This window comes from Indioceanicola profundi (assembly GCF_003568845.1).
Classification (GTDB): Bacteria; Pseudomonadota; Alphaproteobacteria; order Azospirillales; family Azospirillaceae; genus Indioceanicola; species Indioceanicola profundi.
Genome location: NZ_CP030126.1, coordinates 1119243 through 1344042, shown reverse-complemented (window position 1 = coordinate 1344042; position 224800 = coordinate 1119243). Strand labels below are relative to the sequence as shown.

Annotated in this window: 217 protein-coding genes, 4 tRNA genes and 1 pseudogene (2 of these 222 only partly in view); 78 read left to right on the top strand and 144 right to left on the bottom strand. The window is 65.8% G+C overall.

From position 1 onward, the window contains the following. From DOL89_RS06385 to hflX, 4 genes are all read left to right on the top strand, one after another. Window positions 1–623 carry the 3' portion of a D-amino-acid transaminase gene (locus DOL89_RS06385; protein ID WP_119678381.1) on the top strand. 259 nt of this gene lie to the left of the window's left edge, so 623 of the gene's 882 nt are visible here — the last part of the coding sequence; its start codon lies beyond the left edge, outside the window; the stop codon is at window positions 621–623. Then, window positions 620–1324 carry an HAD family hydrolase gene (locus DOL89_RS06380; protein ID WP_119678380.1) on the top strand — a complete coding sequence of 235 codons (705 nt, stop codon included), beginning with the start codon at window positions 620–622 and terminating at the stop codon, window positions 1322–1324. The genes DOL89_RS06385 and DOL89_RS06380 overlap by 4 nt, the downstream gene beginning before the upstream one ends. 82 nt (window positions 1325–1406) lie before the next feature. Beyond that, window positions 1407–1655: an RNA chaperone Hfq gene (gene hfq / locus DOL89_RS06375; protein WP_119678379.1), complete on the top strand. Its 249-nt coding sequence runs from the start codon at window positions 1407–1409 to the stop codon at window positions 1653–1655. Between the two features lie 58 nt (window positions 1656–1713). Then, a complete protein-coding gene (hflX, locus tag DOL89_RS06370; RefSeq protein ID WP_119680290.1) occupies window positions 1714–2994 on the top strand; it encodes a GTPase HflX in 1281 nt (426 codons plus the stop codon). A 32-nt stretch (window positions 2995–3026) separates the two neighbouring features. Here the strand turns inward: hflX and DOL89_RS24765 are convergent, their stop codons facing one another. Next, window positions 3027–3212 carry a hypothetical protein gene (locus DOL89_RS24765; protein ID WP_162937362.1) on the bottom strand — a complete coding sequence of 62 codons (186 nt, stop codon included), beginning with the start codon at window positions 3210–3212 and terminating at the stop codon, window positions 3027–3029. A gap of 182 nt (window positions 3213–3394) precedes the next feature. Here DOL89_RS24765 and DOL89_RS06360 point away from each other — a divergent pair, with 182 nt between their 5' ends. Further along, a complete protein-coding gene (locus tag DOL89_RS06360) occupies window positions 3395–4198 on the top strand; it encodes an inositol monophosphatase family protein (protein ID WP_225889926.1) in 804 nt (267 codons plus the stop codon). Window positions 4199–4216: 18 nt separating this feature from the next. Here the strand turns inward: DOL89_RS06360 and DOL89_RS06355 are convergent, their stop codons facing one another. Together DOL89_RS06355 and mazG are read right to left on the bottom strand one after the other, a co-directional pair. Next, window positions 4217–4861: an SDR family NAD(P)-dependent oxidoreductase gene (locus tag DOL89_RS06355; RefSeq protein WP_404813491.1), complete on the bottom strand. Its 645-nt coding sequence runs from the start codon at window positions 4859–4861 to the stop codon at window positions 4217–4219. A 161-nt stretch (window positions 4862–5022) separates the two neighbouring features. Then, window positions 5023–5805, bottom strand: a complete 783-nt coding sequence (gene mazG / locus DOL89_RS06350; protein ID WP_404813490.1) for a nucleoside triphosphate pyrophosphohydrolase — start codon at window positions 5803–5805, stop codon at window positions 5023–5025. A gap of 509 nt (window positions 5806–6314) precedes the next feature. Here mazG and DOL89_RS06345 point away from each other — a divergent pair. After that, window positions 6315–7727 (top strand): methyl-accepting chemotaxis protein, encoded by a 1413-nt coding sequence (locus DOL89_RS06345; protein WP_225889925.1) that lies wholly within the window; start codon window positions 6315–6317, stop codon window positions 7725–7727. 315 nt (window positions 7728–8042) lie between these two features. Here the strand turns inward: DOL89_RS06345 and DOL89_RS06340 are convergent. The 11 genes and pseudogenes from DOL89_RS06340 to ilvD all read right to left on the bottom strand — a co-directional run bounded on the left by DOL89_RS06340 (window position 8043) and on the right by ilvD (window position 20507). Then, window positions 8043–9417, bottom strand: a pseudogene (locus tag DOL89_RS06340) (ISNCY family transposase). A 192-nt stretch (window positions 9418–9609) separates the two neighbouring features. Further along, window positions 9610–10380 (bottom strand): MBL fold metallo-hydrolase, encoded by a 771-nt coding sequence (locus DOL89_RS06335; RefSeq protein ID WP_119678375.1) that lies wholly within the window; start codon window positions 10378–10380, stop codon window positions 9610–9612. A gap of 29 nt (window positions 10381–10409) precedes the next feature. Then, the gene (locus tag DOL89_RS06330; RefSeq protein ID WP_119678374.1) at window positions 10410–11204 is read right to left on the bottom strand and encodes a TatD family hydrolase; all 795 of its coding nucleotides are present in this window, start codon (window positions 11202–11204) and stop codon (window positions 10410–10412) included. Then, on the bottom strand, window positions 11204–12760 hold the full coding sequence (gene metG, locus DOL89_RS06325) for a methionine--tRNA ligase (RefSeq protein WP_119678373.1): 1557 nt from the start codon (window positions 12758–12760) through the stop codon (window positions 11204–11206). Before metG ends, DOL89_RS06330 begins: the two co-directional genes overlap by 1 nt. A gap of 70 nt (window positions 12761–12830) precedes the next feature. Further along, complete coding sequence (locus tag DOL89_RS06320; RefSeq protein WP_119678372.1) at window positions 12831–13937, bottom strand: DNA polymerase III subunit delta'; 1107 nt, start codon at window positions 13935–13937, stop codon at window positions 12831–12833. Continuing rightward, entirely contained in the window at window positions 13934–14572 is a 639-nt protein-coding gene (tmk, locus tag DOL89_RS06315) for a dTMP kinase (RefSeq protein WP_119678371.1), read from the bottom strand. Before tmk ends, DOL89_RS06320 begins: the two co-directional genes overlap by 4 nt. Then, window positions 14572–15726 (bottom strand): D-alanyl-D-alanine carboxypeptidase family protein, encoded by a 1155-nt coding sequence (locus DOL89_RS06310; RefSeq protein WP_225889924.1) that lies wholly within the window; start codon window positions 15724–15726, stop codon window positions 14572–14574. The genes tmk and DOL89_RS06310 overlap by 1 nt, the downstream gene beginning before the upstream one ends. Before the next feature lie 94 nt (window positions 15727–15820). Further along, the gene (locus tag DOL89_RS06305) at window positions 15821–16798 is read right to left on the bottom strand and encodes a septal ring lytic transglycosylase RlpA family protein (protein WP_119678369.1); all 978 of its coding nucleotides are present in this window, start codon (window positions 16796–16798) and stop codon (window positions 15821–15823) included. Between the two features lie 42 nt (window positions 16799–16840). Continuing rightward, a complete protein-coding gene (locus DOL89_RS06300; protein ID WP_119678368.1) occupies window positions 16841–17818 on the bottom strand; it encodes a lytic murein transglycosylase in 978 nt (325 codons plus the stop codon). A 94-nt stretch (window positions 17819–17912) separates the two neighbouring features. Then, window positions 17913–18737: a YdcF family protein gene (locus tag DOL89_RS06295; protein WP_119678367.1), complete on the bottom strand. Its 825-nt coding sequence runs from the start codon at window positions 18735–18737 to the stop codon at window positions 17913–17915. Between the two features lie 24 nt (window positions 18738–18761). Next, window positions 18762–20507, bottom strand: a complete 1746-nt coding sequence (ilvD, locus tag DOL89_RS06290) for a dihydroxy-acid dehydratase (protein ID WP_119678366.1) — start codon at window positions 20505–20507, stop codon at window positions 18762–18764. Between the two features lie 247 nt (window positions 20508–20754). Here ilvD and DOL89_RS06285 point away from each other — a divergent pair, with 247 nt between their 5' ends. Both DOL89_RS06285 and DOL89_RS06280 read left to right on the top strand, forming a co-directional pair. Next, window positions 20755–22062 (top strand): putative bifunctional diguanylate cyclase/phosphodiesterase, encoded by a 1308-nt coding sequence (locus tag DOL89_RS06285; protein WP_119678365.1) that lies wholly within the window; start codon window positions 20755–20757, stop codon window positions 22060–22062. 18 nt (window positions 22063–22080) lie between these two features. Next, entirely contained in the window at window positions 22081–22695 is a 615-nt protein-coding gene (locus DOL89_RS06280) for a LysE family translocator (protein WP_119678364.1), read from the top strand. Between the two features lie 71 nt (window positions 22696–22766). Here the strand turns inward: DOL89_RS06280 and DOL89_RS06275 are convergent, their stop codons facing one another. From DOL89_RS06275 to DOL89_RS06255, 5 genes are all read right to left on the bottom strand, one after another. Then, window positions 22767–25448, bottom strand: a complete 2682-nt coding sequence (locus DOL89_RS06275; RefSeq protein WP_119678363.1) for a valine--tRNA ligase — start codon at window positions 25446–25448, stop codon at window positions 22767–22769. A gap of 96 nt (window positions 25449–25544) precedes the next feature. Continuing rightward, window positions 25545–25979, bottom strand: coding sequence for a DUF2497 domain-containing protein (locus DOL89_RS06270; protein WP_318658530.1), 435 nt, complete (start codon window positions 25977–25979; stop codon window positions 25545–25547). A gap of 259 nt (window positions 25980–26238) precedes the next feature. After that, the gene (locus tag DOL89_RS06265; RefSeq protein ID WP_119678361.1) at window positions 26239–27615 is read right to left on the bottom strand and encodes a TolC family outer membrane protein; all 1377 of its coding nucleotides are present in this window, start codon (window positions 27613–27615) and stop codon (window positions 26239–26241) included. A 3-nt stretch (window positions 27616–27618) separates the two neighbouring features. Next, window positions 27619–27948: a rhodanese-like domain-containing protein gene (locus tag DOL89_RS06260; protein ID WP_225889923.1), complete on the bottom strand. Its 330-nt coding sequence runs from the start codon at window positions 27946–27948 to the stop codon at window positions 27619–27621. 30 nt (window positions 27949–27978) lie between these two features. Further along, on the bottom strand, window positions 27979–28641 hold the full coding sequence (locus tag DOL89_RS06255; protein ID WP_119678360.1) for a protein-L-isoaspartate O-methyltransferase family protein: 663 nt from the start codon (window positions 28639–28641) through the stop codon (window positions 27979–27981). A gap of 237 nt (window positions 28642–28878) precedes the next feature. On the opposite strand from DOL89_RS06255, the gene DOL89_RS06250 reads away from it, so the two are divergent. From DOL89_RS06250 to DOL89_RS06240, 3 genes are all read left to right on the top strand, one after another. Next, window positions 28879–28952: transfer RNA gene (locus tag DOL89_RS06250), tRNA-Cys, on the top strand. Window positions 28953–29137: 185 nt separating this feature from the next. Next, entirely contained in the window at window positions 29138–29590 is a 453-nt protein-coding gene (locus DOL89_RS06245) for a tellurite resistance TerB family protein (RefSeq protein WP_162937361.1), read from the top strand. A gap of 132 nt (window positions 29591–29722) precedes the next feature. Next, window positions 29723–29798 (top strand) — tRNA-Asn (locus DOL89_RS06240). A gap of 395 nt (window positions 29799–30193) precedes the next feature. On the opposite strand, the gene DOL89_RS24760 is transcribed toward DOL89_RS06240, so the two are convergent. Both DOL89_RS24760 and DOL89_RS06230 read right to left on the bottom strand, forming a co-directional pair. Next, the gene (locus DOL89_RS24760) at window positions 30194–30367 is read right to left on the bottom strand and encodes a hypothetical protein (RefSeq protein WP_162937360.1); all 174 of its coding nucleotides are present in this window, start codon (window positions 30365–30367) and stop codon (window positions 30194–30196) included. A 68-nt stretch (window positions 30368–30435) separates the two neighbouring features. After that, window positions 30436–31659, bottom strand: a complete 1224-nt coding sequence (locus DOL89_RS06230; RefSeq protein ID WP_119678357.1) for a bifunctional alpha/beta hydrolase/OsmC family protein — start codon at window positions 31657–31659, stop codon at window positions 30436–30438. 97 nt (window positions 31660–31756) lie between these two features. Here DOL89_RS06230 and DOL89_RS06225 point away from each other — a divergent pair, with 97 nt between their 5' ends. The 7 genes from DOL89_RS06225 (at window position 31757) to hisI (ending at window position 37327) form a co-directional block, all read left to right on the top strand. Continuing rightward, entirely contained in the window at window positions 31757–32407 is a 651-nt protein-coding gene (locus DOL89_RS06225) for an NUDIX domain-containing protein (RefSeq protein ID WP_119678356.1), read from the top strand. Between the two features lie 89 nt (window positions 32408–32496). After that, window positions 32497–33495, top strand: coding sequence for a cysteine synthase A (locus DOL89_RS06220; RefSeq protein WP_119678355.1), 999 nt, complete (start codon window positions 32497–32499; stop codon window positions 33493–33495). A gap of 22 nt (window positions 33496–33517) precedes the next feature. Next, window positions 33518–34246: an alanyl-tRNA editing protein gene (locus tag DOL89_RS06215; RefSeq protein WP_119678354.1), complete on the top strand. Its 729-nt coding sequence runs from the start codon at window positions 33518–33520 to the stop codon at window positions 34244–34246. Between the two features lie 4 nt (window positions 34247–34250). Continuing rightward, on the top strand, window positions 34251–35135 hold the full coding sequence (gene sseA, locus DOL89_RS06210; protein ID WP_119678353.1) for a 3-mercaptopyruvate sulfurtransferase: 885 nt from the start codon (window positions 34251–34253) through the stop codon (window positions 35133–35135). Further along, window positions 35132–35728 carry a GNAT family N-acetyltransferase gene (locus DOL89_RS06205; RefSeq protein WP_225889922.1) on the top strand — a complete coding sequence of 199 codons (597 nt, stop codon included), beginning with the start codon at window positions 35132–35134 and terminating at the stop codon, window positions 35726–35728. The genes sseA and DOL89_RS06205 overlap by 4 nt, the downstream gene beginning before the upstream one ends. A 4-nt stretch (window positions 35729–35732) precedes the next feature. After that, window positions 35733–36917, top strand: a complete 1185-nt coding sequence (gene metC, locus DOL89_RS06200; protein WP_119678352.1) for a cystathionine beta-lyase — start codon at window positions 35733–35735, stop codon at window positions 36915–36917. Then, a complete protein-coding gene (gene hisI, locus DOL89_RS06195) occupies window positions 36914–37327 on the top strand; it encodes a phosphoribosyl-AMP cyclohydrolase (protein WP_119678351.1) in 414 nt (137 codons plus the stop codon). The genes metC and hisI overlap by 4 nt, the downstream gene beginning before the upstream one ends. Window positions 37328–37460: 133 nt before the next feature. Here the strand turns inward: hisI and DOL89_RS06190 are convergent, their stop codons facing one another. Next, window positions 37461–39350 (bottom strand): ComEC/Rec2 family competence protein, encoded by a 1890-nt coding sequence (locus DOL89_RS06190; protein ID WP_404813482.1) that lies wholly within the window; start codon window positions 39348–39350, stop codon window positions 37461–37463. Window positions 39351–40172: 822 nt separating this feature from the next. Here DOL89_RS06190 and gltA point away from each other — a divergent pair. Beyond that, window positions 40173–41492 (top strand): citrate synthase, encoded by a 1320-nt coding sequence (gltA, locus tag DOL89_RS06185; RefSeq protein WP_119678349.1) that lies wholly within the window; start codon window positions 40173–40175, stop codon window positions 41490–41492. Window positions 41493–41733: 241 nt separating this feature from the next. Here the strand turns inward: gltA and lpxB are convergent, their stop codons facing one another. The 15 genes from lpxB to rpsB form a co-directional block, all read right to left on the bottom strand. Further along, window positions 41734–42909: a lipid-A-disaccharide synthase gene (gene lpxB, locus DOL89_RS06180; RefSeq protein ID WP_119678348.1), complete on the bottom strand. Its 1176-nt coding sequence runs from the start codon at window positions 42907–42909 to the stop codon at window positions 41734–41736. Further along, a complete protein-coding gene (locus DOL89_RS06175; protein WP_119678347.1) occupies window positions 42909–43745 on the bottom strand; it encodes an LpxI family protein in 837 nt (278 codons plus the stop codon). Before DOL89_RS06175 ends, lpxB begins: the two co-directional genes overlap by 1 nt. A gap of 3 nt (window positions 43746–43748) precedes the next feature. Beyond that, window positions 43749–44540 (bottom strand): acyl-ACP--UDP-N-acetylglucosamine O-acyltransferase, encoded by a 792-nt coding sequence (gene lpxA / locus DOL89_RS06170; protein ID WP_119678346.1) that lies wholly within the window; start codon window positions 44538–44540, stop codon window positions 43749–43751. Window positions 44541–44585: 45 nt separating this feature from the next. Beyond that, entirely contained in the window at window positions 44586–45056 is a 471-nt protein-coding gene (gene fabZ / locus DOL89_RS06165) for a 3-hydroxyacyl-ACP dehydratase FabZ (RefSeq protein WP_119678345.1), read from the bottom strand. Further along, window positions 45034–46083 (bottom strand): UDP-3-O-(3-hydroxymyristoyl)glucosamine N-acyltransferase, encoded by a 1050-nt coding sequence (gene lpxD, locus DOL89_RS06160; RefSeq protein ID WP_119678344.1) that lies wholly within the window; start codon window positions 46081–46083, stop codon window positions 45034–45036. Before lpxD ends, fabZ begins: the two co-directional genes overlap by 23 nt. Before the next feature lie 38 nt (window positions 46084–46121). Next, the gene (locus DOL89_RS06155; protein WP_162937359.1) at window positions 46122–46721 is read right to left on the bottom strand and encodes an OmpH family outer membrane protein; all 600 of its coding nucleotides are present in this window, start codon (window positions 46719–46721) and stop codon (window positions 46122–46124) included. A gap of 12 nt (window positions 46722–46733) precedes the next feature. Beyond that, window positions 46734–49073, bottom strand: a complete 2340-nt coding sequence (bamA, locus tag DOL89_RS06150; RefSeq protein WP_225889921.1) for an outer membrane protein assembly factor BamA — start codon at window positions 49071–49073, stop codon at window positions 46734–46736. Window positions 49074–49095: 22 nt separating this feature from the next. Beyond that, window positions 49096–50232 (bottom strand): RIP metalloprotease RseP, encoded by a 1137-nt coding sequence (gene rseP / locus DOL89_RS06145; RefSeq protein ID WP_119678341.1) that lies wholly within the window; start codon window positions 50230–50232, stop codon window positions 49096–49098. Between the two features lie 20 nt (window positions 50233–50252). Then, a complete protein-coding gene (locus DOL89_RS06140; RefSeq protein WP_119678340.1) occupies window positions 50253–51464 on the bottom strand; it encodes a 1-deoxy-D-xylulose-5-phosphate reductoisomerase in 1212 nt (403 codons plus the stop codon). After that, window positions 51455–52204, bottom strand: coding sequence for a phosphatidate cytidylyltransferase (locus DOL89_RS06135; RefSeq protein WP_404813489.1), 750 nt, complete (start codon window positions 52202–52204; stop codon window positions 51455–51457). The genes DOL89_RS06140 and DOL89_RS06135 overlap by 10 nt, the downstream gene beginning before the upstream one ends. Before the next feature lie 76 nt (window positions 52205–52280). Next, entirely contained in the window at window positions 52281–53018 is a 738-nt protein-coding gene (locus DOL89_RS06130; RefSeq protein ID WP_119678338.1) for an isoprenyl transferase, read from the bottom strand. Between the two features lie 36 nt (window positions 53019–53054). Then, entirely contained in the window at window positions 53055–53612 is a 558-nt protein-coding gene (gene frr, locus DOL89_RS06125; protein WP_119678337.1) for a ribosome recycling factor, read from the bottom strand. A gap of 1 nt (window position 53613) precedes the next feature. Next, the gene (gene pyrH, locus DOL89_RS06120) at window positions 53614–54282 is read right to left on the bottom strand and encodes a UMP kinase (RefSeq protein WP_404813488.1); all 669 of its coding nucleotides are present in this window, start codon (window positions 54280–54282) and stop codon (window positions 53614–53616) included. Between the two features lie 130 nt (window positions 54283–54412). Beyond that, window positions 54413–55336: a translation elongation factor Ts gene (gene tsf / locus DOL89_RS06115; protein ID WP_119678335.1), complete on the bottom strand. Its 924-nt coding sequence runs from the start codon at window positions 55334–55336 to the stop codon at window positions 54413–54415. 105 nt (window positions 55337–55441) lie between these two features. Continuing rightward, on the bottom strand, window positions 55442–56233 hold the full coding sequence (gene rpsB / locus DOL89_RS06110) for a 30S ribosomal protein S2 (protein WP_119678334.1): 792 nt from the start codon (window positions 56231–56233) through the stop codon (window positions 55442–55444). 287 nt (window positions 56234–56520) lie between these two features. Between rpsB and DOL89_RS06105 the strand changes: the two genes are divergently transcribed. After that, entirely contained in the window at window positions 56521–57075 is a 555-nt protein-coding gene (locus tag DOL89_RS06105) for a hypothetical protein (RefSeq protein ID WP_119678333.1), read from the top strand. 19 nt (window positions 57076–57094) lie between these two features. Here DOL89_RS06105 and dnaE read toward each other — a convergent pair whose 3' ends face one another. Then, the gene (gene dnaE / locus DOL89_RS06100; RefSeq protein ID WP_119678332.1) at window positions 57095–60607 is read right to left on the bottom strand and encodes a DNA polymerase III subunit alpha; all 3513 of its coding nucleotides are present in this window, start codon (window positions 60605–60607) and stop codon (window positions 57095–57097) included. A 73-nt stretch (window positions 60608–60680) separates the two neighbouring features. Then, window positions 60681–61109, bottom strand: a complete 429-nt coding sequence (locus DOL89_RS06095; RefSeq protein WP_119678331.1) for a hypothetical protein — start codon at window positions 61107–61109, stop codon at window positions 60681–60683. A gap of 109 nt (window positions 61110–61218) precedes the next feature. Here DOL89_RS06095 and DOL89_RS06090 point away from each other — a divergent pair, with 109 nt between their 5' ends. Further along, window positions 61219–62040: a helix-turn-helix domain-containing protein gene (locus tag DOL89_RS06090; protein WP_162937358.1), complete on the top strand. Its 822-nt coding sequence runs from the start codon at window positions 61219–61221 to the stop codon at window positions 62038–62040. Between the two features lie 30 nt (window positions 62041–62070). Here the strand turns inward: DOL89_RS06090 and DOL89_RS24755 are convergent, their stop codons facing one another. Further along, window positions 62071–62745 (bottom strand): hypothetical protein, encoded by a 675-nt coding sequence (locus tag DOL89_RS24755; protein WP_162937357.1) that lies wholly within the window; start codon window positions 62743–62745, stop codon window positions 62071–62073. 156 nt (window positions 62746–62901) lie between these two features. On the opposite strand from DOL89_RS24755, the gene DOL89_RS06080 reads away from it, so the two are divergent. Beyond that, window positions 62902–63327: an OsmC family protein gene (locus tag DOL89_RS06080; RefSeq protein WP_119678328.1), complete on the top strand. Its 426-nt coding sequence runs from the start codon at window positions 62902–62904 to the stop codon at window positions 63325–63327. A gap of 73 nt (window positions 63328–63400) precedes the next feature. Further along, window positions 63401–64285 carry an EamA family transporter gene (locus tag DOL89_RS06075; RefSeq protein WP_119680286.1) on the top strand — a complete coding sequence of 295 codons (885 nt, stop codon included), beginning with the start codon at window positions 63401–63403 and terminating at the stop codon, window positions 64283–64285. Window positions 64286–64292: 7 nt separating this feature from the next. Here the strand turns inward: DOL89_RS06075 and DOL89_RS06070 are convergent, their stop codons facing one another. Further along, a complete protein-coding gene (locus tag DOL89_RS06070; protein ID WP_404813481.1) occupies window positions 64293–65630 on the bottom strand; it encodes an aspartate aminotransferase family protein in 1338 nt (445 codons plus the stop codon). Window positions 65631–65702: 72 nt separating this feature from the next. Then, the gene (locus DOL89_RS06065) at window positions 65703–66716 is read right to left on the bottom strand and encodes an esterase-like activity of phytase family protein (protein WP_119678327.1); all 1014 of its coding nucleotides are present in this window, start codon (window positions 66714–66716) and stop codon (window positions 65703–65705) included. A gap of 131 nt (window positions 66717–66847) precedes the next feature. On the opposite strand from DOL89_RS06065, the gene DOL89_RS06060 reads away from it, so the two are divergent. The 3 genes from DOL89_RS06060 (at window position 66848) to DOL89_RS06050 (ending at window position 68713) form a co-directional block, all read left to right on the top strand. Next, window positions 66848–67165 (top strand): hypothetical protein, encoded by a 318-nt coding sequence (locus DOL89_RS06060; protein ID WP_119678326.1) that lies wholly within the window; start codon window positions 66848–66850, stop codon window positions 67163–67165. A gap of 125 nt (window positions 67166–67290) precedes the next feature. Then, the gene (locus DOL89_RS06055; RefSeq protein ID WP_119678325.1) at window positions 67291–68001 is read left to right on the top strand and encodes a sensor histidine kinase; all 711 of its coding nucleotides are present in this window, start codon (window positions 67291–67293) and stop codon (window positions 67999–68001) included. 79 nt (window positions 68002–68080) lie between these two features. Beyond that, window positions 68081–68713 (top strand): glutathione S-transferase family protein, encoded by a 633-nt coding sequence (locus DOL89_RS06050; RefSeq protein ID WP_225889920.1) that lies wholly within the window; start codon window positions 68081–68083, stop codon window positions 68711–68713. Between the two features lie 3 nt (window positions 68714–68716). Here the strand turns inward: DOL89_RS06050 and DOL89_RS06045 are convergent, their stop codons facing one another. After that, window positions 68717–70390: a thiamine pyrophosphate-binding protein gene (locus DOL89_RS06045; RefSeq protein ID WP_119678324.1), complete on the bottom strand. Its 1674-nt coding sequence runs from the start codon at window positions 70388–70390 to the stop codon at window positions 68717–68719. Window positions 70391–70536: 146 nt separating this feature from the next. Here DOL89_RS06045 and DOL89_RS06040 point away from each other — a divergent pair, with 146 nt between their 5' ends. Next, window positions 70537–70764 (top strand): hypothetical protein, encoded by a 228-nt coding sequence (locus DOL89_RS06040; RefSeq protein ID WP_119678323.1) that lies wholly within the window; start codon window positions 70537–70539, stop codon window positions 70762–70764. Window positions 70765–70786: 22 nt separating this feature from the next. Here the strand turns inward: DOL89_RS06040 and DOL89_RS06035 are convergent, their stop codons facing one another. The 4 genes from DOL89_RS06035 to DOL89_RS06020 all read right to left on the bottom strand — a co-directional run bounded on the left by DOL89_RS06035 (window position 70787) and on the right by DOL89_RS06020 (window position 74623). Continuing rightward, on the bottom strand, window positions 70787–71323 hold the full coding sequence (locus tag DOL89_RS06035; RefSeq protein WP_162937356.1) for a protease complex subunit PrcB family protein: 537 nt from the start codon (window positions 71321–71323) through the stop codon (window positions 70787–70789). Between the two features lies 1 nt (window position 71324). Further along, complete coding sequence (locus tag DOL89_RS06030; RefSeq protein ID WP_119678321.1) at window positions 71325–72503, bottom strand: M20 aminoacylase family protein; 1179 nt, start codon at window positions 72501–72503, stop codon at window positions 71325–71327. Window positions 72504–72599: 96 nt separating this feature from the next. Then, entirely contained in the window at window positions 72600–73901 is a 1302-nt protein-coding gene (locus tag DOL89_RS06025) for an ATP-binding protein (RefSeq protein ID WP_162937355.1), read from the bottom strand. A 5-nt stretch (window positions 73902–73906) separates the two neighbouring features. Beyond that, entirely contained in the window at window positions 73907–74623 is a 717-nt protein-coding gene (locus DOL89_RS06020) for a response regulator (RefSeq protein ID WP_119678319.1), read from the bottom strand. A gap of 302 nt (window positions 74624–74925) precedes the next feature. On the opposite strand from DOL89_RS06020, the gene pdxR reads away from it, so the two are divergent. Next, window positions 74926–76422: a MocR-like pyridoxine biosynthesis transcription factor PdxR gene (pdxR, locus tag DOL89_RS06015; RefSeq protein WP_119678318.1), complete on the top strand. Its 1497-nt coding sequence runs from the start codon at window positions 74926–74928 to the stop codon at window positions 76420–76422. Between the two features lie 15 nt (window positions 76423–76437). On the opposite strand, the gene DOL89_RS06010 is transcribed toward pdxR, so the two are convergent. After that, window positions 76438–76938, bottom strand: coding sequence for a DUF1499 domain-containing protein (locus DOL89_RS06010; protein ID WP_162937354.1), 501 nt, complete (start codon window positions 76936–76938; stop codon window positions 76438–76440). 138 nt (window positions 76939–77076) lie between these two features. Here DOL89_RS06010 and trmFO point away from each other — a divergent pair, with 138 nt between their 5' ends. Continuing rightward, window positions 77077–78465 carry a methylenetetrahydrofolate--tRNA-(uracil(54)-C(5))-methyltransferase (FADH(2)-oxidizing) TrmFO gene (gene trmFO, locus DOL89_RS06005; protein WP_119680283.1) on the top strand — a complete coding sequence of 463 codons (1389 nt, stop codon included), beginning with the start codon at window positions 77077–77079 and terminating at the stop codon, window positions 78463–78465. Window positions 78466–78487: 22 nt separating this feature from the next. Here the strand turns inward: trmFO and parA are convergent, their stop codons facing one another. Further along, on the bottom strand, window positions 78488–79126 hold the full coding sequence (parA, locus tag DOL89_RS06000; protein WP_119678316.1) for a ParA family partition ATPase: 639 nt from the start codon (window positions 79124–79126) through the stop codon (window positions 78488–78490). A 153-nt stretch (window positions 79127–79279) separates the two neighbouring features. Here parA and DOL89_RS05995 point away from each other — a divergent pair, with 153 nt between their 5' ends. The 3 genes from DOL89_RS05995 to DOL89_RS05985 all read left to right on the top strand — a co-directional run bounded on the left by DOL89_RS05995 (window position 79280) and on the right by DOL89_RS05985 (window position 82060). Next, window positions 79280–80266 (top strand): L-threonylcarbamoyladenylate synthase, encoded by a 987-nt coding sequence (locus DOL89_RS05995; protein WP_119678315.1) that lies wholly within the window; start codon window positions 79280–79282, stop codon window positions 80264–80266. Window positions 80267–80276: 10 nt separating this feature from the next. Then, window positions 80277–81698, top strand: coding sequence for an FAD-binding oxidoreductase (locus tag DOL89_RS05990; RefSeq protein WP_119678314.1), 1422 nt, complete (start codon window positions 80277–80279; stop codon window positions 81696–81698). Window positions 81699–81796: 98 nt separating this feature from the next. Beyond that, window positions 81797–82060 (top strand): hypothetical protein, encoded by a 264-nt coding sequence (locus DOL89_RS05985; RefSeq protein ID WP_119678313.1) that lies wholly within the window; start codon window positions 81797–81799, stop codon window positions 82058–82060. Window positions 82061–82063: 3 nt separating this feature from the next. Here the strand turns inward: DOL89_RS05985 and DOL89_RS05980 are convergent, their stop codons facing one another. The 3 genes from DOL89_RS05980 to DOL89_RS05970 form a co-directional block, all read right to left on the bottom strand. After that, a complete protein-coding gene (locus DOL89_RS05980; RefSeq protein WP_119680282.1) occupies window positions 82064–83368 on the bottom strand; it encodes a pentapeptide repeat-containing protein in 1305 nt (434 codons plus the stop codon). A 126-nt stretch (window positions 83369–83494) separates the two neighbouring features. Continuing rightward, window positions 83495–84301 carry an SDR family oxidoreductase gene (locus DOL89_RS05975; protein WP_119678312.1) on the bottom strand — a complete coding sequence of 269 codons (807 nt, stop codon included), beginning with the start codon at window positions 84299–84301 and terminating at the stop codon, window positions 83495–83497. A 67-nt stretch (window positions 84302–84368) separates the two neighbouring features. Continuing rightward, on the bottom strand, window positions 84369–85214 hold the full coding sequence (locus DOL89_RS05970) for a phytoene/squalene synthase family protein (protein WP_119678311.1): 846 nt from the start codon (window positions 85212–85214) through the stop codon (window positions 84369–84371). 245 nt (window positions 85215–85459) lie between these two features. Here DOL89_RS05970 and DOL89_RS05965 point away from each other — a divergent pair, with 245 nt between their 5' ends. The 3 genes from DOL89_RS05965 to hpnE all read left to right on the top strand — a co-directional run bounded on the left by DOL89_RS05965 (window position 85460) and on the right by hpnE (window position 89265). After that, window positions 85460–86086, top strand: a complete 627-nt coding sequence (locus DOL89_RS05965; protein WP_119678310.1) for a superoxide dismutase — start codon at window positions 85460–85462, stop codon at window positions 86084–86086. 161 nt (window positions 86087–86247) lie between these two features. Beyond that, the gene (gene hpnD, locus DOL89_RS05960) at window positions 86248–87984 is read left to right on the top strand and encodes a presqualene diphosphate synthase HpnD (RefSeq protein ID WP_119678309.1); all 1737 of its coding nucleotides are present in this window, start codon (window positions 86248–86250) and stop codon (window positions 87982–87984) included. 9 nt (window positions 87985–87993) lie between these two features. Continuing rightward, window positions 87994–89265, top strand: a complete 1272-nt coding sequence (gene hpnE / locus DOL89_RS05955) for a hydroxysqualene dehydroxylase HpnE (RefSeq protein ID WP_119678308.1) — start codon at window positions 87994–87996, stop codon at window positions 89263–89265. Between the two features lie 8 nt (window positions 89266–89273). Here hpnE and DOL89_RS05950 read toward each other — a convergent pair whose 3' ends face one another. The 4 genes from DOL89_RS05950 to yajC form a co-directional block, all read right to left on the bottom strand. Beyond that, window positions 89274–89531: a hypothetical protein gene (locus DOL89_RS05950; RefSeq protein ID WP_119678307.1), complete on the bottom strand. Its 258-nt coding sequence runs from the start codon at window positions 89529–89531 to the stop codon at window positions 89274–89276. A 16-nt stretch (window positions 89532–89547) separates the two neighbouring features. Beyond that, window positions 89548–89916, bottom strand: a complete 369-nt coding sequence (locus DOL89_RS05945; protein ID WP_318658536.1) for an Mth938-like domain-containing protein — start codon at window positions 89914–89916, stop codon at window positions 89548–89550. Between the two features lie 70 nt (window positions 89917–89986). Further along, the gene (gene secD, locus DOL89_RS05940; RefSeq protein WP_119678305.1) at window positions 89987–91555 is read right to left on the bottom strand and encodes a protein translocase subunit SecD; all 1569 of its coding nucleotides are present in this window, start codon (window positions 91553–91555) and stop codon (window positions 89987–89989) included. 43 nt (window positions 91556–91598) lie between these two features. Next, window positions 91599–91958: a preprotein translocase subunit YajC gene (yajC, locus tag DOL89_RS05935; RefSeq protein WP_119678304.1), complete on the bottom strand. Its 360-nt coding sequence runs from the start codon at window positions 91956–91958 to the stop codon at window positions 91599–91601. Window positions 91959–92110: 152 nt separating this feature from the next. Here yajC and DOL89_RS05930 point away from each other — a divergent pair, with 152 nt between their 5' ends. Together DOL89_RS05930 and DOL89_RS05925 are read left to right on the top strand one after the other, a co-directional pair. Then, on the top strand, window positions 92111–92956 hold the full coding sequence (locus tag DOL89_RS05930; RefSeq protein ID WP_119678303.1) for an ATP-binding protein: 846 nt from the start codon (window positions 92111–92113) through the stop codon (window positions 92954–92956). A 635-nt stretch (window positions 92957–93591) separates the two neighbouring features. Beyond that, window positions 93592–94209: a hypothetical protein gene (locus DOL89_RS05925; RefSeq protein ID WP_119678302.1), complete on the top strand. Its 618-nt coding sequence runs from the start codon at window positions 93592–93594 to the stop codon at window positions 94207–94209. Window positions 94210–94261: 52 nt separating this feature from the next. Here DOL89_RS05925 and DOL89_RS05920 read toward each other — a convergent pair whose 3' ends face one another. From DOL89_RS05920 to dgt, 15 genes are all read right to left on the bottom strand, one after another. Further along, on the bottom strand, window positions 94262–95518 hold the full coding sequence (locus DOL89_RS05920) for a peptidoglycan DD-metalloendopeptidase family protein (RefSeq protein ID WP_119678301.1): 1257 nt from the start codon (window positions 95516–95518) through the stop codon (window positions 94262–94264). A gap of 2 nt (window positions 95519–95520) precedes the next feature. Further along, window positions 95521–96186, bottom strand: a complete 666-nt coding sequence (locus DOL89_RS05915; protein ID WP_119678300.1) for a protein-L-isoaspartate(D-aspartate) O-methyltransferase — start codon at window positions 96184–96186, stop codon at window positions 95521–95523. After that, the gene (surE, locus tag DOL89_RS05910; RefSeq protein ID WP_119678299.1) at window positions 96183–96962 is read right to left on the bottom strand and encodes a 5'/3'-nucleotidase SurE; all 780 of its coding nucleotides are present in this window, start codon (window positions 96960–96962) and stop codon (window positions 96183–96185) included. The genes DOL89_RS05915 and surE (DOL89_RS05910) overlap by 4 nt, the downstream gene beginning before the upstream one ends. Next, entirely contained in the window at window positions 96955–98235 is a 1281-nt protein-coding gene (gene serS, locus DOL89_RS05905; RefSeq protein ID WP_119678298.1) for a serine--tRNA ligase, read from the bottom strand. The genes surE (DOL89_RS05910) and serS overlap by 8 nt, the downstream gene beginning before the upstream one ends. A gap of 86 nt (window positions 98236–98321) precedes the next feature. Then, window positions 98322–99131, bottom strand: coding sequence for a twin-arginine translocase subunit TatC (gene tatC / locus DOL89_RS05900; protein ID WP_119678297.1), 810 nt, complete (start codon window positions 99129–99131; stop codon window positions 98322–98324). 6 nt (window positions 99132–99137) lie between these two features. Beyond that, window positions 99138–99641, bottom strand: a complete 504-nt coding sequence (gene tatB / locus DOL89_RS05895; RefSeq protein WP_119678296.1) for a Sec-independent protein translocase protein TatB — start codon at window positions 99639–99641, stop codon at window positions 99138–99140. Between the two features lie 50 nt (window positions 99642–99691). After that, entirely contained in the window at window positions 99692–99937 is a 246-nt protein-coding gene (tatA, locus tag DOL89_RS05890) for a twin-arginine translocase TatA/TatE family subunit (RefSeq protein WP_119678295.1), read from the bottom strand. A 128-nt stretch (window positions 99938–100065) separates the two neighbouring features. After that, a complete protein-coding gene (locus DOL89_RS05885; protein ID WP_119678294.1) occupies window positions 100066–101268 on the bottom strand; it encodes an ABC transporter ATP-binding protein in 1203 nt (400 codons plus the stop codon). Window positions 101269–101389: 121 nt separating this feature from the next. Further along, window positions 101390–102130: an SMC-Scp complex subunit ScpB gene (scpB, locus tag DOL89_RS05880; protein WP_225889919.1), complete on the bottom strand. Its 741-nt coding sequence runs from the start codon at window positions 102128–102130 to the stop codon at window positions 101390–101392. Window positions 102131–102134: 4 nt separating this feature from the next. Then, entirely contained in the window at window positions 102135–102929 is a 795-nt protein-coding gene (locus tag DOL89_RS05875) for a segregation and condensation protein A (RefSeq protein WP_119678293.1), read from the bottom strand. Window positions 102930–102946: 17 nt separating this feature from the next. Next, window positions 102947–103639, bottom strand: coding sequence for a site-2 protease family protein (locus DOL89_RS05870; RefSeq protein WP_119678292.1), 693 nt, complete (start codon window positions 103637–103639; stop codon window positions 102947–102949). 3 nt (window positions 103640–103642) lie between these two features. Continuing rightward, window positions 103643–104680, bottom strand: coding sequence for a beta-N-acetylhexosaminidase (gene nagZ, locus DOL89_RS05865; protein ID WP_205574650.1), 1038 nt, complete (start codon window positions 104678–104680; stop codon window positions 103643–103645). Then, window positions 104667–105626, bottom strand: a complete 960-nt coding sequence (locus tag DOL89_RS05860; protein ID WP_119678291.1) for an SPOR domain-containing protein — start codon at window positions 105624–105626, stop codon at window positions 104667–104669. The genes nagZ and DOL89_RS05860 overlap by 14 nt, the downstream gene beginning before the upstream one ends. A gap of 14 nt (window positions 105627–105640) precedes the next feature. After that, window positions 105641–107395, bottom strand: a complete 1755-nt coding sequence (gene argS / locus DOL89_RS05855; protein WP_119680279.1) for an arginine--tRNA ligase — start codon at window positions 107393–107395, stop codon at window positions 105641–105643. A 130-nt stretch (window positions 107396–107525) separates the two neighbouring features. After that, window positions 107526–108851, bottom strand: coding sequence for a dGTP triphosphohydrolase (gene dgt, locus DOL89_RS05850; protein WP_119678290.1), 1326 nt, complete (start codon window positions 108849–108851; stop codon window positions 107526–107528). Between the two features lie 103 nt (window positions 108852–108954). On the opposite strand from dgt, the gene erpA reads away from it, so the two are divergent. Both erpA and xth read left to right on the top strand, forming a co-directional pair. After that, window positions 108955–109341, top strand: coding sequence for an iron-sulfur cluster insertion protein ErpA (erpA, locus tag DOL89_RS05845; RefSeq protein ID WP_119678289.1), 387 nt, complete (start codon window positions 108955–108957; stop codon window positions 109339–109341). A gap of 83 nt (window positions 109342–109424) precedes the next feature. After that, window positions 109425–110201 (top strand): exodeoxyribonuclease III, encoded by a 777-nt coding sequence (gene xth, locus DOL89_RS05840; RefSeq protein WP_119678288.1) that lies wholly within the window; start codon window positions 109425–109427, stop codon window positions 110199–110201. Window positions 110202–110216: 15 nt separating this feature from the next. Here the strand turns inward: xth and DOL89_RS05835 are convergent, their stop codons facing one another. Then, window positions 110217–110492, bottom strand: coding sequence for an FAD assembly factor SdhE (locus DOL89_RS05835; RefSeq protein WP_162937353.1), 276 nt, complete (start codon window positions 110490–110492; stop codon window positions 110217–110219). 85 nt (window positions 110493–110577) lie between these two features. On the opposite strand from DOL89_RS05835, the gene recG reads away from it, so the two are divergent. Beyond that, entirely contained in the window at window positions 110578–112662 is a 2085-nt protein-coding gene (gene recG / locus DOL89_RS05830) for an ATP-dependent DNA helicase RecG (protein WP_119678286.1), read from the top strand. On the opposite strand, the gene DOL89_RS05825 is transcribed toward recG, so the two are convergent. Next, window positions 112659–113387, bottom strand: coding sequence for a DUF502 domain-containing protein (locus DOL89_RS05825; RefSeq protein ID WP_119678285.1), 729 nt, complete (start codon window positions 113385–113387; stop codon window positions 112659–112661). The genes recG and DOL89_RS05825 overlap by 4 nt on opposite strands. Window positions 113388–113682: 295 nt before the next feature. Here DOL89_RS05825 and DOL89_RS05820 point away from each other — a divergent pair, with 295 nt between their 5' ends. Then, window positions 113683–114381 carry a Crp/Fnr family transcriptional regulator gene (locus tag DOL89_RS05820; protein ID WP_119678284.1) on the top strand — a complete coding sequence of 233 codons (699 nt, stop codon included), beginning with the start codon at window positions 113683–113685 and terminating at the stop codon, window positions 114379–114381. 179 nt (window positions 114382–114560) lie between these two features. On the opposite strand, the gene fliN is transcribed toward DOL89_RS05820, so the two are convergent. Then, a complete protein-coding gene (gene fliN, locus DOL89_RS05815; protein WP_225889918.1) occupies window positions 114561–114887 on the bottom strand; it encodes a flagellar motor switch protein FliN in 327 nt (108 codons plus the stop codon). Window positions 114888–115070: 183 nt separating this feature from the next. Between fliN and DOL89_RS05810 the strand changes: the two genes are divergently transcribed. Further along, complete coding sequence (locus DOL89_RS05810; RefSeq protein WP_162937351.1) at window positions 115071–115997, top strand: YqaJ viral recombinase family protein; 927 nt, start codon at window positions 115071–115073, stop codon at window positions 115995–115997. Here DOL89_RS05810 and recD2 read toward each other — a convergent pair. The 11 genes from recD2 to ccoG form a co-directional block, all read right to left on the bottom strand. Further along, window positions 115994–118222 (bottom strand): SF1B family DNA helicase RecD2, encoded by a 2229-nt coding sequence (gene recD2 / locus DOL89_RS05805; protein ID WP_119678281.1) that lies wholly within the window; start codon window positions 118220–118222, stop codon window positions 115994–115996. The two genes, DOL89_RS05810 and recD2, sit on opposite strands and share 4 nt — an antisense overlap. A gap of 3 nt (window positions 118223–118225) precedes the next feature. After that, window positions 118226–118720 (bottom strand): hypothetical protein, encoded by a 495-nt coding sequence (locus tag DOL89_RS05800; protein WP_119678280.1) that lies wholly within the window; start codon window positions 118718–118720, stop codon window positions 118226–118228. 89 nt (window positions 118721–118809) lie between these two features. Further along, a complete protein-coding gene (locus tag DOL89_RS05795; RefSeq protein ID WP_119678279.1) occupies window positions 118810–119115 on the bottom strand; it encodes a hypothetical protein in 306 nt (101 codons plus the stop codon). Window positions 119116–119126: 11 nt separating this feature from the next. Beyond that, on the bottom strand, window positions 119127–119465 hold the full coding sequence (locus DOL89_RS05790; RefSeq protein ID WP_119678278.1) for a hypothetical protein: 339 nt from the start codon (window positions 119463–119465) through the stop codon (window positions 119127–119129). After that, a complete protein-coding gene (locus DOL89_RS05785) occupies window positions 119465–120247 on the bottom strand; it encodes a hypothetical protein (protein ID WP_225889917.1) in 783 nt (260 codons plus the stop codon). Before DOL89_RS05785 ends, DOL89_RS05790 begins: the two co-directional genes overlap by 1 nt. Window positions 120248–120358: 111 nt before the next feature. Beyond that, window positions 120359–120925 carry a mismatch-specific DNA-glycosylase gene (locus tag DOL89_RS05780; protein ID WP_225889916.1) on the bottom strand — a complete coding sequence of 189 codons (567 nt, stop codon included), beginning with the start codon at window positions 120923–120925 and terminating at the stop codon, window positions 120359–120361. Window positions 120926–120937: 12 nt separating this feature from the next. After that, on the bottom strand, window positions 120938–121129 hold the full coding sequence (locus tag DOL89_RS05775; protein WP_119678277.1) for a hypothetical protein: 192 nt from the start codon (window positions 121127–121129) through the stop codon (window positions 120938–120940). A gap of 43 nt (window positions 121130–121172) precedes the next feature. Next, window positions 121173–121343: a cbb3-type cytochrome oxidase assembly protein CcoS gene (gene ccoS / locus DOL89_RS05770; protein WP_119678276.1), complete on the bottom strand. Its 171-nt coding sequence runs from the start codon at window positions 121341–121343 to the stop codon at window positions 121173–121175. Window positions 121344–121346: 3 nt separating this feature from the next. Next, window positions 121347–123734, bottom strand: a complete 2388-nt coding sequence (locus DOL89_RS05765) for a heavy metal translocating P-type ATPase (RefSeq protein WP_119678275.1) — start codon at window positions 123732–123734, stop codon at window positions 121347–121349. Continuing rightward, the gene (locus tag DOL89_RS05760) at window positions 123731–124234 is read right to left on the bottom strand and encodes a FixH family protein (protein ID WP_225889915.1); all 504 of its coding nucleotides are present in this window, start codon (window positions 124232–124234) and stop codon (window positions 123731–123733) included. The genes DOL89_RS05765 and DOL89_RS05760 overlap by 4 nt, the downstream gene beginning before the upstream one ends. Before the next feature lie 10 nt (window positions 124235–124244). After that, window positions 124245–125831 (bottom strand): cytochrome c oxidase accessory protein CcoG, encoded by a 1587-nt coding sequence (gene ccoG, locus DOL89_RS05755; RefSeq protein WP_225889914.1) that lies wholly within the window; start codon window positions 125829–125831, stop codon window positions 124245–124247. Window positions 125832–126008: 177 nt separating this feature from the next. On the opposite strand from ccoG, the gene DOL89_RS05750 reads away from it, so the two are divergent. Further along, on the top strand, window positions 126009–126452 hold the full coding sequence (locus DOL89_RS05750; RefSeq protein WP_162937350.1) for an antitoxin Xre/MbcA/ParS toxin-binding domain-containing protein: 444 nt from the start codon (window positions 126009–126011) through the stop codon (window positions 126450–126452). Further along, complete coding sequence (locus DOL89_RS05745) at window positions 126452–126928, top strand: RES family NAD+ phosphorylase (RefSeq protein WP_225889913.1); 477 nt, start codon at window positions 126452–126454, stop codon at window positions 126926–126928. The genes DOL89_RS05750 and DOL89_RS05745 overlap by 1 nt, the downstream gene beginning before the upstream one ends. A 78-nt stretch (window positions 126929–127006) precedes the next feature. Here the strand turns inward: DOL89_RS05745 and ccoP are convergent, their stop codons facing one another. From ccoP to ccoN, 4 genes are read right to left on the bottom strand one after another with little or no spacing between them, the layout of a single operon-like run. Next, a complete protein-coding gene (gene ccoP, locus DOL89_RS05740; protein WP_119678272.1) occupies window positions 127007–127876 on the bottom strand; it encodes a cytochrome-c oxidase, cbb3-type subunit III in 870 nt (289 codons plus the stop codon). A 6-nt stretch (window positions 127877–127882) separates the two neighbouring features. Beyond that, complete coding sequence (locus tag DOL89_RS05735; RefSeq protein ID WP_119678271.1) at window positions 127883–128050, bottom strand: cbb3-type cytochrome oxidase subunit 3; 168 nt, start codon at window positions 128048–128050, stop codon at window positions 127883–127885. Between the two features lie 9 nt (window positions 128051–128059). Continuing rightward, complete coding sequence (gene ccoO, locus DOL89_RS05730) at window positions 128060–128791, bottom strand: cytochrome-c oxidase, cbb3-type subunit II (protein ID WP_119678270.1); 732 nt, start codon at window positions 128789–128791, stop codon at window positions 128060–128062. A 14-nt stretch (window positions 128792–128805) separates the two neighbouring features. Then, entirely contained in the window at window positions 128806–130290 is a 1485-nt protein-coding gene (gene ccoN, locus DOL89_RS05725; protein WP_119678269.1) for a cytochrome-c oxidase, cbb3-type subunit I, read from the bottom strand. Between the two features lie 233 nt (window positions 130291–130523). On the opposite strand from ccoN, the gene DOL89_RS05720 reads away from it, so the two are divergent. Next, on the top strand, window positions 130524–131306 hold the full coding sequence (locus tag DOL89_RS05720; protein ID WP_119678268.1) for a DUF2189 domain-containing protein: 783 nt from the start codon (window positions 130524–130526) through the stop codon (window positions 131304–131306). A gap of 34 nt (window positions 131307–131340) precedes the next feature. Here DOL89_RS05720 and DOL89_RS05715 read toward each other — a convergent pair whose 3' ends face one another. Both DOL89_RS05715 and DOL89_RS05710 read right to left on the bottom strand, forming a co-directional pair. Continuing rightward, window positions 131341–132108, bottom strand: a complete 768-nt coding sequence (locus DOL89_RS05715; RefSeq protein WP_119678267.1) for a sulfite exporter TauE/SafE family protein — start codon at window positions 132106–132108, stop codon at window positions 131341–131343. A gap of 116 nt (window positions 132109–132224) precedes the next feature. Next, window positions 132225–132608 (bottom strand): hypothetical protein, encoded by a 384-nt coding sequence (locus tag DOL89_RS05710; RefSeq protein ID WP_162937349.1) that lies wholly within the window; start codon window positions 132606–132608, stop codon window positions 132225–132227. Window positions 132609–132828: 220 nt separating this feature from the next. On the opposite strand from DOL89_RS05710, the gene DOL89_RS05705 reads away from it, so the two are divergent. Both DOL89_RS05705 and DOL89_RS05700 read left to right on the top strand, forming a co-directional pair. Further along, complete coding sequence (locus tag DOL89_RS05705) at window positions 132829–133068, top strand: hypothetical protein (RefSeq protein ID WP_119678265.1); 240 nt, start codon at window positions 132829–132831, stop codon at window positions 133066–133068. 94 nt (window positions 133069–133162) lie between these two features. Continuing rightward, the gene (locus tag DOL89_RS05700; RefSeq protein ID WP_119678264.1) at window positions 133163–133915 is read left to right on the top strand and encodes an SAM-dependent methyltransferase; all 753 of its coding nucleotides are present in this window, start codon (window positions 133163–133165) and stop codon (window positions 133913–133915) included. Window positions 133916–133983: 68 nt separating this feature from the next. Here DOL89_RS05700 and DOL89_RS05695 read toward each other — a convergent pair. From DOL89_RS05695 to DOL89_RS24750, 7 genes are all read right to left on the bottom strand, one after another. Beyond that, window positions 133984–134059 (bottom strand) — tRNA-Glu (locus DOL89_RS05695). Window positions 134060–134164: 105 nt separating this feature from the next. Continuing rightward, window positions 134165–135673 carry a hypothetical protein gene (locus DOL89_RS05690; RefSeq protein WP_119678263.1) on the bottom strand — a complete coding sequence of 503 codons (1509 nt, stop codon included), beginning with the start codon at window positions 135671–135673 and terminating at the stop codon, window positions 134165–134167. A 185-nt stretch (window positions 135674–135858) separates the two neighbouring features. Further along, window positions 135859–137652: a single-stranded-DNA-specific exonuclease RecJ gene (recJ, locus tag DOL89_RS05685; protein ID WP_119678262.1), complete on the bottom strand. Its 1794-nt coding sequence runs from the start codon at window positions 137650–137652 to the stop codon at window positions 135859–135861. 134 nt (window positions 137653–137786) lie between these two features. Next, complete coding sequence (gene glpX, locus DOL89_RS05680) at window positions 137787–138761, bottom strand: class II fructose-bisphosphatase (protein WP_119680275.1); 975 nt, start codon at window positions 138759–138761, stop codon at window positions 137787–137789. Between the two features lie 179 nt (window positions 138762–138940). After that, a complete protein-coding gene (locus DOL89_RS05675; RefSeq protein ID WP_119678261.1) occupies window positions 138941–140248 on the bottom strand; it encodes a homoserine dehydrogenase in 1308 nt (435 codons plus the stop codon). A 10-nt stretch (window positions 140249–140258) separates the two neighbouring features. Further along, complete coding sequence (locus tag DOL89_RS05670) at window positions 140259–141476, bottom strand: LL-diaminopimelate aminotransferase (RefSeq protein WP_119678260.1); 1218 nt, start codon at window positions 141474–141476, stop codon at window positions 140259–140261. A 106-nt stretch (window positions 141477–141582) separates the two neighbouring features. Continuing rightward, the gene (locus tag DOL89_RS24750) at window positions 141583–141939 is read right to left on the bottom strand and encodes a hypothetical protein (protein WP_162937348.1); all 357 of its coding nucleotides are present in this window, start codon (window positions 141937–141939) and stop codon (window positions 141583–141585) included. 254 nt (window positions 141940–142193) lie between these two features. Here DOL89_RS24750 and DOL89_RS05660 point away from each other — a divergent pair, with 254 nt between their 5' ends. Then, window positions 142194–143999, top strand: a complete 1806-nt coding sequence (locus tag DOL89_RS05660) for a PHA/PHB synthase family protein (protein WP_119678258.1) — start codon at window positions 142194–142196, stop codon at window positions 143997–143999. A gap of 44 nt (window positions 144000–144043) precedes the next feature. Here the strand turns inward: DOL89_RS05660 and DOL89_RS05655 are convergent, their stop codons facing one another. The 9 genes from DOL89_RS05655 to DOL89_RS05615 all read right to left on the bottom strand — a co-directional run bounded on the left by DOL89_RS05655 (window position 144044) and on the right by DOL89_RS05615 (window position 152753). After that, complete coding sequence (locus DOL89_RS05655; RefSeq protein ID WP_119678257.1) at window positions 144044–145036, bottom strand: YihY/virulence factor BrkB family protein; 993 nt, start codon at window positions 145034–145036, stop codon at window positions 144044–144046. Window positions 145037–145051: 15 nt separating this feature from the next. Beyond that, window positions 145052–145831 carry a DUF2383 domain-containing protein gene (locus tag DOL89_RS05650; protein WP_119678256.1) on the bottom strand — a complete coding sequence of 260 codons (780 nt, stop codon included), beginning with the start codon at window positions 145829–145831 and terminating at the stop codon, window positions 145052–145054. 135 nt (window positions 145832–145966) lie between these two features. Further along, window positions 145967–147073, bottom strand: coding sequence for a DUF2336 domain-containing protein (locus DOL89_RS05645; RefSeq protein WP_119678255.1), 1107 nt, complete (start codon window positions 147071–147073; stop codon window positions 145967–145969). Window positions 147074–147208: 135 nt separating this feature from the next. After that, window positions 147209–147967: a DUF6969 family protein gene (locus DOL89_RS05640; RefSeq protein WP_119678254.1), complete on the bottom strand. Its 759-nt coding sequence runs from the start codon at window positions 147965–147967 to the stop codon at window positions 147209–147211. Window positions 147968–148086: 119 nt separating this feature from the next. After that, complete coding sequence (locus DOL89_RS05635; RefSeq protein WP_119678253.1) at window positions 148087–149130, bottom strand: TAXI family TRAP transporter solute-binding subunit; 1044 nt, start codon at window positions 149128–149130, stop codon at window positions 148087–148089. An 18-nt stretch (window positions 149131–149148) separates the two neighbouring features. Continuing rightward, the gene (locus DOL89_RS05630) at window positions 149149–149868 is read right to left on the bottom strand and encodes an ABC-type transport auxiliary lipoprotein family protein (protein ID WP_225889912.1); all 720 of its coding nucleotides are present in this window, start codon (window positions 149866–149868) and stop codon (window positions 149149–149151) included. Continuing rightward, window positions 149865–150827 (bottom strand): MlaD family protein, encoded by a 963-nt coding sequence (locus tag DOL89_RS05625; RefSeq protein WP_119678251.1) that lies wholly within the window; start codon window positions 150825–150827, stop codon window positions 149865–149867. The genes DOL89_RS05630 and DOL89_RS05625 overlap by 4 nt, the downstream gene beginning before the upstream one ends. Before the next feature lie 8 nt (window positions 150828–150835). Beyond that, window positions 150836–151657 carry an ABC transporter ATP-binding protein gene (locus DOL89_RS05620; protein WP_119678250.1) on the bottom strand — a complete coding sequence of 274 codons (822 nt, stop codon included), beginning with the start codon at window positions 151655–151657 and terminating at the stop codon, window positions 150836–150838. Beyond that, window positions 151617–152753 carry an MlaE family lipid ABC transporter permease subunit gene (locus DOL89_RS05615; protein ID WP_119678249.1) on the bottom strand — a complete coding sequence of 379 codons (1137 nt, stop codon included), beginning with the start codon at window positions 152751–152753 and terminating at the stop codon, window positions 151617–151619. The genes DOL89_RS05620 and DOL89_RS05615 overlap by 41 nt, the downstream gene beginning before the upstream one ends. A 147-nt stretch (window positions 152754–152900) precedes the next feature. Here DOL89_RS05615 and DOL89_RS05610 point away from each other — a divergent pair, with 147 nt between their 5' ends. Then, complete coding sequence (locus DOL89_RS05610) at window positions 152901–153416, top strand: adenine phosphoribosyltransferase (protein ID WP_119678248.1); 516 nt, start codon at window positions 152901–152903, stop codon at window positions 153414–153416. A gap of 60 nt (window positions 153417–153476) precedes the next feature. On the opposite strand, the gene DOL89_RS05605 is transcribed toward DOL89_RS05610, so the two are convergent. The 3 genes from DOL89_RS05605 to DOL89_RS05595 are packed head-to-tail and all read right to left on the bottom strand — an operon-like array spanning window position 153477 to window position 156054. After that, a complete protein-coding gene (locus DOL89_RS05605) occupies window positions 153477–154250 on the bottom strand; it encodes an ABC transporter permease (protein ID WP_225889911.1) in 774 nt (257 codons plus the stop codon). Window positions 154251–154261: 11 nt separating this feature from the next. Further along, complete coding sequence (locus tag DOL89_RS05600) at window positions 154262–154999, bottom strand: ABC transporter ATP-binding protein (protein WP_119678246.1); 738 nt, start codon at window positions 154997–154999, stop codon at window positions 154262–154264. Window positions 155000–155013: 14 nt separating this feature from the next. Next, window positions 155014–156054 carry an ABC transporter substrate-binding protein gene (locus tag DOL89_RS05595; RefSeq protein ID WP_225889910.1) on the bottom strand — a complete coding sequence of 347 codons (1041 nt, stop codon included), beginning with the start codon at window positions 156052–156054 and terminating at the stop codon, window positions 155014–155016. An 81-nt stretch (window positions 156055–156135) separates the two neighbouring features. Here DOL89_RS05595 and DOL89_RS05590 point away from each other — a divergent pair, with 81 nt between their 5' ends. From DOL89_RS05590 to DOL89_RS05565, 6 genes are all read left to right on the top strand, one after another. Continuing rightward, window positions 156136–156501, top strand: a complete 366-nt coding sequence (locus tag DOL89_RS05590) for a tunnelling fold family protein (RefSeq protein WP_119678244.1) — start codon at window positions 156136–156138, stop codon at window positions 156499–156501. Continuing rightward, window positions 156498–157277 (top strand): SDR family oxidoreductase, encoded by a 780-nt coding sequence (locus DOL89_RS05585; protein ID WP_205574649.1) that lies wholly within the window; start codon window positions 156498–156500, stop codon window positions 157275–157277. The genes DOL89_RS05590 and DOL89_RS05585 overlap by 4 nt, the downstream gene beginning before the upstream one ends. Window positions 157278–157301: 24 nt before the next feature. Next, window positions 157302–158090, top strand: a complete 789-nt coding sequence (locus DOL89_RS05580; RefSeq protein ID WP_119678243.1) for a phosphodiesterase — start codon at window positions 157302–157304, stop codon at window positions 158088–158090. A gap of 94 nt (window positions 158091–158184) precedes the next feature. Beyond that, window positions 158185–159675 carry an aldehyde dehydrogenase gene (locus tag DOL89_RS05575; RefSeq protein ID WP_119678242.1) on the top strand — a complete coding sequence of 497 codons (1491 nt, stop codon included), beginning with the start codon at window positions 158185–158187 and terminating at the stop codon, window positions 159673–159675. Between the two features lie 235 nt (window positions 159676–159910). Next, a complete protein-coding gene (locus DOL89_RS05570; protein WP_119678241.1) occupies window positions 159911–160552 on the top strand; it encodes an ATP-dependent Clp protease proteolytic subunit in 642 nt (213 codons plus the stop codon). 69 nt (window positions 160553–160621) lie between these two features. Next, window positions 160622–161269, top strand: a complete 648-nt coding sequence (locus tag DOL89_RS05565) for an MOSC domain-containing protein (RefSeq protein WP_119678240.1) — start codon at window positions 160622–160624, stop codon at window positions 161267–161269. Between the two features lie 56 nt (window positions 161270–161325). Here the strand turns inward: DOL89_RS05565 and DOL89_RS05560 are convergent, their stop codons facing one another. From DOL89_RS05560 to DOL89_RS05525, 7 genes are all read right to left on the bottom strand, one after another. Continuing rightward, window positions 161326–162246, bottom strand: coding sequence for a manganese catalase family protein (locus DOL89_RS05560; protein ID WP_119678239.1), 921 nt, complete (start codon window positions 162244–162246; stop codon window positions 161326–161328). Between the two features lie 164 nt (window positions 162247–162410). Further along, the gene (gene aguA, locus DOL89_RS05555) at window positions 162411–163424 is read right to left on the bottom strand and encodes an agmatine deiminase (RefSeq protein ID WP_119678238.1); all 1014 of its coding nucleotides are present in this window, start codon (window positions 163422–163424) and stop codon (window positions 162411–162413) included. Between the two features lie 413 nt (window positions 163425–163837). After that, a complete protein-coding gene (locus DOL89_RS05545; RefSeq protein WP_119678236.1) occupies window positions 163838–164674 on the bottom strand; it encodes an ABC transporter permease subunit in 837 nt (278 codons plus the stop codon). A 3-nt stretch (window positions 164675–164677) separates the two neighbouring features. Next, on the bottom strand, window positions 164678–165658 hold the full coding sequence (locus DOL89_RS05540) for an ABC transporter permease subunit (RefSeq protein ID WP_119678235.1): 981 nt from the start codon (window positions 165656–165658) through the stop codon (window positions 164678–164680). Window positions 165659–165674: 16 nt separating this feature from the next. Continuing rightward, window positions 165675–166838, bottom strand: a complete 1164-nt coding sequence (locus tag DOL89_RS05535; protein ID WP_119678234.1) for an ABC transporter ATP-binding protein — start codon at window positions 166836–166838, stop codon at window positions 165675–165677. A 133-nt stretch (window positions 166839–166971) separates the two neighbouring features. Continuing rightward, window positions 166972–168225 (bottom strand): polyamine ABC transporter substrate-binding protein, encoded by a 1254-nt coding sequence (locus DOL89_RS05530; RefSeq protein WP_205574648.1) that lies wholly within the window; start codon window positions 168223–168225, stop codon window positions 166972–166974. A 160-nt stretch (window positions 168226–168385) separates the two neighbouring features. Further along, the gene (locus DOL89_RS05525; RefSeq protein ID WP_119678233.1) at window positions 168386–169762 is read right to left on the bottom strand and encodes an aspartate aminotransferase family protein; all 1377 of its coding nucleotides are present in this window, start codon (window positions 169760–169762) and stop codon (window positions 168386–168388) included. A gap of 308 nt (window positions 169763–170070) precedes the next feature. Between DOL89_RS05525 and DOL89_RS05520 the strand changes: the two genes are divergently transcribed. After that, window positions 170071–170874, top strand: a complete 804-nt coding sequence (locus DOL89_RS05520) for a crotonase/enoyl-CoA hydratase family protein (protein WP_119678232.1) — start codon at window positions 170071–170073, stop codon at window positions 170872–170874. A gap of 3 nt (window positions 170875–170877) precedes the next feature. Here the strand turns inward: DOL89_RS05520 and DOL89_RS05515 are convergent, their stop codons facing one another. Next, a complete protein-coding gene (locus DOL89_RS05515; protein WP_119678231.1) occupies window positions 170878–172221 on the bottom strand; it encodes a glutamine synthetase family protein in 1344 nt (447 codons plus the stop codon). A gap of 248 nt (window positions 172222–172469) precedes the next feature. Between DOL89_RS05515 and DOL89_RS05510 the strand changes: the two genes are divergently transcribed. The 5 genes from DOL89_RS05510 to DOL89_RS05490 all read left to right on the top strand — a co-directional run bounded on the left by DOL89_RS05510 (window position 172470) and on the right by DOL89_RS05490 (window position 177671). Beyond that, window positions 172470–173840 (top strand): glutamine synthetase family protein, encoded by a 1371-nt coding sequence (locus DOL89_RS05510; protein ID WP_119678230.1) that lies wholly within the window; start codon window positions 172470–172472, stop codon window positions 173838–173840. A 57-nt stretch (window positions 173841–173897) separates the two neighbouring features. After that, window positions 173898–174464: a hypothetical protein gene (locus DOL89_RS05505; RefSeq protein WP_119678229.1), complete on the top strand. Its 567-nt coding sequence runs from the start codon at window positions 173898–173900 to the stop codon at window positions 174462–174464. Window positions 174465–174571: 107 nt separating this feature from the next. Next, window positions 174572–175846, top strand: coding sequence for an NAD(P)/FAD-dependent oxidoreductase (locus DOL89_RS05500; RefSeq protein ID WP_119678228.1), 1275 nt, complete (start codon window positions 174572–174574; stop codon window positions 175844–175846). Between the two features lie 92 nt (window positions 175847–175938). Next, the gene (locus tag DOL89_RS05495; RefSeq protein WP_119678227.1) at window positions 175939–176796 is read left to right on the top strand and encodes an alpha/beta hydrolase family protein; all 858 of its coding nucleotides are present in this window, start codon (window positions 175939–175941) and stop codon (window positions 176794–176796) included. Between the two features lie 68 nt (window positions 176797–176864). Then, window positions 176865–177671 (top strand): DUF2243 domain-containing protein, encoded by an 807-nt coding sequence (locus tag DOL89_RS05490; protein WP_119678226.1) that lies wholly within the window; start codon window positions 176865–176867, stop codon window positions 177669–177671. 6 nt (window positions 177672–177677) lie between these two features. Here the strand turns inward: DOL89_RS05490 and DOL89_RS05485 are convergent, their stop codons facing one another. The 3 genes from DOL89_RS05485 to recA all read right to left on the bottom strand — a co-directional run bounded on the left by DOL89_RS05485 (window position 177678) and on the right by recA (window position 182600). Beyond that, complete coding sequence (locus DOL89_RS05485) at window positions 177678–178526, bottom strand: AAA family ATPase (RefSeq protein WP_119678225.1); 849 nt, start codon at window positions 178524–178526, stop codon at window positions 177678–177680. A 93-nt stretch (window positions 178527–178619) separates the two neighbouring features. Further along, complete coding sequence (alaS, locus tag DOL89_RS05480; protein WP_119678224.1) at window positions 178620–181316, bottom strand: alanine--tRNA ligase; 2697 nt, start codon at window positions 181314–181316, stop codon at window positions 178620–178622. Between the two features lie 207 nt (window positions 181317–181523). Continuing rightward, the gene (gene recA / locus DOL89_RS05475; RefSeq protein ID WP_119678223.1) at window positions 181524–182600 is read right to left on the bottom strand and encodes a recombinase RecA; all 1077 of its coding nucleotides are present in this window, start codon (window positions 182598–182600) and stop codon (window positions 181524–181526) included. A 419-nt stretch (window positions 182601–183019) separates the two neighbouring features. Here recA and DOL89_RS05470 point away from each other — a divergent pair, with 419 nt between their 5' ends. Further along, complete coding sequence (locus tag DOL89_RS05470) at window positions 183020–183481, top strand: hypothetical protein (protein WP_162937347.1); 462 nt, start codon at window positions 183020–183022, stop codon at window positions 183479–183481. 16 nt (window positions 183482–183497) lie between these two features. Here DOL89_RS05470 and DOL89_RS05465 read toward each other — a convergent pair whose 3' ends face one another. Genes DOL89_RS05465 through flgB form a run of 7 tightly spaced genes read right to left on the bottom strand, consistent with a single transcriptional unit; the run spans window position 183498 to window position 189137 of the window. Then, window positions 183498–185726, bottom strand: a complete 2229-nt coding sequence (locus tag DOL89_RS05465) for a hybrid sensor histidine kinase/response regulator (protein WP_225889909.1) — start codon at window positions 185724–185726, stop codon at window positions 183498–183500. Window positions 185727–185785: 59 nt separating this feature from the next. Further along, the gene (flhB, locus tag DOL89_RS05460; RefSeq protein WP_119678221.1) at window positions 185786–186874 is read right to left on the bottom strand and encodes a flagellar biosynthesis protein FlhB; all 1089 of its coding nucleotides are present in this window, start codon (window positions 186872–186874) and stop codon (window positions 185786–185788) included. Between the two features lie 16 nt (window positions 186875–186890). Continuing rightward, entirely contained in the window at window positions 186891–187655 is a 765-nt protein-coding gene (gene fliR, locus DOL89_RS05455; protein WP_119678220.1) for a flagellar biosynthetic protein FliR, read from the bottom strand. Between the two features lies 1 nt (window position 187656). After that, on the bottom strand, window positions 187657–187932 hold the full coding sequence (gene fliQ, locus DOL89_RS05450) for a flagellar biosynthesis protein FliQ (protein WP_119680271.1): 276 nt from the start codon (window positions 187930–187932) through the stop codon (window positions 187657–187659). 17 nt (window positions 187933–187949) lie between these two features. Beyond that, window positions 187950–188258, bottom strand: coding sequence for a flagellar hook-basal body complex protein FliE (locus DOL89_RS05445; protein WP_119678219.1), 309 nt, complete (start codon window positions 188256–188258; stop codon window positions 187950–187952). A 32-nt stretch (window positions 188259–188290) separates the two neighbouring features. Next, a complete protein-coding gene (flgC, locus tag DOL89_RS05440; RefSeq protein WP_119678218.1) occupies window positions 188291–188707 on the bottom strand; it encodes a flagellar basal body rod protein FlgC in 417 nt (138 codons plus the stop codon). Window positions 188708–188729: 22 nt separating this feature from the next. Then, window positions 188730–189137: a flagellar basal body rod protein FlgB gene (gene flgB / locus DOL89_RS05435; RefSeq protein ID WP_119680270.1), complete on the bottom strand. Its 408-nt coding sequence runs from the start codon at window positions 189135–189137 to the stop codon at window positions 188730–188732. Between the two features lie 227 nt (window positions 189138–189364). Between flgB and DOL89_RS05430 the strand changes: the two genes are divergently transcribed. From DOL89_RS05430 to fliP, 4 genes are read left to right on the top strand one after another with little or no spacing between them, the layout of a single operon-like run. After that, a complete protein-coding gene (locus DOL89_RS05430) occupies window positions 189365–189697 on the top strand; it encodes an EscU/YscU/HrcU family type III secretion system export apparatus switch protein (RefSeq protein WP_162937346.1) in 333 nt (110 codons plus the stop codon). Next, on the top strand, window positions 189697–190038 hold the full coding sequence (locus DOL89_RS05425) for a hypothetical protein (protein ID WP_119678217.1): 342 nt from the start codon (window positions 189697–189699) through the stop codon (window positions 190036–190038). The genes DOL89_RS05430 and DOL89_RS05425 overlap by 1 nt, the downstream gene beginning before the upstream one ends. Before the next feature lie 52 nt (window positions 190039–190090). Next, a complete protein-coding gene (locus DOL89_RS05420; protein ID WP_119678216.1) occupies window positions 190091–190465 on the top strand; it encodes a flagellar biosynthetic protein FliO in 375 nt (124 codons plus the stop codon). Further along, window positions 190462–191247: a flagellar type III secretion system pore protein FliP gene (gene fliP / locus DOL89_RS05415; protein ID WP_404813480.1), complete on the top strand. Its 786-nt coding sequence runs from the start codon at window positions 190462–190464 to the stop codon at window positions 191245–191247. Before DOL89_RS05420 ends, fliP begins: the two co-directional genes overlap by 4 nt. Window positions 191248–191256: 9 nt before the next feature. On the opposite strand, the gene DOL89_RS05410 is transcribed toward fliP, so the two are convergent. The 8 genes from DOL89_RS05410 to DOL89_RS05375 all read right to left on the bottom strand — a co-directional run bounded on the left by DOL89_RS05410 (window position 191257) and on the right by DOL89_RS05375 (window position 200192). Beyond that, a complete protein-coding gene (locus DOL89_RS05410; RefSeq protein WP_119678215.1) occupies window positions 191257–192828 on the bottom strand; it encodes a TRAP transporter large permease in 1572 nt (523 codons plus the stop codon). Between the two features lie 15 nt (window positions 192829–192843). Continuing rightward, window positions 192844–193377: a TRAP transporter small permease subunit gene (locus tag DOL89_RS05405; protein ID WP_119678214.1), complete on the bottom strand. Its 534-nt coding sequence runs from the start codon at window positions 193375–193377 to the stop codon at window positions 192844–192846. A gap of 141 nt (window positions 193378–193518) precedes the next feature. Continuing rightward, the gene (locus DOL89_RS05400) at window positions 193519–194094 is read right to left on the bottom strand and encodes a GNAT family N-acetyltransferase (RefSeq protein ID WP_225889908.1); all 576 of its coding nucleotides are present in this window, start codon (window positions 194092–194094) and stop codon (window positions 193519–193521) included. Between the two features lie 99 nt (window positions 194095–194193). Next, the gene (locus DOL89_RS05395; RefSeq protein ID WP_119678213.1) at window positions 194194–195555 is read right to left on the bottom strand and encodes an RsmB/NOP family class I SAM-dependent RNA methyltransferase; all 1362 of its coding nucleotides are present in this window, start codon (window positions 195553–195555) and stop codon (window positions 194194–194196) included. A 91-nt stretch (window positions 195556–195646) separates the two neighbouring features. Continuing rightward, a complete protein-coding gene (locus tag DOL89_RS05390; RefSeq protein WP_119678212.1) occupies window positions 195647–196393 on the bottom strand; it encodes a TrmH family RNA methyltransferase in 747 nt (248 codons plus the stop codon). 237 nt (window positions 196394–196630) lie between these two features. Next, window positions 196631–198109: an IMP dehydrogenase gene (guaB, locus tag DOL89_RS05385; protein ID WP_119678211.1), complete on the bottom strand. Its 1479-nt coding sequence runs from the start codon at window positions 198107–198109 to the stop codon at window positions 196631–196633. A gap of 186 nt (window positions 198110–198295) precedes the next feature. Next, the gene (locus DOL89_RS05380) at window positions 198296–199003 is read right to left on the bottom strand and encodes an RlmE family RNA methyltransferase (RefSeq protein WP_119678210.1); all 708 of its coding nucleotides are present in this window, start codon (window positions 199001–199003) and stop codon (window positions 198296–198298) included. Between the two features lie 124 nt (window positions 199004–199127). Further along, the gene (locus DOL89_RS05375) at window positions 199128–200192 is read right to left on the bottom strand and encodes a Ppx/GppA phosphatase family protein (protein ID WP_225889907.1); all 1065 of its coding nucleotides are present in this window, start codon (window positions 200190–200192) and stop codon (window positions 199128–199130) included. A 294-nt stretch (window positions 200193–200486) separates the two neighbouring features. On the opposite strand from DOL89_RS05375, the gene DOL89_RS05370 reads away from it, so the two are divergent. Next, a tRNA-Gln gene (locus DOL89_RS05370) sits at window positions 200487–200560 on the top strand. A 171-nt stretch (window positions 200561–200731) separates the two neighbouring features. Here the strand turns inward: DOL89_RS05370 and DOL89_RS05365 are convergent. The 3 genes from DOL89_RS05365 to DOL89_RS05355 form a co-directional block, all read right to left on the bottom strand. Beyond that, on the bottom strand, window positions 200732–201022 hold the full coding sequence (locus tag DOL89_RS05365; protein ID WP_162937345.1) for a hypothetical protein: 291 nt from the start codon (window positions 201020–201022) through the stop codon (window positions 200732–200734). Window positions 201023–201300: 278 nt separating this feature from the next. Then, window positions 201301–202326 (bottom strand): Gfo/Idh/MocA family protein, encoded by a 1026-nt coding sequence (locus DOL89_RS05360; RefSeq protein ID WP_225889906.1) that lies wholly within the window; start codon window positions 202324–202326, stop codon window positions 201301–201303. Continuing rightward, window positions 202326–203336, bottom strand: a complete 1011-nt coding sequence (locus tag DOL89_RS05355) for an MDR/zinc-dependent alcohol dehydrogenase-like family protein (protein ID WP_225889905.1) — start codon at window positions 203334–203336, stop codon at window positions 202326–202328. Before DOL89_RS05355 ends, DOL89_RS05360 begins: the two co-directional genes overlap by 1 nt. A gap of 331 nt (window positions 203337–203667) precedes the next feature. Between DOL89_RS05355 and DOL89_RS05350 the strand changes: the two genes are divergently transcribed. Genes DOL89_RS05350 through DOL89_RS05335 form a run of 4 tightly spaced genes read left to right on the top strand, consistent with a single transcriptional unit; the run spans window position 203668 to window position 207989 of the window. After that, on the top strand, window positions 203668–204423 hold the full coding sequence (locus DOL89_RS05350; RefSeq protein ID WP_162937344.1) for an alpha/beta hydrolase family esterase: 756 nt from the start codon (window positions 203668–203670) through the stop codon (window positions 204421–204423). 59 nt (window positions 204424–204482) lie between these two features. Then, window positions 204483–206027 (top strand): NAD(+) synthase, encoded by a 1545-nt coding sequence (gene nadE / locus DOL89_RS05345; protein ID WP_205574647.1) that lies wholly within the window; start codon window positions 204483–204485, stop codon window positions 206025–206027. Window positions 206028–206071: 44 nt separating this feature from the next. Next, window positions 206072–206560 carry a hypothetical protein gene (locus tag DOL89_RS05340; protein WP_119678206.1) on the top strand — a complete coding sequence of 163 codons (489 nt, stop codon included), beginning with the start codon at window positions 206072–206074 and terminating at the stop codon, window positions 206558–206560. A gap of 46 nt (window positions 206561–206606) precedes the next feature. Continuing rightward, window positions 206607–207989 carry a cation:proton antiporter gene (locus DOL89_RS05335; RefSeq protein WP_119678205.1) on the top strand — a complete coding sequence of 461 codons (1383 nt, stop codon included), beginning with the start codon at window positions 206607–206609 and terminating at the stop codon, window positions 207987–207989. On the opposite strand, the gene DOL89_RS05330 is transcribed toward DOL89_RS05335, so the two are convergent. Next, window positions 207905–209737: an SLC13 family permease gene (locus DOL89_RS05330; protein WP_225889904.1), complete on the bottom strand. Its 1833-nt coding sequence runs from the start codon at window positions 209735–209737 to the stop codon at window positions 207905–207907. The two genes, DOL89_RS05335 and DOL89_RS05330, sit on opposite strands and share 85 nt — an antisense overlap. Before the next feature lie 151 nt (window positions 209738–209888). Here DOL89_RS05330 and DOL89_RS05325 point away from each other — a divergent pair, with 151 nt between their 5' ends. The 4 genes from DOL89_RS05325 to DOL89_RS05310 all read left to right on the top strand — a co-directional run bounded on the left by DOL89_RS05325 (window position 209889) and on the right by DOL89_RS05310 (window position 215895). Beyond that, entirely contained in the window at window positions 209889–212090 is a 2202-nt protein-coding gene (locus DOL89_RS05325) for a helicase-related protein (protein ID WP_119678204.1), read from the top strand. Between the two features lie 268 nt (window positions 212091–212358). Beyond that, window positions 212359–213786 carry an alpha,alpha-trehalose-phosphate synthase (UDP-forming) gene (locus DOL89_RS05320; protein WP_119678203.1) on the top strand — a complete coding sequence of 476 codons (1428 nt, stop codon included), beginning with the start codon at window positions 212359–212361 and terminating at the stop codon, window positions 213784–213786. A 283-nt stretch (window positions 213787–214069) separates the two neighbouring features. Further along, entirely contained in the window at window positions 214070–214441 is a 372-nt protein-coding gene (locus DOL89_RS05315) for a hypothetical protein (RefSeq protein ID WP_225889903.1), read from the top strand. Between the two features lie 11 nt (window positions 214442–214452). Continuing rightward, on the top strand, window positions 214453–215895 hold the full coding sequence (locus DOL89_RS05310; protein WP_119678202.1) for a DUF998 domain-containing protein: 1443 nt from the start codon (window positions 214453–214455) through the stop codon (window positions 215893–215895). A 9-nt stretch (window positions 215896–215904) separates the two neighbouring features. Here the strand turns inward: DOL89_RS05310 and surE (DOL89_RS05305) are convergent, their stop codons facing one another. Further along, window positions 215905–216687 carry a 5'/3'-nucleotidase SurE gene (gene surE / locus DOL89_RS05305; protein ID WP_119678201.1) on the bottom strand — a complete coding sequence of 261 codons (783 nt, stop codon included), beginning with the start codon at window positions 216685–216687 and terminating at the stop codon, window positions 215905–215907. A gap of 107 nt (window positions 216688–216794) precedes the next feature. Here surE (DOL89_RS05305) and DOL89_RS05300 point away from each other — a divergent pair, with 107 nt between their 5' ends. Continuing rightward, window positions 216795–217127, top strand: coding sequence for a DUF1491 family protein (locus tag DOL89_RS05300; RefSeq protein WP_119678200.1), 333 nt, complete (start codon window positions 216795–216797; stop codon window positions 217125–217127). 18 nt (window positions 217128–217145) lie between these two features. Here the strand turns inward: DOL89_RS05300 and DOL89_RS05295 are convergent, their stop codons facing one another. After that, window positions 217146–218708 (bottom strand): CYTH and CHAD domain-containing protein, encoded by a 1563-nt coding sequence (locus DOL89_RS05295; protein WP_162937343.1) that lies wholly within the window; start codon window positions 218706–218708, stop codon window positions 217146–217148. A 145-nt stretch (window positions 218709–218853) separates the two neighbouring features. Beyond that, window positions 218854–219381, bottom strand: coding sequence for a SixA phosphatase family protein (locus DOL89_RS05290; protein WP_119678198.1), 528 nt, complete (start codon window positions 219379–219381; stop codon window positions 218854–218856). Between the two features lie 127 nt (window positions 219382–219508). On the opposite strand from DOL89_RS05290, the gene DOL89_RS05285 reads away from it, so the two are divergent. Both DOL89_RS05285 and DOL89_RS05280 read left to right on the top strand, forming a co-directional pair. Continuing rightward, on the top strand, window positions 219509–221686 hold the full coding sequence (locus tag DOL89_RS05285; RefSeq protein ID WP_119678197.1) for an RNA degradosome polyphosphate kinase: 2178 nt from the start codon (window positions 219509–219511) through the stop codon (window positions 221684–221686). Between the two features lie 42 nt (window positions 221687–221728). Beyond that, window positions 221729–223252 (top strand): Ppx/GppA family phosphatase, encoded by a 1524-nt coding sequence (locus DOL89_RS05280; protein ID WP_119678196.1) that lies wholly within the window; start codon window positions 221729–221731, stop codon window positions 223250–223252. A 52-nt stretch (window positions 223253–223304) separates the two neighbouring features. Here the strand turns inward: DOL89_RS05280 and DOL89_RS05275 are convergent, their stop codons facing one another. After that, window positions 223305–224800, bottom strand: the 3' portion of a protein-coding gene (locus tag DOL89_RS05275; protein WP_119678195.1) for a TonB-dependent receptor. The gene runs 643 nt beyond the window's last position; 1496 of the gene's 2139 nt are visible here — the last part of the coding sequence; its start codon lies beyond the right edge, outside the window; the stop codon is at window positions 223305–223307.

Genomic DNA, 224800 nt, shown 5'->3' with positions numbered 1-224800 from the left:
CGCTGCTCTATATCCAGATCACCCGTGGCCGGGCGCCGCGCGATTTCAAGTTCCCGGCCAAGGCGGCCCCGACGCTGGTGCTGACCTGCCGCCGGACCAAATTCCAGAGCCCGCGGCAACTGGCGGACGGCGTTCCGGTCGTCACCATCCCCGACATCCGTTGGCTGCGCCGCGACATCAAGTCGGTCAGCCTGCTGCCGCAGGTTCTGGGCAAGCAGCAGGCAGTGGAGAAGGGAGCTTTCGAAGCGTGGCAGATCGATCCGGACGGCACAGTGACGGAGGGCTGTTCCTCCAATGCCTGGATCGTGACGGAGGCGGGTGCGCTGGTCACCCGCCCGGCCAGTAGTCTGATCCTCAACGGCATCACCCGCCAGAGCCTGATCCGCCTTGCCGCGGGCCTCGGAATCCCGTTCGAGGAGCGCGCCTTTACCCTGGATGAGGCGTACCGGGCGAAAGAAGCCTTCATCTCAAGCGCCAGCACCTTCGTCCTTCCGGTTACCAGCATCGACGGGAAGCCTGTCGGGAACGGAAAGCCGGGACCGCTCGGCCGGCAATTGCGACAGGCCTATATGAACCATGTCGGCACGCCCGATCCAGTGCCGCTGCCGGCGGAGAATGCATGATGACCGCCACCATTCCCGACACGCTGCCCCGGGCCATCCTGTTCGATTGGGACAACACGCTTGTCAGCAACTGGGGATGCGTCGTTGCTTCGATCAACGCTGCCCTGACCGCGTTCGGGATGGAACCCTGGACCATGGAGGAGGGCTATAAGCGCATCCGCCACAGCCTGCGGGACAGCTTCCCGACGATCTTCGGTGACGATTGGCACCGCGCGCGGGACATCTTCTATGCCCACTTCGAGCAGAACCACATCGCCTACCTGGAACCGCTGGCAGGAGCCGAGAGGCTGCTGAAGGAACTGCATGCGAGCGGTATCTATCTGGCGGTGGTTTCCAACAAGAAGGGGCAGTTCCTTCGTGCCGAAGCGACGCATCTGGGTTGGGACGGCTACTTCGGACGGCTGGTCGGCGCTACGGATGCACCGACGGACAAGCCGGCAGTCGCGCCGGTTGAAATGGCCTTGTCACCATCGGGCATTCCGCCTGGGCGGGATGTCTGGTTCGTGGGGGACGCCGATGTCGATATGGAATGCGCACACCGGGCCGGATGTCTTCCTGTTCTGGTCGGCTCGACCCCGACCGATGGGCCGAACCTGGACCGTTTCCCGCCGGCATATCGGTTGGATGGCTGTGCTGCGATTTCCGCCTTGGTGCAGCGGATTGGTGATACCATATCCGTCAAGGCGGCGGCGCGTCCGTGACCGGGGCTTCCGGCAGACTCGCCGCATCCGTCGTCTGGGTTCGTAAGAACCCCAAAAAACTGAGCAAAGCGAGGCTGCTCCAATGTCAGAAAAATCACAGAACGTTCAGGACGTATTTCTGAATCACGTCCGTAAGAACAAGACGCCCGTCACCGTCTTTCTGGTCAACGGCGTGAAGCTACAGGGTATCATCACTTGGTTCGATAATTTTTCCGTGCTTCTGCGCCGCGATGCCCATTCGCAGCTTGTCTATAAGCACGCGATTTCGACTGTGATGCCGGCTCACCCGATTCAGCTTTTTGAGCCGGCCAAGGAGGCCGACCACGACTAATATATCTGTTTCCGACGTGCGCGGGCCTGCAACCCGCGCCGTCGTCATCCACCCGGTCATGCCCGGCGACCGGGACGACAGCCGCGCTCCCGCGGCGCGCCTGGAAGAGGCGGCCGGGCTTGCACTCGCCATTGATCTCGAAGTCGCATTCGCCACCTGCGTGCGTGTCACACGCCCGCGTCCGGCCACCCTTCTGGGCACCGGCGCTGTGGAGGAGATCGGGCGGCGCGCCGAGGAGGCCGAGGCTCAACTGGTCATCGTCGACCATGCCCTTACGCCCATTCAGCAGCGCAATCTGGAACGGGAATGGAAGGTGAAGGTCATCGACCGCACCGGCCTGATCCTGGAAATCTTCGGCGCCCGCGCCCGGACCCGTGAGGGCCAGTTGCAGGTCGAACTGGCGGCGCTGACATATCAGCGTTCCCGTCTCGTCCGGTCCTGGACCCATCTGGAGCGGCAGCGCGGCGGCTTCGGCTTCCTCGGCGGTCCTGGCGAAAGCCAGATCGAGCTGGACCGGCGGCTGATCGGCGACCGCATTGTCAAGCTGAAGAGTGAACTGGATGAGGTGAGGCGCACCCGCGGCCTGCACCGTAAGGCGCGGGAGAAGGTGCCCTATCCGGTGGTGGCGCTGGTCGGCTACACCAATGCCGGGAAGTCGACGCTGTTCAACCGGATGGCCGGGGCGGAGGTGTTCGCCAAGGACCTTCTGTTTGCCACGCTGGACCCGACCATGCGGTCCATCGTGCTTCCGTCGAATCGCAAGATCATCCTGTCGGACACGGTCGGCTTTATCTCCGACCTGCCGCACGGGCTTGTGGAAGCGTTCCGCGCCACGCTTGAGGAAGTTCAGGCCGCTGACATCATCCTGCATGTCCGGGACGTTTCCCACCCGGACACAGAGGCCCAGAAGGCCGATGTGGAGCAGGTTCTGAAAGACCTCGGCATCACGGCGGACACGGACGACCGCTTGGTCGAGGTGCTGAACAAGGTCGATCTGCTGCCGGAGGAGGAACGGGAGTCGTTGCTGCGCCAAGCCCGCCGGGCTGGCGGCACAGTCGCGATTTCCGCCCTGACCGGTGAAGGGATCGACACTCTGTTCGACTTCATCGACCGCCGGATGGTCGCCGGGCGGGATGTTATCGAGCTTGCGGTGGATCTGGCCGATGGCGCTGCGATCGCATGGCTGCACAGCCGAGGCGAAATCCTCGACCGCAGCGATGATGAGACCAACGCCCATCTGCGGGTGGCGCTGGAACCGGCCGACGTGGCGCGCTTCACCGGCCGGTTCGGCTATGAGGTACAGCCCATGCCGCCGGTGCAGGAAGCACGCCGTGCATAATGGGCGGGCCGGTTCGCCGGCCCGCCTTTCTCTCATGTCTGGTTCGGCTTGGGATGATCGACGCCCTGGATCGCAGGCCGGTCCGGCTTCTTCTCTCCAGGCTGGCCAATCCCCGCACCTCCGGGCCGCGTCGTCCCGGCGTCCTCCGGCAGGTCACCCTGCTGCTGACCCAAGGTTTTCTCCGAATCTTTCCCACCTTGTTCGTTCCGGTCCGCCATCTGGCCCTCCTTTGAAGCGATGAGGTCCGGACCAACCATTCCCAGGCTGCCACGTCACGCAGGGACTTGCATGCTACTGGCGGAAAGTCGCCCTTGGGTACGGCGCATTTGAAGCCGCACCCGTTTAGCCCTATGAAGGTCCGTCCGCAGGACGGGCGCACAACTGGATTGAGGGGGCTTGAGTGACGCTTCCGGATATGGATCGGGTAACCTCCATCATCGCCGATGTCGCCGCGTCGGAAATCCTGCCCCGTTTCCGCCGGCTGGAGGAGGCGGATGTCCGGATGAAGGGCCCCGGCGACATCGTCACCATTGCAGACGAAGCCGCGGAACGCGAACTGACCCGCCGCCTGACCGATCTGCTACCCGGCTCCACGGTCCTGGGAGAGGAAGCCTACGCCGCGGATGCCAAGGTGCTGGGAAGGGTCTTCGAGGAGGCTCCGGTCTGGATCGTCGATCCCGTCGACGGAACGCAGAATTTCGCCTCTGGCAAGCCGGTCTTCGCGGTGATGGTCGCGCTGGTGAGTGCGGGCGAAACGCTTGCCGGTTGGATTCACGACCCGATCGGCGGTGAAACGGCGACGGCCGCCAAAGGCGAGGGCGCCTGGATGGGTGGTGGCCGTCTACAGGTAGCCGCTCCGGCTCCCCTGTCTGAGTCGAGCGGAGCGATCAAGAACCGCTTCTTCGACCGCCGCATGCGCGATCAGATGGAGGAGAAGAAAGGCGCTCTGCGCGAGTGCTTCGACCTCTACTGCGCGGGCCACGAATATCTCCGCCTGGCGAGGGGAGAAGCGCATTTCGCCCTGTACCGGCGCATGATGCCCTGGGACCATACCCCAGGCGTTCTGATCCATCGGGAGGCCGGCGGTTATGGCGCCCGGTTGAACGGATTGCCTTATTCCCCGACGGAGATTGAGGGCGGTCTGCTGCTTGCGCCCGACCGCGAAAGCTGGCGGGCGCTGCACGAGCTTCTATTCGGGGTGTGACCGCCCCCTGGAACTCCATCAGCTCTTCGGGGTGCGATATACCCCGAGTGCGCCCGGACCCTGGGTGGTCGGCATTATTTCGACCCGGTTTACGTTGAAATGCGGGGGCAGCGTGGCCGCCCAGGTCACCGCCTCGGCAACATCCTCCGCGGTCAGCGGCACCGTATCGGCGTAGACCTTCCGGGCCTTCTCCTCATCGCCCTTGAAGCGGACCAAGCTGAAGCTGGTTTCCACCATGCCGGGCTCCACGGACGTGACCCGCACCCCGGTGCCGATCAGGTCGGCCCTGAGAGCCAGGCTGAACTGCGTTACGAAGGCCTTTGACGCGCAATAGACATGCCCGCCCGGATAGGGATAGCTGCCGGCGGTGGAGCTGATGTTGATGATGTGCCCCTTGCCGCGCGCCACCATGCCCGGCAGGACCAGGCCCGTGATGACCGCCAGTGCCTTGTCGTTGGTGTCGATCATCACCTCCCAGTCGTCCACGTTGGACTTGAAGGCGGGGTCGGCGCCCAGGGCGAGGCCGGCATTGTTCACCAGCAGGTCGATATCCGCGAATTCAGCGGGCAGGGCGGCCAAGCCTGCCTCGATGGCCTTCCTGTCCCGCACATCCGCCACAATGGGATGAAAGGGGATATCGAGATCGGCAGACAGCTCCTTGATCTTGCTTTCGGTCCGCCCGGTCAGGATCAGTTTCGATCCGAGCGCGGCGAAACGTCAAGCGAAGGCTTTGCCGAAATCACCGGTGGCACCGGTGATCATCACAGTCGACGGGCTGTAGGCAGGCATGCTCATCCGGACATCTCCCTTTTATTATCAGCAGGTTATTCGGCGGCTCTGCGCTCTGATCTCTTGGCGCGCACCCAAAGTTCTTCCATCTCCTCCAGCGTGGCCTGCTCGGGACTGCGTCCCTGTTCGGCAAGCCAACCCTCCACTTGGCGGAAGCGACGGTCGAACTTGGAATTCGTGCCGCGCAGCGCCGTTTCCGGGTCCACTTCAAGCCGGCGGGCCAGATTGACCAGGGCGAAGATCAGGTCGCCCATTTCATCCTGCACCCGCTCCGGTTCACGCTTGGCACGATCGAGCTCCGCGCGAAGTTCGCCAATCTCTTCTTCGATCTTGTCCAGAATGTCTTCCGCGCGGGTCCAGTCGAAGCCGACACGGGCAGCACGCTTCTGGAGCTTCAATGCGCGGGTTAGGGCCGGTAGACCGGCGATAACCCCGTCCAGGGCGGATGGCGGCCGGCCGGAGGCAGCCGCTTTCGCCTCGCGCTCACGGGCCTTCAGCGCCTCCCAATTGACCGTCTGGTCCTGTGCGGTCTCGATCAGCTGGTCGCCGAAGACGTGCGGGTGACGGCGGACCATTTTTTCGGCGATGTGTCCTGCGATCTCGTCGAAATCGAACCCACCCTGTTCGCGGGCCATCTGCGCGTAGAAGACCACCTGGAACAGCAGATCGCCCAGCTCATCCTTCAGCGATGTCATATCGCCATTCTCGATAGCGTCCGCGACCTCGTACGCCTCTTCAATGGTATGTGGCGCGATGGTTCGGAAGGTCTGCTCTACATCCCAGGGACAGCCGCGCTCCGGGTCCCGCAGAGTGGCCATGATGTTGAGCAAGCGCTGGATATTGGCGGACAATGGCAGGACCTTGAACAGCGGGCCGGGATCGCGACCATAGCGGAGGTGCGGGGCGTGGCAAAGCCCTGGTGAAATTTGTCGGCCCTTATTCGGTGCACACAGCGACAGCCAGCTTCCGGCGATCTGTCGATCAAGACTGACCTGTGAGGGCAGGGCCGCCGTGCCCGGCACCTGCGAGCGGGCAATCAGCTGATCGCCAAGCCTCGATTGCATGCATTCGTAACCTCTGGTAAAATGCAGATAATAGACCATGAGAAAACACGGCGCTGAGATAGGGATGATGGTTAAGACTTCGTGAATTACACAAGCACGAATGCTGACCTGTGCCCATGCTTTGCTGCGGATGCTAATGCGAATATCGCAATGCGGTGTCGATAGATTCTTCGTCCGTGGCTTTGGTGTGCTCGCCTCCCTTTCTCCGAACAGTCTTGGCTGCGTTGTTTCCGGCGTGGCGAAATGAAGGGAGGAGGTCCGCGATGTACGATGGCGACATGCCCCGGAGCGAGATGGTCCGGACGGATACCGCAGTAGCGCGCATCGCTGATGAGGCCGGGTCCCTCGGCGTCGCCATCGCCGATGTGGCCGGTCATGTGGATGACGTAACCCTTCGGCTGGCTGAACAGGCGCGGCTCTTTGGAGAGCTGCGGGATCAGGCAAGAGGCATGGCGGCCGGCAACCGCGAAGTCGCGAACGCGGCTGCCACGGCGGTCCAGGTTTCCGATCGGGCCCGCGGAATGATGACGGGGAGCCGCGATCAGGTCGACCGTGCCCTCCGCGAAATCCTGAGCCTTGCCGAGGATGTGCAGAGCATCGGCCAGCGTTTGCGCGGTCTGGAGAGTGCGTTGGACCGGGTCGCAAGGGTAGCGAACGGGATCAACGCGATTGCCAAGCAGACCAATCTTCTTGCGTTGAATGCCACGATCGAAGCCGCGCGGGCAGGGGCCGCGGGCAGGGGTTTTGCTGTCGTTGCCGGCGAGGTAAAGGCGCTTGCGGCGCAGACGGCGCAGGCCACCCAGGAGATCGATGCCACCCTGAAGGAACTGACCAACCAGACGCGGACCCTGGTCGAACAAAGCTCCACGGGCGGCAAGAAAGCCGAAGTGGTGCGCGAGGATACTCGCAAGATTGCCGAAGTCATGACGACCGTCGCCGATGCCATGGCGGAGGTGGAAGCGGAACAGGGGCGGATCAATGCGGCGGCAGCCGCGATCGGCGAACGCATCGGCAAGGTCGAAGGTAGCATCGTCGACATGGCCGCGGGCGTGTCCCAATCAAGTGGAAGCATGTCGCAGGCCAGCCAAAGGCTGAACACTCTGCTTGCCACAGGCGAACGCCTGATCGGCGCCACTGCCGCCATGGGGGTGGAAACGGTGGACACGCCTTTCATCAAGGCAGTGCAATCCACGGCCCAGCGGGTTTCCACCATTCTGGAAGCCGCCATTGCGCAGGGGCGCTTGAGCCTCGACGACCTCATGGACGAGAATTACCGGCCTGTGCCCGGCAGCAATCCCCAACAGGTGGTGACTCGCTTCAGCGACGCTGCAGATACGCTGCTGGTGGAGGTTCTGGACGGCGTGCTGTCCATCAGCGACCGGGTCGTCTTCTGCACGGTGATCGACCGTAACGGCTACTTCCCGACCCATAACACGCGCTACAGCCAGCCCCAGCGGCCGGATGATCCGGTCTGGAATGCGGCCCACAGCCGGAATCGGCGCATGTTCAATGATCGGGTTGGGTTGGCAGCAGGGCGCAGTACGCAGCCATTCTTGCTACAGGCCTACCGGCGCGACATGGGCGGCGGGCGTTTCGAGATGATGAAGGACGTGTCGGCGCCCATCTTGGTCCAAGGACGGCACTGGGGCGGGCTTCGGGTGGCGTACCGGATCTGAACGCGGCTTCGGCCGGTGAATGGCAGTGGGATTGAGGACCTTGGATACTTCGCATCCGTCAGCACTCAATCCCACCCTGGCCAGCTAATTCAGCGTGAGAAGGTTGGACGAGCATAGTGCGAGCCAACGTGACCTTAGTCGCACAAACTACTGACATTACAGGATTGGGGCATCTGGAACCAGCGATCATCGCTTGGATATTCATGTCGGTGCCAAGTAGAGATGTCGCTGTTTGTGCAGGATAGAGATGTCACTGCTGGCCGGTGCGGGCGGGGCGCGCAGCCCCTCCATTGCGCGCAGCGCCCCGCCCGCGGCTCAGCTCGACAGCGACATCAATCCCCTGGACTGGGCCGTGCGCTTGAGGTTGTTGTTGCGCCGACGTGGCCGCTCTGCCTGTGCTTCTGCCGCAAACGCCAGGGCTGCAGATAAGCGCTTGTTGTCCACGATGGCGCCCTGGTCCACCTGCCGCAGCTTGTCGAAGGCGCGATAGGGCAGGTCGACGCCTTTCCAGCGGATCGCCAGCCGGCCATCAGGATAATCATACACGGTCACCCGCTGCCGGGCCGCGGCCCGGGTGATCCGGTTGGGCTCCAGCAGGAACATCACCTTGTTGTAGTGCAGGGTCAGGTTTGCCGTGACGGTACGCTGCTCGCGCCAGGCCAGCGCCTCGTCCAAACTCTCATACGGCGCCAGCGGCCGGTGCACATCCTTGGAATTGCGCGGCGCCTTGCCAAAGCGCTGGTTGTAATCGGCAATGAAGCCCGGCAGGAACCGGTTCGCCGCCTCCACAGTGGAGATCCCTTGCAGCCGCAGCTCCTTGACCAAGCGATCCTGCAAGGTGAGGTGCGCCCGTTCCACCCGGCCCTTGGCCTGACAGCTGTTGGCGCACAGGATGTCGATGTTGAGATCATGCAGCGCCCGACCGAACTGGGTCATGCCGTCGCCACGCAGCTGGGCGCCGGGCCGGTTCACCCGGAAAATACCGTGCTTGTCGCTGTAAAAGGCGATCGGCTTGCCATAGGCGGCAATGTAGTCCCGCGTGGCCTGCAGATAGGCCAAGGCACTCTCCGAGGGCACGAACTTCAGATGCATCAGCCGGCTGGTGGCATCGTCCACAAAGACCAGCAGCGTGCAGTGCGGACCGCGCTGCTCAAACCACCAGTGTTCGCAGCCATCAATCTGCACCAGCTCGCCAGGGCAGTCGCGGCGATAGCGCGGCTGGTGGACGGCCCGGGCCCGCATCCGCCGCTCCAGCCAGAGGCCATCGGCAATCATCCAGCCCCGCAGCGTCTCCCGGCTGAGCTTGATCCCGTGCAACTCGGCCAGCTTTTCGGCCGCCAGCGTCGGGCCGAAATCCGCATAGCGCGCCCGTACCAGCGCCAGCGCCGTGGCCCGGACATCCTCCGGCAGCCGCCAGCGTCGGGCCGAAATCCGCATAGCGCGCCCGTACCAGCGCCAGCGCCGTGGCCCGGACATCCTCCGGCAGACGATGATTGCTCGGCCAGCCGCGATGGCCGGACACCAGCCCAGCCGGACCAGAGTGCCGGTACCGCTTACGCAGCCGCAGCACCTGGCGCCGGCATAAGCCCAAAATCTCCGCCGCCGCACCAACCGTCAGCTTGCCAGCCTCAAGCTGAACGAGAACCTCGACGCGCGACAATTCCAATCGGGTCATGGTCACCACCGTCATCGGATGTCTCCCTGAGCGGCTGTAAAGCGGCCACACAGAGTGACATTTCAATCTGGCCAGGGGGTGACATCTCTATATGGCGCTTACAATCCAGAAACCCGATAAGGCACGTTATGGAAATAACTGCTGCATATTTGGAACCTGCGAGGGACTGTGCATGCTTCTGTCCCGGCCTGCCACCAGTACTGTTTATCAGCCCTCGATCACCATGCCGTCATATCCCGGTTCCACGCCCGGCGGCAGAAGTCGGCGGACCGTTTCATAATCCATCGTGTGGTTCATGTGCGTGAGGATGGCACGCCTTGGCTTCAGCCGTTCGATCCAGGACCTGGTGATCGGCCAGTGGGCATGGACAGGGTGTGACGGCTCCATCCTGACACAATCGACGATCCAGGTCTCCACGCCGTCCAGGATGGAAAATGCTTCCTCGGACAGTCGGACCACGTCGGTCGAATAAGCGATAGTCCCGAAGCGGAAGCCCAGGCTTTCGCTGTATCCATGGTCCTGCACGAACGGAATCACATCGATATTGCCGACGCTGAATGGCCCATCAATCACATGTGGGATCAGCGACGGGCGTGCATTGTAGTGGCCCTCTTTCACCGGTTCCCGGAAGCAATAGGCGAACCGGCTCTGGAGCTGCCCAAGAGTACTGGCGTCGGCATGCACGTGGATGGATCGGCCGCTGATATTGTTCAGTCCCCGCAGATCGTCGATGCCATGGCAGTGATCGGCATGTGCGTGCGTGTAGAGCACTGCATCCAAACGCCGCGTATTGGCGGCCGCGAGTTGCAGCCGCAGTTCCGGCCCGGTGTCAACCAGAAGGATGGTGTCCTCATGCTCCACCAGGATGGATGCCCGGGTCCGTCGATTGCGCGGGTTCTCCGGATCGCAGTCGCCCCAGATGCCACCAATCATAGGCACGCCATAGGACCCGCCCGAGCCGAGGATCGTTACTTTCATGGCTTGGCGTACCCTGTCCGATCCTTGTTTCAGGCGCCGACGGCTGCGGGCGGCACCCGGTTGAACAGGCGAAGGAAATTGGCCGTGGTTGCGCTGGCAATCTCCTCATAGGTAATGCCCTTCGCGTCGGCGATCACGCCTGCGGTGTGGACCGTAAAGGCCGGCTCGTTCCGCTTCCCGCGCATTGGCACCGGAGCCAGGAACGGCGCATCCGTCTCCACCAGTATCCGGTCTATCGGCACCATCCGCGCGATCTCGCGGAGCTCCTCCGATTTCTTGAACGTCACGATTCCGCTGAAGCTAATGAGGAAGCCGATTTCAAGTGCCTGTTCAGCGAGTTGGCGGGAGGAGCTGAAGCAGTGCAGCAGGCCTCGGAGCTTGCCCCCTGCCCCTTCCTCCCGCAGGATACGGATCGTGTCCTCATCCGCGTCGCGGGTGTGGACAATAACAGGCAGGTCCGTCTCGACGCAGGCGCGGAGATGTCGGCGGAAACTCTCTTTCTGCTGCTCCCTCGGGCTGCTGTCATAGAAATAGTCCAGCCCGGTCTCACCAATGCCGATCACCTTTGGCCGCTTGGTCAGCTCGACCAGGCCCTCGGTGCTGGAATGCTCCCATTCCTCCTGAGCCTGATGCGGGTGGATGCCGACGCTGCAGTACACTTCGGGATGGGCCATGGCGATCTCATGCACCTGGTCGAACTTCGACACTCGGGTGCTGATGGTCAGCATCAGCTTCACGCCCGCGTTGTGGGCGCGCTGAATGACCTGGTCCCGTTCTTCGGCGAAGTCCGGGAAGTCCAGATGACAATGGCTGTCGACAAGCATCAGGCGGCTCCCGCCTCCGGTTCCACATAGCGTGGAAATACGCCCTGCGGTGCGGGCAGCGGCGTGCCGCCGGTGAGAACACCGGTTTCCAACGCGTTGAAATCACGTGCATCCATTGGAACCATCAACTGGTCCAGGATGCGATTGGATGCGTCGGGCATGAAGGGCTGCGTCAGGATGGCGACCTGCCGGATCGTCTCCGCCAACGTGTAGAGCACGGTTCCCAGCCGGACCGTATCGGTCTTGCGCAGGCTCCAGGGCGCCATCTCGTCCACGTAGCGGTTGGCCTGCCCGATCACGGACCAGATAGCGTCCAGGGCCTTGTTGAAGGCCTGAACGTCCAGCTCAGCCCGCACGGTGCCGAGCATGGCCCGCGCGGCGTCCAGCATTCGTGTGTCCGGCTCCTGGAAACCGTCCGGCTGGGGCAGCTTGCCGTCGCAGTACTTCTGGATCATGGACAGGACGCGCTGACACAGATTGCCGTAGTCGTTGGCCAGCTCGCCATTGATCCGCTGGATCATGGCCTTCTTGGAGAAGTCGCCGTCATTGCCGAACGGGATTTCCCGCATCAGGAAATAGCGTGTCTGGTCCAGGCCGTATGTGTCCAGCAGATCGCCGGGCTTCACGACATTGCCCACGGATTTGGACATCTTCTCGCCCTCGACCGTCCACCAGCCATGGGCAAAGACGCGCTTCGGAACTGGAAGGCCAGCCGCGATCAGGAAGGCGGGCCAGTAGACAGTGTGGAAACGCAGGATGTCCTTGCCGACCATATGCAGGTCGGCCGGCCAGTATCTGGCGAACTCGCTGCCCGGCGCCGTGTTCGGATATCCAAGCGCGGTGATGTAGTTGGTCAGGGCGTCCAGCCAGACATACATCACATGAGCCTCGTCGCCTGGAACTTTGATTCCCCAGGAAAAAGTCGTTCGGCTGATAGACAGGTCGCGGAGACCGCCCCTCACGAACGCCATCACCTCCGACCGCTTTCCGGCGGGCATGATGAAGTCCGGGCGCTCCTCATAGAGCTTGAGCAGCGGCTCCTGGAAGGCGGAGAGCTTGAAGAAGTAGCTGGGCTCCTCCACCCACTCCACCTCCGCTCCGGTCGGAGCGAACCGCTTGCCGTCACGCTGGGTGAGTTCGTCCTCGCCATAATAGGCTTCGTCACGGACCGAGTACCAGCCGCTGTAGCTGCCGAGATAGACGTTCCCGCTTTCCATCAGTTTGCGCCACAGCGCCTGGACGGCGATACGCTGCCGCTCCTCCGTGGTACGGATGAAGTCATCGTTGGTGATGTTCAGCAACTTTGCGAGGTCGCGGAAGTTCTGCGATACGCGGTCGGTAAAAGCCTGAGGGTCGATGCCGGCCGCCTCCGCCGATTTCTGGACTTTCTGGCCATGCTCATCTGTGCCGGTCAGGAACTTGACGTCGAAACCGTCCAGCCGCTTGAAGCGGGCCATCACGTCGCAGGCGATCGTCGTGTAGGCGTGCCCGACATGCGGGGCATCGTTCACATAATAGATCGGCGTGGTGATGAAATAGGGCGTGCGCCCGGACATATCCGCTCTCCGCTTCGACGGGACCCAACCAACCGTAACGCAGGGAGGACCCCGCCCGCCGCGGAGAAAATCACGCGGCAGCAGCCTCGATCTGGAGCAGTGCCTGGAGAAGCACCTGACGGCGGTCGAGGTTGGCGGAATCCGCCCGTGCGAACAGGCGGTTCGTGTTCTCCCACACCTCCACCCATCGATCAAGACCACCGCCATGCCCGGCCTGTAGCAGCCGGCGCATGACTTCACTCTCTCCGGCCGTCACCTCGGCGGGGAGCACCCCGCGCGCCCCTGCCCTGGCCAAGCGGCCCAGCCACCAGCCGATCAGCTCGGTAACGGACGTCCAGGCTGCCTCGTCGTTGCCGCGCAGCGCCTCGTCGATGAACTTATAGGCTGCCAGGATGTCCAACCGCGGCAGCATCTCCATCAAACCCAGGATCTGGCGGAGCAGCTTGATACCGCCAGCCGCATGCAGCTCCATTGCGCGGCCGATACTGCCCTCCGACAGGCGTGCCAGGGAGAGACGCTCCTCGTGCTCCAGCTCCGGAACATAGCGGGACAGGAGTGCCGCAACCTGCGCCTCCTGCAGCGGCTCCAGCATCAGCTTGCGGGAACGCGACCGGATGGTGGGCAGCAGCCCGCCGACATTGTCCGCCACAAGCAGAATCAATGACTTGGAGGGAGGTTCCTCAAGAATTTTCAGAACGGCGTTCTGGCCGGCGGTGTTCATCTGGTCTGCACCGTCCACGACCACGACGCGCCAGCCGCCCTCGCCCGAGGTCAGGCGCAGGAAGGGCGCGATACGGCGGACCTCGTCCACGGGCAGATCGCGCTTGTAGCGCTTGCGCTTCTCGTCCCAGGTACGCTCGACGGTCAGAAGGTCGGAATGTCCCGCCGCAGCAATCCGCTTGGCAACCGGGCTCTCCGGATCGACCGCAAGGCTGGCGGGCGGCGGAGGGGCGCCGAACAGGCTGTCACCGTCCTCCTCCGCCCCGCGGGACAGGATGAAGCGGGCGATGCGGTAGGCCAGGGTAGCCTTCCCGATTCCCGGCGGCCCGCCGATCAGCCAGGCGTGGTGCATGCGACCGCTGTTCCAAGCGTCCAGCACCAGCTTCTCGGCATCTGCATGACCCAGCAGATGGGAATTTCGGCGGGGGCTATGGGGATCGTCGTCCGGTTGGCTCACGGCACCCCTCCGAGACGCCGGCCGACCTCGGCCAGGATGGCTGCCTGGACCGTCTCCACGGGCTGGGCCGCATCGATGACGGCGCAGCGATCCGGCTCTCCGGCCGCGATATCCAGAAAACCCTGCCGCAGGCGGCGATGGAACTCTGTGCCCATCCGTTCATACCGGTCTTCGCCGCCACGGCGGGATGCAGTCCGGGCGATGCCCGCTTCCGGGTCGATGTCCAGGATCAGGGTCAGGTCTGGCATTGTCTCGGCGACCGCCAGACGATGCAACGCAACGAGCGCGTCCCGGTGCACACCAAGCCCATAGCCCTGATAAGCCAGCGTGCTGTCCGCAAAGCGGTCGCATACGACCCAGGTTCCGGCTGACAGGGACGGGAGTACCGTCCGCGTCAAGTGCTCATGCCGGGCGGCATTGACCAGCATGGCCTCGGTCAGTGGCTGCCAGCGCCCCGGCTCTCCATTGACTAGAAGATCGCGGATCGCCTCCGCACCGGGGGACCCGCCGGGCTCCCGCGTGGTCAGCACTTCAATCCCGCGCTCGCGCAACGCTTCCGCCAGAAGACGGATCTGGGTGGATTTTCCCGCCCCTTCTCCGCCTTCCAACGTGATGAAGCGTCCGCGCACCGGCATCACGGGGCGCCGAAGACAAGATAGTTGGCGGCCGCGTTGATGCGCCCGAACAGGCCCAGCCGCTCCACCGGCTCACCCGCCAGCAAGGGAATTTCAAGGTCCAGCTCCGGCGCGGTCACCTTCAGGGTTGCGACCTGGGAACCCTGGGCGACTGGGGCGGCCAGCGGGGCCTCGCCGACGACGCTGACTTTCAGGCTGCGGCGCTGCTCCTTCGATAAGGTGAGCTTCAGCGGCTTTTCCAGGACCAGCGGGACATCATTCTTGTCACCCAACCACACAGGCAGGCGGTCCACGGTCTCTCCGGCCGTGAAGAGGGAGTAGGCGTCGAACTGGCGGAAACCCCATTCCAGCAGGCGGGCGGATTCGTCTGCACGGGCCTGCATGCTGGGCAGGCCGCTCACGACCAGAACCAACCGGCGGCCGTCCCGCTCACCCGTCGCGATGAGACCGTAGCCAGCTTCCTCCGTGTGACCGGTCTTCAGTCCGTCCACGCCCATGTTCCGGTACAGCAGCGGGTTTCGGTTCATCTGGCGGATGCCGTGATAGGTGAACTCGGTTTCCGAGTAATAGTGGAAATGCTCCGGGAAATCGTCGATCAGCCGGACGGCGAGCGTGGCGAGGTCGCGCGGCGTCGAATAGTGGTCAGGATGAGGCCAGCCGGACGCATTCATCAGGTTGGTGCCGTTCATCCCAAGCTCATGCATCCGCTTGGTCATATTGGCGGCGAAGGCCTCTTCCGTACCAGCCAGCCCTTCCGCGAGCACGACGCAGGCATCGTTGCCGGACTGGATGATGACGCCGCGGATCAGGTCCTCGACCTTGATCTGGTTTCCCAGCTCCACGAACATCTTGGAGCCCTGCATGCGCCAGGCCCGCTCGCTTACCGGCAGGGTATCGTCCAGCGACAGCCGCCCCTGCTCCACCGCGTCGAAAACCATGTACATGGTCGCGACCTTGCTCATGGACGCGGTCGGCATGCGCTGGTCGGCATTCTTCTCGAACAGCACGGTATCCGTGCTCATGTCGATCAGGATCGCTTCACGGGCAACCGTGTCGATGCTGACGGCATGCGCCGGCGTCGTCGCCACCAGCAACAGGGCTGCAGCAGCCAAGCCACGCGCCGCCCGGCTGATCGAGAAAGCCGCAATCTTCATTGTTCTACTCAGTCCCATGGTCTGCATCGTGCGGTCCGCGCCCGCCTTCTAGCGGCGGATCGCGACGGAAATGGGGCGGGTACCGGGCCGGCACTCACTCCACGATGATGCGGGCGCTGTTATTGCCCATGCCAATGACCTGCGCCAACACCGAATCCGCCTGTTCCACCGTGGTCAGCGGGCCGATCCGGACCCGGAAGAACTGGGTGTCGTTCACCATGGCCGTGGACAGCACAGAGGGGCCAAGGCTCGTCAGCCGCGCCCGAAGCCGATTGGCGTTATCATAGATGGTAAAGGCACCTGCCTGAACCCAGATCTGCTGCGGTCCGGCCGGAAGCCGCTCCTGCTGCACCACAGGGGCCGGCAGGAATCGCCCGTCCTCGTCCGTCCGCCCAGCAACGGAGGTCGGCGCTTCGATCGTCCGGGTCGGCGCCGGCGGCGGCAGGGCCTGGCCCTCGACCTGAACGCTGGGGCGCGGCGCCGCAACCGGCGGCGGGCTTCCATCGGCGGCGCCGGCCACCTGGACCGCGCTTCCGCTCGCCTGGGCGGCCGCGGCGATCGCGCGGCTCTCCTCCGCCAACACCTCCACCCGGACCTTGGCCAAGCCCTTCTCCTCGAAACCCAGGAGCTGGGCGCCGCGGCGCGACATGTCGATGATGCGCCCGGTTGCGAATGGGCCGCGATCATTGATGCGAACGACGATGGAGCGGCCATTGTCCAGATTGGTCACACGGACCAGGCTGGGCATGGGCAGCGTCTTGTGCGCCGCCGTCAGCTCATTCTCGTTATAGATTTCGCCGTTTGCGGTGACCTTGGTGTGAAAGCCTGGCCCATACCAGCTGGCGATGCCGGTTTCGTCGTAATCGTAATCGACGCGGGGATAATACCAGACGCCATTGATCTGATATGGATTGCCGACCTTATAGATGCCGGCCTTGGGAAGGCCCGGCGCGCTGTCGGCAACGGGCGTCGGCTTGGGCGGGGCGGTTCCGCAGGCTGCAAGGCCTGCCAGCGCAATGGCCGCAAGAGCCCCGCGGAGCACATTCCGGCCCACAATATCTACCCGGCTCATTACGCTGTCATCCCAATCCTGGCGGCGTGAAGCCTAGCCCAATCAATCCGCCGCGCCAATACGATCCGCGAGAAGGCCAACACTGGTAGCGAAGTAGGTGGACCGGTTCCACCGCATGATGGTGCGGTAATTGTCGTAGACCAGGAACGCACGTCCGTTCGGACCATCGGGCAGGACGAGAGAGGCCTCCATGGCTGCCGCCGGAAGATCGCCGCCGCCGACTTTGCGTATGCCCAGGGCCTGCCACTCGGAAAGATTCTTCCTAGTCTCCAGCCCTGCATGGCCGGCGCCGAAGCCTGAGGGGAGCTTCACCTCGCGGCCCCAGGTCTGATCGGCGTTCCAGCCGACGGTGGACAGGTAATTGGCGGCGGAGGCGAACACGTCCGGAAGAGTCTTCCAGATGTCCTTGTGGCCATCCCCGTCGAAATCCTGCGCGTAGCTCAGGAAGCTCGACGGCATGAACTGGCTCTGCCCCATTGCGCCGGCCCATGATCCCTTCATGTCCGACGGTGCGATATGCCCTTCATTCAGGATACGGAGCGCCTTCAGCAGCTCCTCCCGGAAATAGGCGCTGCGACGTCCGTCATGGGCCAGGGTGGCCAGCGCGTCGACGACCTTGAAGCCGCCCATATTGCGGCCGAAATCCGTTTCGATGCCCCAGAGCGCAACGATGAAGCGGGGCTGTACGCCGTACTTGGCGCCAACCTGATCCAGCACGGCCTTGTGCTCCTGGTACAGGCGGCGGGCGCGGTCGACCCGGCTCTGCGGAATGACGCGTTCCACATACTGGGCGAAGGTGATCGTTCCCTCCGGCTGGCGCCGGTCCAGTTCGATGATGCGGGGAATCGGCTGGATGCCTGTCAGTGCGGCATCCAGGATTTTCGGCGAAATACCCTGGCCTGCGGCCTCCTGGCGGAGCTCCTTTAGCCAGGAGTCGAAATCCTGGGCAGCTTGGGCGGATGTGCCTGCCAGCAGGACGAAAGCCGTTGCTGCAGCTGACTTCAGGAATTTGGACGCCATTTGCCTCGACCGTAAACCGGGGTACCCCACTCGTCGGGTTGTGCCACAGGCAGCCCCGCGGCTTCAACCACACCCGAGCGGTCCCCGCGGGATGTCACGGCCCGGCAGGGAGCAGCTTCTCCTCTGTCCCCGGCGCGGGGAACAGGACGTCCGTCCGGCCCATGGCATAGTAGGAGACGAGACCGATCCACTCCCGCACCGCCAGACTGGAAAGATACAGCCCCATGGTCAGTTCGAAATCCAGGCGCAGATCGTAGGGATAGGCGGTCTTGAAGGCGACGGGATAGGGCACCGGGTCCCATCCGGCCTGACGGAACACGCCCATGGATCTGGGCATGTGGCTGGCGCTCGTGACCAGAAGCCAGACCTCGTCCGGCGCGGGCTTCACAATTTCCCGGGTCAGTAGGGCATTCTCCCAGGTATTGCGAGACTGGTCTTCAAATATGATCCTGTCGGTGTCCAGCCCCATTCGGGACCACAATTCGCGGGCGACGGGAGCCTCCTTCAGCTCCTGCGTCTGCACGCTGCCCGACCCGCCTGTGAAGACGAGCCGGGCTTCCGGGAACCGGCGGGCGAGTTCGACCATGGCCGTCATCCGCTCTGCCGAATCATTCAGCGATGGCTGTCCCCAATCCGCCATCCGCTCCGGCACCACGGCCCCGCCAAGGACGATGATGCCGTCCACATGCGCCGGAAGCTCCGCCTGAGGCGGAAACCGCGCCTCCAGCGGGCGCATCAGCCAGTAACTTACCGGTAGAACGGCGATGGCCAGGAATCCCAGCGTGGCAGCCCCGGTGAACACCATCCCGGCGCGTCGCCTGCCCAGGATCAACAACACGACGCCCAGGGTCAGGACGGCGAGCAGCAGGTTGCCGGGTGCGAGCAGCACCCAGACCGCCTTGGAAAGAAAGAAGCTCATGCCTGCTGCGCCGCCCTGGCTACATCAGATGTCGGCGTAGCAGTGCGTCTCGGCCTTGCCGCCGGGGTGCGTCACTGCACCCTTCTCCGCGGAGCCGACGAGCTGGGCATACTTCCAGAGCGTGCCGGACTGGAAGTCGTGGGTCCGCGGCTTCCAGCCGGTGCGGCGGACGGCGAGTTCCTCATCCGTCAGTTCGACCGACATGGTTCCCTTCTCCGCGTCGAGCGTGATGATGTCCCCGTCCTGGAGCAGGCCGATGGGACCGCCGACAGCAGCTTCCGGGCCGACATGCCCGATGCAGAAGCCGCGGGTCGCTCCGGAGAAGCGTCCATCGGTGATCAAAGCCACCTTGTCCCCCATGCCCTGGCCATAAAGGGCGGCCGTGGTGGACAGCATCTCGCGCATTCCGGGGCCGCCGCGCGGTCCCTCATAGCGGATCACCAGGACATCGCCTTCCTTGTACTCGCGGTTCTCGACCGCGGCGAAGGCGTCCTCTTCGCAGTCGAAGCAGCGGGCCGGGCCGCTGAAGCGAAGGTTCTTCATGCCGGCGACCTTCACCACGGCGCCTTCCGGCGCAAGGTTGCCGCGCAACACAACGACGCCGCCTGTGGGCGACAGCGGGGACGTGGTCGGACGCACCACATCCTGATCCGTCGGGAACACCACGTCCGCCAGGTTCTCGGCCATGGTCTTACCAGTGACGGTGAGGCAGTCGCCATGCAGGTAGCCGCCATCAAGCAGCGCCTTCAGCAGAACCGGCACGCCGCCGATCTCGTGCAGGTCTTTCGCCACGAACCGCCCGCCGGGCTTCAGGTCCGCAATATAGGGAGTCTTCTCGAAGATGCGGCCGACATCGTGGATATCGAAGTCGATCCCGCACTCATGAGCGATGGCCGGCAGGTGCAGCGCCGCGTTCGTGGACCCGCCGCTGGCCGCCACCACGACAGCCGCATTCTCGAGCGCCTTTCGGGTGACGATGTCGCGCGGCCGGATGTTGCGGCGGATCAACTCCACAACCGCCTCGCCCGACCTCACAGCCCAGATGTCGCGGTCCTCATAGGGCGCAGGCGCGCCGGCTGAGCCAGGAAGCGCAAGCCCAATGGCCTCGGAGACGCAGGCCATGGTGTTCGCGGTGAACTGGCCGCCGCAAGCGCCGGCAGAGGGACAGGCCACGCATTCGAGTTCGTGCAACTCGTCCTCGCCCATCTTACCCGCGGCATGGGCGCCCACGGCCTCGAACACGTCCTGGACCGTCACATCGCGGCCCTTGAACCGGCCCGGAAGGATCGATCCCCCATACATGAATACGCTGGGAACGTTCAGGCGGACCATGGCCATCATCATCCCGGGCAGGCTCTTGTCGCAACCGGCGAGGCCGACCAGCGCGTCGTAGCAGTGTCCGCGCATGGTGAGTTCCACGCTGTCCGCGATCACCTCGCGGCTGACCAGCGACGCCTTCATGCCCTGGTGGCCCATGGCGATGCCGTCGGTCACCGTGATGGTGGTGAATTCGCGCGGCGTCGCGCCTCCGGTCTTGACGCCCTTCTTGACCGACTGCGCCTGCCGGTTCAGGGCGATGTTGCAGGGAGCAGCCTCGTTCCAGCAGGTCGCCACGCCGACGAACGGCTGGGCGATCTCCTCCTCCGTCAACCCCATCGCATAATAGTAGGACCGATGCGGAGCGCGCTCTGGGCCAACAGAAACATGACGGCTCGGCAGCCGGCTTTTGTCCCAGGATCCCGTGGCGTTCTTCGGCTCACCGCTCGACATCTGGCAGTTCCTCTTTCTTCGCGAGACGCAACTAAGTTGCGCTACAGCTAGCATTTCCGTAATGCGCTATCCATACCGACCATGCGCATGGCTGGCTAGCGCATCGTGCCCCTCCCGCGCATTTCGCCTCGGTCGAGCAGTATAACAGGCCATAGGCTTTGCGGCTGACTTGCTCCCGGACCCCGGTATCCCCTAAAGTTTGGATTAGAATGAATTTATCTACCTCGATCTGGAAGCCTGCCCGAAAATGGCTCTTCTGCCTGCCAGCGTGATGACCACCCTTCCAGGGGAGCTTCTCGACATGAGAAGCTTCTCCGACCGGGTCACGCGCGCGCTTGAAGATGTGCCGGTGGGAAGATCGGCCGGTCTTCTGCTGGTCGAGGCGAACCGGATGTCCCAGCTGTTCCGCGTACACGGACAGGCGGCGCTGGACCGAGCCATGGCTGAGCTTGGCCAGCGGGTGCTGGCCTGCTGTGGCCGACGGGATCTGGTCTGCCGCGTCGGGCAGACGAAATTCGGTGTTTTCCTGCCCGACCTGGAGCATGCCGGCAAGGCGCTATTCGCCGCCTCGTCCATCGCCGGCAGGATGGCCGATCCAGTTCAGATCGAGGGATTGCGCCTCTTCATCAATCCCAAGATCGGCGTAGCCATCGCGCCGGACGATGCCGACAACGCGCTGGACCTTATCCGGAACGCGGCGGTGGCGCTTGAGAATGTACGTAGGTCCGGCGCGGCCAGATACCTCCACTATACCGGTGCCATGCGGGAATCGCTGAAGGCCCGGCTTTCTCTTGAGGACGAACTCCGGCTCGCCGTCCAGAACGGCGATTTCGAACTGCATTACCAGCCCAAGGTGACCCTCCCCGGCGGGGAGGTGGTAGGTGCGGAGGCGCTGCTTCGTTGGCGTCATCCGGAGCGGGACCTGATCCCTCCCAGCACCTTCATCCAGACCGCGGAAGAGACGGGGCTGATCGTTCCCATTGGTGAATGGGCCCTACGTGAGGCGATTCGGCAGATCCGTGCATGGCTCGATGCCGGCCTTCCACCGCTTCAGATCGCAGTGAACGTATCGGAGCGCCAGTTTCGCTGGGGCCATCTGCCGGCCCTGGTGGATGTGCTGCTTCAGGAAAGCGGGATACCTCCGCATCTTTTGCTGCTTGAGATCACCGAGACGATCCTGCCGGAGGATCTTGAGGGCGCATTGAAGCAGATCCGTTGGATCGCCGACCGCGGCGTGGCTCTGGCGCTGGACGATTTCGGCACCGGCTATTCCTCGCTGTCCTACCTGCGGGAGCTGCCGCTGGACAGCTTGAAAGTGGACCGCAAGTTCGTCACCGACATGGAGACGCATCAGCCGACCCGGCACATTGTCGAGGCCATTGTGGCCATGGCCCGCGCCATGGACCTCAAGGTGGTGGCAGAGGGGGTGGAGACGACCGCCCAGGTCGATCTGCTGTCCCGCCTGGGCGTGGAGGAGGCACAAGGCTTCCTGTTCTCACGCCCGCTGAGCCCAGCCGCGTTCGAAGCATTCATCACGAGGCCCGCCCTGCCCTGACCAGCCTGGAGAAGCGACATGGAGATTGCGACCTTCACCACTTTCACCATCGCCTTCTTCGTGTTCGCCGCCAGCCCCGGTCCCGACAATGTGACGATCGTCGCCAGGACAATCACCCATGGTGCTGCGTCCGGAATCGCCTATGGCGCGGGGACGGTGACGGGCATCCTTATCTTCCTGGTCCTCGCCTCCTTCGGCTTGTCAGTCCTCGCCTCCGAGATGGGGGCTTTGATGACTGTCCTCAGATATGCGGGCGCCGCCTACCTGATCTGGATGGGGATCAGACTCTGGATGGCGGAGCCGGTGGTCTCCACACAGTCGACCGCCATCGACCGGCGGGGACTCGCGGCCGTCTTCGCTACAGGGGTGGCCTTGAATCTCGGCAATCCCAAGATGCCGCTCTTCTATATCGCCCTGCTGCCGAATGTGGTCGGTACGTCGTTCACGGTGGCGGACATCTGCATCCTCGCTGCAGTTATCCTGGCCGTGGAAATACTGGTGATCGGCGGGCATGTGCTCCTGGCCGCACGGGCGCGGCGTCTTCTGCGCAGTCCGATCGCCCTACGCCGGCTGAACCGCGCCGCCGGCGGCGTGATGGTGGGAGCTGGCATGACGGTCGTGGCGGCCCGATAATCCCCCTGCAATGCAGAACAAGAAAGGGCCGCCCAATCGGACGGCCCTTCTGTTCTCTCGATGAGTTGCGGTCAGCCCAGGCGCTGTAGCGCATCCGTCAGCTTGGCACGGGCTGCCTCGAAGCCCTCACGGCGCTCGCGCTGTTCCTCGATGATCTCCTCGGGCGCGTTGGCGACGAACTTGGGATTGCCCAGCTTGGCATCGATCCGGGAAATCTCTCCGTCCAGCTTGCCGATTTCCTTGTTCAGACGGGCCTTCTCCGCCTCGATATCGATGAACTCGGCCAGCGGGAGCACGACAGTCGCGTCCTCCACCACCGCCTGGGCGCTGCCCTTAGGCGGCTCGACCTGCGTCACCTCGATGTCGGACAGGCGGGCCAGGCGGGTGATCAGCTCACGGTGACGTTCCGCCAGCGTCGACGCCGTCTGCCCCGCATCCTTCAGTACCAACGGAATTTGGGCCGAGGGCGGCACATTCATTTCCGACCGCACCGTGCGGATGGTGGAAATGAGGCTGACCACCCACTCCATCTCCGCGCTGGCAGCCGGGTCGATCAGTGAGGAATCGGGCTCCGGCCAGGCATCGGTGATCAGCATCTGCGTCCGGCCACTGAGCTTCTCGTTCAGCTCCTCCGTGATAAAGGGCATCAACGGATGCAGCAGGTGCAGGATGCGGTCCAGCACCCAGGCGGTCGTGGCTCGGGTTTCCGCCTTCGCCGCCTCATCCTCGCCGGTCAGGATCGGTTTGGTGAATTCCAGGTACCAGTCGCAGAAGCTGTTCCAGGCGAACTGATACAGCGCACCGGCCGCCTCATTGAACTTGTAGGCCTCCATGGCCTCGGTCACCTTGGCCGAGGTCTGCTGCAAGGACCCGACGATCCAGCGGTTCACCGTGAGGTTCACCTTGGCCGGATCGAAACCAGCCACCATGGCGACCTGGTTCATCTCCGCGTAGCGGGCCGCGTTCCAGAGCTTGGTTGCGAAGTTCCGGTAACCTTCGACGCGGTTGACCGCCAGCTTGATGTCCCTGCCCTGCGCCGCCATGGCGGACAGGGTGAAGCGCAGGGCGTCGCAGCCATACTGGTCGATGAGGTTCAAGGGGTCGATGACGTTGCCCTTGGACTTGGACATCTTCTGCCCCTTTTCATCCCGCACCAGGGCGTGGATGTAGACGGTGCGGAAGGGCACATCCCCCATGAAATGGATGCCCATCATCATCATCCTGGCAACCCAGAAGAAGATGATGTCGAAGCCGGTCACCAGCACGTCGCCGGGATAGTAGCGGTCGAGCTCCGGCGTCTTCTCGGGCCAGCCGAGCGTGCTGAACGGCCAGAGGGCGGAGCTGAACCAGGTATCCAGCACGTCGGGATCGCGGGTCAGCTCGACCGCCCGCCCGTAGTGGGCGTCCGCCTCCGCCTGTGCTTCCTCCGCCGTCTCGGCCACGAAGAACTTTCCATCCGGCCCGTACCAGGCGGGGATCTGGTGACCCCACCAGAGCTGGCGGCTGATGCACCAGGGCTGGATGTTGCGCATCCATTCGAAATAGGTGTTCTCCCACTGGCGCGGCACGAACACGGTCTTTCCGGTCTCCACCGCCTCGATAGCGGGCTTCGCCAGGGTCACTGCGTCGCAATACCACTGGTCGGTCAGCCAGGGCTCGATCACCACGCCGGAGCGGTCGCCATGCGGGACCGTGTGGGGATGCGGATCGATCTTCTCCAGCAGGCCCGCGGCCTCCATATCCTCGACGATCTGTTTGCGCGCAGCTTCACGGGACAGGCCGCGATAGGCTTCCGGCACCTCGCCGGCATAGGCCGCATCGCCGTTGAAGATTTCGAATGCCTGTAGAATGCGGGCATCGCGGTCCAGCAGGTTGATCAGCGGCAGGTTATGGCGCTTGCCGACCTCGAAGTCGTTGAAGTCATGCGCCGGCGTGATCTTCACGGCGCCCGTGCCGGTCTCAGGATCGGCGTAATCGTCGGCAACCACGGGGATGCGACGCCCCACCAGCGGCAGCACCACATGCCTGCCGATCAGGTCCTTGTAGCGGTCGTCCTCTGGATGCACTGCCACCGCCGTGTCGCCGAGCATGGTTTCCGGACGGGTGGTGGCGACGGTGACGAAGCGGCCCTCTTCCCCTTCCACTGGATAGCGGAAGTGCCAGAGATTTCCCTTCACCTCCTTCTGCTCGACCTCCAGGTCGGAGATGGCGGTGTGCAGCTTGGGGTCCCAATTGACCAGACGCTTGTCGCGGTAGATCAGCCCCTGGCGGAACAGCTCCACGAACACCTTGCGGACGGCCTTGTTCAGGCCCTCATCCATGGTGAAGCGCTCGCGGCTCCAATCCGGGCTGGCGCCGAGACGGCGGAGCTGGCGGGTGATCGTTCCACCGGATTCCGCCTTCCACTCCCAGACCTTCTCCAGGAACTTCTCGCGCCCCAGATCGTGCCGGCTGACGCCTTCCTTCCCCAGATTCCGCTCCACCACCATCTGGGTGGCGATGCCGGCATGATCGGTGCCGGGCTGCCAGAGCGTGTCCTTGCCCCGCATACGGTTGAAGCGGATCAGGGCGTCCTGCAGTGTGAAGGTCAGCGCATGGCCCATGTGAAGGCTGCCCGTCACGTTGGGCGGCGGCATCATGATGGTGTAAGGGGCCTGATTGCTGTCGACATGGGCGGCAAAGGCTTCCGCCTTCTCCCAGCGGTCGTAGTGCTTCGGCTCAACCTCGGCGGGGGAATAGGTCTTGTCCAGCATGACAGGCCTCGGGTTCTGGTCGGACGGTTCTCATAATGGAACGGGGCGGCGCCATCAAGGCGCCGCCCCGTCAATGCAGACAAGAGGGATGGCGCGTCAGTCCCTGCCGCGCCGTACGACCCGCTCGATCTCGCGCTTCACCAGACGTTCCACGAGGTCGGGCAGGTTGTCATCCAGCCACTCGCGGATCATCGGCCGGATCATCTCCCGCACGATCTGCTCCAGCGTCACATCATAGCGGCCGATCGGCCCCTCACCCTCCAGGCTCGGCCCACGCCGGAAGCCATCAAGGCTGGAGAAAGCGCGGCTCGCAGCGGCGGCAGCGGACTCGGAAAGAAGCGCATCCTCATCGATGAACGACCGAGCGGGGCGCGGCGGCGGCGGGGGCGAAGCCGGCGGCTCGAAGTCGAACGGATCGGGCTCGGGTTCAGGCTCCAGTTCCGGCTGGGGTTCCGGCTCCGGCTCCGGCTCGTCCTGAACCATCTGGGTGAGTTCGAGGATATCCTCCTCCGGCTCTGGCTCCGGCTCCATAACGGGCGGCGGTGGCGCAGGCGGCTCGGCTTCCGCGGGCGCATCACTGTCTTCGGAAATGATCCTCCGGATAGAGGCGAGAATCTCCTCCATCGACGGTTCTTGCTGGGACTTGTTATCGGCCATTGTTCAGGCAACCCGACCTGCCACGATTGCAGCGGTCACCCTAGGGCAGAACTATCCAAAACTCCACGGGCTTATATGCAAAAGGGGATGCCGAAGGTGGCATCCCCTTGTACGGAAGGCTCGGGAAACCGGCTCAGCGGTCGATGCTGGTGCCCCAGAGCTGATTGCGGACGTCCTCGTAATGGGCCTCGTAATTGTAGGTCTCCACCGGGAGCGCCAAACGCCCGGCGGTGAGCTGCCCCGTCGCATTCATGACCTGGAAAGCGGCGACCAGCTCGTCACGCTGGGAGCGGACCAGCTCGACCCGCGCGTTCAGCAGCTCCTGCTCGGCGTCCAGCACGTCGAGCACGGTGCGCGAACCCACCGTCGCTTCCTGACGGACACCTTCCAGCGCGATGGTCGCGGCGCGAACCTGCTCCTGACGCGACTGGATCGCGGAGCGGGAAGTCACGAGACCCTCCCACGCGCGGATGGCGCCTTCGCGGACGGCGCGCTGTGCCTCATCCACCTCGCCCCGGCGCTGTGCAGCGGTGTGCTTGGCCTCGCGGACACGCGCATACTCGCTACCGCCCTGATACAAGGGGATGGTCACACGGGCGACAACGCTGGCGTCGTCACGCGTTCCATTCAGGCCGCCCGGATCCCAGCCGCGGCCAACGCTGCCGTTGATGCTGACGGTCGGCAGCAGATCGCCACGGACCTGATCCACCGAGTCGACTGCCGCTTCCTGCGCGAAGCGGGCGGCGATCACCTGGGGATTGTTGTCTTCCGCAAGGGCGATCGTTTCCTGCAGACTGTTCGGGAGGGTCAGAGTCAACTGCGGCTGCGACAGGTCTCCGGGAACGACGCCGATCAACCGTGCGAAGACTGCGCGGCTGCTGTTCAGCGTGCCTTCCGCCAGAATCCGGTCCGAGGAAGCGCGGGCCAGACGCGACTCAGCCTGGCTGACGTCGGTACGGGTGATCTCGCCAACCCGGAACCGGTCCTGTGCTGCTTCGAGCTGGCGGCGGAGCACCTGCTCGTTATTGATGTTCAGCTCAAGCACTGCCTGGTCGCGCACGACGTCCAGGTAGGCGGTAGCCGCGTCCAGAAGCACGGATTGTTCGGTGCTCACCAAGCTTGCCCGCTGTGCCTGCACCAGGTTTTCCGCCCGGCTTACCGCCGCGGTCGTGCGGCCGCCGCTGTAGATCGGCTGGGAAATCGACAGGTCCACCGACTTGGAGGTGAATGAATTGTTCGTCGTGTTTTCCGTCCACGTCCGGCTGACATCGCCGGTGGCGCTGATGACGGGGAAATATCCAGCCCTGGCCTGCGGCACCAGTTCGTCCGTCGCGCGCAACTGGGAGCGCTGGGACTCCAGGGTCGGGTTCTGCGCGTAGGCCTGGGCCAGCGCCTCCTGCAAGGACTGGGCGTTGGCCGGCGTCGTTCCCAGGCCTGCGGCCAAGGCGATGACGGGCAGTCCCGCCCGCAGGTTGCGCCGGAGTCGCTTGGTCAGGCTCTTCACGTCCATTGGTCAGTACACCTTCATGGTAGGGTCCACATGTCGGGCCCAGTAGTCGATGCCGCCGGAAAGATTGCTGGCCCGGTCGAAGCCGTTGCGTCGCAGCCATGCCACGGCATGGGCGCTTCGCATTCCATGGTGGCACAGGACCACCAGGGGTTCTTCGGTCGGCAACTCACCCAAGCGGGCTGGAAGCTGGTCCAGAGGAATGTAGATGCTCCCTTCGATTGAGCAAAGTTCCACTTCCCAGTCCTCGCGCACGTCCAGCAGAGCCGGCGGGTTACCAGCCTGCTGCATCGCCGCCACCGTTTCAGCGTCGATTTCGAAGGGAATATCGGTCACGTGCGTAGAAGTCCTTCAGGACAGCGGTGCCTAGAATTCGAAGACAGGCTTCGGCTCGAAACCGGGAAGCAGGCGGATGGCAGCGTCGAACAGGGAGCGGCCCGACACAACGCCACCGATCTTCTTATAAAGCCGAGCAGTGCCTACCCCGCCTGTGCCGACGATCACACCAACGAGCCGCCCGCCCTCATTCAACTGGTCCAGCAAGGCCTGCGGCACTTCGGCCACAGCGCCCTCCAGCACGATCGCGTCATAAGGCATCTGGGCCGGCCAGCCATCCTGCAGCGGACCCTGCATGACGATGGCGTTGTCGGTGGAGATTTCCTGGAGCGTCCGCGTCGCCTGCGCCGCCAGGGCGGCATCCGCTTCCAGCGCCACAACGGTGGCGGCAACACGGCCGATGATGGCCGCGGAGTAGCCGGTGCCGCAGCCGACATCCAGAACCACGTCCTGCGTGCCGATCCGGGCTTCCTGAAGCAGGCGGGCCTGGACCATCGGTTCCATCAGAAAGCGTCCGGGAGCGACCTGGATATCCTCATCCACATAGGCGACGCCGCGCAGGGCCTTCGGTACGAAGAGTTCGCGGGGGACGTTCATGAAGGCGTCCACGAGACGGAGATCCGTCACCTTGTTCGGGCGAATCTGGCCCTCGACCATGTTGATCCGGGCGGCGGTGAAATCCGTGTTGGCCATCGTGGACGCAATCTGTGGAGGGTGGGAATCGGGAAACCGGCAGGCCGGAAGCCGTTGCGGTTCCGTCCGCTATATATCCGCGTGCGCCTGCGAACACAATCTTTCCGCCCGCCTTACACGTACCGGATGGGAACCGCCGAACGGACATCAAGCATCCGCTTGACCGCGTGCCCCCGCCCGGCCTATATGTCGCCTCCCACGACGGGGCGGCCAGCGGCTGTACCCGGTCAGCGTCCTGGCGCGGTGGCAGAGTGGTGATGCAACGGACTGCAAATCCGTGAACCCGGGTTCGATTCCCGGCCGTGCCTCCAGGACCCCTTCTCCGATACCATTGACTGTATATTGTGAACCGGACTGCCCTGCATCCGGTATGGGCCGGCGTGTCCGCCCCCTCCCTGGACAGCCTCTGCACACGCGGATAGACTTTCCAAAGATAGTAGTATCCGGCCGAAAGAGCGCGCAGGTGCCCGCTCCGGTCCTACCTTTGGAGCAAAGCATGCCTCTGTCCTGGATTCGCGACTCCTTCGACTCGGTCAAGACCGAGATTCTTCGTCAGTTCAAGCGGAACGAAACCGAACAGCTCTTCAAGGCGGTGGTCGCCGGCTGCGCCATGGTCGCCTATGCGGACGGCCGCTTCAGCCCGGCGGAGAAGAAGGAGATGCTGGAGCTGATCGGCCGGACCAAGGAAATCGACGCCTTCAACACCCACGACGCCCTGATCGAGTTCGAGCGCATTTCCGACCTCTACTATTTCGACTATGTGGATGGCGAGGCACATGCCATGCGCCATCTGGTCCGTCTGCGCGGACGTGGAGAGAACGCGACCGTGGTCGCGAAGGCCTGCGCCGTGATCGGGTCGTCCGACGGGAACTTCGACGCGGATGAGAAGGCTGCGCTGCGCCGCATCTGCCGCCTGATGGACATTTCCCCTGAAGAACTGGACGTCTGAGGGGGCGGAGGGGGCGGTCCGAACGGCCCCCTTCATTTTTTTGTGATTCAGGGTTTGCATTCCCGGATCGCTTTGGCTATATCACCGCCCACGCCGCACGGCGGGCCGGAAACGGCGCCGCAGCGGAGCTGATCCCAGGTAGCTCAGCCGGTAGAGCAGGTGGCTGTTAACCACCGGGTCGGGGGTTCGAGTCCCTCCCTGGGAGCCAATACGGAACGGGGCCGGATGTAATGTCCGGCCCCGTTTTCGTTTGCTCGGCCGCGTACATCGCGGCACGACCCGAACTCCCTAGAGCTCGTCGTAGATCGTACCTTCCGTCCCCCGCTGCTGAACGCCCGACACCGTGCCTTGAGCGGATTGCGCGAGGCGCTGCCATTCCCCGCACCAGTCCGTCGAATCAGTCGTGGGAAAGCTGCCCTGCGGCGCACGGTCGGTGACCACAGGCGGAAAACGGCGGCATTGCCCCTTCGGCCCACGCTCCCGAATGCCGCCTCCAAGCCAGAATTGGCAGCTGTAGCAGATTTCTGTACGCCGCACCCAGACCTCCTCCGCACCGCGCTTCATGCCGCAATGCTAGCACAGGCCGCGGGCCGTCATGCGGTTTCAGCGTGGAGGTTTGGCGGCGCGCATGTCCTCCGCGTGCTGGAGGTAGTAAGCTTTGATCTCGGCATCCAGCTCCTGCTTCCGCCGGCCCTGATCCGAATCATCGGGCGCGTCGCGGAGCTGCTGGAATTCCTGCACCGCTCGCTCAAGGTCCTGTTCCGTCTCGATCGGCATGCGAATCTCCTTCCGGTCTGGCAGGGAAACGCTCCGTCCCGACGCCCGTTCCCCGGAACCGGGGAAGTTCAGCCCGCCTCCTTCGTCCCGGTCAGCCGCGTGATGATCTGGGGATCGGAATGCAGACTCTTGTGCACGGGGCATTTGTCCGCGATCTCGAGCAGCCTCGCCCGCTGTTCAGGATCGAGTTGGCCGGTGATCGTGATATCCCGTTCCATCCGGTCGATCCGCGTCGTCGCGATCTGCACCTTTTCGTGCCGCAACGCCACCGAGATGCGCTCCACCGGCCAGCCCTTGGCATCCGCATACATGCGCAAGGTCATCGAGGTACAGGCCCCGAGGGCGGCCAGCAGATACTGGTAAGGACCGGGGCCGGTGTCGTCCCCGCCTACGGCAGCCGGCTCGTCGGCGGGCAGCAGGTGGTGGCCCGCCTGGACCAGATTGGCGAACTTACCCTCCCCCGTTTCAGTCACGACCACCAGCCCCGCTTCCTCCCGCGACGATTCGGTCCGTGTCATCGCTGGCTCAAGCCGTAGCGCGCGGCGTGCCCAGGCGGCGATCAGACCGGCCGCATAGCGGGCGTCGTCAGGTCGCGAGACCAGATGCCCCGCGCCGTCCAGCGCCACGAAGCTTTTCGGGTGGCGCGCCGCCGCCAGAATGCGCTCGGCATTCTCGACGGGCACGGTTGCATCGCTCGGATCGTGCAGCACCAGTAATGGCCGCCCTAGTCCGGCGAGCGCCTCTTCCATGGGATGGCGGCCTATATCTTCAAGAAACCGGCGGGTGATCGGGAAGGTGCGGCCGCCGATGCGGATATGGCCCCGCCCTTCCTGCTCGATCTTGGCTTCCTGGCCTTCGAACAAGCGGCGCAGATGCTCCGGCCCAAAGGGCGCATTGATGGTAGCGACCGCCCCGATGCTCGGGATTTCCGCCGCAGCCCGGATTACCGCCGCCCCGCCGAGACTATGTCCGACTAGCAGATTCGGGGCCTCCACCCGGTCTGCCAGTGCCCTCGCGGCGGCGACCAGGTCAGCCACATTGCTGCTGAAGCTGGTGTTCGCGAAGTCGCCGCCGCTTCCGCCCAGACCGGTGAAGTCGAACCGCAGCACGGCGAAACCACTTTCCGCCAGCGCGCGGCTGATCCTGGTGCTGGCGTGATAGTCCTTGGAACATGTGAAGCAGTGGGCGAACAGTGCCGCTGCCAGCGGCTTTCCTGCCGGCAGTTCCAGTCGACCGGCCAGTCGGCTGCCATCCGCTCCCGTGAAGTCGAAACCTTCCGTCAGCCCAGTCATGGCAGCCGCCCTTTCCGTACATGGTCCGCGCGCGTTAATGCTGGAACGAAGTCCGCCGGGGCGCAACCGCCGCTCCTTGCCACTGTTGCGAGGTCACATGTCCGATCAGGGTCAGCAATCCCGTTTTCCGGCGCCGCCGAGCGGTCCGGACGATGTGGAAATCCTGGAAAGGCGCACGCTCTACCAGGGCTTCTTCCGGATGATAGAAGTCAAACTGCGCCACCGCCTGTATCGGGGCGGCTGGTCCAAGGTCATGAGCCGGGAACTGTTCGACCGCGGCGATGCCGTCGGCATCCTGCTGTACGACCCGGAGCGGGACAGCGTCGTGATGGTGGAGCAGATACGCATGGGCACCATTACCCGCCCCGGGCCGCACTGGATGGTGGAGCTGGTGGCCGGCATCATCGACAAGGATGAATCGGAAGAACAGGTCGCCCGCCGTGAGGCGGTGGAAGAGGCGGATTGCGAGGTACTGGAGATCGAGCGGATCGGCAGCTTCTATCCAAGCCCAGGCGGCAGCACCGAGGTCATCACCCTGTTCTGCGGGCGGGTGGACAGCCGCAATGTCGGCGGCTTCCACGGGCTGGAAGAGGAACATGAGGATATCCGCGTCGTGGTCCTGCCGGCAGAGGAGGCCATTGCGGCGTTGGACAGAGACGAGTACCGCAATGCCATCACCATCGTTGGCCTGGCTTGGCTAGGCCGGCACAGGCAGCGGCTGCGTGCGCAATGGGGCGGGGCTTCTTGAATCCGTCCCGCCCGCCCCTTAGTCTCCCCTGACCCTCCCCTGCCTGTCTCGGGCGGAGGCACTGAGGGATTCGGTCGAGAGGTATCCACATGAACATCCGCCACGGTTTCATCGACAGCATCGGGCGTACGCCTTTGATCCGGCTCCAGGGGCCTTCGGAGGCGACAGGCTGCGAAATCCTCGGTAAGGCGGAGTTCCTGAATCCCGGCGGGTCCGTGAAGGATCGCGCGGCGCTCGCGATCGTGGAGGACGCCATGAAGCGTGGGGTCCTGCGCCCCGGCGGCACGATCGTCGAGGGAACGGCTGGCAACACCGGCATCGGACTGGCCCTGGTCGGGAACGCGCTCGGCTTCAAGACCGTGATCGTGATGCCGGAGACGCAGAGCCAGGAGAAGAAGGATATGCTGCGCCTGTGCGGCGCAGATCTTCGTCTCGTTCCGGCCGTGCCCTACCGCGATCCCGGCAATTACGTCCATGTCTCCCGCCGCATCGCCGAGGAGTTGGCGGAGACGGAGCCAAATGGCGCCATCTGGGCCAACCAGTTCGACAATCTGGCGAACCGGGAAGGCCACCGCGTCACCACCGGCCAGGAGATCTGGGAACAGACCGGCGGCAAGCTGGACGCCTTCACCTGCGCGGTCGGCACTGGCGGCACCCTCGCGGGCGTGGCCCTGGCGCTCAAGGAACACAATCCGAACGTTCGCGTGGTGCTGGCCGACCCGATGGGGTCCGCCCTCTATGCCTGGAAGAAGACCGGCGAACTGAAGGCCGAAGGTTCGTCCATCACCGAGGGGATCGGCCAGGGGCGGGTGACCGCCAATCTGGAAGATGCGCCTATCGACGATGCCGTCCGCATCACGGATGAAACCGCCCTGCCCGTCATCTTCGATCTGCTCAAGAAAGAGGGTCTGGTTCTGGGCGGCAGCAGCGGCATCAACGTCGCCGCCGCCATGGAAGTGGCACGCCAGATGGGCCCCGGCCATACCATCGTCACCGTCCTCTGTGATTTCGGAACCCGGTACCAGTCGAAGCTCTTCAATCCCGGCTTCCTGCGGGAGAAGAACCTGCCGGTTCCGGACTGGCTCTGAGCCCCAGGCGGGAGGCCGCATCATGACCCTGCTCTTCCGCGACGATCCATATCGATGCACGGGCACTGCCAGACTGGTCGAAGCAGGTCTTGAAGGCATCCGCCTGGACCGCACCCTGTTCTACCCCGCCGGCGGCGGTCAGCCGGGCGATACGGGCATGCTGCGCTGGACAGGCGGAGAGGTGCGCATCGTCGACAGCCGCAAGGGAACGCCCCTGGTCGAGCAAGGGCGCGACGTACTGCACATCGTTGCCGATGGAGCGTCTCTGCCGCCGCCTGGGACAGAGGTGGAGATGGAGATCGATTGGGACCGGCGGCATCGACACATGCGGATGCATACGACGCTTCACCTGCTCTGCGCCGTGGTGGACGGCGCCGTCACCGGCGGACAGGTCGGGGCGGACAAATCCCGGCTGGATTTCGACGTGCCGTCCGGCAGCCTGGACAAACAGGCAATTGAGGACGCCCTGAACGGCCTTATCCAGGCGGATCATCCGGTCCGCGAGTTGTCGATCACCGATGCGGAGCTTGACGCCCGTCCGGAGCTGGTCCGAACCATGTCCGTGAAGCCCCCGGTCGGCTCCGGCACCATCCGGCTTTTGAACATCGGCGGCTCCGACGTTCCGGTCGACCTGCAGCCCTGCGGCGGAACCCACGTTTCCCGTACGGGGGAGATCGGCCCGGTGGAAATCGTGAAGATCGAGAACAAGGGCAAACAGAACCGCCGCATCGTCGTCGCGCTGAAAGGATAAGGGCATGGACACCGCCGCCCGCAGGGACCCTGTCGTCAGTACCGAGTGGCTTGAGGCGCATCTGAACGATCCTGCGGTTAGGATCGTGGACGCCTCCTGGCACATGCCGGATGCGAGACGCGACCCGGCGGCAGAGTTCGAGTCTGTGCGTATTCCCGGTGCGGTTTTTTTTGACATCGACAGCATCGCAGACCGGACCAGCGATCTGCCGCACATGCTTCCATCGCCGTCGGAATTCGCCGCCATGGTTGGAGCGCTTGGCATCGGCAGCGCGGATACCGTGGTGGTTTACGATGCGCTCGGACTATTCACGGCCCCGCGTGCGTGGTGGATGTTCCGCGTCTTTGGCCACAAGGACGTGTTCGTCCTGGATGGCGGCCTTCCCCGTTGGCAGGCGGAGGGCAGGCAGACCGAAAGCGGCCCCGCACCGACGCACGAGCCCCGCCCTTTCCGCGCCAGTTTCGACCCGACCCTGGTCCGTAGCCTGACGGATATCCGAGCCAATCTGGAAACAGGTGCGGAGCAGGTGGTGGACGCACGGGCCGCCGGCCGGTTCGACGGCACTGTGCCGGAACCGCGCGCCGGACTACGTAGCGGCCACATCCCCGGTGCGCTGAACCTGCCCTTCACCGATCTGTTGGACCCGAAAACGAAGGGTCTTCGCCCGGCCGAAGAACTGGCAAACCGCTTTGCCGCCGCCGGCGTGGATTTGGACCGACCAATTGTAACCAGTTGCGGCAGCGGCGTGACCGCCTGCGTTCTGGCACTCGCGATGGATCGCATGGGGAAGCCGGGCACAGCCGTTTATGATGGGTCCTGGACGGAGTGGGGCGGGCGTGAGGATGTGCCTGTCGAGACAGGATCGGCCCGATCGGGAGAAAAGGCGTGACCATTAATCGCCCCCTGCCCCCGCGTCATATCCGCACCACTATCACCTTCCTGGAAATGCTGGAGCGTCCGGCCAAAGCCCGCCTGCCAGCTCCAGTGGAGCGGCTCGCGCTGTTGCGGGCGGAGCACTGCACGCTTTCCTTCTACCGTTACCTCTACAACACCGTCGGCGGTCCCTGGCTGTGGGAGATGCGGCGGCGCATGCCGGATGATCAGCTCCGCACCATCATCCAGGACCCGAACGTCGAAATTTTCGTCGCCTATGCGGCCGGCGTGCCTGCCGGGTATGTGGAACTGGACCGGCGGAAGCAGGGTCTCTGCGACATAGCCTATTTCGGCCTGATTCCCGAGTTCATCGGACGGGGAATCGGTCCCTGGCTGCTGGATTGGGCTGTGGAGGCCGGCTGGTCGGTCAGTGGGGTGGAGAAAATGACAGTCAACACCTGCACCCTGGATCATCCCAAGGCACTGCTGATGTACCAGCGCGCAGGTTTCAAGCCGGTTCGCCAGCTTGTGCGCGAGCTGGAGGATCCGCGGCTGACCGGACTGATTCCGCGCGATGCCGCCCCCCATGTGCCTCTCGGCCGGGAGTGAGAATATGAGCAAGGATGAGACCCGCGGCGGCTCCCCCACGACCCGCCTGTCCCATGGCGGGCGGAAGCAGGCATATGCCGGGGCGGTGAATGTCCCGCCCTTCCGCGCGTCCACCATTCTGTTCGATGACGTCGATCATCTGAACCGCGCCGATCCGGACTGGCTGGAGACCCGATACGGGCGCATCGGCAACCCGTCCAGCCGCGCCTTCGAGGAAGCCATGGCGGAGCTGGAGGGCGGCTACCGCGCCGTGTCCTTCGGCAGCGGCCTGCAGGCGATCACCACAGCTCTTCTGGCCTTCTGCAAGGCGGGCGATCATCTCCTGGTCACGGACAGCTGCTATGGGCCGACCCGGGAATTCTGCCGCCAGATGCTGGCGGGCCTGGGCGTGGAGGTTGAATTCTACGATCCGCTGATCGGGGCGGGCATCGAAGCGCTGTTCCGGCCGAACACGCGCGCCCTTTTCCTCGAATCGCCCGGTTCGCTGAGTTTCGAAGTTCAGGACGTGCCGGCCATGACTGCGGCGGCACGGGCGCGAGGGATCGTGACCTTGCTGGACAATACCTGGGCGGCTGGATGGTTCTACAGGCCGCTTAAGCACGGGGTCGATGTGTCGATCCAGGCTGCGACGAAGTTCATCGCAGGCCATGCCGATGCCAATCTGGGCGTGGCCGTCTGTACGGAAGACGCCTTTCGCCCGGTCAAGACAGCGGCGGTCCTGCTGGGCGCCTGTGCCGGGTCGGAAGATCTCTATCTCGGCCTCCGCGGCATACGTACGCTCGGCCTGCGTATGGAACGGCACCAGCGGACAGGTCTCGCCCTGGCGCAATGGCTTGCCAGCCGGCCGGAGGTGGCGCGCATTCTCTACCCTGCCCGACCGGAGGACCCGGGACACAGCCTCTGGAAGCGTGATTTCACCGGTGCAAGCGGCCTCTTCACAGTGGAGCTGAAGCCGGTGCCGCGACGCGCGGTGAGCGCCATGGTGGATGCGCTGACGCTGTTCGGAATCGGCTTCAGCTATGGCGGGTTCGAAAGCCTGGTCCTGCCTACCAATCCGGCGAAGAGCCGTAGCGCCACCGAGTTCAAGGCGGAGGGTCCCCTCGTCCGTATCCATTGCGGGCTGGAGGAACCGGCGGACCTCATCGCCGATCTGGAAAAGGGCTTCGCCATTATGGAGACGGCGCAATGAGCAGCGGCCTTGGGGACTTGCTCTCCGTCATCAAATGGGACTCGGCCGGACTGGTCCCCGCCATCGCCCAGCAGCATGATACGGGGGAAGTGCTGATGATGGCCTGGATGAACCGGGAGAGCATCACGGAAAGCCTGTCCACGGGCCGCGTCTGCTACTGGTCGCGTTCGAGGGGCGGGTTCTGGCGCAAGGGGGAAACGTCGGGCCAGGTCCAGAAACTGGTGGAACTCCGGGTGGATTGCGACGGCGATACCTTGCTGCTGCTGGTCGATCAGCAGGGAGTCGCCTGTCATACCGGACGCCGCTCCTGCTTCTACCGGGCTGTCCGCAACGGGGAACTGGTCACGATTGCGGAGCCGCTGGCGAAGCCTGAGGATCTGTACGGCGGTGGGAAGCAGCCCGGATTCTGATCCTTGATGCAGATCAAGGCGGCGGGCGCGTAAGTCGGTCAGTCTGTACCTGTCTCCAACCTTCCCAATCGACTTGAGCCGGGTCCGTCAGAACCCGGCTTCATTCTTTGTCGGGAAGCGATCCTGAACCGACCTAATTCCACGGCCGCGCCCGCCGGGCAGCCCTCCCGGTCTCCACCCTTATTCCCTCTGGTCCGATGAACAGGGCGTGGCTGCCGTACTGGCGGAGGGTCTCCGGGCCGATCACCAGCGGCGCTGGGCATTGCGCGTCCGGTACACTGGTGATCACGATATCGGCCATGGCGCAATCCTCGGCCAGCGCATCAACCGCATATGCTACGGCGACAATTCTTCCCGCTACCCGGCTGACGCATCCGGACGGGTCGCACCCGGTCCAGCCATCCCTGGTGCCCGATTTGCTCCATGCCGGAGGCGCACCGGTCAGCCCATCCCGCTCGCGCCAGAGTTCCGCTTCGAACCGGGCGGCACGGCCACTGGAAACCCAGAGCTCTCCGTCCGGCGCCCGGACACCGACCAGCTTTCCGGAGTTGGCGACCAGCAGGTCGGGTCGTGCGGTCGTCCAGCAGGTCGCCACTCCTAATAGGATCGCCGCCAACCCGGCAAGCCGCCAGCGCCGAGTCCAGATCACCAGCCAAGCTCCACCTAGACTGACCAGCGCCAAGCCATGGACGGGCATCGCCGGAATCTGGATCGCCGCCCCTGGCAGGTCGGCCACCCAATGGGCGGACCAGAGGATTCCCGATACGCCCAGCCCCATGACGTCCAGCGCCGGACCTTCCAGGCCCAAAGGCATCAACATCAGAGCCAGCACTCCGAATGGCATAACCCAGAAGCTGGTAATCGGTACCGCCAGCAGATTGGCCAGGATTCCGTAATTCGCCATCTGCTGGAAGTGATACAGCGCGAAGGGCGTGGTTGCGGCGCCGGCCACCAGGGAGGTGACAGACAGTCCCGCGACATAGAGCAGCCCCTTCCTGACCGGACCGATATCGCCCCCGCTCGATAGCCGGCCGCGCAGCACCTCGTAGGCTGCAATCAGAGCAATGACCGCCGCAAATGACATCTGAAAGCTGGGTCCGACCAGCGACTCGGGCTGGATCAGCAATATGACAGTAGCGGCTACAGCTACCACCCGCATTGAAAAGGGCGAGCGGTCCACCATGACGGCAAGCAGCATGATTCCTGTCATCAGTACCGACCGCTGCGTCGGTACCGGTGCGCCCACAAGCAGCATGTACCCGCTGGCCGCAAGCAGGGCCGCCACGGCCGCCCATTTTTTGATGGGATACCGCAGGGCTAGAGGAGGACTCAGGGCCAGCAACGCCCGCACGGAAAAGAACACCAGCCCGGCTACCAATCCGATGTGTAGACCTGAGATGGAGAGCAGGTGCTGTAGGCCGGATTTGCGGAGGGCCTCGATGTCCTGCTCGGGGATGGCGGTCGGCTGACCATTGAGCAGTGCCGTGGTCACTGCTCCCTCCGGCCCGTTCAGACGTTCCGCCACCCGCTCGGCAATGCGCTGGCGCAATCGTTCGATACTGATCGTGACACGATTCCAGCCCTGAGGCGGTACGGCAGAGAGCCGCTCCAACCTGGACAGCGCGAATCCGACCGCGCCGATCTGCTGGAAGAACGCATGGCGCCGGAAGTCGAATGCATCGGGAGCGGCTGGTTCCAGTGGCGGGCGCAGAATCGCCAGCATCCGGACGCGGTCGCCCGGTGCTGGCATCCATTCCTCATGGCGATGCAGCCGGACGCGGACTCGGGCGGGCCGATGTTGGGCAGACAGCCGATCCGCAACCACCTCCTCCAGGAGAACGCGCGCCCCCTCCTCCAACCGGTCCACGGTGACGACCCGCCCCTCCACCATCGTTGGACCGGTCTCGAAAGACAGAATGGGTGAGGCAACCATCGCTGTCCGGAACTGGGCCGCGGAAAATCCTGCTGACAGGACGCATAGCCAGATTCCTGCAAAGCGGAGCCATGGGAAGCGTGCCAGCATCAGCAAAACCGATATGCCGATCGCCAGAACACCCGTGAGCGCGGGCGGCTCCTCGCGCAGCTGAAAATATGCCGCGATTCCAAGTGCCAGCCCCACAGGCAGCCAGAGGGGAAGCCGACCAGCCTCTTCCGCCAAGTGTGCAGCAACCCAGAAGGTGAGCCGATCAAGAATGGACGCCGTCGTCTGCAGAGGCGTCTGGTCCTTGCTCCAGCCAGACCCGCCATCCGACGCCGGATAGCTCATAGGAATGCCCCGCCGGACCGCATCCGCATCGCCGTATTTCCAGATTGCTGAAGTAAGAGGATACCACAATCTGCGGTGAGATGCCTGCCTCGCCGCACCACCTTACCCGGAAGCACCTGGCCAGGCGTGATTCAGGTCAATCGATCTACTCCTGTCCGATGCGGCAGCCATGTTGCATTGCGCCAATTCCGGCCTTCATCCCGGGGCAGGCGAATGGGACGGAAGCCACCGAATGGCGCCCCGTTTCGCATGGCAGGTTTTCAGTCTTGATGGAGGCCCGCCAGGTCCGACTCGGATTCTGGTACGTTTGAGCAAATCGAGCGGATTTGCGCGGAAAAGGCCGAGCAGCGGCGGATAACGGAAGCATTCAGCCGTCCCTGGCTTGCTCGCCGTCTGCCGGACGGAGAGATGCGTGCAGTCTGCCAGCGAAACAGACCCGCTGCTCCAGCGGCGTGACGGCTGAGACATGAATCGGATCGGTGCCGCGTTGCCTTCCATGCTGCACAGCACTAAACTCCGCCGCGACCACCAGAAGCTAGGGGGCGAGGCCCCCAGAACAAACACTAAGGATGTGCCCGAATGAGCCAGACGACATCTCCCACGGCCGCCGACACAGTCACACTGACCGACAATCGGACCGGCAAGTCGTTCACGCTGCCCGTGCTTGACGGCACCACCGGCCCGGCCGTCGTGGACATCCGAAAGCTTTATGGCGAAACCGGCTACTTCACCTACGATCCGGGCTTCACCTCCACCGGCTCCTGCGAGTCCAAGATCACCTATATCGACGGTGATGCCGGCGTCCTGCTTCACCGCGGCTATCCCATCGAGGAGCTGGCCGAGAAGAGCGACTTCATGGAAGTCTGCTATCTCCTGCTCCACGGCGAGCTGCCCACGGCTGAGGAGAAGAAGACCTTCGAGTACACCATCACCCGTCACACGATGGTGCATGAACAGCTCTCGAATTTCTTCCGCGGCTTCCGCCGCGATGCGCACCCGATGGCCATCATGTGCGGCGTGGTCGGCGCGCTCTCGGCCTTCTATCATGACAGCACCGACATCAATGACCCGCAGCAGCGGATGATTGCGTCGCATCGCCTGATCGCAAAGATGCCGACGATCGCGGCGATGGCCTACAAGTATTCCGTTGGCCAGCCCTTCATCTACCCGCGCAACGATCTCGGTTATGCCGAAAACTTCCTGCACATGACCTTCGCGGTCCCGTGCGAGCCCTACAAGGTCGATCCGGTCATCGCCAAGGCGATGGACAAGATCTTCATCCTGCACGCCGATCATGAGCAGAACGCGTCCACGTCGACCGTTCGCCTGGCCGGCTCCTCGGGCGCCAATCCCTTCGCCTGCATCGCGGCCGGCATTGCCTCCCTCTGGGGTCCCGCCCATGGCGGTGCGAACGAGGCCGTGCTGAAGATGCTCAACGAAATCGGGACGGTGGACCGTATTCCCGAGTTCGTGAAGCGCGCCAAGGACAAGAACGACCCGTTCCGTCTGATGGGCTTCGGTCACCGGGTCTACAAGAACTACGATCCGCGCGCCAAAGTGATGCAGAAGACCTGCAACGAGGTTCTGGCTACCCTCGGCATCAAGGATGACCCGCTCCTCGACATCGCGGTGGAGCTGGAGCGTATTGCCCTTCAGGACGAGTACTTCGTCGAGAAGAAGCTCTATCCGAACGTGGACTTCTATTCCGGTATCATCCTGAAGGCGATCGGCTTCCCGACCAGCATGTTCACCGTGCTGTTCGCCCTGGCCCGCACCGTCGGCTGGATCAGCCAGTGGAAGGAAATGATCGAAGATCCGGTCCAGAAGATCGGTCGTCCGCGTCAGCTCTACACCGGCGCCACGACCCGCGCCTTCGTGCCCCTGGACCAGCGTGGCTGAGCGGCAGACATCACATACGGGAGCGGGCGGTCCCCCAGGGATGACCGCCCGCCCGCTCGCCTACCGCATGGCCCCGCGTCTGGTGCGCGGGGTCATGCGCGTTCCGGCGAACGACAATCCCATGCCGGCAGGCATTCGGCTGAAGCGGGTTATGCTGCGGGCCGTACTGCTGACGGTCGCTGCTGCTGGGCTATACGGACTGTTCCAAACTTAGGCAGCCGGCATCGCTGCCCGGTGCGGATCATGAACGGCCGCCACGCCGACCCGCCATGACCTTCAACACCGCCTCCGCAGCTCGTCGGCTGGGCGGGACATCTCCCTGGCCAAGCCAGCGCGCGACCTGGGCAACGCCGTCCTTCTGGGCCTGCCGGGCTGCCGGATCGGTGAGCAGCCTATCCACTGCACCAGCCAGCTTTTCCGGCGTGCAGTCCTGCTGCAGCAACTCGGGCACCAGCGCCCGGTCGAGCATGATGTTGACAAGGTTCACATAGGAAACCCGGATCAGCCGCCGATAGAGCCTGTAGGTCAGCGGATGGATGCGGTAGGCGATGATTGCCGGCACTCCGGCCAGGGCAAGTTCCAGTGCAACTGTGCCCGAAGCGGCCAGTGCCGCGGTACTGGCGGCGAACGCGTCATATTTATCCTGATCCCCTTCCACCACCATGGTGGGCAGCGGCCAAGCCTTGGTAGCTGAGCGAACGGCATCCGCCACCTGCGGAACAGTCGGCACTGCTACGATCAGGTGCGGATGGCGCTCCTTCAGACGGGCCAGCGCCGCGCCGAAATCCGGGAGCAGCGCCGCCACCTCGCTACGGCGGCTGCCTGGAAGCACAGTCAGGATCGGCGCGTCCCCTGGCAGCCCATGCGCCGCGCGGAACCGAACGGCATTTCCCTTATCGGCCCCTCCCTCCACGATGGAATGGCCAACGAAGGTGCACCCCAGTCCCTCCGCCTCGAAATAGGGCGGCTCGAACGGAAGCAGGACCAGCAGGTGATCCAGAAAGCCTGCGATTTTCTTCGCCCGCCCGGGCCGCCAGGCCCATACCGTGGGCGCTACATAATGGATCAGGGGGATGTCCGCCCCGCTCTTTCTGATCCTCTTGGCGACACGGAACCCGAAATCCGGCGCGTCGATAGTCACCACCGCGTCCGGTCGAAGCCGAAGAATCTCCTGGACGGTCTGACGCAAGCGGCGAATCAGGTTCGGTAGCTTGGGCAGCAATTCGGCCAACCCGAACAGTGCCAGCTCGTCCAGCGGAAACAGGCTCTCCAGCCCCTCCGCCACCATTCGCTCTCCGCCGATGCCGGCGAAGCGGACCTGACCGCCTGTAGCGTCCTTCAACGCGGCCATCAATCGCGCGCCAAGAACGTCGCCAGAAGGCTCTCCAGCAATCAGGAAGACAAGCGGAGCCGTCATTATTCCGCTTCCGGAATGGGGCAATTCACGCCCGCAACGAACAGGCCGGCCGCATCGGCTGCCGTCAATGCTGACTCCCGACCCAGGAACAGGGTTCCCCCCGCTTCCGCGGCGATTCCCGCGAACCCGGCAGCGGCACAGGCCGTCACCGTATCGGGCCCGATCGCAGGCAGGTCGAAACGGCGGTCCTGCTGCGGCTTGCGCACCTTTACCAAAACCGGTCCGGCACCTGAGCGCTTCAGCCCTGCACACCGGGAGATGAGCGCGTCCGTACCCTCAATGGCCTCGACGCCAAGCACGATGCCCTGCTGCACCACCACAGCCTGCCCGATGTCCAGACGCCCAAGGTCCCGGGCCGCTGCAATCCCGCGGGCGATGTCGGCTTCCGCCTGCTCGTCCGGCAAGGCGCGGGTCAGCACTCCGACCGGTGTCAACAGGTCGCCGGCCAGTTCGTCGGCCCCGACCACGTGGAAGCCTTCCTGCTCCAGCACCTTGCTCACTGCTCCCAGCAGACCGTCATCGCCAAGCGCGCGGGCGCTTGCCCGTGCAAGCACCTGGGCCGCCCGCCAGTCCGGCCGCAGCTCCGCCAGCGATGGGCGACGCACACGTCCGGCCATGACGATGTCGCGGACCCCTTCCGCCTTCAGGCGGTCCAGGATCGCACCCGCAGCTCCCATACGGTACCAAGCAGTCGGCACGCCCTCCGGCAGTTCGCTGGCTACAGCCTGTCCTTCAAGCGCAATGATGAACAGGTCGCGGCCATCCCGGCGGCAGGACTCCGCCACCTGGGCAGGAAGATTTCCGCTGCCCGCCAATATGCCGAGCCGCCCTGCCATTGCTCAGCGCTGCGGAAGCGTGATCGCCCGCGAGGAGCGGTCGGTGAGGAAGCTCAGCATCTGGCGGACCAGCGCGCTGTCGCCAGCCTCGTCCGCAGCGGCGGCGAGGCGCTCCGCCATGGTGCTTTCGCCGTGGAAAATCCGGCGGAAGGCGCTCCGCAGGGCGTTGATCTCATCCTTGGAGAAGCCCCGCCGCTCAAGCCCGATTAGGTTCAGCCCGGCAAGGTGGGCGCGTTCGCCTTTGACCAGGCCGAACGGAATGACATCCGCCTCGACTCCCGACATGCCGCCGATCATGGCGTGGGCGCCGATGCGGACGAACTGGTGGACGGCCGAGAGACCGCCCAACACCGCATGGTCGCCAACTTCGACATGCCCGCCGAGAGTAGCGTTATTGGCCATGATGACGTTGTTGCCGACGATGCAGTCATGGCCGACATGAACGCCGACCATGAACAGACCGCCATCGCCAATGCGGGTGACCATGCCGCCGCCTTCGGTACCCGGATTCATGGTCACCTGTTCCCGGATGCGGTTATTCCGGCCGATGACCAGCTCCGACGACTCGCCCTTGTACTTCAGGTCCTGCGGCGGGTGCCCGATGGAGGCGAAGGGATAGATTACCGTTCCCTCGCCGATGCTCGTCCGGCCATCCACGCAGACATGCGAGACCAGGCGAACCCGGTCGCCGAGCGTAACATGCGGACCGATGACGCAGTACGGTCCGATCACCACGCCCACGCCAAGCGCGGCTGCCGGATCGACAACCGCGGTCGGATGGATATCTACACTCATGGACATTTCCTGGTGCCCTGGTTGGGACAGCCGCCTGCTTCGGCGCTAGCTGTCCAGGACGATCATGGCGGCGTAGCTGGCCTCGGCGCAGAGCTGGCCGTCCACCCAGGCCTCGCCCTTGAACTTCCACACGTTGCGGCGATTCTGAAGCCTAGCGACCTTGATGTGGATCTGGTCGCCGGGGCCGATCGGGCGGCGGAAGCGCGCCTCCTCGATCGACATGAAATAAACCAGCTTGCCTTCGGCCACCTGACCGAGCGTATGCATCACCAGCACGGCGGATGTCTGGGCCATGGCCTCCACGATCATCACGCCGGGCATCACCGGGCGCTGCGGAAAGTGCCCGGTGAAGAAGGGCTCGTTGATGGTGACGTTCTTGATGCCGGTGCAGCTCTCGCCAGGAACAATGTCGATGATCTTGTCGATCAGCAGCATCGGGTAGCGGTGCGGAATCATTTCCATGATCCGCATGATATCGAGCTGTTCCAGCTTATTATTGTCCGCCGTCACGTCCATCGTCCTGATCGCCTCTTCCACGCACCAGCTTGCCCAGCAACGCCACCTGCTTCAGCCATTGGCGCAGCGGCACAGCCGGTGAGCCGCCAACCTGTGCCCCGGGCTCCAGATCGCGCATCACACCGGACTGCGCCGCTATACGAGCGCCGGCGCCGATCTTGAGATGGCCGGTAATGCCCGCTTGGGCCGCAAGTACGACATGATGGTCGAGCTTGGTGCTCCCCGAAATTCCGGCCTGGGCCACAATCACGCAGCCCGGACCAAGGGTCACGTTGTGCCCGATCTGCACCAGATTATCAATCATCGACCCCCGTCCAATGACCGTGTCCGGACCGGCCCCACGGTCGATTGTGGAGTTTGCGCCGATTTCGACGTCGTCTTCCACGATGACCCGACCCAATTGCGGTACCCGGACGTGTCCGGTCGCATCCATCGCAAAGCCGAAACCGTCCTGGCCGATCCGCACGCCAGGATAAATCACCACTCGCGCCCCGATGAGGCAATGGCTGAGCGAGGCGTTGGCACCCACGACCGAGCGATCGCCGATTCTGACAGAACACCCGACCACGGCATTCGGTCCGATACGGCAGTATGCGCCGATTTCCGCCCCCTCCTCTACCACTGCGCCGGGAGCGATCGCTGCTCCTTCTCCGATCACGGCCGTCGGGTGGATGTGAGCTGCCGGGGATAGACCCCCGGATGGGGATGGTGCCGGGTAAAAGGCCTGCGCGCAGAGCGCATAGCCTTTGTAGGGCTTGCGCGTGATCAGAAGCGCCATGCCCGCCGGGGCGCGCCGGGCAAGGTCAGGATGAACCAGACAGGCGCCAGCCCCGCTCCGGGCGAAGACATCCGCATATTTCTTGTTATCCAGGAAGCTAAGATGGTCCGGACCGGCAGCATCCAGCGGCGCGACATCGTTCAATGTCTTTTCCGGGTCCGCAGCGCCGGCAAGTTCGGCCCCGGCGATCGTGGCGAGTTCGGCCAGGGTAAACGGGCCCGCCCGCAGGAAGAAACGGGGATCCGGCATGTTCGCCTCGTATCGATTTGCTCGGCCGCCAGGGCCCGCTAGGGCAGATTGACGGTCACCTGGGGAAGCTTGGCATTCAAGCGCTGAAGGACGATATCCGTGATGTCGGGCGTCGCCTCGCCCTGGTAAAGCACCACATCCCGGCGGACCACCAGCCCGACGCCGCGTTCCTGCGCGACTTCGGCCACCACATCGTTGATGGTGCGCAGCACCTTGTCACGAGCCTCGTTGAACGAGATGTCCAGCCTTCTCGTCCGATCCTGGATGGCGCGCCGGGCCTCCGCGACCTTCTGCTCGAATTCACGGCGTTGCGTCTCGAATGCGTCGGGTTCAAGCGAAAGCCGCTGCCGGGCCAGTTCCTGCTCGGCTTGGCGAAGGCTCTCCTCCTGCGCGCTGAAGCTCTTGGTCAGTTCCGCCCGCTGGGCATCCAATTGCCGTTGGATGCTCTGAACGGCGAGAGACTTCTGGGTAACGAGCTGGGCATCCACGACGGCGACAGCGGGAGCAGTGCGCTCCCCACGCGAAGGCGTCGGTGCTGCGCCTTCCGGCTGAGCCGCAACAGGGGACGTCAGGACGGCCATGGCGATGAACGCCACGGCCGTCCCGCGCAACGACGTCCCCAGGCGGCTCCGTGTCATGCCCGCCATCCTTTAGAACCGCGTACCGAAGCTGAAGCGGAACTGCTCCGTCCGGTCGTAGTCCTCCTTCTTGATCGGTGCGGCCAGATCAATGCGGATAGGGCCGAAGGGCGACTGCCAGGACACGCCGACGCCAGCGCTCCACCGGATTGAGGCGTTATCCCGGAACAGCTCGCCGGCGGCCGCGGTCTGGCCCGAGTCCGTGAGCGTGCCTGCATCGGTGAAGGCATGCGCCGTCACTCCCAGCTCCTCCGGAAGCCCGATCGGCAACGTCAACTCCAGGCTGGCGCGCGAGAAGACCTGTCCGCCGAGGGCTTCACCCTCGATATTCTGGCGGACATTGCCATTCGTATCCAGAAGGAAGGCACGCGGGCCGACACCGCCCGGCTCGAAGCCGCGAAGCGTGTCGCCGCCGAGATAAAAGCGATCGTTGATCCGAACATCCTTGCCGAGACCGTTGATGTAGCCGACCTCCGACGTCAAGGACAGAACCCAGTCGGAATAGACGTTCCAGTAGGTCCCGGCCTGCAGGCGGTTGCGAAGATACCGGACGGTGCCGCCCACGCCCGCAAACTCGTTGGTCAGCAGGAAGAAGTAGCCATTCGTCGGCCGCAGGGTGCTGTTCCGGGCATCATAGAGAAGCTGCTGCTCGACCGAAGACGTCACCGAGCTGCCGACCTGGTCACGGATGAAGCGCGAGGCGTTGAAGAAGACGCGCTCAATCTTGTTCTGGGCAAGAGTATAGCTCAACCGCTGCCGCAGCCGGTCGGAAAGCGGGTAGCTCAGCCGGGTAACGAAACCCGTGCTTTCCAGATTATAGGAGATGGTATCGCGCTCGTCGCGGACGACCCGGAACAGGTCGATACCGGCGGCAAGGTCGCGTTCCAGGAAGTACGGCTCCGTGAAGCTGAGGTCGATCTCAAAGCTGCGGCTGGAAAGCAGCGTGGAAAGCCGGAGATCCTGGCCGCGGCCAAGCAGGTTGCGCTGGCGGATCGAGAAATCCAGAAGCGCACCGTCCGTCGTGGAGTACCCGGCGCCGAGCTGGATCTCGCCCGTCGGCTGCTCCGTTACCTCTACGGTAATGACGGACTGGTCGGCCTGGCTTCCCTCGGAAGTGGTGACCTTCACATCCTGGCCGAAGAAGCCCAGGTCCTTGATGCGCTGTTCGGATCGCCTGACGCGCGAACTGCTGAACGGGTCGCCTTCGGCCAACAGCATCTCGCGGCGGATCACCTTGTCATGGGTGATCACGTTGCCCTGGATGTCGATCCGCTCGACGAAGACGCGCGGGCTCTGGTTCAGCTCGAAGATCAGGTCGATGGTGCGGGTTTCGGCATTGCGCTGCAGAAGCGGATCGATTTCCACGAACGCATACTGCAGGTCGCCCAGCAGATCGGTCAGCAGATTGATGCTGTTCTCGATCAGGTCGCCATTGTACCAGTCGCCCGACTTCGCCAGGACGAAGTTCTTCAGGAACTCGCCGTCCAGGCCCTCGATTTCGCTACGCACCTCGATATTGCCGAAGGTATAGCGCGGCCCCTCGTCCACCGTGGTGGTGACGTAGAACTTCTCACGGTCCGGCGTCAGCTCGGCGAGACCGGAAAGGACGCGGAAATCCGCATAGCCGTTGCGCAGATAGTGCCGGCGGATCTGCTCACGGTCGTAGTTCAGGCGATCCGGATCGTATGTGTCGGCGCTGCTGAGGAACCGCCACCAGCGCGATTCCTTGGTTAACATGATGTCCCGGAGTTCGCTGTCCGAGAAGACGTTGTTGTTGATGAAATTGATCTGCTGAACCGTCGTCAGCGGACCCTCATCGATCTCGAACACGAGGTCGACGCGGTTCTGCTCCAGCTGAATGATCTTCGGCTCGACCCGCGCAGCAAACCTACCGCTCCGCCGGTAGATTTCCAGGATGCGCTGGACGTCGTTCTGCACGCGGGTCCGGGTATAGACCGTGCGTGGACGGAGCTGGACCTCGGGATAGAGATCCTCCGTTTTCGTCCGCCGGTTCCCCTCGAAAGAGATCCGGTTGATGATCGGGTTCTCGACGACGGTCACGACCAGAATGCCGTCGCGGCGCTCCAGCGTGACGTCCGCGAACAACCCTGTCGCCACCAACGACTTCAGAGAAGCGTCGATACGCTCCACGCTGAATTCGTCTCCCGGCTGGACCGTCAGGTAAGAGCGGACCGTCGCCGGCTCGATACGCTGCGTGCCCTCGACGCGGATTTCACGGATGACTCCACCGTCGAACGCCTGCTGGGCCACTGCCCCGGACGAAAGCGCAACGGCAGATGTTGCGGTGGTGCCGCCGACCAGCAGGCACAGCGCCGCGACCCTCGAAACCAAACCCAAGCGTTCCCCCGAAAGGCTAGGATAGTAGGTCCACCACGAAATCGACCACACGCAGTTGGACGATGTCGTTCCAGGTGGCGAAAACCATCAAGGTCAATACCAAAGCGAGCCCGATCCGGAAACCGAATTCCTGGGCGCGCTCTCCGAGCGGACGACCCCGAACGGCCTCGATCCCGTAATACAGAAGGTGGCCGCCGTCCAGCATCGGAATTGGGAAAAGATTTATCAGTCCCAGATTGATGGACAGGATGGCCATGAACCAGACCAATGCCACGAAGCCGGTCTGGGCGATCTCTCCCGACATCTGCGCGATGCGCAACGGCCCGCCCAGCTCCTCGGTGCTCCGTACGCCGACGATCATCTGCCAGACCGCTTCCAGCGTACCTTTGATGAGGTTGAGCGTTTCGCGCGCGGCCTCCCAGAGTGCGGCAAGAGGCTGCAGCCGCACATACTTGTCCGCTCCGCGGATCACGCCGAGGCGTCCGACCGTATGCTCGTTCCCAAAGCGGTCTGTGAGCTGGACGCTCCGCGGAGTGATGGTCATGTCGATCCGCTCGCCATCGCGGTCGACGACCATGTCCATGGTCTGGCCGGGGTTCATGACGATGAGCTGGACGATCTCCTGGAAGCGATCCATTTCCCGACCGTCCAGCATCACGATGCGGTCGCCGGGCAGCATCCCCGCTTCGGCCGCGGCGCCATCCGGTTGCACTTCCTGGACCACGGGCGGCGAATAAGGCTGACCGTACAGCATGAACAGGAAAGCCAGGGCCACGATCGCGAACAGGAAATTCGCAATAGGTCCCGCCGCAACCACCGCGGCACGGTTGCCTAGCGGTTGGTGGTAGAAGGAAACCCGGCGTTCCTCTTCCGTCATGCTCTGGCTGGCGGCCGCATCAGGACGGCTGGCGACATCTGCGTCGCCGAACATCCTCACATAGCCGCCAAGCGGAATAGCGCTGAACTTCCAGCGCGTTCCGGCACGGTCATAGAAGCCGAAGATTTCCGGACCGAAGCCGATGGAGAAGACCTCCACCCGCACGCCGCTCCGCCGGGCCACCCAATAGTGCCCAAGCTCGTGCACGAAGACGAGCACGGTGAGCACGAGCAGGAACATCACCCCGTAATTCCAGACAAATCCCAGGACGTCCATTGCACCTTCTCCCGGTTCCGTCAGGAACCACGCCGAACCGACTTTACAACCTCGCACGCGTAACGCCGCGCTTCCGCATCGGCATTGCGGACATCGTCGAGAGAGGTCAGAGGGGAATAGGTCAACGCCGAAAGAGCCTGCTCCACCACGCGCTCGATGTCCAGGAAGCCGATTCGACCGTCCAGGAAAGACTGGACCGCTATCTCATTCGCCGCACTCAGGATCGTAGGCGCTGCCCCGCCGCTCTGCAATGCTTCCCGGCTGAGCCGGAGCGCTGGAAACCGCTCGGAGTCCGGCGGCTCGAAATCAAGGCGCGCAGCCTTCACGAAGTCGAGCCGCTCCCCCGGCGTGGCGATGCGGTCCGGCCAGCCGAGCGCGACCGCGATTGGGGTGCGCATGTCCGGCGTGCCGAGCTGGGCCAGGACGGAGCCATCCACATACTCTACCATGCTATGGATCACCGACTGCGGGTGGACGAGGATCTCTATCTTCCCGTCCGGCATGGCAAAAAGATGGTGGGCTTCGATCAGCTCCAGCCCTTTGTTCATCATGGTGGCGCTGTCGACGGAAATCTTCGCGCCCATGGACCAGTTAGGGTGGGCACAGGCCTGCTCAGGGGTGACGGCGGCCATCCGCTCGCGGGACCAAGTCCGGAAAGGACCGCCCGAGGCCGTCAGGATCAGCCTCGATACGCTCTCTCGCCGCGCAGCATCGAAGACCTGGAAGATGGCGCTGTGCTCGCTATCCACCGGCAGCAAGGTCGCGCCGTGCCGGCGGACCTCCGCCATCATCAGTTCGCCTGCACAGACCAGCACCTCCTTATTGGCAAAGGCCACTGTTGCGCCCCGCCGTACCGCAGTGAGCGTGGATTCGAGCCCGGCAGCGCCCACGATGCAGGCCATGACCCACTCGGCCGGGCGCGCAGCAGCGCCCTGGACGGCTTCCGTTCCGGCCGCGACCTCAATCCCTGTCCCGGCGAGGGCATTCTTCAGTTCAGCATAGGCGGATGGATCGGCCACAACCGCCATCCTTGGCTGGAGCTGCCGGGCCTGCTGTGCCAACAGCGCAGCATTCCGGTTAGCGACCAGAGCCTCTACCCGGTAACGCTCCGGCTCCGCGGCCACGAGTTCAACCGTATTGGACCCGACAGACCCCGTGGAGCCCATGATGGTAACGCTACGCTGCCGGACATCAGGTGTCGGCGCCAGGGTGCCTGCCGTGCTCACCACCATCCCATCCCGTCCCCGGCCAAGCCGTGAATCAGCGCAAAGACCGGGGCTGCCGCGATAAGACCGTCAATCCGGTCAAGCAGTCCGCCATGGCCAGGAATTAGGGTACCGCTGTCCTTCACTTGGCTCCGCCGTTTCATGTGGGACTCGAATAGATCGCCGATCTGGCCGATGACAGCCAGGATCGAAGCGATAATCGCCGCGATCCAAGGCCGTCCGGCGCCATCCAGGAACGCAACCCCGTAACCGAAGAGGGCCGCCGCAACCATGCCCCCGATCAGCCCGGCCCATGTCTTCTTGGGACTGAATCGTGGCGCAAGTTTGGGGCCGCCAATGCTGCGCCCGGCAGCATATGCGCCGACATCCGTCGCCCAGATGGCAAAAAGCAGGAAGAACAGTAAGCCCCGCCCGTCGTCGCCGGTATCGTTGCGGAGCCAGATCAGCGCAACGCAGGCCAACCCGATATAGGGCACGGTAAGCGCCACCAACCCCGGGTGCTTCATTCCCCGCAGCCGTGCCGCCAGCCAGAGCGCCGGCGTTGCGAGCGCAGCCGCAACCAGCCCGGCTTGCATTCCGGACAGAAGATCGGCCCCGATCACGATCAGCACGGCCGGGATGCTCAGCCCCAGAGTCCAGGATTGCGGCCCGGGCTCGGCAAGCCGGACCCATTCCCGAGCACTGAGAACTGCGGCAGCGACGAGGATCAACTCGAAAAGCCAGCCACCGAACCAAGCGGCGGCCATGATGGGGGGGCCCAGGACCAGGGCTGAAAGAACGCGGGTCTTCAGATCGCCGACGCGCGACGAGCCGGCCGTTGCTTCAACGGGTGCCGACGGATGCCCCGAACCGGCGTTCGCGCCGGCAGAATTCTTGGATGGCATCTTCCAGATCGCGCCTTGTGAAATCCGGCCAGAGAGTATCGACGAATACGAACTCCGCATAGGCGATTTGCCAGAGCAGGAAATTGCTTATGCGCTTCTCACCGCTGGTCCGGATCAGCAGGTCCGGATCGGGTATGTCCGCCGTGAAAAGCGCTCCGGACAGCATGGCTTCGTCGATCTGCGCGGGATCGACAAGGCCTTTGACCGCCGCTTCTGCCAACCGGCGCGCAGCCACGGCGATTTCCTGCCGGGCGCCATAGCTCAGCGCGATAACCAGCGTCAGAACTGTGTTGCCAGACGTCAACGACTCGGCATTCTCGATCAGCGAGATGATATCGGGCGCCAATCGCGAGCGATCGCCGATGACCCGGATACGAACGCCATTCTTGTGAAGGGTGGCGATTTCGCCGCGCAGATAAAAGCGCAGCAACTGCATCAGATCGCCAACCTCATCCGCCGGCCGCTGCCAGTTTTCGGACGAGAAGCTGAACAGTGTCAGATACCGGATGCCGATGTCACCGGCGGCCTTGACGATGTTGCGCACCGCCTCCACGCCCTTCCGGTGACCGGCGGTGCGGGGCAGCCCGCGCGTCTTGGCCCATCGTCCGTTGCCATCCATGATGATGGCAACGTGCTGGGGCATCCTGCCGCCGGAAAGGTCTGGAGAGCCGTGCATGGGCAATTGGGTCCTCAAAGCGGGACGGCAGCAGGATCAGACCTGCATGATTTCCTTTTCCTTTGTCGCCAACGCCTCATCGATCTTCTTGATGTGGGCATCGGTGATGGCCTGGACCCGGTCGGCCCAGACCTTCTGCTCGTCCTCGGACAGGTCGCCGTCCTTCAGCATCTTCTTCAGCGTGTCCATGCCATCGCGGCGCACATTGCGCACTGCGACACGGGCCTGCTCCGCATACTTGGCGGCGACTTTCGCCAGTTCCTGGCGACGCTCCTGGTTCAACTCGGGAATCGGAACGCGGATGGTCTGTCCGTCGGACTGCGGATTCAGCCCGAGACCGGCGTCACGAATGGCCTTTTCCACAGCCTTGACCATGCTGCGGTCCCAGACCGACACGGTGATCAGGCGCGGTTCCGGAACGGAAACGTTGGCGACCTGGTTCAGCGGCATGGCGCTGCCATAGGCCTCGACGGTCACCGGGTCCAGCAGACTGGCGGAAGCGCGGCCGGTCCGAAGACCGCCATATTCCTTGCGCAGCGTTTCGACCGCGCCGTCCATACGGCGCTCGATGTCCTTGATGTCGGGCTCAGCCACCTTAATCCTCTTCGGTTATTATGGTGTATTTGCCCCGACCCGCCATCACCTCGGCAAACGCGCCGTCGGTGAAGATCGAGAAGACGAGGATCGGGATCTTGCTTTCCCGCGCCAAAGAGATGGCGGAAGCATCCATGACCTGCAAGTCCTGCGACAGGACCTGAAGATAACTCAAACGGTCGTATCTGACCGCGTCAGGCACCTTCTTTGGGTCGGCGGTATAGACGCCATCCACCTTCGTCGCCTTCAGCAGGGCGTCGCAGCCCATCTCTGAGGCGCGCAGCGCGGCGGCGGTGTCGGTGGTGAAGAACGGATTGCCCGTTCCGGCCGCGAAAATCACCACCCGCCCCTTTTCCATGTGGCGGACGGCGCGACGGCGGATATAGGGCTCGCAGACGCTGGCCATCGGGATGGCGGACTGAACCCGCGTCTGCACGCCCTGCTTCTCCAGGGCATTCTGCATGGCCAGCGCGTTCATCACCGTCGCCAGCATGCCCATATAGTCGGCGGTCGCCCGTTCCATGCCGGTGGCGGCGCCGGACACACCCCTGAAGATGTTTCCGCCGCCGATCACCAGACAGACCTCGACGCCCATCTTGACCACGGAGCGGACCTCGCCCGCTACCCGGTCGACGATTACGGGATCAAGCCCGTAATCCCGATCCCCCATCAGCGCTTCGCCCGAAATCTTGAGCAGGACGCGTTTGTACTGGGCGGTCACGGGGCTTGATCCTTTCGTCTGGGGACAATCCAGGACTGGACAGGGCCGCCGGAACCGGCGGCCCTGGAAGACAATGGCCTCAGCGGGCCATCGAGGCCACTTCGGCCGCGAAGTCGGAAGCTTCCTTCTCGATGCCCTCGCCCAGGGCATAGCGGACGAAGCCCGTCAGCTTGACCGGAGCGCCGACATCCTTGGCGGCGTTCTCGACGACCTTCCGGATCTTGGTCTCGCCATCGATGACGAAGACCTGCTCCAGCAGGACGACTTCCTCATAATACTTCCGGATGCGCCCTTCGACCATCTTCGCGATGATCTCTTCCGGCTTGCCGCTGGCGCGGGCCTGCTCGGAGAGGACGTTGCGCTCCCGGTCCAGGGATTCGGTGGACACGTCGGCGGTGTCCAGCGCCTCCGGACGGGCGGCGGCGATGTGCATGGCGATCTGCTTGCCGAGCGCCTCGAGCTTCGCCGTATCGCCGGCGGACTCGAGAGCCACGAGCACGCCGATCTTGCCGAGGCCGGCAGACAGGGCGCTGTGGACATAGCTGGCGACCACGCCCTGGCTGACGCTCAGCTTGGTCGAGCGACGCAGGTTCATGTTCTCGCCGACGGTGGCGACCATATGGGTCAGCTCTTCGGCAACCGTGCGGCCGGTGCCCGGATAGGCGACGGTCTTCAGCGCCTCGATGTCGCCGTCGGTGCCGAGCGCCAGCTCGGTGACGTTGGAGACATAGCCCTGGAAGGTCTCGTTGCGCGCGACGAAGTCGGTCTCGGCATTCACCTCGACGGCAGCGCCCACGGTGCCGTTGGTGGCGACGCCAACCAGACCTTCGGCGGCGACGCGGCCGGCCTTCTTGGCGGCAGCGGCAAGGCCCTTCTTGCGCAGCCAGTCAACCGCGCCTTCCAGGTCACCGTCGGTCTCGGACAGCGCCTTCTTGCAGTCCATCATGCCGGCGCCGGTCTTCTCGCGCAGCTCCTTCACGAGCGCGGCAGTGATCTCCGCCATATTCGCCTCTCTTGCCTGATTGGTCCCGGATGGAACCTGATTCCAAACAGCATGACGGCCGGCCTGCTCCCGCGGCGGGAACGGGCCGGCCGTGCACACACGAAATTAAGCCTGCGCCTCGGCCGTGGTCGCGGCCTCGTCACCTTCCGGCAGGTCCTCGGCCGGGGCCTCCTCGGAAGCGCCGATATCGATGCCGGCCGCGCTCATCTCGGCCTGCAGGCCGTCCAGGACGGCGCCGGCGATCAGATCGCAGTAGGTGTCGATGGCGCGCAGGGCGTCGTCGTTGCCCGGGATCGGGAAGGTCACGCCGTCCGGGTTGCTGTTGCTGTCAACCACGGCCACGACCGGGATGCCAAGCTTATTGGCTTCCTGAATGGCCAGCGACTCCTTGTTGGTGTCGATGATGAACAGCAGGTCCGGCAGGCCGCCCATGTCACGGATACCGCCCAGGGCCCGCTCCAGCTTATCGCGGTCGCGGGTCATGTTGAGCAGCTCCTTCTTGGTGCGGCCCGACTGCTCGCCGGCGGCCAGCTGCTCGTCCATCTCCTTCAGGCGGCGGATCGACTGGGAGATGGTCTTCCAGTTGGTCAGCATGCCGCCGAGCCAGCGATGGTTCACATAGTACTGGCCGGAGCGCTTGGAGGCCTCGGCCACCTTCTCCTGCGCGGCCCGCTTGGTGCCGACGAACAGAACGCGGCCGCCGCCGGCGGTCACGTCCCGCACCGCCTGCATGGCGCGGTACAGCATCGGAACGGTCTGCTCCAGGTCGATGATGTGCACGCCGTTGCGCACGCCGAAGATGTACGGAGCCATCTTCGGGTTCCAGCGGCGGGTGTGGTGACCGAAGTGCACGCCAGCTTCGAGAAGCTGGCGCATGGTAAAGGTAGGCATAGCCATGGAAAACTGTCCTTTTCCGGTTGATCCTCCGCGGGCGTTGTTCCTTGGGCTTTCCCTTGCGGGAGGTTCCTCGGAACACCGGATGGGGGCGCTGCAAAAATGCGACAGCGCACCGCAAGCCCGCGTGTGGGATTGACGACGGCGGTTACATACTCCGGCCATTTCACCATTGCAAGCCCGGCACCTGCATGGCTGCGGCGTCCCGCGTCCCGTTGGCGATCGGCCGCACTTGGCAGGGGCAACCGCCGCCATTATGGTCCGGCCCGCCGCTGCCCCTTGCCGGTCCGATGCAGACAGACACAGCCCCCTTCAGTTCCACCGGTCTTCTGACCGCCTTCCGCGTCCTGGCCGGACTCCCGCCCCTGGAGATGGGAACGGTCGCGCTGGCGGAGGTGCCGGACGGCCTGCGCGGCGTGTTGGGCCAGGACGGCGGCATGACCGCGGCGCTGGAGCGGTTCTGGGGAGAGCCGATGGGGCTCGCCGTCCGCCGTACGGACCTGCGTGACGGCCGACTGCGACGGGAAGTGGTCCTGGCCGGCATCCGCCGCGGGCTACCGTCGGAAGCGGGGTTCATCGACATTCGCCTGGACGCCCTGCCCCCATCCGTGGCGGAGCAGGTGATCGCCGGGCGGCAGCCCTTCGGCGCCGTACTGGCGGCTGCCGGCATCCGATTCCGCAGCCGGCCTTTCCGATTTTTCCAGGTGGCCGCCGATCGGGACCTCGCGGAAGCGCTCCAGGTCCCACCCGGCAGCATCCTCTATGGGCGTGAGACCCGCCTGACCGACTCCGGCGGCCGGGTGCTGGCGGAGGCGGTGGAGATCCTGAGCGGTCCAGCCATCTGAGTGCCTCCGCCGCCGCTCCTCAGAGATCGACCACGTCCACCACGCCCGGAATCGCCTTGATGGCGGCGCGACCGGCCGTGGTGATCTGGTACGCTTTGGGCAGAGTGATCTCCACCTCCTGCAAAGGGTCCATCTCCACCGTGATGGTGACCTTGCCGCGCCCGGGAGCCAGCCGGGCCAGGGTGGATTGCAGGTTGCCCACCGGCTCGGGATCGCGCAGCACCACCTTCAGCCCGGCGGCGGTCTTCGCGACTTCCTCCTCCAGCGCCATGATCCCGTTGCCGGTCAGGCGCAACTCCTCCCCGTTCTGCTGGATGTCCACATAGAGGACCACGGCCCTGCCGGGCTCCAGCAGCTCGCGGGCGGGCGCCAACGCCTCCGAGAACAGGGTCACCTCGTACACGCCGGAGCTGTCGGACAGGGAGATGAAGGCGAATCGGTTGCCGCTCTTGGCCGTGCGCTCCTGTTTCGCCACCACGATCCCGGCCATGCGCTGGCGCGTCGGCTTGCCTTCACGCACCAGTTTCGGCAGGTCGGCATAGCGCGCCACCTTCAGCCGGTTCAGGGCGGCGGCGAATCCGTCCAGCGGGTGGGCGGAGAGGTAGAAGCCGATGGCCTCGAACTCGTGGCGCAGCCGCTCCAGGCTGTCCCAGTCGGACAGCTTCGGCAGGTCCGGCGCCTTCAGCCCTTCGCCCGGCGCACCGCCGAACAGGCTGCCCATGCCGCTTTCCTTCTCCGCCGCCACCGACTGCGCATAGCGCATGATGGTCTCCAACCCGGCGAAGAGCTGCTGGCGGTTCCGGTTCATGGAATCGAACGCGCCGGCGCAGACCAGCTTTTCCATCATGCGCTTGTTCAGCGCCTGGGTATCCACCCTGCGGGCCAGATCGAAGATGTCCTTGAACGGTCCGTTCTTCCGCCGCTCCGCCACGACCGACTGCATGGCGGGCAGACCGACGCCCTTCACGGCCGCCAGCGCGTAGCGCACGCAACGCTCCCCATCGGGCAGCGTCTCCACCGTGAAGATCTCGCCCGACTTGTTGATGTCGGGCGGCAAGAGCTTGATCTTCAAACGAACCAGCTCCTGCCTGAACTGGTTCAGCTTGTCCGTGTTGCCGAGGTCGAGCGTCATGATCGCCGCCATGAACTCGACCGGGTAGTTCGCCTTCATATAGGCGGTCTGGTAGGCGACCAGGGCGTAGGCGGCGGCGTGGGACTTGTTGAAGCCGTAACCGGCGAACTTGTTCACCTGGTCGAAGATCAGGCCGGACTGCTCCTCATCGACGCCCATGATCTCCTTGGCGCCCTTGATGAACTTGGCCCGCTCCTTCTCCATCTCCTCCTTGATCTTCTTGCCCATGGCGCGGCGCAGCAGGTCGGCGCCGCCGAGGCTGTAGCCGGCCAGCACCTGGGCGATCTGCATGACCTGCTCCTGGTAGACCATGATCCCGAAGGTCTCCTTCAGGATCGGTTCCAGCGCCGGATGCATGTAATCCGGCTTCTCCTCCCCGAACTTCACCTTGATGTATTTCGGGATGTTGTCCATCGGGCCCGGCCGGTACAGGGAGACCAGTGCGATGATGTCCTCGATCCGGTTGGGCTTCATGCGGCGAAGAACGTCGCGCATGCCGCTGGATTCCAACTGGAACACGCCGGAACTCTCGGCCCGCCCCAGCAGCCCGTAGGACCTCTCATCCTCCATAGGCAGGTTCAGCAGGTCCAGCTTCGGCCCGTGGTCCGCCACCAGCTCGACCGCCTTTTGCAGTACGGTCAGGGTCTTCAGGCCCAGGAAGTCGAACTTCACCAGCCCGGCCAGCTCCACATACTTCATGTTCAACTGGGTGACCGGCATGTCCGAGCGCGGATCGCGGTAGAGGGGCACCAGCTCGTCCAGCGGGCGGTCGCCGATCACGACGCCGGCCGCGTGGGTGGAGGCGTGGCGGTACAGCCCTTCCAGCCGCCGGGCGATGCCCAGCAGACGGCCCACGGTCTCGTCCGACTTCTCCATGTCCTGCAACAGCGGCTCACCCTCGATCGCCTGTTCCAGGGTGACCGGGTTGGCCGGATTGTTCGGGATCATCTTGCAGATCTTATCAACCTGCCCGTAAGGCATCTGGAGCACGCGGCCGACGTCGCGCACCACGGCGCGGGCCTGCAGCTTACCGAAGGTGATGATCTGTGCGACCTTGTCGTAGCCGTACTTGTCCTGGACGTACCTGATAACCTCCTCGCGCCGGTCCTGGCAGAAATCCACGTCGAAGTCCGGCATGGAGACGCGTTCTGGGTTCAGGAAGCGCTCGAACAGCAGACCGTAACGTATTGGATCCAGGTCGGTAATGAACAGCGACCAGGCCACGAGGCTGCCCGCACCCGAACCACGGCCGGGCCCGACGGGGATGTCGTGGTTCTTCGCCCATTTGATGAAGTCCGACACGATCAGGAAGTAGCCGGGGAACTTCATCTTCACGATGACGTCCAGCTCGAACTCCAGCCGCTTCCGGTACTCCGCCTCGGTCGCCGCCTTCTCATCCTCGGCCATGCCGCTGGTGAAGACGTAACGTTCAAGACGTGTCGTAAGTCCTTCATGTGCCTGGGCGCGCAGCTCCTCCTCCTCCGTCCGACCGCCCTCGCAGGGGAACGGCGGAAGGATGGGGTTCACCTTCTTGGGCATGTAGGCGCAGCGGCGGGCGATCACGACGGTGTTGTCCACCGCCTCCGGCAGATCGGCGAACAGCTCGCGCATCTCGGCCGCGGACTTGAACCGGTGATGCGGAGTCACACGCCGCCGGTCCTCCTGCATGACATAGGCGCCCTCCGCGATGCAGAGCAGCGCGTCATGGGCGGGATACATCTCCTCCGTCGAGAAATAGACGTCGTTGGTCGCGACCAGCGGAATGTCATGCGTATAGGCGAGGTCGATCAGGTCGGCCTCGATCCGGTCCTCCGCCTGCCCGATCTGCCCCTCCATATGGCGCATCAGCTCAACATAGAGCCGCCCCGGGAACAGGCCCTTCAGCAGGTCCAGCAGCTCCACCGCATGCGGCTTCTGCCCGTCCAGCAGCAGCCGGCCGATGCCGCCATGGATGCCGCCGGTCAGGCAGATCAGCCCGTCGGTCAGACCCCGCAGGTCGTCCACGGAGATCTGCGGCAGCAGGCCGGGCTCCGTCTCCAGGAACGCCTTGGAGACCAGCTTCATCAGGTTCCGGTAGCCCTGCTCGCTCTGTACGATCAGGACGAGCTGGTCAGCCCCCGGCCCCGCGGCCGCACCGCGCAGCTTCTTCACCGGCCCGAAGGGCGTCACCCACATCTGGCACCCGATGATGGGCTGGATGCCGGCGTCGGAGGCGGCCATGGAGAATTCCAGGCTGCCGAACAGGTTGCCGGTATCGGTCACCGCGACGGCCGGCATGCCGTTCTTCTGGCAGAGCTTGACCAGCTCCTTGACCTTGATCGCCCCCTCGGAGAGCGAGTAGGCGGAATGGACGCGCAGGTGGATGAAGCCGGGATCGGTCACGGGGCAATGGCCTGACATCGGAACGGGATCGGTCTCCACCCTACCCCGGCCTGCCCCGGCCGTTCCACCGTTGCATGGGGTTACCGCACCATCAGCCGGCCAGCGCCCGGCGCATCAGCACCATGAACAGGAAATCGAGGCTGGCGGCCGCCAGTAGAAGCCCGATCCCGAAGCCCGTCAGCACCGACAGCCCGGCCAACGCTCCCATCACGCTGACCGCGCCGGCTGTACCGGCCATGACGGGCGCGAACGCCGCCCATTGCGTGCCGCGGCCCGCCGAGATGATTATCAATCCGCCAAAGGCGACGCACCCAACGCCGAGGGCGCGGGCATAGAGGCCGAAATCCATGGTGGTGGCGAGAACCTGGGAGGAGATCGCCCGATCCGCGATCCAACCGCCAAAGAGGATCAGATCCAGCCCGAGCAACGCCGATATGATGGCGTAGCCATGGAAACTCCAACGGGACCGGAAGGGGGACTCGGAACGAGAGGTTTCGATACGAGCGTTGGTGAGGGTCATTGCATGCTCCATCGGTCGTGGGACGCCACCACCCTCTGCCCACGCCGTTGCGGCCGCAATTACCAGCCAGGTAATGGACGCGCGCTCCGGCTCGCAGCATGCTGCTCCCATGACGACGATGCGATCCGCCAGTCCCGCAATCCGGCCCACCAATGGTTTCGGCACATTGCTGCGGCGCTGGCGGCTGTCCCGCGGAACCAGCCAGCTCGATCTGGCGCTGACCTGCGATACCAGCCAGCGACATATCAGCTTCCTGGAGTCCGGCCGGGCGCGCCCAAGCCGCGGCATGGTTCTGAATCTTGCGGGCGCACTGGCCGTACCGCTCCGTCATCAGGACGCCATGCTGCTGGCCGCCGGCTTCGCTCCCGCCTATGGGACCCGACCGCCGGAAGCGCCGGAGATGAGGCCGATCCAGGCCGTGCTGGACCGGATGCTGGAGCGGCAGGAGCCGTTTCCCGCCGTGGTCGTGGACCGGCACTACAATCTGGTGCAGGCGAATGAGGGAGCCATGCGGCTGCTGGGCTTTCTTCTGGGTCCGGAAGCCGCTTCCGCTCCGCCGATCAACCTGGTCCAGGCACTGTTCTCCCCGCCTGTGGAGGGGCTGGTGGAGAATTTCAGGGAAGTCGCCCTCTGGACGGTTCGCCGGCTGCGGGCGGAAGCGCTGCTGGAAGATCCGCTGGCCGAAGACCCGGAACCTCTGCGGAGCCTCATGACGCATCCAGCGCTCGCCGGCGCGGGGTCCGCAGGCGCAGTGGATGAGGCAGCTATTCCGGCTCTGACCATCCGTTTCGTCCAGGACGGTGTCCGCCTTTCCCTCCTGTCCGTCATCGCGAGCCTGGGCACTCCGCTTGACGCCGGGCTCCAGGATTTGCGGGTGGAGCTTTTCTTTCCAGCCGATGAAGCGACGGAAGGCTGGTTCCTGGCGGGCTGATTCCCCCTGTCGCAGCCCTCCGCCGGTTCGTCACTGATCCACGATCATCCAACTTCCGTCCGGCTGCATGCAGGCAGTGCCATATGCCTCCTCCGCCCGGCCGCCGATAATCACGGTCTGCTGGAACTCCCGGCAGTACATGCCATCGAGCGTGCGGCCTTCCCGTAGGGCGACCACCTGCCCAGTCGCGGCACCATCGGACCAGACCACCGGTTGGCCGATGGGCGCCGTGGTGGCATGAATCTGCGCTGTCTCAAGCGTGCGCTGCTGCGCTTCGTTCAGCTCGTTCAGGATGGTCAGCGTGATCGCCGTCAGCCCAAGCCATGCGAAGGCGCTGCTGTCGTCGTGGTAATGGCCATAGCCGTGATAGCGGTGACCATAGGGCCGCACCACAACGACATTCCTGTAGGTGCGGTGCCAGCCGGGCGGGTTGTAGGAGCGATTGCGCGACCATCGAGGGTCTGAGCGGTCCCGGCGGTCGTCGCGACTCCGCCAATCATCCCGCCCACGGCGGTCGTCGCGCCAGTCCCGGTCATTCCGGCGCTCATCGTCGCGACGCCATTCGGGGCCGCGGTCTCGCTCGTGCCGGCCGCCGCGCCCGTCCCTGTCGTCATTGTCCCGTGCATACGCCTGGACGGGCGGTGAAACCAATGCAAGGACCAGACACGCTCCAATGATCCTGGATGCCAATCTGCCGGCCTTCATGTCGAACTCCTCTGGACGCAAGAACCACGCCCCCCATCCTGGTACGTGGCGGCAGGAATTTTCCTGCACCCGCCCGCACAGAAAAATCAGCCGACCCGCCTCCATCCCGGATTTTCATCTGTTGTCGCCGGCATAACCAGCACCAAGGAGGATGATATGCCGATCCGAAGCGCCGATGCCGAATGGACCGGGGGCGTTCCCGCCGGGAACGGGCGGGTGAAGCTCGAAAGCGGAGCCCTCGATACCCAGTACAATTTCTCCTCCCGCTTCGAATCCGGCACGGGCACGAACCCGGAGGAGCTGATTGCCGGCGCCCATGCGGGCTGCTTCTCAATGGCCTTTTCCCTGATGCTGGGTCAGGAGGGCTTCACGCCGGAGCGGGTACGCACCACCGCCAAGGTTCATATCGACAAGCAGGGCGGCGGCTTCGCCATCACCCGCATCGACCTCGTCACCCGCGCCAGCATCCCCGGCATCGGGGCAGACAAGTTTCAGGAAGTGGCGGAGAAGGCTAAGGCGAACTGCCCCGTCTCCCGCGCCCTGAAGGCTGTGGACATCACACTCGACGCCGCGCTGGAGTAGCAGTGCCGGACACCCAGCCATGCAGGGGCGGATGGTTCCGCCCCTGCACTGTTTCGTGCAGGCTTGCGGGATCATGCGCCCGATCCATATCCCGCTCGCCCTTGCCTGTGCCCTGATCTGCGGCTTTGTCTTCGTGGTCATCAGTTGGGGCCTGCGGGAGCTGCCGCCCCTGCTCTTCACCGGGCTGCGCTTCGCGAGCTGCGCGATCCTGCTGCCTGCGGTCGGGTTCAATCGGCCGGCAGCGTGGCGCTATATCCTGGGTATCGGTCTTTTCCTGGGCACGTTCCAATTCGGGCTGCTGTTCCTGGCCATGTCGGTCGGCATGCCGGCGGGACTGGCGAGTCTGGTCATACAGTCGCAGGCCTTTTTCACGGTGATCCTGGCAGCATTGCTGCTGGGCGACCGGCCGCGTCCGCGGCAGATCGCTGGCATTATCCTGGCCTTCGCCGGCATTGCGGCGATTGCCAGCGAGTTGCCCGGCGGCGGTTCTCGCGTTGGGCTGGCCCTGTGCCTTGCCGCCGGCATGTCATGGGCCGTCGCCAACATGCTGATGAAGGCGGCTAGGGCGACAAACGCCTTCCATCTCATGGTCTGGATGAGCCTGGTACCGCCGATCCCCCTCGCCCTGGCCTCCTGGGTGTTCGAGGGTCCGGCCGGGTTCCAGTCGCTGGCAGGCTTGAGCGCAACCGGGTGGTTCGCCGTTCTCTACAACGGGTGGGTGGCCACGTTGCTGGCCTTTGGAATCTGGAGCTATCTGCTGAAGCTCTACAGCGCCACGGTGGTGGCGCCCTTCTCCCTTCTCGTTCCCGTTTTCGGGATGAGCTTTGCAGCCCTGCTCCTGGGAGAGGCATTGACGCCGATCAAGCTGGCCGCGGGCGTCGTGATCCTGATCGGGCTTGCCATGACCGTGCTGCCCGCACGCAAGGGCGCCCCGGCCGCGATTGCGGCCGGGGATTGAGGACCCGTCAGTCGATCCCTGCGAGTACGTCCGCAATCGTCTCCACGATCTGCGTGATCTGCGCTTCTTCCACGATCAGCGGCGGGCTCAGTGCGATGATGTCGCCGGTGGTACGGGTCAGCACGCCGCGCTCGTAGCAGCGGACGAAGGTATCATAGGCACGAGTGCCCGGAGCGCCGGGACGGGATTCCAGCTCAATGCCGGCCACCAACCCGACGTTCCGTACATCGATGACATGGCGGACGCCCTTCAGACCGTGTACTGCCCGCTCCAGCACCGGCGCCATCTCCGCAGCCCGATGGAACAGCCCTTCAGCCGCATAGAGGTCGAGCGTCGCATTTCCCGCTGCGCAGGCCAGCGGATGACCGGAATAGGTATAGCCATGGAACAGCTCGATGAGGTGTTCGGGGCCGCTCATGAAGGCATCGTGGATATAGTCCCGCACCACCACCGCGCCCATCGGCACGGCCGCGTTGGTCAGCCCCTTCGCCGTCGTCATCATGTCGGGCATGACGCCGAAATAGTCGGCTGCGAACGGCGTTCCTAGACGGCCAAAGCCGGTAATGACCTCATCGAAGATCAGCAGCAGCCCATGCCGGTCGCAGATCGCCCGCAGCCGCTCCAGATATCCCTTGGGCGGAATCAGCACGCCGGTCGAGCCGGCCATCGGCTCTACGATAACGGCGGCGATGGTGTCGGCCCCGTGCAGGGCTACGATCCGCTCCAGCTCATCCGCCAGTTCGGCCCCATGCTCCGGCTGGCCCTTGGAGAAGGCGTTGCGCTTCAGGTCATGGGTGTGCGGCAGATGGTCCACGCCGGGCAGCAGCGGCCCATAGGCCCGCCGGTTGTTGACGATGCCGCCGACGGACATGCCCCCGAAGCCGACACCGTGGTATCCCCGCTCCCGCCCGATCAGCTTGGTCCGGTGTCCCTCGCCCCTGGCGCGGTGGTAGGCCAAGGCGATCTTCAGCGCCGTATCTACGGATTCGGAGCCGGAGTTGGTGAAGAACACATGGTTCAGGTCGCCGGGCGCCAGCGCGGCGACCTTACTGGCCAGGGTAAACGCGCCGGGATGTCCCATCTGGAAACCGGGCGCGAAATCCAGCTCCGCCGCCGAGCGCTGAATCGCCTCGACGATGGGCTTTCGAGCATGGCCCGCGTTCACGCACCAGAGGCCCGCCGTTCCGTCCAGGATCTGCCGCCCGTCGTGGCTGCGATAATACATCCCCTCGGCGGAGACCAGCAGGCGGGGAGCCGCCTTGAACTGCCGATTGGCCGTGAACGGCATCCAATGGGCGGAGAGATCGTTGGGAGCCGGCTGGGCCGGAAGCTGGCCATCCATCATGGGCCTCATCTGGTGTCTTGTCTTCGCTGACGCTAGCACGCTCCCCTACCGGGGCGGCAAGTCTCGCGCTGGCTACTCCGCCAACAGCTCGAACATCAGGATGATCGTGCGCTGGGTGAACATGAAATTGTCGTCCGATACCAGATACACCAGTGTCCGGCCGTCGCTGGAGACCCGGACATCAACACCTTCGTAATTGTCAGCCGTCATAGGCGGATCGATCCGCCCGATTTCCGTTCCTTCCAGGATGCCGCGACCATCTGCGGCCCGCTCCAGATTCGCAGCGGGCACCAGAACGATCCGGTTGCCCCACCCTCCGATCCAACTCGCCCTTCGCTCCAGTACCAGCAGGTCCCCGTTGGGCAGGGTCGCGGCGCTCACCGGGAGAAACGGAGGATGGGCGCGGTAGCCGAGAGTGGTCCATTCGCCCTCCCGGCCGATCCAGGCAAGGTGAACTCCGTTCTCCCCATCCTCCGCGATCAGCAGCAGACGGTCATCGGCCAGCCGGGTCATGGCCTCCAACCCACCATTGGTCGGCAGATCGGCGACTTCCGCAGGCAGGTTCAGACGCCGCAGCCGTCCTTGTCCCAGACCGGATGGATAGTGCAGAACCCTGTGCTCCCGCTCGAAGCTGACCAACCAGCCGCCGTCGGGCAGCCGAACCAATCCTTCAGCATCGCCCTGCTTGCCGGAAAGCGGCGTTCCATCGACGCCGTTCAGGGAAACGACCTCGATATCCTTGGCACCTGTAAGCCGACCCGTCTGGTCGTAGGTCAAGCGCCCCACCAGGGCAGCCGAACTGTCCGATACGGCCGCGAACTGCGTTCCGTCATCACCGATCCTGATATCGGACAGGCCGCCAAGCCTGGGGTCATCGCCACGCAGGACGATACCGCCGCGGAACATCAGACGGCCGACCCGCTCCCTGCCGTCCTCGCTCAATTCCAGGGGTGTGGACACCGCGGCCGCCTGCTCCGGTGCCGCGCTGCATGCGGTGATTCCAAAGAGCGGGGCCGCCAGGGCTGCAAACAGGAACAGGTGGGCAAATCCGGACATCCTGCGGCGTACGGGGCGTTGCCGGTTCATGCGGCTTCCAATCGGGTTCCGGGCACAGGCACGTGCACATAACTTCGGTGTGACGCCATGTCGAGGAGGGTATATCCTTTTTTGCGCGGCTTTGCGGCCGGATGCATCCTCCCACCCGGAAAACCAGGACCATGAGCCAGCTCTACGATTTCGAAACCACGCTGAAGTTGAGGGGCAAGGGGGAGATGGATCGGGCGGAGGATTGGATTCGGGACAACATCAAAGGTCTCTGGGCGCTGGAATTCCTGGGCATGCAGCAGGAACAGGATATGGAAACCGGCGCGCGTCGGCAGGTGTTGCACGTCCGGTTCATGTTCGGACGCAAGGAGGATTTTCTGCGTTTCCGGACCGAATATGTCGAGGGCAAGACGCCCGCCAGACAGCCGGCAGCCCCGGCCCGGAAGCTCCCGCCAAAAAAGAAGGGATTGTTGGCTTGGCTGTTCGAGTGAGCGGCACCCCAACCATCGGGTCCGGTGGATATAGCCCAGGCGGTAGTACAAAGGCCGTAATTTATCCGTCACTGCGGGTGGTTTAGAACACAGGTCCTTAAGCGTAAACGAGAAGCCGGTTCGACATGGCCAAACCTGACCTCGCTACCGGCACGGCGCGAACGCCCCAGCAGGATGACGGCTTGTCCGAGCTGTCGCGTGACGAGTTGGTCGAGCGTTGCCGGAGCCTTTCGAGCCTTTTGTCGGATCGCGAGCGGGTCCTGCGGGAGTTGCAGCACCGCGCTAAGAACAGCCTTCAACTCGTCATCAGCATGCTGCGGCTGCAGCATCACCGTATCGCCGACCCGGTGGCGCGCGCCGCCTATGACCAGACCATGTTCCGGGTCGAGGTATTGGCCATTCTCTACCGCCAGATTCATGAGGCCCGATCGGAAGTCAGCGTGAATCTGGCCCGCTATGCGGAGGAAATCTGTGAGACGGCGCTGGGCAATGTCGGCGACCTGCCGACGCCGGTTCACGTTTCGGTGAATGCGGAGCCGTTGCACACCTCCCTCTACACCGCCATGCCGCTCGGGCTGATCATCAATGAGCTGGTGATGAGCGGCCTGCGCCACGCCTATCCCGCCGAGGGCCGGATGGAGGTCATCCTGGAGGAGGAGAAGGACGGCGTCGCTCGGCTGACGGTCACAGGAAACGGCCGCGCCCTTCCGCCCGGTTTCGATACGGACGCCGACAACTCCGCGATGCTGGTTGAAGCGCTGGCGACACAACTTGGCGCGGATCTGGATATCCGCGGCGGTGCCGGCACCACTTCGACCCTGACGCTCAAACTGTGACGTCCGGGGCTGCCAAGCTGTTCATGCCGTGTCATAGTCTAGGATCGATGCCGGCCGCCGGCCGGTTCCGGACAAGTGCATGGGCGGCAGGATGATAACGCTCCACACCTTCGGCACCCCCCATGGACACCGCGCCTCCATCATGTTGGAGGAGTGTGGCCTTCCATACCGTGTGGAGCAGGTCGGCTTTGAGGCCGGGAGGGTCACCACCCCTGGATTCGAGCATATCAGCCCCCTTTCCAAATTCCCGGCCATCACCGAGGAGGAGGATGGCACCCAGCGTCATATCTTCGGGTCCGGCGCGATCCTCTGGTATCTGGCGGAAAAAGCTGGTCGTTTCCTGCCTACCACAGCGGAAGCGCGGGCCGACTGCCAGTGCTGGCTGATGCTGGTGCTGACCGATTTCACCCCGGTCGTGATCGGGCATTTTCGCTTCAACGTGCTGGCGCCGGAGCGGATCGAGTACGCCATCGATCTCTATTCCGAAGAGATCGCCCGCAGCCTGTCCGCGCTGAGCCGTCGCCTGGAAGAGGCGGAGTATCTGGCCGGGACGGACTACAGCATCGCGGACATCGCGGCATATCCCTTCATTGATGCCATTTTCCAGGGCGACTCCAGCCTGATCGAGCAGCGGCCAGGGCTGTCCCGGTGGCACAAGCTGGTAAGCGGGCGTCCCGCTGTGCCCAAGGGTATGCAGGTGCCCGCCCCCTGATTTTCAGCTTTTCGACGCCTCCGCCTTGGCCCGTAATGCGGACAATGTGGTCCGTGTCGTGATCACCTCCGGGTCCATGCGCAACTCGATCACCGCGGCATGGCCGGCCGCCAATGCTTCTTCAATAGCCGGCGCGAACTCGTCGGTGCGGGACACCGTCAGCCCCAATGCGCCATAGGAGCGAGCAAGGGCTGCGAAATCCGGATTGGTCAGGGTCGTTGCGCTGACGCGCCCCGGGAACCGCATCTCCTGGTGCATGCGGATGGTGCCATACATTCCGTTGTTGAACACCAGGATCACCGGCGCCGCCCCGGCATGCATCGCGGTGGCCAGTTCCTGCCCGGTCATCAGGAAGCCTCCATCCCCCACCATGCAGACGACATCACGCTCCGGGCGGGCAATCTTAGCGGCCACGGCGGCTGGCACGGCATAGCCCATCGCCCCATTTGTCGGCGCAAGCTGTCGGCCGGGCCGGCGGTAACGTAGGAACCTGTGGCCCCAACCGCTGAAATTCCCGGCGTCGTTGGTCACGATGGCATCGGCCGCCAGCCGGTCGCGCAGCCAGGTAAAGCACGCGCCCAGGTCCAGATCGCCCTTCGCACCACCGGGAACCTGCCAGTCCAGATAGTTCTGACGCACCTGCTCCACCCAGCCCCGCCGCTGCTCCGCCCCACCGGGCGTAAGCTCCGACAGTGCCCGCAGCAGGGTGGCCGGACCTGCCTGGATCGCCAGCTGCGGCTGATAGACACGCCCTAGTTCCTCCGCATCCACATGTATATGGATCAGCGGAACGCTAGGGAATGGCGGCTGCACCAAGGCATAGCCCTGGGTCGTGATCTCTCCCAGCCGTGCGCCCAGCACCAGCAGCAGGTCCGCTTCCCGCACACGTTCCAGCAACGCGGGGTTCGGCCCGGTCCCGAGGTCGCCGGCATAACAGGGATGGGTATTGTCCAGGATGTCCTGACGCCGGAAGGAACAGGCAGCAGGCACCTGCCACGCCTCCGTCATCCTCGCCAATGCGGCACAGGCGTCATCGCTCCAGCCGCCGCCGCCCACGATGACCATTGGTCGTTGCGCCTGGGCCAGCGTTCCTGCGAGCCGGCGGACATCCGGTATTGCCGGGTGCGGAACAGGGATGACCGGCGGGCCGGCGGGATCACGGGTGACAGCGCGTTCCCGCAGCATGTCCTCCGGCAGGGCAAGCACCACGGGACCGGGACGTCCAGACAGGGCGGTTCTCCAGGCGCGGACTAGATATTCGGGGATGCGGGCAGCATCGTCGATCTGCGCCGCCCATTTGGCCACCGGGCCGAACATCTGGCGGAAATCGATTTCCTGGAATGCCTCCCTGTCGCGCTGGTCCCGGGCCACCTGGCCAACCAGCAGGATCATGGGCGTGCTGTCCTGGAAGGCGGTATGAACCCCGATGGCGGCGTTGCAGGCGCCGGGACCGCGCGTGACGAGGCAGATGCCGGGCTTGCCGGTCAGCTTGCCATGGGCCTCAGCCATGAAGGCGGCGCCGCCTTCCTGCCGGCAGGGAATCAGGCGCAGTTCCGGCCTGTCCACCGCCGCATCGAGAACCTCCAGGTAGCTTTCTCCGGCGACGCAGAATGCGAGATCGGCGCCAAGAGCGCAGAGCGTATCGACGATGATCTGTCCGCCGGTGCGCGCTTGCATGCTCTTCCCTCCATGACATCTCGATGACGTGAAGGCGGCGCGGGAACAGGCTCCGCGCCCGCTCCGTTGTCCGCTCCAAGGCAGGGAATTGAGCAGGTACGCCATCCCTTGCCAAGGAAATCCGGTACCAGAACGGGAGAGATCACATGCCCTTGACCCGGGATCAGGTCACGGAGATCTGCGGTCGCCTGGACGACCAGCGGACAGCCGACATCATCGCCACCGGCGCCACTCAGGCGGAGCTGACGGAGGCGCGTGTGTGGCTCGCCTCCGACGATTACCTCGGCGGTCACCTGGGACGACAGCCGACGGGGCGCGTCGGCCGTCTAGTCGAGATATTGAGCGCCGACGAGCCGGAATGGGAGGATCGCTGATACGATGACGGCGGTGGCAGACTCAGCCCGGAGTCATGCCCCGCCGCTCCTCCACCCTGGCATAGCGGGCGGTCGCGTCCGTCCGGTCCACCAGTACGATCGTGTAGGGCGATGTCAGGGTCTGCGCCGTGCGCTCATCCCTGTCCGGGTTGCGCTCCCGATACTCGACCAGAAGCCTGTCCCTCTGGCCGGTGCGCCGCTCCATCCGGACATTGGTGATGTGGACCTCGTACCCGCCGGTAGTGCGGGTACCGATGAAGATGGCAAGCGCCATCAGATCATCGGGAAGCTGGCCCGGAACAGGCTGCCCTACGAGGTCCCACAGCGCCTGCCACTCCTCTGGCGTTCGCGCCACGAGAAAGGTGGGGCGGGTCGCGAGGCTGATCTGGCCTGTCCAGGTTCCCCGGCCGACAAGCCCCGGTACGGAACCGGCAGGCCTTGCCCCGGCCGTTTGGGTAGGCTCTCCCGCCAACCAGGCGCCGGCGCCGCCGCAGCCCGCCAGCGGGACAAGCACAAGGCAACCCGAAAGCACCGCTCCGAGCCCTGCGCCCAGCCGCATGTCAGGCAGCCCGCGGCAGCGTGGTTTCCACCAACGCGGCCCAGAAGCTGGCGCCCATCGGCAGTATATCGTCATTGAAGTCGTATCTGGGGTTGTGGAGCATGCAGCCAGCGGCTGCACCACCCTGCCCCAGCCAGACATAGCTGCCCGGCCGCTCATTCAGCATGAAGGAGAAATCCTCGGCTCCCATGCTCGGCCCCATGTCGTTGCGGACGCGTCCAGCACCGACAACCTTCTCCGCCACAGCAGCTGCGATGGCGCTCGGCTCCACATGGTTGACCGTAGGCGGATAGCCCCTTTTGTAACGCAGCTCACCGGTTCCTCCCAACGCCGGCGGCAGGGTCTGCACCAGATGGCGCAGACCCTCCTCCAGAGCGTCGCGGACTTCCGGCGTCAGGGCGCGCACGGTGCCGCGCAAGGTCACTTCCTGCGGAATGACGTTGTAGGCGCTGCCCGCATTCACCTGCGTCACGCTCACGACGCCGCTGTCGATAGGGCTGAGCCGGCGGCTGACCAGGGTCTGGATCGCCAGGATCATCTGGGCCGAGATCACCACCGGGTCGACGCAATGGTGCGGCAGGGCGGCATGACCGCCGCGTCCGCCGATATGTATCTCGAACTGGTCGGCACCGGCCATGACCGGTCCAGGCTTCACCATCATTTCACCCGGCGGCAGGTCCGGCCAGTTGTGCATGCCAAAGACCATGTCGCAGGGGAACTGCCTGAACAGCCCCTCCTCCACCATGCGGCGGCCACCGCCCTTTCCCTCTTCCGCCGGCTGAAAGATGAAATGCACCGTGCCGTCGAAATTGCGGGTCTCCGCCAGATAGCGGGCAGCGCCCAGCAGCATGGTCGTGTGACCGTCATGCCCGCAGGCATGCATCTTGCCCGGCACCTTCGAGGCGTGGGGAAACGAATTCTCCTCCTCCATGGGCAGCGCGTCCATGTCGGCGCGAAGACCTATGCGCTTGCCATTCGGCCCGCCCGCTCCGTGAAGCACGCCGACAACGCCGGTCCCGCCCAGACCGCTATGCACTTCGATTCCCCAATCGGCCAGTTTCGTCGCCACCAGTTCGGATGTCTGGAACTCCTCGAATCCGAGTTCGGGGTGCGCGTGAATCTGGCGCCGCCAATCCGTCATGTCGGTATGGAATTCGGCGATACGGTTGAGGATCGGCATATTCAGACTTTCTCCGCCGCGGCAGTCCTTCGGATTTCCGAACGTTATCAGATCGATCCGTTGTCCCCAACTGCCAAGCGGAGGCGGAATGAAGCTTCAGGGGGTCGAAACCTGGGGGATCAGCACGGTAACCCGCAATCCTCCCTCCGGCCTGTTTTCCAGACGTATTTCGCCGCCATGGGCGCGGACCACGTCGTTCGCCACCGACAGGCCCAGCCCGGTGCCGCCCGTATCCCGGGAGCGGGAACCTTCAACCCTGTAGAAGGGGCGGAATACGTTCTCCATCTCCACATCCGGAATGCCGGGGCCGTGGTCGTCGATGACGACGACCACCGTTTCGTCCCGGCTGCTCAGCGAAAGTTCGGCGCTTCCGCCATACTTCACCGCATTCTCGATCAGATTGCCGAATGCGCGCTTCAGGGCTGTGCGGCGGCCGAAAATCGGAAGCCGCCGCCCGGACGGGACCAGCCCCACCGGCTGGCCGGCCTCCCGGCAATCCTCTGCCAGCTTTGCCAGCAGATCGTTCAGGTCCAGCGGCTGGATCGCCTCCTGATTCGCCTCGTCCCGCGCGAAGGCGAGGGTGGAGCCTATCATCGACTCCATTTCCGCCAGATCATCCAGCATCTTTTCCCGCACAGAATCATCGTCGATGAATTCGGCGCGTAGCCGCATCCGGGTCAGGGGCGTGCGGAGATCGTGGCTGACCGCGGCCAGCATCCGGGTCCGGTCCTCGACAAAAGCCTTGAGCCGCCGCTGCATCTTATTGAAGGCGCTGGCGGCCAGCCGCACTTCCCGCGGTCCGTTCTCCTCCAGGGAGGGGGCGTTCATGTCCACGCCCAGGCGATTGGCGGCGGCGGCGAACCGGCGTAGCGGGCGCGTCGTGAAGCCAAGCACCCAGGCGGACAGCAGAATCGCAACCGCGGCGCTGCCGGCCAGCGAAGCCAGAAAGCCCGGCTCCTTCAGCGCGTCAGTGGCGGTGACCGGCGCATGAAACTTCAACCAGGTGCCGTCCTTCAATTGCCGCGACACCTCGATGGTCTTGGGCTCCGGCGGCGGGGCGGTGGGAAAGCCGAATGGTGGGACGGAGACCGCCGGACTGACCTGTTTCCTGGGTATGTCGCTGCGCTCATACACGTCGAGCGTGACTTCATGCCCAGCCGACGTGCGGACGGCGATTTCCTTCTCCTTCAGGCGGTGCAGGATCGAGCTGCGGATGTCCTGCGGCTGCTCCTCGATAGCCGCGGCGAATCCGTCGAGGCAGTTGGCCAGCTGCCCACCCTCCGCGTCGGCCACGGCCTCGGCCCGGTCGCTCCGGTAGAGGCCGAGCGCAATGGCCTGCGACAGGAGGATGCCGCCCACCAGCACGGCGAAGATGGAGTAGGAAATGCGGTCGGTCACCGCCCTCATAGCGTCTGAACCTCGGGTGAGAAGATGTATCCGCCGGAGCGGACCGTCTTGATGATGGTGGGGTCGGCGGGATCTGGCTCGATTTTGCGGCGTAGCCTGCTGATCTGCACGTCAATGGAGCGGTCAAACGGCCCGGCGGAGCGGCCCCGCGTGATCTCCAGCAGGTCGTCGCGCGACAGAACGCGGCGCGGCCGGCTGGCGAGTGCGACGAGCAGCTCATACTCCCCGGCCGTCAGCACCACCTCCGCCCCCGTGGCATCGCTCAAACGGCGCTGTGCCTGGTCCAGGATGAAGCCGCAGAAACTGATGGAGCCGGAAGGGGCCGCCTGCGCCTGGTTTACAACGTGCGACCGCCTGAGCACCGCCTTGATCCGGGCGACCAGTTCCCGTGGATTGAAAGGCTTCGGCAGGTAATCGTCCGCCCCGATCTCCAGCCCCAGGATGCGGTCGGCATCCTCCCCCATGGCCGAGAGCATGACCACAGGCGGTCCGCCTTCGGCGCGAAGGCTGCGGCAGAGGGAAAGGCCGTCCTCGCCCGGCATCATCAGGTCGAGCACGATCAGGTCGATGTTCCGGTCGGCCAGGTATTTGCGCATCTCCTGCCCGTCCTTGGCCGCGGTCACGCGGTATCCATGCCGGCTGAGATACCGGGTCAGCAGGTCGCGGATCTCGCGGTCGTCATCCACGACCAGGAGGTGGGTCATGTCGCTCATGGCCGGAGTCTAACCTTCCCCAAAAGCGGAGCCGATATGGTTGTTGTTACGCCAATGTAACTCCTGGCCCCAATGGAAACGAAGTGTTTCACACAGGTCCGTGGCCGGACACGCCGCTGTTACAGCGGTCTGCTTTCCTCTTCCCTGTCGCCATCCGCCGGTCAGCCTCCAGCGGCTTGGCGACGCCAGCCGATGGGATCGGTGGAATTGCCCCGTTCCGCCGGTGGGAGGCGGCCTTCCGATCGTCCGGCCGCCTCCTCTCCCCGACTGGCAAATTCCGACGCGGCGGAAGGTGAAAGCGCATGAAGAGTTCGCAAGGTCCTCTGCTCCAGCTCTTCCACAGCGATCAGGCCAGCCCCCTGCAGGAGCAGCTCTTTGAAAGGCTCCGAAGCGCCATTCTTGACGGCGCTTTCCGCGCCGGTGACCGCCTGCCTTCCACCCGCACGCTCTCCCGTGACCTGGGGGTCTCACGGAACACCGTTGTGGCTGCCGTGGACCGGCTGGTCGCCGAAGGCTATCTGGAAACCCGCATCGGCTCCGGCACCTATGTGACATCCAGGCTTCCGGACGAGGCGATGACGCCGGCCCTGCGGGTCGCGGCCTCTTCGGTGCAGCCGGCCCCTGCGGTGGCCGACAGCGCCCCCCGCGGCGCCGTGGCGGGCGACAGTCTGCCATTCCGGGCGGGGCTACCCGCCACCGACCAGTTCGACCTCGAAATCTGGAAGCGCCTCATCATCCGCCGCTGGCGGGATGCCGGCCCCTCCGTTCTGGGCCGCGATGCAGGCGGCGGATGGCTGCCCCTGCGGCGGATGCTGGCAACTCATCTTCAAACCAGCCGCGGCCTCCGGTGCGAGCCCGAGCAGATTCTGATCCTTCCCTCGCGCACGGCTGGATTGGAGTTGGCTGCCAGCCTGCTGATCGCCGCCGGCGACCAGGTCTGGCTGGAAGACCCCGGCTGTCCCGCCCAGCGCGCCGTCCTGCTGGCCCGCGCTGGCCGCCCCGTCTTCGTAGCTGTGGACCAGGACGGGTTCGATCCGGAATTGGCCCAACGCATGGCGCCGGACGCAAGGCTCGCCATTGTGACCCCCGGCTGGCAGTTCCCGGCCGGCGGCGTAATGCCGATGCGGCGGCGGCTGGCACTGTTATCCTGGGCGCGACGCTCAGGCGCCTGGGTTCTGGAGGACGATGCCGACGGCGGTTACCGGTATGAGGGCCGTCCCCTGGCCGCCCTCCAGGGGCTGGACGAAGCGGGGCGGGTCCTGCATCTCGGAAGCTTCGACCGTGTCCTCGTCCCGGCGGTCCGGATGGCTTGGCTGGTTCTGCCGCCGGAACTGGTGGGCGCCGCCCATGACCTGCGGAGCCGCCTCGGACATACGGTACCGCTTCCGGAACAGATGGCGGTTCATGACTTGATCGCCGAGGGGCACCTTGCCTCCCATCTGCGCCGCAGCCGTCGCAGCTATGCGGAGCGGCAGCAGGCTTTGCGGGACGCCGCCTCGCGCCTCTGGTCGGGCGCGCTGGACCTCGAAGACGCGCCGGCCGGGCTTCACCTCACCGCCAGGATCGATCCCGGCCTGCCGCTGTCCGCGGCGGAGCTTGAGACCCTGGCGGCCGCCCGCGGAATCGAACTCCAGGCTCTCTCGAGCTTCCAAGCCGCCCGAACCGATTTTTCCGGTCTGGTGCTCGGCTACGCAGCCTGCACGCCGGAGCGTATCCGCAAAGCAGCGGAACGGCTGGCCCAAATCCTGGATGGCCGACGGGTCCAGACAGCGCCCAGTTTCGGACGGATGCGTCTCTGATAGCCGATTTAGGCGTCAGAGACGTGCGCGGACCCTGGCGATCCAGTCCTCGACGCGCTTCTGATTGACGCCGAAATCCCGAACCCCGAACACCGCGCGGCTGTAGACCAGCAACATGCTGCCGCCGTCCACGGGGCGGATTTCCATGCTGACGAAATCCGGAAAGCGCATTAGGGCCGTCTGCTGCACGGCCGTGAAGGCCATGCTGTCACCGCTCCGGCTCACGATGCGCGTCCGCGGTTCGCCCTCGACGACCGCCAGCAGCGCATCGCGCAGCTTTTCCGGCGCGACCGCGAAGAGGGGAGCCTCCCCATGAGCCGATGCAGCGGTGGCTCCCGCCGGAGCGAGCAGGTGCTGGTTCGGCTTCCAGCTCAGCTGGAAGTTCGAGAAATCCAGCAGGCCGCCATATTCCCGCTCCAGCGCCCCGATCCGGAACGCGATGAATATCTGCCACGCGATGAACAGGGTCAGCAGCGTCACAGCCGTCCCGGCCAGAATCTTGCCTGCAAGTTCCATGGTGCTCCCGCCCATATCTTTCGGGAGCAACTCTAGATCGATATCGGGCGCGCGTCGCGCCTGATCTGAGCCATGCGCGCCGCATGTGGCCGGAAGGCTTGACGCTGGCCTTCGGCATCGCCACTCCTAACCCCCATGATGAAGAACAGCGCCAGCTCCACGTCACCCGTCCATGTCATCGGAGGCGGCCTCGCCGGCAGCGAGGCCGCCTGGCAGCTCGTCCAGGCCGGCATTCCCGTCGTGCTGCACGAAATGCGCCCGGTGCGGAAGACCGATGCTCATTCGACGGATAAGTTTGCGGAGCTGGTCTGCTCCAACTCTTTCCGCTCCGACGATGCCGAGTATAATGCCGTCGGCCTGCTGCATGAGGAAATGCGTCGCTGCGGCTCGCTGATCCTGCGTGCCGGCGATCAGCACAAGGTGCCGGCTGGCGGCGCGTTGGCCGTGGACCGAGACCATTTCGCCGATGCCGTGACCCAGGCGTTGGCAGATCATCCGCTGGTGACCATCGACCGCGGCGAGGTGGCGGGACTGCCGCCGGATGAGTGGGACAGCGTCATCATCGCTACCGGACCGTTGACCTCTCCTGCCCTGGCCGAAGCCGTCCGGTCGATCTCCGGAGAGGACCAGTTGGCCTTTTTCGACGCTATTGCGCCGATCGTTCATTTCGACAGCATCGACCTGTCCAAGGCTTGGTTCCAGTCCCGGTACGACAAGCCCGGCCCCGGAGGTACGGGTAAGGACTACATCAACTGCGCCATGGACAAGGACCAGTACCTGGCCTTCATCGAGGCACTTCGCACCGGTGAGAAGACCGAGTTCAAGGAGTGGGAGAAGAACACGCCCTACTTCGACGGGTGCCTGCCTATCGAGGTGATGGCGGAGCGCGGGGTCGACACTCTGCGCTACGGCCCCATGAAGCCTGTGGGTCTGACCAACCCGCATACAGGCCGCCGGCCCTATGCCGTGGTCCAGCTCCGCCAGGATAATGCCCTGGGCACGCTCTACAACCTCGTCGGCTTCCAGACAAAGCTGAAATACGGGGAACAGTCCCGGGTCTTCCGCATGATCCCGGGGCTTGAGAATGCCGAGTTCGCCCGGCTGGGCGGCCTGCACCGGAACACCTTCATCAACAGTCCACGCCTGCTGGACGGGACGTTGCGCATGAAGAAGCTGCCGCGCCTCCGCTTCGCCGGCCAGATCACCGGCTGCGAAGGCTATGTGGAGAGCGCTGCCGTGGGCCTGATGGCCGGCAGGTTCGCCGCCGCGGAGCGTCTAGGGCGTCCACTGCCCGCTCCGCCGCCGACAACAGCGTTGGGAGCGCTGCTGGGCCATATCACCGGCGGGGCGGAAGCGGAGACGTTCCAGCCCATGAACGTGAATTTCGGTCTCTTCCCGCCCCTGGACGCGCGCCAGCCCAACGGCAAGGAACTGCATGGCAAGGAGCGCAAGCTCGGCTACACCCGGCGTGCGCTGGCCGATCTGGACGGGTGGTTGGATCAGGCGCCAGCGGCCGCGGCGGAGTAACCCGCCGGGCCGGAACCGGCGCTTATCCCGCCCGCTTCCATATCTCCGCCGCCAGTTCCTCGATCTCCTCCACGCCCTTGGCCCGCCGCTCGGTCTCCATGAGGGTCAGCCCTTCCATGATCGCGCCGGCGAAACCGATGCGGTTGCCGATGGTGGCATCCGCGACGGGCACGCCCAGCTCCGCAGCCTTGGAGGAAACGGTATCCACCAGATTGCCGCGGGACGGGACGCGGTTCAGGACCAGCAGGACTTTGCGCTTCTCCGCCTTCGCAAGCTCCAGGGTCGGGCGGGTCGCCCAAAGGTCCATGGGACTGGGCTGCACCGGTACCACGACCAGGGAGGCGCAGCGCACCGCGATCTTCGCCTCCGTCTCCGCATGGGGTGGGCTGTCGATCACGACGACCTCATTCTCCTTGGCTAGCCGCTCCACCTCTTTCTGCACGCGCCAGCCGGAAAGCTGAACATGTTCAGGGCCGGCCTCTCCATTCGTCAGGGAGGCCATGCGGGTCCGGTGCCATTCCGTCATGCTGCCCTGGGGGTCGATATCCACTGTGGCGACCCGCTTCCCGGCCAGGCACCAGGCCATGGCCAGGTGGATGGCCAGCGTGGTCTTGCCCGCGCCACCCTTCTGCTGCGCGATGGTGACGATGCGCGCCGCCATGATGCCCCGCCTTCTGTTCCGATAGCTCAGGCCGGAGTGTGAAGGTCCCGCCGAGCTTTGCCAAGCGTGCAGCGCACAAACGGCCCGAACCCTTGGACAGGAGCCATTGCGCGGCGCTAGAACAAGTCCCGACCGCCAGGAGGAAGCTATTCCATGACCGAGTCCGGCCCACAGCCGCCGCAGGTGATGCAAGTCAGCGCCGACGCGCTGAAACGGGCGGCGTCCGTGCTGGCGGATGGCGGTCTTGTCGCCTTCCCTACCGAAACGGTCTATGGGCTTGGCGCCGACGCCGGCAACGACAAGGCCGTGGCCGCTATTTTCCAGGCCAAGGGCCGCCCCAGCTTCAACCCCTTGATCGTCCATGTGCCGGGCGAGGCGGAGGCCGAGCGGCTGGTCCATGTGGACGATCGTGCGCAGCAGGTGATTGAGCTGTTCTGGCCCGGACCGCTGACCCTGGTGCTGCCCCGCCGGGCGGACGCGCCGTTGAGCCTGCTGGTCAGCGCCGGGCTGGACACGGTGGCCGTGCGGGCGCCCGCCCATCCGGCGGCGCGCGCCCTGTTGGAGGCGGCTGGCCGCCCCATCGCCGCACCGAGCGCCAATGTCTCCGGCCATGTCAGTCCCACGGCCCCGATCCATGTGGCGGAGGAGTTCCCGGACGGCGGCGGCGGCTTGCTGAAGCTGATCCTGGCCGCGGGGCGCTGCCCGGTCGGGGTCGAGTCTACGGTGCTGGACCTGACCGGCGATGTGCCCATGCTGCTGCGCCCCGGCTCCGTCACGCGGGAGGAGCTGGAGCGGGTGCTGGGACCGGTGGAGCTGGCGGGGGCGGAGGCCGGCGTGAAGGCGCCCGGCATGCTGACAAGCCATTACGCCCCGAGCCTGCCGGTCCGCCTGAACGCCGCCGCCCCCAACGACGATGAGGGTTTCCTGGCCTTCGGGCCGGACCAGTTCATCCGGGGCGGGCATGAGCGGCTGAACCTGTCGCCCACCGGCGACCTGCATGAGGCGGCAGCCAACCTGTTCGCCATGCTGCGCGCCCTGGACAAGCCGTGCTGCAAGGGGATCGCCGTGATGCCGATCCCGGAGGTCGGGCTCGGCATCGCCATCAACGACCGTCTCCGCCGCGCCGCAGCCCCCAGGTAGGAGAAACGCCATGACCGCCGCAGACCTGCTTCCCCGCCTGTCCGAGCTTCTCGGCCCCGGCAATGTGCTGACCGGTGCGGAAATGGCGCCCTATGCCTTCGAGTGGCGTGGGATCGAGACCACCCATCCGGCCGCCGTGCTCCGCCCCGGCAGCACGGAGGAGGTGACGGCGGTGGTGCGGCTGTGCGGAGAGGCCGGCGTGCCCCTGATCCCGCAGGGCGGCAATACCGGTCTGGTGGGCGGCACCGTGGCGCGGGAAGGGCTGGGCGCGGTTCTGCTGAATCTCGGCCGGATGAACCGCATCCGCTCCATCGACCCGCTGGACTATGCCGCGACGGTGGAGGCCGGCTGCATCCTGGCGGATGTCCAGGCCGCGGCGGCCGAGGTGGACCGGCTGTTCCCCTTGAGCCTGGGGGCGGAGGGCACCTGCACCATCGGCGGCAACCTGTCCAGCAATGCCGGCGGCATTCTGACCATCCGCTACGGCAATGCCCGCGACCTAGTGCTGGGGCTGGAGGTGGTGCTGGCCGACGGGCGGGTCTGGAACGGGCTGCGCGCCCTGCGGAAGGACAATACCGGCTACGATCTGAAGCAGCTCTTCCTCGGTTCCGAGGGAACGCTGGGCATCATCACCGCGGCCACGCTGAAGCTGTTCCCGCGCCCGCGCCGGACGGAAACCGCCCTGGCCGGCGTAGCCAGCCCGGCGGCGGCGGTGGAGCTGCTGGCCCGCATCCGCACCGCGACCGGCGAGGCGCTGAGCGCCTTCGAGCTGATGCCGCGCTTCGCCATCGACGGTGCCCGCGCCTATCTGGGGGAAAGCCTGGACCCGCTGTCGGAGCCCGCCCCCTGGTATGTGCTGATGGAGCTGACCGGCGGCCTGCCCGGCCCCGCCCTGCGCGACGCGGCGGAAGAGGCCCTGGCCGGGGCCATGGAGGACGGGCTCGTCCCCGACGCCACCTTCGCCGAGACGGAGGACAAGCGCCGGCAGCTCTGGCGCCTGCGCGAAGGGCTGCCGGAGATCGGGCGCAAGGTGGGCGGCGCCGTCCACCACGACATCTCCGTTCCCGTCGCCCGCGTGCCCGACATGATCGCGCGCGCCGGGCGGGAGCTGGAAGCCTTGATGCCCGGCATCCGCCCCTATCCTTTCGGCCATCTCGGCGACGGGAACCTGCACTACAACGTCGCCCGGCCGGAGGATATGGACGGCCCCGACTATCTGGCCCGGTCCAAGGAGATCACCGGCATCGTCCACGCCGCCGTGATCGACCTCGGCGGCTCCATCAGCGCCGAACACGGCATCGGCACCCGCAAGCGGGATGAGATGGTGGTGGTCAAAACCCCGGTGGAGCTGGAGCTGATGCACCGCCTGAAGCAGGCGCTGGACCCGCAGGGGCTGCTGAATCCGGGCAAGGTGCTGCCGGAGAGGAGATAAGTCCGGCACCTGCCGTAACGCCCCCTCGCTGCTGCTGTTTTCTCCGTCATGCGGCTACGTGCAAGCGCGGCCGCCCCGGAATAGGAAGGACAGAAGCCATGGGCAGCGATCAGCGCAATCATCCGCCCGGCCTTGGCGACATGCCGATTGATGATATCGCGGAAAAGCAGTTCCGCGCCCGCATCGCCGGCCAGGACAGCAACCGGAAGCCTCATGAGGTGGCGCCCAATGCCGACGCCGGCCCGGACCATCCGCAGGTGAACCATCCGGAGGAGAAGGACACGGGCAAGCGGACCGATCATGCCTTCCGCGGCGGCGCCGGCCACGCCCAGTCGCCGGTCTGGGAAGACAAGGACAAGTAGGCCCTAGAGAACGCCGCGCGGCAGGCCGCTCGCCCCCTCCAGCAGGGCGGAGGCGAGCTGGTCGCGCTTCACCTTGGCCCCGGCGAGAACCGCACGGGACAGGTCGGCCTGCTTCAGCTCCGCCCCGTTCAGATCGGCAAAGGACAGGTCGGATTCCGCCAGATTGGCGCGGCGCAGCTTGGCCCCCGACAGGTCGGCGTAACGCAGATGCGCGCCGGAGAGATCGCTGCACATCTGGCGGGTATCGCTGATGGGCAGATAGTCCAGGTTCGCCCCGCGAAGGTTGGCGTTGTTGAGCTTCGCCCCCTTCAGGTTGGCGCCGCGGAGATCCGCCCCGGCCAGATTCGCTCCGCGCAGATCGGCATCCTGAAGCTGCCCGACCTGCATCTGGGCTCCAGACAAATCGACGCCGTAGAACACCGCCCCACGGGCGACCAGGCGGGTCAGGCAGGCGTGTGACAAGGCCCCAGCCTCGCGCACATCCATGCCGGACAGATCCAGCGCCGCCCCCTGCTGGCCTGCCGTGCCGACCCAAAGCGCATGCTCCCGCACCATCTCCTCGAACGGGCGCGGCAGGGATGTGAGCGGCTTGCCGGCGGGCTTGTCGGTCAGGGTGCCGGTCATGTCCGCCCCTGCCGTCTCCGTCAGGGTCATGGTGGCCCCGGTCAGCACGGCTCCCTTCAGGGACGCGCCGCGCACATCCGCGCCGGAGAGGTCCGCCCCTTCCAGGATGGCGCCGTTCAGGGTGGCGTTGCGCAGATTGGCACGCACCAGCTTGGTCCCGCGCATCACCGCATCGGTGAAGTCGGTATGCATGGCGACGGCACCGGAGAGCTTGGCCTGAGACAGGTTGGCGTTGGACAGCTTCGCCCCTTCCATGTCGGAGGGGTTGGTTTCCACCGTAAGGACCTTGAGGCTGCCGTCCCGCTCCTTCGCGGCCATGGAGCCGTCGCGCAGATCGGCATTCACCAGATTGGCCCCGGTCAGATCGGCCCCGCGCAGGCATGCCCCGCGCAGGTCGGACTTCACCATGGACGCGCTCTGCAGGTTGGTCTGCCGCAGATCGCAGGCGAAAAGCGTGGCGCAGTCCAGAACCGCTCCGGCCAGATTGACCCCGCGGAGCACGCTGCCGCTGAAATCAGCATGTGCAAGGTCACGGCCCGACAGGTCCAGCCCCGACAGGTCGAAGAAGGACAGCACCGCCCGCGCCCCGCCCATGCGGGCGTTGCGGAACATCTCGTGTCGCTTCACGATCTGGTCCAACTGCTCCTGCGTGATGCGATAGAGCGGCCGGTCTGGAGTGCTCATGTCCGGGAATCCAGGGTCGGGATTGGCCTGCCGTCCAGGATCATGCAGGATCATGAACATTCGGTGCAACCCGAATGGATAGGCCCCGACACATGCCGCACCGTGCTGTCAGGACCTTCCGTCCGCTCATCCATTGCCCCTGAAACCTGGATAGAGCGTCATTCCGCCATCGACGAACAGGGTGGTTCCGTTGACGTAATCCGACAGGTCGGATGCGAGCCAAGCCACAGCCCGTCCCACATCCTCTGGCTCGCCGATGCGGCCTTGCGGGATCAGTTTCAAGAGCCGATCCCGCGCCGCCTCATTCTTCCAGGCCTCGGTATTGATTGCAGTCCGGATCGCGCCAGGAGCGACCGCATTCACCCGCACGCCCTTCTCCGCATATTCCTGAGCGATGGACTGCATCATCAGCTCGATCCCGCCCTTGGACGCGGCATAGTTCACCCGCCCTGCCCAAGGGATCACCTGATGGACCGAGCTCATGCAGATGATCTTCCCCACCGATCGGGAAATCTCCGGCCGGGGGCCGCGGCGCAGGAACTCACGGATGGCGGCGCGCGCGCAGAGGAACTGGCCGGTCAGATTGACCGCAATCACCTTCTCCCACTGGCCGAGCGTCATTTCGGTCAGCGATGCGTCCTGCTGGATGCCTGCATTCGCGACCAGGATGTCCACTGTGCCGTACTGTTCCACCACGTTGGCGAACATGCGCTCGACGTCCGCCTCGACCGAGACATCGCCCTGCACGGCGGTGCCCTCGCCGCCGCAGTCCCGGATCATTTCAAGAGTCTCCCCCGCCTCCTCCGCGGAGTTGCGGTGGTTCACGGCGACCCGCGCCCCGGCCCGCGCCAGTTCCACGGCGCAGGCCTGCCCGATGCCGGAACTGGCGCCGGTCACTATGGCGACCTGACCTGATATGTCGATGCTGTGCATTGGTTCCGCCCCTGCTGGTTCCCGGCTCCAACCGGGATGGAAGCAGAGGATTGCGGAGCTCTGGCCGCTACCAGCGGCCCGTCATCCCCGCCCAGGCCAGCTTCAACTGCCGGAACGGGTGAACCATCTGCACCCGCGGGGCCAGCGGGTCGTGGTCGGACCTGGAAAGCGCACCGAGGTAGAGGTCCGCCAGGGCAGCTGGAAGCAGCGCCGGCGTGGCCTGCTTCGGCACCTCCCGGCGCAACCGCCTCGCCTCTTCCAGCTGCACCCTCGCCCTGTCGGCCACAGCGCGCACCACTTCACGTACGCCCGGCTCCGGCTTCAGGTCATACAGCTTCTGCTGATTGACACCGTGCCGGCGCAGCAAATCCATCGGCAGATGCGTACGATGCGCCTGCGCATGGAACGGCACGGCGCGCAGCAACCCGGTCAGCGCCCAGGCGATGCCCACATGCCGCCCGGCCTGCATCGCAGCCTCGGCCCGCACGTCCAGAATCTGGAGTGCAAGCTGGGTCAGGGGCGCGGCGGTGACTTCGGCATAATTGGCCATGCAGTCCAGCGTCGCCGGCGGCTCATCCTCCAGATCCGCCTCCCGCGCATCGATCAGCCGATCGAACAGGGCCCGATCCAGGCTATGCCGCGCGACGGCACGGGCCAGCGGCTCCGCCACCTCGTGCTTCGGGGGCGTACCGGCAAAGACCTTGTCCATCGTATCCCGCCACCACTGCAGCCGGATCAGCCCGAGCGTCGGTTCGCTGACCACCTCCCGTGTCTTCGCCACTTCCAGGTTCAGGGCATAGAGCGCGAACAGATCCTCGCGCCGGTCCACGGGCGCAAAGAGAGCCGTCAGGAACCGGTCGTTATCGAAGCGCCGGACTTCCCGTGCGCAGTAGGAAAGCTCTGGGTCGCTCATGATGTCCGTTACGCCCGGGTTTACCGGAGACAGGAAGGGCACGCGCCGCGAAACCCGCGGCGGAGGGCTGCTGTTCCCGCTTATATGGCGACCCGCCGCATTCAGGGTAGGCTTTAACGGATTTCCCCCGATATGCCTGCCCTGCCTTGACCCCTGGGGACGCGGGTCGTATCTCTGCCACGTCACAGGCGGGCCCGCTCAGGGCGAGATGCCTGAGGGAAGAGACGAAACCACAGGAGCCAACAATGGCCTTCACCCTGCCCGAACTGCCCTACGACACCAGTGCGCTGGAGCCGCACATCGATGCGCAGACCATGAGCACCCATCATGGCAAGCACCACCAGGCGTACATCAACAACCTGAACAACGCCCTGTCCGAGCACAGCCAGCTCCACGGCCTGTCCATCACCGAGCTGATGCGGAAGCTGGGCGAGTTGCCGGAGAGCATCCGGACGGCTGTGCGGAATAACGGCGGCGGACATGCCAACCATGCCATGTTCTGGACCATCATGGGTCCGAACGGCGGCGGCGCTCCGACCGGCGCGGTGGCCGAGGCGATCACCAGCGCCTTCGGCGACTTCGAGACCTTCAAGACGAAGTTCAACGAGGCCGGTACGAAGCAGTTCGGTTCCGGCTGGGTCTTCGTGACCGCCGACCAGTCCGGCAAGCTGGAGCTTGTGGCGAAGCCGAACCAGGACACCCCGCTGTCCGATGGCAAGGCCGTTCTGATGGGCAATGACGTGTGGGAGCACGCCTATTACCTGAAGTACCAGAACCGCCGCCCGGACTACCTGGCCGCCTGGTGGAACACCGTGAACTGGAATGCCGTGAACGAGCGCCTTCAGGCCATCAAGAACGGTCAGCTCATCTGAGCTAATTCAGACGAGTGCGCAGGCGGGGCCATTCAGCCCCGCCTTTCGCATAGACCACCCCGATATTTCCGGAGAACGGCCCTGGTTGTGGCCGGATCGAGCTTCATAGTCACTGACCGATCTGGCAAAATACCACTCCAAGCCCGTGGCCGAGGGCCCAAATGGCCGATTACCGCACCGCTCCACTGTCTTCCCACCCGTCGGAGCCGAGCGCCCGCAAGACGGCTGGTCAAGAGAATTTCCCCGTCGCTTCGCGTTTGGTGCCGAAGCGGCTGCGCCCCCACATCATGGCGTTCTACGCCTTCGTCCGCTTGGCTGACGACATCGCCGACGATCCGCAGCTGGAGCCGGAGATGAAAGTCGCCCAACTCGATGCGCTCGAACGGGCCCTGGTCAGCGGCATAGGCTCCCAGCCATGGCTCGCTCCCGCCCTCCAGCTGAAGGCCAGCCTGACCGCAACGTCGATCTCTACCCTGCACGCACGGCAGATGCTTCAGGCGTTCCGTCGGGATGCCCAGGGCAGCCGCTGCCGGAGTTGGAGCGACCTGCTGCTCTATTGCCGGTATTCCGCCGACCCGGTTGGCCGCTATCTGCTGGATCTCCATGGGGAGGCCACGGCTGCGGCGCCGGCGGCAGACGCTTTGTGCACCGCCCTACAGGTCCTGAACCACGTCCAGGACTGCCGCTCCGACTGGATCGAGTTGGGGCGCTGCTATCTTCCCACTGCCTGGTTCGGCGATGCCGGCGGCAATCCGGAACAGTTGGTGGAGCCTTTCGCGACACCTCCGGTCCGGGCAGTCATCGACCGCACGCTGGACCATGTGGATGCGCTGCTGGCTAGGGCCGCGACCCTGCCTGGACAGATCCGCGATCCCGGCCTGCGGATGGAGGCAGCGGTGATCCTGCATCTTGCGAAAGCCCTGTCCCGTGAATTGCGGCGGCGCGATCCGCTTCGGGAACGGGTGGAGGTCGGCGGGTTCGGGCGGATATGGTCCGTGCTGAAGGGCGTCGGCCACGGCATGGCGAGCCGGCCGCGGCGAAGCCGTTCCCGTACCAGCGGGACCAGCGGCAGCACGTTCTACTGGCCCCTGCGTCTGCTGCCTCAATCCAAGCGGCGCGCCATGTTCGCGATCTACGGCTTCTGCCGGGCCGTAGACGACATCGCGGATGAGCCTGGGGCGGTGGACATGAAGCGCAGCGCGCTCGATGAGTGGCGCCGCACGCTGGACCGGCTGCATCAGGGCATCCCGCCCCGGGGCGGCGATGATGCACTGATCGGCGAGCTCGCATCGGCCCTGGAGCGGTATGATCTTCCGCGGGCAGAGTTCGAGGCGCTGATCGACGGCATGTCCATGGATGTGGATGGCCCCATCCGGGCGCCGGACTGCGCGACCCTGACTCTCTATTGCCGCCGCGTCGCCGGTGCCGTTGGCATACTGACCGTCCGCGTCCTGGGCCGGACGGATGGACGGGCGGATGCTTTCGCCATAGCCCTCGGCGAGGCGCTGCAACTCACCAATATCCTCCGTGACCTCAAGGAGGATGCGAAGCTCGGACGCCTCTATCTGCCGGAAGAGGCGCTGATTGCCGCGGACATACCGCTGGACGTGGCCCGTAGCGATCCGGAGCAGGTGATCGAACACCCGAATCTGCCCCAGGTCTGTGCCCATGTCGCAGCCCTGGCGGAGCAGCGTTATCAGGCGGCACGGGAAGCACTGCCCGCCTCCGACCACCGCGCCCTGTGGCCCGCCGTGGCGATGATGCTGCTGTATCGGCGTGTTCTGTCGGCGCTGGTTGCGCGCGGATGGGTGGACCTGGACCTGCGGCCCAAGCTGTCCCGCACTGCCAAGGTCGGCGTGGCGCTCCGCTGCGCCCTCGGCTACCCGCCCAAGGGGTGAGGCCGCTCTTTGTCCCAGCCTGCACCGGGCCCGAGGGTCCATGTCGTCGGTGCCGGTCTTGCCGGCCTCGCCTGCGCCACCGCACTCGCTGAAGCGGGCCTGCCGGTTCGCTTGTACGAGTCGGCGGGGCAGGCCGGTGGACGCTGCCGGAGCTATGACGATCCGGTTCTGGGCCGCACCATAGACAATGGCAATCACCTGATGCTCGGCGGCAATCCCGAGCTGTTCCGGTATCTGGACCGGATCGGTGCCCGCGACCGTCTGGTGGGTGGCCCGCAGGCGCGGTTGCCGTTCATCGACCTGACTGATGGAACGCGCTGGTGCGTCTCGCCTGGCCCAGGACGGCTTCCTTTCTGGCTGCTGAACCCGGCACGGCGCGTTCCCGGCGTTCCCTTGACCGCCTATGCCGGTCTCCTGCGGTTGGCAACGGCATCTGCAAATGCGACTGTGGCGGAGCGGCTTGGCAAAGAGAGCCTGCTTTATCGCCGGCTCTGGAGCCCGCTGGCGGTGTCCATCCTCAACACCCCGCCCGAAGAGGCCTCCGCCCGCCTGCTCTGGGAGGTGTTCCGCCGCACCCTGCTGCGTGGAGCGGATGCCTGCCGGCCCTTCGTGGCCCGCGATGGACTCTCCGACGCGCTGGTGGTTCCCGCACTGAACTTCCTGACAGCCCGCAGGGCGGAGGTTGCAACGAGTGTCCGGCTTCTTGGCATCAGTCGGGATGCAGCCGGAAAACCAAACGGCCTCCAGCTGTCCACGGGCATGTTGGATCTGGGGCCAGCGGATCGCGTGGTGTTGGCGATCCCGGCGCAACGGGCCGCCGAGCTGCTTCCGGACCTGCCGGTGCCGCTGCGGCATTGCGGAATTCTCAACGCCCATTTCCGGCTCGGCACCCCAGCGACCCTGCCCGATGGCGCGCCATTGGTCGGGCTGGTCGGCGGCACGGCGGAATGGCTGTTCAGCCGTGGCGATGTCGTCTCGGTCACGGTCAGCGCTGCCGACCGCCTTATGGATCGTCCGGCAGAGGAGCTGGCGGAACTGATCTGGCGCGATGTCGCATCGGCACTCGGCATCGCTGGCCCCTGCCCGCCTCACCGCATAATCAAGGAAAAGCGTGCGACCTTTGCTGCCACGCCAGATCAGGAAAGGCTGCGGCCCGCGGCGAACGCACCAAGGGGCAACCTGCTGCTGGCCGGAGACTGGACGGACACCGGCCTGCCCGCGACGATTGAGGGCGCCATACAGTCCGGGCATCATGCCGCGGCGCTTTGCCTGAGTAGCTGACGTCCCGATTACGTCGGCTTCAAAATGTGGAGCACCGCCACGGCCAGCCCCAGAATGACGACGACCGCGCCCTTCCTGCGTATCCATTTCGGATCGCGGCTGGACCGGTACGCCCGATAGAACCGCTGTTCCTCGAAATAGCGGTCATCGCCCTCCTCCATTCGGCGTTCGCCGGCTTTGGCCTCCCTGTTCGCATACAGGATGGACCAGAGCCCGGCCAGGACGATCAATCCAGGAAGAACCAGTTCAGGACTGAAAATGTCCATGGCCTAGCTCCTTCGCCTAGATCGGGATCAGCACCGCCGCAACCCGCCGTGCCTCGGACAGCAGAACGTTGTAGGTGCGGCAGGCGGCGCGGGTGTCCATCACGTCGGCGACGATCCCGGCCTCCTTCAACTGCCGACGCAGGCTGCTGTGCAGGAGTTGCATCCGCTCGCCGGTGCCGATCAGCAGGATCTCCACCTTTGGCTCGGCTGTCAGAACCGGCTCCAGGCTTTCGACGGTGAACTGCCCAAAGTTCTCGACGGACCAGGACAGGGTGCGATCCGGCATCACGATCACGGAGCCCTCATGGACCACGTTGCTGATCCGGAACCGGCCGGGCGCATAGGTGTCGATGACCTGCCGGTCGGCGGGAATGATAGGGGTCACGTCCAAGGGCTTGCTCCTCGTCCTACGGGGTTCTGCTGGCGGGGCGGATGTCCGGCCCGCCAGCGCCCGCTCAGATCGGAACCACCTTCGGCTTCTTCTGCCGCAACCAGGCGACGACCATCAGGCGGGTCACCATGATGGCGGTGAACATGGAAGCCAGGATGCCGATGGACAGCGTCACGGCAAACCCCTTCACCGGTCCCGATCCGAACATGAACAACAGCAGGGCGGCGATGAGTGTCGTCAGATTGCTGTCGATAATGGTGGTCAGGGCGCGGCTGTAGCCGGCATCGATGGCAGCGATGGGCGTGCGGCCGTTCCGGATCTCCTCCCGGATGCGCTCGAAGATCAGAACGTTCGCGTCCACCGCCATGCCGATGGTCAGCACGATGCCCGCGATGCCGGGCAGAGTCAGCGTCGCCTGGAGGATCGACAATGCGGCGAAGATCAGCGCGATGTTGAAGACCAGGGCCAGATCCGCGAAGAGCCCGAACAGGCCGTAGGTCAGGGCCATGAAGATGATGACCAGCACCAGACCGACGATGGCAGCAGTCTGGCCGGCGGCGATGCTGTCCGCACCCAGGCCCGGTCCCACAGTCCGTTCCTCCAGGACCGTGAGCGGGGCCGGCAGCGCGCCGGCGCGCAGGAGTAGGGCGAGATCGTTGGCGGACTCCACCGTGAAACTGCCGGAGATGATGCCGCTGCCGCCCAGGATCGGCTCATTGATCCGCGGTGCGCTGATCACCTCATTGTCGAGCACGATGGCGAAGCGGCGGCCGGTATTCTGCAGCGTCGCTTCCCCGAAGCGCTTGGCGCCCAGGCTGTCAAAGCGGAAGCTCACCACCGGCTGCCCATCCTGGAAGCTGGGCTGGCTGTCCACCAGCGTGTCGCCGCTGACCATGACCCGCTTGCGCACCACCTCGAACCCGCCGTCCCGCGAGGGCAAAAGTTCGGAGCCCGGGGGAATGCGGCCGGCCTGCGCATCGGTGACGCTGACGCTGTCATCCACCAGACGGAAGGTCATCTTCGCTGTCTGACCCAGCAGGTTCTTCACCCGCTCCGGATCGTCGATGCCGGGAAGCTGGACCAGGATACGGTCATTGCCCTGGCGCTGGATGCTGGGCTCGCGGGTACCGGTCTCATCGATGCGGCGGCGGACGATTTCGATGGACTGCTCCACCGCCGCGCTTTCGCGGGCCTGGATGGCCTGCTCCGTCAATTCGAGGATGACCCTGCTGCCATCGACCTGGACACGGGCATCGTTGGGCTCGAGCCCGGCGGCGATCTCGCGGGCACGGGCCTCATCCTCCGGATTGCGGAGGCTGAAGCTGAGGCGCGGGCCGGAGGCTTCCAGGTCCGTGTAGCCGATCCGTCCCTCGCGAAGCGCATCACGGGCGGAATCCAGCAGCGCGTTCATACGCTCCTGAATGACCACGTCGGTCTGAACCTCCAGAAGCAGGTGCGACCCGCCCTGGAGGTCAAGCCCCAGATTGACCGTCCGCGTCGGGAGCCAGCCCGGCAGTTCTGCGGACCACCGCTCGACATCGGCGCGGTTCAGCAGGTTGGGCGCCGCATAGACCAGACCGAGGATACAGACGGCCAGGACGAGGACGACCTTCCATTTGGAGAAATAGACCATGGTGCGGGGCTGCGCTTCTTATCGGCGGAACGGCTGGGGAGGATTACTTCTTAACCGCGACGTCCGGAGCGTCGCTGGCCTTGGCCGGCTCGGTCTTGGCAAGCACGCCCTGGATGGTGCCGCGGACCACGCGGACGCGCACGCCATCCGCGATCTCGACCTGTACCTCTTCCTCGGGGCCAACCTTGGTCACGGTGCCGACAATTCCGCCGCCGGTCACGACGCGGTCGCCGCGGCGCAGCGCCTCGAGCATCGCCTTGTGCTCCTTCATCTTCTTCTGCTGCGGACGGATCAGCAGGAAGTAGAAGACAACGAAGATCAGGACCAGCGGCAACAGGCTGATCAATCCGCCGGTCGGATCGCCGGCAGCCGCATCCTGGGCATAGGCCGTGGAAATGAACATCAAAGACTCCTGTAAGAGGTCGCGCGCGGACGGCGGGACTATACAAGCCCACACCGCCGTTGCAATGGAAACCGGCCCGCGCCGCCGGATGCCTTGAGTAGGCCTCAGCCTGTGCTAGGGTCGTGAACCGTTCCGCCAGAGCCCTGCACGCAATGACCGACCTGCTTCCAGTCCTGACCCGCATCGCCGCTGCGCTGGACCGTCTCGCTCCTCCCCCCGCGGCCGCACCCGATCTTTCCGCCGCCGATGCGTTCCTTTGGGAGATGCCGGGCCGGCTGCGTGCGGTCCCGGAGGTCAGCCATGTGGCCCTGGACCTCTTGCAGGGCATCGACCGGCAGAAGTCGATCCTGCTCGAGAACACCCGCCGTTTCGCGGACGGGCTGCCGGCCAACAACGCCCTGCTCTGGGGGGCGCGCGGCATGGGGAAGAGTTCGATCGTCAAGGCCGTCCACGCCCATCTCAACGCGGAACGGCCCGGCGCGCTGGCGCTGGTGGAGATCCATCGGGAGGATATCCCGACGCTGCCCACCCTCCTGGCCTTCCTTCGTGATTCCCCACGCCGGTTCATCCTTTTCTGCGACGACCTCTCCTTCAGCACGGACGACAGCCACTACAAGTCCCTCAAGGCCGTGCTCGACGGCGGTATCGAAGGTCGGCCTGCAAATGTGGTGTTCTACGCTACGTCGAACCGGCGGCACCTGATGCCCCGCGACATGATTGAGAATGAGCGGTCCACCGCGATCAACCCCTCCGAAGCGGTGGAGGAAAAGGTCAGCCTGTCAGACCGGTTCGGCATATGGCTGGGTTTCCACGCCTGCGATCAGGACACCTTCTTCGCCATGCTGGAAGGCTATGCCGCCGCGTTCGGGCTGGATATACCGGCAGAGCAGTTGCGTGCGGAAGCAGTGGAGTGGTCGGTGACACGCGGCAACCGGTCCGGCCGCGTGGCGTGGCAGTATGTCCAGGATCTGGCCGGCCGGCTGGGGAAGGCGCTTTAGCATCAGGCAGCACATTCCCAAGCGGACACGCCTTCTATAGGATAAGGGTGTGCGCACTCGTGATCGCCATCGCCCGACCTACGGCCGGTTGGACCGGGAAACACCGCTACTGATGTTTCTAGCGGCGGTTCTGCTATGGATCGGCCTGTCCATGCCGGGCGCGCACGCCCCGGTGCTGTCGGAGCACGGCGGACAGGATGTCCAGCATTCGGTAGGGCCGTTCCAAGCCGGAGCTGACTGCTCCTGGACCGATCCTCTGGTTCTGCCCGACAACAAGGTCGCGGTCGAGCGTGCCGGGCCGACGCGTAAACGCCCTGATCCCATCCAGGTCACGGACACGGCGATAACGACAGCCGATGCGGATCGGCCTTCTCCACACCCCCATTGGTTCCACGCGCCGGTCGGAACGGCCAGACCGGCCGTAAAGGGAAGTGGCGGAATCCGGACAACCGGGCCTCCGGCTGGTCAGTCACGCAGGGCGTGACCATCCCGGCGGGCCGGCACGCTCCAGCCCGCGGGAAATTTCCAACATCACAGACATCGACGCCGGCGCGATCCGCCGGCAGGACGTAGTCCTGCGCGATTGCTGGCCGCTAGAAGCCCTACGCCGGCGTTCCAGATCATGAGACCGCCACATGCTGACCCGTAGCCTTGTACTTGCACTTTTCCTGAGCGCTGCGACCACCCTGCCCGCCGCGGCCGGGATGAACACCGCAGACCGCAATCAGATCGTCCTCGCCGCGCGCGCAGGCGATACCACCCGGACCGGTGAGGCCATTGCCAAGGCCGCTGCCGCCCGTATCGCAGATCAGGCCGATGGTTGGCAGATCGCGCTGGAGTCTGTGGCCGCACAGAAGACGCGCAATCCGAGAGCCGTCGGCCATATGGCCGAAGCCGCCAGCCGTGCCGCCGCGGAAATCGGGCGCAGCGATGCGACTGCGGGCCTGCACCTGATGAAAGCAGCCCTCGCCACGGTTGCCGAGGTTTCGACCCATGCGCAACCGGCGGCCATGCATGTGGCCAAAGCCGCCGCTGGTTTGGCCCGCCGGACCGCGAGCGCCGATGCCAATCGTTCAGTTGAAACCATACTGATGGCCATCAGCGTGGCTGGGCCGCTCCAGGCGGTGGACCGGGCAGCGGCATCGGCAGTGGCGACGGATGCCAAGGCTGTGGCCGACAGCCTGCGGGCACGCAACACAGCGATTGCCGGGCAGATCGTCATGGCGGTCAGCAAGGCGAAGCTGAAGAGCTGACCCGGCGAGGCGTCCGGGGCGGCACTTCCCGCCCCGGACGCCTATGGCTCGATCAGGAGGCCGGCAGCTCCAGATGGTCCTTGGGATCCATCGCTTTCTCGTTACGGCGGATGCCGAAATGGAGCTGCGGGCTGCGCACATTGCCTGTCCGGCCAACGGTGCCGATCCGCTGCCCCCGGCGGATCTCCTGCCCCCGATCCACTTCCATCCTGTCCAGATGCGCATAAGCAGTCAGCCAGCCATCGGCGTGCCGCACCAGGATCAGGTTGCCGTAGCCCTTCAGCTCGTTCCCGGCATAGACCACGACCCCATTCTCCGCTGCCTGGACCGGCGCGCCCTGCTCGGCGCCGATGTTGATCCCATCATTGTACAGGCCGCCCGGCTTCGGTCCGAAGTCCGAGAGTATCGGTCCCTGTACCGGCCAGAGGAAGCGCTTGCCCTGGCGCGGTGCCGGCTTCGGCGGCGTCACCTGTTCCGGTGCCGCGGACCTGACGGGCGGCGGCGCTGGGACGGGAACGACTGCAGCCTGCTGCTCCGCCGGCGCTGGCGGTGGAGTCGGCTCGGGTTCCGGCTTCGGACCCACCGTCCGGGTAGTCGGTGCGGTCGGGACCGGTTGCGAAGGAGTTTGCCGGGGTGCTGTTTGCGGTTCCGGCGTAGGACGGGGTTGCGCCGCGGGTGGAGAGGGTTCGTTGGACCCGGCCATCGGCGGAATCTCTGCCGTTTCCACCCCACGCGATGCCGGACGCGACACGGTGGGCGGCGTTGCGGCCGGCGCGGACTGGACCGGGGCGGTTTGCACTGGCGCGCTTTGAATGGGGGCGCTCTGCACTGGTGCGGACTGGACCACAGCGCGCGGCGCGGCCTGCGGAGCCTCCGCCACCAGGGTACGACTATCGCCGCTGCGACCGCCGGGAAGCCGAAGCACCTGCCCCGTCCGGATCATGTAGGGCGGAGAAATCCCGTTCATCCGGACCAGTTCGTTCATGTCCAGCTCGAACCGCCGGGACAGCCCATAGATGGTATCCCCAGACTGCACCGTGTATTCGAGCGGCACCGGCAGCAGCAGGCGTTGTCCGGGCCGGAGGGTATAGGGCGGCTGCAGCCTGTTCTCTTCGATCAGGTCCCGAAGCGGCACGTTGTAACGCCGCGAGATGTCGTAGGCGGTCTCCCCGCGGGAGACGAAGATGGCGCGCGGCGCGGCGGTGGGATAAGCCCTGGACCCAACCGGCGCCGCGGTGCTGCACGCCGCCAGGAATAGAACCAGTGCGCCGGCCACGGCATGGCGGAAAAGAGAGGCAGGTTTTCTCATCACTACCCCGCCTGCTCGACCGGCGGGACCGGGTCCGACGCCACATCGGGCAGCAGCGGCACGAAACGTACGGGCCAAAGCTCCTCCCGTTCCAATCCATCGTCCGTCCGGCGGAGGCGGACGACCTTCTGCTCCCGCCGGTCGGGACCCAGGGGAATGACCATTATGCCGCCGATGGCAAGCTGCGCCACCAGTTCCGCCGGCGGCTCCAGACCACCGGCGGTCACCAGGATACGCTCGAAGGGAGCGGCCTCCGGCCAGCCCTTCATCCCGTCGCCTAGGCGCGCGGTGATGTTGTGGAGGCGCAGTTCCTTGAACTTCTCCTCCGCTTCCAGGAACAGCGGCCGATGCCTCTCCACGCTGTAGACCCGGCGGACGATCTTCGAAAGTACGGCCGCCTGATAGCCGGACCCGGTTCCCACTTCCAGCACCTTCATCCGATCGCTGAGTTCCAGCGCCTGGGTCATCAGCCCCACTACCAGCGGCTGACTGATCGTCTGTCCGTGTCCGATGGGGAGCGCCGTATCTTCATAAGCCTGATCCCGGAAAGTAGCCGGCACGAATGCCTCCCGCGGGACCAGTTCCATCGCGCGCAGAACCTGCACATCCGTGACGCCGTTCCGGCGCAACAGCATCAGCAGGCGAATCTTGCGCGCGGCCGTGCTCATCGGGCGAAGGCTCCCCGCAGGGACTCCAGCGCGGCATAATGGGTCAGGTCCAGATAGATCGGCGTTACGGAGATGCCGCCATGGGTCACGACATGGATGTCGCTCTCCACCGGAACCTCCTGCTCGCCCCGGACCGGGCCGATCCAGAAATAGGGCTTCCCGCGCGGGTCCAGCCGCTGGATCAACTCATCCCCGACCTTGCGGTTCCCATGCGGAACCACCTGTATTCCGGTGACCTGATCGGGCGGGCAGTCGGGGAAATTCACATTCACCAGGACATGGCGCGGCCAGTCGACGGCGACGGCCTTCCGCACCACCTCCGGCCCGAAATGTTCCGCCGTCTCCCAGTAGACCCGGTTCATCCCGACGATCCGCTGGCTCATGGCAATGGCGCGAATGCCCAGAAGCGTCGCTTCCATCGCGGCGGCGATGGTGCCCGAATAGGTCACGTCCTCGCCAATATTATTGCCGTGGTTCACCCCCGACAGCACGAGGTCCGGCCGACGGTCGCCCATGATGTGGTTGATGGCCAGCAGCACGCAGTCAGTGGGCGTTCCGTCCACGGTGTAGCGCTTGTCGCCCAACTGCTTGATCCGCAGCGGGCGATGGATGGTCAGGCTGTGGCTGGCGGCGGACTGCTCCACCTCCGGCGCCACCACCCAGACATCCTCGGACAGCGTGCGAGCGATCCGCTCCAGCACGCCGATGCCCGTCGCATTGATCCCATCGTCGTTGGAGACGAGGATGCGCGCCTTGCTCAGGTCCAGCTCAGCCATTGGCGGCGATCCGGTCGAGGCCGCCCATGTAGGGCTTCAAGACCTCCGGGACCAGGATCGACCCGTCCGGCTGCTGGTAGTTTTCCATCACGGCGATCAGCGCCCGGCCGATGGCAAGGCCGGAACCGTTCAGCGTGTGCACGAATTGCGTCCCCTTCTCTCCCTTGGCCCGCCACCGTGCTTTCATCCGGCGGGCCTGGAAGTCGCGGGTGTTGGAGCAGCTCGAGATTTCACGGTATGCGCCCTGCCCCGGCAGCCAGACCTCGATGTCGTAGGTCTTGGCAGCGCTGAAGCCCATGTCGCCGGTGCACAGCGCCACAGTGCGGTAGGGCAGTCCCAGCCGCTTCAGCACGGTTTCCGCCGCTTCGGTCATGCGCTGGTGCTCCGCCTCCGACTGCTCGGGCCGGGTGATGCCGACCAGCTCCACCTTCCAGAACTGGTGCTGGCGGATCATACCACGGGTGTCGCGCCCGGCAGAGCCTGCCTCCGACCGGAAGCAGGGCGTGCGCGCGGTCAGCCTCAGGGGCAGCTCCTCCGCGTCCAGAATCTGGTCCATGACCAGATTGGTCAGCGGCACTTCGGAGGTCGGAATCAGGGAATGGCCCGTACCGGTGACGAACAGGTCCTCCCGGAACTTCGGCAACTGTCCGGTCCCGAACAGCGCCTCGTCCCGCACCAGCAGCGGCGGCGATACCTCGGTATAGCCGAACTCCGTCGTGTGCAGGTTCAGCATGAAGTCGCCGAGCGCACGCTCAAGGCGCGCCAATCCGGCCTTCAGGACGGTGAAGCGCGCGCCGGACAACCTGGCCGCCCCTTCGAAATCCATCAGGCCGAGGGCCTCGCCCAGTTCGAAATGCTGTTTAGCGTTCGGCATCTCGGGCGGCACGCCCCAGCGGCGGATCTCGACGTTCTGGCTTTCGTCCTTACCATCCGGCACGTCGTCGGCCGGGATGTTGGGAATGCCGGCCAGGAGACTGTCCAGCTCGGCGGCGAGCGCCTTCTCCTCCTCCTCGACGGCGGGAATGCGCTCCTTAAGGCGCGCAACCTCTTCCATGACGGACTGGGCGCCGGCCTCGTCGCCCTGCTTCTTCAGCGCGCCAATCTGCTTGGCAGCCTCGTTCCGGCGCGACTGCATTTCCTGGAAAGCGGTCTGCGCGGCACGGCGCTTCTGATCGAGATCGAGAACGGTCGCCGACAGCGGCTCCAGCCCGCGTCGGGCCAGGCCCTTGTCGAAGGCCTCTGGGTTCTCACGGATAGCGCGGATGTCGTGCATGGAAACAGGTCTTCAGCGGGTTCACCGGGCCACGAGTTATAGTGGCCCGCCGCTCCCCGGTCCAGTGACCGGTTTCCAGCCCGACCCTACTCAGCATCCTCCGCTTCCGCGTCGGCGCGCTTCCTCTCCATCCGCCGGGCCAGGAACACGGAGATTTCGTAGAGCAGGATCAGCGGCACGCCGAGACCGATCTGGCTGATGACATCTGGTGGGGTCAGAACCGCGGCCACGGCAAAGATCGCCACGATGGCATAGCGACGCTTCGCAGCCAGACTGTCCGCCGTCACCAGCCCGGCACGCGCCAGCAGAGTCAGCAGCACCGGAAGCTGGAAGGCGATGCCGAAGGCGAAGATCAGCGCCATCACCAGCGACAGATATTCCGCCACCCGCGTTTCCGCCTCGACCGCCATGACGCCTTCCGCAGCCGATATTTCGAAGCTGAAGAAGAAGGACAGCGCCAAGGGCATGATGAAGAAGTAGACCAGCGCCCCGCCCATCATGAACAGCACAGGCGTCGCCGCCAGGAACGGCAGGAACGCCTTGCGTTCGTGCTTGTACAGGCCGGGCGCAACGAACTTCCAGACCTGGTTCGCAATCACCGGGAAGGCGATCAGCGCACCGGCCCAGAAGGCCACCTTCATCTGGGTGAAGAAGAATTCCTGCGGTGCCGTGAAGATCATGCGCCGCGCCCCGGCCTTGTCGCCAAGCGCCTGCTCCAGCGGCCGCATCAGGATCTGGTAGATATCCTCGGCGAAGTAGTAGCAGACCAGAAAGGCGATCAGCAGCGCTCCGACGGCATAGATAAGCCGGTCCCGCAGCTCGATCAGATGATCGAGCAGCGGCATTTTGCTGTCTTCGATCTCGTCGTGGTCGTCGGTATGCGGATTGGCAGCCATGGCGCGTCAGCCCCGCTTCTCGGCGGCCGGCGCATCTGCCGGCCCGGTTTCCGGTGCGGACGGCGCCGCAGGATGCGCCTGATCCGGTGCCGCCGCTTTTACCGGAGGCATCTCCACAGCCGGCTTGTGTTCCAGAGCTGTTGGGCTGGACGGAGTGGCGCCTGCCGACTTCGTCTCCGGAGACGGGCGGTCCACTCCGTCATCGCCCTCGTCAATGTCGAGGTCGCCGAACGTCAACGAGTCGCGGAGCTGGCCCTTGGGATCGATGGCCTTCTCGACCTGGTCCCTTACATTCAGGCTGCGGGCCTGCTGCATCTGCTTGCGCAGATCGTCGAGCTCCGCCTCACGGACCATGTCGTCGACGCTGGACTGGAAGTCCCGCGCGAGCGAGCGGGCCTTTCGGACCCACTTGCCGACGGTATGAAGGACACGCGGGAGATCCTTGGGCCCGATGACCACGAGGGCCACGACTGCGATCACGAACAGTTCGGGCCAGCCGATATCAAACATCTATGTAGGTCCGGCGGCACAGGGGCGGACGCAGGTCGCGCCAGGGGCGATCAGCCCTTGGCGGCCTCGTCCTTGTTCACGGTGGCGGTGGTGGTCCCGGTCGGCACCGTCTGTTCCGAACGCAGGGCCCTTTGGTCGGCCGTTTCCTGATCGTCCGTGTCATCCTTCAGTCCGGACTTGAAGTTCCGGATACCCTTGGCGAAGTCGCCCATCACCTTCGGCAGCTTGCCCGCGCCGAACAGGATCAGGATGATCACGAGGACCAGCAGAATCTGCCAAATCCCGATATTGCCCATAAACGTCACTCCGCAATGCCGGGGCGGTGCCCGGCCGAAAGAGCCGCGATAATGGCAGAAAGGATTCCGCCCTGCAATGTCGCCCCCTTATCAGGACGACTTAGCGCGGGACATCTATCCGCCTATTCTCAGGTAGGGTGGCGAGCCGGGAAAACAAAGCTCTGGCGTTCTTCCAACCGGACGGAAACGTAACTTCCCTCTGGCGGAAGGAACTGTCCAGCCATGCGGGCGTGCATGTGAAGGGTCCCGCCCCGGCCGTCATGCACCCGCAGATGCACCAGACTGCTCCGGCCCAGCAGGCGCGACGCTTCGACGCGCGCAAGGTTGCCGACTTCCGGCCCGACCGCATCGTCGGGACCCGTGGTGAGGTGAAGCCCCTCCGGACGGATCAGGACATCCACCTCCTCCCCCTCGGCGAGATGGCCGGTGGCGATCGAGCCCACGGGCGTCTCGACCCTGCCGCCGCGTACGCGGGCGGAAAGTTGGTTCACCTCGCCGAAGAAGCTGGCGGCGAAGATGCAGGCCGGCCGGGTATAGAGTTCGACCGGCGCGCCGACCTGGACCAGTTGCCCATCGCGCATCAGCGCGATCCGGTCCGCCAGGAACATCGCTTCCTCGGGATCGTGGGTGACGATCATGGTCGCCGCCCCGCTCTTCTTCAGCACGTGCAGCGTCTCGTCCCGCACCGTTTCCCGAAGGCGCGTGTCCAGCCCGCTGAAAGGCTCGTCCAGCAACAGTACGGCCGGCTTCGGCGCCATGGCCCGCGCCAGCGCCACCCGCTGCTGCTGTCCGCCGGACAGGGCGTCGGGATAGGACTTGGCATAGTCCTGCATGCCGACCTGGGTCAGCGCCTCCATGGCGCGCAGCTTCTGCTCCGCCGCCGGAAGCCGGTTCAGGCCGAAGCGGACATTGTCCAGAACGGTCAGATGCGGGAAGAGTGCGTAGTCCTGGAACACCAGGCCGATGCCTCGGCGCTCCGGAGCCAGGGCGTGGCCGGGCTCGGCAATCGTCCGGCCATCGATGCCGATGGTCCCCTGCTGCAAGGTTTCCAGCCCCGCCGCAAGGCGCAGCAGCGTCGATTTTCCGCAGCCGGACGGCCCGACCAGGCAGACGATCTCGCCCGCCGCGATCGACAGGCTGACATCGTTCACGGCCAGCTTTGTGCGGTAGCGGTGGCTGACCCGGTCCAGGGACAGGGCCGGACGGGCGGCGGACGCCCAGCCCTGTGCCGGGCCATAGGCGTCCAACGGAACCGTAGCCGTGCTGGTACTGCTGCGCCAACCGGCGTCGGCGGAAGTGTCCGGTGCGTGGGAAACCAAGGGTGAGTCCATGCGATGCGCCCCGGGGCTTACGGGATCATGCTCCCTTATTAGGGCACAACAGGCCGCCAATGCAAATCGCTCGCAGTCGCGAGGGGCGCCAAATCGTTCGGGGACAGCGGAAAACTCTCCCTCAATCTTCTTCCGGCGTCTCGGGCGTCGCGGATGCTCCGCCGGACAGCGGGCCGATGGCGGGGCGGCTGTCCAGCAGCCCCGCAGCGCGGAGATCCTCGACGCCCGGAAGATCGCGCAGCGTTTCGAGGCCGAAATGGTCTAGGAAGTGCGGCGTTGTGATCCATGTAACCGGCCGGCCCGGCGTCTCCCGACGACGGCCGGGGCGAATCCAGCCGGCCTCCATCAATATGTCCAGCGTGCCCTTGCTGGTGGCGACACCGCGGATGCTCTCGATCTCCGCGCGGGTCACCGGCTGGTGATAGGCGATAATGGCCAAGGTCTCGATGGCGGCGCGGGAAAGCTTCTGCTGTACCTCCGTCTCCATGCGGAGATAGTCGCCGAGGTCCGGCGACGTGCGGAATGCCCAACGACCGCCGAACGCCACGAGGTTCACGCCGCGGTGGGCGTAAAGCTCAGCCAACTCGGCCAGCAGCGACGCGATATCAACGCCATCGCCAAAGCGGACCTGGAGATCCTGTTCCGCTACGGGCTCGGCAGAGGCGAACAACAGCGCTTCCAGAAGCCGCAAGCGCTGCACATGGTCGGACGGGATGTGGGCGGCGCCCTTGCGGCTCAGCGGCTGTCGCTGCGCGGGCTCGTCCCGCTCCGCCTCCGCCTGCTCTGCCTCCTCGAGCAGTGGGGACATGGCATCCGGGCTGTCATCCAGCTCGATATAGGTGGGGTCGCTCTCGGTGCTCATCCGGTCAATCCCGTGGCCCGCCCGGCGGGCGGCGCAGATAAATGGGCTGGAATACGCCGTCCTGGCGCAACTCGATCTCGCCGGCCTTGGCGAGTTCGAGAGTGGCGACGAAGGTGCTGGCGATGGCCGACCGCGCCTTGAGCGAACTGCTCCGCCAACCGCCCGGCAGGAAGCTGGACAGGCGCGTCCAGTCCGGCAGCTTGCCGAGCATGCCTGTCAGCCGCTGAATCGCCTCTTCGATGGAGTACAGCTCCGTCGGGCGGATATGCAAGGGCCCCTGCCCGGCCTGTCGGCGCTTGTGCTCGCCATAGGCCTTGAGCAGGTCGTACAGCGTTACGTCAACTACCCGCTTTTCGGCTACCGGCACATCCTCCGGCGCACCACGGCCAAAGATGTCCCGGCCGAGTTGCGGCCGTGAGAACAGCCGGGCCGCGGCATTCTGCATGGCTTCCAGCCGCTGAAGCTGGAAAGCCAGGGCCGCCGCCAACTCCTCGCCGCTCGGCTGCTCCTCCTCCGGTTCGGGCAGCAGCAGACGGGACTTGAGGTAGGCCAGCCACGCCGCCATTACCAGATAGTCCGCCGCAAGTTCCAGGCGCAGCCGCCGCGCTTCCGCAACGAAGGCCAGATACTGCTCGGCCAGCTGAAGGATGGATATCCGGGTCAGGTCGACCTTCTGGTCGCGCGCCAGGGCCAGCAGAAGGTCGATAGGCCCCTCATAACCATCGATGTCCAGGACCAGCAGCGCATCCCCTACTGGACCCGTCGCCCGGACATCCTCCTGAAACCCGTCGCCTTGCACGGGGCTCTCCGGCCGGCTCACCACGGAAGCAGGCCCGTCACTTGGAAGATCAGGGTCTGGATGTACTCCACCGGCGGGCCGAGAAGCCAGGAGATGGGGCTGAAGGGATAGCCGAGCTGCCCCGCCACGAAGGGAAGTAGGAAGATCACCCCAATCAGGATCAGCATGCCATAGCGCTCAAGCTGCGCGAGAGGACGTGCCAGCGGATAGGGCAGGATGCCCACAGCCACTCGTCCGCCATCCAGCGGCGGCAGCGGTATCATATTGAACACCGCCAGAATCACATTGATCAGGACGGAGAACTGCAGATTCGCCACGAACCATTCGGCGAAATAGTCCGGCATAAGGCCGGCCACATGCAGCAGCAGCGCCGATGCCAGCGCAAGCGCGATATTCACGCCCGGCCCGGCCAGCGCCACCCACACCATGTCGCGGCGGGGATTGTTCAGCCGGTTGAAATTCACGGGAACCGGCTTGGCCCAGCCGAAGACGAATCCGGTCGTCAACGCCAGGATCAGCGGCAGCAACACGGTGCCGAACGGGTCCACATGCCGGATCGGGTTGAAGCTGACCCTTCCAAGCCGCAAAGCCGTGTCGTCGCCCAGCTTCAGCGCTGCATAGCCATGCGCAGCCTCATGGAAGGTGATTGCGACGATGGCTGGAATCGCCACGATGGAAAGGATGTAAAGGAATTGGCCGAGATCCGGCATGCGTCATACGTCTCCGGCGGCCAGGAGCTGGTCGAATTCGGCGCGGAGCGCCGCCGTATCCGCCGCCTGCACTGCGGGCATCCAGGCCTTGGCACGCCGCCAACGCAGGACCGCCGCTTCCGTCATATGGGGTGCTGCGGCCGCGATCTCCACCATCTCCGCCAGCTTGCCGTTGCAGTGCAGGGCTATGTCGCAGCCTCCGGCCAGCACGGCCAGGGCCCGCTCGGCCGGCCCGCCGCGCAGCGCCTGCATGGATAGGTCATCGCTGAACAGCAGCCCGTCAAAGCCAATCCAGCCGCGGATCACTTCATTCACCACGGTCGCAGATGTGCTGGATGGCCGGTCGGCATCGATGGAGGTGAAAACAATGTGCGCAGCCATCCCGGTAGGCAGGCCGGACAGTAGCCTGAATGGCAGGAAATCCGTCACTTCCAGCTCTGTCCGGGATGCCTTCACCACAGGCAGTTCCAGATGGCTGTCAGCCAAGGCGCGCCCGTGCCCGGGTATATGTTTCACACAGGGCATGACCCCCGCGGCAGCAAGACCATCCGCCATCGCACGGGCCAGATCGGCCGCCAGATGCGCATCGCCGCAGAATGCACGGTCGCCGATCACGTCATGGCTGCCAGGAACCGGGATGTCCGCTACGGGCGCGCAATCCAGGTCGATGCCGAGATCAGCCAGCATAGCCCCGATAAGCCGACCGTGCAGCCACGCCGCCCGAAGCCCACGCGATCGATCCGCTTCGGCAACGCCGCCGATGGTCCGGGCCGGCGTATGGGCCGGCCAGTGGGGCGGACGCAGCCGTGCGACGCGGCCGCCCTCCTGGTCGATCAGCACCGGCGCATCCCGTCCGACTGCGTCCCGCAGCTCCGACACCAACGCCCGGACCTGGTCCGGCGAAGCCACATTGCGGCCGAACAGGATAAAGCCGAACGGATCGGCATCCCGGAAAAATTGCCGCTCCTCCGCCGTGAGGCGGTGGCCAGCGCATCCGTAGGTGACGGCGCGGGATGCCGCCAGGGAATCAGCGGATGACAATGCAGCCGGCCCCCTTGGCTTTCAGTGCAGCACAGATCTTCTCCGCCTCCGCTTCCGACAGACCGCTGCCCTGAAGCCGGTGGAACACGCCCTTGGCGCCTAGGTCGACCTTCTGAACGGTCAGGCTCAGCCCGCCGAGTTCGGATGGATACAGCTTCTGCAACCGCGCCCATTCCGCCTTCGCCTTGGCCTCCGCGTCCACGGCGCCGACCTGAACCCTTGCCTTGCCGGACGTCGTCGGCTTGGCAGGTTCCGGCTTCGGCGGCTCCGGCTTGACCGGTTCGGGCTTCGCCGCCGTCGGTTCGGCCGGGCGCGGGGCAGGCGGCGCAGCGGCCTGACTTTGGACTGGCGCCGGCTGCGGCTCAGCCGTAAGGGCCGTAGGAGCCTGCGTTGCCACAGGCTGCTCAACCGGCTCCTCGGGCGGCAACTCGTCGGCCATATCCGCCATGGGCTGGTCCGCCCGGAACTGGGACAGGGCCTCCTCTTCCGATGGCAGGCCGCTGGTGATTCCCTCTTCCATCTCCTCGGGCGGCAGCTCCTCTTCCGCCATGGGGCGGGGGCGGTCGACCGGCGCTTCCGGCGGGGGCAGCAGACGCTCCACCCGACCGCCCCCGGTGGCGGTCGCCGGGTTCAGCCGCTCATACACCAGCTTGTCCTGATGCGGCACCTGCAGGCCTCCCGGCTGCTCCGGCCGGACCTTGGTGGGCGAGGTGTCGGCGCGCAGCACCGGCGCCACAGTCTCCGTCCCGGCGCGCATGCCCTGATTGTAGGCGTAGGCGATAATTCCGCCGAAGGCCCCCAGCCCCACCAGCACCACCACGGCGCTGGTCAGCCCACGCCGCCGGGGCGCGGCCTCCTCATGGTCGCGACCGCCGTAATAGCCGGGGTCGTCGCGGTAGCCATTGTCCGCTTCGTCCGGATAGTGGTCGTCGTTACGCATGACCATTCTGGTCCAGCTCCTCAGCGCATCTCTTCGACCGGCTCGACGCCCATGATCTGCAGACCGGACGCCACCACCAGCGACACCGCCTTCACCAGCGCCAGCCGGGCGCGGGTCAGCTCCTCATCACCCTCGATCAGGAAGCGCAGGGTGGCGTCGTCGCGCCCGCGGTTCCAGAGCGCGTGGAAGCTCGAAGCCAGATCGTACAGATAGAAGGCGACGCGGTGAGGTTCATGCGCCTCCGCCGCGGACTCGACCAGACGCGGCCAGGACAGCATCAGCTTTACGATCGCCACTTCCTCCTCCGCGTCCAACCGATCCAGGTCGGCGGTGGCAAGGCCTGGGCCGGACAGGTCCCAGTCCGCATGGGCCTCTTCTGCATGCCGCAGGACGGACCGGCAGCGGGCATGTGCGTACTGCACATAGAAGACCGGGTTGTCCTTCGATTGCTCGGTCACCTTGGCGTAATCGAACTCAAGCGTCTGGTCGTTCCGCCGGGTCAGCATGATGAAGCGGACCACGTCGCGCCCGACGGACTCCATGACATCCCGCAGGGTCACGAAGGTGCCGGCCCGCTTCGACATCTTCACCGGCTGGCCGTTCTCCAGCAGGTGGACGAGCTGGCATATCTTCACGTCCAGCGCGCCCTTCCCAGCAGTGACCGCCTTGACCGCAGCCTCCATCCGCTTGATGTAGCCGCCATGGTCGGCGCCCCAGACGTCGATCATGGTCGGCGTACCGCGGCGGAACTTGTCATAGTGGTAGGCGATGTCGTTCGCGAAGTAGGTCCAGCTTCCGTCCGACTTCTTCAGCGGCCGGTCCACGTCATCGCCGAACTCGCTGGCCTTGAACAGGGTCTGCGGCCGCGGCTCCCAGTCCTCGGGCTTCTTACCCTTCGGCGGCTCCAGCACGCCGACATAGATCAGCTCCTGGTCTTCCAGCGTCTGCAGGGCCGTATCGACTGCCCCGCTCTCCACCAGTTCCCGCTCGGAGGTGAAGACGTCGTGATGAATGTTCATGTCGGCCAGATCCTGCTTGATCCAGCCCATGATCATGTCGATGGCGAAGGCGCGGATGGCCGGAAGCCACTGCTCCTCCGGAGCGTCCAGCCACTTGTTGCCGTTCCGCTCGGCCAGCGCCTGTCCCACATCCTTCAGGTACTCGCCGGGATAGAGGCCGGCCGGAATTTCCGCATCCTGCCCCGTCACCGCCTCGCGGTAGCGCAGATAGGCGGAGCGGGCGAGGACATCCACCTGGGCGCCGGCATCGTTGATGTAGTACTCGCGCGTGACGTCGTATCCTGCCTTTTCCAGCAGGGCCGCCAGGGCATCGCCCACCACGGCCCCACGGGCATGCGCTGCGTGCAGCGGACCCGTCGGATTGGCGGACACGTACTCCACATTGACCTTACGGCCATTGCCGCTGGTGCCGGCGCCATAGGTGGTGCCGGTGATCAGAACATCGCTCAGCCGCTTGCGCCACCAGGCGCTCTCGATACGCAGATTGACGAAGCCAGGGCCGGCGACAGACGCCTCCGTCACTTCCGCCAGGGTCTTCAGACGGGCAACGAGGCTCTCGGCGATGGCACGCGGCGGTTTGCCGGCCGGCTTGGCCAGCACCATGGCGGCATTGGTGGACACGTCCCCATGGCTGGGGTCGCGCGGCGGCTCCACCGTCACGCGGGTCAGGTCCAGCCCCGCCGGTAGCTCGCCAGCTGCGGTCAATTCTTCCAGCGCGGCCTTTATCTTGGCCTCGAAGTCCTTGAAGACGTTCATCGTTCCAGATTTCGTTTTGGGCACCGCAAAGGTGCGGCGCCGGTCGGTCATCGGCCCGCACACTACCGCATCGCGCAGCCTCCGCACAGTGGCCTGTGCGGGACACGGCATCGCAGATTTAATGCAACTGTTACCCGGCGATGAGCTGGGCCTGCCGCAGGGCGAACCGGTCGGTCATGCCGGCGATGTAGTCCATCAGGCACTGAACCCAGCCGACCCGGTCATACGGCATGGTGTGTATGCCCGGAATGGTCTCAAGCAGGCTGGCGTAGCGGCGCGGCAACTGCCCGTCCGGCCCGGCCGCCTCACGCGCCAGCATCGCCTCGCCATACGCGTCCAGCATGGTGGTCAGGGTGCGGGCGGCGATCATGTCCGTCTCGCACCGTTGCTGCCCCCGGTAGATGCGGGTGAAGCTAACATGCCGGATGGCGCTCAGATATTTGTGGCAGCCGGTCATGGCCAGCAGCGGCGGACAGGCCTTGCCCTCCATCAGTTCCGGCAGCCGTTCCAGGAACTTCTCCGACGCATCGTGCACCAGCCGGTCGATGGCACGGGCGCGCAGATAGATCAGCTTCCGGCCCTCATCGTCGATGGCCCTGTATTCGGCGCTGCCGAACTCCTGCACCATGGGGCCCAACAGATCCTCGCCGTCGGTGAAGCTCAGCATCCGCATCTTCACCGCGTCCTCGATGTCGACGACGTGGTAGCAGGCATCGTCCGCCGCCTCCATCAGGTAGGCCAGCGGATGCCGGCACCAGACGTCGGGCCCGCGCGGAACCAGCCCCACCTCCTCCGCCATCTCCGAGAACAGCTCGCGTTCCGAACCCAGGAAGCCGTATTTCCGGTCGTGCGGCCGCTGGGCGTCCGGCCTGTCCGGTGCGCTCCAGGGATATTTGCTGTAGGTGCCCAGGGTGGCGGCCGTGAGTTGCAACCCGCCCTCCCCGCGCCAGCCCTGCAGGCGGGTCAGCACCCGGTATCCCTGGGCGTTGCCCTCGAACGTCCGCAGCTCGTTCCGCTGCTGCAGGGGGAGCTTCGCCAGGATTTCCGCACCGGTGCCGCTGTCCCTGAACCAGTCCGAAATCACATCCTCGCCCGTATGGGCGAAGCAGGGCGTGCCGAGGTCATGGGCCAGCGCCGCCGCGGATACCACATGCCCGATGTCGAAGGGCGTCGCCGGGACCTTGTCCTCGCCATAGATCCGGATGATCTGTGCGCCGGCCCAGGTGCCGAGCGAGCGCCCCACCCGGGCCGCCTCCATGGAATGGGTCAGGCGGGACCGCACATAGTCGGAGCCACCGATGCCATGCACCTGCTGCTTGTCCGACAGGCGCCTGAAGCTGGTCGAGAATGTGATGCGGTCGATATCGATCTCGAACGCGCTGCGATACGGCAGTTCGGGCGCCTGTTCCGCCTTACGCAGGCGCTTGCGGGACAGCAGACGCGACCACTCCATCATGGCTCTCTCCCTCGGGCTTTGACGGACCCGCACTGGCCGCTTACATACACGGGGTGGCTTTGTCCATAGCTGAACGAATTGTGAAGATGCGAGGTTCCTGCCCATGGCGACGACGGCAACCGACCACGGCACCCCCGGCGGCCCCAATGGCGGCCTCGGCGGTCGCGCCGTGACCCTGACCGACAGCGCTGCCCGCCGCATTCAGAAGCTGGCTGAGATGGAGGGAAATCCGGAGCTGATGCTGCGCCTTTCCGTCTCGGGCGGCGGCTGTTCCGGTTTCCAGTACGGCTTCTCCTTCGACGCCACGGCGAACGAGGACGACCATTTGTTCGAGCATGCCGGCTCGAAGGTCGTGGTGGACGACGTGTCCCTCGACCTGCTGTCCGGGGCCGAGGTGGATTTCGTCGAGGATCTGATGGGCGCCTATTTCAAGATCAACAACCCGAACGCCAGCAGCTCCTGCGGCTGCGGCTCATCCTTCGCGGTTTGAGTTAGCCGTCCACAGCCTTCCATGCCGTCGTCCCGCGCGACGGCAGGATTTCCCCGCCTTTCTTCCTCAAGGAAATCGTTTCCGTGCGTATCGCCACCTGGAACGTGAACTCCGTGAAAGCCCGCTTGCCCAACGTGCTGGCATGGCTCGACAAGGCCGGCCCCGATGTCGTCTGCCTTCAGGAGATCAAGTGCGAGACGGGGAATTTCCCGGCCAAGGACTTCGAAGCCATGGGCTACGAGGTCCATGCCGTCGGACAGAAGAGCTATAATGGCGTGGCCCTGCTGTCCAAGCTGCCGGTCACGGACCTGCTGACCCGCCTGCCGGGAGAGCCGGAGGATGAGCAGGCCCGCTATGTGGAAGGCACGGTCGCGGGCGTGCGCATCGCCAGCTTGTACCTGCCCAACGGCAATCCGGTGGGGTCGGAGAAGTATCCCTATAAGCTGCGCTGGATGGACCGGCTGAAGGACCATGCGCAATCCCTGCTGAAGCAGGAAATTCCCTTCGTTCTGGGCGGTGACTACAACGTCATTCCAGAGGGGCGGGACTGTTACGATCCTGCTGCCTGGTCGGAAGATGCGCTGTTCCGGCGGGAGACGCGGGCCAAGTTCAGGGAGATCGTGAATCTCGGCCTGACGGAGGCGTTCAGGGCCCTGCACCCCACCGCCGAACACGCCTACAGCTTCTGGGATTATCAGGCCGGCGCTTGGCCGCGCGATCTGGGCATTCGCATCGACCACTTCCTGCTCTCACCCCAGGCGGCGGATCGTCTCGTCGCCTGCGATATCGACCGGGAGCCGCGCGGACAGGAAAAGGCGTCGGACCACACGCCGGTCGTCGTGGAACTTACCGACGCCTGAGATCTACCCGGCGGTCTAGCCCGCGTAGCGGTGCGCCGCCAGCAGGTCGAAAACGTCGCTGCGCACATCCTCCGGCGCCTGCTCCGCCCCCGTGATCCAGTTGTAGAGGTCGGGGTCTGACAGCTCCAGCAGGGACTCGTACCGGGCCACCTGCTCATCCGTGAAACCGGCCATGTGCCGGTCGGCGAAGCTGCCCATCAGCAGGTCCATCTCCTTCGTACCCCGGTGCCAGCTCCTGAAGATCAGGCGCTTGCGGCGCGGGTCGAGCACGGTCTCGGGATCGGCGGTCATGGGCTTCTTTTCCATGGGTGAAGGAACAGATGTGGTACGATATAGAACCAGTCACGTTCCCTGTCAGCTTGCCTGTGAGCGGCCCTTGCGCCCTGAAATCCTCTTTCCCCTCTTCGCCCCCATCTCCTCCCTGCCCGGCCTCGGCCCCCGGCTCGGCAAACTGGCGGAGCGGCTGGCCGGCCCGCATGTGGTTGACCTGCTCTGGCACAAGCCGAGCGGCCTGATCGACCGCATGGCCGTGGGCAGCATCGCGGAGGCGCCGGACGGCCGCGTGGTCACCCTGACCGTCCGGGTGGACGGGCACGCCCCGCCGGTCCAGGCCAACCGGCCATACCGGATCCGCTGCACCGACCATACCGGCATGATGGATCTGGTCTTCTTCCATGTGAAGGGCGACTGGCTGGGCAAGAAGCTGCCGGTCGGGCAGAAGATCACCGTGTCCGGCAAGGCGGAGCGGTTCAACGGCCAGCTCCAGATCGTGCACCCGGACTATTACGGCCCGGCGGAGGATTCCCCGCCCCTGGCCAAGGTGGAGCCTACCTATCCGCTGACCGGCGGCCTGAACCCGAAGCCCTTGCGCACGGCGATCCAGGCCGCCCTGGCCCGTGCGCCGGACATGCCGGAATGGCAGGATGCGGCATGGCTGAAGCGGCAGGGCTGGCCGGAGTGGAAGTCGGCCCTGACCACCCTGCACTGCCCGGAGACGGAGCGGGACATCGATCCCAACGGCCCCGCCCGCGCCCGGCTGGCCTTCGACGAGCTGCTGGCGAATCAGCTCGCCCTTGCCCTGGTCCGCTGGCATCAGCGGCGTCTGTCGGGCCGGGAGGTCACGGGCGACGGGCGGCTGCGGGCGAAGGTCGCGGCCGCCCTGCCCTATACGCTGACAGGCGCGCAGCAGCGCTCCCTGGCCGACATCTATGCCGACATGGGGCAGCCGGTGCGGATGCTCCGCCTGCTCCAGGGCGATGTCGGCAGCGGCAAGACCGTTGTGGCGCTGATGGCCATGCTGAACGCGGTGGAGACCGGGGCGCAGGCCGCACTGATGGCCCCGACGGAAATCCTGGCGCGGCAGCATGCCGACAGCCTGGCCCCGCTGGCCGATGCCGCCGGCGTGCGCCTCGCCATCCTGACCGGCCGCGACAAGGGCAAGGCGCGGCAGGCGGTGCTGGACCGGCTGCTGAGCGGGGAGATCGATATCCTGGTCGGCACCCATGCCATCTTCCAGGAGGACGTGGCGTTCCGCGATCTGGCCCTGGCCGTGATCGACGAGCAGCACAAGTTCGGCGTCCACCAGCGGCTCCAGCTCGCCGCCAAGGGGCGCGGGGTGGACACGCTGGTGATGACCGCCACGCCGATTCCCCGCACCCTGACGCTGACCGCCTATGGCGACATGGATGTCTCCCGCCTGGATGAGAAGCCGCCGGGGCGCCAGCCGGTGAAGACGCTGGTGATGCCGGCCGCGGAGAAGCTGGACGAGGTGGTGCACAGCCTGCCCCGCGCCATCCGGAACGGCCAGCGCATCTACTGGGTCTGCCCGCTGGTGGAGGAGTCGGAGACGGTGGATCTCGCCGCCGCCACCTTCCGCCATGCCACGCTGCGCGAGTTCCTGGGCGACCGCGTCGGGCTGGTCCACGGAAAGATGAAGGGGGCGGAGAAGGACGCCGTCATGGCAGCCTTCGCGGAGGGCCAACTCGACGTGCTGGTCGCCACCACGGTGATCGAGGTCGGGGTGAACGTTCCCGAGGCCACCATCATGGTGATCGAGCATGCCGAACGCTTCGGCCTCGCCCAGCTCCACCAGCTCCGCGGGCGTGTGGGGCGCGGCACCGGGGCCAGCACCTGTCTGCTGCTCTATGAGCGTCCTCTGGGGGAGACCGCCCGCGCCCGGCTGGAGACCATGCGGGACACGGAGGACGGCTTCATCATCGCGGAAAAGGATTTGGAGCTGCGGGGTGCGGGCGAAGTGCTGGGCACCCGCCAGTCCGGCCTGCCGGAGTTCCGGCTGGCCGATGTCACCGTGCATGGGGAGCTGTTGGCCGCCGCCCGCGACGATGCCCAGCTCATCATCGACCGCGACCCGGAACTGGAGAAGCCGCGCGGTCAGGCGCTGCGCGTGCTGCTGTACCTGTTCGAGCGGGATGCGGCGGTGAAGTATCTGCGGTCGGGCTAATCCCCCGCTTGTTCCCGTTCCCGCACGGGAACGGGATGCTCCACCACAGGTACGCCGCCGGCGGAAGGGTCGATCGGCGGCACGATCTTCTTGCCCCGCACATCCTCCGGCCGCCGGTCGGGCGGCGTGACGATGCCGCCGGAGACCACCATCTTGATCCCGTCCTCCACCGTCATGGTCAGCGGGATCAGTTCGGACCTCGGCAGGATCAGCAGGAAACCCGAGGTGGGGTTGGGCGTGGTCGGCAGGAAGACATTGACCACCTCATCCGCCGTGATGTCCTGCACCTCCCCTTCGGTCGTACCGGTGATGAAGCCGATGGCCCAGATGCCCTTGCGGGGATACTCGACCAGCACCACCTCGCGGAATGCCTGGGACTGGTTGGCCAGCACGGTCTCGAATATCTGCTTCAGGGCGTTGTAGACGCTGCGGATGACCGGCATGCGGTTGACCAGCCCCTCGCCCAGCCGCACCATGAACCGGCCCATGAAGCCGGCCGTGAACATCCCGACCAGGATCAGGAAGATCAGCACCACCAGCAGCCCCACGCCGGGGACGGTGAAGGGCAGGTAGGTTTCCGGATTGTACCTGGCCGGAATGAGGCCGTTCACAAGCCCGTCGATGGCCCCGATGAACAGCCAGGCGAGGTAGAGCGTGATGGAAATCGGCGCCGTCACCAGGATGCCGGCGAACAGGTAGGCTCGCAGCCGGCCGGCCAGGGTCATGCCGTAGCGGCCCTTCTGCGTCTCGGCGCTTTTGTCTGAACCGGGATTGTCTCGGGACGAAGGCTTCAAGGACAGACTCTCCGGATTAACCTGGCAGGCGGTTCGTTTGCATGTAGGGACGCCGCCACATCCCCGCAATCCAGGGTGCGTCAGCAGCGGTGCCGGTGCAAGGGCGCCCCGTGCCGGTGCGCGCGCCTGCCGCATGGCCCAAATCTCGGGTGCGTGCGTCGCAGGCGGTTTCCATCCGGGATCAAGGGATGTATCCTCCGCTCTCCGAACCAGCCGGATTCCGCCCGTGAGCGAACTCCATCCCGCCAGCCTCGACCGCATCGACCTGCTGCAGGCCCTCTCCCCTGCGGAGCGGGCGAATCTCGCGCGGCAATGCAGTTGGCGGCACTTCCACCCGCATGAGCAGATCATCGATCGCTCGTCGGAAAGCCGCGATGTCTGCCTGATCGTGGAAGGACGGGTGCGGGTGGTGAATTACTCGCTCTCGGGCCGGGAGATCACCTTCGACGATATCGACGCCGGCGGCTGGCTGGGCGAGTTGTCGGCCATCGACAACGAGCCGCGCTCGGCCAGCATCGTGGCGCTGACGGAAACCATGGTCGCCTTCATGTCGCCCCGGCTGTTCCAGGAAACGGTGACGAGCCACCCGGACGTGGCCTGGCTGGTGATGCGGCGACTGGCCCGGATCATCCGCCAGTCCACCGGCCGCATCATGGATCTCAGCACGCTGGGTGCGAACAACCGCGTCCATGCGGAAATCCTGCGCCTCGCCAAGGCCGGCAAGCGGATCGGGAACACGGCGGAGATCGTCCCCATTCCCATCCATTCCGACATCGCCAGCCGGGTCAGCACCACCCGCGAAACGGTGGCGCGGGTGTTCAGCGATCTCGCCCGCGACGAGCTGGTGGAACGACGCGGGAACGCGCTCGTGGTGCTGGATTTCGAGCGGCTGGAGGAAATGGTGGAGGATGTGCGCGGCGACTGAATGCAAAAAAGTGTGTGCCGGTGGCAACACTCATTTGACCCTTTTCATCGCCATGGCGAGCGCCTATATATGAGGTGCTTGACCGTGACGTTTTCGCCACGGTTAAGGCTTCAACCTCCTTATGAGGCTCCCTTCATCTTAGCCGGCTGCTTGCAGCCGGCTTTCTTTTTGCCCGCAGCTCAGCCGTTGGTGCGGGAGAATTCGCGGAACGTGACGGCGATCTTGTCCTCGACGATGGTCACCTCGCCCCGTCCCACCATGCGGCCGGAAACGATGATGTCGGAGAGATCGTCGATCTTCCGGTCCAGTTCCACGATGGCGCCGCGGCCCAGTTTCAGCAGGTCGCGCACGCGGATCGTCGAGGTGCCCAGCACTACGCTGACCTCCACATCCGTGTCATAGACCGCGGACAGGTCGGCGATCGCCTTTTCCATGTCGTTGGACGTCTTGGGCGCCCCGCCGCCCATGTCCCCGAACATGGCATCGATATCGTCCTGGTCGGCCATGGGCCCGATCCCCATCCGGATGTGTCGAGGCCGGAATATACCACGTCCGGCGAGGAGTGCGCGGGGCAATTGATGGGGCCAGAGCATCGGTCACAGCCCCGCGCATTGGTGGCAGCCGGCTTCCCCAGCGTGTCGCAATCGCCCAAATCCACAGGGATTTCGGCGATCCAGCGGGACCATGGGATGGCACTCACAGACGCGCAGCGGAGCTTCCGGGCCGGCCGCATCGGCTCCTCCGACGCGACCAGGATCATGGCCGGCGACTGGCAGCGCCTGTGGGCGGAGAAGACCGGCCGGGCAGAGCCGGCGAACCTGGATTTCGTTCCCGCCGTCCAGATCGGCATCGTGACCGAAGCGCTGCATCCCCGCTTCCGGCAGCGGCGCACCGGCATTCCGAGCATCCCGGCCGATTCCCGCACCTATGTGCACCCGGAGCTGCCGTGGCTGGTCTGCCATCCCGACTTCCTGACCTGGTCCGCCCCGCCGCTGGACCCGTTCCTGCCGCCGGATACGATCCTGGAGGCCAAATTCTGCGGCAGCCCGCAATCGGACGAGGACCTGGCGGACCGCTATTACTGGCAGGTTCAGCAGCAGCTCCTGGTGACCGGCTTGAGCCGGGCCATCCTTTCCATCCTGCGCCCCTCCAGCTACAGCTCGGTCGACATTCCGGCCGATGCCGCCCAGCAGGAACGGTTGCTGGAAACGCTGAGGGCGTTCTGGTGGCATGTGGAGAACGATATCGAGCCGGGTGACCCGATGCCGGTGCCCGCGCCGGACGTCGAAGGGCTGCGCGTGCTGGAGATGTCCCGCCACAACGCCTTCGCGGCCTACGCGGCCACCCTGGTCGCCACGCGGGACGACATGATGGCCTACAAGGCGGCGGAACAGGAGTTGAAGTCGCTGATGCCGGACGAGGCGCGCATCGCCTTTGTCGGCGGGATCGGCGGCGGCGACGGGCTGTGCATCACCCGCTCCCGCGACGGGCGCCTCACCCTCCGCTTCGGCGCTCCCGCCCGCCGCCATATGGAGCGGGCCGAGCCCTGGCGGCCGGACGGGGCCGCAGCCGAACCGGCCTTCGCGACGGATGAGGATGAGGACCTTCCCTACTAGGCCGCCCGGCGCCGCTGCTCCAGCTTCTCCATGAGCCGGATACGCAGGGTGGAACGGCGGGGACGGCCGCGCATGTCGGCGACGGCGCGCACTAGCGCATCCCGGTCGCCCACCAGCACCACCAACTGCCGGCCGCGGGTGATGGCCGTATAGAGCAGGTTCCGCTGGAGCATCGGCCCGTGCTGCCGCGACAGCGGGATCACCACGGCCGGATATTCCGAGCCCTGCGCTTTGTGGACGGAGGTGGCATAGGCCAGCACCAGCCGGTCCAGCTCCCCGCCGGCATAGGATACGGCGCGCCCGTCGAACGTGACCTCCAACGTGGAATTTTCCGCGTCCAGCGCGGTCACGATGCCGAGATCGCCGTTGTAGACCTCCCGCTCGTGGTCGTTCTCGACCTGCATGACCTTGTCGCCCAGTGCGAAGCTCCAGGCCCCGCGGGTCAGGCGCGGCGCGTCGGACGGGTTCAGCACCCGCCGCAGCTCCTCATTCAGCGCCACCGCGCCCAGCGCGCCCTTGTTCATGGGGCAGAGCACCTGCACATCGCGCACCGGGTCCAGCCCGAAGCGGGCCGGGATGCGCTCCTGCACGAGCTGGAGCACACGGTTCATGCAGACCTCCGGCGTGCGGGTCTCCACGATGTAGAAATCGGCATCCTCGCCCGGTCGCCCGGTCTCCGGCAGATGGCCGGCATTGACGCGGTGCGCGGCCTGGACGATGCGGCTGCTGGCCGCCTGCCGGAACACCTCCGTCAGCCGCACCACGGGCAGCGCGCCCGATGTCAGGATATCGGCCAGCACACGCCCCGGCCCCACGCTGGGAAGCTGGTCGGCATCGCCCACCAGCAGCAGTGCCGCCCGCGTCGGCAGCGCCGAGAGCAGCGCCCCCATCAGCCGGACATCGACCATCGAGGCCTCGTCCACCACCAGCAGGTCCAGCTCCAGCGGCTGGTCGCGGTTGCGGCGGAAGCCGCCGGCCGGATCGACTTCCAGCAGCCGGTGCAGAGTGCCGGCCTCCCGCCCGGTCGCTTCCGCCAGCCGCTTGGCGGCGCGGCCCGTGGGTGCGGCGAGAGCGACCCGCACGCCTTGCGAGGACAGGGCGGTGACGATGGCGCGGACCAACGTGGTCTTGCCGACGCCGGGCCCGCCGGTCATGACCAGGACCTTGGAGGAAAGTGCGGTGCGCAGGGCCGCCCGCTGGCTGTCCGCCAGATCGACCCCGCCGGTGCCCAACTCCCGCAGAACGGCCGCGACATCCAGCGCCCCCCAGGGCAGTCGGCCGCTGTTCAGCTCCAGCAGCCGGTCGGCGATGGCGGCTTCCGTCCGGTACAGGTCGCCGGCGAAGACGCAATCCTCCCCATCCGCGGTTTCGCGAACCAGGGCGCCGGCCTCCACCTCCTGCGCCAGCACGCGGGCAACCTTGGGCGCCTCCACGGCCAGCAGACGGGCGGCGCGGTCCACCAGATCGATCAGGGGCAGCCCGCAGCTTCCCTCATCCGCGGCATGGCGCAGCGCCTGGACAAGCCCGGCGCGCAGCCGCGCCGGATCGTCCGCCGCCACGCCCAGGGAGCGGGCAAGCTGGTCGGCCCCGCCGAACCCGATGCCGCGGACATCGCGGGCAAGTCGGTAGGGGTCGGCCCGGACAAGGGCCGGGGCGGAGCTTCCATACATCTCATGGATACGGGCGGCCCGTTCGGGGCCGATCCCGTGCTCACCCAGGAACACGACGAGATCGCGCCGGGTCTGGTGACGCTCCAGGGAGGACAGGATCTTCTCCACCTGCCCCTCGCCCAGCCCGAGGAGCTCCTGAAGCCGCCAGGGCTCACGCTGGATGATCTCCAGCGCACGGTCGCCATAGGCCTTCACCAGCCTGGCGGCCCGCACCGGCCCGATGCCCTCGACCAGCCCCGAGGCGAGATAGCGCTCCATCCCCTCGGCCGAGCGGGGCACGCTGGCGCGCACCTCCTCCGCCTTGAACTGGAGGCCGTAGCGCTTGTCGTGAATCCAGGTGCCGCGGGCGCGCACCCGCTCTCCCGGCTCGATGGTCGGGCCGTGCGCCACCAGGGCCACCGGCTTGCGGTGCCCCTTGGCCTTGACCTTCAGCACGCTGAAGCCGGTGTCGGGATTGTGGAAGGTGACCCGCTCGACGGTGCCGGCCAGCTCATACCGCTCCTCCGTCGGGAGGGCGTCGGCTTCGGTCTGCGGTGCGCTGTCGAACGGGGCCATGGATCACTCCGCTGCGATGGCCAGGATCGGCGCCGGGGGCCGGCGCTTCGCCGGCCTGGAGCCGCCCGTCCCGGGGCTTCGCTCCCGCTTCGCCGCAAGGGCCGGCGCGGGGGCTGCCGGGGGAGATGCTGTTTCAGGGGGCGCCTTGCGGGCCGCCCTGGGTTTCGCAGGCGCTGCCGCCTTCGGCCTCGGCTTGGCTGTCTCTTCCGCGGCCGGAGGCTCGATGACGGCGGCTTCGGCTTTCCTGGCCGGTTGGGCCGCCGCCACGGCGCCCAGCGCCCTGGCGTGGCGTGCCGCGACCTGGGCTTCCGTCAGCGCCTCCACATGCCGGGCCTTGTGCCGGACCAGCAGCGCCTTGGCCTCCGCCGCCTCGGCCTCCGTCTCGAACTGGAGCCACTGGCGCAGGGTGCCGCGCGACAGGGCCAGTGCGACCCGCTCCTCGACACCCTTCGCCTCGCGGCCGGCCTTGGCCTGACTCTTCATCACGGGGGCGGTCATCGTTTTCCGTTCCATAACGGGGAGAATATCAGAACAGATAAGGAACGGAAGAACAAAATCGGAACACGCTCCCGAGTCGCGGCCCTGGCCTACTCGGCCGCGACCCGCAGGGACACCGGCCGCGGGGGAAGAACGCCGATAGTCCGGCCGACCTCCTCCACCGTGGGCTTGCGCACATAGGCGTCGGCGTAGCGGTCGAGCGCCTTGAGGCACTCCTCGACGCTGCCCTGGCCCACGGCACGGCAATCCTCGAAGGCCGAGCCGTCGGGCTTCAGCCAGTGGGTGACGAAGCAGGGCTCGCCCGGCTCCTGGTTCAAAGTGAAGGCGATGCGGCCCTCATGCCCCAGCCTTGCATGGCCGCAGCGGAGCCGGCGCCGTAGTTCCTCGATAGTCATCGCTGCTGTCCTCAGGCGGCGTGGAGCCGCGCTTGGGTGTCGTGCTTCGCGGGCGGCGGACTGCTGCGCCGGCCGGACGCCCAGGCCGCATCGCGGGCCAGGGCGCCTGCCAGATCGCGCAAAGGCCGGGCCACGTCCGGATCGGCGTCCGGCGCGTCCAGACCGGCGAGTTGGGCGGAGAGGCCCAGCGCCTCCGCCTCCACCCAGTCCAGGTAGCGGCGTTCGCGCTTGACCGGATCGTCCCACCAGCGGGGGCGTGCGCCGGCTGCCTCAACCGCCCGCGCGAACGCCGCCCGGCCGAACAGGCCGCTGGGTGGCATGTCGTTCCGACGATCGATGCTGCCCATCATCACGCCGCTTCCCGCTTCTTGTCGGCGCGCGCCAGGATTTCCGCCTTCTTCTGGGCGAAGTAGCTGGTGATGCGCTGCTGGGCGGCGCGGTCGACGATGCCGATCTCCCGCACGCGCGTGCTGGTGCCGCTGCGCCAGAGATTGTCGAGCGCGTCCAGATCCTCGACCTTCTCCAGACGGCCGCGGATATCGGCCTCGAAGGCCTCCACGGCGGCCGGCTGGGTGTCGGGGCTGGCCTTGGCGGTGAAATAGGCCTCCGACTCCTCGCGGTACTTGCTGTCGTCGAACTGGCCCATATGGACGTCGGCGGCCAGGCCGATCTGAACCAGGCACTTGCCCACCGCGTCGGTGATGGACATTTTGAACGCCTCGTCGTTCGGCTCCTCGGAACCGTCACGGCGGCGGCGCACCAGCTCGGTCCCACCCCATTGCGGGCCGGTCCAGGCCACCTCGCCCGTGGCGGGATCGCGGTACCAGACCTTCACGCAGACGAAGATCATGCGTTCCACGACGGTCCATTCCGTCTGCTCGTAGCCCCAGCCCTGACCGACGGGACCAAAGGTCTCCGTCATCATCTGCAGGCGCCAGGTCGGATCGATCTGCGTGCCGCGGAAGCCGCCGGACCGCTGGAACGGCTTGGTGGCCTTCGGGTCGGTGCGCTTCAGCCTGTTCCAGAGCGCCAGATTGTCCCGAACCACCCTCTCGGCCGCGGTCTGGGCGGCAGCGGCGGCCTCGGTCGTGGCGGTGGTCTCGGCAGGCGCGGTCTTCGTTTTCGCTACCAAATCAGCCTCCTGTCGGGTGCCGCAGCCATAGCGCACGGCACCTGATTCGCAGGCTCTGAATATGGTTACAGTCCTAGATGATTCCTAGCCGATACCACCACTGGAACGCTTCTACTTCGGATTCGCGAACGGCATCCAGGGATGGTGTCGACTCCGGCATTCCGCCACAAAATCCGCCATTTCCCGCCAAGGTGCCACATCGAAGAATCGGCGCGCCAGACCAGAGGGCGACGGCACGACGAAGATCGGGATGCCATTGAGGGTGGCGGTTTGTAATCCTAGCCCGACTCGCGGCACGCCGAAAAAGGCCTTCGCGGCGTTCTTGCTGTCAAACGCAATGACGGAGGGGGCGAAGGCGCGGATCTTGGAAGTGAATCCTTGCACGTCGTAAGCGTCCGGCGACAGGTCGTGGTCGCAGCCGAATTCGGTCTTGTTGAGGTCTGTGAGGCCGATGCCGAATTCCAGGACGCGGGCATAGTCCGCCGGCGAAATCTGCTCAGGCGTCAGCCCGACTTCGTGCAGGGTCCGCCAGAAGCGGTTACCGGGATTGGCATAGTAGGCCGCCTTGGCGGCGGAGATGCGCGACGGTGCGGTACCGCAGAGCACCAGATCAAGGCCGGGGGCCAGAATGTCGGGAAGGATCATGACCGGCGGAAGAGTGGTCTCCCGCCGGGCCATGTTCAAGTGGGCTCATTCGGCCGGAACGGCGGGCGCGCCGTAGCGCTTCGGCTCGGCCGTGCCGATCAGCCAGAAGTTCAGCGCGACGCCGAACAGGAAGAAGGCCATGCCTGCGAAATACATGCCGCCTTCATGGGCGCCGCCGGCCATGAACAGGCCGAGAACCGCGATGATGGCGCCGAGAATGCCGAGAAGAGGACGCATGGGAGCACTCCTTTGCTGGATGGGATGGGTTCGGTGAGGAAGGTCAGCTATGGCCGGGTTTGGCCGGCAGGGGCCTGTCCTCGTCGTAGAGTATGCGGGTGGCGGCCCCGTCGAGATCGTCGAACTGGCCCGTCCGCACCGACCAAAGGAACGCCGCCAGCCCGATCAGGCCGAGGATGAGCGCGATGGGAATGAGGAACAGAAGGCTGATCATGTCTCAGGCTCCTTTCGCCTGTTTGCCTGCCCCGCGGGACAGGCGCAGCGCATTGGCCATCACCACCAGGGAGGAGGAGGACATGGCCACCGCCGCCACCAGCGGCGTGGCGAGTCCCACCATGGCGATGGGCACGGCGCACATGTTGTAGGCCAGGGTGAAGCCCAGATTCTGCTTCACCAGCCGCTCCGCCTTGCGGGCGGTTTCCAGGATTTCCGCCACCGGCGCTAGAAGGTTGCCCTGGAAGACGGCGTCGGCTGTGGTCTGGGCGATGTCCACGGCGGTGGAGGGGGACAGCGACACGTCCGCCGCGGCCAGGGCCGCCGCGTCGTTCAGCCCGTCGCCAACCATCAGCACCCGCCGCCCCGCCGCCCGCAGCTCCGCCAGCCGGGCGCATTTGCCGGCCGGGTCCACGGCGGCCCGCCATTCCGGGATGCCGAGCGCGGCGGCGAGTGCGGCAACCGTGCCCGGCCGGTCGCCGGACAGCAGCTCCACCCGGTAGCCCCGCCGCTTCAGCCTGCCGACCACCTCCGCCGCGTCGCCACGGGCGCGGTCGGCGAAGGCGAAGCGGACCGGCGCCCGGCCGGGGCGGGACAGCCAGAGCTCCGGCCCCTCGCCCACGGCCTGCGGCCCGGCCTCGATCCCGACGAAGGCCGCCTTGCCCAGCCGCACCGGCCCGGCCGGCGTCTCCATCTCCAGCCCCTGCCCCGGCAGCTCCCGGACGCCATTCGCCACGGGACCGGGGCCGGCGGCAGCGGCCAGGGCGCGGGACAGCGGGTGCTTGCTGGCGCGGGCCATGGTGGCGGCAAGGCGCAGATCTTCGCTCCGCCGCTCCCTGTCGGGCAGCAGCTCGGCCCGGCCGGTGGTCAGCGTTCCCGTCTTGTCGAAGACGATGGTGTCCACCCCCGCCAGCCGTTCCAGCGCCGTGGCGGATTTCAGCAGGGTGCCGGCCCGCATCAGCCGCTCGCTTGCCGCCACCTGCACCGCCGGCACCGCAAGCGCCAGGGCGCAGGGGCAGGTGATGATCAGCACCGCCACCGCGATCAGCAGCGCCGGCTGCCAACCCAGGCCGAAGCCCAGCGTCCAGGCCAGGAAGGTGCCCAGCGCCAGGGTATGGACCACCGGCGTATAGAAGCGGGCGACGCGGTCGGCCAGCGCCACATAGCGTGCCCGCCCCTGCTCCGCCGCCTCCATAAGCCGCACGATCTCGGCCAGGAGGGTGCCTTCGCCGCTGGCGGTCACGGTGAGCCGCAGGGGGGCGGCCAGGTTGACCATGCCGGCGAAGACCTTCGAACCGGGCCGCACCGGCTGCGGCGCGCTCTCGCCCGTCACCACGCTGGTGTCGAGTTCGGAGCTGCCGTCCGCCACGGTGCCGTCGATGCCGATCCGCTCTCCCGCTGCCACTAGCACGGCGGCGCCGACCGGGACGGCGCCGGGCGGGGCAAGACGGGTGGTGCCGTCCGGGTCCAGCACGGTCACCGGCTGCCGGCCCAGCGCCAGCAGATGCTCCGCCGCCGAGCGGGCGCGGCCGCGGGCGCGGCTGTCCAGGTAGCGCCCGACCAGCAGGAAGAACAGCAGCATCACGGCGCCGTCGAAATAGGCGTGCGGGCCGAGATTGATGGTCTCCCACAGGCTGATGCCGGTCGCCAGCGTGACGCCCAGCGAGATCGGCACGTCCATGTTGGTCCGCCCGGCCTTCAGCGCGGTCAGCGCCGACCGGAAGAAGGGTCGGCCGGCGTACAGCACGGTCGGGAAGGCGATCAGGGCGGACAGCCAGTGCATCAGCGTGCGCGTCGCCTCCCCCATGCTGCCGGCATGGCCGGACCAGACGGAGACGGAGAGCAGCATGATGTTCATGGCGGAGAAGCCGGCCACCGCCATGGCGCGCAGCAGCTCCCGCTCATGCAGGGCCTGGGGATCGCTTTCGGCCGCCATGTCGAACGGAGCCAGCCGATAGCCCAGCCGGGCCACGGTCGCGACGAACCGCTCCGCCAGCTCGCGCCCGCCGGTCCAGCTCAGCGTGAGCCGGCGGGTGGTCAGGTTCACGCGGGCGCTCTCCACCTCCGGAAGCCGCCCCAGCGCGCTCTCGATCAGCCAGACGCAGGCCCCGCAGGTCAGCCCGTCCACGCGCAGCCGCAGCGTATGGCTGCCATCCGCCCCGTCCACGATGTTGGAGGCGAGGTCCAGCTTCGGCGCATCCTGGGCCGCAGTGGGGGCCACGGCATCGCGCCGCGCATAGTAGGTCTCCAGCCCCAGCTCATGGATCAGCGCATGGGCACCGGCGCAGCCGGCGCAGCAGAACTCCGCCTCGCCCGCCGGAACGGGCTGGCCGCAATGCCGGCACAGGGCCGGGGCGCCGACGATATCCGGTTCCGCGTAGGCGAGGCTCATCTGATGTCCAGCCTTTCGATCAGGGTGAAGGCGTCGCCGCCGCGTGTGGCCCTGGCCTTCAGGTCCCATTGGCCGGGCCTGGGCAGCTCGACCCGTGCCACATAGCGGCCGTCGCCGGCCGCCTCGAAATGCACCGGCACGTCGTCGATCACCTCGAGCGGGCGGACCATGCGGCCCTCCAGCGCCAGCCCGTCCAGCGCCCCGCCGTCACGGTCCCGCGCGACCACGACGAGCCAGCCCTGCCGCTCCCCGTCGGTCGCGGCGAATGCCGCATCCAGCGTCCAGCCCAGTGCGTCCTGCTTCGCCTGGGCGTCCAGCACCTGGTTGTAGTGGACGCCCCGCTCATAGGGCTTTTCCACCGAGAGCCCGCTGAAGGTGGTGACGGAGTAGGTGATGAGGGTGGCATTGACCGCCACCACGACGCCCATCGCGCCGACGAAGACCCAGGGAATCCAGGCGGACTTGCGCTGGGGGGCTTGGTCCCGATGCATCATGGCCATGTGCGTGTCCTCAGTACCGGTGCGGGCGGGGCTTGTGCGGACCCATGAAGACGGCTTCGTAGATGTCGCCGTCCCCGCTGACCGGATCGCGCAGGATGAAGTCGAAGGACGTGTTCTCCTCCTCCGCCGCGCCGTGCGGCAGGGAGATGAAGACGCGGTAGGTTTCAGCCGTGTCGGGGCGGGTGTGCAGCACCACGGCCCGCCCGTCCGCCGCCTCGCCCACATCCTGCACCACCAAGGTGGCGCCGGGCAGGCCGTCCAGGGACAGGTCGAAGGCGACATCCTCCCGCTTCTTGTTCAGGACCCGCAGCGTGTAGCCGTTGCGGATGGAACCGTCGGAGAGGGTCACGAACAGCGGCGCGCGGTCGCGCAGGACACTGACCTCCACCGTGGTCCGGAGCACCAGCGCGGCCAGCATGATCCCGGCCACTGCGGCCACCAGCGCGGCATAGATCACCGTGCGCGGGCGGACGAAGCGGAAGCGGGGCGGCAGGCTCTTGGCCTTCGCCTCCTGGTTGGCCAGGGTGTCGAACTGGATCAGCCCGCGGGGGCGCTGCATCCTGTCCATAATCTCATCGCAGGCATCGATGCAGAGGCCGCAGCCGATGCATTCCATCTGCTGGCCGTCGCGTATGTCGATGCCCATGGGACAGGCGGCGAAGCACTGGCGGCAGTCCACGCAGTCGCCGAAGCCAACCGGCGGCGCACCCGCCTTGGTCTTGCCGCGCCGCTCCCCGCGCCAGTCCTCGTAGGTCACGACCAGGCTGTCCTTGTCCAGCATGGAGGCCTGGAAGCGCGGCCAGGGACACATGTAGGTGCAGACCTGCTCCCGCGCCCAGCCGGCCAGCAGATATGTCGTGGAGGTGAAGAGGCCGACGAAGAAGTACTGCTCCACGCTGGCGCCGCCGGTGAAGAAGTCCGCCACGAAGGTCGGCGCGTCGTTGAAGTACAGCGCCCAGGCCCCGCCCGTCGCCAGCGCGATCAGCAGCCAGGCGGAGTGCTTGGCGATCTTCTTCGCGACCTTCTGCACGGTCAGCGGGCCCTGGTCCAGGCGCATGCGCTTGGCCCGGTCGCCCTCGATCAGCCGCTCCACCCACATGAACAGGTCGGTCCAGACCGTCTGCGGGCAGGCATAGCCGCACCAGAGCCGGCCGAAGAGCGAGGTCACCAGGAACAGGCCCAGCGCCCCCAGCACCAGCAGCCCGGTGATGAAGTAGACCTCCTGCGGCCAGATCTCGATGTCGAAGAAGAAGGCCCGCGGGGCCGTCATGTCGATCAGCAGCGCCTGGTCCGGCGCTCCCGGCCCGCGGTCCCAGCGCAGCCAGGGCGCCAGATAGTAGAGCGTCAGGCAGAAGCCCAGCACCGCCCATTTGATCCGGCGATAGGCGCCATGGACGGCCTTGGGATAGACCCGGACACGGTCGGCATAGAGCGGCACGGAGCCGGAGCTGTCGGCGGGCAGCGGCTGCGCCTTCGCCGTTCCGGCGCGTGCGCGCACGGCCGCGAAATCGCGCTCCGCGGCGGCTGCCTTCTCCAGCAGGGTCGTATGGCCGTCCATGGTGACCTCGGGTGAACAGTTCGGGCGCCGAACGCCCATGACCGCACCCTATGCCCCCCGGCCCGCCCGCCGCTTTGCGCTAGATCAATGGTCCCGGCTCTGTTGCCCTTTTCCGGCGCGGCGGGCTGTCGCACGGTTCGGGGCCGGATGCCTCGATCGCCTTGAAACCATGCTTATATGAGACCATTATCCGTCTCAGATGAGATGGAGGTGATCATGTACGATGCTCCCCTGTTCGATGTGGCGACGGTGCTTGGGATCGAGGTCGGGAATCGGAACGATGTTTCTCCGGTCGCCATCGCTGGCATGATCGAGAACGGCTTTCCTCTGCACGCACTGGACCGCGTTACCCAGGCGGTTGCACCGGCGGACCAGACGATCAAACACCGCATCGTTCCCCGCGCCACGCTCGCCCGCCGCCGGAAGGATGATGCGGAGCGTCTGACATCGGAAGAAAGCGGCCGCACCTACCGCTTGGCCCAGGTCTGGGCGGCATGTCTCGACGTCTGGAAGGAACCGGAAGCGGCGCGCGCCTTTCTCTATCGCTCCCATCCCTTGCTGGATCAGCGCCGGCCCATCGACGTCGTGCTCGGCAGCGACCTCGGCGCAAGGCTGGTGGAGGATATACTGGGACGGCTCAAATTCGGATCGGCGGCCTGATGGCGCAGATCCTGGATCGTGTGCTCCGCTGCTACCGCATCGGGGACCCGGCCGGCACCTATCCCATCTTCGATGCGACCGGTTCGAAGCTCTATCCGGGCCGGTGGAATACGCCAGCCAGCCCGATGATCTACACCAGCGAGCATTACTCCACGGCCATGCTGGAGAAGCTGGTCCATGGCAGCGGCGTCATGCCCCCCAACCAGCATTTCATAGAGATCACCCTGCCGAACGGGCTCAGCTACGAGGCGGTCACGGCGCACTCGCTCGCCCATTGGGACGAGCCGGCGTGCAGTGCCGCCAAAATGTTCGGCGAGCGGTGGCAGCAGGAGCGCCGGTCCGCCATCCTTTTCGTGCCGAGCGTGGTGGCGCGGATGGAACGCAACATCCTGATCAATCCGGAACATCCGGAGTTCCCGCGCATCCAGCATTCACTGCATGAGCCGATCCGCTGGGACGACCGCCTGTTCCTGTGACCCGTATAAAAAATGCCGGCCGCGGGCAGGCGGCCGGCACCAGTCGAACCGGGTGGCAGGTGGATGGGATGCGGCCTGTTACTGGCCGCCGCCTAGCGCATGGACATAGGCCGCCAGCACCTTGACGGTGGCCGGGTCCAGACGCTCGCTCCAGGCCGGCATGTTGCCGCGCCGCGCATAGGTCACGGTGTGCACCACATCGGCCTTGCTGCCGCCATAGAGCCAGATGGTGTCGTTCAGGCGCGGCGCGCCCATCTCCGCCATGCCCTCGCCCTTCTCGCCATGGCAGGCGGCGCAGTTGTCGGCATAGACCTGGGCGCCCCGCTCCGCCGCGGCGGCGTCGGTCTGGGTGCCGGTCAGCGACAGGACATGTTCCGCGACGTCGTTGATCTGCTCCTTCTCCAGAAGCTGGTCGGCGCCGAAGCGCGGCATGTCGGAGAGGCGGCTCTCCGCATTGGCGTTGCGGACGCCGTAGCTGACGGTGTGCAGGATCGCCTCCGGCGAGCCGCCCCACAGCCAGTCGTCATCGGCCAGCGTCGGGAAGCCCGGCGCGCCGGACCCGCCCGCACCGTGGCAGCCGGCGCAGTTGTCGGCGAAGGCTTGGCGGCCCTTGGCCTGGACGAAGCCCATCAGTTCTGGATTGCCGCGGATCTCGGCGATGTCGGCCGCCTCGATCTTGGCCAGCACCGGGGCGATGCGCTCCTGCTCCGCCGCCATGCTGGCCGCCAGCTCCTTGCGCTGGGTCCAGCCCAGCGTGCCCTCCGTCGCCTCCTTGCCGGTGGGCCAGGCGGGGTAGAGGACCGTGTAGCCCAGGGCGAAGACGATGGAGGCGTAGAAGATGTACAGCCACCATTTCGGCAGCGGCGTGTTCAGTTCCTTGATGCCGTCCCACTCATGGCCGGTCGTGGACTGGCCGGTGGGGGCGTCGTTCTCGATCTTGGTCGACATGACACCTTACCTCGTCTTCGCCGCCGGGACCGCATCGTCCCGCAGCGGAATGTTCGCAAAGTCCTGAAGCACCTGCCGGCGCGACGGCCAGAAGGCCCAGACCACGATTCCCGTGAAGAGCAGCATGAACCAGACCAGCCACAGCTCACGGAGCAGGATGTAGAGTTCGTGCATCGCCGCCTCCTACTGCTTCACGTCGTCGGGGCTGATCCGGGTGAAGTCCACCAGGGTGCCCAGCATCTGCAGGTAGGCGACCAGCGCGTCCATCTCGCTGACGAACCTGGGATCGCCGTCGAAATCGCCGACCACGGCCTTGGGATAGCGGGCCAGCAGCTCGGCCGTGTCCGCATCCGGGTCGGTCCCGGCCTGGAGCCGCAGGTCCGCAGCGGCTTTCTCGATCTGCTCGTCGGTGTAGGGCACGCCGACGGCGCGGTTGGCCTTCAGATGCTCACCGATATCCTCGGCGTGCAGCGGCTTCTCCGCCAGGAACGGGTAGCCGGGCATGATCGATTCCGGCACCACGGCGCGGGGGTCGATCATGTGGGGGACGTGCCAGTCGTTGGAGTACTTGCCGCCGACGCGGGCCAGGTCCGGACCGGTGCGCTTGGAGCCCCACTGGAACGGATGGTCGAACATGCTCTCCGCCGCCAAGCTGTAGTGCCCGTACCGCTCCACCTCGTCGCGGAAGGTGCGGATCATCTGGCTGTGGCAGTTGTAGCAGCCCTCGCGCAGGTAGATGTTGCGGCCGGCCAGCTCCAGCGGGGTGTAGGGGCGTACACCCTCCACCCGCTCGATGGTGGTCTCCACCGTGAACAGCGGGACGATCTGGACCAGACCGCCGATGGACACGGTGATCAGGGTGAGAACGGCCATCAGCAGGACGTTCTTCTCAATGGGCGCGTGCGAGAATTTCATGGTTCAGGCCCCCCTCACTCGGCCGGCGTCGGGACAAGCCGGGGCTGCTCGGCCTCGGCCGCCTCGCCGCTCGTGGCGGTGCGGTACAGGTTGTAGGCCATGATCAGCGCGCCGGTCAGGAACAGGACCCCGCCCAGGCCGCGGATCACGTAGTAGGGATGCATGGCGGCCACCGTCTCCACGAAGGAGTACTGGAGGAAGCCGAACTCGTCGTAGGCGCGCCACATCAGGCCCTGCATGATGCCGCTGACCCACATGGAGGTGATGTAGAAGACGATGCCGATGGTGGCGATCCAGAAGTGCCAGTCGGCCAGGGCCTTGCTGTACAGCCCCCGCTTCTTCCACAGCACCGGCACCAGATAGTAGATCATGCCGAAGCTGATGAAGGCGACCCAGCCCAAAGCGCCGGAATGCACATGGCCGATGGTCCAGTCGGTGTAGTGGCTGAGGCCATTCACCGCCTTCACGCTCATCACCGGCCCTTCGAAGGTGCTCATCCCGTAGAAGCCCACGGCGGTGACGGAGAAGCGCAGGCCCGGATCGGTGCGCAGCTTGTCCCAGGCGCCCGACAGGGTCATCAGGCCGTTGATCATGCCGCCCCAGGAGGGCATCCACAGCATGACCGAGAAGACCATGCCCAGCGTCTGCGTCCAGTCCGGCAGCGCCGTATAGTGCAGGTGGTGCGGGCCGGCCCAGATGTAGAGGAAGATCAGCGCCCAGAAGTGCACGATCGACAGGCGGTAGCTGTAGACCGGGCGGTCGGCGGCCTTGGGGATGAAGTAGTACATCATGCCCAGGAAGCCGGCGGTCAGGAAGAAGCCCACCGCGTTGTGACCGTACCACCACTGGATCATGGCATCCTGCACGCCCGCCCAGGCCGTGTAGGACTTCACCCCGGCGAAGCTGACCGGCACCGCCAGATTGTTGACGATGTGCAGCATGGCGACGGTGATGATGAAGGCCAGGTAGAACCAGTTGGCCACATAGATGTGGGGCTCGCGCCGCTTGATGATCGTGCCGGCGAAGATGATCAGATAGACCACCCACACGAAGGTCAGCCACAGATCAACATACCATTCGGGCTCGGCATATTCCTTGCCCTGGGTGATGCCCATCAGATAGCCGGTGGCCGCCAGCACGATGAAGAGCTGGTAGCCGAAGAACAGGAACCAGCTCAGCTCCTTGCCTCCGAACAGCGGCGCGCGGCAGGTGCGCTGCACGACGTAGAGGGAGGAGCCGATCAGCGCATTGCCGCCGAAGGCGAAGATCGCCGCCGACGTGTGCAGCGGGCGCAGACGCCCGAACGTGGTGTATTCCAGGTCCAGATTGAGCTGCGGGAACGCAAGCTGGAACGCGATGATGACACCGACGGCGAAGGCCGCGATGCCCCAGAACATGGCCGCGATGACGAAGGCGCGGACCACATCCTCATGGTACGCCTCCTGTGCAGCGGGCCGTGCCGCCGCGAAGGATGCCCCGCCGGTGAGTGCGACGCTCATAACTACCCCCGGTCTCTGCTGAATTCTTGTGCCCTCGCCCGGTTCCGAAGCGGACCGCCGGGGGCATTGCGAGTGGCGCAGATTTGCAGCAGGGCCGATCCAGCCGCATTGATTTGCATCAAGGACGGTGAAGGGCGCGAACAACCCTCGCACAACCCCGCGTTTCAAGTAGAATGGCGGAAAAGCCGCAGGGCCGGATTGAGCCCGCGGAACGGCTCGGGAGGGAGCGCCAGATGACCGATATCCACGCACAAGCCGATCTCACCGCTCCGCTGCCGCGGGTGCGGCGGATCGCCCCGGACAGGCCCTGGGCGTGGCTGCAGGCCGGCATGCGGGATCTGACCGCCGCGTGGCGCGTGTCGCTGGCCTATGGCGCCGCGGTGGTGGCGTTCAGTTGGGCACTGGTCCTGGCGATGAGCGGCGCCGGACTGCTTTTCCTGCTGCTGCCGCTCTGCGCCGGATTCATGATCGTCGGCCCGCTGGCAGCCGTGGGGCTGTATGAGACCAGCCGGCGGCTGGAGCGCGGACAGGAGCCGAGCCTGACGGCCGCCGTGACCGCGCTCCGCGCCAATGCGCTTCAGCTTTCCCTGTTCTCGGCCGGCCTGCTGATGCTCTGGCTGCTGTGGATCAGGGTGGCGATCCTGCTCTACGCCCTGTTCTTCGGCCAGATGAACCCCAACCTGGACAATCTGGCGCGGGTGCTGTTCACCAGCGATGCCAGCCTACCGTTCCTGCTGACGGGAACCCTGGCGGGCGGGGTGCTGGCATTCGCCACCTTCGCGATCTCCGCCGTCGCGATTCCCATGCTGCTGGACCGGCCCACGAACGCCGCCACGGCTGTCGCGACCAGCATCATGGCCGTGCGCACGAATCTGAAGCCGATGGTGCTCTGGGCCTTCATCATCGCCTTCTGCACCGGTCTCGGCCTTGCAACCCTGTTCTTCGGGCTGGCGGTCGCCCTGCCCCTGATCGGCCATGCGAGCTGGCATGCCTACAAGGAGCTGGTCGGGGACTGATCCCTGTCGCGGCATCCCCGGCTTCCGCGCGCTTTCATGCGAAGGCGTGCCACGCCATCGTGCCGACCACCACGGCGTTGAACAGCATCAGCACCGGCGCCAGCACCCTCATGGTTGCCGTCCAGCGCGACGCCGCCACGGAACCCAGCACGCCCACGGTGATCAGGCTCGGCGCCGTGCCGAGTGCGAACGCACCCATGACCAGGGCTCCGCCAAGGCTGGAGCCGGTACCGACCGCGGAGGCCAGTGCCGCATAGAGGAAGCCGCAGGGCAGGAAGCCGAGCGCCACGCCCAGCGCGTATCCGTTGACGCCGCGGGGGTCGGCCAGCAGGGGACGCAGGAACCGGGCCAGGCCCACGCCGATCCGCGCCCCGAACGCCATGCCGCGATGATCCGCAGCCCGTCCCAGGGCCGGGAGCCAGCGCCCGAACCCCTTCAGGGCGCGCTGAAGGAACAGCACCGCGGCGATGAGCAGCACCGCCCCCAGCAGCCAGCGGAAGCCCGTTCCCGCCACCACCATGCCCGAAAGGCCGGCCACGATGGCTCCAAGGACGGTGTAGGTGGTGACTCGGCCCAGATGGTATGGCAGGAGCAGCCCACCCTGCGCCCGCACCAGCACCGGCGCGCCGGCGGCCACCGGCTGGTGCCCGGCGATTCCGCCGGCCACCTGGGCCATGACAAAGGGGCCGCACATGCTGGTGCAGTGACCGAAACCTCCCGCCAGTCCGGTCATGAACATGGCGGTAATCAAAGGCCAGAGACCGTCGATGGTGCTGGCTGCGGTGTGAGCATGCTCATGCATGGCAAAGGGTCCGGAAAGCAGGCAGGACTGTCATCCCATACCTGCCTTTCCGGACCCCGCGCCTTGATGAAGATCAGTTGATGAACGGTTTGGCGGCTGAGCGCCTGGACGCCAACCTAGTTCGTTCCAGCCTCGGCACTGGCCTGCGCGGTCATTGAACCGGTGGAACGGCACTCAGCCTCCGCCATCACATGCGGGCCGTACTCGGTGGCTGGATTGACCTGCCCGTCCTGACCGACGACGCCGACCTCGATGAACCACATATTCTGGCCCTGGCTGCGGACATTGGTCGTGACTTCGCCCGTGCCCGGCGCGAAGTTGTTCTGCAGCCGCTCCATATTGGTAATGACCGGCTCATAGCCTTCAAGGCAGGCGATCTTCACCTGCTCGGCCGGGGGGATCGGGGAAACCACGGTGGTTTCCGGATCGGCCATGGCTACGGCCGGCAACATTGCCCCGACGAGGGCTGCGAACGCACTGATCCTGATCGAAGACGTCATGAGAATCTCCCGCTCGATTTCCATCGAAGGTGTTTCTCATCAACGCGTCGCTTCCGGGACGGTTCCCCCGCCCCCGACGCACACCCCTATCCGGAAGGATAAAATGTCACAGGCGGAAGCACGCCGCCGATGGTTATGCTGCAATGCAACATAACCAGAAACCTGCAGATCGTAGGGACGGACAGCGCACCCGAAGGCGAACCCCAAGCCGGAGGCTGTCATGCTCACTGCGTTTGTCCTGGTCTGCTCCCTTGCCCTCACTCCCGATCTGAAAGCCTGCGACCGCGATACAGCGGTCCATCTATATCGCCTGCCCGAACAGGTCGCGGTTCCCGGGACCTGCCTGAAGCTCGGCAGCGCCTATCTCGCTCAGACGAACATCGGCTCCACCCTGTCTTCCGATGAGCGCGTAAAGATCGTCTGCGTGCCGACCCGGAAGCTCTATGCCGGCAAGGTCTGAGCTGCGTGGTTGCACGGTCCACGCGCCCCTTCGGCAGCCATGCCTCACCGGCCATTCCTGGGCTATGATCCGGTAAGCATGCAGGAGGCGAAGAATGGACCGTCAGCGCTTCAGCTATATCGCTCATCGAAACCACCAGTTCTGCAGCCCCTGCTCCGCGGAAACCTTCGATGCCTTGCTGGCGCCATTGGACCTGCAGCCGGGGGACAAGGTCATCGACCTCGGTTGCGGGACCGGCGGTATGGCAATTCTGCTCGCCCGGCGTTTCGCTGCACAGGTCCTGGGCGTAGACCTGTCCCCCCGCATGATCGATGCCGCGAGCAGACGAGCTGATGCCGAGCCCGGAGAGGGTACGATCAGCTTCCAGACGGGGGATGCTGCTGAATTCATCGCAGATCATGGTCCCTGCCGCATGATCGTGGCCAGCGGCGCCGGCGGTCTGGTCCCCGGAGCCGCGACCATGGCTGAGACGCTGAGGGGCCTGGCGGCGCATCTGGTTCCCGGCGGCTGGCTGCTCCATGGCGAGGGATACTGGAAGAAGCCGCCGAGCCGAAGCTATTTGGAAGCACTTGGTGCCGCCGAAGATGAATTGACCTCTCACGCCGGGAATGTCGCTGCGGGCGAGTCCGCCGGGCTTGTTCCTATCCTGGCGATGACGGCAAGCGAGCGGGAATGGGATGTCTATGAGTGGACCTACTCCACCGCGGTGGAGAGCCACCTCGTCGAACATCCAGACGATCCGGATGCGGATGCCATGCGGACGCGCATCCGAAACTGGCGGCGCACTTACCTCACCGAAGGCCGGGAGACCCTGGGATTCGGGCTGTATCTGTACCGCAAGCCATAATGCCACCCAGCCCCATTCCGGCATTTACCAGAGGGCCAGAAGACAGGCTGATTTTGCTGGATGTAAGGTGGCGTCCCCTACGGGATTCGAACCCGTGTCGCCGCCGTGAAAGGGCGGTGTCCTAGGCCTCTAGACGAAGGGGACTGCGGCCGGACGCGACAGATAATGGGGTAGAGCCCCTAATGCAAGCCCAATTGTGAGCGTCATTGCGCTTTATCTCTTTTGGTCGGATTCCATCCCCTGTCCGGTTCATTTGTAACGCGCCGCCGTCCGTTCCAGCCGGTAGGTCAGCTCAGTCAGCGGCTCCGTCTGCGGAAGCAGCCTGATGACCTGGGTCATTGCCGCCAGTTGCGCCAGACACACGGGATGGCGCATGCGGGCGCGCAGGAACTCCAGCCTGAAATTGACGCCGATCTGAAGCTGATGGATCAGGTCCGCCTCCTTCGGACGGAAAGCGCGGTCCAGCCCCTCCTGGTCGGAATATCGGCGGCAGGCGACGAAGAGCAGCGCAGCGGCCTGGGCCGTCTGCACCTCCTCATCCGTGGGCGGGTGGCACATATCGGGCTCCAGCCGCATCTCCGCGCCGTTATCCTTGATCTGACGAACGGGAAGAACCTGGCAGACGTCCCGCACAGCGAGGCTGGCGAAATTTTCAACCGCCGCATTGATGCGCGTGCGCGCCTCGCCCAAGCGCCGGTTCCACTCCGGATTCTCGTCGGGCCGCCCCTCCTCGGCCAAGCCCTTGATCATCGCAGTCGCATCGGACACCAGCCTCGCGCAGGTGACCAGCCATACTCGGCGGCTGGTTCCGTTCCCGGTTGCCTCGGCGCGGCCGATCTCTCCCAGGATGCGCGTCAGGTCATTGAACAGGCGCGTGGGGATCAGGCACAGATGCTCATCGCTCATTTTCGACATGTCGGTCGACAGAATCCTCACCAGTCGCAGCGCCTGCCAGGGCTGGGCGAGGGACTGGATCAGACCGAGGAGGAAGTACTCCACCACTGCGCTCGGTTCGGCATGGAACTCCGCATAGGCGCTACGGGCAGCAAGTACGGCTGCCGGCGCGAAATCGCTGATCGGTCCGCTGGAGCTTCCGGCAGCCTCCCGCACACGGCGTAGGGCCGGCGTGATCCGCGGCGAAACGGCCAGCACCGCCGCTATTTCCTGTAGCTCAACAAGCGCCTGATCACTCCCGAGGATGCTCAGCGTCTCCGCCCGACATGCAGCATCGCATCCAACATCCCGAACCAGCCTGATCGTGGCCTCCGCAGCCGATTGCGTGCCTTGGGAAATGTGCTGGGAAAGCTCCGACCAGCGCCCTGCCCGCACAGCGGCGGCATAAGCGGCTTCCGCCTCCCGCAGGCTTTCCCCATGTGGGGAATAGTTAAGGATGCTCCACCAGCCCGACAGCACACTGCGGGGAATCCATCCACGGCGCTTTGCTTCTAGTACGCCGCCATTGAACAGGAACGGCTCAAGATGCGCGCAAACGGCCCTCTGGAAGGTCGGAAGCCTTTCCGGACGAAGATCTTTCAGCCGCGGCCGCAGGCACTCAAGTATCCGCTCGTCCGTAGGATCGCGTCTTTCGGATGCACGCGCCAGTTCAACAGCCCGGGCGACGCGCAGCAGCGACGGTTCATCCAGCTCGCTGAGATGGGCCTCCAGCTTGGATGCCGCAGTGTCGACGCCGCCAGCGGCGGAGCAGTTTTCGAGGGAGGGCTCGCCTCGCGGTTCTGCCGATACTGCCCGTTTCTCCATGCCTGCTACGATCCCTCGTGGTGGTCCAATCCGGTCCATCCAGCGGGGCCGTCGCAGCAGATGACCGCACGATGCATTCCGCGTCGAAAGCGATCATGATTTAGAGTTAATTTAGTGTCAACTAAAGTGGTATCGATTATCTTCCGCGCGTTAGTCGCTCCGGCTCCGATCGTCCTTGCCGTTCATCAGCCAGCACGCCCGCCCGCCGGGGCGGCATCGTCGATGAAAAGCTGGACGCCCTCATTCCCGTTCCAGCGGTCCGGCCGTAGCGTGCCGGCCAGGTGCAACGGCATCCCGCCCGATTGCAGCAGCGCTCGTCCCAATTCGCCGTCCAGACTGCGGAATGCGATGGCCTTCAGCCGTGCCCCATCCGCACCCGTCAGGATGCAGCGCACATGGGCATTGCCGACCACATCGGCCTTCACGATGCGGGCATCGGTGACGGCAAAGCGCGGTTCCGAATTACCGGTGCCGAAGGGACTGAGCTTTTCCAGATGCTCCATCAGCATGGGATTGGCCCCGCGCACCCCAATAGCCCCGTCCAGATTCAGTGTGGGCACGAGCGGGCCATTGTCCTGAATCTGTACGGCGATCCGCTCCCGCAGGAAGGTACGGAGGTCGTCAAGCTTCTCCCGTTCCACGGTGAAGCCTGCGGCCATGGCGTGCCCGCCGCCGGCGACCAGTAGCCCGGCCTGGCGCGCCGCGATGACGGCCGATCCCAGATCGACCCCGCGCACCGACCGGCCGGACGCCTTTCCCAACCCGCCATCCAGCGCCACGACGCAGGCTGGCCGCGCGAACCGCTCCTTCAGCCGGGCCGCGACGATACCGATGACGCCAGGGTGCCAACCGTCGGCGTAGGCCAGGACCAGCTCCGGGCAGGCATCCACCTCCGCCTCGACCTGAGCCAGCGCCTCGTCCAGACAGGCCGCTTCAATGGCGCGGCGCTCCACATTGTACTCGTGCAGCCGCTTGGCCAGATCCGCCGCCTCCGCCGGGTCGTCCGTGGACAGGATGCGGGTGCCCAGATCCGCGCTGCCGACGCGACCGCCGGCATTCACACGCGGCCCCAGTATATAACCGGCATGGTAGGCCTCCATCCGGTCGTTCACGCCGGCCACATCGGCAAGGGCATTGATGCCCGGCGTGATCCGCTTGCCCATGAGCTTCAGCCCCTGGGCAACCAACGCCCGGTTCAGCCCGACCAACGGAACCACGTCGCACACCGTGCCAAGCGCCACGATGTCCAGCCAGCGCAGCAGGTCCGGCTCCGGCCGGTCCTTATACCAGCCGGCAGCTCTCAAAGCCCGGTTCACCGCCACGATCAGCAGGAAGCTGACGCCTACGGCGGCCAGGGTGGAGAGCGGGCCCGCTGCAGGCTCATCAATCCGGTTCGGGTTCACCACGGCGACACAGCGGGGCAGCCGCGGCTCCGCCTTGTGGTGGTCGACCACGATGATTTCCAGCCCGGCCTCGCAGGCCTTCTCGATGGGGTCGAAGGCGGTGACGCCGCAATCCACCGTGAGGATCAGGCGAACGCCCTCCTCCTTCAGCTTCAGCAGCGCCGGCAGATTCGGGCCGTAGCCCTCCTGGATGCGGTCGGGAATATAGACGCGCAGGTCAGAGCCAACGGCGCGGAAAAATCGTGCCAGCAGGGCGGTGCTGGTCGCGCCGTCAACATCATAGTCGCCGAAGGCGGCTACTTTCTCTCCGTCGCGGATGGCCTTCGCGATGCGATCCGCTGCGACATCCATGTCCTTCAACACGGACGGGTCCGGTAAAAGGGCGCGCAGGGTGGGTTGCAGGAACCGGTCCGCCTCCTCCAGCCCGATTCCCCGCGCCGCCAGCAGCCGCCCCACGATCTCCGGCAGGCCGAAGCTCTGGGCGTGGGCAAGCGCCAAGCGCTCATCCACCGCCCGCGCTTTCCAGCGCCGGCCGGTGATGGAGGAGGAAACGCCGAGGAATGCGGAGTCTTGCATGCGGGTCCGGATGTCAGGCGGCGAACAGGTGCCTAGACCCTAAGTCATACCCGCCAGCGCCGGGTACGCAAAAAAGAAGGGCGGGCTGCCCGCAGGCAACACCCGCCCTCCCCTTGAACTCCGAAACGGAAGCTTCAGGTCTTCGCTTCGGGGATGATGCTCTGCTTGGTGCGGAAGTTGTGGTGCGCCTCGACATAACGCACCGTTCCGCTCTTGGAGCGCATGACCACGGAGTGGGTCACCGCGCCGCCCGGATAGCGGCGGACACCCTGGAGCATGGCGCCGGTGGTCACGCCGGTCGCGGCGAACATGACATCACCCTTGGCCAGATCGTAGAGACCGTACTTGCGGTCCAGATCGGTGACGCCCCACTTGCGCGCCCGCTCCCGCTCCGCATCGTTGCGGAACAGCAGCCGGCCCTGGAACTGGCCGCCGATGCAGCGCAGCGCCGCCGCGGCCAGCACGCCCTCTGGCGCACCGCCGGAGCCCATGTACATATCGATGCCGGAGTGCGGCTGGCTGGTGGCGATGACGCCGGAGACGTCGCCGTCGCCGATCAGCATGATGCGCGCGCCTGCGGCGCGGATGCGGGCGATCAACTCGGCATGTCGCGGGCGGTCCAGCACGCAGACCACCAGCTCCGACACGTCGGCGCCCTTGGCCTTGGCCAGGTTCTTCAGATTGTTCTCGACCGTCTCATCGAGATCGACCACGCCTTCCGGCAGGCCGCCGCCAACGGCGATCTTGTCCATGTAGACGTCGGGCGCGTTCAAGAAGCCGCCATGCTCCGCCATCGCGATCACGGCCAGCGCGTTTGGACCGCCCTTGGCGCAGATCGTGGTGCCTTCCAGCGGGTCCAGGGCGATGTCGATCTTCGGGCCGTGACCGGTGCCGACCTTTTCCCCGATATAGAGCATCGGGGCCTCGTCGCGCTCGCCCTCGCCGATGACCACGCGGCCATCGATGGACAGGCTGTTCAGCGCCTGCCGCATGGCGTCGACCGCCGCCTGATCCGCCGCTTTCTCGTCGCCGCGTCCCATCAGCAGCGAAGCGCTGAGCGCCGCCGCCTCGGTGACACGGACGACCTCCAGGGCCAAGTTGCGGTCCATCACCAGCGAGATGTCGCCACGGACGCTGTCGGGTACCGCGGCGATGCCGGTCATGTCATTAGCCATTGTTTCCCCCAAACTTGTGCATGGCGCTGTTCTAGCCGGGTCAGCGCGCGTTTTGAATTTAACTTTTCGGGACTATCCACATTGACCGGCCTACTCGGCCATTCGGCCTGAGATCAGAAGTCCTCGATGCGGATCATGCGCGGCGGCTCCAGCACGGCGTCAAGCGCGCCGATCCGCTCCAGCGCACGGCGCATTGAGGCCTCGCCGGTCTCATGGGTGGTCAGCACGACCGGCACCGCCTCGCCAGGCGCGCGGCCGCGCTGAAGAAAGGCCTCCATGGAGACGCTCTGGTCGCGCAACGCGGCGGCGACATCGGCGATGACGCCCGGCCGGTCCAGCACCATCAGCCGGACATAGTAGCGCCCGCGCCGCCGGTCGAGCGGCGACGGCGTCGGGGCCGTCAACATGTCGGCCGGAACCGCGAAAGTCGGGGTGAGTCGGCCGCGGGCGATATCGACCAGATCGGCGGCAACGGCGGATGCCGTCGGCCCGGCGCCGGCGCCGCGGCCGACCAGCACGACCTTGTCCACGAAGTCGCCATCCGCGACCACGGCATTGAACACGCCATCGGTTGCGCCGATGGGGCTTCCAACCGGAACCATGCAAGGATGCACCCGCTGCTCGATCCCGTGTTCCGTCCGCCGCGCGATACCCAGCAGGCGGATGCGGTAGCCCAGCTCGTCCGCATATTCGATGTCGAGGGCGGAAACGTGCCGGATGCCTTCCACATGGATCGCGGGGAAGTCCACCTGCGTGCCGAAAGCCACGGCAGTAAGGATCGCCAGCTTATGCGCGGCATCCACCCCGTCGATGTCGAAGCTGGGGTCCGCCTCGGCATAGCCAAGCCGCTGCGCATCGGCCAGAACGTCCGCGAAGTCGCGGCCGGTGGTGCGCATCTCGGTCAGGATGTAGTTGCAGGTGCCGTTCAGGATGCCGTGAACCTCACGGATGCTGTTGCCGGCCAGCCCTTCGCGCAGCCCCTTGATGGCCGGAATGCCGCCGGCCACCGCCGCCTCATAGGCAAGAGAGAGCCCCCGCTCCTCCGCCATGCGGGCCAACGCGGTGCCATGATGGGCGATCAGCGCCTTGTTGGCGGTGACCACATGCTTGCCATTGGAAAGGGCTGCTTCGACGGTCGCCTTGGCGATGCCGTCCGAGCCGCCGATCAGCTCGACCACCACATCGACATCGGGATCGGTCGCCAGTTCTGCCGCATCCTCGTACCAGCGCACGGCCGAAAGATCGACGCCGCGGTCCTTGCTCCGGTCGCGGGCGCTGACCGCGGTGACGATCAGCCGGCGTCCGCAACGACCGGCCAGCAACTCCGCCTGCGTATCCAGCAGGCGCAGCAGCCCGCCGCCGACGGTGCCCAGGCCTGCAATGCCGATGCGCACCGGCGCCGATTTATCCGTGTGATCCATGTCTTCGTCCTTACCCCGCCTTGACCTGAACCGGCTGCCCGGCGGGGGCACCCTGGAGGAAAGCCTTGATGTTACGGCAAGCCTGCCGGATGCGCTGCGAATTTTCCACCAACGCAAAGCGGACATGTCCGTCGCCATATTCGCCAAACCCGATGCCCGGCGAGACGGCGACCTTGGCTTCCCGCATCAGCAGCTTGGCGAATTCCAGGGAGCCCAAGTCCCGGTACCGCTCCGGAATCTGCGCCCAGACGAACATGCTCGCGGCCGGCGCCGGCACGTCCCACCCGGCGGCAGCCAACCCTTCGATCAGCACGTCGCGGCGATTCTTGTACAGCTTCCGGATTTCGACCACGCAGTCCTGCGGCCCGTTCAGCGCCGCGGTCGCCGCCACCTGGATGGGCGTGAAGGCGCCGTAATCCACATAGCTTTTGAACTTGGCCAACGCGCCGATCAGCTTCTTGGACCCGACTCCGAAGCCGACCCGCCAGCCCGGCATGTTGTAGGTCTTGGACAAGCTGTTGAATTCAACCGTGATGTCCCGCGCCTCCGGGATCTGGAGCACCGACGGCGGCGGATTGCCGTCGAAATAAATCTCGGCATAGGCGATGTCGGACAGGATGTAGATGCCGTGCTGCAGGCACAGTTCGACGATTGGCCGGTAGAAATCCAGCGTGACCGTCTGGGTCGTCGGGTTGGCCGGGAAGCTGACGATCAGCGCCGTCGGCTTCGGCACGCTATGGCGGATCGCCCGCTCCAGGTCGCGCACGAAATTGTCCAGCCCGTCCACCACCGGAATGTGCCGCAAGGCCGCTCCGGCCAGCATGAAGCCGAAGGGGTGGATGGGATAGCTGGGATTCGGGACCAGGATCACGTCGCCCGGGCTGGTGATGGCCTGCGCCAGGTTGGCCAGCCCCTCTTTGGACCCGATGGTGACGATAGCCTCCGTCTCCGGATCGATGTCCACGTCGAAGCGGCGCTTGTAATAGGCGCTGATCGCCTTGCGCAGGCCGGGGATGCCCCGGCTCTGGCTGTAGCGGTGGGTGCGCGGGTTCTGCACCGCTTCGACCAGCTTGTCGGTGATGTGCTTGGGCGGCGGCTGGTCCGGGTTGCCCATGCCCAGATCGATGATGTCCTCACCGGCGGCGCGGGCTCGTGCCTTCATCGCGTTCACTTCCGCGAAAACATAGGTCGGCAGACGCTTGATCCGGTGGAACTCTGTCTCGCTCATGGTACGAACATTTCAGCCAGGGGGATGGAGTTGAAATATGTAACGCCCATAAGCCTCCCAGGCGACAGTATTTTGCCCTGCATCAACGCCGCCAGGGTCTGCAAGATCAGCGGGTCACCGGCTGGGGCACGGGAGGCGGACCACTCGGCACCGCTGGTGCGGCAGGCGCCTGCGATGCGGGCGGAGATTGTACGGGCGTATCCCCGCGCAGGGTCTCGGCCACCGACCTTCCTTCGTCCCGCTCTCCCCGCAGCCGGTCGAGCAGAGCTTGGCGCTCCACCGGCGTGGAGAACTCGGTGGGGCGCGGCGGGACGCTGGCGAGATTGGGAATTTCCGTTCCTTTGGGATCGGCCCGGCGGACAGGACGCTGCCCCGTCAGCACAGCATCCGCGTTCGCCAGCTCCGCAGCCGGCGCGCGGCCGGGCGAAGGCCCATCGTCAAAGACGATATCGGGTAGCGGCACGTTGGCGCATCCGGACAGCGTGAGTCCCAGAAGGAGAATACCACCCCTAACGATAGAAAGGGGGGTACTCCTACGCCGAAAGGTGATCAAGGTCTCATCGTAAAGCATGGCCGGATCGTGTATTAAAAGAAGAAAGGCCGCAAGACGCCGGGCCATGCCGCAGTGGCAGTACCGGGCGGCGCACGGAGATGGCACCGCCCCGACGGCGCGGTCCGGTTCCGAGCGTATAGAACCAAGGCTGTGAGGAAACGTCCATGTCCCAGACGCCAGGAACAGACCTCAAGATCCCCGACCCCGTGGAAATGTCGCGCGCCATGACGCGCATTGCCGAGCAGAGCCAGCGGCTGGTTACCGAGTTCCTGTCACGCCAAGCGGCGGATGGGGAGGCAGGATCGCCCGATCCCCTGAACATCGGCAATGCCTTCCTGGAGATGACGGCGCGCATGATGGCCGATCCGGCCAAGCTGATGCAGGCCCAGTTCACGCTGTGGCAGGACTACCTGACCCTCTGGCAGCGGACCACCCAGCGCCTGTTGGGCGGCGAGGCCGAGCCGGTGATCCGGCCCTCCAAGGAAGACCGCCGATTCAAGGATCAGGCCTGGGACGAGAACACGCTGTTCGACTTCATCAAACAGTCCTACCTGCTGACCGCCCGCTGGATGCAGCATACGGTCAAGGAGGTGGACGGGCTTGACCAGAAGACGGCCAGGAAGGTGGATTTCTATACCCGCCAGTTCGTGGACGCGATGGCGCCCAGCAACTTCGTCATGACCAATCCCCAGGTCCTCCGCGCTACGCTGGAAACAGGCGGGGAGAATCTGGTCAAGGGTCTTGAGAACCTGTTGAAGGACCTCGAGCGCGGCAAGGGCCAGCTCGCGATCTCCATGACCGACTACAAGAAGTTCAAGATCGGGGAGAACATCGCCGTCACCCCGGGCAAGGTCGTTTTCCAGAACGACCTCATGCAGCTCATCCAGTACAACCCGACAACGGAGCAGCAGTACCGGCGACCGCTTCTCATCATCCCGCCCTGGATCAACAAGTTCTACATCCTGGATCTGCGCCCGCAGAACAGTCTGGTGAAGTGGCTGACCGACCAGGGCCACACCGTCTTCATCATCTCCTGGGTGAACCCTGGGGAGGAACTGTCCGATAAATCCTTTGAGGACTACATGGTGGAGGGCCCGCTGGCCGCCCTCGACGCCATGGAGGCCGCGACGGGCGAGCGGGAGGCGAACGTCATCGGCTATTGCCTGGGCGGCACCCTGCTGGCCAGCACGCTCGCCTACATGAGCGCCAAGGGCGACGATCGGGTCAAGAGCGCCATGTATCTGGTCACCCTGACCGACTTCTCGGAACCGGGCGAACTGTCGGTCTTCATCGACGAGGAGCAGTTGGGCGCGATTGAGGGGAAGATGCGCTGTCATGGCTATCTAGAGGGGCAGACCATGGCGACCACCTTCAACATGCTGCGCGCCAACGACCTGATCTGGTCATTCGTGGTCAACAACTACCTGCTGGGCAAAGACCCCTTCCCCTTCGACCTTCTGTACTGGAACAGCGACAGCACCCGCATGCCAGCGGCCATGCACAGTTTCTATCTACGCAACATGTACCAGAAGAACCTGCTGGTGCAGCCCGGTGGTATCACGCTCAAGGGCGTGCCCATCGACCTGCGCACGATCAGAATTCCGACCTTCATGCTGTCGACGCGGGAGGATCACATCACCCCGTGGAAATCCACCTATGCCGCCACCCAGGTCTATGGCGGACCGGTCAAGTTCGTGCTGGCGGCGTCAGGCCACATCGCCGGTGTGGTGAACCCACCCTCGGCGAACAAGTATAGCCATTTCTTGAATACGAAGTGCCCCAAGGACCCGGAGGAGTGGCTGAAGGGAGCGAAGGAGGTTCCGGGCTCCTGGTGGCCGGAATATGCGAAGTGGGTTCAGAAGTTCGCGGGCGACAAGGTTCCCGCCCGCGTGCCCGGCAGCGGCAAGCTGACGCCGATCGAGGACGCCCCCGGCTCCTATGTGAAAGCGCAGGCTATCACGACGTCCTGATGCACGTTTCGAGCCGGGGCGGTACCGCCCCGGCCCGGACTTGGTCAGGTGCTTTCACCGACCGTATCGGCCATCTTGGCACCCCGGCTTCCCATCGGCTTCTCAGGTTGGGTCGTCGTATCGCGCTTTGTCTGGTGCTCGATCTCCGCATCGATCTCCGCGCCCAGCAGCACTGCGTACGCCCCGAGATAGAGCCAGAGCAGCAGCACGATGCCGGCCCCCAATGAGCCGTAGGTGGCGTTGTAGTCGGCGAAGTTCGTGATGTAGATCGAGAAGGCGATGGAGCCAAGCAGCCAGAGCCCCGTGGCGATGGCGGCTCCCCACGTCACCCAGCGCCATTTCGGCCGGGCCCGGCTTGGCCCGTAGCGGTAAAGCACGGCCAGGGCCAGCGCCACGGCTACCGCCAGGATCGGCCAGCGCAGAATGCGCACCAACCACTCCGCCGCCTGACCCAATCCTATGAAGCCGAGGATGGCCGGTACGATGACGACAACGGCAATAATGACGAAAAGCAGCAGGATCAGCCCGAGGGTAAGAGCCAGCGCGGTGCCGTAGAAGGCGATCATCCCGCGGGTTTCCTGCTCATCATAGACGATGTTGAGCGCAGTCATCAGCGACCGCACGCCGCCCGCCGCCGACCAGAGTGCGATCAGCAGGCTGACGATAAGGCCGACGCTCAACGCGCCGCCGGCTTGGCTTGCGAGCGAATGCAGCTGACTCTGGAGTACGTCCAGGGCCTGTTGCGGCAGCACCCCTTGCATGGACTGGACCTGCTGCTCGATGTGCTGTGGATCGGAGACCAGGCCATAGATGGAGACGATGGCGGACATCGCTGGAAAAAGGGCCAGCAGGGTCAGAAAGGCGACGCCTGCGGCGACGATGGATACATTGTCCTTCGACTGTTCCGACCAGGTCCGCTTCAGGATGTCCTTCCATCCCGCCTTGGGGATGTCGCTGGGACGTTCCGCGGAGCGACCGCGTCCCGGCTCATGGCCGGCCGGGTGACCGCCCGGCCGCCTGTTGGTCTGATCTGCCATGTTCCCGTCCTGTTGTCATCTCACTGCATTGAGCATCGACAACAGACGAGCGTGCGTTCCCTCCACCTCGTGGAAGCAGCTTCCGATCACAACCCGCAACTCATCCGGCAGAGGAAGCTGAAGAGCGTCATGGAAGCGGGCGAGCGTCTCGAATTCGGCGATCTCTATCGCCTCCATGATGGCCAGCTCGTTGCCTTCGCCCAACAGGTCTTCCACCCGCTGCCAGGCATGTACCCGGTCGCCGGTCGGCGTGTTCCCGTGGACCGCATTCAAGCCCATGGCCTGCACTTGGTCCTGCAACTGCGCGGCACTGTGGCCCCGGTCCATGGACGCAAGGCGCAGCGCTTCCCTCAGCGGTCCATCCTCCACCGCCATGGCGGCTTGCCGAAGCGCCTTGGCGCCCTGGCGCGCCACGCCCGTCAAATCCTCCAGCAGCAGAAGGGCATCGGCACGGGACAGCATGTTCTCCTGCCGCTCCCGCCGCATGCGGAACATGTCGAAGGCGATCCAGGCGACGCCGATACCGATCAGCAGCGCGGGAAGCGGATTGCGCCGCGTCGCATCCAGCGCCGCTTCCGCATAGGCCCGGATTTCCCCGTTGGCGTCGAATTTGGTGAATTCCCGGGCAACGGCCGAAACGCCGGCAGTGGCGCCTTGGGAATCGCCTGACCGGAACCGGCGTTCGATCTCCGAGATCGTCTGGCCCAGCCGCTCGCGGATGGCGCCGATCTCCTCCTCTATCTCCTCCGGCCGACGGTTCGCTTCATTGCTGTTGTCGGTGCGCGCGTCGGCCATTCCTCATGCCCCCGTTATTGTCACGTGATCCTGGTGCGAAAAACCCCGCACCCCACGCGAAGGTTCCGGAAGCCGGAAATGACAACGGCCCCGGACGGGGCCGTTTCACTCAACCATGTGAAATGGAGTAAGCCCTCAGGCTGCGAGGGTCAGGTCGCTCAACTTGTTCAGCAGATAGTCCAGATCTTCGCCGGCCATCTCTTCGACCTGGGTCAGGATGCGTTCCAGCATCCGTCGCCTATGCCGCTCCAAGTCGTGATCCCCGCCATCGAACTCCGTTTCCCGCGCGACATCCACCGCAATGCGGATCGCCGGATAGAGCTTCGCAGGGATACCCGCTCTCTCGCTCAAGCTTTTCAGTCCGAGCTGCCCGGCATCATGGATCAGCATCCGTGCATTCACGATTGGGATGCGGCCAAGTTGCGCCAGCGCCACCTCGAAGAATGGAAGGTCGCCCATACACAAGGCCCGCAGCAGCAGAGACGGCGACAGCCTGCCGCTGACGCGGAGTTGCTCCACCAGCCGTTCCAGATCCCGCTCCCCCGCCCCGCCGACCAGGCCGTAGGTTGCCCGCTCGCGGGTCTGAAGCACCAGGTCCGCAGCGATGTCCGAGGGAAGCTCGTGTTTCGCGACCAACCGCTCCCGCAGCTGCTCGGATACCAGCGCCACCAGACGCTCCGCGACAGTTACCGGGAGCTTGGCACGGTTGACCAGCGGAGCTTGAACCGATTCGGATGCGGGAAAGCGGTCCAGCGCCCGGCCCATGGCCCTGGCAGTCACCGGCGCCGCCTCATTGGACATCAGTGCGGCGACCGCCGCTTCGTCACCGCGCTCGGCCAACTCCTCCGCCACGCCTTCCGTCACATCGGGACGTCTGGCGACGGCCGTCTGCTTCTGGGACGATCCGCTCCGAATGATTTCGATCAGGTCCTCCTCCGTCAGGACGGAGGACACCTCGATGAATGGCAGCGAGACGGATTCCACGTCGCGCGCCAGCATCAGAGCCACATCGCGAGGCAAGGTCGCGCTCGCCTTCAGGCTTTCGGCCAGGGCAGCGCGCACCTTCGCCGCGACATCCTTAGCCATGATGCGGACGATGTCCTCCGCCAGCACCCGTTCGGATGTGGACAGCTCCTGCCCGTCGAAGCTTTTTCCCAGCTTCGCCGCCATTGCCGCCCGGTTCTCCGGCGATGGGTCCAGCAGCAGGTTCTGAACATCCTGCTGTGTCAGTGTATCGGCCATGGGATGGACGCCTGCCTACCTTTGCGCGACACCCGCTGGTGGCACTATTCCACCGGCCGTATCGGCACTCCCCCCTTATTTAGGACAGAGTGCGCGAATTTCCGAAAGCCAAAATTGGTACACCGTACGCGCGAACTAGTCGGCTGCACGCGACTCGCGTAGCCGGCGGCGCTGCCGGCGGAGCGCCAGCTCCACGCGCTGGACCTGCTCGTCCAAGGAGATGTCCGCCTCCGACGTCACCTCCAGGCGGCGATCCTCGTACACATAGACGTCGGGATGGGCGGTCTGCCATGCCGCGATCCGCTCATCCCGCAGACGCAGCAAATCCAGGATCACCGGACGGTAGATGCGCACCACGGCCGTGATCCAGCGGTTCAACGGCCAGCTCGGCCGGGCATGGTCGACCACGAAGCCGTCCAGCATGCGAACAACATCGGTCGCGGCGTACCAGGTCTCTCCCGTCACCCAGCGGTTGGTGGTGAACAGCCGGATAGGACGCCCTGACCTGTCCATCGAGATGCCGATCAGATGCGAGAGCGCATCGTTTCCATTGGTGTCGGGCTGGAGGTCCGGCAGGGCGACCGGCTTTATTCCTTCGGGCATGCCCAGCGGGCGCAGGAAGGTGTGGAAATGCCCATGCTCTCCTGCCACCCGCTCCTCCGGCGGATGGGCATGGTAGTAGTACTGGGCGTGATATTCCGAATCATAGATGTCGTCCGGCGGGTAGTGCTGCCAGTCGGACATGGGTCCGGCGTCCCGAAGGACTTCGCCGACCACATTGTCTCCGGTCTTCGCCAGAACGCGGGTGCACAGCATCACCTCGCGCGCGGCCTCAGCCAACGCCTCCAGCTCCTCCGGCGGCAGGTCTTCCAGATCAAGCGTGCCGTTCAGCATCCAGGGTCCTGCCCCAAGGGAATAACACCTTGGCATGAAAGTAGATGCGACCCCGAAGGTTGGAAAGGCCGCGCCAGCCAGGAAACAGCGGAATCCATCCGCCGGAGCCTCTTGTCACATCAGGACCGCAGCCCCGATTCCCGGAAATAGCGCTCAGCGCCCTGGTGCAGCGGCGCGGTGAGCCCATCCACAACCATGCGGGCGGCTTCCAAGGGTTCGAGCGCCGGATGCTCGCCCCGCAACTCTTCCAGTCCCGTGAACAGGGCCTGGGTGAGCGCAAATACCGTATCCTCCGACAGCGCGGCGGTCGTGACCAAGGTTGCCGCCATTCCGACCGTTGCGATATCCTCCTCCATCGTCGGGTAGAGCCGCGCCGGCACCACCGTGCGCACCAGCGGCGATCCGTCAGCTACCAGCTTGTCGATCGCCGCCGCATCCAGTGCCAGCGGCCGGGCTCCACACCCCACCATGGCGTCCCGCACAGCGCCATTCGGATGCCCAACGACGAACATTGCCGCGTCGATGCTCCCGTCGCAGAGCGCCTCAACCTGGCGGTCTGGCACCATGTCGCCCACTGCGCTGAAATCTCCAATGCCGAACCCATGCGCCGCTACGACCTTTTCGGCCAGTTGGCGCAGGGCCGACCCGGTGGGGCCGAGATTGATCCGCTTACCCTTCAGATCGGCGAAGCTCCCGACCGCCTGATCCGGCCGCACCAGTACGGTGACGGTGTCGCTGTGCAGGCTGGCAACCGCGCGCAGGTTCCCGAAAGGCCCAGCGCTCTCATATATGCCGGTCCCCGCCACAGCGGCCTGCTGCCAGTCGGACTGTACAAGCGCCAGATCAAGCCGGCCGGCCCTCAACGCTGCGATGTTCTCCATCGACCCGTCGGTCGGCTCGACCACGCACCGAAGGCCATGGCTTGCAGTCTGGCGGTTCAACACACGGCAGATCGCTCCCCCCGTGGGGAAATAGACGCCGGTGACCCGTCCCGTCCCGATGACCAGCATTCGCGGAGCGTCGGCTGGAGCAGCCGCTTCCGCAGGCAGTTCCGGCGCGGGCTGTGCAATGGGTGGCTTGGGGGCGGGCTGCGCGGCTGCGACGCCGGCCAGGGAGGCGTATGCGGCGGCGGCACCGCTGAGGAAACTGCGGCGGGAAACCATTCTTCTCGAACCTGTAGGTCAGACGGCGGGCTGCTGGGGCAGCGGGTCCGTCTGCACATTGCTTGCGCCCTGCCGCAAAGTCCACTCCACAGCACGCCGCATCGCGGCCTCCAGCGCATTGTCGAACGCGGCGATGATGTCCACCAGACGGGAACTGTCGGCCCGAACCCGCGCGGTGAAGGTATCGCTGGCGACAATGTTGCGGCGTGGCATGCGCACCAGCTTGCAGGCCAGACGCACATGCACTGTTGGCGCGGTGGAGGATATGTCCCCGCTGCCATACTCCGCCTGAAAGTCGCGCAGATCGGTCTTCAGCACGAAGTCAGAGCGGAGCCCCGTCGCCTCACGCCCGACGGAGACGATTCGGTTCGTGTTCTCGAAGCTCTCCACCAGGAACTGCTGCACCATCTCCGGCGCGGTATCGATCCAGTTGGCGTTCGAATAGTAGTTCAGTTCGTTACTGGCCTGGAGCAGCGCGATCCGCGTCGAATCGATCCCGGAGTGGGCTAGCGGCGTCTCCACCAGCAACTGCCACTCGACCCGCGGCAGCCCGGCCGTGAACTCTGTAGCCGGGCTCAGGCTGAACAGGCGCGGAGCTTCGCCCGAGTTCAGCAGGCGGCCGGCACACCCCGTCAGCATCAAAGGGGTTGAGGCGGTCGCGGCCAGGAGGTTCCGCCGACTGAGCATGCGCGTTCCTTCCGGCACCCCGGCCGGCGTTCCGGCTCGTTTTCCGGTCATTCCACCCTCACGCCTTTCTGATTCGTCCCGAACAGCAGCTCGGACGGGTCCCGCTCCAGTCGCGTGGTCACGCGGGCGAGATTGTTCACCAGATCCTGCATGTTCACCAGCAACTGTCCGAAATCGTAGAGGGCGGTTCCGGTGAAATCCCGGATCGGCTCCCGGTTCTCAGCCAGTATGGCGTTGATCTCGGCGGACGTGTCCTGCAGCGAGGACATCAGCGACCGCAGCTCCTCCGTGGTCGCCGCGAGATCGGTGGTGACCTGCTCCACATTGCCCCCGACCACCTCCACCGCCCCGTTGGCATTGGCGAGCAATGTGTTCGCCTGCTTGCTGAGCCGAGCGATCTCCAGCCGCAGCTCGGAGACCATCTCGCTGGCGTTGCGGGCGGTGGAGGTCACCTCGCCGCTTGCCGATGCGAGATTGCCCAGGATCTGGCCCACCGCCTGTTGGTTCTGCTCGTTGAGCAGATTGGACAGCCTCTCGGAAATCTCCGTGAGATTGGTCAGCAGCACCGGCGCCCCCTCCAGCACTTCGGCGATGGAGCTGGGGCGAGAGGCGATCACGGGAGTCCCGTCCGCGACCTCGGCAAGAAGAGGAGCGCCACGGGTGCCGCCCTGGATTTCCACATAGACGCCGCCGGTTACGCCGACCGGCTCCAGCGTGGCGACAGCATCGGTCTTGATCGGCGTGTCCTCCGGCACTTCCACCGTCACCTGCACCCGTTCCACATTGTCCGGGTCGATCCGGATGTCGGTCACGGTGCCGACGGCAACGCCGCGGTAGCGCACCGGGCTGCCTTCCACCAGTCCCGTCACGGTTCCGGTGAAGTAGATGTTGTAGGGCTGCGTCGTTTCGGTCAGCTGGACCCGCGCCAGCCAGACCACGAAAACGAACAGCGCCGCGAACAGCGCCAGGACGAAGGCGCCGACAATCGTATAGCTGGCCTTGGTCTCCATACCCGGATTCACCCTTTCGCCGCGGCACGGCCGCGCGGGCCCAGGAAGTAGTCCTGGATCCACGGGTGCTCTTCCTGGAGAAGGCTGTCTATGGTGCCCACGATTAGTCTTTTGTCGATGAGGACGGCGACACGGTCGCAGATTGCGTACAGGCTGTCGAGGTCATGGGTCACCATGAACACGGTAAGTCCCAGACTCGCCTTGAGGTTCCCAATCAAATCGTCGAAGGCCGCCGCTCCGATCGGGTCCAGCCCGGCGGTGGGTTCGTCCAGGAACAGGATTTCGGGGTCCAGGGCGAGTGCCCGCGCGAGGCCCGCTCGCTTCCGCATGCCGCCGGAAAGCTGGCTTGGAAATTTCGAACCCGCGTCCGGCGGAAGGCCCGTCATGGCCACTTTCACCTCCGCGATCCGACGCATCATGTCGGGTGGAAGCTTCGTATGCTCCCGCAACGGAACCATCACGTTCTCGAGGACAGTCAGCGAGCTGAACAGCGCCCCGTCCTGGAACAGCACCCCCCACCGGGACTGAAGCTCCACCCAGCCGCGGGCGGACAGTTTCTGCGTCCCGCGGCCCAGCACCTCGATGTTGCCAGCGGTCGGGCGGATCAGGCCCACAATCTCCCGCAGCAGCACCGACTTGCCGGTGCCCGAACCGCCGACAAGGCCCAGAACTTCCCCCTTATGGACATCAAGGTCCACCCCGGCATGCACGGTCTGCGGCCCGAATCGGGTATGCAGCCCCCGCACCCGGATCACCGGAGCGGACGCGCCCGCCGCGGGGTCCGGCGCGTCAGACGCCGAGATAGGAGAAAAGGATGGAGAAGAGGGCATCAAGGACAATCACCAGGAAAATGGACACGACCACCGAGCGGGTGGTGAGCAGGCCGACGCTTTCCGCGCTGCCGGACACGCGCAGACCCTCGTAACAGCCGACAAGCGCAATGACGACCGCGAAAACCGGCGCCTTGACCAGCCCGACAAAGAGTTCCTTGGCTTCCACGGCCAGTTGGAGCTGGGTCAGGAATTGGCCGAGGTTAATGCCCAAGGCGAAATAGGACATCAGCGCCCCGCCAAGCAGCCCCATGGCGCTGGCGAAGAAGGATAGAAGAGGAAGCGCCAGCATCAAGGCCAGCAGGCGCGGAATGACCAGCAACTCGACCGGGTCCAGCCCCAGCGTCTGGATCGCATCCACCTCCTGATTGACCTTCATCGTGCCAATCTGCGCCGTAAAGGCGGAGCCGGAGCGTCCGGCGACGATGATCGAGGTCATCAAGACCCCGATCTCCCGCAGGATGGAGATGCCCAGCAGGTTGACCACGAAGATCTCCGCCCCGAACTGGCGGAGTTGGTCGGCCCCCTGGAACGCCAACACCACCCCGATCAGGAAGGACAGAAGCCCAACAATGGGCATCGCGTTCAACCCCACCTGCTCCAGGTGGAAGACGAAGGGTGTCAAACGAAACCGCAGTGGTCGAACGGCAAGCCGGGCCGTCGTTGCCGAGACGAGGCCGAGGAAGTTCAACATGCTCGCGGCTTCGCGCCCGATGCCGTAGGTGGCCTTCCCCACCCTTTCCAGCAGGTCCATTCCGGGCTGACGCCCCGATGCCTCGACCACGGGACGTTGGGCGGCGCGCCGTACCTCCGTCAGCAGGGTTTCCAGATCCGGGCGTGCCCCGGCGATCTCGACGTCGTGGCCCTGTCCCCGCAGCCGCTCCGCCGTGTCCTCGATCAGCAGCGCGCCGGCAGTGTCCAGCGCCGAAAGCCCGGACACGTCGATGCAGACCGGCGCGGCGCGGCGTTCGGGTCCCGTAGCGCGCAGCCGCTCCTGAAGCGCCTGTACAGCGGCAAGGTCCCACCGGCCGCCGGCCGTGAGCACCCATTGGTCGCCGTCCCAGGCGGTCTCGACCCAGGCTTTTTCCGCGCGCATGCCCCATCCGCTATGATTGCTGATCAGCGTTCACTTGACAGGAAGGGACAAGACCGGTCAACAGCCGGGGGCTTTTTGCCGCCACTCCCTGTTTAGACCGGAGGTCGGCATGTCCGCCTCAAGACAAACCAGGATCGGTTCCAGACGATGGATATCCGCCAGCACATCCGCACCGTGCCTGACTTTCCGAAGCCGGGCATCCTGTTCTACGATATCTCCACCCTGCTGGCCCATGCCGACGCCTGGAAGCACACCGTCCACCAGTTGGCGGAGGCCGTGGCCCCGCACAAGCCGGACATGCTGGTGGGGATCGAATCCCGCGGCTTCCTGGCCGCAGCGCCCCTGGCGCTGGAACTCGGGGTGGGCTTCGCCATGGTGCGCAAGAAGGGCAAGCTGCCCGGCCGCACCGTCAGCTACACCTACGAGCTGGAGTACGGCACCGACACGGTCGAGGTGCAGGAGGATATCGTCCGCCCCGGCCAGCGCGTCGTGGTGCTGGACGATCTGCTCGCCACCGGCGGGACAATGGCCGCCTCCATCGCCCTTCTCCGCAAGATGGGCGCCGATGTGCGCGCCGCCGCCTTCATCATCGAACTGTCCTTCCTGAACGGGCGCGGCAAGCTGGACGTGCCGTCCATCAGCCTCGCCCGGTACGAGGATTGAACCCGCGCCCGAGTTTGCGCGCCCCTGCACCCGACGCGCGGTTTCGCGGCCTCCGGCAACTCAACTCCGCCCCTGCTCGCTCTCATGCCAGCGGCGGAGCAGCATCCGCTGCACCCAGGCCAACACGGCGAAGATCGCGATGCCGGTGAGCGACAGCAGCAGCAGGGCGGCGAACATGCGCGGGATGTTCAGCCGGTGGCCCGATTCCACGATCCTCCAGGCCAGCCCGGACGCGGTCCCCGACCCGGCCACGAACTCCGCCACCACCGCCCCGATCAGCGCCAGCCCGCCCGACACCTTCATCCCGGCCAGCAGGTAGGGCAGCGCCGCAGGAAGCTGTAGCCGCCACAGCACCTGCCACCGGCTGGCGCCGTACAGCCGGAACAGGTCCCGCAGGTTCGGATCGACGGAGGTCAATCCCAGCGTGGTGTTGGACAGGATCGGAAAGAACGCCACCAACCAGGCCAGGATGAGCAGGGCGATGTCCACCCGCTCGTACCCCACCCAGATGACGACCAGGGGGGCGATGGCCACCACGGGCGTCACCTGCAACGCCACGGCATAGGGATACAGCGCCGCCGCCACCGTCCGGCTCTGACTGAACAGCACCGCCAGCGCCATCCCGCTGACCACCGCCAGGGCGAAGGCCTGCAGGGTCACCGTCAGCGTCAGCCACAGCGACGCGCCCAGCACCGGGGCATCCGCCACCAGCGCCGCCCAGATGGCGGAGGGCGGCGGCAGCACGAAAACCGGCACCTCCCGCATCCGGACCAGTAGTTCCCACGCACCCAGCACCAGGACGGCCACGAGCAGCGGCAGAAGAAATCCCGGCATCCGCCCCGTCATCACGCCGCCCCCTCCAGCACCGCCGAGATTTCCCGGCAGGCCGCCCCGAATGCCGCCCCGGTCCGCATCCCAGGCGTCCGCGGATAAGGCAGTTCCACCGCCATTTCCGCCGCCACCCGCCCCGGTCTGGGAGCCATCACCGCGACGCGGCCGGAGAGATAGGCGCTCTCGAACACGCTGTGGGTCACGAAAATCGCCGTGATCCCGGTGGTTTGCCAGAGATCGAGAAGATCGTCGTTGAGCCTGAAGCGCGTGATCTCATCGAGCGCCGCGAAGGGTTCGTCCAGCAGCAGCACCCTCGGCCCCGTCACCAAGGCACGCGCCAGCGCCGCCCGCATCCTCATCCCACCCGACAGCTCCCGCGGGTAAGCCACTGAAAACTCTTGCAGGCCGACCTGTTCCAGCAATCCGGCGACCCGGCTGTCCGCCGCCCGCCGGTCCACCTTGGCAAGGTCCAGCGGCAGGCGCACATTGGCGGCCACCGTCGCCCAGGGCATCAGCGTCGGCTCCTGGAACACGAAGCCGATGCCGCCCGGCCCCGGCTGCTCCGCCCACTCGACCCGTCCGTCCGTGGGTTGCATCAGCCCTGCCACGATCCGCAGCAGCGTGCTCTTGCCGCATCCCGATGATCCCAGCAGGCTCAGGAACTCGCCGCGCCGCACGGCCAGATCCACGCCCTCGAGCGCGCGGGTGCCGCCGGGGTAGGATAGTCCCACCCCGCTCAGCCGCAGCAGCATGTCGTCGGTTCCGCTCAGGGCCGGATCTCCTTGCCATGCGCCTGGTTGACGAAGCGGAAGTCGACCGCTTGGCGCCAGTCCAGCCCGGCCGGGTAGAGGCCGAGGCCCTTCATCTCATCCGTGAAGGCCTGCCAGCGCGCCTCGGTCATCGCACCGATGCCGAGCCTGTCGGCATCGCCGCTGTCCACGATCCCGTATTCGACCATCCTGGCGCGGGCATAATCCAGCGTGGCTTGGTCCATCTCCGGATTCGCCCTCCGGATCAGATCATTGGCCGGCGAAGGATCACCATGGAGATAGCTGTACCAGCCCTCGATGCTGGCCTCGACGAAGGCCCTCGCCACCTCGGGCCGCTTTTCCACGATGTCGCGGCGGAGCATGATCATTGCGGAGTAGCTGAGGAACCCGTTATCGGCCAGCAGGAACACCTGCGGCGTCACCCCGGCCTTGGTCGCCGTATATGGCTCCGACGTGGCATAGCCCTGCTGGATCGCTGACTTATCAATGAGGAAGGGAGCGATGTTGAAGCTGTACTTCCGGATCTGCCGGTCCTCGAACCCGTAGCGGGATTTCAGCCAGCGCCAGACGGTGTTCACGCTGGGATCGCCGATCATGATCGGCTTGCCCTTCATGTCGGCCAGGCTCTTCACATCGTCGCGCGGGTGGCTCATCAGGATGGTGGGGTCCTTCTGGAACAGGGCCGCCACGGTCACCACCGGCGCCCCCACCTCCGCCAGGTTCAGCACGAAGAAGCCGGAGGAGCCCATGGCCCCGTCCACCGCCCCGGCCGCCAGCAGCGTCTGGGGGTCCATGCCCACCCCGCCGGGCCGCAGCACCACCTCCAGTCCCCGTTCCTCGTAGAGCCCGGTGGCCAGCGCCTGATAGAAGCCGCCATGCTCCGCCTGGGGCATCCAGTCGGTCATGAACACCAGCCGCTCCTTGGCTCCCGCCGGCAAAACCGCCGCCAACGCCAGGACTGCGCCGGCCAGAAAAGCCCTGATCCGCATCTCCGCCATACCCTTGCCGAACCACATGCCTGGGAAAATGGATAGCATGTCCCGATGGCAAGTGGTGGACCTGCTGCGAAGCCGGGTTAGACTGCTATCAGCCCACCGCAGCCATCGGGGTGCCGATACGTGTCCAGCCTGTTCCACATCCACGTCACGGGCGTGCGGGTCGCGGCCCGGCTTCGGGATGCCCGGTCAGGTCCGGTGCCCCTGCTCGTCAGCGTGGTCATGGCCTTCCAGGGGCCGGAGCGCTTCACGGAGGAGAGCGTGATCCACGAGACCCTGGATTATGGCCGGATCGTCCGCCTGATCGGCGCCGAAATCGGCGGGGATGCCGAGTTCGCCGGGCTGGAGGATGTTGCCGGACTGGTCGCGGATCGCTGCATGGCGCTGGACCCGCGGGTCCGCCATGTGCGGGTGGAGGTCGCCGGCCAGCCACATGGCGACGGGCCATCGGAGACGGCCGTGGCCGAGCGGCCGGAACCGCAGAGATGAGCCGACATATCCGGGAGGACGGAATGAGCAATGCCGTACTGGTCACCGGCGGGGCCAAGCGCATCGGCCGCAAGGTGGCCGAGCGCGCCGCCGCCGATGGCTGGAACGTCGTAATCCATTACCGCTCCAGCGGGGATGAGGCAGACTCCCTGGCCCATGACCTCCGCCGCCACGGCATCCACGCCGCCACGGTCGCCGGCGACCTCTCCGACCCCGCCGCCGCCGAATCCATCGTCCCTGCCGCGGCCGAGGCTCTCGGCCAGCCCCTGACCGCCCTGGTCAACAGCGCCTCGATCTTCGAATGGGACGATATATCAACGATCAGCGCGGAAGCCTTCACCCGCCACATGATGCCCAACGCCCTGGCCCCCGTGCTGTTGACCAAGCATCTGCTGGCCGGCCTGCCGGAGGGCATGGCGGGCTGCGTGGTCAACATCCTGGACCAGAAGCTGGCCGCCCCCTATGGCGACCACCTGGCCTACACCCTGTCCAAGTTCGCCTTGCAGGGCGCGACCGAGACGCTGGCCCGCTCCTGCGCGCCGCGCCTGCGGGTCAATGCCGTTGCGCCCGGCTACACCTTGCCCGCACCCGGCCAGTCCCAGGCGGATTACGAGCGGCTGCACAGCCAGACCCCGCTGGGCCACGGCCCCACGGCGGAGGAGGTGGCGGGCGCCGTCTGCTATCTGCTCCAGTCCGGCAGCATCACCGGACAGACCATCTATGTGGATGCCGGCATGCGCTTCAGCCACCGCCAGCGGGACGTCTATTTCGATTAGGTCGAGCCACGGGAGGGGTGCCGGATGCTGATCGCGCAGATCACCGACTGCCATGTCACCGCCAGGGGCAGGCTCGCCATGGGGGAGATCGACACACCCGCCGCCCTGCGCCGGACGGTGGCCTTCCTGAACGCGCTGACGCCTCGGCCCGACCTGGTCGTCATCACCGGCGACCTGATCAACGGCCCGCAGCCGGGCGAGTACGAGATGGCGGCGGAACTGCTGGCCGACCTCGCGCTCCCCTGCCTGATGATTCCCGGCAACCATGACAGCCGCGACGGCATGCGCAGCGCCTTCGCCGCCACGGGCGCCGTTCCCGCGGAGGGGCAGTTCCTGCACCAGTCCCGCCGCCTCGGCCCTTTGCACCTGCTGGCCCTGGACACGCACCTTCCCGGCCGTACCGAAGGCGGCCTCTGCGAAGAGCGGCTGGCCTGGATCGCGCGGCGGCTGGAGGAGGCCGGCGACACCCCTACCCTGGTCCTGATGCACCATCCGCCCTTCGTCAGCGGCATCGTCGGCATGGACCGGATCATGTGCGGCGGGGCCGATCGGCTGGCGGAACTCCTACGCGGACGGCCCATCGCGGGTATCCTCTGCGGCCATGTGCACCGGGCCATTACGGCCCCCTTCGCCGGAACCACCGCCTTCTGCGCCCCCAGCGCGGCCTTCCAACTGGCGCTCACGCTGGGCGACCTGCCGCTCGCCTGGACTCGGGAGCCGCCGGCCATGGCCATGCATCTCTGGGACCCGGCCCACGGTCTGCGCAACCATGTGGCGCCCATCGGAGACTTCCCGCCGACGCCGTTCCGGTGAGATGGCTGGCCGGGTCCGGCCCCATTCCGACGGGGGTTGCCCTCCGCCCCCTCGCCAATGCACTCTCCGCCCATATCGATCATGGGAGGATAGAATGGACGCGCTCGCCACCAACTGGCATGACCGCGCCGCCCGGCTGGACATCCGCACCAAGGCCTTCATCGACGGCCGGTATGTGGACGCCGCCTCCGGCAAGACCTTCGAGGATGTGAGCCCGCGCGACGGCAAGGTGCTGGCCCGGGTTGCCGAATGCGATGCGGAGGATGTGGACCGCGCCGTCGCCTCGGCCCGCAAGGCCTTCGAATCCGGCGTCTGGCGCGACCAGCATCCGCGCGACCGCAAGAGGGTGCTGCTGAAGCTGGCCCAGTTGATCGAGCAGAACGCGGATGAGCTGGCGCTGCTGGAAACGCTGGACATGGGCAAGCCCATCCGCGACAGCCGCAGCATCGACATCCCCCTCTCCGCCCGCTGCATGCAGTATTACGGAGAGGCCATCGACAAGCTCTATGACGAGGTCGGCCCCTCCGGCCCCAACTCCATGTCCCTGATCCTGCGGGAACCGCTGGGCGTCATCGCGGCGGTGGTGCCGTGGAACTTCCCGCTGATGATGGCGGTGTGGAAACTGGCCCCGGCGCTCGCCACCGGCAACTCCGTGGTGCTGAAGCCGGCGGAGCAGTCGCCGCTGACCGCCATCCGGCTGGCCGAGCTGGCGGTGGAGGCCGGCCTGCCGCCCGGCGTGCTGAACGTGCTGCCCGGCTTCGGGGAGACGGCGGGCCAGGCGCTGGGCCGCCATATGGACGTGGACATGATCGCCTTCACCGGCTCCACGGAGGTCGGCAAGTACTTCATGCGCTATTCGGGGGAGAGCAACCTGAAGCGCGTGTCGCTGGAGTGCGGCGGCAAGACTCCGCACATCGTCATGCCCGATGCCGCCGACCTGGATCTGGCCGCGAAGAACGCCGCCGGCGGCATCTTCTTCAACCAGGGTGAGGTCTGCAACGCCGGCTCCCGCCTGCTGGTGCATGAGAGCATCAAGGACGAGTTCCTGGCCAAGGTGGTGGAATACGGCAAGTCCTGGACCCCCGGCGATCCGCTGGACTGGAACAGCAGGACCGGCGCCATGGTGGACGACCGCCAGCACGGGCGCGTGCTGTCCTATATCGAGAAGGGCAAGGCCGAGGGCGCCGTGCTGAAGTCCGGCGGCAACGCCGCGCGCACGGAGACCGGCGGCTTCTATATCGAGCCCACCGTGTTCGATGGCGTGGACAGCGGCATGACCATCGCGCGGGAGGAGATTTTCGGCCCCGTCCTCTCCACCCTGACCTTCAGGACGACAGAAGAGGCGTTCCGGATCGCCAACGACACGATCTACGGTCTCGCCGCCGCGATCTGGACCAAGGACCTGTCGGTCGCCATGAAGGCGGCGAAGACCATCAAGGCCGGCAGCGTCTGGATCAACTGCTTCGATGCCGGCGACATCACGACGCCGTTCGGCGGCTTCAAGCAGTCCGGCTTCGGCCGCGACAAGAGCCTGCACGCGCTGGACAAGTACACCGACCTGAAGAGCGTCTGGATCGAACTCTGAGCCAGCCTCCTCCCGTAGGTCGCGAGGAGCAAAGCGGAATGCGACGTGGCCCGCCCCGCCGCATTCCGCCTCCCACCCCGGCTCCTGCTCCTACCCCTGCCCATCCGGTTGGATAGTCGGCCCCGTCCGCACGGCCATTCCAACCGGAACCGGCCCCTTGCCGGGTTGAACAGAGCCCCAATTCCCGCTACGTCTCTAGCCGGACATTCCCGATTGCCTGAAGGAGCCGTTTCCCGTGCTCAATTCCCCCTTCCGCCTCGACGACGAAGAACAGCCGGAGACCCCGGATACCCCGGACAACGGCGGCAAGAAGGCCGAGACCCAGCCGGGTCCCTTCCAGGCCATCCAGCAGGCCCTGTTCAAGAGCCGCACCATCCTGATCTTCGGGGAAATCAACCAGAAGGTCGCGCAGGACACGGTGGCGCAGCTCCTGGCCTATGCGGCGGTGGGCGACGACGACATCAACATCGTCATCAACTCCCCCGGCGGCCATGTGGAGTCGGGCGACAGCATCCACGACACCATCCGCTTCATCAAGCCGCGGGTGAAAATCCTGGGCACCGGCTGGGTGGCCTCCGCCGGCGCGCACATCTTCCTGGGTGCGAAGCGTGAGAACCGCTTCTGCCTGCCCAACACCCGCTTCCTGATCCACCAGCCCATGGGCGGCGCCGGCGGCCGCGCCAGCGACATCGCCATCGAGGCGCAGGAGATCGTGAAGATGCGCAAGCGCATCAACACCATCATCGCCCGCGAGACCGGCCAGCCGCTGGAGCGGGTGGAGCAGGACACCGACCGGAACTACTGGATGAGCGCCGAGGAGGCCAAGGTCTACGGCCTGGTCACCCACATCGTCGGCACCCAGGCCGAGTTCGTCTGATCCAAGGCACATCGCATCGGCCAGGGCCGTCCTTCGGGGCGGCCCTTCCCATATCCGGAGCCCGCAACCATGCCCCGCATCCTCTCCGTCAGTACCGGCCGGGTCGAACCGCGGCTTACCCGCAAGGGCAATGAGGGCCGCACCGGCATTGGCAACCGGCCGGTGGACGGACCGGTGCGGATCGGGCGTTTCGGGCTGGAGGGGGATGAGAGCGCCTACCGCTCGCGCGAGCTCGGCGACACCGCCGTGCATATCTTCTGTGTGGAGAGCTATGCCCGGTTCCGCGAACTGGCCGGCCGCGAACTGCCGGTCCCCAGCTTCGGGGAGAATCTGACGGTGGAGGGCTATACGGAGCGGGAGGCCTGCGTCGGCGACGTGATCCGCGTTGGCACGGCGTTGCTGCGGGTGAACCAGCCGGTGATCCGCTGCTCCTGGCCGACCGTGCAGTCGGGCGAACCGCGCCTGACCAGATGGGCCACGCAGGAGGGGCTGACCGGCTTCTATCTGGATGTTGTGCAGGAAGGCGTCGTACAGGCTGGCGATGTGCTGGAAATCGTCAGTCGCGGGCCGGCGGACTGGACCGTCGCGGCCGTGAACGCCGTCTACTACGCCAAGCCGGCGGTACGCGCCGATGTGGATGCGGCCCTCGCCCTGCCCGAGTTGGCCGATCGCTTCAAAGCCGATCTCCGGGAGCTGCTGGAAAGGCTGCCGGTCTGAAAGAGGTTGGGACGGGGCGGCTTCGTTGGAAGCCGCCCTGCCCTGGCTGGCGATGCTTACTCGGCGTTGCCCATGGTGCGGGACAGACCGCCGCCCGTGAAGCTGGTCATGGTCGGACGCGGCATCTTCGCCGTGCCGTGTAGGCGCGGATCGGCCATGCCCAACTCCCCGATGTCGTCGGTCATCGGCTTCGGATTGCCGACATACTGGAATTCGCCCTTGCCGTCCGGCGTCGGGCCGGACGCCCAGCGACCCTGCTGGCTCTCGGTGCCCTGGCTGGAGTTCCAGAACTGGTAGGAGACTTCCTTCTTCTCCAGGTCCTGCGGGAAGCTGTGCGGAACCGGAGTCATCTCCAGCCCCTCTTCCTCAAGCTCGCGCATGGCGGCCAGCCACTGGTTCTGGTGCATGGTGTCGCGCGCCAACAGGAAGCTCAGCATGTCGCGCACGCCCGGATCATCGGTCAGGGCATAGAGGCGGGAAACCTGCAGCCGGCCCTGACTCTCTGCCGTCACATTGTAGCGGAAGTCCGCCAGCAGATTGCCGGACGCCACCACGTAACGGCCGTTCCACGGCACGCCGACGGAGTCCGCGGCCTGCGAGCCGCTGCCGGTCACGATGGCATGCTGGGGGTTCATGCCGGCCAGGATCGCGTCCTCGACACGCGCACCGCCAAGGACGGCGCCGATCATGCTGTCCTTGTTCGCCATCTCCTCGGCATCGACCGGCGACTTCTCAAGCAACCGGGCGATCATGGTGGCGATCATTTCGACGTGGTTGATCTCCTCCGTGCCGATGTCGAAGATCATGTCCTTGTACTTGCCCGGGGCACGGCAGTTCCAACCCTGGAACAGATAGGTCATCATGACCGAAATCTCGCCCCACTGGCCGCCTAGGATTTCCTGGAGCTGCTTGGCGTAGATCGGGTCGGGCTTCTCCGGCCGGGCGTTGTACTGGTATTCCTTCATGCGCAGGAACATCGAACGTCTCCTGTTCTGGACCATGGGCGCTTGCCCTGGGACCACAACAGGAGTTGCACGATGGGATGTCACTGCTCGCAGCTGCGCAATGGCGGCATACTCCACCAAATGCGCCAGTCGGCAACCCGGATGATTAGAATGATTTTAGGAAGCAGTGCCGGTGCTCAGGGCGCAGGCTGCTGCTGGGTGATACAGTGGATGCCGCCGCCGCCGCGGACGATGTCCAGCGCTGGAACCTGGACCACCTGCCGTTCCGGCCAGAGCTTTCGGAAAATCCGGTACGCCTCGTCATCGGCGGGGTCCTCGAAGGCGGGCATGACGACGCCGCCATTCGCTAGGTAGAAGTTCGTATAGGACAGGGTCAGCCGCACGCCATTGTACTCCTGCCGGGCGGGCGGGCGTACCGTTACGATCTCAAGCTCCCGACCGGCAGCGTCCCGGGCCATGGAGAGCCGCTCCAGATTGTCCTGGAATATCTTGTAGTTCGGATCGCTGGTGTCGTCGGTCGTGAGGGTCAGCACCACGCCGGGGCGGACGAAGCATGCGATCTCGTCGATATGCCCGTCGGTCTCATCCTGCTCATAGCCTTGCCCCAGCCAGATGATCTGACTGACGCCGAGATAGTCGCGCAGGTGCTGCTCGATCTCCGACTTGGATAGATGCGGGTTGCGGTTCGGGTTCAGCAGGCACTGCTCCGTCGTCAGCAGCGTTCCCTCGCCATCCACATGGAAGCTCCCGCCCTCCATGATCAGAGGGGCCTCGTACCGGGGCAGTCCCAGCCGTTCCATCACCCGCCGTGCAACATCCGTATCGGGCTGGAAATCGGCATAGTTCCCGCCCCAGGCGTTGAAGCCCCAGTCGACGCCGGCGACACCGCCCTTGCCGTCAACGACGAAGGTCGGCCCGTTGTCGCGCACCCAACTGTCGCTGAGCGGCATGGGCAGTATCTCGACACCCTTGCCGCAGGACAGGCTGGCATCTGCCACCTCCCCCTCGGGACAGATCATGGTGACGGGCTCGAACTGCGCAATCGTCTTCGCCACATCCGCGTAGGCGGCGCGAGCGGCATCCAGCCCGTTCAGGAACGTCTCCGCCCGGACGGGCCAAGCCATCCAGCAACGATCATGCGGCGCCCATTCGGCGGGCATATGGAAGCCGTCGGTGGCGGGGGTAGGCATGGCAGGCGATCCCTGTCTGAGAATTGTTTGGCGCTCAATGAAGAACGCCCCGGCGAAGGTAATCGCCGAGGCGTGCATCTGACAACCTGCCGGCCCGAAAAATGGCAACCGGCCAATGGTCGTTAAAGCTGACTGAAAAACAAATCCGGCCGATTCGCCTCAATCGCGGCGGGCGGCCTTTGCACTGTTAGCAGTAGCGGGCGTCGGCAGAAGAGCGCCGAGCCGCAGCATGGGAAGCATAAGGAAGAACCGCACGATACGGCCTATGAGTTGTTGCAGGTGGCCGTAATATAATTGCGCGGTTTGACCTGAGCCAGCCGGGGCAACGCCTGCCCCGGTCTGCGCGTCATGCATAGCTACAGCCGTTCCGGTTGTTCCACCGCATAACGGCAGCCGGAACGGCGGTCGGCGCGTCAGCTCCCCTGCGATTGCGCCATACGTTCATCCCGCTGCCGTGCCCTTTCCGCCCGGGCGTTCAGGATTCCGGCGATGAGGATGCCCACGGCGACAATGCCCACGATGATCGTCGCAAGCGCATTCACCTGCGGGTCGAGGCCGAGACGCACCTTTGAGAAAACGACCATCGGCAAGGTCGTGCTGCCAGGGCCGGAGACGAAGCTGGCTATGACCAGATCGTCCAGCGAAAGCGTAAAGGCCAACAGCCAGCCAGAGACGATGGCGGGAGCGATGATCGGCAAGGTGATGACGAAGAACACCTTGGCCGGCCGCGCCCCCAGGTCCATGGCCGCCTCCTCCAGGCTGGCATCCAGGCTGACCAGCCGCGACTGCACCACCACCGCCACGAAGGCCATCGTGAAGGTGATGTGGGCGATGACGATGGTGGTGGCGCCCCGCCCCTGCGGCCATCCGATCAACTGCTCCAGGCTCACGAACAGCAGAAGCATGGACAGGCCCAGAATCACCTCCGGCATCACCAGCGGTGCGGAGATCATGCCGGCGAACAGGGCGCGCCCTTTGAAATGACCGAAGCGGGCCAGAAGCATGCCCGCCATGGTGCCCAGGATCACGGCGCCCGTGGCAACGATCACGCCGATCTCCAGCGACAGCCAGGCTGCGTTCAGGAGTTGGGCGTTGTTCATCAGCTCCGCATACCAGCGGGTCGAAAAGCCGCCCCACACCGAGACGGACCGGGCGGAGTTGAAGCTGAACACGACCAGCAGAACGATCGGCGCATAAAGGAACAGAAGGCCGATCAGCAGGGAGATGCGCAGGAACCAGGAGCGGGGCATGGGTTATTTCCCCTCTTCGGCCTGACGGCCCTGAAGGTTCTGGAACAGCATGATCGGGATGACCAGGAACAGCAGCAGGGCAATGGCGACGGCGCTTGCCACCGGCCAGTCCCGGTTATTGAAAAACTCGGCCCACAGTACCTTGCCGATCATCAGCGTGTCCGGCCCGCCCAGCAGTTCCGGGATGACGAACTCGCCGGTCGCCGGAATGAACACCAGCAGCGAACCTGCAAGGATGCCGGGAACGGACAGCGGCAGCGTGATGGTCAGGAACGCCTTCCAGGGCGGGCAGCCCAGGTCGGCCGCCGCTTCCAGCAACGTGTTGTCCATCTTCTCCAGCGTCGCGTAGAGCGGAAGGATCATGAAGGGCAGATAGGAATAGACGATGCCGATATAGGCGGCCGTCGGCGTGTACAGCAGCTGCAGCGGCTGGTCGATGATCCCTACCGAGAGAAGAATTGCGTTCAGGTTCGCGGTCACCAGCCCGTCGTCACGCAGCAACACCACCCACGCATAGACGCGGATCAGGAAGCTCGTCCAGAACGGCAGGATGATCAGCATCAGAAGCGATGCCCGCCAGCTGGCATCCGCCCGCGCCATGGCATAGGCCACCGGATAGCCGATCAGCAGGCAGATCAGCGTGGAAAAGAAGGCGATCTTCAGCGAGCTGAGATAGGCGATGAAATAGAGATCGTCCCGGAACAGGTAGCTGAAGTTCCGGAAGCTGAGCTTGATGTTCAGCATCAACTCCTGCGCCGACCACTCGAACATCGGCGCATAGGGCGGGATGCGGATCACCGACTCCGAGAGGGCGATCTTCGCCACGATCAGAAACGGGATCAGGAAGAAGAGCAGCAGCCAGAAATAGGGGATGCCGATCACGGCTCCCCTGCCGCGCAATCCGACCCGGCCGAGCAGGGCCGACAGGCGGTCGCCGAAGCGGCTTTCATTGCTGCGGGAAGTACCAGTGCTCCGGTCCGGCATTCGTGCTGGTCCCCGCCTATTCCGTGAGAACGCTGCCCGCGAAGGGGCGCCAGCTCAGATACACCCGGTCCTCCCAGGCGATGGGCAGCTCCGTGCGGCGCGTCACATTGGGAGCGGTTACACGCACGCGCTTGCCGGTATCCAGATCGACGTCATAAATCGAGACGTCGCCCAGATAGGCGATCTCCCGCACGATGCCGCTGGTCTGGTTCCGGCCGCCTTGGGTCATGGGCGGCGGCTCCTTGGAGATCACGATCTTCTCCGGTCTGATCGCTACCCAGCAGGCTGTTCCTGCCCCGATATGGGCCGGGTGGTTGATGTAGAGGTCGCAGCCCGCCTCGTCCGAGCGGACCAAGCAGTGGTCGGGCTCGTTCTCCATCACCCGGCCCTCGAAGATGTTCACCGAGCCGATGAATTCGGAGACGAGGCGGTTGTTCGGCCATTCATAGATTTCGGTAGGCGTGCCCACCTGGGCGATATAGCCCTTGTTCATCACCGCGATGCGGGAGGACATGGTCATCGCCTCCTCCTGGTCGTGGGTGACGATGATGAAGGTAATGCCAACCTTCTCCTGGATGTTCACCAGTTCGAACTGCGTCTGCTCCCGCAACTTCTTGTCCAGGGCGCCCAGCGGCTCGTCCAGCAACAAAAGCTTCGGGCGTTTGACCAGGGCGCGGGCCAAGGCGACGCGCTGCCGCTGGCCGCCGGACAGTTGGTGGGGCTTGCGCTTCCCAAACTGACCGAGCTGGACAAGATTCAGCACCTCAGCCACTCGCTCTCGGATCTCCGCCTTCGGCAGGCGATCCTGATGCAGGCCGAAGGCAATGTTCCCCTCCACCGTCATGTGGGGGAACAGCGCGTAGGACTGGAACATCATGTTCACCGGCCGGCGGTAGGGCGGCACGCCCGTCATGTCCACGCCGTCGATGTAGATCTTGCCCTCGGTCGGGGTCTCAAAGCCCGCCAGCATTCGAAGCAGCGTGGTCTTGCCCGAACCGGAGCCGCCCAGAAGCGAGAAGAATTCGCCCCGGTAGATGGACAGCGACACGTCGTCGACGGCGACGAAATCGCCGAACTTCTTCGTGACCTTCTCAATCCGGACATAGGGCTTCTCGGCCGCACTCTTCCACGGTTCGGTCTTGAGTTGGGACTGCGTCCGGCTGGACTGGTTCTGTGACATGCGCGCTGGTTCCCTGCCGCCCTTCCCCGTGGCCCCGGCCACAGGTGCGGACACCGGCCCTCGAATGAAACTGAAACGCCCCGGCAAATCCATTGCCAGGGCGTTCCACCAAAATTTTCCGATCCGCTCTGGATCAGCGGCCGGTTTCGACCCTTGTCCAGGTACGGGTGCGGTCGCGGTCGGCCGACTGGCTGACCTGCTGCACCGTGAACATCTTCTCCTGCTGCTCCGGCGTGGGGAAGATCTTCTCGTTGTTCGCGATCTCCTGATCCATCAGCGGCTTCGAGGCCGGAACGGCATTGGCGTAGGCGACATAGTCGCTGATGCCCGCCATCACCTCCGGCTGGAGCACGTAATTGATCCAGGCATGGGCATTGTCCAGGTTCGGCGCACCAGCCGGGATGGCCATCACGTCGAACCAGATCTGCACGCCTTCATTCGGGATGAGGTAGTCGATGTTGGCGCCGGAACCGGCCTCCTCGGCACGGGCCTGGGCCTGGAACACGTCACCCGAATAGCCGAGCGCCACGCAGGCATCGCCCGTCGCCAGGGGGTCGATCACGGACGGAACGAAGGCCTTGATGTGGGGGCGGATCGCCAGCAGCGTCTCCTCCACCTTGGCCAGATCCTCCGGGGATTCCGAATTCGGGTCGAGACCGAGATAATGATAGACGGTGGGCAGAACATCGGTGGCGCTGTCCAGCAGCACGATCCCGCACTGCGCAAGCTTGGCCGCGTTCTCCGGATTGAACAGCATCTGCCAGCTGTCCATCGGGATGTCGGGCGCGACCTCCTTGACCCGGTCGACATTCACGCCGAGACCGATGGTGCCCCACTGATAGATGGCCGCGTATTCGTTGCCCGGATCGGTATCGGCGACCAGCTTCATCAGAACCGGGTCCAGGTTGGACAGGTTCGGAATTTTGGACTTGTCCAGCTTCTGGACGGCACCGGCCTGGATCAGCTTCGCCAGGGTCGGCTCCGCCGTCGGCACGATCACGTCATAGCCGGAATTGCCGACCAACAGCTTGGATTCCAGCGTCTCCAGATCGGTAAAGACATCGTACTGAACGGTGATGCCGGTCGCCTTCTGGAACTCGGCCACCGTGTTCTCACCGATGTAGTCCGACCAGTTGTAGACATTGACCTGCCCGCCGGAGCCGCCGGCCGGAGCCGCCGCAGGCGCTTCCGCGGTCTGGGTGCCGGCTGCGGGCGCCTCGGGGGCGGGAGCTTCAGCAGCCGGGGCCGGTTCCGCCTGCGGAGCCGGGGTCGTCTCGGCCTGCGGCTGGGGAGCCTGCGCCTGCTGACTCTGCGAATTGTCCTCGCCACAGCCAGCCAGCGCCAGCAGGGCAACAAAGCTCACGACACCAAGCGCATTCTTCTTCATCCGCACCCCCAAGAGATTGGTCAGTCAGGCCGCGGGCGGCGCTTACCACCCCGGCGTCCCGCATTGGCGAAATAGCATCCGTAAACATGCAGGATGTCAACGAAAAGGGGACAGTCGGCTCTACCCATCCGGTCGCATCCCCTCTTCCGGCCGCATAGGACTACAGAACACCAAGATCCCGGGCCGTCTCATCCAGCGACCGCCGGGCGAGTCTCGCCATCTCATCCGCCTCCTCATGGCTCAATGTCAGGGGCGGCGAGAACACGAGGCTGTCGCGGATGCCGCGCAGGATGACATTGTTGCGGAAGCAGTGATCGCGGGCGACCAGTCCGACCTTTCCGTCGCCGGGGAACCGTTCCCGCGTCCGCTTGTCTTTCACGATCTCGATCGCGCCGATCAGACCTTCGCTCCTGATCTCGCCAACAATCGGGTGATCGGCCAGTTCCTCCTCCAGCCGTCCGCGGAGATAGGGCCCGATATCGTCCCGGGCACGGTCGACCAGCCCTTCCCGCTCGATCACGGCGATGTTGGCGAGCGCCACGGCGCAGGCAACCGGATGACCTGAATAGGTGAAGCCGTGATAGAACTCGCCGCCTTCCTCAATCAGCGTCTCCGCCACACGGTCGCCCACCATCACCGCGGACAGCGGCACGTAACCGGACGTGATGCCCTTCGCCAGCGTCATGAAATCCGGCTTGATGCCGTAGCGCTGGCTCCCGAACCACTGTCCCAGCCGTCCGAACCCGCAGATTACCTCGTCCGCGATCAGCAGGACGTCGTGTTCGGCGCAGATGCGCTGAATTTCCGGCCAGTAGCTGTCCGGCGGGATGAGCACGCCGCCGGCCCCCTGGATGGGTTCGCCGATAAAAGCGCCGACATTCTCAGCCCCCAGCTCCAGGATCTTCTGCTCGACTGCCCGCGCGGCGAGGCGGCCGAACGCTTCCGGGTCCATGCCGTTCGCCAGCTCATAGGTGTAGGGCGGCATTACATGGTGGAAGCCCGAGAGCGGCAGGTCTCCCTGGCTGTGCATCACCGGCATCCCGCCCAGCGAGGTGCTGGCCATGGTGGTGCCGTGATAGCCGTGGACCCGGCTGATGAACGCCTTCTTGGTGGGCTTGCCCTTCAGGTTCCAGTAGTGCCGGACCATGCGGACAATGGTGTCGTTCGCCTCCGACCCGGAATTGGCGAAGAACACCTTGGACAGCCCGTCCGGCGTGATCTCCGCCAGTTTCGCGGACAGCTCAGCCGCGGGCGGCGTCGTGGTCTTGAAAAAGGCGTTGTAGAAGCCGAGCTCCATCATCTGCCGATAGGCGGCATCGGCCAGCTCCTTGCGGCCATAGCCGACATTCACGCACCAGAGGCCGGCCATGGCGTCCAGGATTCGGTTGCCTTCCGAATCCCAAATCCAGCTTCCCTCGCCCTTCGTGATCAGGCGGGAACCGCCTGCAGCCGACAGTTCCTTGAAGTCTGTGAAGGGGTGCAGGTGATGGGCGTCATCGAGTTTCTTGAGGTCGAGATTCGTCAGCGTAGCGGTCATGGCTTTGCGTCCGTCGCGGAAAGGGATAGTTCAATGCGGGCGTGCGTCAGGCCTCAGACCGGCGGATTGAATCCGATCCTGGCGCAGAGCAGCAGCATCTCCTCCTTGCGCGTGCGGGCGTGGTACAGCATCCCCAGCCAAACCGTTGCTCAAGCCTGCTTGTCCATACAGGGCATATCATGGCCCGCCCCTCCCGTGAACCCTCGCCCCCGCAACCAGGTGGGCGGGCCTTCGGCACCCCGTTCAGGACCGTGACCGCCTGTGTCTGACGGGTTACGCTTCCCCGCACGCCAACCGTGGGGCGAAGCATGCCGCCGACACCCGTCCGGATCGACCGCAAGGGTCCTGTCACCACCGTCGTCCTGTCCCGACCGGAAGTCCGCAATGCCGTGGACGGTCCGACCGCAAAGCTGCTGGCGGATGCCTTCCTGGCGTTCGAGCGGGATGAGACGGCGCGAGTGGCCGTGCTCTGGGGCGAAGGCGGTACATTCTGTGCCGGCGCCGACCTCAAAGCTATTGCCGAGGGACGCCCAAATCCGCTGGTTCCCCCCGGAACGGGAATCGATGACGCCCCGCTTGCTCCCGACGCGCCGATGGGGCCGACGCGCCTGCGGCTGTCGAAGCCGGTCATTGCCGCTGTGGAAGGCCACGCCGTTGCCGGCGGGTTGGAGCTTGCATGCTGGGCCGATCTGCGGATCGCTGCAGAGGATTCCGTTTTCGGCGTCTTCTGCCGACGCTGGGGCGTTCCCCTGATCGATGGCGGCACGGTACGCCTGCCGCGGCTGATCGGGCACAGCCGCGCCATGGACATGATTCTGACGGGACGGCCGGTCGGGGCGGCCGAAGCCCTGTCCATGGGGCTGGCGAACCGGCTCGTTCCGCCAGGACGTGCCCGTGCGGCGGCCGAGGAACTTGCGGAAGCGATTGCCGCATTTCCGCAGGGCTGCCTGCGCTCCGACAGGATGAGCGCGATGGAACAATGGAGTCTGGATACGCAGCAGGCCATGGCCAACGAGTTCGCCCGCGGCCTGGATATCCTGAACAGCGGTGAAAGCGGAACCGGCGCCGTCCGGTTCAAGGACGGCGCCGGCCGTGGCGGCAGCTTCGAGTGACGCTCAGACGTTCAGCAGCAGGTTCTCACGCTCCCAGGAGCTGATGACCCGCTGGTACGCCTCGTACTCCGCCTGCTTCACATAGCTGACGGCATCCACGAAGCGTTCGCCGAGAACCTCCTTCAGCGGCTTGCAGGCGTTGAACTTGTTCAGCGCATCCGCCTGATGGCGAGGCAGGGAGAAGGCCAGCCGGTGGGCACTGCCCTTTACCGGGTCGGACGGCTCCAACTGCTGCATCACGCCCAGATAGCCGCAGGCCAGACTGGCCGCGATGGCCAGATACGGGTTGGCGTCGGCGCCCGCCACCCGGTTCTCAACCCGCCGCGCCTCGGGCGGGCTGACCGGCACGCGGAAACCGGTAGTGCGGTTGTCGCGGCCCCAATGCACGTTGATCGGCGCGTCGGAGCCTTGCACCAGACGCCGGTAGCTGTTCACATTCGGCGCCAGCATCGGCATCGCATAGGGCAGATACTTCTGCAGCCCGGCGATGAAGCTCATGAACATCGGGGTGTCGCTGCCATCGGCGCCGCCAAACAGGTTCCGGCCGCTCTCCTTGTCCACCACGGACTGGTGGACGTGCATAGCGCTGCCGGGCTCGTTCTGCATCGGCTTCGCCATGAAGGTGGCATAGACATTATGCCGGATTGCCGCCTCGCGGACTGTCCGCTTGAACAGGAACACCTGGTCGGCCAGGGCCAGGGCATCGCCATGATTGAAGTTTATCTCGATCTGGGCGGCGCCGGCTTCATGGCTCATCGTGTCCACGTCGATGTCCTGCTTGTCGCAGAACTCGTAGACATCCTCGAAGATCGGGTCGAACTCGTTGACCGCGTCGATGCCGTAGGCCTGCCGGCCGCTCTCCTGCCGACCGGAACGCCCGACAGGCGGAACGAGCGGATAGTCCGGGTCCTTGTTCATTGAAACAAGGAAGAACTCCAGCTCCGGCGCCACGATGGGCTGCCAGCCCTTGGCGTCGTATAGATCGAGCACGCGCTGAAGCACATAGCGCGGCGAGATGTCGACCGGGCTGCCGTCCGCATAGAGGCAGTCGCAGATCACCTGGGCGGTCGGCTCCGTGTACCAGGGCACGGCGCGGATCGTCTCTGGATCGGGGATCATGTAGACGTCCCAGTTCTCGGCGCTGGTGACGTCCTCCTCCTCGGGATATTCGCCGGTCACGGTCTGCACGAAGATGGACTCCGGGAGCCGGAGACCGCGGTCGCGCAGAATGCGAAGGAATTTCTCCGCCGGCAGGATCTTCCCGCGGGCGATGCCCGACATGTCGGGCACAAGACATTCAACCTCGGTGATGGACCGAGAACGGATAAAGTCTTCTAAGGTACTCATGAAATCGCCGCGGGTTGGCGGCCCTGTCCGCAAAGCATGCGAACGGACTGAAGATTACGTGGGTGCGCCCGCAGCCCTCCGCGTTGTTGCTGGGAAGTCCAGTATAGGGGCAGAAGCCGGGGGGCGGGCAAGGGGTCTCACGCCATCTTCCACCCGCATTCTCCTTTCGGGCGGGGGGAAGACGCCCATTGACAGGGGCGGGATCGCGCGCCGAGCATGCGGCACTCCTCAGCCTGTATAGACCGGCCATGACCGAACACCCTGTATCCCGCGAAATCCAGGATTTCCTGACCCGGCACCCCGACATCACGGCGGTGGATGTGCTGCTGCCTGACCTGTGCGGCGTGTTCAGGGGCAAACGGGTTCCCGTGGATGAACTGGGCAAGGTCATGACGGACGGGGTGGCCCTGCCCGGCTGCACCTTCGCCGTGGACATCACGGGCGAGACGATCGAGGAGACCGGCATGTCCATCGAGCGGGGCGTGCCGGACCAGACCTGCATGCCGGTTCCCGGAACGCTGGCGCCGGTACCCTGGGCAGCCCGGCCCCTGGGGCAGATGATGCTCACCATGCGCAGCCCGGACGGAAGCCCCTACCCGCTCGCCCCACGCTCGCTGGTGGAGAGGCTGGTCGGCGAGCTGGCGGATCGCGGTCTCACTCCGGTTATCGCGGTGGAACTTGAATTCTATCTGCTGGCCGGTGGCCGCGGATCGGATGAGCCGCCGCGCCCGCCGGTGAGCCCGCGCAGCGGCCTGCCGCAGGATCGCACGCAGGTCTATGGCCTTGCCGAACTCGAGGATTTCGAGGCGGTGCTGGACGACATCACCGCGATGGCCCGTGCCCAGGGCATCCCTGCCGGCACGGCCATCGCTGAATACGGTCCCGGCCAGTACGAGATCACACTGCACCATGTGGCCGATGCGCTGAAGGCCACGGACGATGCCGTGCTCTTCAAGCGGGTGGTAAAGTCGGTGGCGCAGCGCCACGGCTTCGAGGCCACCTTCATGGCCAAACCCTATACCGATCAGGCCAGCAGCGGCATGCATGTGCATATGAGCGTGCTGGACTCCGACGGCCGCAACATCTTCGCCGCCGAGGCGCCGGAGGGTAGCGAAGCGCTCCGACACTGCATCGGCGGACTGGCGGAGACCCTGCCCGCCTCCATGGCGCTTGCTGCACCGGGGGCCAATAGCTGGCGGCGTTTCCAGGTCGGCAGCTACGCCCCCACGGTGGTCACCTGGGGCGTCAACAACCGCACCGCCCCGCTCCGCATTCCCGCCGGCCCGCCGGAGTCGCGGCGGGTGGAGTACCGGATCGCCGGGGCCGACGCGAATCCCTATCTGGTCGTCGCGGGTCTACTGGCTGGATTGCTGCACGGCCTCGACAGCAAGGCCGATCCCGGCCCGGCTACGGAAGGGAACGCCTATACAGCCTCGGCGCCGAAGCTGCCCGCTACCTGGGAATCGGCTTTGGAGCTATTCGGACAATCCAGCGTCCTGCGCCGGTGGTTCGGGGACGAATTCGTGGATGTCTACCGGATCACCAAGCTGGCGGAGCGGGACAAGTTCGCTGCGGTGGTGACCCCGCTGGAATATGCCTGGTACCTCCGTTCGTCCTGACGGCCATGCCGCCCGGCCGGCTTGCCCCGCCGGCCGGGCTGGGGCACTCTGCCCCGCATGCTCGACCTCTTCTCGAACAACACCGTTATCATCGGTGTGATCATCGCCGCGGCCGTCTATCTGGCGCTGCGCATCTTCGTCAGCTTCCGCTGGACCGTTTCCCGACGCGGCAAGGGCCGAAAGCTGGAGGATACGGAGGCGCTGGGGCATCTGGCCGACATCCATGCCCTGGCAGTGAACCTTGAAGCGGCGTCCGCCACCGCCCGCACCCTCCAGGATCAGACCTCCGGCACGCCCGATGCGCCGTTCGAGGTTGAGCGGTTGAACTTCGACCTGCCGTTCCGGTTCCAGGGCGACACCCGCAAGCTGGAGAAGCTCGCCCCGCCCTATGGTCCGCTGGCCGCATTGGCTGCCCGCAAGGCCCAGAGCCTGCGGTTCCGCATGCTGGACCCGAACTGGGAGCCGGCGCAGCGGCGTGAAGGGCTGGACACCAGCCGGATCTATGCCCGCATGGCGAAGGACTTCACCCTGGCCGCAAGCCAGGCCCGCCGGGCGGAGCGGATGCTCAAGGACACAACGGACAGCCCCACCCGCCGCGCCCGCGTGCGCCAAGGCAAAACCTAGGCCGCTCGACGCGTCCGGCGTTGACTGGACGCGGGATCGCGGCGGGATGCCGGACCCCGCTCCGCCGCAGTTCGCCCATTGCTCCTTGCGACCGACGGAACCGCCCCATGCCTAAGCCCCATGCTCCCTCCTGGTATGCCGCCACGGCCAACGAATCACCTGCACGTCCTCCGCTGGCGGGGAATGTGGAGGCGGATGTCTGCATCGTCGGCGCAGGCTATACCGGGCTGATCACCGCCATTCATCTGGCTGAACGCGGCTACAAGGTCGTGGTGCTGGAGGCGGAACGGGTCGGCTGGGGAGCGTCGGGACGTAATGGCGGACAGCTCATCACCGGGTACAACAAGCCTGTCGACACGCTGAAGCGGTGGGTCGGCGAGGATGACGCCCGCCACCTGTGGGAAATGAGCGAAGAGGCCAAGGGCATCGTCGCCGGGCTGGTGGACCGCTTCGACATCGATTGCGACCTGCGTTGGGGCTATCTGCTGGCCGGCATCAAGCCGCGTCACATGGATGAGTTGCGGCTATGGCAGGAGGAGTTGCAGGGGCTCGGCTACGATCGCACCCGGCTGATCCCGCGGGAGGAAATCAGGTCTCTGGTGGACAGCCCGACCTATGTCGGCGGGCTGGTGGATGAGGGGAGCGGGCAGCTCCATCCCCTGAACTACGCCATCGGTCTTGGCCGCGCGGCGGAGAGCCTGGGGGTCGTGATCCATGAGGAGTCCAAGGTCACCCGCGTTGATACGGGAGCCGAGCCCTGGGCCCAGACGGATCGCGGGCGGGTCAGGGCGAAGTTCCTGGTGCTCGCCGGGAACGCCTATCTCGGCGGGCTGGTGCCGAAACTCCGCCAACGGATCATGCCCGTCGCGACCTACATGATCGCGACGGAAGTCCTGGGAGAGAATCTGGCCACCTCATTGATCCCGCCCGGATATGCGGTTGCCGATGTGAATTTCGTGCTGAACTATTTCCGCCGGTCAAAGGATCATCGCATGCTGTTCGGCGGCGGAGTCAGCTATTCCGGCCTGGACCGGCCGGACCTGAAGCGGTCCCTGCGCAGCACCATGATAAAGGTGTTCCCGCAGCTCCGCGATGCCGCTGTGGATTTCTGCTGGGGTGGCCATGTCGCCATCACCATGAACCGCACGCCCCATCTTGGCCGGATCAGCGACACTACATTGTTCGCCCAGGGCTACAGCGGTCATGGCGTGGCGCTTACAGCCGTGTGCGGACGCATCCTGGCCGAAGCAGTGGCCGGACAGGCCGAACGCTTCGACGTCTTCGCCCGCATTCCCCATGCTCCTTTCCCCGGTCCGGGCCCGCTGAAGACTCCGGCCCTGGTCCTGGCCATGATGTGGTACCGACTGCGCGACCTGCTGTAGAGCAGCTCTGTACCCCTCCACGTCCTGCCAAGCGGACCTTGATAGAACGACCGTTCGTGTTTTAATGGTCCGCCCATGGCTGGACCAAGACGATGACCGAGACTGACTGCCCTGTAGATGTCCCCTGCCCCGATGGAAGGCTGCTCGCCGGGCGGCTGCTTCTTCCGGATGCTGAGCCGGCGGTTGCCATCGTCCTGCACGGGGCGACAGGCGTGCCGCGGGACTATTACGCCCGGTTCGCCCGTTGGGTCGCGGACACTAAGCAGGCGGCTGTGCTGATCTACGACTATCGCGACAGCGGCCACTCCGCCCGCGGACCCGTGCGTGCTGCCCGCGCCACAATGGGCGATTGGGGAGTGGTGGATCAGAATGCCGCCCTGGACTTCATCTGCCATGAGTTCCCGGACCTCCCGGTTGAAGTGATCGGCCATTCGCTGGGCGGAATGTTCCTGCCGTTCCACAGCCAGGCCGGTAGGGTGCGGGAAATGATTGCCGTCGGGTCCGGCCCAGCCTATTGGCGCCGCCATCCGCGGGGATTTCTGCCTCAGGTACTGGCCTTCTGGTTCCTGGCCGGCCCGCTTCTGACCAGGATCATGGGGTACATGCCCGGCAGGCTGCTGGGCATGGGGACTGACCTGCCGGCCAATGTCTATTGGCAATGGCGTCGCTGGTGCACGTCCCGGCGCTTCTACCGGGTGGACTGGGGCAAGACCCTGCCGAATCCCGATCCGGCGCGGGTCACCTGCAAGGTGCGGCTCATTGGCGTGCTGGACGATCCCATGATCCCGCCGCCCGTGGTCCGCGACCTTGCCGCCTTCTATCCCCATGCTGATGTCCGGCACCAGGTAATCGCCCCGGCAGATGCCGGCGTGCGTGCCATCGGGCATCTGCGCGTCTTCTCGGAGCGCTGCCGGGCCGCTTGGCCCCTGGTTATCGGCACTGCCGTCTGACGGAACCTCGCTGAACCCGCGGCCATTGAACCTGTGGTGCCCTTCGGGCCGCAGGAACGAGCAGCCGCATGACGACCGCGCCATCCCGTACAGCTTCCTCCCAGCTTCGCCGTTTCCAATGGGCGGGCTATATGCTGGGCTTCGGTCTCGGCGGATTCTTCGACGGCATTCTGCTGCACCAGATCCTGCAATGGCATCATCTGTTGAGCGGCGTGGACGGAGCCAACGGCGATCTGCGTACCCTGGTTCTGGCCGATGGGCTTTTCCACGCGCTGATGTACGTGATCGTCGCAGCCGCCCTCTGGCTGCTCTGGCAGGCGCGTCGACTGACAACCGTACCCGGCACCGACCGGCTTCTGTTCGCCAATGCCCTTATCGGCTTCGGGGCTTGGCATATCGTGGATTCGATCCTGTCCCACTGGGTGCTGGGCATCCACCGCATCCGCATGGACAGTTCCTCGCCCCTTCTGTGGGATCTGATCTGGTTCTTCCTGTTCGGTGTGGCGGCGGTTGCGGCCGGCATCCTGATCCGTGTTCGCGGCATCGAAGAGGATGGTCAAGGCGGGCCGGGGCGGAACGCGGCGAGAGTTGCTGTCATTGCCGCCATAATTCTCGGAGCCGGAGCCGTTTCCGCACTCCCGCCCGGCGATGGCGGCCCGGTCATGGTGCTGTTCCGGCCGGGCAGCAGCCCCACCGATGCCTTCCATGCCGCCGCCGCTCTGGATGGTCGGGTAGTCTGGAATGATCCGTCGGGTCAGCTCTGGGCGATTCAGCCGGGACCAAACCACTCGCCACTGACCCTTTACCGCCACGGCGCGCTGCTGGTCGGAAACGGCATTCTGCCGGCCGGCTGCTTCAACTGGTCCCGCGTCTGAGGACGGTCAGCCGCCCTGTCGCCGGGCCAGGAACGCCAGACGCTCGAACAGATGCACATCCTGCTCGTTCTTCAGCAAGGCGCCGTGCAGCGGCGGGATCAGCTTCTTGGGATCACGGTCGCGCAATGTGGCGGCATCCACATCCTCCACCAGCAGCAGCTTGATCCAGTCCAGCAGCTCCGACGTGCTGGGCTTCTTCTTCAAGCCCGGTATCTCGCGGACTTCATAGAAGATGGTCAGCGCCTGGCGCAGCATCTCCTGCTTCAGGTCGGGGAAATGCACATTCACGATGCGGCTCATCGTGTCGGCATCGGGGAAGCGGATATAGTGGAAGAAGCAGCGGCGCAGGAAAGCGTCCGGCAACTCCTTCTCATTGTTGGAGGTGATGATGACCACCGGGCGCTGCTTCGCCCGGATAGTCTCTCCCGTCTCGTAGACGAAGAACTCCATCCGGTCGAGTTCCAACAGCAGGTCGTTCGGGAACTCGATATCGGCCTTATCGATCTCGTCGATCAGCAGGACAGGCGAATCCTCGGCCTCGAACGCCTCCCACAGCTTGCCTTTGCGGATGTAGTTCCGGATGTCCTTGACCCGCTCATCCCCTAGCTGGCTGTCGCGTAGGCGGGAGACGGCGTCATACTCGTACAGGCCCTGCTGGGCCTTGGTGGTGGACTTGATGTGCCAGGAGATCAGTCGCCGGCCGAGCGCCGCCGCAACCTCTTGCGCCAGCACAGTCTTGCCCGTCCCCGGCTCCCCCTTTACCAGCAGCGGCCGCTGCAACGTCACCGCGGCATTCACTGCTACCCGCAGGTCGTCCGTGGCGATGTAGGAGGAGGTGCCTTCGAAACGAACCATGCTGACTTCCTTGTCGTGGGTGGGGCAGAACTCGACGTTCCTGCGGAGAGGATGCCGGGCCGTCCTGAAGCTCGGCCCGACCTGCGGAACACGTCAGGCCGCGGCTGCCACGGCCTGACTCACAGCGGTCTCGATCTCGGCCACGGCGTCGTCGGCCTTGCCACCATCCGGGCCGCCGGCCTGAGCCATGTCAGGGCGGCCACCGCCGCCCTTTCCGCCCAGGGCAGCAGCGCCGACCTTGACCAGATCGACGGCGCTGATCCGGCTGGTCAGGTCCTCGGTCACCCCCACGACGATTGACGCCTTTCCATCCGCGACGGAGATCACAGTCACCACGCCGGAGCCGACCTGCTTCTTCATCTCGTCCGCGAAGGGTTTCAGATCCTTGGCCGGCAGGTCGGCAACAACTCGTCCGATGAACTTCACGCCGCCAAGATCCTTGGCAGCCGGAGCAGCAGCAGTCCCGCCGCCGCCAAGCGCCACCTGACGGCGGAGGTCGGCCAACTCGCGTTCCAGCTTGCGGCGCTCCTCCACCAGGCTCGCTACCTTGGCCGGAACCTCGGCGGGCGGAACCTTCAGGGCAGACGCCGCCTGCTGCAGCCGTGCTTCCTGCTCCTCCAGATATTCGAACGCGCCGCGGCCGGTCAGGGCCTCGATGCGGCGGATGCCGGCGGCGACAGCGCCCTCGTTCACGATCTTGAACAGGCCGATATCGCCGGTACGGCGAACGTGGGTGCCGCCGCAGAGCTCGACGCTGAACTCCTTGTTCGCGCCTTCCTCCATGCCGCCCATGGAGACCACGCGGACTTCGTCTCCGTACTTCTCGCCGAACAGCGCCATGGCGCCGAGCGCGATGGCTTCATCCGGGGTCATCAGGCGGGTCGTCACGTCGGAATTGCCGAGGATACGGGCGTTCACCGCCTCCTCCACGGCGCGGATGTCCTCGGCCGACAATGGATTCGGCTGGGAGATGTCGAAGCGCAGCCGCTCCGGCGCAACGAGCGAGCCCTTCTGCGTCACATGCTCGCCAAGGCGGCGGCGCAGCGCCTCATGCAACAGGTGCGTGGCCGAGTGGTTGGCACGGATGGCGGCGCGCCGGGTGGTGTCCACCCGCATTTCCACCACGTCGCCCACGGACAGGTTACCCTTGGTCACTGCTGCAGCATGGGCGAAGACCGCCCCCAGCTTCTTGGTGGTGTCGCGCACAGTGACCTCGGTGCCCTCGCCCGAGAACATGACGCCGCTGTCGCCGACCTGCCCGCCCGATTCGCCGTAGAACGGGGTCTGGTTGACGACGACGATCACGTCCGTGCCAGCCGCGGCAGAGGTCAGCCGCTCACCAGCAGGCGTCAGGATGGCCGTGACCTGACCTTCCGCCACCTCGGTGTCGTAGCCCAGGAACTCGGTCGCGCCGACCTCCTCCTTCAGTTCGAACCACACCTTTTCGGTCGCGGCCTCGCCGGAACCGGCCCAGGCGGCGCGCGCCTTGCGGCGCTGCTCCTCCATGGCGGCGTTGAAGCCGTCCACATCCACCGGGCGCTTCTTGGCGCGCAGCACGTCCTGTGTCAGGTCCAGCGGGAAACCGAAGGTGTCGTAGAGCGTGAAGGCCACCTGGCCCGGCAGAGGGTCGGTGGGGGAGAGCTTCTCCTCCTCATCCGCCAGCAGCTTCAGCCCGCGGTCCAGCAGAGCCTTGAAGCGGGTTTCCTCCGTCCGCAGGGTCTCGGTGATCAGCGGCTGGGCACGTTGCAGCTCGGTATAGTGACCGCCCATCTCGCGCACCAGGGCAGGAACGAGCCGGTGCATCACCGGGTCCTTGGCGCCCAGGATATGGGCATGGCGCATCGCGCGCCGCATGATCCGGCGCAGCACGTATCCGCGACCCTCCTTGGAGGGCGTGACGCCGTCTGCGATGAGGAAGGCGGAGGCGCGCAGGTGGTCGGCGATGACCCGATGGCTCACCGCATGCGGGCCGTCCGGCGACGTGCCCGTCGCATCGGCCGAGGCGAGAATCAGGGCACGGAGAAGATCGGTGTCGTAATTGTCGTGGACCCCCTGGAGCACGGCGGTCAGCCGCTCCAGCCCCATGCCGGTGTCGATGCTGGGCTTCGGCAGGCTCAAGCGCTTGAAGCCGCCCTCCCCGTCCGGCACCTGCTCGTACTGCATGAAGACGAGATTCCATATTTCGACGAAACGGTCGCCATCCTCATCCGGGCTGCCCGGCGGGCCGCCGGCGATGTGAGGGCCGTGATCGTAGAAGATCTCCGAACAGGGGCCACAGGGGCCGGTGTCGCCCATCATCCAGAAATTATCGGAGGTCGGAATGCGGATGATCTTGTCGTCGCCGAATCCGGCCACTTTCTTCCAGATGGCCGCCGCCTCATCGTCCGTGTGATAGACGGTGACGCACAGCTTCTCCTTCGGCAGGCCGAATTCCTTGGTGATCAGGTCCCAGGCGAACTTGATCGCATCGTCCTTGAAATAGTCGCCGAAGCTGAAATTACCCAGCATCTCGAAGAAGGTGTGGTGCCGAGCGGTGTAGCCGACATTTTCGAGGTCGTTATGCTTGCCGCCGGCGCGGACGCACTTCTGCGAAGTCGTGGCGCGGCTGTAGGGCCGCACCTCCTGCCCCGTGAAGACGTTCTTGAACTGCACCATGCCGGCATTGGTGAACATCAGCGTGGGGTCGTTGCGCGGCACCAACGGCGATGAGTCCACCACGGCATGGCCTTGGGACTTGTAGTAGTCCAGGAAGGTGGCGCGGATGTCGTTGGCGGTCTTCTTGCTGCTCATGATGCCGGCTCTGGTCCGAAGCTTGATGCAAATGCGACGGGCGTCGCAGGAACGGAGGTTCTACCGTGGCAACATGGGGACTGTCCACGCCCTGGGACAGAGGATGATGATTACCGGCACCGGACTGGGCGCGCCTGCGCCGTCCATCCTCACGCCGCGCAAAGAAAAACGCCCGGCCGATGTGGCCGGGCGTTTGGGTCTGCCGGATCAATCCGGGCTGGAAGCGTCGGCGTCGGCTTCCGGGGTGCCCATCATGGCGCCGGCGACGATGCCGGCATTGGCCCGGACCTTCTGCTCGATGGCGCCGGAAATTTCCGGGTTGTTCCGCAGGAACGTCTTGGCGTTCTCGCGGCCCTGGCCGATGCGGGTGCCATCATAGGAGAACCAGGCGCCGGACTTCTCCACCACGCCGGCCTGGATGCCGAGGTCGAGCAGCTCGCCCACTTTGGAGACACCCTCGCCATACATGATGTCGAACTCCACCACCCGGAACGGCGGGGCCATCTTGTTCTTCACCACCTTCACGCGGGTCTGATTGCCAACCACCGTGTCGCGGTCCTTGATCGCGCCGATACGGCGGATGTCCAGACGGACGGAGGCGTAGAACTTCAGGGCGTTGCCGCCCGTGGTCGTCTCCGGATTGCCGAACATCACGCCGATCTTCAGGCGGATCTGGTTGATGAAGATGACCATGCACTTCGACTTGCTGATCGAGCTGGTCAGCTTGCGGAGCGCCTGGCTCATCAGGCGGGCATGCAGGCCGACATGGCTGTCGCCCATCTCGCCTTCCAGCTCGGCCCGCGGAACCAGTGCGGCCACGGAGTCGATCACCAGCACGTCGATGGCACCGGAGCGGACCAGCGTGTCGGCGATTTCCAGCGCCTGCTCACCGGCATCGGGCTGGGAGATCAGCAGCTCGTCGATGTCCACGCCCAGCTTGCGGGCGTAGGACGGGTCGAGCGCATGCTCCGCGTCCACGAAGGCGCAGACGCCCCCGGTCTTCTGGGCCTGCGCGATGGCGTGCAGGGCCAAGGTGGTCTTGCCCGAGCTTTCCGGACCGTAGATCTCGATAATGCGGCCACGGGGGAAACCGCCAATGCCGAGCGCGATATCAAGGCCCAGCGAGCCGGATGAAATAACGTCAGCCTCGGTCGGCAGCTCGCGCGTGCCGAGTTTCATGATCGAACCCTTGCCGAAGGCACGTTCGATCTGGCCGAGGGCGGCGTCGAGGGCTTTTTGTTTGTCCATGGGTGTTTCAACCAGACGCAGTGGAGCTGCCGACATGTGACTGTCTCCCCTTCCTTCTCGCACGAGCCATGCGGGTGTTCAACTCGCATGGAATGTACCGTGTTTGTTCTTCGCCGCCAAGCGAATTCGTTTTCGTTCTGTTCTCATTCAGGCGAACGGAACGGAGGCTGTGGCTGCACAGAACGCGACAGTGATGGAAGTCGACAGATGGGTGGTGGGACCCGCCGGAAGGCTGGGGTGGACGGCGGAGGGGGGATCACCGTCCTGAGGCCCGCCGGCGGGGGACCCTTGATATGGGTGTCCGACCAGCCTGAACAAGGCGCGAACACCCCAGCCGAGTCGATTTGGCCGGGGATTCTCGACAGTACGAAACGCCTATCCCGCCCGCTGCCAGGGACCCTGAAGGCTGCCAGATTGTTACCACCTGGATAGTCACGAAATGTGAGGAGGCCGGGATGCTACCATTGCTCCGGACCACAGGGCTGGCCGCCCTTGCCGTCCTGCTGACCACGCCTGGCGCAAGCGCGCTCGCCCAGAGCGCGCTCGACGACCGCGGCTGGTACGCCCCTGCCGGCCGGGGCCTGGAGCCGCGCGGTCCGAGTTGGAGCGGCACGGCAGCGGGTTCGATGCCGACCGACCCTTATGAAAGGCTCTACGGTCGGGAGCGGGAGCCGGAAGTCGCTCTGGGAACGCCCCCCGCCGGCCTCATCACCGGTCTGGACTCGCCGCTGCTGGGCGGCGACCCCTATGCGGTGCAAGGAATTCCGGGAGCCCCCTTCCCCGATCTCCGGTCGATCACCACGCCGAACCTGGGCGCGGCGGACCCGGATGTTCCGGGCTACTGCCAGCCGGCCGCAACGCCGGGCGCGTCACAGCTCTGCCTGACGCCGGAGGGGGACTGGGTGGAACGGGAATAATGGAAGCGGTCGCGCTTCAGCCCGACATGACTTCCTTCACCTTGGAGGCGAGTTGCTTCAGGCTGAACGGCTTGGGCAGGAACTCCAGCGTTTCACCGTCGTCCATGGCGCTCCGGAACCGGTCCTCGGTATAGCCGGAAATGAAGATCACCTTTATCTCCGGCCGGAACTTCCGGACTTCCTTGATCAGGGTCGGTCCGTCCATCTGCGGCATCACCACATCGGTGATGATGAGATCGATCTGCACCCCGTCCTTGCGCAGCAATTCAAGCGCCTGCTCGGCATGCCGGGCTTCCATGACGTGATAGCCCTTGTTGCGGAGCGCCCTGGCGCCGAACACCCGCACCGCGTCCTCATCCTCCACCAGCAGGATCGTTCCCATACCGGTCAAGTCGGCCGGCGTGCGCTCCTTCGCCTCCGCGGCGGCGGCGGTCTGGACCGTTTCCACATGGCGCGGAAGGAAGATGGAGAATGTCGCGCCCTCGCCCGGTACGGAGTCGACGAACACGAATCCGCCCGTCTGTCGCACGATGCCGTAGACGGTAGAGAGCCCCAGGCCGGTGCCCGACCCGATCTCCTTGGTCGAGAAGAAGGGCTCGAAAATCCGCTGCAGATTCTCCTTCGGGATGCCGCAGCCTGTATCCTGCACCTCGACCACCACATAATCGCCGGGCGGCATCACTTCCGTCTGCCGGTTCACGGGCTTTTCGGCGGAGAAATTCGATGTGGTGATGGTCAGGCGCCCGCCGCCGGCCATGGCGTCACGGGCATTGACCGCCAGATTGATGATCACCTGCTCCAACTGGCCCTGGTCCACCTTCACAAGCCCGAGATCGCGCCCGTGGACCATCCGCAGCTCGATGTTCTCACCGATCAGGCGGCGCAGCAGATTTGACAGCTCTCCCAGCACATCGGTGATGTTCAGCACTCTGGGCTGAAGCGTCTGCTGCCGGGAGAAGGCCAGAAGCTGCCGGACCAGGTTCGCGGCCCGGTTGGCATTCTGTTTGATCTGCATGATGTCGATGAAGGAATGGTCGCCCGGCTTGTGCCGCAGCAGCAGCAGGTCGCAGAACCCGATCATCGCGGTCAGCAGATTGTTGAAGTCGTGCGCCACGCCGCCGGCGAGCTGGCCAATGGCCTGCATCTTCTGCGACTGGGCGAACTGGGCTTCCAAGTTCTTCTGCCCCGTCATGTCGACGACGTGCAGGATGAGGCCCGGGACGCCAAGATCGCCCTCCGCATCGAACCGGCGGACATAGATGTTGACCACCGGCCCGCCAGCCCCGCCGATCCGTACTTCCAGCGGCTGGTCCGGAGTAACGTCCCCGCCCCCGCCAACGGCCGAAAGTCTGGCCACAAAATCCGCCCGCTGGTCGCGCGGCACCAGCAAGGCCACGGACTTGCCGCGTATCTCGTCCAGGGACTTGGCGGCAAAGGACTGGAAGGTCTGATTACAATCCACCAGCTTCAGGTCGGGGTCGACCAGGGCGATGCCGATTGGGGCGAACTCGAAGAAGCGGGAGAAGCGGTGCTGCTCCCGCGCCAACTGCATCCGCAGTTCGGCAGTGTCGCCGGCCTGACGGATCAGCGTCACCGTGCGCTGCCCTCCATCCTCCGGTAGGTCGATCTCCATCAGCATGGCAAGCAGGGTGGTTCCATCTGCCCTGCTCAGCAGTAGCTCCGCCTCCCGTTCGGGGCGCGGGGTCAAAGCGTGGGTCGGCAGGTTCCCTGGACGGCCGGCGATCAGATCATGTAGCGGCCTGCCCACCAGGTCCGCCTCCTCCCGGCCCAACCACTCGGCCAGCCGCCCGTTCACGGACAGAATGCGCCCGTCCCCGGCAGTTATGACCATGCCGATGGGGAAATGCTCCGCCAGAATGGCGACGGCATCGGCGATGCCCGGCGCCCGTCCGACCGACGGCGCAGGGGCCAGCTGTTCCGGCGGCGTCTCTCCCGCCGCAGCCTCTGCCTTCCAGGCCGGCTCATCCGGTTCCGGCCGCAGGTCCGGGAGTAAGCTGTCCGGAGCCGGCCGGACCGCCCGCTTCCGCATCAACAAGGCCGATGCGGTCACACCGACGGACAGGACGAGCAGCCCCGCAAACGCGACAGAAGAGCTGAGCATTCCGACCAGTGCGAAGACCGACAGCGCGACTGCCAGCAGCCCCAGCACAAGGATGAGGACCGGAAGATTGGGCGCGGTCTGTCCGGTGGAATTGCGGGGATGGAACGGGCTGTTCTGGTGCAATCTGGGTTTTCCCGGACTCTGCGCGTCTGCCGCCCTCCAGGGGTCTGCGGATATGTCCGTCAGTCCGGACGGCCGCCCACTGGGCGCTGGCGCAGTTTGAACACGTATGAAATGACCTGCGCCACTGCTTTATAATGCTCCGCCGGGATTTCCTCATCGATTTCCGCCGTGGCATAGAGCGCACGGGCCAACGGGGGGTTCTCCACGATAGGCACGTCGTGCTCCTTGGCGAGCTCGCGGATGCGCAACGCGATATGGTCCTGCCCCATGGCGACGACCTTAGGCGCGGCCATGTTCAGCTGGTCGTACTTCAGGGCGACGGCATAGTGGGTCGGGTTCGTGACCACCACATCCGCCTCCGGCACGGCCGCCATCATGCGGCCCCGGGACCGCTCCATACGCAGTTGGCGGATCTTCGCCTTGATCAGCGGATCGCCCTCCATCTGCTTGAACTCGTCCTTCATCTCCTGCTTGGTCATGCGCATCTGCTTCATGAAGGCGAAGCGCTGGTACGTGTAGTCGGCAAGCGCCAGCACCAGAAGCACCATCACGACGGCGAACATGACCTTCGCCGCGATGCCCATTGCCTCATCCACCAACGCCGTGACAGGTAGGGCGATCAGATGCTCCACCCCACCCCAGAGCGGCAGCAGCACGAAGAAGACGACCGTACCGACAAGGGCCAGCTTCGCCAGCGACTTTCCGAACTCCACCAGGTTCTTGACCGAGAATTTCTGCTTCAGATTGGTCAGTGGATTCAGCCGGCTCAACTTGAAGCTCAGGAAGTTTTCGGTACTGACAAGCCAGCCGACCTGCACGACGGACGCCATCACGCCGGCCAGCAGAAGCAGAAGGAGCGGCGGCAGAAAGCCGATGCCGCTCTTGAACAGCACGTTCAGCAGGATGGGCGCCAATCCCCCCGGGTCCATGGGGATGGTATGGGGGCGTTCAAGAAAGGGCCGGATGCTCTCGGCCATCTGGCCGAACGACCAGGGCAGCACCGTCATCGTCAGCACCAGACTGGCGCCGATGATGAACAGATGGTTGAACTCCTGCGATTTCGGGACCTGCCCCTTCTGTCTGGCGTCGGCCAGCTTCTTCGCAGATGCGTCTTCTGTTTTTGAGGCTTCGTCCTGATCTTCCGCCATCGGCCCGTCCTCCCGTCTAGGGCGTCAGCAACGGAATAAGCTGGGCCTCGAACGCAGCCAGCCAGAACAGCATCAGGGCGGAGAGGCTGAGGCTCAGCAGCAGCGTGCCCAGCATCGTCTGGATCGGCAGGCCGACGAAGAAGACCTGGATGGTCGGAACCAGCCGGGATACTAGCCCGAGCCCCAGATAGAACATCAGCCCGATGACGACGAAGGGTGCGGCCATCTGCATGCCGACCAGAAAGCTCTGCGACACCACCCGGGTCATGTGCTGCGCAACATCGCCCAGCGGCATCCAGACGCCGGGCTGGAACAGCGTGTAGCTGTCCACCACTGCCAGGATCAGCATGTGGTGCAGGTCGGTGGCGAAGATCAGCAACAGGGCCAGAATGCCAAGCAATGCCCCAACGGGCGTGCTGGGGCTGGCCAGGGCGGGATTGAAGGCCTGTGCTGCGGAAAGCCCGAGTTGGGAGGCGATGAAGTGTCCTGCCACCTCGAGCGCCGACATCATCACCCGTGCGATTGTTCCGATGAACAGGCCCACCAGCACCTCGGCCAGGATCAGCGCCACCAGATCGGCCGGCGCCGACGGAGCCGGCGGAAGCTGCGGCGTCACCACCGGCGTTACCAGCAGCGTGGTGGCAAGGCTGAACAGCAGCCGGATGCGAGGATTGACGAACTGCTCCCCCACCGTCGGCATGATGAGGAAGGCGCTGCCCAGGCGGACGAATACCAGCATGAAAGCGAAGGCGGACCCGCCGACGAATGCCGCCAGATCCATGCTATCCGCCCACGCCGATGGCGATGATCTTGTCCATGAGGCCGTCCATCAACCCGCGGAGCTGCGCCAGCATGAAAGGCAGCAGAAAGACGAGCGAGACGAACAGGGCCACGATCTTCGGGATGAAGGTCAGCGTCTGTTCTTGAATCTGGGTGAGTGCCTGGAACAGCGACACGGACAGGCCGATGACCAGCGCGATCATCAGCAGCGGCCCGGATACGATCAGGGAGATGTAAAGCGCTTCGCGCGCCACATCGATTGCTTCGGCGTCGGTCATGCGAACCCGGCTGGCCGTCACATGGGCATGCGAAGGATTTCCTGATACGCGCTGATGACGCGGTCGCGGACGGAAACGACCGCCTGCATCGTTGTCTCCGCGTTCGTGACGGCATTCACCACATCCGTCAGGTCGGCCTTGCCGATGGCGCCTTCCAGCGACTTCTGCTCACCCGTATGCATCACCTCGACCGCCTGCTCCGTAGCGCTCCGCAGCATCTCGCCGAAGGACGGGCCGTCCGCGGCTTCGGACCCGCCGCCCGGCTTGACCGCACGGGAGGCAGCGTTCGCATAGGCCGCCGCGGCATTGGAAAAAGGTATCGCCATGTTCGCTCACTCCTTGTCCGCAGACACGGACATCAGTTCCGCAGCAGATCGACGGTGCGCATGATCATCTGGCGCGTGCTTTCGATCACGTTCAGGTTCGCCTCGTAGCTCCGCTGCGCCTCGCGCATGTCCATGGATTCCACGAGCGTGCTGACATTGGGCATCAGCACATAGCCGTCGGCATCGGCGCTGGGATGTCCGGGATCGTAGCGGCGTTGGAAATCGCTGCGGTCGACATCGATCTTTTTCACCTGCACCGTGTCGAGGCCGAGTTCGCGGTCTAGCGCGTTCTGGAACAGGACCACCTTGCGGCGGTAGGGCAGATCACCCGGCGAAGGCGCGGTCGAGTTGGCGTTCGCCAGATTTTCCGAAATGATGCGCAACCGCGTACCCTGCGCCTTCATGCCGGAGGCGGAGATCGCGAGGCTCTTCATCAGGTCCGTAGACATTCCTTACCCCTCCTCCCGGCGCTTACTGGGTGCCGCTACGGCCAATGGCCGTGCGCAGCATGCCCACCTGCTTGCGGTAGATGTTCAGCAGGGTCTGGTAATCGGCGGCGTTGCGGCCGACCAGCATCATCTGCTCCTCCAGCACCACCGCGTTTCCGGCCGGCGCCGTCTCATAGCTCGTCCGGGTCTTGCCCTCCCGGTAGGCGTCCCCGTCCATCGAGACGGAAAGGTGGCCGGGCTTCTGCCCCGAGAGCGGCAGCCCTTTCGCCTGTCGGAGTTCCCGCTTGAAGTCGAAGGGGACGATGTCGTGGGGCCGGTACTCCGGCGTGTCCGCATTGGCCACGTTCCGGGCAAGAATTTCCTGCCGCTGGTTATGCCAAGCCATTTTATCCGTCATCACCCGGAACAGACCCAGATTTCTCAGGTCCATGGCATTCATCCCCTATGTCCGCCGCCGCTTCAGGCGGAACACCATGCAACGGACGGGCCACCGCCCAGCCTCCACTTGAAATCATACTCCTTCCGCACGGTTAATAAACGGAAAACGGTACTACTGCCGGGGTTTACGGCTGGAGAGGATTTGTTAAGCTGAATTGGACAGCATCGGCGACACCATCTGGCCGAGTTTTCCGCGAAGCGCCCCAGGAACGTTCGAACGTGACCGCCGAAAAACCCATTGAGGAACAGCAGGGCGGCCAGGGGCCGTCCGCGCGGCGGCAGGTCGCCGTGGCGTTGCGCCACGACCCCGCCAATGGCGGCCTTCCTCGCATCGTGGCGACCGGCCGCGGGGCCATGGCGGAACAGATTCTGGAACTGGCCTTCGCCAGCGGAGTGAAGGTGCGCGAGGATGCGGATCTTGCGGAAATCCTGTCCGTGATCGATGTGGACAGCGAGATTCCAGTGGAAGCAATCGCCGCCGTGGCGGAAATCCTTGCCTATCTCTACCGCGCCAATGGCACCGCCCCGTCCGCCAATTCGGAGAGCGCTTGATGAGCAGTGAGACAGCCGCGCCGGGCGGAGCCGAGGATGTTGCCCGCGCCCTGGACAGGCTCCGGCAGGTTCTGGCCAACAGCGCCGATCTGGTCCGCGCTGGCCGGATGGTGGACCTTGCCGGACTGGACCGGGAGGTCCAGCAGACGCTGGAGGCGGTGGTCGCTCTTCCTGCCCCGGAAGCCCGGATGCTCCTGCCTGCCCTTGACATGCTGGTCGAGCAGTTGGACGCCATCGCCGGCGAACTGACCTCCGTTCACGGCGCGGCCCTGCCCCAGCAGGAGACGCCGGAAGCCCGCAAGCGCGCCGCCGCGGCCTACCGCAGGACGGAGGAAACGTGAATCCGGCTCTGACCACTGCCATGACCGGTCCCGCCGCGCCGCGGGGAAGCCGATGAACATCGCCGACTATCTGCGGTTCGTGATGGCCCTGGCCTTTGTGCTTGGGCTGGTGGGCGTGTTCGCCCTGCTTCTACGCCGTTATGGTCCCAGCGCGGGGCTGGCGATCAGCCGGGCGAAGGGCGTTCGCCGCCTTTCCGTGGTCGAAGTGCTTGGCCTTGATGCGCGGCGGCGTCTCGTCCTGGTGCGCCGGGACGGGGTGGAGCATCTGCTGCTGCTGGGCATCGACAAGGACCTTGTGGTGGAATCCGGAATCCCTGCCAAGGCGGCGGAGAGCTTCGACGATGCCTTGGTGCGCGCCGGGCAGGAAACCGCTGCCCCCGACGCCTTGAAATCCGACGCCTCGGCGCGGGGACCTGAACGGCCATGACCATGCTGACCCGCCTCGCCCACGATCTGCCGGCCTCTCTGCGCCGCCTGCTGCCGGCGGCGCTCGTCCTGCTTCTGGCCGGCTTCGCGGTCTGGGCGGGTCCGGCCGCGGCGCAGAGCCTGTCCATCGATCTCGGCGACCAGACCGGCAGCACCACCGGCCGCATCATCCAGTTCGTGGCGCTGCTGACGGTGCTGTCGCTGGCGCCCAGCATCCTGGTGATGATGACCTGCTTCGTGCGGATCACCATCGTGCTGAGCTTCCTGCGCAGCGCCATGGGCACGATGCAGGTGCCGCCGAACCAGGTTCTGGTCAGCCTTGCCCTGTTCCTGACCTTCTTCATCATGGCGCCGGTCCTGCAGCAGAGCTGGCAGAACGGCATCCAGCCGCTGATCAACGAGGACATCGACGAGATGACCGCGTTCTCCCGCGCTGTGGAGCCGTTCCACGGCTTCATGATGACCCATGTGCGGGAGCGGGACCTGGAGCTGTTCATGAACATCTCGAGGACGCCGCCGGTCGCGGACCCGAAGGATGTCCCGCTTCAGGTCGTCATCCCCGCCTTCATGCTGTCGGAGCTGAAGCGGTCCTTCGAGATCGGCTTCCTGATCTTCGTGCCCTTCCTGGTCATCGACATGGTGGTGTCCAGCGTGCTGATGGCCATGGGCATGATGATGCTTCCGCCCACCATGGTTGCCCTGCCTTTCAAGCTGATCTTCTTCGTGCTCGTGGATGGCTGGTATCTGGTGGTGGGCAGCCTGGTGCAGAGCTTCGGCACATAGGCCGGCTGCTCAATCCTCGAACAGATTGTCGAACCGGTCGCCCCAATCCGGCGGCGGCCGGGTTCCCGGCTCGGGCTCCCCGAATAGGTTATCGAAGCTGGTTTCCTCCTCGAAACCTGCTCCGCCAGATGGAGCGGCGGATTCCCGCGGGGCCTGCACAGCGACCGGAACCGTCGCCGTCCGGACGGGCGCTTCGAACAGCCGGTTCGGCAGCCAGAGGGTCGTCTGCGGGACGGCCAGAACCAAGCCGACGGCCAGAAGCTGGATGCCGATGAAGGGCACCGCCCCGCGGTAGATCTGGACCGTGCTGACAAGCTTTCCCGCAACGCCGCGCAGATAGAACAGGGCGAACCCGAAGGGCGGGGTCAGGAAGCTGGTCTGCAGATTGATGCCCATCATCACCCCGAGCCACAGCGGGTCCACCCCCAGCCGGATCAGCACGGGTGCGGTGATCGGCACGACGATGAAGATGATCTCGAACGTATCCAGGAAGAAGCCCAGCACGAACATCAGCAGCATGACCGCGATCAGCGCGCCCCACTTGCCGGCCGGCATGGCCGTGAGCGCGTCGTGCACCAGCTCCTCCCCGCCCAGCCCGCGGAAGACCAGGCTGAAGACCGAGGCCCCGAGCAGGATGACGAACACCATGGAGGAGATGGTGAGCGTGCTGCGCATCACCTCCCGCAGGATCGGGAGGGTGAGCTGCCGCCGCGTCGCCGCCAGCAGCATGGCCCCGACGGCGCCCACGCTGGCGGATTCGGTTGGCGAGGCGATGCCGGTCAGGATCGATCCCAGCACCGCCACGATCAGCAGAAGCGGCGGAACCAGCGAGACCAGCACCTTGCGCGGCAGCGCCGCCCGTGCCGCCGGGTCCAGCGGCAGCGCCGGGCAGCTCTGCGGGTCCAATACCGCCTTCAGCACCACCCAGCCCATATACATCAACGATAGGACCACGCCGGGTATCAGGGCTCCAGCGAAAAGCTGCCCCACGCTGATGGGGGCCGGCGCAAAATTTCCCATGGCGAGTTGCGCCTGCTGGTTAGCGCCCTGGAGCATGTCGCCCATGAAGATCAGCACGGTGGAGGGCGGAATGATCTGCCCCAGCGTGCCCGAGGCACAGATCACGCCCGCTGCCAGCCTGGGGTCGTAGCCGGCCCGCACCATGGCCGGCAGCGACAGCAGCCCCATGGTCACCACCGTGGCCCCAACGATGCCGGTGCTGGCCGCCAGCAGCGTGCCCACCAGCACCACGGAGATGCCGAGCCCGCCGCGCAGGTTCCCGAACAGCTCCCCCATCGTGGTCAGCAGGTCCTCCGCCAGCCGGGACCGTTCCAGCATCACGCCCATGAAGACGAAGAGCGGCACCGCCACCAGCACCTCATTCATCATGGTGCCGAAGTAGCGATTGGCGAGGCCTGTGAGCAGGGCGGGATCGAACACGTCCAGCCATTGGCCCAGCAGGGCGAAGATCAATCCCGTCCCGGCCAGGGTGAAGGCGACCGGATATCCCAGCAGCACCGCCCCGATGGTGCCGAGGAACATGAGGATGGCGAGAATTTCACCGATCAGAGCCGGGTCCATGATGCGCGCCCGCCCCTAATGCCCGGCTGCGGGGGCGTGGCTTTCATCGCCCGCCAGGAACAGCACGCGCCGCGCGATCAGGGCCAGCCCCTGCAGCCCGACCAGCCCGCAGAACACCCAGATCAGGGTCTTCATCAGATAGGCGCCCGGCAGCCCGCCGGTCTGGCCCGACGCCTCCCGGATATGCCAGCTCGACAGGATGAACGGTCCGCTCATCCAGGCCAGCACCACCAGCCAGGGCAGCAGGAAAACCACCGTTCCGACGATATCCAGCCATGCCTGGCGGCGCGGGCCTGCACGGCCATACAGCACGTCCACGCGCACATGGCCGCCATGGATGAAGGTATAGCCGGCCCCCAGCATGAACACGGCCGCGTGCTGCCAGACATAGAGGTCCTGAAGCCAGATATAGCCGCTGCCGAATCCGTAGCGCAGCACCACAACGGCGAAGCAGACCAGAACGGTTCCAAGCGTCAGCCAGGCGGCAGCGCGCCCGATCCACTCATTCAGCCCGTCCACCACGGCGATGAAGCCGCGCAACGCACCCATCCGGCGTCCTCCCGTCCAAACCTTGGGTCCGGCAGAACGGACCGGCCGCCACTATGGCGCAAGGCCAGGACGCGCGCCAGACGGGTGCCGCTGCGTCATGCCTATGGGGCATGCAGATCAAGGACGATGGATGCCCGCCACTCACCAGACCCGCGGGCCGGCGCCACAGCGGGAGAGCGGAACCAGATCCTCCCACCCATAGGCGACCTCGGTGAGGCGGGCTCCGGCGAAGCTGATCGGCTGTTCGGCCAGGAGCTGACCGCCCATCCGTTCATAGAACCAGCGGGAGGGATTCTCCCGCAGCACCCAGACCACGGCGGACCGCATGCCTTCCTTCAGCAGCTCCTGCGCCATGCTTCCCAGCATGTAACGCCCCCAACCCGCGCCATGGACATGGTCGGCCAGATAGATGGCGTAGAACTCACCCGCATAGCCATGGATCGAGGTGCGTTGCGGCCCGCAGGAGGCGAAACCGACAGGGATGCCCTCTGCCGTCAAGCCGATAAGGGTGCGCCGCCCGCCCTCCCGTTCACCCAGCAGCCGCCGCCAGCGCGCAGTGTAGGCCGGAACCGACAGACGCACCAGGAAGTCGTCAGGAAGGATGCCGGCATAGGTGGATCGCCAGCTTTCCACATGAACGGAGGCAATGCCGCCCGCATCCGCGGGCGTGGCTTGCCGGATATATGCCCCCGCGGGGCCCATGACATCTCCGCCCATGGCCGTTCTCCCTGGTCCGGGGCGGCGGGCCCGCAGACCCGCCGCATTCAGAATGCCAGGGAACGGTACTGTGGGCGAGTGGCCTTCGGCAGTGCCGGGTCACTCCGCCGCAGCATCCTCATCCGCCTCAACCACCTCCTCCTTGCGCACCATCACGGCGGCAAAGAAGCCGTCCGTGTCGTGCCGGGCGGGGGTGAGGCGCAGATGATCGCCGCTGGCCGGCACAGGCCCCAGCCGCTCCGGCCAGGCCTTCTCCATCGGCAGAAGCTCGAAATCCGGATGTCCGGCCAGGAACGCCTCCACCTGCCGCTCATTCTCCTCCGGCAGAAGGGAGCAGGTGGCATAGACCAGCCGTCCGCCGGGCCGCGTCAGCCGGGCCGCGCTGTCCAGGATATTGGCCTGGAGCGGCAGGATTTCCTCGAACCCCGGCCCCAGCGTACGCCAGCGGCTGTCCGGATTGCGCCGCCAGGTGCCGGTCCCGGTGCAGGGCGCATCCACCACCACCCGGTCGAACTTGCGCTTGTGCCGCTTCACCCAGGGGTCCCGCTCGCTGGAGAGGCCGCGGGTCTCGATATTGTGCAGGCCGGCCCGGCGGAACCGCTCCTTCGCCCGCTCCAGGCGGTTCGCCAGCACGTCGGTCGCCATGACCCGGCCGCGATTGTCCATCATCGCAGCCATGGCCAGAGTCTTGCCCCCGGCACCAGCGCAGAAATCCACGACCTGCATGCCGGGCTGCGCATCGGCGATCAGGGAAACGAGCTGGGACCCCTCATCCTGGATTTCGAACCAGCCCTCCTTGAAGGCCGGCAAGGTGGCGACCGGGAAGCGGGAGCGCAAGCGCACGCCCCAGGGCGACAGTGAGGTCGGCGCTGCCTTCAGCCCGGCATCCGTCAGCGCCTGGATCACCTGTTCGCGCGTTGCCTTGACCGGGTTCACGCGCAGATCCAGCGGCGCCTCCCCCAGCATCGCCGACATCTCGGTAACGAATCTTTCGCCGAAGGTGGCGCGCAGCGGCTCCTCCGCCCATTCCGGCACCTCGGCGCGCACGCGCTCCGGCTGCTGCGGATGGTCGACGGTGTGGTTGTCGAGGTCGCGCAGCAGCTTCCGCTCCGCATCGGTCAGCGGGGCAGGCCCGAACTTCACGGAATTGAACAGGCCCGACACGCTGTCCGCCCGCCGCCCCTGGATCAGTAGCGCCTCGGCCAGCAGCAGCGCGCGGGAATCGGCATCCGTCTTCACCGCACTCTTCGGCAGCCCGTCCACCCGCTCCAGCCACCAGTGCAGCCGCGCCCAGTGGCGGATCACGGAGTAGACCAGGGAGGAGACCTCCTGCCGATCCTTGGACCCGATGAAGCGGCGGTTCTTGAAGTAGAAGCTGGTGACGGCATCGGCCGGACGCGCCGTGGCCTCGATCTCGGACAGCAGCTCGACGGCCGCCTGGAAGCGCGCAGCAGGGGTCATGGACGGATACTCACTTCGGGCGATGCGGAAAAAAGCAGGGGTTTAACAGATGAGCGGCGCGGGAGGCAGACGAATAATCTGAACCTGCGTCTCAACGACGGCTGTACCAGGAGAACAGCGCGATGCTGGCGGCCACCGTGGCGTTCAGGCTTTCGACGCTGCCGGTAGTCGGGATGGTCAGGCGGCGGGCAGAAAGATTTGCCGGCACGCCCTGCCCCTCCTCCCCCAATATCAGGCGCAGGTCGGAGGGCCAGTCCAGCCGGGACAGATCCTCGCCGCCAGCATCCAATGCGAAGACCGGCCCGGCGATGTCGCCCAGCTCCGCGAAGCGGGGGCCGCGCGCCAGTTCCAACTCGAAGAGGGCGTTGCTGGCGGCACGGGTCGCCCGCGGATGGAACGGGTTCGCCGCCTCCTCCAGCAGGACCACCCGGCTCGCGCCGAAGCTGGCGGCGCTGCGCAGCAGGGCCCCGAGATTGCTGGGATCGGACAGGGCGCAGACCAGCTCCAGCCCCTTCGGGGCGGCGGACAGGTTTGCTGAAGGCATTTCCGGCACCGTGCCCACCAGCAGCGGCGCGTGTGTGCCGGACACATCCAGCTCCCGGAACAGCGGTTTCGCCAGCAGCACCGGCTGGACGTTGGCCGGCAGGCTCCAGCCCTCGATCCTTGCCGGATCGTCCGTCAGCAGCTCCCCGAACCGCTCCGGCCAGCGCGCCAGGGCCTCCGGCACCGTCTTCAGCCCCGCCAGCAGGAACCGCCGCGCCTTGCGGATGCCGCGACCCTCCAGCAGGGAAAGCCAAGTGCGGTAGCGCGGGTTCTGGGGGGAGTCGATCTGGAGCATGAATAACCCTTGCCGGCTGGAGCAGCCGTGCCCCTACGACAAGCTCGGGGTGAGGCCGCCCATAAACCTGCGCAACTCGCGAAATGGCTTCTCCCTGAGCTTGGCAAACGGCGATGCCACGCTCCGAACCATCCGCCTATGACAAAATTTCCCGTAGGTCGGTCACGCGCAAGCGTGGCCGACACTTACCGGGCGCTGTCGGCCGCGCCTGGGCGCGACCGACCTACGCATCGATCCTCAGCCCGGCCGGTAATTCGGTGACTCGTTGGTGATGGTGATGTCGTGCACATGGCTTTCGCGCAGGCCGGCATTGGTGATCCGCACGAACTCCGTCTTCTCGTGCATGTCCTTGATCGTGCCGCAGCCGGTATAACCCATGGCCGCGCGCAGCCCGCCGATGAGCTGGTGGACCACGGCGTTGATCGGCCCCTTGTAGGGCACACGGCCTTCCACGCCTTCCGGCACCAGCTTCAGCGTGTTGGTCACTTCCGCCTGGAAGTAGCGGTCGGCGGAGCCGCGGGCCATGGCGCCGACGCTGCCCATGCCGCGGTAGGATTTGTAGCTGCGGCCCTGGTACAGGATTACCTCGCCCGGGCTTTCATCCGTGCCGGCGAACAGGCTGCCCAGCATGGCGACATCGGCGCCGGCGGCAATGGCCTTGGCGAGGTCGCCGGAATATTTGATGCCGCCGTCGGCGATCACCGGCACGCCATGGCGCCGGCACTCCTCCACCACGTCCAGCACGGCGGTGAGCTGCGGCACGCCGACGCCGGCCACGATGCGGGTGGTGCAGATGGAGCCAGGGCCGATGCCCACCTTCACCGCATCCGCCCCGGCGTCGATCAGGCTCTTCGCCGCCGCTGCCGTGGCGACGTTGCCCGCCACGATCTGGGTGTAGTTGCTGAGCTTGCGGGCGGCGCCGACGGCGTCCGCCACCTTGCGGCTGTGCCCGTGCGCGGTGTCGACCACCAGCACATCCACGCCCGCATCGAACAGCGCCTCCGCCCGCGCCAGCCCGTCCGGACCGGTGCCGGTGGCCGCGGCGGCGCGCAGCCGGCCCTTGTCGTCCTTGCAGGCGTTGGGGTGGAGTTGGGCCTTCTCGATGTCCTTCACCGTGATCAGGCCGACGCAGCGGTAATCGTCGTCCACCACCAGCAGCTTCTCGATCCGGTGGGTGTGCAGCAGCCGCTTGGCCTCCACCCGATCGACGCCCTCGCGGACGGTGATCAGGTTCTCCCGCGTCATCAGCTCGGACACGGGCTGATGGGGGTTGGTGGCGAAGCGGACGTCGCGGTTGGTGAGAATGCCTACCAGCTTGCCGGCCGCATCCGTCACCGGAATGCCGGAGATGCGGTGATGGGCCATGAGTTGCAGCGCGTCGGCCAGGGTGTTGTCGGGCTGGATGGTGATGGGGTTCACCACCATGCCGCTCTCGAACCGCTTCACCTTGCGGACTTCCTCCGCCTGGCGCTCGATATCCATGTTGCGGTGGATGACGCCCATGCCGCCGGCCTGGGCCATGGCAATGGCCAGGGCCGATTCCGTCACCGTGTCCATGGCGGCGGACATCAGCGGAATGCCAAGCTCAATGTTTTTGGTCAGGCGAGTGCGGGTGTCGACCTCGGCCGGCATGACGCTCGACTCCGCCGGGACCAGCAGGACATCGTCGAAGGTCAGGGCTTCGCGGATACGGTCGCTTCGGGCGGGCAGCGTCATGAACCTTCTCTCCCCGGCGGGATCGCGCTCCACGATGCCGCCGCACGTCGAATAGGGCTATGGGCCGCGGCCCCGCAGGGCACTCACGCCCAACAGCTGCCAACGTCCCGGATCACAAGGTTCGCCGCACTATACACACGGGCGGCGGGAAGTGAAGACACCAGATATGGGGGGAAGGGTTGCGGTTTACGCCTTGTCCGCCGCCTGCTCCCCACCGCGGAAACCGATGGCGACGATATAGCTCTCGGCGCTGTCCGCGCGGCTGGCGGCCGGCTTGGCATTACGCACCGTGGCGAAGTTGCGCTTCAGCGCGTCGGACAGTTCCTTCTCGGCCCCGCCCTTGAACAGCTTGCAGATGAAGACCCCGCCGGGCGCCAGCACCTCCTCCGCATAGGCATAGGCCGCCTCCGCCAAGCCCATGATACGCAGATGGTCTGTCGGCGGATGGCCGGTGGTGTTGGCAGCCATGTCGGACATGACGATGTCCGCCTCGCCGCCCAGCAGCTCCTTCAGCCGGTCCGGCGCGTCCGGGGCCAGAAAATCCATCTGGATGATGGTGGCGCCCGGAACCGGCTCCACCTCCAGCAGGTCGATGCCGATGACCTTCGCCGCCCCCTTCTCCACCGCCACCTGGGCCCAGCCGCCGGGCGCGGCGCCCAGGTCGACCACGCGCTGACCGCGCTTCAGGAACCCGAACTTCTCATCGAGTTGAAGCAGCTTGAACGCCGCCCGGCTGCGATAGCCGCGCTTCTTGGCCTCGGCCACATAGGGATCGTTCAACTGCCGCTCAAGCCAGCGGGCGGAGGAGACCGAGCGGCGCTTGGCGGTCTTCACCCGGACGGCGGTCTGGCGGCCGGTCGGGACCGTGCCACTGCCGGAGGATTTCTTATTCATGGGACTTCTGCTTGATCCGGTGCGGGCGGAGGGCTTTTAACTGGCTCTGCCATATCGGCGGAGACGCGCCCAAAGGCAAGCACTGACGCGGCATGCCCGTCCCGCGCCGCCGGGCCGCTCAGTCTCAATCCCGATGGCGGGCGGACGCGGCGAGATCGAACAGGATACCCTCACGTACCCCGCGGTCCGCGATGCGGAGTTGCGACACCGGCCAGAGGTCCCAGATCGCTTCCAGCACGGCGCAGCCGGCAATGACCAGATCGGCCCGGTCGCGTCCGACACAGGCATATTCGGCCCGACCCAGATAATCGAGCTCCAACAGCTTGCGGCTGATATCCCGGGCGTCTGTGCGCGGCAGCCAGGTCCCATCCACCTTGGACCGGTCGTAGCGCTGCAACCCGATGCGGATGCCGGCCAAGGTCGTGACGGTTCCGGACGCTCCCAGCATCTGGACCCGCCCGGCGCGCACCATGTCCGAGATGTGATTGCGTTGCTCGAACGGCGCGATCGCCGCGGCGACCCGGCCGACCATGGCCTGATAATCGGCCTGGGTGACCCGGTCGCCGCCATGCAGCTCAGTCAGGTTCACCACGCCCAGCGGGATGGAGACCTGGTCGATCAGTTTAGGCCGCCCCCGCTGGATGCGAATCCACATCAGCTCGGTGGAGCCGCCGCCGATATCGAAGACGATGGCGTGCTGCAGGAACGGATTCAGCAGCGGCGCGCAGCCGTTCAACGCCAGCCGCGCCTCCTCCCGGGTGGAAATGATCTCCAGATCCAGCCCGGCCTCGCTCTGGACCCGCTCAAGGAACTCCCGGCAATTCCCCGCCCGCCGGCAGGCTTCGGTCGCCACGGCGCGCGCCAGTGTGACACCGCGCCGATCCATCTTTGACCGGCAGACCTTCAGGGCGGAAACCGTGCGCCCCATGGCTTCATCGGAAAGATGATCGCTGCGCGTCAGCCCTTCGCCGAGCCGCACGACGCGGGAGAAAGCATCGATGATCCTGAATCCGTCGCGCTGGGGCCTTGCGATCAGCAGGCGGCAGTTGTTGGTCCCCAGGTCGAGCGCCGCCAGTACGGGCGCGCGTCGGCGCCAGGGCGCTTCCCCTGGCTCGGACTGCCAGCCGCCGCACGCGCTCGACTCAGCGCTCTGGGGCTGGAACGACTCTGATGCGACCGCCGCGTCCACTTGTCCTCCGCCGGGGCGGACTCGCCGCCCCATTCACCGGATCGCCGCAGGCATGCAGCCATGCCTATCCCTCATGGTAGCGCATGGCCCGCCATGTGCAAGGACCCCGGCCGCCAAACTGCGGCACCGCGCCGGTTCATGACAAAAAAATTTCTGAACAGAAGGGGTTCACAAGCCTGAAACCCTGTGCTAGAAGCCCGCCCCACACGATGACCGACGGCAAACGGCGCGGCCAACACCGCACCAGCCGGAACCGAGCCCAAGCGGCGGAGTTTTGACAGTCATCGACCCGGTTGGGGGATCGTCTAACGGTAGGACAGCGGACTCTGACTCCGCCAGTCTAGGTTCGAATCCTAGTCCCCCAGCCAATCTCTTCCTGGATAGCTTATACATCGGATCAGAGTCGGCACGGCGCGGCTCGGCAGGCGCGCACCGATTTGGTGCCATGGCACCATGTGGACCCATGGCTGCCCATTGTTGCTCGTTTGGTTTCTGCCTTTATCAATCCCGACTCACGCGTCCGGTTTGTCAGACCGCTTTTATCGGGAGTTGGCGTTGCCCATCTGCGCGACATGCTCTGCCAGATGGCAGTCGAGATGATCCACGATGGCTGCGGCCTCTGCCCGCTCAGACCTGGAATCCGCTTTGAACAGCAACTCCACCGCCCGCTCGCAGGCCAAGCGGTCACGAATCGGGTCTGCAACGGTCGGGATCAGCTTCCTGATGGATTCAGGGAGGATGGATTGTATGCTCTGGTGGATGTCGGGCTGGGGTGACGAGACCCCGGCGACGCCTGCACCAAACACGACGACGCCGAGCCAGCTCAGCATCGATCGTATCTGCCGTCTCAAGCCGCCGCGCGCCATCCCGCCCCTCACAGGCCGAATCCGCGGCCAAACCGGAACTATAGCAGAACAACACAGCGCAACGACAGTACCCACAGGCGATTTCCTGCGGTTCCAAGTCGTTTCCATCTTCACGAGTCAAGAGGTTGGAACACTCAATCGCTCGATGACCGCTCCCAGGAATGTGCCCCGTCCAACAGCAGTTACGGCGCAGGCGGAAGCGTCGCCTGCGCCGTAACTCAGATCACATCTACATCGTCGAATCACCGTCCGTAGATACGGTCCAACACGGCGGAGACCTCCACCAGCCGATCAGCCTCCGGATCGAAGCGGTCGCCCGATGCCAGCCGCCGCGCCCATTCCGCTGCCGCGCGGCCGCCCCAGGCATCCGGCGGGCTCGCCAGCGTCTCACGCGACGTGCCCCGATACCGCTCCGCCACGAAGTCGTAGAAGGAACCGTCCACGTTCCGCAACGCCGCCCCGCCCTGGGTGCCGTAGAAGGCGGCAGAGATCATGGCATCGCAGCCGGCCTGGAGCCGCCAGGAGCAGGCCACCTGGACCGCAGTCCCCGTCTCCAACCCGATGGTCGCAACGGCAAAATCCTCCACCCGGTCCGGGCTGGGTCCCAGCGGCTCACCGCCGGAGAACAGCTTTCCGGATACGTCGGTGACCTTGGGGAAGCTGAGAGTCCAGAGGGCCAGATCGACCAGATGGACCCCGAGATCCATCACGCAGCCGCCGCCCGACAGTGCCGGATCGTAGAACCACTGCTTGTCCGGGCCATAGGCGTTGTGGAAGACGAGGTCGACGGCATAGATGCGTCCCAGATCCCCCCGCTGCACGATCTCGCGGATGTGCCGCATCCCATCCGTGGCGCGGTAGGAGAGATCGACGCCCAGCAGCCTGTCGGCCCGGCGCGCGGCATCCACCACGGCCTTGGCCTCCGCCGCCGTGCGCCCCAGCGGCTTCTGGCAGAACACGGCGACGCCACGTTCCAGGGCGCGGATGGACTGCTCGGCATGCATCGCGCTCGGCGTGGCGATCACCACCCCGTCGACGCCGGCGTCGAGCAATCCGTCCAGGTCCGCAACCAGCTCCGCCCCCGGCGCCAGCTTCTGCGCTTCGGCAGCCATTTCCGGCGAAGGATCGGCGATGGCCGCGGCCTCCACGGCGCCCGTCTCCAGCATGGCCTGCATGCGGTGCCGACCGATCCAGCCCACGCCGAGGAAGCCGATACGCGGACGGTCGGTTGCCGCCGCTCGCGGCGTGTCGGTCATGAGTTCGCTCATCAGGGCGTCACCAGTGCTTTGAGGAAGCCGTCCGGCCGGTCGCGGGTGGCGTTCAACGCTTCGTCCAGCCGGTCCAGGCTGTAGGAGTGGGTATAAAGGCTACTGGGGTCGAGCCGGCCCGAGGCCACGGCCTCCACCGCTTGGCGGATGCCGTCGATATAGGTTTTGGGATCGCGCTCATGGGCATTGATCACGTCGATCCCGCGCCAGTTCCAGAGCCACATATTGACCTGCCGCGGCCCGTCCTGGTGGTAGCCGGCGACGATCAGCCGGCCGCGCTCCCTGGTCAGCTCCGCCGCGAGGTCGAGGGGCCATTGCTTGCCCACCGCCTCGATCACCCGGTCGCAGAACACGCCGCCGGTGAGGTCCTTCACCTGCGCGATGATGGCGTTGTGATCCTCCATCGGGATCACCTCCGCAGCCCCCATACGCCGGGCCACGTCCAGAGAGAAGGGGCGGCGGGAAATGGCGATCACCCGCGCCCCGGCATCGGTGCAGAGCCTGGTGAGGATGGCGCCTAGGAAGCCGATCCCGATGATCGCGACGGTCTGCCCCGCCTCGATCCCGCTGCGGCGGAAGATGTTCATGGCACAGCCCAGCGGCTCGCCCGGGAAGGGCTGGCCCTTCAGCGAGTCCGGCAGGCGGACCACCGCATCCGCGTCGGCGATGTCGTATTCGGCATAGGCATGGTAGGACAGGGCCGCGACGCGGTCCCCCACGGCCAGCCCTTGGACACCGTCGCCCACGGCGTCCACAACGCCCCAGCCCTCATGGCCCAGCCCGCCGGGCTCGGTCGGGAACTGCATCCATTCCGGCCCCTCCCACGGGGTCAGGTTGGAAGCGCAGACGCCGCATCCCTCCAGGCGCACACGCACCTGTCCGGGACCCGGCTCGGGAAGCCCGACCTGCCGGACGGCCATCTGCCCCGGACCGGTAACGACCGCGGCCCGCATGGTTCCGGTGTTGGCGGCCTCACCGTCCATGACGGCGGCGCTCACTCCATCACTCATCAACTCGTCCCACTTCATTGAGGTGCACGACACCCTTTAGGAAGGCAGAAGCAGAGTTGTTGTTCACGCGCTCCTAATCGGTAACGCCTCTTGGCCGTTGCACTGCACCACCGTCCGGCACTGCATCGGGTGCGGTAACGCCCCGAACCTCCCTGCCCCGTCGCATCAGGAACGCTTTCCGGGCAAGGGCTATTGAGTCCGGCGGTGACACCAATTCCGGGCAGCCATGACCATCCGGGCAGTCGCGATGCTTCTCCTTCTGCTGCTTGCGCTTCCTGCGGCGGCACGGGCCCCACCATGCCCGACCGCGGTACCGCCAGAGGAGGGAACCGTGATCCGCACCATGTTGGACGGCGTGGAGCGGGAAGCTATCCTGGCGGCCGCGGGCGGAACCCCGGCGGAGGGCGAGCGGCGGAAGGTTGTCTTCGCCTTTCATGGCCGCACCAATGCGGCCGAGCAGGTACGGCGCTATTACGACCTGGAAGAGGCGGCGAAGGAGCCGACGCTGTTCATTTATCCCCAGGCGCTGACGCAGGCGGATGGCACTTTCTCCTGGTCCGATCCCGGCGACAGCGCTGGCAACCTGCGTGACATCGCCCTCTTCGACCGCCTGCTGGACGAGGTTGGGCGGACCTACTGCATCGATTCCGACCGTGTCTTCGTCACCGGCCATTCGCTGGGGGCGTCCTTCGCCGCCACGCTGGCCTGCGTGCGCGGTGACCGCATCCGCGGCGTTGCCGTGGTCGGCGGCGGCATCCAGCCCACCGCCTGCGCCGGCGAGGTGGCGGCCATGGTCATCCACAATCCGAAGGATGAGTTGGTGCCGGTCAGCGAGGGGCGGCGCGCCCTGTCCAGCTTCCTGGCCCAGAACGGCCTCGAACCGAAATCCGCCCGCCCGGCCCCGGATTACGGCATGAATTGCCGCCAGCTCGGCCCGCCCGACACGCCTATGCCTGTCCTATGGTGCCCGCACGGGCAGGACCATGCCTATGGAGGCCGGTTCTACCCCCACAACTGGCCCGATGCCGCCGGCCCCGCCATCATGTCCTTCTTCGCCGGTCTGGAGCAGACGGCGGTGGAGCGTTAGGGCAGCAGCGCCCGCCGTGCCGTTTTCCCATTCCGGTCCGTTGTGGTGGGAAGAATGCGATGACGGGCAAGAAAACCATGACGAACCTTCGCGAGGAAATCCTGGACCTCAGCCGCCAAGCCCGGCTGGCCCCCCTCTCCCCTTGGTTCATGGCCGAGCTGGACCGGCAGATCGAGCGTGGGCTGTATCTGGATGGAGAGGCACTGGAGCAGGTCACCGACAAGTTGACCGCCGATCTGGCAGCGTACCGGGATCAGACTGGCGCATCGACCGCCGTGCTGGGAATGTCCGGCGGCGTGGACAGCGCGCTGACGGCGGCGCTGCTGAAACGGGCCGGCTGGCGGGTGGTCGGCCACACCCTCCCCATCGACCAGAACCCGGAGGAGACGGAGCGCGGGGTCGAGGCCTGCAGCGCCCTGGACATCGAACACAGGCATCTGGACCTGACGGACCAATACCGCGCCATGGTCACGGCGCTGGGCGGGCTGGATGAACGCATGACCTCGGGAGATGACGAGGGCGTACGCATCCGCCGGGGCAACATCCGCGCACGCCTGCGCATGGTCACCCTGTACGATCAGGCGCACCGCTATGGCGGGCTGGTCGTCAGCACCGACAACCTTTCGGAACTCGCCGCCGGCTTCTGGACCCTTCATGGCGACGTCGGCGACCTCGCTCCCGTGCAGTCCCTGCTGAAGAGCTGGGAGGTGCCGTGGATGGCCCGCGCCGTGGGCGTGCCGGAGCGGACCTGGCGCGCCATGCCCACCGACGGTCTGGGCATTACCGGCGGCGGGGATGAGGCGCAGATCGGCTCCAGCTATCTGGAATGGGACTTGATGGTCTTCGCCATCCTCCAGGCCGTGTTCGAGAATCCGGGAGCCGGACCCGAAGAACTGCCGGACTTGCTTGGGTTCAAGGGGGACGACCATGCCGCCGGTGTGCTGCAAACCGCGCTGAAGCGGCTGGGGCGTACTTGGTTCAAACGGCTGAGCCCTGTCCGGCTGGACCATCCCAAGGGCGATCGATTTGGCCCGCTGGATGCGCTGGATGTGCGTCTGTTCCGCCCGGCGGTGCTGCGCCAGAATGAACAGCCGGTGGGTTTCCCGGCCGACCTGCATCATATGGCCCAGCGTCTGGTCACCGCCCTTCAGAGACGCGGGGACAAGCTGGTGACGGCGGAATCCTGCACCGCCGGCCTGATTGGCGCCAGTCTTGCCGCTTGCTCCGGCGCATCGGACGTGTTCGCCGGCGGTTATGCCACCTACCGCATGGACATGAAGACGGCCGCTCTCGGCGTTCCCGCGGAACTGCTGAAGGAGAAGACGCCTTATCATCCGGAGGTCGCCATCAGCATGGCGACGGGCGCTCTGGAACGCACCGGCCCGGCCACAATTGCCATCGCCGTGACCGGCGTTGCCGGGCCCGGCCCCGACTGCGGCAAGCCTCAGGGGCTGGTCTACATCGCCGTGGCCCGGCGCGGACAGGAACCGATCGTGGAGGAGCATCGCTTCACCGGCCCGCCGCAGGAAGTGCTCTCCAAGACCATCCGGACCAGCCTGACCATGGCATTCCGGCAGTTCTGCGAGGCCGATGGAACCTCGTGAGCGCCGAGCACTGTTCCAGTCAAAACAGATCGGAGGAAACAGCCATGGCCAGCCGCGCAGGCGTACTTTGCGTACTCATTCCGCTACTTGCCGGATCGCTCCTGGCCTCGACGGGCCATGCAGCGCCGTCCACCTGTCCCGAAGCGGTGGCGGATCTGGCGGAGCGTTACGGCATCGTCCCTTCGACGCCCGCCGGCATGGGGGAGCGGGACCCGGAGATTTCGGCCGGCGATCTCCAGCGCTCCGGCGGCGTGATCGCGCCGCCCTCGACGGGTGAGACCCCGGTGATCGAGCCGGAGGCGACACCATCCATGCCGACGGCGCCGCCCATGACGGGCAGCGGTTCCAGCGTGCCGGGAGGCGGTATGACCGGGCAGGACCAGACCGCGGTAGCGCACCAGGCGGAATCGCTTCTCGGCTCGGCCCTCGCCGCTGCCGAGCAGGGCGACGAGGCCCAATGCGCCGCAAGGCTGGAGGAGGCCCGTGCCGTCCTGGGAAGTCCCATGCCGGGGACGGTGACGCCGCGCCAATAGGCAATAATTGCCCCGCCCCCGCGAATCCGGTGCTGAAGAAGACTGAATGGACCCCTATATCCTCGTACTCGTCGGGGCGGGGCTGCTGATCCTGCTGGTGGCATGGCTTCCCATGCTGCTGCGCGAGCTGCCGCTGTCATTGCCGATCTTCTGCGTCGGTATCGGCTATCTGCTCTTCGCTTATGTCTTTCCCGCGGATCAACCGCATCCTATGCGCTACCCCCATGTGACGGAGCGCATGACGGAGCTGCTGGTCATCGTGGCCCTGATGGGCAGCGGGCTGAAACTGGACCGGCCTCTGGGCTGGCGAAGCTGGACGATCACCTGGCGGCTGCTGGGCATAGCCATGCCGATCAGCATCGCCGCCATGGCGGCGATAGGCTGGTCTTTCCTTGGATTGTCGATCGGGGCCGCGGTCCTGCTCGGCGCAGCCCTGGCCCCGACGGACCCTGTTCTCGCCTCGGACGTCCAGGTCGGTCCGCCGGGGACTGGCAGGGAGGATGAAGTCCGCTTCAGCCTCACGTCGGAGGCCGGGCTGAATGACGGCCTGGCCTTCCCCTTCACCAATCTGGCCCTGGCTCTGGCGCTCTATGCCGGGACCGCCACGCCGGAGGATGGGCCGCCCGGCGCCGCGGTGGGGCAACCCTGGTTCCTGCATTGGCTGGCGGTGGACGTGGCCTGGAAGCTGGCGGCGGGCATCGTGATCGGCTGGGTCATCGGGCGGGTTCTGGGATACCTGACCTTCCACCTTCCGAACCGGGCCAGGCTGTCGGCGACGGGCGACGGATTCCTGGCCTTGGCCATGACGCTTCTGTCCTACGGGCTGACGGAGCTTGCGCACGGCTACGGCTTCCTGGCCGTGTTCATCACGGCGCTCGCCTTCCGGCGGGCGGAGCGCAACAACCGCTACCATGCCCGTCTGCATGAGTTCGCCGAGCAGTTGGAGCGGCTGTTCATGATGCTCGTCCTGCTGCTGTTCGGCGGCGCCGTCGCGCATGGCCTGCTGGCCCCCCTCACCTGGTGGGGCGTGCTGGCCGGGATGCTGATCCTGTTCGTGGTCCGGCCGATCGCAACCTGGATATCCTTCATCGGGCTGAACCGGCCCTTCCCTGAAAACATCGTCATCGGGTTCTTCGGCATCCGAGGCGTCGGGTCGATGTACTACCTGGCCTACGCCTTCAACGAGGCCGATTGGGGCGGGCAGGAAGCACCGCTCTGGGCGCTGGTGGGTTTCGTCATCCTGGTTTCAATCGTCCTGCACGGGATCACCGTCACGCCCACCATGCGCCTGATGGACCGCTACAGCCGCCGCGTCGATCCCGAACCGCTGACGGCGAAGCAGTCTCAGGACAAAGGCCATGTCCAGGCGATCAGCGGCACCGCCACGGCAAGCACGGTCAGCGACACCGGCAACCCCAGCCGCCAGTAATCTCCGAAGCGGTATCCGGCCGGGCTCATCACCAGCGTGTTCGACTGATGGCCGATAGGGGTTAGGAAGTCGCAGGACGCCCCCACGGCCACTGCCATCAGGAACGGATCGGGATTGAGGCCGAGCTGGCCGGCCAACCCGACCCCGATGGGGGCCATGACCAGAACGGTCGCCGCGTTGTTCAGCACCGGCGTCACCAGCATGGTTGCGCCAAGGATGAGGGCCAGCGCCCCCACCGGCGGCAATGCCCGCATTCCTTCTGCCAGCGCTCCGGCCAGCAGCTCCGTCCCGCCGGTAGTCTGCAGGGCCTCGCTGACCGGGATCAGGGCGGCGAGAAGGATCAGCACAGGCCATTCCACGGCCCCATACGCTTCCTTCAGAGGCAGCGTCCCGCTGACGACCAGCGCCACCACCGCCGCCAGGAAGGTAACGCTGACCGGCAGCAGCCCGGTCGTAGCCACGATGACCGCTGCGCCCGTCACCGCCGCGGGAAGCCAGAGATGGCGGGGCTGGCCGAGGCGCAGATTCCGTTCCGCAAGCGGAAGAAGCCCCAGGGTGGAGAGGGTTTCCGGCATCCCCTCCAGCCGGCCTTGCAGCACAAGCTTGTCGCCGGCGCTGATCTTGGACCGGTTCAGACGAGAAATTTCCGTCCGGTCGCGCCGCCCGATGGCCAGCAGATTCACCCCATGCCGACGGCGAAGCTGAAGCTGCGCCGGCGAGCTGCCGATGATCGGGGAGCTGTCGGTGACCACGGCCTCCATCACGCCATAGCCGCCGCCGGATGGGTCGGCGGCAATCTCCTCCCCGCCGACCAGGGCGAGTTCCGCGGCATCGGCCACGCGCTTCACCACGCTGGGATCACCCTCCAGCAGCAGAATGTCGTCGGACAGGATGATCCAGTGCCCATGCGGCACATATTCCCGCATCCGGTCCCGGATGATGGTCGAAACGGTCAGGTCGCCTTCCCCTTCCTCCTCCAGATCGGCCACGGTGCGACCGACGAAAGGGCTGGTCGGCGGCACGCGCACCTCCGTCGTGTAGTCCTCGATCCGGAACGTGTCCTCCGGCGCGCCTCGGCCGCGCCGGTCGGTGGGGATCAGCCGCCAGCCGAAGGTGATGATGACCAGACCGGCCAGCGTTACTCCGATGCCCACCGGCGCGAAGTCGAAGATGCCGAACCCTTCTCCAAGCATGTCCCTCCGGACGCCGGAGATCAGCAGGTTCGGCGGCGTCCCGATCAGGGTGATGAGCCCGCCCAGAAGGGAGGCGAAGGACAGCGGCATCAGCAGGGCGGCCGGGCTCCGCCCCGTCCGCTGTGCGACGCGCAAGGCTACGGGCAGAAAGACCGCGAGCGCCCCGACATTGTTCATGAAGCCGGACAGCAGCGCCACCATGCCGGCCAGCACGAACACCTGGACGTCAGGATGGGTCAGCCGCGGCAGCAGCGGCTTGAGCGCCATGTCCAGGAATCCCGAGGATCGGATGGCGGCGCTCAGCACCAGCACGGCCGCCACGGTCACCACCGCCGGGTCAGAGAAGCCAGCGAAGGCTTCGTCCGCCGGTACAACCCCCAGAACGACCGATGACAGCAGCGCCACGAGGGCCACCACATCGAACCGCCAGCGGTTCCAGATGAACAGGCCCAGGGTTCCCCCCAGGATGATGAAGACGATTGTCTGATCCGCTGTCACCGCCACCTGCAGCCTGCATTCCGTCACCCGACGCCCCATCGGCGGCGGGCTTGCCATGAACTAACGCCCGCCACCGATGTTCCATCAGGCCGGTCTGCTATATCCGGCTCGCGTTTCCGGATCGGATCGCCCGCACCATTACTCTTGGCGGAACACCATTCCGCGTGCATCTGATGCCAGACCACAAGAACAGGACCGACCTGCCCCGATGGACGACAGCATCCTCACCGCCGACCCCGATCTGATCTTTTCCATCGCCCGCCATCATCCGGAAATTCTGACCTTGGAGAAGGTCGGGCTGGACCGGATCGAGCATGCGGATGCGCTGGGCTTGGCGCCGCTGGGCCTGCCGCTGCCGAAGGGCCGGCGCGACCTGCTGGTGCCGGCGGAGCGGCGAGAGTCCGTGGTCCGGGAGATCGAGGCGCAGATCGACCGCGCGCAACGCCGTGCCGCGATCCTGGAACAGGGCCGCCGCGCTCTTGAGGGCACCGACGTGACCCTGACAGTGGCCGAAGCGCGGGACCGGCTGAAGGTGCGGATGATGGAGGCGCTGGACTGGCCGGGGATGCCCGGCCCGATCCGGCTTGAGGCATCCAGGACGGTGGATATCGATGAGCTGTCCGGACTGGAGGATGAGGAGCTTCGCACACGCCTGACCGGCGACCCGCAACTTCACCAGCGGCTGGAGCAGGCGTTGGGCGATGTGGCCCAGCGGCTCTGGAAGCTTCAGGACACGGTGGGCGACGCCGATGACAGCTGGACCTTCGAGAACCTTGCCGAGCGACTGTGGAAGGTAACCCGCACCAACCACCAGCCCAACGACATCCTGCGCCGCTGGGTAGAAGTGGAGGAGACCTGGCGGCACGACCGCGCCATTGCCCGCGGACGCGACTACGTCAACACTGAGTTCGACTTCGCCCGGTTCGAGCGGCTCTTCCCCCTTGCCCGCTCCCTGAACCGCAAGCTGGTCCTGGTCATCGGCCCCACCAATTCCGGCAAGACCCACCGGGCCATGGAGGCGCTGAAGCGGGCGGAGACCGGCATCTACCTCGCCCCGCTGCGTCTCCTGGCACTGGAGATCATGGACCGGCTGAACCGGGACGGCACGCCCTGCACCCTGCTGACCGGCGAGGAGGAGATAAGGGTTCCTGATGCCCGCCATGTCGCCTCCACCATCGAGATGCTCGATCCCGACGATCCGGTGGATGTGGCGGTGATCGACGAGGTGCAGATGCTGGCCGACAAGGATCGCGGCTGGGCCTGGACCGCGGCTCTGATGGGTGCCCCGGCCCGCACCGTCTATCTGCTCGGCGCGCCCGAGTCCCGGCCCCTGATCGAGAAAGCCGCCGCTCATCTGGGCGAGGAGCTGGAGGTGGTGGAGCTTGAGCGGAAGCAGCCGCTGCACCTGATGGAAGACCGGCTGGAATGGGGCGACGTTAAGAGGGGCGATGCCTTGATCGCCTTCTCCCGCAGGGAGGTGCATTCCGTGCGCGACACGGTGTTGGCCCGTGGGCTGACCGCCGCCGTGATCTATGGCGCCCTGGCCCCCGATGTGCGCCGCCGCGAGGCGGAGCGGTTCGCGACGGGTGAGGCCGACGTGGTGGTGGCGACCGATGCAATCGGCATGGGCCTGAACCTGCCGGTCCGCCGCGTGCTGTTCACGGCGCTTGAGAAGTTCGATGGCGTGGAACAACGGCCACTGACATCCACCGAGGTGAAGCAGATCGCCGGCCGCGCCGGCCGCTTCGGCCATCATGAGATGGGTGAGTTCGGCGTGGTGGGGCGCGGCACGCCGCAGGCCCTGCGCATGCTGCTGAACCGCCCGGACGTGGTATTCGGGCCGAAGACCCAGCTCACCGTCCGGCCCACCCGCGCCATGGTGGACAGGCTGGCCAGCCGCATCGGCAGTCATAGTCTGTCCCTGCTGGTGGACTGCTTCGCCGCCGCAAAGACAGCCGGCTCCCCCTTCCGTGTCGCCGATCTGGCCCCGCTGCGCCAACTGGCCCAGGCCCTGGATGACCGGGATATGAGCTTCGAGCAGAAGCTGGCCCTGCTCTTCATCCCTGCCGATCTGGAAAGGGAGAACGATGCCCGCTTCTTCCACCGCATGGCCCGTGCGGTGGAGACGGGAGAAGCGGTGCCCGTCGGCACCGTCATTCCCGCGCGCTTCGACCGGCTGGACGGGCTGTCGCTGGAGGAGCTGTCGCGGACCTGCGATCTCTACTACTGGGCCTCGCGCAAGTTCCCCTCCCTCTTCCCCGACCGCACAGAAGTGCAGAGGCGCCGGGCGGAAGTCAGCAGCCGGCTCTCCGATATTCTGGCCTCAACCGCCCGGCGCCGGAGGGAAAAGGCGCCGAAGGCAGGTTTCCGCGGTGCGGCGCGTAAGCGGTACGGGCCGAAGCGTCGCTGAACATCCGGAGGATGCGCCCGAAATACCGGCACACGTCATAGGCTCCGCGCCAGGATTTCATCCCTTACGGCTGGTATTGCCACGTACGGGTTGACATTTCATGCGTGCAGCATGGACTATAACCGAGCCGGATATCCCGGCCCTTCTCTTTGTCTACTGCTAAGGCACATGGAGGTTCGCACGGCCGCATTGCGGTCGAAAGGGCGGCTGTCTGCGCTTGCTTGTTCGTCAGCATCGAGGACTGCCGCGTCCAGAATGGAGTGTGCGCATGTCCCGACTCGTCGTGGTGTCCAATCGTGTCGGCCTGCCGAGTTCCCGCGGGGGGCGCGCCGGCGGTCTCGAGGTCGCGTTGACCGAGGCGCTACAGGCCAAGGGCGGGCTCTGGTTCGGGTGGAGCGGGCAGGTGGCGGAGGCGACATCCACCGCACCGAAGCTGACCACCCTCAACGACATCACCTATGCCACGGTCGATCTCGGCCACTCGGATCATCGCCCTTATTACGAGGGCTATGCCAACGGCGCGCTCTGGCCCATCTTCCACTACCGCCTGGATCTGCTTCGCTATGTGCGGGAGGAGTTCGACGGCTATCTGCGCGTGAACGCCAGACTGGCCGCCATGCTGGCGCCGTTGCTACAGCCGGATGACGTGATCTGGGTGCATGATTATCACCTGATCCCGCTGGCCTCGGAGCTTCGCCGGCTCGGCGTCGGCAACCGCATCGGCTTTTTCCTGCATACCCCCCTGCCCAGCCCCGATGTCCTTGTCGCACTGCCGGGACATGCCGCGCTGACGGAAGCGCTTGCGGCCTATGATCTGGTCGGGTTCCAGACCCGCCGGGACCTTCACGCGTTCCAGTCCTATATCCGGGAGGAAGCAGGCGGTGAGGTAACGGATGACGGACATATCCTTGCCTTCAGCCGCGTCTTCCGCGCAGGCGCGTTCCCGATCGGCATCGACACGCCCACCATGGAGACCCTGTCGACTGAAGCGGCCGAGTCCGAGGAGGCCCGGCGATTGAGGGACAGCCTGGCCGGCAGGTCGCTGATCATCGGCGTGGACCGGCTGGATTATTCCAAGGGCCTTCCCCACAGATTGGCGGCATTCGAACATCTGCTGGCGACAAGGCCGGAGCATCGCGGCAACGTTACCCTTCTGCAGATCGCCCCGCCTTCCCGGTCCGCCCTGGCCCAGTACAAGGCCCTGCGGCGCGAACTGGAGCAGGCGGCCGGACGCATCAACGGCCGCTTCGCCGAGTTCGACTGGACACCGATCCGCTATGTCGGCCGGACCCACCGGCGGGAATTGCTGGCGGGGTTCAACAGGACCGCACGGGTCGGGCTGGTGACGCCCCTGCGCGACGGCATGAACCTGGTAGCCAAGGAATACGTCGCCAGCCAGAACCCCGACGATCCGGGCGTGCTGGTGCTGTCCCGCTTTGCCGGGGCGGCGCAGGAACTGACCGGGGCGCTGCGGGTCAATCCGCTGAACATGGAGGAAACAGCCGATGCCTTGCACAGGGCGTTGATCATGCCGCTCGCCGAACGGCGTGCGCGCTGGGAGGTCATGATGGAGGGGCTGCGACGCAATACGGTGGGCGCCTGGGTGGATGGCTTCCTGTCGCTGCTGCGCCGCCCGTCGGACCAAGCCGAGCAGGAGCCGCTGCCTCCGCCGCGGCCCCCGCGGGCGGCAGCATGACTCCCGCATCTCCGGTCGTTCTTCCCGCTGCGGAATTCGCTTTCTGGGGGGTGGTGTGGAAGGGTGCAATCCCATGGTGGTCGCGGGGTTAACCCGGTTGCACCCCGGCTACCGCGCGTGCCCAGAGGCGAAGCGGCGGGAAGCGGGCGACGATAGCTTCTGCAAGGTGTTGTGAATACGTCCGGCCCGACGGAATGGCAGCCATGCTGCGGCCCGCAAGACCGAGCCGGGAACATGCGCAACACCCAGCTCCTGGGATCAGCCAGTCGCAAGGAGGCCCGCTATGAATGTCACCGCCCCTGCCCGCCCCGGCATGAGCGTCGCGGTACAGAGCCGTATGTACCGGCAGGGCGATGTCCTATTGGTCGGCGTCGATACCCTTCCCACCCATGTCTCGCCGGTGGCGCGGGATGATGGCCGGATCGTCCTCGCCTATGGCGAAGTCACCGGCCATGCCCACGCGATCTGGAGCGAGCGCGTCCAGTTCTTCCGCGAGGATGGTTCCGGCCGCGGCTTCATCCAGGTCCATGGCAGCGAGCCCGTGGCGCTCAGCCATGAGGAGCACAGCCCGATCTCGCTTGAGCCCGGCACCTACGAGGTCGTGCGGCAGCGCGAATATGAGCCGAAGGCGCGTCCGCGGGCCGTTGCGGACTGAGGAGTCGGCTCATGGAGGCGGATGGTCCGGGTCCGGCGCCTGCCGGACCCGAAGTCCTCCCTGCTGTCCCCGTCTGGCCCAGCTTGGCGGAATGGCGTGAGCGTCTGACCTGGCGCAGGATACGGCGGCGTGCCGATCCCGACCTGGACCAGGCCGAACGTGCCGTCGCGGAGGGGAGCATCGCCCGCAGCTACGAGGCCGCCGGGCTTGCCCCGCCGATGCAGGTGATATGGGTCGGCGGCCCCGGTCAGGCCCAGTCCGTGCTGACCCGGTCGGGTTGGAGACGCGCCTGGGCTTGGGGGCTGCTGGGGATCGCAGGCCTTGCCGCGGCACTTGGCTTTGTCGGTCCGGCCATAGGCCTGTCGCCGGATGTCACCGACCTTCCGCAGGGCGCGTTGGTCGTTCTGGGTTTCCTGCTGATCGCGCCTTGGATATTCGCGATCGTGCTGACCGGTGCTACCAACGCCCGGCCGCGTCCGGACTGGAAGCTGAATACGCTTCCCGTCATCGTGGCATTGAGCTGCATCCTCATCGGCACATTGGGAAGCGCCGTCGGCGAGCTGCCTCCGTTGGCGGCGCTTGGCGCGCTGCTGGCCCTTCCGGCCTCCATCGCGCTTGCGGTTGCGCCTGCGCCCGAGCCCGGATTCCGGAAACTGCCGCGCTTCGGGCGATCCGTCGGGCCGAAGATGTCGAATGCCTTCCGACATTTGCTGGACCGCGCGCGCGAGAGCACCCGGCCCCGCCCCTACGGGCTGGAGATGGCGGAGCTTCTCTCCTCCCATGTCCGGCTGCTGGCGACCGCCAGCCCGCCCAACTTTGATACGCCAGTCGCCTTCTATGCGGTGGATCGGCTGATCCGCGTCGCGCCCGACCCGAACAGGATTTCGACCCCCGACACCTTGAAACTTCAGGAGAAGCTCGCTGCATTCAGCGACATGGTGTTCCGTGTCGACTGCATCTGGGCTTTCTCCAAGGTCGCGGTGGCCATGGAGCCGCCGGTGGAGGTCCATCTGGATGAGCGCGGACGGTTCCACCACATGGACGGGCCGGCCGTGAGATGGAAGGACGGCAGCCTGCTGTTCGCGGTGGAGGGGCGCTTCCCTGCCGATCCGCAGATACTGTTCGCGCCGGAGACCTTGTCAGCACTGCAGATCCGGCAGGAACCGGACCCCGGCGTGCGCCGTGCCCTGATCTCTCACTACGGGCCCGAACGCATCATGCGGGAGATGGGACGCCGCGTCGCCCAGGACAAAACCGGCGAGTTATGGCGGGTCGATGATTTCGATGGGGAGCCGTTGGTGATGGTGCGCGTCATCAACTCCTCGCCGGAGCCGGATGGCAGCTTCAAGCCCTACTGGCTGCGTGTGCCGCCATCCACGACGAGCGCCCATGCCGGAGTTGCCTGGACCTTCGGGCTGAGCCCCATGCGTTACGACCCGCAGGTTGAGACCTGAGCCGCGGGCTCAGCCCCGTAGCCGGGTCAGCGCCGCCATATCCGTCATATCGGTGCCCAGCGGAGTCACGGCCACAGCGCGGCGGCGCAGGGCGGCCACGTCGCTGTCGTCCGGCTGCTCACCCGGATGCCGGCGGAAGCCGAGCCAATGGTAGCTGAGACCGCGCGTGTCGGTCCGGCTCTCCACATCCACGCCCATCAGCGAACCCCGACCCTGCCTGGTCACCTCGATCCCGGTGATCTGGTCCAGATCAACGTCCGGGAAGTTCACATTCAGCACGGTTCCGCCCAGCTCCTCCACTCCGCCCTGCGCGTCCAGCCAGTCGAACAGCTTGGGGACCAGGGCGCGGGCAGTGGGCCAGCGCACCGCATCGCGGTCGCGGAAGGCGAGACTGAAGCCAATCGCCGGGATACCGAACAGACGCGCTGTCATCGCCGCCGCGACCGTGCCGGAATAGGTGACCTCGTCCCCGATATTGGCGCCGCGGTTGATACCGGACAGCACGATGTCGGGCGGCGCTGCTTCCATAATCTGTCGAATGCCAAGGATGGTGCAGTCGCTGGGCGTTCCGCCGACGGCAAAACGGCGCGGCCCGCGGGAATAGATCCGCAGGGGGTTGTGCAGGCTGACGGAGCGGGAGGTGCCGCTCTGATCGTGCTCCGGCGCGACAATCCAGACTTCGTCGGCCAGCTCTTCCGCCGCCTCCGCCAGCGTTGCCAGCCCCGGCGCGTCGATCCCGTCATCGTTGGTCAGCAATGCACGGGCGAAGCGGCGACGGCTGGAAGCTTGCATCCTGGGGCTCCACGGGTGTTGTTAGACAGCGGCGCACCGGAACCGATATCCGGGCGCCGACAAGAAAGCCCACCCGCCCCGCAAAGTCGAGCGTGGAAAGTACCTCAATGGAAGAGCGGCTGCCGACCCACCTCTATGTCCAGAGCCACCTCTGGCGCTGCAGCGCGGAGGGCATTCCCGTCTACGTCGTGCGCCGCGGGGAGCGGGAGAGCGGGATGATTCTTCTGAAAGTCGCCCAGCCCGGCGGATCGAAGGTCTATAGCCAGAGCCGGGATATGGAGGGGCGGTTGGGCTGGCTGGCGGGGCTTGGCGGCGATCTTGTTCCGGAAGCCGATGCCAACGCTTACATCGAGCGTCAGGTCATGCGCGATCCCGACATCTGGGTGATCGAAGTGGAAAGCCGGGATGGAAGCCATCCCTTCGACGGGCCGATGATCTAGAGGCCGATGATCTGCTGCTCAGCCGAAAGGTTGGGGCGCGGTCCGCAACGCGGTCCAACTCCGGACCAGATCGCGCCGGGCCTCCGCCCGGACACGGTCCAGCTTCCGGCGGAGCGGCTTGAGTTCCGCCCTGGCCGCCGGACCGGTCTCCTCGGCCAGATCGTCCAGGAGTCCGATGGCCTGATCCGCATCAGCCGCCACCTTCAGAACGGCGCGGAAATCCTCCACCGCCGTGCGGAGCGGACGGACCCGATCCGGCGGGAAGACGGCGCGGCAGAAATCCACCGCGTAGCGAAGCCGCTGGGTCCGCCGCCACAGCTTGCGCCAGTTCTCCCCCCCCTCCTTGCCGGACAGCACCTTGGCGGCTCGGGCCACACGATCCAGGCGTTCGGCCAGAAGGGTGGGAGCGAGTTCGGTCATCGGCACAGCAAAGGGTCCGCCCTCCGCCCAATCCCCGCCTTCCAGCCATGCCCCAAAGGCCAGCATCCAGCCGGTCCAGCGGGGAGATGCCAGGCTCTCCAGCGCGGCCACGCGCGCCACCCGTCGACGCCCCGCCACTGCGGCGGCGAGTGAGCGCGGACTGTCGGCGTCATGCATCAGCGGGGCGATGTGGCGGTCGTGCATCCGCTCCCACGTCCGCGCCGTTTCGAGCGCCGCTCCCAAATGCCGGAGTTCCGTCCGCAGCCCTTTGCCGCGCGCACTTGTCACCACTGTCTTGAAAAGCCCGAAGGCAGCATCGAGGCGGCGCACGGCTGCCGCCATCTCCCGCAACGCCTCCGGATCGCTGCCCGCCAGCACGGCGGGCTCGTTGTCGAGCAGATGACTCAGTCCATTGCGGCCGATATGCCGGAACGCCTCCGCCACGGTCGTGAACGGCGTCAGGCCCAGGGGCCGCGCCGGCGCCGCCGCAGGCAGCCTGCCCGTCAGCAACGTCAAGCCGAGATCCGCCTTTGAGCGGGAGGCCAACCGCAGCGGCACCCGCTCGTGGATCGCCAGCGCCAGGCTGAACAGGTCGGCCAGCCGGCCATTCTTCAGCTCGAGTTCGACCTCGCTGATCGCGGCATGGGTGGTGCCGCCATCCAGGCTCCGCGCGCTGATCTGCCCGCGATCGAGGGCAAGCTCCACCTCCGCCTGGGGATGTGGACGCAGCTGAAATGTCGCGCGTTGTACGTCGGTGCTAAAGACGGGGCCGAGCTGATCCAGCAGGTCCGCCGGAACCACTGTCGCCAGTTCCCCGGTCCGCAACGTGGCGAGATCTGGACCATCGCCCGTGATCTCCCACTCCCACTCGCGGCGGATGGCGATGGCGGCGGAGTCGCCGGCACCGCCGCCGCCCATGGTCTTTACGGCCTGCACCTGCCTGCCGGCCTCGCGGCGGACACGCAGGGCAAGCCCGCGCCGGGCAAGCTCCAGGCCGGGCGTATCGTAGTAGGTGGTGTGCTGACGTTTACGCCCCGGTCCGGCGATTGTCGCCGCACTCACCAGATCCAGCTCCGCGATCTGGGTCAGGTCGCCGGGCGTCGCATGCAGCTTGAGTTCGACCTCACGGCCGCCGCTGGAGGTTCCGGCAGTCCGGGGCACCGGGTCCGGCCACGCTGCACCGACGGGATCTGATGGTGGCATTCGGGTCAATGGAGCGGGCCGCCTGCTCGGAAACGGACCCGCCTCACATAGCGCATGCTGAACGGTACGTTAAGCCCTAATGGACCTCCACCATGGATTGGGGTCAGTCCAGGCTGCGGGGCGTCACGTAATCGGCCAGCATCGCCTGGCCCCAGTCCAGGCCGCCCCACCCCTCCCCCGAGTTGATGGAGAGCGTGACGAAGCCCGCCGTCGGCAGTTTCGCATGGAGGGAGTGCATCAACTCCTCCGGCCCGTCCGCGGCGAGGCCGGTCGCCAGCTTGTGAAGGTCCGGATTGTGCGCCACCACCATTGCAGCCCCTACCTCCTCCGGCAGGCCGCGCAGCCGCTCCAGCAGGGCGTCCGCGCCGCAGAGATAGAGGTCGCGCTCCACCAGGACCCGCGGCGGGGACGTCCAGGCCGGCAGCACGCGCTCCAGCGTCTGGCGCGCGCGCACCGCGGTGGAGCAGAGGACGAGGTCGAGCATGGGCGGCCCGGCCTTGCGCTCCCCCAGATATTTCGCCATGGTCGCGGCAGCCCTTTGGCCACGCGGCGCGAGCGGCCGGTCGTGATCATCCAGGTCCGGATCGTCCCAGGCCGACTTTGCGTGACGCAGTAAGTAGAGTGTTTTCATGGCAACGCGGACATCCAGCTCCGGTCCCCGGCGGCGGCCATCGGCCCAAAGGCCACTTGCCGCATCCGTAGCCAAGCCTAAAACCGTAACGGACGCAACCTATACTGCCGCCCCTTCCGCCGGTGAAATGGCGGAACCTTCTGCTGCGCAGCTGACCGAGGCCCCTGTGAGCGAGCTCCTGGAACCTACGATCGATACGTCTTCCCCCGACCGCTTCATCAACCGGGAACTCTCCTGGCTGGCCTTCAACCAACGGGTCCTGGAGGAAGCCTATAACAGGAACCACCCCCTGTTGGAGCGGCTGCGGTTCCTGTCCATCTCCGCCAGCAACCTGGATGAGTTCTACATGGTCCGCGTCGCCGGTCTGAAGGCGCAGGTGGCCGCTGGGGTGACGACGCCGTCGGACGACAATCTGACCCCGGCGCAGCAGCTTGCCGCCATCAACGCCCGGGTCAGCGACCTGATGCGGGACCAGCAGGCCTGCTGGCTGATCATGCGGCGGGAACTGCGGGAGGCCGGCATCGCCGTGATCGAGCCGGAGGAGCTGAGCCCGGCCGAGCATGATTGGCTGGAAGCCAAGTTCCTGGACGATGTCTTCCCGGTTCTGACGCCCATCGCCGTGGACCCGGCGCACCCCTTCCCGTTCGTGCACAATGGCGGATTCGCCTTGGCGCTCCAGCTCTGGGACCCGGTGAAGGCCAATAATCTCGACGCGCTGGTGCTGATTCCGCAGCAGCTGGACCGGTTCGTGCGCCTTCCGGGGTCGGAGCTGCGCTTCGTCCTCATGGAACAGCTCATCCTGATGTTCATCGACCGGCTGTTTCCTCCCTTCGTGCTGAAGGGGCACGGGGTCTTCCGGGTTCTGCGCGACAGCGATATCGAAATCGAGGAAGAGTCGGAGGATCTGGTCCGGACCTTCGAGACGGCACTGAAGCGGCGCAAGCGCGGCGTCGTGATCCGGCTGGCGATCAATGCCGGGATGGGAGCGGAGCTGCGGGAGTTCCTGACGAACCAGCTTCACGTTTCCGCCGATGATGTGTTCATGCTGGACGGGCTGCTGGGCATGGCGGACACCAAGCAGCTGATCGTGGATAACCGTCCCGACCTGCTGTTCCCGCCCTACAATGCCCGATTCCCGGAGCGCATCCGTGATTTCGGCGGCGATTGCTTCGCCGCGATCCGGCACAAGGACATCATCGTCCACCACCCGTTTGAGAGTTTCGACGTGGTGGTGCAGTTCCTGCGGCAAGCCGCGCAGGACCCGAACGTGCTGGCGATCAAGCAGACGCTCTACCGCACCTCCAAGAATTCACCCATCGTCGCCGCCCTGATCGAGGCGGCGGAGCAGGGCAAGAGCGTCACCGCGCTGGTGGAGCTGAAGGCCCGCTTCGATGAGGAGGCGAACATCCGCTGGGCCCGCGACATGGAGCGGGCGGGCGTGCAGGTGGTCTATGGCTTCGTCGACCTGAAGACCCATGCCAAGGTCAGCCTGGTGGTCCGGCGCGAAAGCCATGGGCTGCGCACCTACGTGCATTTCGGCACGGGCAACTACCACCCGATCACGGCCAAGGTTTACACCGACCTGTCCTTCTTCACCTGCGACCCCGGCCTGGGGCATGACGCGGCCCACATGTTCAATTACATGACCGGCTACGCCACGCCGAAGTCACTGGAGAAGATCGCCATCGCGCCGATCACCCTGCGCCAGACGCTGCTGTCGCTGATCGATGCGGAGATCGCGCACGCCCATGCCGGCCGCCCGGCGCAGATCTGGGTGAAGCTGAACTCGCTGGTCGATGCCCGCATGATCGACAAGCTGTACGAGGCATCCCAACACGGGGTGCAGATCGACCTGATCATCCGCGGCATCTGCTGTCTGCGGCCCGGCATCACGGGCCTGTCGGAGAACATCCGGGTGAAGTCCATCGTCGGCCGCTTCCTGGAGCATGCCCGCATGATCTGCTTCGGCAACGGGCACGGGCTGCCGCACCAGCAGGCCAAAGTCTTCATCAGCTCCGCCGACTGGATGCCGCGCAACCTGGACCGCCGGATTGAGACCCTTGTTCCCATCGAGAACCCGACGGTGCATCAGCAGGTGCTGGACCAGATCATGGTCGCCGACCTGAAAGACGATGCGCAGAGCTGGACATTGACCGGCGACGGCCAGTACCACCGGGTCGAAGCGCAGCCGGACGGGTTCAGCGCGCATACCTACTTCATGACCAATCCCAGCCTGTCCGGCCGCGGCAGCGCATTGAGCGAGGCACGTTTGCCCCCGAAGCTTGTTCTGAAATCGGCGCGGTAAGCACCTCGCTCGTCTGTCCTCTATCTCAACGATCCGGACCCCATGCCGACACAGCATCACCGTCAGGCCGCCGACCAGCCGCTGGAGGGCCGCGTCGCGGTCATTGATATCGGGTCCAATTCCATCCGGTTGGTCGTCTATGACCGTCTCTCCCGCTCCCCGACGGCGGTCTTCAACGAGAAGGTTCTATGCGGTCTGGGAAAGACGCTGGAGCGCACAGGCCGACTGAACCCCGAGGGTGTCAAGCAGGCGCTGGAGAACCTGACCCGGTTCCAGCGCCTGATCGATGGAATGCAGGTGGTCCGAGTCGACGTCCTGGCCACGGCAGCCGTGCGCGACGCCGCCGATGGGGAGGCATTCGTCGCCGAGGTGAAGCGCCGGACCGGTCTCGACATCCAGATTCTGACCGGTACGGACGAGGCGCGTCTTGCCGCCATGGGCGTGCTGTCCGGGACGCCGGGCGCCGACGGGCTGGCCGGTGATCTCGGCGGCGGCAGCCTGGAACTGGTAACGCTGGACCGCGGCATCATCGGACAGCAGACAACGACCCCGCTCGGTCCCCTGCGGCTCATGGAGTCGACTGACGGGAAGATAGCTGCCGCGACCAAAGTGATCGACCAGCATCTTTCAGCCCTGCCCTGGATTCATGAGGCGCGGGGCCGCACCTTCTATCCCGTGGGCGGAAGCTGGCGGGCACTTGCCAAGATGCACATGGAGCAGGCCAACCACCCCGTCCACATCATCCATCACTACAGCATCGCCGGCGACGACGCTGCCGGCTTCGCCGGCCTGATCGCCCGGCAGAGCCGGTCTTCCCTTGAGAAGGTGCCCGGCGTATCCCGCCGCCGCCTGGAGACGCTGTCGCTGGCGGCATTGGTGCTGGAGCGGGTGGTCAGGACGGTGCAGCCGGCCCGCGTCGTCTTCTCCGCCTTCGGATTGCGCGAGGGGCACCTTTTCGAACTGCTGTCGGCGGATCACCGCCGGCAGGACCCGCTGCTCACCGCCTGCACCGAGATCGCCCAACGGCTGGGGCGCTTCGGCGCTGCGGAGACGATCAGCCAATGGACCGCCCCCCTCTTCGCCGGGGAGGACGAGAATGCCGGGCGGCTGCGTCAGGCAGCTTGCCTGCTCTCCGACCTTGGTTGGGCGGAACATCCGGACTACAGGGCGGAACATGCCTTCCTGCGTATCCTGCGCATGCCGTTCGCCGGCATAGACCACGCCGAACGCGCCTTCCTGGCAACGGCCAGCTTCGTCCGCTACAGCGGCACTCTGGATGGGGAGGTTCTGGCCCCGGCCAAGGGCCTGCTGAAGGACGGGCCGATCCAGCGGGCCTACATCCTGGGGCTGGCCCTGCGTCTTGCGCAGACTCTGACCGGTGGGGCGATGATGATGCTCCAGCGCACAGCCCTGCGGCTCGGCGACGAAAAACTTTCCCTCATCCTGCCGGAGGATGCGGCGGCCCTGGTGGGCGAGGCGGTGCAACGCCGCCTGGACAGCCTTGCCAAGGCCCTGAACCGGAGCGGCGAGATCATCATCCAGACCGCGCCGAAACTGGCCGGCTGAGCCAGATCGCTTCGAAGGGCCGCAGTCGCGTACCGCGGCCCTTGTTCCGAGTTCAGAATTTGACCTTTGCCGACAGGAACAGCTCCCGAGGCGGCTGCGGATAGGCGGCGAGCGGGCCGTCATTGCTGGCGACGACCGTTTTCACCTCCCGGTCCAGAAGGTTCCGCACGGTGGCGGTCAGCTCCAGCCGGTCGTATGCCCTCGGCGTCCAGCTCACCGCTGCGCCCAGCAGGGCATATCCGCCGGCTTTGACCGTATTGGCCGGATCGTACCAGTAGTCCCCGGCGACATCCGCCCAGAGCCTCGCCGTGAGGCCAGCTTCCGGCAGCGCCTGCGTTACCGTAACCCGCCCGGCATGGCGCGGCACGCCGGCAACATGGTTGCCGGTGAAATCGAAGGGCCGTTCGGTCTCAGGCTCGATGAAGGCGTTCTCCGTCCATTCGGAGTCCGTCAGCCCGTAGGTGATTCCGACCAATAATCCCGGAACCGCATCGGACAGATTGGCCTCTGCCTCCAGCTCGACCCCGCGGGAGCGCTGACGTCCGCTGTTGATCGTCTGTGCGGTCCCGTTCACCGGCAGAAGCTGCAACAGGTCTCGCCGGGTAAGCTGGTAGACGGTCAGGCTGCCGGACAGCCGCCCCTTCAGCAGGCTACCCTTCACCCCGGCCTCGACGTTCCGGGCCAGTTCCGGGTCCAGCCCGGTATCCCGCCCCCGGAAGGACCAGATCGGCCCGAAACCCGGGCTGAAGCCCTCGCCGTAGGCGGCATAGGCCGTCACCTCGTCGCTGATGCGCCAGCGCGCCGACAGCTTCGGGCTGATCCTCTGGTCCGTGTCCTCGGTCCGCTGAACCTCTCCGGCATTGAAGTCGGGCGCATAGGTCACATCCCGGCTGAACCGGTCGAAACGGGCACCCGCGCTCAGGGTCACCGACCCGATATCCAGGTCGCCCTGCAGATAGCCGGCATAGGTCCGTGCCGTGCTGTCGCCGTCCAGCAGCCGCTCCGCCAGCCAGGCGTCGCGATTGATATGCTGTCCCGTCGTGAGGTCGCGGCGCTGGGCGAAGAAGAACTGGTCGTCCAGCTCCCCCTCCCAGGTCTCGACATGATGGGCATCCACCTGCTCGAAGCTGACCCCGCCCACCAGTTCGACCGGGCCCAGGCTCCAGTTCACCTGCTGCTCGGCGAACAGCGTGTCGGTATCCCCGTCCACCTGGAAGCCGGAGAAGGCGATCCAGCCCTGTGACGGATCGAACGGAACGAGAAAGCCCTGCCGGGCCGTGGTCTTGCTCTGCCGCGCATGCAGGCGGGTGGTGCCGGTGAGCCCAGGGGCGATCTCCGCTTCCAGGATGGCGGTGCCGGTCAGCATGCGCTTGGAGAAGCCGGCATCGTCCTCGTTCCAGTTCGCTTCCCGACCGCCGGGCAGGCCGTAGAGTTCGCCCTGCGCATTGACCGGCAGTTCGCCGGCCAGTTCCTGCTCGGCATCCACCCAGGTCGCGGTCAGGGTCAGTTGTCCCCATTCCGCGAGGTTCAAGAAGTGTTTGGCGAACA

Bases quoted from the DNA above. Each gene is read 5' to 3' on its own strand.
- DOL89_RS06380 (WP_119678380.1), top strand. From the start codon at position 620: ATGATGACCGCCACCATTCCCGACACGCTGCCCCGGGCCATCCTGTTC.
- hfq (WP_119678379.1), top strand. From the start codon at position 1,407: ATGTCAGAAAAATCACAGAACGTTCAGGACGTATTTCTGAATCACGTC.
- hflX (WP_119680290.1), top strand. From the start codon at position 1,714: ATGCCCGGCGACCGGGACGACAGCCGCGCTCCCGCGGCGCGCCTGGAA.
- DOL89_RS24765 (WP_162937362.1), bottom strand. From the start codon at position 3,212: ATGGCGGACCGGAACGAACAAGGTGGGAAAGATTCGGAGAAAACCTTG.
- mazG (WP_404813490.1), bottom strand. From the start codon at position 5,805: ATGGCCACTCTGCGGGACCCGGAGCGCGGCTGTCCCTGGGATGTAGAG.
- DOL89_RS06345 (WP_225889925.1), top strand. From the start codon at position 6,315: ATGTACGATGGCGACATGCCCCGGAGCGAGATGGTCCGGACGGATACC.
- DOL89_RS06335 (WP_119678375.1), bottom strand. From the start codon at position 10,380: ATGAAAGTAACGATCCTCGGCTCGGGCGGGTCCTATGGCGTGCCTATG.
- DOL89_RS06330 (WP_119678374.1), bottom strand. From the start codon at position 11,204: ATGCTTGTCGACAGCCATTGTCATCTGGACTTCCCGGACTTCGCCGAA.
- metG (WP_119678373.1), bottom strand. From the start codon at position 12,760: ATGTCCGGGCGCACGCCCTATTTCATCACCACGCCGATCTATTATGTG.
- tmk (WP_119678371.1), bottom strand. From the start codon at position 14,572: ATGCCGGTGCGCGGACGCTTCATCACGTTGGAAGGCGGAGAAGGGGCG.
- DOL89_RS06310 (WP_225889924.1), bottom strand. From the start codon at position 15,726: ATGAAGATTGCGGCTTTCTCGATCAGCCGGGCGGCGCGTGGCTTGGCT.
- DOL89_RS06305 (WP_119678369.1), bottom strand. From the start codon at position 16,798: ATGAGCCGGGTAGATATTGTGGGCCGGAATGTGCTCCGCGGGGCTCTT.
- DOL89_RS06300 (WP_119678368.1), bottom strand. From the start codon at position 17,818: ATGGCGTCCAAATTCCTGAAGTCAGCTGCAGCAACGGCTTTCGTCCTG.
- DOL89_RS06295 (WP_119678367.1), bottom strand. From the start codon at position 18,737: ATGAGCTTCTTTCTTTCCAAGGCGGTCTGGGTGCTGCTCGCACCCGGC.
- ilvD (WP_119678366.1), bottom strand. From the start codon at position 20,507: ATGTCGAGCGGTGAGCCGAAGAACGCCACGGGATCCTGGGACAAAAGC.
- DOL89_RS06285 (WP_119678365.1), top strand. From the start codon at position 20,755: ATGGCTCTTCTGCCTGCCAGCGTGATGACCACCCTTCCAGGGGAGCTT.
- DOL89_RS06280 (WP_119678364.1), top strand. From the start codon at position 22,081: ATGGAGATTGCGACCTTCACCACTTTCACCATCGCCTTCTTCGTGTTC.
- DOL89_RS06275 (WP_119678363.1), bottom strand. From the start codon at position 25,448: ATGCTGGACAAGACCTATTCCCCCGCCGAGGTTGAGCCGAAGCACTAC.
- DOL89_RS06270 (WP_318658530.1), bottom strand. From the start codon at position 25,979: ATGGAGCCGGAGCCAGAGCCGGAGGAGGATATCCTCGAACTCACCCAG.
- DOL89_RS06265 (WP_119678361.1), bottom strand. From the start codon at position 27,615: ATGGACGTGAAGAGCCTGACCAAGCGACTCCGGCGCAACCTGCGGGCG.
- DOL89_RS06255 (WP_119678360.1), bottom strand. From the start codon at position 28,641: ATGGCCAACACGGATTTCACCGCCGCCCGGATCAACATGGTCGAGGGC.
- DOL89_RS06245 (WP_162937361.1), top strand. From the start codon at position 29,138: ATGCCTCTGTCCTGGATTCGCGACTCCTTCGACTCGGTCAAGACCGAG.
- DOL89_RS24760 (WP_162937360.1), bottom strand. From the start codon at position 30,367: ATGCCGATCGAGACGGAACAGGACCTTGAGCGAGCGGTGCAGGAATTC.
- DOL89_RS06230 (WP_119678357.1), bottom strand. From the start codon at position 31,659: ATGACTGGGCTGACGGAAGGTTTCGACTTCACGGGAGCGGATGGCAGC.
- DOL89_RS06225 (WP_119678356.1), top strand. From the start codon at position 31,757: ATGTCCGATCAGGGTCAGCAATCCCGTTTTCCGGCGCCGCCGAGCGGT.
- DOL89_RS06220 (WP_119678355.1), top strand. From the start codon at position 32,497: ATGAACATCCGCCACGGTTTCATCGACAGCATCGGGCGTACGCCTTTG.
- DOL89_RS06215 (WP_119678354.1), top strand. From the start codon at position 33,518: ATGACCCTGCTCTTCCGCGACGATCCATATCGATGCACGGGCACTGCC.
- sseA (WP_119678353.1), top strand. From the start codon at position 34,251: ATGGACACCGCCGCCCGCAGGGACCCTGTCGTCAGTACCGAGTGGCTT.
- metC (WP_119678352.1), top strand. From the start codon at position 35,733: ATGAGCAAGGATGAGACCCGCGGCGGCTCCCCCACGACCCGCCTGTCC.
- hisI (WP_119678351.1), top strand. From the start codon at position 36,914: ATGAGCAGCGGCCTTGGGGACTTGCTCTCCGTCATCAAATGGGACTCG.
- DOL89_RS06190 (WP_404813482.1), bottom strand. From the start codon at position 39,350: ATGCTGGCACGCTTCCCATGGCTCCGCTTTGCAGGAATCTGGCTATGC.
- gltA (WP_119678349.1), top strand. From the start codon at position 40,173: ATGAGCCAGACGACATCTCCCACGGCCGCCGACACAGTCACACTGACC.
- lpxB (WP_119678348.1), bottom strand. From the start codon at position 42,909: ATGACGGCTCCGCTTGTCTTCCTGATTGCTGGAGAGCCTTCTGGCGAC.
- DOL89_RS06175 (WP_119678347.1), bottom strand. From the start codon at position 43,745: ATGGCAGGGCGGCTCGGCATATTGGCGGGCAGCGGAAATCTTCCTGCC.
- lpxA (WP_119678346.1), bottom strand. From the start codon at position 44,540: ATGAGTGTAGATATCCATCCGACCGCGGTTGTCGATCCGGCAGCCGCG.
- fabZ (WP_119678345.1), bottom strand. From the start codon at position 45,056: ATGGACGTGACGGCGGACAATAATAAGCTGGAACAGCTCGATATCATG.
- lpxD (WP_119678344.1), bottom strand. From the start codon at position 46,083: ATGCCGGATCCCCGTTTCTTCCTGCGGGCGGGCCCGTTTACCCTGGCC.
- DOL89_RS06155 (WP_162937359.1), bottom strand. From the start codon at position 46,721: ATGACACGGAGCCGCCTGGGGACGTCGTTGCGCGGGACGGCCGTGGCG.
- rseP (WP_119678341.1), bottom strand. From the start codon at position 50,232: ATGGACGTCCTGGGATTTGTCTGGAATTACGGGGTGATGTTCCTGCTC.
- DOL89_RS06140 (WP_119678340.1), bottom strand. From the start codon at position 51,464: ATGGTGGTGAGCACGGCAGGCACCCTGGCGCCGACACCTGATGTCCGG.
- DOL89_RS06135 (WP_404813489.1), bottom strand. From the start codon at position 52,204: ATGGCCGCCGCTTGGTTCGGTGGCTGGCTTTTCGAGTTGATCCTCGTC.
- DOL89_RS06130 (WP_119678338.1), bottom strand. From the start codon at position 53,018: ATGCACGGCTCTCCAGACCTTTCCGGCGGCAGGATGCCCCAGCACGTT.
- pyrH (WP_404813488.1), bottom strand. From the start codon at position 54,282: ATGGGGGATCGGGATTACGGGCTTGATCCCGTAATCGTCGACCGGGTA.
- tsf (WP_119678335.1), bottom strand. From the start codon at position 55,336: ATGGCGGAGATCACTGCCGCGCTCGTGAAGGAGCTGCGCGAGAAGACC.
- rpsB (WP_119678334.1), bottom strand. From the start codon at position 56,233: ATGGCTATGCCTACCTTTACCATGCGCCAGCTTCTCGAAGCTGGCGTG.
- DOL89_RS06105 (WP_119678333.1), top strand. From the start codon at position 56,521: ATGCAGACAGACACAGCCCCCTTCAGTTCCACCGGTCTTCTGACCGCC.
- dnaE (WP_119678332.1), bottom strand. From the start codon at position 60,607: ATGTCAGGCCATTGCCCCGTGACCGATCCCGGCTTCATCCACCTGCGC.
- DOL89_RS06095 (WP_119678331.1), bottom strand. From the start codon at position 61,109: ATGACCCTCACCAACGCTCGTATCGAAACCTCTCGTTCCGAGTCCCCC.
- DOL89_RS06090 (WP_162937358.1), top strand. From the start codon at position 61,219: ATGACGACGATGCGATCCGCCAGTCCCGCAATCCGGCCCACCAATGGT.
- DOL89_RS24755 (WP_162937357.1), bottom strand. From the start codon at position 62,745: ATGAAGGCCGGCAGATTGGCATCCAGGATCATTGGAGCGTGTCTGGTC.
- DOL89_RS06080 (WP_119678328.1), top strand. From the start codon at position 62,902: ATGCCGATCCGAAGCGCCGATGCCGAATGGACCGGGGGCGTTCCCGCC.
- DOL89_RS06075 (WP_119680286.1), top strand. From the start codon at position 63,401: ATGCGCCCGATCCATATCCCGCTCGCCCTTGCCTGTGCCCTGATCTGC.
- DOL89_RS06070 (WP_404813481.1), bottom strand. From the start codon at position 65,630: ATGATGGATGGCCAGCTTCCGGCCCAGCCGGCTCCCAACGATCTCTCC.
- DOL89_RS06065 (WP_119678327.1), bottom strand. From the start codon at position 66,716: ATGAACCGGCAACGCCCCGTACGCCGCAGGATGTCCGGATTTGCCCAC.
- DOL89_RS06060 (WP_119678326.1), top strand. From the start codon at position 66,848: ATGAGCCAGCTCTACGATTTCGAAACCACGCTGAAGTTGAGGGGCAAG.
- DOL89_RS06055 (WP_119678325.1), top strand. From the start codon at position 67,291: ATGGCCAAACCTGACCTCGCTACCGGCACGGCGCGAACGCCCCAGCAG.
- DOL89_RS06050 (WP_225889920.1), top strand. From the start codon at position 68,081: ATGGGCGGCAGGATGATAACGCTCCACACCTTCGGCACCCCCCATGGA.
- DOL89_RS06045 (WP_119678324.1), bottom strand. From the start codon at position 70,390: ATGCAAGCGCGCACCGGCGGACAGATCATCGTCGATACGCTCTGCGCT.
- DOL89_RS06040 (WP_119678323.1), top strand. From the start codon at position 70,537: ATGCCCTTGACCCGGGATCAGGTCACGGAGATCTGCGGTCGCCTGGAC.
- DOL89_RS06035 (WP_162937356.1), bottom strand. From the start codon at position 71,323: ATGCGGCTGGGCGCAGGGCTCGGAGCGGTGCTTTCGGGTTGCCTTGTG.
- DOL89_RS06030 (WP_119678321.1), bottom strand. From the start codon at position 72,503: ATGCCGATCCTCAACCGTATCGCCGAATTCCATACCGACATGACGGAT.
- DOL89_RS06020 (WP_119678319.1), bottom strand. From the start codon at position 74,623: ATGAGCGACATGACCCACCTCCTGGTCGTGGATGACGACCGCGAGATC.
- pdxR (WP_119678318.1), top strand. From the start codon at position 74,926: ATGAAGAGTTCGCAAGGTCCTCTGCTCCAGCTCTTCCACAGCGATCAG.
- DOL89_RS06010 (WP_162937354.1), bottom strand. From the start codon at position 76,938: ATGGAACTTGCAGGCAAGATTCTGGCCGGGACGGCTGTGACGCTGCTG.
- trmFO (WP_119680283.1), top strand. From the start codon at position 77,077: ATGAAGAACAGCGCCAGCTCCACGTCACCCGTCCATGTCATCGGAGGC.
- parA (WP_119678316.1), bottom strand. From the start codon at position 79,126: ATGGCGGCGCGCATCGTCACCATCGCGCAGCAGAAGGGTGGCGCGGGC.
- DOL89_RS05995 (WP_119678315.1), top strand. From the start codon at position 79,280: ATGACCGAGTCCGGCCCACAGCCGCCGCAGGTGATGCAAGTCAGCGCC.
- DOL89_RS05990 (WP_119678314.1), top strand. From the start codon at position 80,277: ATGACCGCCGCAGACCTGCTTCCCCGCCTGTCCGAGCTTCTCGGCCCC.
- DOL89_RS05985 (WP_119678313.1), top strand. From the start codon at position 81,797: ATGGGCAGCGATCAGCGCAATCATCCGCCCGGCCTTGGCGACATGCCG.
- DOL89_RS05980 (WP_119680282.1), bottom strand. From the start codon at position 83,368: ATGAGCACTCCAGACCGGCCGCTCTATCGCATCACGCAGGAGCAGTTG.
- DOL89_RS05975 (WP_119678312.1), bottom strand. From the start codon at position 84,301: ATGCACAGCATCGACATATCAGGTCAGGTCGCCATAGTGACCGGCGCC.
- DOL89_RS05970 (WP_119678311.1), bottom strand. From the start codon at position 85,214: ATGAGCGACCCAGAGCTTTCCTACTGCGCACGGGAAGTCCGGCGCTTC.
- DOL89_RS05965 (WP_119678310.1), top strand. From the start codon at position 85,460: ATGGCCTTCACCCTGCCCGAACTGCCCTACGACACCAGTGCGCTGGAG.
- hpnD (WP_119678309.1), top strand. From the start codon at position 86,248: ATGGCCGATTACCGCACCGCTCCACTGTCTTCCCACCCGTCGGAGCCG.
- DOL89_RS05950 (WP_119678307.1), bottom strand. From the start codon at position 89,531: ATGGACATTTTCAGTCCTGAACTGGTTCTTCCTGGATTGATCGTCCTG.
- secD (WP_119678305.1), bottom strand. From the start codon at position 91,555: ATGGTCTATTTCTCCAAATGGAAGGTCGTCCTCGTCCTGGCCGTCTGT.
- yajC (WP_119678304.1), bottom strand. From the start codon at position 91,958: ATGTTCATTTCCACGGCCTATGCCCAGGATGCGGCTGCCGGCGATCCG.
- DOL89_RS05930 (WP_119678303.1), top strand. From the start codon at position 92,111: ATGACCGACCTGCTTCCAGTCCTGACCCGCATCGCCGCTGCGCTGGAC.
- DOL89_RS05925 (WP_119678302.1), top strand. From the start codon at position 93,592: ATGCTGACCCGTAGCCTTGTACTTGCACTTTTCCTGAGCGCTGCGACC.
- DOL89_RS05920 (WP_119678301.1), bottom strand. From the start codon at position 95,518: ATGAGAAAACCTGCCTCTCTTTTCCGCCATGCCGTGGCCGGCGCACTG.
- DOL89_RS05915 (WP_119678300.1), bottom strand. From the start codon at position 96,186: ATGAGCACGGCCGCGCGCAAGATTCGCCTGCTGATGCTGTTGCGCCGG.
- surE (WP_119678299.1), bottom strand. From the start codon at position 96,962: ATGGCTGAGCTGGACCTGAGCAAGGCGCGCATCCTCGTCTCCAACGAC.
- serS (WP_119678298.1), bottom strand. From the start codon at position 98,235: ATGCACGACATCCGCGCTATCCGTGAGAACCCAGAGGCCTTCGACAAG.
- tatC (WP_119678297.1), bottom strand. From the start codon at position 99,131: ATGGCTGCCAATCCGCATACCGACGACCACGACGAGATCGAAGACAGC.
- tatB (WP_119678296.1), bottom strand. From the start codon at position 99,641: ATGTTTGATATCGGCTGGCCCGAACTGTTCGTGATCGCAGTCGTGGCC.
- tatA (WP_119678295.1), bottom strand. From the start codon at position 99,937: ATGGGCAATATCGGGATTTGGCAGATTCTGCTGGTCCTCGTGATCATC.
- DOL89_RS05885 (WP_119678294.1), bottom strand. From the start codon at position 101,268: ATGGACTCACCCTTGGTTTCCCACGCACCGGACACTTCCGCCGACGCC.
- scpB (WP_225889919.1), bottom strand. From the start codon at position 102,130: ATGAGCACCGAGAGCGACCCCACCTATATCGAGCTGGATGACAGCCCG.
- DOL89_RS05870 (WP_119678292.1), bottom strand. From the start codon at position 103,639: ATGCCGGATCTCGGCCAATTCCTTTACATCCTTTCCATCGTGGCGATT.
- DOL89_RS05860 (WP_119678291.1), bottom strand. From the start codon at position 105,626: ATGGTCATGCGTAACGACGACCACTATCCGGACGAAGCGGACAATGGC.
- argS (WP_119680279.1), bottom strand. From the start codon at position 107,395: ATGAACGTCTTCAAGGACTTCGAGGCCAAGATAAAGGCCGCGCTGGAA.
- dgt (WP_119678290.1), bottom strand. From the start codon at position 108,851: ATGATGGAGTGGTCGCGTCTGCTGTCCCGCAAGCGCCTGCGTAAGGCG.
- erpA (WP_119678289.1), top strand. From the start codon at position 108,955: ATGGCGACGACGGCAACCGACCACGGCACCCCCGGCGGCCCCAATGGC.
- DOL89_RS05835 (WP_162937353.1), bottom strand. From the start codon at position 110,492: ATGACCGCCGATCCCGAGACCGTGCTCGACCCGCGCCGCAAGCGCCTG.
- DOL89_RS05825 (WP_119678285.1), bottom strand. From the start codon at position 113,387: ATGACCCTGGCCGGCCGGCTGCGAGCCTACCTGTTCGCCGGCATCCTG.
- fliN (WP_225889918.1), bottom strand. From the start codon at position 114,887: ATGGCCGACCAGGACGATATCGATGCCATGTTCGGGGACATGGGCGGC.
- DOL89_RS05810 (WP_162937351.1), top strand. From the start codon at position 115,071: ATGGCACTCACAGACGCGCAGCGGAGCTTCCGGGCCGGCCGCATCGGC.
- recD2 (WP_119678281.1), bottom strand. From the start codon at position 118,222: ATGGCCCCGTTCGACAGCGCACCGCAGACCGAAGCCGACGCCCTCCCG.
- DOL89_RS05800 (WP_119678280.1), bottom strand. From the start codon at position 118,720: ATGACCGCCCCCGTGATGAAGAGTCAGGCCAAGGCCGGCCGCGAGGCG.
- DOL89_RS05795 (WP_119678279.1), bottom strand. From the start codon at position 119,115: ATGACTATCGAGGAACTACGGCGCCGGCTCCGCTGCGGCCATGCAAGG.
- DOL89_RS05790 (WP_119678278.1), bottom strand. From the start codon at position 119,465: ATGATGGGCAGCATCGATCGTCGGAACGACATGCCACCCAGCGGCCTG.
- DOL89_RS05780 (WP_225889916.1), bottom strand. From the start codon at position 120,925: ATGGCCCGGCGGGAGACCACTCTTCCGCCGGTCATGATCCTTCCCGAC.
- DOL89_RS05775 (WP_119678277.1), bottom strand. From the start codon at position 121,129: ATGCGTCCTCTTCTCGGCATTCTCGGCGCCATCATCGCGGTTCTCGGC.
- ccoS (WP_119678276.1), bottom strand. From the start codon at position 121,343: ATGATCAGCCTTCTGTTCCTCATTCCCATCGCGCTCATCCTCGGCCTG.
- DOL89_RS05765 (WP_119678275.1), bottom strand. From the start codon at position 123,734: ATGAGCCTCGCCTACGCGGAACCGGATATCGTCGGCGCCCCGGCCCTG.
- DOL89_RS05760 (WP_225889915.1), bottom strand. From the start codon at position 124,234: ATGGCCATGATGCATCGGGACCAAGCCCCCCAGCGCAAGTCCGCCTGG.
- ccoG (WP_225889914.1), bottom strand. From the start codon at position 125,831: ATGGGCGTTCGGCGCCCGAACTGTTCACCCGAGGTCACCATGGACGGC.
- DOL89_RS05750 (WP_162937350.1), top strand. From the start codon at position 126,009: ATGTACGATGCTCCCCTGTTCGATGTGGCGACGGTGCTTGGGATCGAG.
- DOL89_RS05745 (WP_225889913.1), top strand. From the start codon at position 126,452: ATGGCGCAGATCCTGGATCGTGTGCTCCGCTGCTACCGCATCGGGGAC.
- ccoP (WP_119678272.1), bottom strand. From the start codon at position 127,876: ATGTCGACCAAGATCGAGAACGACGCCCCCACCGGCCAGTCCACGACC.
- DOL89_RS05735 (WP_119678271.1), bottom strand. From the start codon at position 128,050: ATGCACGAACTCTACATCCTGCTCCGTGAGCTGTGGCTGGTCTGGTTC.
- ccoO (WP_119678270.1), bottom strand. From the start codon at position 128,791: ATGAAATTCTCGCACGCGCCCATTGAGAAGAACGTCCTGCTGATGGCC.
- ccoN (WP_119678269.1), bottom strand. From the start codon at position 130,290: ATGAGCGTCGCACTCACCGGCGGGGCATCCTTCGCGGCGGCACGGCCC.
- DOL89_RS05720 (WP_119678268.1), top strand. From the start codon at position 130,524: ATGACCGATATCCACGCACAAGCCGATCTCACCGCTCCGCTGCCGCGG.
- DOL89_RS05715 (WP_119678267.1), bottom strand. From the start codon at position 132,108: ATGCATGAGCATGCTCACACCGCAGCCAGCACCATCGACGGTCTCTGG.
- DOL89_RS05710 (WP_162937349.1), bottom strand. From the start codon at position 132,608: ATGACGTCTTCGATCAGGATCAGTGCGTTCGCAGCCCTCGTCGGGGCA.
- DOL89_RS05705 (WP_119678265.1), top strand. From the start codon at position 132,829: ATGCTCACTGCGTTTGTCCTGGTCTGCTCCCTTGCCCTCACTCCCGAT.
- DOL89_RS05700 (WP_119678264.1), top strand. From the start codon at position 133,163: ATGGACCGTCAGCGCTTCAGCTATATCGCTCATCGAAACCACCAGTTC.
- DOL89_RS05690 (WP_119678263.1), bottom strand. From the start codon at position 135,673: ATGGAGAAACGGGCAGTATCGGCAGAACCGCGAGGCGAGCCCTCCCTC.
- recJ (WP_119678262.1), bottom strand. From the start codon at position 137,652: ATGCAAGACTCCGCATTCCTCGGCGTTTCCTCCTCCATCACCGGCCGG.
- glpX (WP_119680275.1), bottom strand. From the start codon at position 138,761: ATGGACCGCAACTTGGCCCTGGAGGTCGTCCGTGTCACCGAGGCGGCG.
- DOL89_RS05675 (WP_119678261.1), bottom strand. From the start codon at position 140,248: ATGGATCACACGGATAAATCGGCGCCGGTGCGCATCGGCATTGCAGGC.
- DOL89_RS05670 (WP_119678260.1), bottom strand. From the start codon at position 141,476: ATGAGCGAGACAGAGTTCCACCGGATCAAGCGTCTGCCGACCTATGTT.
- DOL89_RS05660 (WP_119678258.1), top strand. From the start codon at position 142,194: ATGTCCCAGACGCCAGGAACAGACCTCAAGATCCCCGACCCCGTGGAA.
- DOL89_RS05655 (WP_119678257.1), bottom strand. From the start codon at position 145,036: ATGGCAGATCAGACCAACAGGCGGCCGGGCGGTCACCCGGCCGGCCAT.
- DOL89_RS05650 (WP_119678256.1), bottom strand. From the start codon at position 145,831: ATGGCCGACGCGCGCACCGACAACAGCAATGAAGCGAACCGTCGGCCG.
- DOL89_RS05645 (WP_119678255.1), bottom strand. From the start codon at position 147,073: ATGGCCGATACACTGACACAGCAGGATGTTCAGAACCTGCTGCTGGAC.
- DOL89_RS05640 (WP_119678254.1), bottom strand. From the start codon at position 147,967: ATGCTGAACGGCACGCTTGATCTGGAAGACCTGCCGCCGGAGGAGCTG.
- DOL89_RS05635 (WP_119678253.1), bottom strand. From the start codon at position 149,130: ATGGTTTCCCGCCGCAGTTTCCTCAGCGGTGCCGCCGCCGCATACGCC.
- DOL89_RS05630 (WP_225889912.1), bottom strand. From the start codon at position 149,868: ATGACCGGAAAACGAGCCGGAACGCCGGCCGGGGTGCCGGAAGGAACG.
- DOL89_RS05625 (WP_119678251.1), bottom strand. From the start codon at position 150,827: ATGGAGACCAAGGCCAGCTATACGATTGTCGGCGCCTTCGTCCTGGCG.
- DOL89_RS05620 (WP_119678250.1), bottom strand. From the start codon at position 151,657: ATGCCCTCTTCTCCATCCTTTTCTCCTATCTCGGCGTCTGACGCGCCG.
- DOL89_RS05615 (WP_119678249.1), bottom strand. From the start codon at position 152,753: ATGCGCGCGGAAAAAGCCTGGGTCGAGACCGCCTGGGACGGCGACCAA.
- DOL89_RS05610 (WP_119678248.1), top strand. From the start codon at position 152,901: ATGGATATCCGCCAGCACATCCGCACCGTGCCTGACTTTCCGAAGCCG.
- DOL89_RS05605 (WP_225889911.1), bottom strand. From the start codon at position 154,250: ATGCCGGGATTTCTTCTGCCGCTGCTCGTGGCCGTCCTGGTGCTGGGT.
- DOL89_RS05600 (WP_119678246.1), bottom strand. From the start codon at position 154,999: ATGCTGCTGCGGCTGAGCGGGGTGGGACTATCCTACCCCGGCGGCACC.
- DOL89_RS05595 (WP_225889910.1), bottom strand. From the start codon at position 156,054: ATGCTATCCATTTTCCCAGGCATGTGGTTCGGCAAGGGTATGGCGGAG.
- DOL89_RS05585 (WP_205574649.1), top strand. From the start codon at position 156,498: ATGAGCCGACATATCCGGGAGGACGGAATGAGCAATGCCGTACTGGTC.
- DOL89_RS05580 (WP_119678243.1), top strand. From the start codon at position 157,302: ATGCTGATCGCGCAGATCACCGACTGCCATGTCACCGCCAGGGGCAGG.
- DOL89_RS05575 (WP_119678242.1), top strand. From the start codon at position 158,185: ATGGACGCGCTCGCCACCAACTGGCATGACCGCGCCGCCCGGCTGGAC.
- DOL89_RS05565 (WP_119678240.1), top strand. From the start codon at position 160,622: ATGCCCCGCATCCTCTCCGTCAGTACCGGCCGGGTCGAACCGCGGCTT.
- DOL89_RS05560 (WP_119678239.1), bottom strand. From the start codon at position 162,246: ATGTTCCTGCGCATGAAGGAATACCAGTACAACGCCCGGCCGGAGAAG.
- aguA (WP_119678238.1), bottom strand. From the start codon at position 163,424: ATGCCTACCCCCGCCACCGACGGCTTCCATATGCCCGCCGAATGGGCG.
- DOL89_RS05545 (WP_119678236.1), bottom strand. From the start codon at position 164,674: ATGCCCCGCTCCTGGTTCCTGCGCATCTCCCTGCTGATCGGCCTTCTG.
- DOL89_RS05540 (WP_119678235.1), bottom strand. From the start codon at position 165,658: ATGCCGGACCGGAGCACTGGTACTTCCCGCAGCAATGAAAGCCGCTTC.
- DOL89_RS05535 (WP_119678234.1), bottom strand. From the start codon at position 166,838: ATGTCACAGAACCAGTCCAGCCGGACGCAGTCCCAACTCAAGACCGAA.
- DOL89_RS05530 (WP_205574648.1), bottom strand. From the start codon at position 168,225: ATGAAGAAGAATGCGCTTGGTGTCGTGAGCTTTGTTGCCCTGCTGGCG.
- DOL89_RS05525 (WP_119678233.1), bottom strand. From the start codon at position 169,762: ATGACCGCTACGCTGACGAATCTCGACCTCAAGAAACTCGATGACGCC.
- DOL89_RS05520 (WP_119678232.1), top strand. From the start codon at position 170,071: ATGCCGCCGACACCCGTCCGGATCGACCGCAAGGGTCCTGTCACCACC.
- DOL89_RS05515 (WP_119678231.1), bottom strand. From the start codon at position 172,221: ATGAGTACCTTAGAAGACTTTATCCGTTCTCGGTCCATCACCGAGGTT.
- DOL89_RS05510 (WP_119678230.1), top strand. From the start codon at position 172,470: ATGACCGAACACCCTGTATCCCGCGAAATCCAGGATTTCCTGACCCGG.
- DOL89_RS05505 (WP_119678229.1), top strand. From the start codon at position 173,898: ATGCTCGACCTCTTCTCGAACAACACCGTTATCATCGGTGTGATCATC.
- DOL89_RS05500 (WP_119678228.1), top strand. From the start codon at position 174,572: ATGCCTAAGCCCCATGCTCCCTCCTGGTATGCCGCCACGGCCAACGAA.
- DOL89_RS05495 (WP_119678227.1), top strand. From the start codon at position 175,939: ATGACCGAGACTGACTGCCCTGTAGATGTCCCCTGCCCCGATGGAAGG.
- DOL89_RS05490 (WP_119678226.1), top strand. From the start codon at position 176,865: ATGACGACCGCGCCATCCCGTACAGCTTCCTCCCAGCTTCGCCGTTTC.
- DOL89_RS05485 (WP_119678225.1), bottom strand. From the start codon at position 178,526: ATGGTTCGTTTCGAAGGCACCTCCTCCTACATCGCCACGGACGACCTG.
- alaS (WP_119678224.1), bottom strand. From the start codon at position 181,316: ATGAGCAGCAAGAAGACCGCCAACGACATCCGCGCCACCTTCCTGGAC.
- recA (WP_119678223.1), bottom strand. From the start codon at position 182,600: ATGTCGGCAGCTCCACTGCGTCTGGTTGAAACACCCATGGACAAACAA.
- DOL89_RS05470 (WP_162937347.1), top strand. From the start codon at position 183,020: ATGCTACCATTGCTCCGGACCACAGGGCTGGCCGCCCTTGCCGTCCTG.
- flhB (WP_119678221.1), bottom strand. From the start codon at position 186,874: ATGGCGGAAGATCAGGACGAAGCCTCAAAAACAGAAGACGCATCTGCG.
- fliR (WP_119678220.1), bottom strand. From the start codon at position 187,655: ATGGATCTGGCGGCATTCGTCGGCGGGTCCGCCTTCGCTTTCATGCTG.
- fliQ (WP_119680271.1), bottom strand. From the start codon at position 187,932: ATGACCGACGCCGAAGCAATCGATGTGGCGCGCGAAGCGCTTTACATC.
- DOL89_RS05445 (WP_119678219.1), bottom strand. From the start codon at position 188,258: ATGGCGATACCTTTTTCCAATGCCGCGGCGGCCTATGCGAACGCTGCC.
- flgC (WP_119678218.1), bottom strand. From the start codon at position 188,707: ATGTCTACGGACCTGATGAAGAGCCTCGCGATCTCCGCCTCCGGCATG.
- flgB (WP_119680270.1), bottom strand. From the start codon at position 189,137: ATGGACCTGAGAAATCTGGGTCTGTTCCGGGTGATGACGGATAAAATG.
- DOL89_RS05425 (WP_119678217.1), top strand. From the start codon at position 189,697: ATGAGCAGTGAGACAGCCGCGCCGGGCGGAGCCGAGGATGTTGCCCGC.
- DOL89_RS05420 (WP_119678216.1), top strand. From the start codon at position 190,091: ATGAACATCGCCGACTATCTGCGGTTCGTGATGGCCCTGGCCTTTGTG.
- fliP (WP_404813480.1), top strand. From the start codon at position 190,462: ATGACCATGCTGACCCGCCTCGCCCACGATCTGCCGGCCTCTCTGCGC.
- DOL89_RS05410 (WP_119678215.1), bottom strand. From the start codon at position 192,828: ATGGACCCGGCTCTGATCGGTGAAATTCTCGCCATCCTCATGTTCCTC.
- DOL89_RS05405 (WP_119678214.1), bottom strand. From the start codon at position 193,377: ATGGGTGCGTTGCGCGGCTTCATCGCCGTGGTGGACGGGCTGAATGAG.
- DOL89_RS05400 (WP_225889908.1), bottom strand. From the start codon at position 194,094: ATGGGCGGAGATGTCATGGGCCCCGCGGGGGCATATATCCGGCAAGCC.
- DOL89_RS05395 (WP_119678213.1), bottom strand. From the start codon at position 195,555: ATGACCCCTGCTGCGCGCTTCCAGGCGGCCGTCGAGCTGCTGTCCGAG.
- DOL89_RS05390 (WP_119678212.1), bottom strand. From the start codon at position 196,393: ATGCTCCAGATCGACTCCCCCCAGAACCCGCGCTACCGCACTTGGCTT.
- guaB (WP_119678211.1), bottom strand. From the start codon at position 198,109: ATGACGCTGCCCGCCCGAAGCGACCGTATCCGCGAAGCCCTGACCTTC.
- DOL89_RS05380 (WP_119678210.1), bottom strand. From the start codon at position 199,003: ATGAATAAGAAATCCTCCGGCAGTGGCACGGTCCCGACCGGCCGCCAG.
- DOL89_RS05365 (WP_162937345.1), bottom strand. From the start codon at position 201,022: ATGCTGAGCTGGCTCGGCGTCGTCGTGTTTGGTGCAGGCGTCGCCGGG.
- DOL89_RS05360 (WP_225889906.1), bottom strand. From the start codon at position 202,326: ATGAGCGAACTCATGACCGACACGCCGCGAGCGGCGGCAACCGACCGT.
- DOL89_RS05355 (WP_225889905.1), bottom strand. From the start codon at position 203,336: ATGAGTGATGGAGTGAGCGCCGCCGTCATGGACGGTGAGGCCGCCAAC.
- nadE (WP_205574647.1), top strand. From the start codon at position 204,483: ATGACGGGCAAGAAAACCATGACGAACCTTCGCGAGGAAATCCTGGAC.
- DOL89_RS05340 (WP_119678206.1), top strand. From the start codon at position 206,072: ATGGCCAGCCGCGCAGGCGTACTTTGCGTACTCATTCCGCTACTTGCC.
- DOL89_RS05335 (WP_119678205.1), top strand. From the start codon at position 206,607: ATGGACCCCTATATCCTCGTACTCGTCGGGGCGGGGCTGCTGATCCTG.
- DOL89_RS05330 (WP_225889904.1), bottom strand. From the start codon at position 209,737: ATGGCAAGCCCGCCGCCGATGGGGCGTCGGGTGACGGAATGCAGGCTG.
- DOL89_RS05325 (WP_119678204.1), top strand. From the start codon at position 209,889: ATGGACGACAGCATCCTCACCGCCGACCCCGATCTGATCTTTTCCATC.
- DOL89_RS05320 (WP_119678203.1), top strand. From the start codon at position 212,359: ATGTCCCGACTCGTCGTGGTGTCCAATCGTGTCGGCCTGCCGAGTTCC.
- DOL89_RS05315 (WP_225889903.1), top strand. From the start codon at position 214,070: ATGAATGTCACCGCCCCTGCCCGCCCCGGCATGAGCGTCGCGGTACAG.
- DOL89_RS05310 (WP_119678202.1), top strand. From the start codon at position 214,453: ATGGAGGCGGATGGTCCGGGTCCGGCGCCTGCCGGACCCGAAGTCCTC.
- surE (WP_119678201.1), bottom strand. From the start codon at position 216,687: ATGCAAGCTTCCAGCCGTCGCCGCTTCGCCCGTGCATTGCTGACCAAC.
- DOL89_RS05300 (WP_119678200.1), top strand. From the start codon at position 216,795: ATGGAAGAGCGGCTGCCGACCCACCTCTATGTCCAGAGCCACCTCTGG.
- DOL89_RS05290 (WP_119678198.1), bottom strand. From the start codon at position 219,381: ATGAAAACACTCTACTTACTGCGTCACGCAAAGTCGGCCTGGGACGAT.
- DOL89_RS05285 (WP_119678197.1), top strand. From the start codon at position 219,509: ATGGCGGAACCTTCTGCTGCGCAGCTGACCGAGGCCCCTGTGAGCGAG.
- DOL89_RS05280 (WP_119678196.1), top strand. From the start codon at position 221,729: ATGCCGACACAGCATCACCGTCAGGCCGCCGACCAGCCGCTGGAGGGC.